Genomic DNA, 224,799 nt, shown 5'->3' on the forward strand with positions numbered 1-224,799 from the left:
TCACTCTCCGGCGCTCCCCTCGCGCACGACTACCCGCCGGACGCCGGTGTGATCGCCGCGTTGAGCGACCGGCTCGCCGATGCGCTCGAGCCCGTGTACGGCTTCCGCTCGCTGCACCGCTTCAAGGAGAAGTTCCACCCCCGCTACGAGACCATGTACCTCCTCTTCCGCGACGAGAGCGACCTCACCCGCATCGGCGGAGCGCTCACCCGGGCCTTCCTCCCCGACGCCACGCTGCGGCAGTTCGCCGGGGCCGGGCTGGAGCTCGTCCGCGGCGAGCACTGATCCTCGCGCCCGGGCCCGCGCGTCGCCGGACTCAGGCCCGCGCCTCGGCCACCTCCCCGGCGACGCCATCCCGAGTCTCCGCGGCCGGACGCTTCGCCGTGTTCGCGATGTGCGCCCGCGCGACGACGAGCGCGGCGACGACCATGATCCCGACGCCGAGCCCGTACGGCGCGGCATGGCTGACAGCGGTGTAGAGGGCGGCCGCGATCAACGGGGCGACGGTGCTCATCGCGGCGTTGAGGGACTGGGTGGCACCTCCGAGCCAGCCCTGTTCGTCGTCGCCCACGGCGTTGGACATCGCGCCGTCCATCGCGGCCTGGGCAGCGCCCTGACCGGCGGCGAGCATCAGCGCACCGACGATGAAGAGCCACGGCTGAGCGAGCAGCGAGGCCACGACTGCGAGCCCGGCGAGACCGATCGCCTGCGCGACGATGGCGCTGACGATCACGCCGCGCTCCCCCATCCGCGGGAGAAGGAAGTCCAGCAGCACCCCCTGGATGAGGATGTCGATGATGCCGACCCCCGCCGTGAGCAGGCCGATCTGCGTCGGCCCCCACTGGATGGCGTCGAGGGCGAGGACGCTGAAGTTGTTCACGAAGAACCCGAACGGTAGCGCGAGCAGCGCGAACGCGATCATCAGCCCGCGGAGCTCGGGGCGGCCGAAGGCGGTGCGGAACACGCCGAACGGCTGGACGTCGCGGAGGGCGATCCTGGCGATCCGGTTCTCCGGTCGCAGGCTCTCCGGCAGCAGGAAGATGCTGAGGATCGCGATCGTGAGGCCGACCGCCGCAGTGAGGAAGACGGGCAGACGGAGATCGATCGCGGCGAGCAGACCGCCGATGGCGGGACCGATCATGGTGCCGATGCCGGTCAGTGCGCCGAGGAGGCCGAAGCGCTGCGCGCGCTTCTCGGGCGGCGTGATGTCGGCCAGGTAGGCGAACAGGGCAGGGAGGTCTCCGGCCGTCAGCCCCTGGATGACACGGGCGAGCACGAGCACCCAGATCGCCCCGCCCACGCCGAACAGCGCCATCGAGAAGGCTGCGCCGAACGCCGCGACGATGATGACGGGTCGTCGTCCGAACCGGTCGGAGAGCCGCCCGAGGAGCGGTGCGGCGAGGAAGGCGCACAGCCCGTTGACCGCTTCCAGCACCCCGACCCAGAGGGCGAGGTCGTGTTCGTGCGCGACGTACTGCAGCACGACGAACGGCAGCACGGGCAGGACGACGGTCATGCCGATGACCGTGAGCATCGTCAGGACGACGAGCATGACCCACGCGCGGCCGGCGTCGCAAACGGGAAAACGAGGTGAAGTCATACCGAAAGTGTAGTGATACCAGTTTTGGTGTCAATACAGTTTCTGGTCCAGTGCACGATAGGGTGGCCGCATGACGACGCCCCCGCCCCTGGGTCGCCGCGAGCGCAAGAAGGCCGCGACCCGCAAGAACATCTCCGACGTGGCCACCCGGATGTTCCTGGAGCGCGGGTTCGACAACGTCAGCATCCGCGAAGTCGCGGACGCCGCCGATGTCTCCCCCACCACCGTGTTCGCCCACTTCCCGCAGAAGGAGGCGCTGGTCTTCGACGAGGACGACGAGCAGCGCGACCGCCTCGTCTCGGCCGTGCGCGGCCGGTCGACCGGTGTGACGATCAACAAGGCCATCCACGACTTCTATGCGGCCGAGATCGCCGCCAACCTCGATGAGCACGGCGACGACGTGGCCCGCATCTTCCTGCGCTTCCTGAACGAGACGCCGGCGCTCCGGGACTACGCGTCGAAGATGTGGCTGCGCCACGAGGACGCGCTCGCCGAGGCCATCGCCGACGAACTCGACATCCCGGCCCCCACCCCCGAGGTCCGCGTGTACGCGCGGTTCGTCCTGCAGATGCAGATCCTCGTCACCGAGAGCGACGATCAGCAGAGCGTGCTCGACGCCGGCTCGGCCCTTCTCGAACACGGCTGGGCCCCTATCGAGGAGCAGCTCGCCGGCTCGCGGAGCGCACGAACGGGTCCGGACCTCAGTCCTCGCGGGGGCGCCGCCGCAGGCTCTTGACGTCGGTGCGGCGATGCTTCGCCGTCAGCCGACGCTCCTTCGACCCTCGACTCGGCTTCGTCGCCCGCCGCGTCGGCGCCGGCGGACGCACGGCCTCCGCGACGAGCGCAGCGAGCCGTTCTCTGGCCGCTTCCCGATTGCGCAGCTGCGCGCGGTGCTCGGACGCGGCGATCGTCAGCACACCGTCGACCAGGCGCCCGCGGAGCCGCTCCCGGAGCCGGTCGCGCTGCGTCGGCGACAGGGCCGCGGAGTTCGCCGCATCCCAGACCAGCTCCACCCGGGAGTCCGTGGTGTTCACGCCCTGACCGCCCGGCCCCGACGATCGCGAAAAACGCCACGACAGTTCGGCCTCCGGGATCGTCAGACCCGCGGAGACGCGGAGTCCGGGGCGAGGGGCGGAAGGCATGCCTCCATCATCGAGGATGAATGGCCGCGAGCGCCGAGTGGACGCGACGGCGGGAGTCGAACCCGCAACGCCTCCGGATATGAGCCGGGGCCCGGGACCGCCCGGATCGCCGCGATGGGGATGACGTTACCCGGCCGTGATCCTTCCCACCAGGACCGTTGCCTGGGATAACACCATGAGTCGCCGGATGACGAGGACGGCTAGCGTCGCCGCCGCTCGTCGTCAACCGGTTCGACCACTCCCGACCCTCCCCGTACCGTCGCTCGCACCGATGACGTCCGAGCAGGAGGCCGACATGTCCGAATCTCAGCACAACGACAAGACCCCGACGCCGATGGCGGAGGCCGGGGATCCGCAGGCGCGGCTGGAGGCCGAGGCCCGCCGCGCGATCGTGACCGGGGCCGACTCCGGCATCGGCCGCGCGACCGCCGTGGCCCTCGCCGCGGCGGGCATCGACGTCGGCATCACCTGGCACAGCGACGAGGCCGGGGCCCAGGAGACCGCGGACGAGGTGCGCAGTCACGGCGCCCGGGCGGTGGTGACCCAGCTCGACGTCTCCGACATCCCCGCCTGCGGCGACGTGATCGACGGGCTGATCGCGGAGCTCGGCGGCGTCGACGTGTTCGTCAACAACGCCGGCGCCGGGCTCCAGACCCCGTTCCTCGACGTGACGCTCGACGAGTGGAACCGGGTGCTCGACACCGACCTCACCGGAGCCTTCGTCTGCCTGCAGCGGGCCGCCCGGTCGATGGTCGCCGCAGGTCGGGGCGGACGACTCATCTCCGTCACCAGCGTGCACGAGCACCAGCCGATGGTGGGGGCGAGCGCGTATGACACGGCCAAGCACGGCCTCGGCGGGCTCATGAAGAACCTCGCGCTCGAGCTCGGCCGGTACGGGATCAGCGCCGTCAGCGTCGCCCCGGGTGAGATCGCGACCCCGATGACCGGGCAGACGGACACCGACCCGCACGCCGAGGACCGCCCCGGCATCCCGCTCGGACGCCCTGGCGATGCCCGCGAGGTCGCTGCGCTGATCGCCTTCCTCGCCTCGCCGGAGGCCGCCTACATCTCGGGGGCCTCGGTCGTGATCGACGGCGGCATGCTGCAGATGGGACCGCAGGCGGGCGCGGCGATCGAGAGCCACGACTGGCGCACGGTCTGAGCGCAGGTCAGCGGCGGATCGAGTCCCGGAACGGGTTCGGTTCGAGCGTGTAGTCCGTGGTCGGGTCCGCCCAGGTGTCCTGGGCGGACCGGCGGCGGCCCGAACGCAGGGCGGAGAGCGCATGCGTCGCAGGCACGCCTGCGGCGAGCGCGAGGCGGCCGGTGAGGGAGCGGTCCGCGCGGCCGAGCACGCTCGCGCGATGCCAGGCCTCGTGCAGCGCCCCGCCCCGGGCCGCGGGCACCCGTCGATGCGGCAGGGCCCCGGCCCGACGCAGCGCCACGAGCTCCTGCACCCGATCCCACCAGTCCGCCTCCACCTCCGGGTGGAAGTAGTTGTCGCGGAGCCAGGACGGGTGCGGGTGGCGGAACCGGCCGGCGACGACCTCGCCCGCGCCGCCCAGCAGACCGCTGCCGATGAAGACCGTGTTGAGGAGACTCTTGTGCACCCCGAAGCGGTCGAGCGCGATCACGGGGACCCCGTGGGCCAGCGCCTCGACCGCCGCCGTCGAGCTCACCGTGACCAGACCGGCGGCGGACTCGAGCGCGGTCGCCATCGGCGCGTGCGAGAACACGAGGTTCGCCGGGCGGCCCGCCGTGAAGAGACGGGTGTACGGATCACGGTCGAGGTGGGTCTCGGCCTCCCCCGGCCGGGACCGCACCTTGACGACCACCCGGCGCGACGGATCGGCCTCCGCGGCGCGCACGAGAATGGCGGCGATCGCTGCGCGCTCCTCCGGCCGTCGGGGCACGAGGGCCTGCGCGGCGAAGACGACGTCCGTCGCCCCGGGCCGACGGACCGCCGCGGGTGTTCCGTCGACAGGACGTTCCGCCAGAGCGATGCCGCCCGCACCCCCGGAGAGCACTCCGGCCGCCGCGGACTCCCGGAGACGGCTGCCACTCCACCGCTCGCGACCCCGCGCGAAGGGCAGGGTCGCCAGAGCGAGCGGCGTCCGCACCCCGATGCGCTCGCCGAGCTCGGCGAAGGCACGGCGCTCGCGGTGCGAGTGCACGATCAGCAGGTCGGTGTGTCGCCGGTAGTCGAGCGCCCCGCGCTGGGCGGGGATCGCCATGCCGGGGAGCCCCGAGACGGTCACCGGACGATGGGGCAATGCATCGACGACTCGGCCCAGGAGGCGGACGAACGGTCCCCGGCCGGCGAGCAGCACCACGTCCGGGCGCTGGACTTCGAGCCATCCGGCCACGCGCTCGAAGTCGAGCCGGGTGACGTCGGCGGCGCCGAAGCCGGTGCCCGCCAGCGCCGCATCCTGCTGCGCGGCGCTCACCGTCAGCGGCGAGCGCACCAGCAGGAGCTGCGATCGCAGGTCGGGCACGGCCCCCAGCAACGATGCCGCCCACTTCACGAACGAGTCGGCGTCCGCGATGGCGACGACGCGCATCCCGGCGCCGGCGGTCATGCGGGCACGCGGCGGAGCTTCGCCATCGGCGCCCGCTCGCTGTCGAAGACGCGCTTGACGCCGTCGCCCACCGCGCTCTCGATGACACGGATGTCGCGGACCAGGTGTTCCAGGCCCCCGGGCTCCAGGGATGCGGCGTGATCAGAACCCCACATCGTCCGGTCCAGGGTGATGTGGCGCTCCACGGCGACGGCTCCCATCGCGACCGCGGCGAGGGAGATCTGCAGGCCGCGCTCGTGTCCCGAATAGCCGACCGGGATCCCCGGATAGCGGTCCCGCAGGGTCGCGATCACCCGCAGGTTCGCCTCCTCGGGCTCGAGCGGATAGGTCGAGGTCGCGTGCATGAGGACGACACGGTCGGTGCCGAGCGTGTCCAGCGCGCGGTCGATCTGCTCCATGGTGGACATGCCCGTCGAGAGGATGACCGGCTTCCCGGTCTCGCGCAGCGCGACGAGCAGCTCGGTGTCGGTCAGACTCGCCGACGCGACCTTGTGCGCCACGACGTTGAGGTCTTCGAGGAAGGCGACGCTCGGCACGTCCCACGGCGAGGCGAACCAGTCCAGGCCCTGCATCGTCGCGTGGTCGCCGATCTCGACGTACTCGTCGCGGCCGAACTCCACTCGGCGCCGGTAGTCGAGGTAGCTCATGGTGCCCCACGGCGTCTCCCGCGGCACGTCGCGCATGTGCTCCGGGGTGGAGATCTCGGGCGTGCGCTTCTGGAACTTCACCGCGTCCGCGCCGGCTCGGGCCGCGACGTCGATGAGGCGCTTGGCGATGTCGACGTCGCCGTTGTGGTTGAGGCCGATCTCCGCGATGACGTAGGCGGGACGGCCGCCGCCGATCACGTGCGATCCGATGCTGACAGTCATGATTCCTCCGGTCGTCGAACGGTCAACCACCCCGTCCTTCCTGAGTACGGGCCGCGGGTGAACACCGATCGACCGGACGGTTACCGGGGGCGGTCAGCTCGACAACACCCGTTCGACGAGCTCCCGCACGGCCCCGTCCCCGCCTCGCCTCCCCAGCACGACGCGCGCCTCCGCACGGACGAGCGGGTGGGCGTTCGCGACGGCGACCGGCCAGCCCACGACCCGCATGGCGGGAAGGTCGTTGACGTCGTTGCCGAGGTAGGCGATGTCGGCGAGCGCCACATCCTGCGCCTGCGCCCACTGCCGCAGCGCGGCCTCCTTGTCGGCGATCCCGTGCAGGACGGGGACGCGGAGCTTGTCGGCTCGGGCTCGCACCACGGAGTTCACCTCGGTAGAGAGGATCAGCATCGGCACCCCCGCCCGCCGCAGGAGCGAGACGCCCATCCCGTCCTCCCGGCTGACCCGCACCCGCTCTCCGCCATCCGCGTCGATGATCGCCGTGTCGTCGGTATGCACGCCGTCGAAGTCGGTGACCACGGCGCGGACGGGGATCCCCACCGGGCTCTCATGCAGAACGGCAAGGGCCCGTGCGGCCTGAAGCTGCGCGGCATCGTCGATCTCGATCGCGGTCTCCTCGGACACGGGGGCGATCCCGATCCGCCCGAAGAAGCGGTGGCGGTGGGTGCGGAATCCGTCGACCCGGAACACGTAGAAGGCTCCGGTCTCCAGATAGTGCGGCTCTCGGTCCTGGCGGCGAGGGCGGTGGCCGGCCTCGTGGTTGATCGCCTCGGCCGTGCCGTCGGCTCCCCGGCGCCAGAGGAAACCGTAGGTCTCGACGGCGGAGAAGACGCTGTCGGACTCTCCCTGCTGCACCTCGGCGACGGCATCGGCCAGCGCGGCGCTCGGGAGGAAGGGCGAGGTGGCCTGCAGGAACGCGACGACCTCGAACCGCTCACCCTCGCGCTCCAGCTCATCGAGCGCATGGAGGATCGCCGCCTCCGAGGTCGCGGTGTCTCCGGAGAGCTCGGCCGGCCGCCGGATCACCCGCGCGCCCGCCTCCTCGGCCGCCACAGCGATCTCGTCGTCGTCGGTCGAGACGATCACGAGGTCGAAGCACGCCGCCGCCCGCGCGGCGTGCACGGCTCTGGCGACGAGGGGGACACCTCCCACACGCTCGAGGTTCTTCCGCGGGATCTGCTTCGATCCGCCCCGCGCGGGGATGATCGCCACCGTCGTCTGCAGGCGCTCGTCCATGTCATGTCTCCTCATCGTCCGCGGATCTCCCGCCAGGCACGGCCCACGCGGCGTCGGGCGCCGACAGCGGTCAGCCGCCATTCCTCTATCCGTCCCACGCCGCCGCGCGGAGCCAGCAGGCGGTGCACGCCCCGCGGCGCCGACCCCCCGGGGAGGGCGAGCGCGGTCAGCCGCTCCGGTGCGAAGTACCGCCGACGCTCCTCGTGGTCGAAGCCGTCCAGCAGCTCCTCCGCCCTGGCTCGAAGGTGCCCCGCGATCTCCGGCTGCATCGTGTAGCCCACCGCGTCCACGAGGAGCTGCAACCGATCCGGATCGGCGTAGGGGGAGAGTGTCCGTGTGAGCGCATCGACGATCGTCAGGGGGATGCGGTTGCTGTTCTCCACCGGGGTCAGGGTGCGGAGCAGCTCCGTCGCGCCCGCGGCGCCGATCCTCCGCCCGAACAGGGTGCGGACCGTGGGCAGAGCCGTCGAGAAGGTCGCCACGACGGCGCGCGCGTCGAGGCGCTCCGCCAGGAGTTCGGCAGGCAGACGACCGCGGTCCTCCACGAACGCCAGACCGCGACTCTCCACATGAGCGCGCACGGCGTGGGCGAGCTGCGGCGGTGCTGCGGGATGGGGCTTGAAGACGATCCGCTCCGGGAGCTCTTCCGCCGCCCGGTCGACCAGACGCTGCTGGAGCGCGACCTCCTCCGTCGCGGTCATCAGACCGAGGGCAGCGAGGTACTGTCCCAGCACGAGCACGGTCGCCGGTCCTGCGGCGGTCGACCCTTGCGACGACTCTCCCGTCTCCTGCAGCGCTGTCGCGAAGGGCTCCGGAGGCACCGGGACCACCACCGCGTGCGGAGAGGCCACCAACGGACGGACGCCGGGCACCACGTCGGCGTACACGACCCGTTCGATCCGCGCCGTGACCGCGTGCGGCAGCCGTACCCGCATCGGCGCGTAGGTCATGAGGCCGTCGCCGACGATGGTCACCCGCGCCTCGGGGAACACGGAGAGGAGAGTACGGGCCGGTGCGACCTGGGGGCTCTGCACGAACAGCTCGATCTCCCGCGGGTCGAGCCGCCACGCTCGCGCGAGAAGCCGCCCCAGCACCGGGAGGTCGGCGTCCGCGGGTTCCCAGGCGCTCGGATGCAGGGGTCCCAGCACGTCGGCCAACGGCTCGACACGATGGAACCGGCCGCGGAGGGAGTGCAGCCCCGGATCCGTGTCGATGCCGACGACCGTCTCCGGGACCCGCGACGAGGTGAACGGCACGAGCACCCGCTCCGGGGCGTGAGCGCCCGCGCCGGAGCCCGCGTCGAGCAGGCCCGCATCGATCGCGGCGGCCGCGGTCGCGAGCCCGTAGGCGCTGTGCAGGGCGAAGAGGCGGGTCATGTCGCGTGGCCTCCGCCGCGCAGGCTGCGCGCGAGCACCCGACGTCGCGGACCATCGAGCCGGGCGAGCACCGTGGCGACCTCCGCCGCCGGGAGGTCGTGCAGCAGCGCGCGGATCCGCCTCCGCATCTCGCGACGCACGGGTGGCGCCATGCGCCGCGAGCGCACCAGGTGATGCGCGCTGAGGGCGAGCGCGGTCCAGACGGCCTTCGGGAGGAAGCGGTCGGCATCGCGGTCCGTCCGGACGAGCTCGATCACCTCCGCCAGCGCGGGGGCGAAGTCGAGCTGGCGGCGATCGTGCACCTGCGTGAGCGACGTCTCGACGCCTCGGCGGTAGAGCAGCGCCGGGGCGTCCACCACGGCGAAAGAGGCCGCGTCCAGATGCAGGCGCCAGATCCACGGGCGGTCCTCGGCCGTGAAGAGGCCGGAGGGGAACGCGGCGAGCCCACGGTCGAGCACACGGCGGTGCAGGAGTCCCGCCCAGGCGAAGGGGTAGTCCACCATGCTCGGCTCATCGACCGGAAGGATCGCCTCCCGGGGTGGTAGGACCCGCTCCCTCCACGGATACGGAGCCCGGACGAGCGCACGCCGCATCCCGGTGACGGTGACATGATCCGTCCGGAGGAAGTCGCACCGGAGCTCTCGCAGGCGCGCGGCGAGGACCGCGAGGCGCTGCGGCTGCATCCAGTCGTCCCCGTCGACGAAGCAGAACGCCTCGCCCTCGACGTGGGCGAGCCCCTGGTTGCGTGCCGACGCCAGCCCGCGCGGCTCGGCGTTCCGCAGCACCTGGGCGTGCGGGAACCGCTCCGCATAGTGCGCCATGAGCGCGCCGGTCTCGTCGCGGGAGCCGTCGTCGATGGCCACGAGCTTCAGAGCGGCGGGATCGTCGAACTGCCGGGTGAGCGTCTCGAGGGTGGTTCCGATGTACGGGCCGGCGTCCTTCGCAGGCAGGATGACGGTGACGAGGGGCGTGCGCACGGAGCTCCCGGAGTGGGCGATGGGCTCGTCATCGTGGCAGGCGACGGTGGCCGGAGAGCGACCGTGCGGTGAACGTCCGGTGACGCGCGAGGTGAACGCTGAGGTGTGGCCCGCACCCGAACGAGCCACACCCCCAGTGCGTTGCACTGCCGGATGCGAACACCCGGTGAACCGTCACCGTGAGGCGACGGCCACCCCGCGGCGGTACTGGCCCCCACCAGCGAACCGCGAGGCGTCGTCGAGAGCGACTCCATGAAGATCAGCACTCAACACGTAACACGATACAACCGTCTGTTCGATCGCGCGAATCGGCCTAGGTCAATCCGTGAAAATTCGCGCCGAGCCTCCGGATCGGCGACGATGGACGGATGCGGTGGCCCTGGAGCACGATATGGCGCCCGATGTGGCGGCGCCAGCGCGTCGGAGGCATCGAGTTGCGCTGGCTCACGGCACGGTCGTGGACCCAGCGCTGGTACCCCCAGGGCATCGACGTCGGCGAGCGCCGCGGACGACGCGCTCTCGCGGTGAGCTGGTTCCGCCAGGACCCGTCGGGGCGCCACCTCGCCTCGCGCGTGACCCTCGTGGATCGCGAACGCGCCCGCCGCCTCGACATCGTGCTGGCCGTCGCCGACGACGACGGCGTCCTGCAACCCGCACCGATCCATGCGGGAGGACTCGCCTGGTTCGGCGACCGCCTGTTCGCGGCCGCCACCGGGCAGGGCATCTGGGAGTTCGACCTCGGTGCGCTCCGGCGGGTGCACAGCACCGATGCCCAGCGGGTGCGCGGCGGTCGACGGCGCCGCGACCGGCGGACGGCCGTGGTCGCGGTCAGGACCCGCCGCCACCCCGTCGCCCTCCGATGCTCCTTCCTCGGTCGGGTGTTCGACGCGGACGGGACCCCACTCCCCCGCGTGCTCATCGGCGAATACCGCGGCCAGGAGACGGGAGCGGTCGGCGAGTTCACCATCCCCCTCGGACCCGACGACGGCTTCGTCGAACTCGAGCGCTTCACTCCGGGCGTCCGGCACATGCAGGGAGCCGTGCGGTGGGGTGACCGCTACCTCGTCTCGCAGTCCGATCACCTCCGGCCCGGGGTGCTGTGGTCCGGCGGCCACGATGCGCTCACCCGGCACCCGATGGCTCTGCCCGTCGGCTGCGAGGATCTTGCCCTCGACCCCGACGACGAGCTGCTGTGGACGCTGGGTGAGCATCCGTGGCGGCGCGTGGTGCGGGGCATCCCCTTCGTCAGCCTCGGGCTCCGGGTTCCCGGCGGGGCCACGGGACCGCGAACGTAGACTGAGGGGGTGAAGAAGCCCGCCCCCCTCCTCGTCTACACCGTGCTGCGCCTGCTGGCGTTCCTCGTCCCGCTGGCCATCCTGTGGTTCTTCTTCCCGATCTTCCGCGAGTTCTGGTGGCTCGCCGCGATCTTCGCCGCCCTCATCGGCGCGAGCATCTCGATGCTCTTCCTGCGCACCCCGCTCTCGGACGCCTCCGCCCGCCTGCACGAGCGCCGGCAGGGCAAGGTCTCCGGACAGCAGGCCGACGCCGACGCCGAAGACGAGCTCGTCGACCGCTCCCCCGACGAGCGCCCCTGACGCTTTCCGCCTCGCGCACCCGCGCACAACTTCGGAGATCCGCCGCGGCACGCCGCCCGCGCGGTCATCAACGCGGCGTGTCGTCCACCGTCTCCGAAGTCGTGACCAGCCCTGTCCGCGCCTCCATTGTTGGACTCGGTCTCAAAACTCTCGGCTAAGCCATAGGTTCGACCGACATCTCGGCCCCCTGTGCGGGGGTCACCGGGGACGGGAGACGGGGAGCGGAGTCAGCCGGCGAAGGCCCAGAACAGGGCGCCGGCGTAGAGCAGCGAGGTGAGCGACGTCAGCGCGAGGGCGATGACCAGTTCCCGCGGTTGACGGTAGGTCCAGACGATGACGATCGCGGGAAGCCCGGCCAGCAGCGCGAGCAGCGCGATCCAGGCGATCGGGAACAGCAGCGCGAGGAACACGGCGATGCCGAACGGCACGAGCACGAAGAGCGTGAAGAGGACCTGCGTGGCGCGGCGGCCGATGAGGACCGTCAGGGTGCGCTTGCCGACCTCGCGGTCCTGATCGATGTCGCGGAGGTTGTTGGCCAGCAGCACCGCGCAGGCGAACAGTCCGGCGGCGATCGCTCCCAGCCAGGCCTGCTGCGGGAGCATGAAGACCTGCACCCACGTGGTACCGAGGGTGGCCACGAGCCCGAAGAACACGAAGACGAAGACCTCGCCGAGGCCGTAGTACCCGTAGGGCCTCTTCCCGCCGGTGTAGAACCACGCGGCGACGATGCAGGCCGCGCCGACCGCGAGCATCCACCACTGTTCGGTGCGGACGACGATCGCCACACCGACCACGGCGGCGAGCGCGAAGAAGACGAGGCCGATGACGAGCACCGTGCGCGGCTTCACGCGGCCGGAGGCCGTGAGCCGCGCCGGGCCGACCCGATGGGCGTCGGTGCCGCGGATGCCGTCGCTGTAGTCATTGGTGAAGTTCACGCCGATCTGCAGCAGGACCGCCACAGCGAGGCACGCGAGCGCGATCACCCAGTGGAACTCCGGACCCGTGCTGCGTGCGGCTCCCGTACCGATGACGACGGGGGCGATCGCGAGGGGCAGCGTGCGCAGACGCGCCGCACCGATCCAGTCGCCGATCGTCACGGGACCCGCTTCGACGACCGGCCGCTTGGCCGGGTTTCCGCTGGCGCGCGGCGGGGTGCGCCGACCGGACTTCTTCTTGCGCTGGGAGGATGCTGCCACCCACGGAATCCTAGTCGTCGCGGCGAGGCGGCGAGCTCAGCGGTGCGGGTTGCTGTCCTTGCCGTCGAGCCAGAGCTCGTCGGTCTTGTCGGCGTGCGCCCCGGTCGTGCCGACGTGTTTGTCGCTGATCTTCGGCCCCTTGAGGATGACGTGGACCATGGCCTGCGCGTGGCCGTGACCGAGCCCGTACTCCTGCTTGAGCCAGTTGAGGACGACGGTGGACTTCGTGCTCTCGTCGAACCCCTGCTCGTGGGCGAGGGCGATGAACTGCCGCGGCGTGAGGCCGGTCTGGGTCTCGACCTTGTCGAGGTATGCCTGGAAGGACATGGTTCTCTCCACTCTCCGTCCCCGTCGAGGAACGTCTGGATGATGATCCCACGTCGCCCGGTCTACTCGGCGGACGCGACCGGGATGATGGGCCGGTGCTCGTAGTAGGTCTGCAGGACCACGGTCGTGCGCGTGCTCACGTTCGCCGCGAGCCGGACGTCGCGGACGAGCTGTTCCAGGTCGCGCGGCGTCGGTACGCGGACGAACAGCATGTAGCTCGCGTCCCCGGCGATGGAGTGACACGCCTCGATCGCGTCGAGGTGCTCCAGGAGCTCGGGGGCGTTGTCGGGCTGGGCCGGATCGAGCGGCGTGATCTCGATGAAGGCGGACAGCGGAGTCCCCGCCTGCTCCGGGTCCAGGATCGCCCGGTAGCCGGTGATGACGCCGCGGGTCTCGAGTCGCCGCAACCGGGACTGCACCGCCGACACGGACAGCCCGACGGCCTCGGAGAGCTGGGACAGCGTCGCCCTCCCGTCACGGGAGATGGTCGCCAGGATCGCACGGTCGACAGAATCATCCATAGCTGTAAGATTATCGTCAGGATTCCGTTATCACCGGAATCTTTCCGTTTTTCACTGCGATCGGAGGTTCCGATGTCCCTCGTTTCCGCCAACAGTTCCGCTGTTCAGGCCGTCGTCGGCGAACCCGAGGTCGTCGAGGATGCGTCGATCGCGGAGAACTCCGCCGCCTGGGCGCAGCTCAAGCAGGCCGCGACCGCCCTCCGTGAGCTGCAGATCAAGGACGGCTCGATCCCTGGCGCTTCGACGAGCTCGGCGACCCTGGACCAGGCGACCGCGCTCGTCGGGGAGATCACCGCCGCGATCCGGGCCCTCGCCCCCGCCTTCCCCCACGACGCGGAGTACCTCTCCGCCTCCATCGCCGACTTCGAGCGCTGGGCGGCCGAGGGCTTCGGCGTGCCAGACTTCCTCGACTCGCTCGTGGCCTTCCAGCCGCAGCAGCATCGCGTCGACGGCATCCGCCACCTCGTGGTCTTCCCGATGTACACCCAGAACGGCTCGAGCGACCGCCTGGTCGAGGCGCTCATCGTCGAGACCATCTGGCCGGAGTTCATCGCCGCGCTCGAGGCCGGCGACTACGGCAACAAGCTCTTCGTCTCGCTTCGGCTCGTGGACTTCACGCCCGGCTACGACACGAACTCCGCCGTGCTCTTCCCGGAGACCGTCGCCATGCGCGAGATCCCGACGTTCACCTGGGGCGCGATCTTCCAGGACCGCGAGGCCGCCCGCTACCGCCGCGTGGTCCGTGCGGCCTCGGAGATCACCAACCTCGACCTCCCCGAGCGCGCGGCGGCGATGCTGGAGGACCAGGAGGTCGCCGAGAAGACCTTCGTGATGTGGGACATCATCCACGACCGCACCCACATGCGCGGAGACCTGCCCTTCGACCCGTTCATGATCAAGCAGCGGATGCCGTTCTTCCTCTACTCGCTGGAAGAGATGCGCTGCGACATGACGGCGTTCCGTGAGTCGGTGAAGATCGAGCGGGCGCTGGATGCCCGGGTCGCCGCGGGCGAAGAGCTCACGGAGACCGAGCAGGAGATGCACGAGTACGCGCACCTCGTGCAGTACGCCGTGATCTTCGACCGCATCTTCCGCTTCGCCATCACCGGCACGCGCGTGCGCAACTACGACGCGGTGGGCGGCCAGCTCCTGTTCGCGTGGCTGCACCAGCGCGGCGTGCTGCACTGGACCGACACGGCGCTCGCCTTCGACTGGGAGAACGTGCCGGACGCCGTCGTGGCGCTCGGTGACGCGATCGACGACCTGTACTGGCACTCGATCGACCGCCCCAAGGTCGCGCACTGGCTCGCCGCCTACGAGCTGGTCCGCAGCACGCTGACGCCGCACCCCGCGTCGCAGTGGGCCCGCGGACTGTCGGACGAGATCCTCGCCGGGGCGCCGAAGGGCTACACGGACGCGGTCCTGGACGACGAGTTCCCGCTTTCGATGTTCTTCGAGACGCTCGACAAGAAGATGAAGCCGGTCATCGAGTCGACGGTCGGCATCCGCGGCACGGACGACTGATCCGCACCGCTCCGTTGTGACGCTGGGGCGCACCACCTCTGCGGCCGGAGACCCGGATCCCGGGTCCGGCCGCAGAGGCATCTCCGACCGAGAGGACACCGCATGACGACGCCGACGAGCCGGGAAGCGCAGGGCCGCGTGGTCGTGCTGGCGGGGGCCACGAGCGCAGCGGGACTGGCCGCGACGAGGGCCTTGCGCGATGCCGGCGCCCGGGTGGTCGCCACCGGCCGTACGTCCGAGCGACTACGCGCCCTGGCCGAGGCGGGCGCCGAGACGGCGGTCGCCGACGCGACCTCCCTCGCCGACATGACGGCGCTCGCCGGGCGGCTCGAGACGGTCGATGCGGTCGTGCCCCTCGTGGGCGGCTGGCGAGGTGGAGGCGGACTCGCCGGGCAGACCGACGAGGACTTCGCGGCGCTGCTCCCGGCGCTGGAAGCGGTGCGGGCGACGAGCCGGGCCTTCGACGGCCGTCTCCGCGCCTCGGCCGCCGGACGGTTCGCGATCGTGTCGTCCACCGCCGTCGCACGGCCCCTCGCCGGCGGAGCGAACTACGCGGCGGTCAAGGCGGCGAGCGAAGCCTGGACCCGTGCCGTCGCCCAGGGGTACGCCAAGACGGCCCGCGAAGCCGACGAACCGCTGCGCGCCGCTGCCGTCGTGTTCCGCGCCAAGGCGCTCGATCCCGATGCCCTCGCCGCGAGTCTCGTCGGACTCTGGGACACCGGCGCCGCCGACCTCAACGACCGCGTGCTCGACCTGGGCTGAGTCCCGGTCCGCGCCGTCACCGGGACTCGGGCGGTATCCCGGGGACGATCGGCGGGGCGTCGCGATGCGTGTCCGGCCTGTCGTTCACCCCTTCCGCGTCGTCGACGGCGGGATCCTGAGCGTGCGCCTCCTCCGGTGCCGGATCCGGGGCGGTGGCGTACAGCTCGGTGAGGGTGCGGTACGACCGGGTGAAGAAGGCCAGGCTCGCGGCGACCACCATGATCAGCCCCGCGAAGAGGCAGATCAGTGCGATGCCCCGCGCCTCGCCTTCGCCGAGGAGCCACCCCCACTGCCGCTGCCCCTGCGCGCTGTCCATGTACGGGATCACGAGGAACTCGGCGATCGGGGCGATGAGGAAGGCGGTGATCGGAGCCGCCGCCGCCTCCATCGCGGCCGCGGTGCCGAACACCCGTCCCTGGCGCGCGAACGGCACGACCTTCTGGATCACGGTCTGCTCCGCGGCCTCGACGGGCGGCACGAGCGCCATGTACACCCACATGCCGAGGACGTACAGCGGCCACCACTCGCGCAGCATGAAGATCGCGCCGAGGAGCCCCATCGCGATCACGACGAGGAGCATCGTGCGGACGGGCTTCCTGCCGAGGCCGAACTTGGCCACCAGTCCCCCACCGATGAGGAAACCTGTCGAGGCGAAGGCCAGGGCGAACCCCCACATCTGCGCGTCGAACAGCGTGAGTCCGTACGGATCCATGAGCGCCATGTAGACGCCGCCGATGAGGTTGTTGAAGGTCGAGAAGACGATGAGCGCGAACAGTCCGGGCGCCTGGCGGATCGCCTGGACGCTGCCGCGGAAGTCGACGGCGCTCTTCGCCTCCGGATCGACCTCGGGCTCCGCCTCCGGGATCCGGATGAACAGCAGGTGCGCGAACGTGAGGGCCATCGCCGCGATCGCGATTCCCAGCGTCCACCCCATGCCGAGGAAGCCGATCGACAGGCCGGAGAAGACGCTCGTGACGAGGAACGCGATCCCCTGAACGGTGCCGACGAGACCGTTGGCGTTGGCCCGTTTCTCCTCCGGCACCAGCAACGTCACCGTCGTGGACAGCGCGATGTTGCGGAGCTGCTCGATCACCCCGCCGAACAGGATGACGCCGGAGAAGAGCCAGAACCACGGTCCGCCGAGGTCGAGCAGGGAGGCCTCGGGCTGCCAGAGGTAGAGCACGCCTGCGACGAGGAACGCCGCCGCGGAGATGACGCTCGACAGCAGCATGACGCGGTGCTTGCGGTGCCGGTCGACGATGGTGCCGAACATCATCGCGAAGAACGCGACGAACAGCATGTACGCACCACCGATGATGCCCGTGGCCAGCACGGACCGGGTCTCGATGTAGACCCAGAACGTGAGGGCGAACCACAGGAAGCTCGTCGTGACGTTGGCGATCAACGTGTTGACGAGGACGTTCGCGAAAGCGGTCTTCGCCGCGCTGCGCTCCATGGGTTCGAGGGTAGAGCGGGCTTCCGACATCCGGTAGGGGAAGGCGATTAGGCTTGTCCGGTGAGCATCCCGCACGACCCCGCCATCCGGGGCTTCGCCAGTGACAACTACTCCGGCATCCACCCCGAGGTCCTGGCGGCCCTCGCGGCCGCGAACGGGGGCCACCAGGTGGCCTACGGCGAGGACGCCTACACCGCCCGCCTACAGGAGGTGTTCCAGGCGCACTTCGGCGACACCGCTGCGGCGTACCCCGTGTTCAACGGCACCGGGGCGAACGTCACCGGCCTGCAGTCGATGCTGCCGCGCTGGGGTGCCGTGATCGCGGCCTCGACCGCCCACATCAACGTCGACGAAGGCGGAGCGCCCGAGAAGATCGGCGGCTTCAAGCTCCTCACCGTCCCCACCGACGACGGCAAGCTCACCCCCGACCTCATCGCCCGCGAGGCCTGGGGCTGGGGCGACGAGCACCGCGCGCAGCCGCTGGTGGTCTCGATCACGCAGTCCACCGAGCTCGGCACGCTGTACACGGCGGACGAGATCCGCACGATCGCCGATCACGTCCACGCGCGCGGCATGAAGCTCCACGTCGACGGCGCGCGCCTGTCGAACGCGGCCGCCGCCCTCGACCTCCCGCTGCGGGCGTTCACGACCGACGTCGGGGTGGACGTGCTGACCTTCGGCGGCACGAAGAACGGCGCGATGCTCGGCGAGGCCATCGTCGTGCTGAACCCGGAGGCCGCCGTCGGCCTCAACTACGCGCGCAAGTTCAACATGCAGCTCTCGTCGAAGATGCGGTTCGTCTCGGCGCAGCTCATCGCCCTGCTCGACGGCGACCTGTGGCTGCGCAACGCCCGGCACGCCAACACCATGGCGGCCCGGCTCCGCGGGCGGATCGAGGACGGTCTCGCCGACGGGTCGATCGTCGGAGTGGAGTTCACGCAGCCGACGCAGGCGAACGGCGTGTTCGCGACTCTGCCGGAGGGCGTCGCCGATCAGCTCCGCGACGTGTTCCGCTTCTACGACTGGGACGCCGCGCGGCGCGAGGTGCGCTGGATGTGCGGCTTCGACACCGAGGAGTCCGACGTGGACGCCTTCGTCGACGCCCTCGCCCGCCTCACGCGCCCCTGACACCCCGGGTTCGCGTCGAGACCCCGGGGTGCTCGCGCGTCTACGCCGGGGTGTGGGCGGGAAGCCGGGGTCTCGGCGGGAGAAGGTCGCCTAGCGCTTCGCCTTGCGGTAGCCGGCCTTGACGGCGGCGCTCTCCGTGGAGAAGCACGCCTCCGGCTTCGTCTTCGCGTAGGAAGCCCCGCCCCGCACGTGATAGATCATCGACTGCGCGTTGCCCTTGATGGGAGCCCAGGCGGGGCAGTTCCAGGTCGAGATCGGCGTGGTGCGCCCCGGATAGACGACCGCGGCCGTCCGAGCCGACGTCCGTGCAGCGGAGATGTAGCCGCTCTTCGTGCCGGTGACCCGGACCGTGATCCTCGCCTTCACCATGGCCGGGGTGACGACGAGCGACGAGCCGGTCGCACGGGAGATCGCTCGCCCGTTCATGTACCACTGGTAGCTCAGCCGGGTGCCGCTCGTCCAGGTGTACGGGACGGCCGTGAGGCGCGACCCCACGATCGCGGATCCGGTGATCCGCGGGACCGGCGCGGACAGGATCCCCTTCACCGCGGCCGTCGGCTTCGAGCGCCGTGATGCGGCGGCGTACCCGGCTTTGGTCCCGGAGACGACGACGGTCACCGTCTTCACGGCCGCCGACGACGGAAGCGTGAACGAGGCCGCGGTGGCTCGTGCGACAGCGGCACCGTTGATGTACCACTGATACGTCAGCCGTGTCCCCGCCGTCCAGGTTCCGGTCCTGACCTTGAGGGTCTGCCCGACGGTGGGCGTGCCCGTGATCGACGGTGTCGGGGCGACGAGCGGGCGGAGCACGGCGGCCGTCGCAGCCGAGCCGACCGTCGCCGACGCGAAGGCGGCCTTCTTCCCGGTCACCCTGACGGTGATGCGCGTCCCCGCGTGCGCTGTCGTCAGCGCGAGGGAGGAGGCCGTCGCCTTGGTGATCGCCTTTCCGTTCGCGTACCACTGGTAGCTGAGCGCGGCACCCGCGGTCCAGGCCCCCGGGAGCGCTCGAAGGGTCTGTCCGACGACGGGCGTACCGCTGATCGTGGGCACCGAGGTCTCCAAGCGGTGCAGCGCCTCGAGCGCGGCATCGATCCCCGGCCGCGCCTCCCCTGCAGCCAGCACGAGCGGCCGCGCCTTCTCGAATCGAGGTGCGTCCTGCCACCACTCCGAGACCGCGCCCGCGACCGAGGATACGAAGGCGACGCGATACTCGCCCGCCGGCAGCCCGCCGACGGCGAACGTACCCGCGTCCGTCACGACGTTGGCGGCGGCGACCGCGGCTCCGGCGCCGGCCACCGGGTAGACGGCGACGACGACCCGCTGCCCGGTGATGTCCACGCCGGTCGGCGCGGTGACGCGCCCAGAGACGAGGGCGGAGCGCTCGAGCCCCACGTCGCGCACGAACCCGTCGGGCCCCACAGACACGACCTCGCCGGCCTGCGGGCCCCCCTGATCGAAGACGGCGCGTCCCTCCGACACCACACCGAGGACGACGTCGCCCTGCGGGACGCGCAGAGAGTACGACCCGTCTGTCACGCCGACGGCCGCGAGCGGTGAACCGGCATCCGCCCCGGGTGCATAGGCCGCGACGAAGGTCCGTCCCGTGCTCAGATCGGTGCCGTCAGGGAACGTGACCTGTCCGGAGACGACGGCGGTGCCGTCCGGATCCGTCTCACCGGGAGCGGCGGCGATCTCCGCGGCCGCTTCCACTGCCGTGGGAAGCGCTTCGGCGACCCCGGGGAAGGCCGGGTCGGACGCCGTCGCCGCACTGGCGGGTGCCGCGACGAAGACGAGCCCGGAGGCGAGGAGCGCGGCGGCGACCGTGACGGCCAGCGCGCGGAGGGTGCGGAGAGGAGCGGCGAACGCCATGAGCATCCTTCGGGACGGACGCGGTCGACGACCGCGCGGATCAGGGCGTTCTGAACAGATCACCTTCGTCATGGATACCGCTCCCGCGCTCCGAGGACAAGCTCGGATTCCTGCCCCTTTCGCCGAGACCCCGGGCCGCCGTCGAAACCCCGCGTTCCGCACGGGCCGAGCCCGGGGTGTGGGCGGGAAGCCGGGGTCTGGGCGGAAGGATGAGAGGCGAAGGTCAGCGGAGGAGGCCGAGGCTGGCGAGCGCGTGCCGGATGAGGGTGCCGCGGCCGCCCTCCATCTCGGCGGCGACGGCATCGGAGGCCGCGGCCTCCGGGGAGAACCACGTCACCTCCAGCGCGTCCTGACGCGGCTCGCACGTACCGGTCACAGGCACCACGAAGGCGAGGGAGACGGCGTGCTGACGGTCGTCGTGGTACGCGCTCACCCCCGGGATCGGGAAGTACTCGGCCACCGTGAACGGCAGCGGCTGCGGCGGCAGCAGCGGGAAGGCCATGGGACCGAGGTCGTTCTCGACATGACGGAACAGCGCGTCGCGGATCGTCTCGCCGAAGCGCACGCGGCCCGACACGATCGTGCGCGTGATCTCGCCGAGCGGGGTGGAGCGCAGCAGCACGCCGATCTCGGTGACCTGGCCGGAGCCGTCCGTGCGCACGGGGATCGCCTCGACGTAGAGCATCGGAAGGTGGCGCCGCGCCTCCTCCAGCTCGACGTCGCTCAGCCAGCCCGGGTTCGCGTCCGGGCTCGGCGGGTTCGCGTCGCGGAACGAACCGAGGCCCTCGTCGTCGGGCTCCGGCTCCGGATCGGGTGTGCGCACCGCCATGCCTCCTTTCTACCAGCCGTCCTCGTCGATGGGGAGCACCGGCGCGAGCCCTGGCAGGATGACGGTGTGACCGAGAACCTGACGATCGACGCCGCCGCGACGCGCTGGTCGCCCCCTGACCCCGCCGGGCTCCCGCTGCTCGTCCTGCTGCACGGGTACGGCGCCGACGAGCACGACCTCTTCGGCCTCGTCCCGTATCTGCCCTCCGGCATCGCCGTGGCCTCGGTCGCTGCTCCGCTCGCCCCGCCGTGGCCGACCCCCGGTCGCTCCTGGTACCCGATCGAGGGGCTCGACGGACGCAGCTCCGCCACCGTCACCCTCGCGGCCGAGGCGTTCCTGCGCTGGCTCGACGAGGCCGCGGCGGACGCGCCGTCGGTGGCGCTGCTCGGGTTCTCCCAGGGTGCCGCGGTATCCCTCCAAGCCCTGCGGCTCGCGCCCGAGCGGTTCGGTGCGGTCGTCGCACTGAGCGGGTACGCCGCCCCGGACGCCCTTCCCCAGGACGAGCATCTGGCGGAGGTCAGCCCTCCGGTGTTCTGGGGCCGCGGCACGCACGACGACGTCATCCCCGCACCGCTGATCGCCCACACGGCGCAATGGCTCCCCGCGCACACGACCCTCTCCGGTCGCGTCTACAGCGGTCTCACCCACAGCATCTCCGAGGAGGAGCTCGGCGACGTCCACCGCTTCCTCACGACCTGGGTCGCGGGGATCGACGCGGATCAGGCAGAGGGGCCGCGCCCGTCCTGAGTGCCGTCGCCGGAGTCCGGGTCGTCGACACCGTCGGTGCCCTCCGGTCCCTCGCCGGCGCCGCCCCCTGAACCGCGGAAGGCCACGGACAACGCGACGCCGATCGCGAGGCCGATGCCGATGCCGAGGGCCCAGTTGCCCAGCGCCATCCCCATCGAGACACCGATGGCCACGCCGAGCGCGAGACCGATGCCGAGGCCGGTCCTGGCGCGCATCTCCTCCGGGCTGGGGTTCCGATCGTCTGCCATGCCTCCACGGTAGAAGCCCGCGAGCACCCCCGCATCCCACGCGCGACGGACCCGCGACACGCCCGGGAGTTGCACGACGCGACACGCCCGGGTATCGTCGTGGCGTCCTGTCCGCCGTGTCTGGAAGTCCTTTGATCTGAATCGTCGACTCCGCGCCCCTCTTCTCGCGCGCTGACCCGACGATCGCCGACTCCCCGGCAGACGCCCTCCTCCGCTTCCGTGACTCCACGGCCCGGCAGGGGCTCGGTGTCAGTGCACCCTCGCACTCGACAGGAGACACCCCATGTCACACCCCTCTTCCTCGCACGCCTCGGTCGTCCTCGACCGGCTCTCCTTCACCTGGCCGGACGGCACGGTCGCGCTCGACGGCGTCTCCGGAGCGTTCGGCGCAGGGCGCACGGGCCTCGTCGGCCGCAACGGCGCCGGCAAGTCCACCCTGCTCCGACTGATCGCCGGGGAACTCGAGCCCACTTCCGGATCCCTCAACACCTCGGGCGAGGTCGCCTTCCTCCCCCAGCAGCTCACGCTCGACGTGGACCGCCGGGTGTCCGACCTCCTCGGAGTGACGGCGGCCCTCGACGCCGTGCGCGCCATCACGGCGGGCGACGTCGACCCCGCGCACTTCGACGCGGTCGGCGACGACTGGGACATCGAGGCACGGGCGGAGGCCTCCCTCGCGGAGGCCGGGCTCGCCCCCGCGTTCCTCGACCGCACGGTCGGCGAATTGTCCGGCGGGGAGGCCGTGCTCGTCGCGATCGCCGGGATCCGGCTGCGGCGGGCACCCATCACGCTCCTCGACGAACCGACGAACAACCTCGATCGCGACGCCAGGGCCACCCTCGCCGCGATGGTGCAGTCGTGGAAGGGCACGCTCATCGTCGTGAGCCACGACCTCGCACTGCTCGAGCTCATGGACGACACCGCCGAGCTCTACGGACGGAACCTCTCTGTGTTCGGCGGGCCGTACTCCGAATGGCGCGCGTGGCTGGATGCGGAACAGGACGCGGCGAAGCAGGCCGAGGTCGCCGCCGCCCAGGTGCTCCGCAAGGAGAAGCGGCAGCGGATCGAAGCGGAGGTCAAGCTCGCTCACCGGGCCCGCACCGCCAAGAAGGCCGAGGTCGAGAAGCGCGTTCCGAAGATCATCGCGCACGGTCGGAAGATGGCCGCCGAGGTGTCCGCAGGGAAGCTGCGCACCGAGGTCGGCGCGAAGGAGGACGCGGCGCGCGCGGCACACGATGCGGCGGGACGGCGGGTGCGGTCCGACGCCTCGATGAAGATCGAGCTGCCGGACCCCGACGTGTCGCGGAGTCGGCGGATCGCCGAGCTGAGCGGGCCCGAGCGGTCGTGGGTGATCCAGGGTCCGGAGCGCGTGGCCCTCGTCGGACGCAACGGCGCCGGCAAGACGACCCTGCTGGAGCGGCTGGTCGACGGGGCCGTGCACAACTCAGGAGAAGAGGCGCCGGAACGTCCGAATCCGACGCCGGAGGCGGAGATCGGGCGCGATCTCCTGAGTTGTGAACGGCCGGAGCTCCGGGCGGAGGCGCTCACTGACCGGATCGGCTACCTCCCGCAGCGCGTCGACGGTCTCGACGAGAGGCTCTCCGTGTTCGCGAACGTCGCCGCCGCAGCACCGCAGGTCCCGGAGAAGGAGCTCCGCAATCGGCTCGCGCGGTTCCTCATCCGGGGCGGGACGGCCGACCGTCCGGTGTCCGCGCTGTCCGGCGGGGAGAGGTTCCGGGTCGCTCTGGCCCGGCTGCTCCTCACGGATCCGGCTCCGCACCTCGTCGTCCTCGACGAGCCGACGAACAACCTCGACCTCGACACGGTCGACCAGCTCGTCGAGGCGCTGCGGGCCTACCGCGGCGCGGTGCTCGTGGTGAGTCACGACGACGCCTTCCTCTCCCGACTCGACCTCGACCTCACGCTCGAGATCGACGCGGACGGCGTGCTGCAGGAGGTGGTGTGACCTCGTCATCCATTCCGTCTGCACGACCCTTGTCCGCCCGCACGACCGGAACCACGGTTCGGTCGTGCGGGCGGGACCGGGTCGTGCGGGCGGGAGAGGGGGCTGTCAAGGTCCGAGCCGGATGTCGGTGGGGTCGGGAATGATGGAGGCATGAGCGACGTGCTCGACCGCTTCACCCCGGCCACACAGGACTGGTTCCGGGGTGCCTTCACCGCACCCACACCGGCCCAGGCGGGCGCGTGGGAGGCGATCTCCGCCGGCAAGCATGCCCTCGTCGTGGCGCCGACAGGATCCGGCAAGACGCTGTCGGCGTTCCTCTGGGCCATCGACAGCGTGTTCCGCGAGCGCGCCGACGCGCCGGAGGAGCCGAAGAAGGACGGGTCCCGGACGCGGATCCTCTACATCTCCCCGCTCAAGGCCCTCGGCGTGGACGTGGAGCGCAACCTACGTTCGCCACTCATCGGCATCGGGCAGTCCGCCCGGCGGCTCGGCCTCACCGCCCCCGGCATCACGGTGGGCGTCCGCTCGGGCGACACGACATCGAGCGATCGGCGCAAGCTCGTGTCCGATCCGCCCGACATCCTCATCACCACGCCCGAGTCGCTGTACCTGATGCTCACGAGCAGGGCGGGCGAGACGCTGCGCGACGTGCACACCGTCATCATCGACGAGGTGCACGCCGTCGCCGCCACCAAGCGCGGCGCGCACCTCGCGGTCAGCCTGGAGCGCCTCGACGCCCTCCGTCGCTCCCACGGCGCGGAGACCGCAGCGCAGCGGATCGGCCTGTCCGCCACCGTGCGCCCCATCGACGAAGTGGCGCGCTTCCTCGGCGGCGGGGATCCGGTCGAGATCGTCGCCCCGCCGGCATCGAAGACCTTCGAACTCGGCGTCGTCGTGCCGATGGACGACATGACCAACCCGCCGCCGCCCCCCGGGGCCCCGCCGGAGGCGCCGGGCATCGACGCGGAGTACACCGAGGTCACCGGGTCGGTGTGGCCGCACGTCGAGGAGGCGATCGTCGACCGCATCCTCCAGAACAACTCGACCATCGTCTTCGCGAACTCCCGCCGCCTCGCCGAACGGCTGACCGGACGGCTGAACGAGATCTACGCGGAGCGGATCGGCGTCGCGCTTCCGGAGCCGACCGTGCCCGCTGCGATGATGGCGCAGGCCGGGTCCACCGCGGGTGCCGATCCCGTGCTCGCCAAGGCCCACCACGGCTCGGTGTCGAAAGAGCAGCGTGCGCAGGTCGAGGAGGAGCTGAAGTCGGGCGTGCTCCGGTGCGTCGTCGCCACGAGCAGCCTGGAACTCGGCATCGACATGGGTGCCGTCGACCTCGTGATCCAGGTGGAGGCGCCGCCGTCCGCGGCCTCCGGACTCCAGCGCGTGGGTCGCGCCGGGCATCAGGTCGGCGAGATCAGCCGCGCGGCCCTGTTCCCCAAGCACCGCGGCGACGTGCTGCACACCGCGATCGTGACGGAGCGGATGCTGGCGGGGAAGATCGAGGCGATCCAGGTGCCGCGGAATCCGCTCGACATCCTGGCCCAGCAGACCGTCGCGGCCAGCGCCCTCGGCGCCATCAGCGTGGAGGAGTGGTTCGAGACCGTCCGCCGTTCCGCCCCCTTCCAGTCACTCCCCCGTTCCGCCTACGAGGCCACGCTCGACCTGCTGGCCGGCCGCTTCCCCTCCGACGAGTTCGCCGAGCTGCGGCCGCGACTCGTCTGGGATCGCGATGCCGGCACGCTCACCGGCCGCCCGGGCGCACAGCGGATCGCGGTCACCAGCGGCGGCACCATCCCCGACCGCGGGCTCTTCGGCGTCTTCGTGGCGGGCGAGTCCACGGGCGCCCGAGTGGGCGAGCTCGACGAGGAGATGGTCTACGAGTCCCGCGTCGGCGACGTGTTCACCCTGGGGACCACGAGCTGGCGCATCGCCGAGATCACCCACGACCGGGTCAACGTCATCCCCGCCTACGGCCAGCCGGGAAAGGTCCCGTTCTGGCACGGCGACGGCATCGGGCGTCCGTTCGAGCTGGGCGAGGCCCTGGGGGCGTTCTCCCGCGAGGTGTCCGCGGCGAAGCCGGAGAAGGCGGAGCAGCGCCTCATCGCCGCCGGACTCGATGAGCAGGCGCGCGCGAACCTCCTCGCCCACCTCTCCGAGCAGCGGGAGGCCACGGGCACCCTGCCGACGGACCGCACGCTGACCGTCGAGCGCGGACACGACGAGGTCGGCGACTGGCGCGTCATCCTCCATTCCCCGTACGGCATGAAGGTGCATGCGCCGTGGGCGCTGGCGATCAACGCACGGGTGCGAGAGCGCCTCGGCGTCGAGGGCTCCGCGGTGGCGAGCGACGACGGCATCATCGTCCGCATCCCCGACGCCGAGTCGGAACCGCCCGGCGCGGAGCTGTTCGTCTTCGATCCGGATGAGCTCGAACAGCTCGTCACGCAGGAGGTCGGCGGCTCGGCGCTGTTCGCCTCGCGGTTCCGGGAGTGCGCCGCGCGGGCGTTGCTCATGCCGCGCACGAACCCCAACCGCCGGACGCCGCTGTGGCAGCAGCGCCAGCGCTCGGCGCAACTCCTGGAGGTCGCGCGACGGCATCCCACCTTCCCCGTCATCCTGGAGACCCTGCGCGAGGTGCTGCAGGACGTCTACGATCTGCCGTCGCTGCGCAAGCTCGCGACGAGCATCGCCGACCGCCGCATCCGCCTCGTCGAGACGCAGCCGGGGCAGCCGTCGCCCTTCGCGCGCGACCTCCTCTTCGGCTATGTCGGGGCGTTCATGTACGAGGGCGACTCACCGCTCGCAGAACGCCGCGCCGCCGCTCTCTCCGTCGACCCGGCGCTGCTGGGCGAGCTGCTGGGCACGGTCGAGTTGCGCGAGCTCCTCGACCCCGACGTCATCGCCCAGTTCGAGCGCGAGGCCCAGCGGCTCGATCCGGAACGCCGGGCGCGCGGCCTGGAGGGCGTCGCCGACCTGCTCCGGCTGCTCGGCCCGCTCGATGCCGACGAGGTCGCCGCGCGCCTCGATCCCGACTCCACCGTCGGGGCGACCGCGGCGGCACTGCTCGACGACCTCGTGACCGCGCGGCGGGCCATCCCGGTCACGATCGCCGGGGTGTCCAGGGTCGCCGCGATCGAGGACGCAGGGCGCCTGCGGGATGCGCTCGGCGCGGCCCTGCCGACCGGCATCCCCGTCGCGTTCCTCGAGCCCCTGGCGGATCCTCTCGGCGACCTCGTGGCCCGTCATGCCCGCACCCACGGCCCCTTCACGACCACGGCCGTCGCCGAGCGGTTCGGCCTCGGCGCCGCCGTCGCGCGGCACACCCTGCAGCGCCTGGAGACGAACGGCCGCCTCACGAGCGGGTACTTCCTCCCCACCGCGGCCGGCAGCGGCGACGACCTCGAGTGGTGCGACTCCGAGGTCCTGCGGCGGCTGCGGATGCGGTCGCTCGCGGCGATCCGCGGATCCGTCGAACCCGTCTCGCCCGAGGCGTACGCGCGTTTCCTTCCGGACTGGCAGCATCTCGGTCGCCCCCTGGAGGGCATCGACGGCGTGCTCACGGTGATCGAGCAGTTCGCCGGCGTCCCGATCCCGGCCAGCGCCTGGGAGTCGCTCGTCCTGCCATCGCGGGTGCGCGACTACACCCCGGCGATGCTCGACGAGCTCACGGCCGCGGGCGAGGTGATCTGGTCCGGACACGGCACGCTCCCCGGGCGCGACGGGTGGGTCTCGCTGCACCCCGCCGATCTCGCCCCGTTCACGCTGCCCGATCCGGACGCGGAGATCGCCGCGGAGTCGCTCGAAGCGCGCCTCCTCGCAGCCCTCGCGGCGGGCGGCGCCTACTTCGCGGCGCAGCTCAAGGAGATGACCGGCGCCGAGAACGAGCAGTCCGTGCTGGAGGCGCTGTGGTCTCTGACCTGGTCGGGGCATGTGACGAACGACACGTTCGCGCCGATCCGCTCGCTGCTGACCGGCGGCTCCCAGGCCCATAAGGTCAAGCGCCGTGCTCCGCGTGCGCGCACCTATCGCGGCATGTCCCTCACGCGCACGGCTCCTCGACCGACCTCGATCGGCGGACGCTGGTCGTTGCTCCCCGAGGTCGAGACCGACCCGGCGCGCCGCGCGACCGTCACCGCCGGCCTGCTCCTCGACCGGTATGGCGTCGTCACCCGCGGGGCCGTGCAGTCGGAGGGCGTGCCTGGCGGTTTCGCGCAGGCGTACCGTGTGCTGGCCGGGTTCGAGGAGGCGGGGCACTGCCGCCGCGGCTACGTGATCGAGAAGCTCGGCGCCGCACAGTTCGCGGCATCGGCCACGGTCGACCGTCTGCGGACCTACGCCGGTCTCGCCGATCCGCCGCCGCGGAAGGCCGTCACCCTGGCGGCCACCGACCCCGCGAACCCCTACGGCGCGGCGCTCGGGTGGCCGAAGCTCGAGGGCGTCTCGCATCGCCCGGGGCGCAAAGCCGGCGGGCTCGTGGTGCTCGTCGACGGCGCGCTCGTTCTGTCGCTCGAGCGCGGCGGACGGACCGTGCTGTGCTTCACGGACGACGAGGAGGTGCTGCAGGCCGCCGCCGCCGACCTCGCGACGACAGCCAGGGACCGCCGCCTCGACACCCTGACCGTCGAGAAGGTGAACGGCGAGGGGGTGTACGGCACGATCCTCGGGCGGGCTCTGCAGGAGGCGGGCTTCGTGCAGACGCCGCGCGGCTTCACCCTCCGCAAGGCCGTCTGACCCCGGCATCACCACGACCACCACCGACCCACCCCTACCCTGGAGCCATGATCCGAGAGTTCGCCGCCGGCGTCCGCACCCTGTTCCGCGGGTTCGGCGTGTGGCGCACCCGTCCGGGGCTGATGGCGCTCGGGCTCGTCCCCGCGATCATCGCGCTCGTCCTCCTCGCCGCCGTCCTCGTGCCGCTGATCCTGTCGATGCCCGCGCTGGCAGCCTGGCTCACCCCGTTCGCCGACGGCTGGGTGGAGCCCTGGCGCGGCGTCCTGCGGACCGCGGTCGGCCTCGTCGTGGTCGCCGCCGCACTCGCTCTGGCCAGCTCCGTGTTCAGCGCTCTCACCCTCACGATCGGCGACCCGTTCTACCAGCGCATCTGGCACGCCGTCGAGAAGGACCTCGGCAACCCGCCTCCTGCGGATGGCGGCAGCTTCTGGACGACCGTCGGCGAGGGCCTCCGGCTCGTCGTGCTCGGCATCCTGATCGCGCTCCTCGTGCTCCTCATCGGTCTGGTGCCCGGCGTCGGCGGTGTCCTCGGAGCGGTCTCCGGTGTCGTCCTCACGGGCCGCCTGCTGGCGCGGGAGCTGACCGGTCGCGCCTTCGACGCCCGTGACCTCAGCCCCGCCGCGCGCGCCGCGCTGTTCTCCGGCAGTCGCGCCCGCGTGCTCGGCTTCGGCGTCGCGACCCAGCTGTGCTTCCTGATCCCCGGGGGTGCCGTCGCCGTGATGCCGGCCGCGGTCGCGGGGAGCACGATGCTGGCGCGAGATATGCAGGCCCGCACCCCACTCGCCGCCGCCCAGCCGACGGCGCCGGCGGCCGTGCCGCACGACCGCACACCCGGGATCGCCTGATGCCCGAGGGCGATACCGTCTTCCGTACCGCACGCCGCCTGGACGAGGCCCTCGCCGGCGGGGAGGTCACGCGCTTCGACCTCCGCGTTCCGCGCTTCGCGACCCTCGATCTGACCGGCCAGCGGGTGCAGGGCGCCGTCCCCCGCGGGAAGCACCTGCTGCTGCGGATCGGCGAGAGCACGCTCCATTCGCATCTGCGCATGGACGGTGCGTGGTTCGTGTACCGGCCCGGTGAGAAGTGGCGGCATCCCGCGTTCAAGGTGCGGGCGATCGTCGGCACGGCCGAACGCGAGGCCGTGGGCGTGGACATCGCCGAAGTCGAGGTCGTCCCCACCCGCGACGAGGACGACCTCGTCGGCTACCTCGGCCCCGACCCTCTCGCGGCCGACTGGGATCCGATCGAGGCCGCACGGCGGCTCGGCGCCGACACCCGGGCCATCCACGTCGCCCTGCTCGATCAGCGCAACGTCGCGGGGTTCGGCAACGAGTACGCGGCAGAACTCCTGTTCCTCCGGGGAATCCTGCCGACCACGCCGACTCCCGAGGTCGACGTGGCCGCCCTCCTCGACCTGGGCGTACGGACCATCCACGCGAACCGCGACCGCCGCAATCGCACCTTCACCGGCATCGACCGCCCCGGGCAGGCCACGTGGGTCTACGGACGCGCCGGACGCCCCTGCCGACGCTGCGGAACGCTCATCCGTCGCGGGGAGCTGGGGGCGGATCCCACCCGAGAGCGGATCACGTTCTGGTGCCCCCGGTGCCAGCGCTGAGCCGTATCCATCCGCGGGAATGAATCTCCCCCTCTCGTGGTTGTTGATATATCCGGAGAACTCCGGAGCACGGGAGGAATCGTGGGCAAGAACTACGTCGACATCGAGAACGACCACGGAGCGACGCTGCGGTACCGCAAGCACGCCAACGGTCGCGGTCTCGTCGCGCATGGCGCCAAGGTGCATCCGAAGGCGCACATCGAGGCGGGGGCCTACATCGAACCGGGAGCACGCGTCGGAGCGGGGGCCATCGTCGCCCGCGGTGCGTGGGTGGACGAGGACGCCGTGATCGGCGAGGGCGCGTACATCGACGCCCACGCGCACGTCGGCCAGGGCGCGGCGGTCGGCGACCACGCGCACGTCGGGGTCCGCACCGACATCGGGGCCGGGGCCCGCATTGTGCGGGGCGCCCGCATCGGCGACGACGAGACGGTCGCGGCGGGGCTCACCGTCGCCACCGATCAGAAGGGTCTCTGGCTGGCGGCCTGACCGCTCTCAGAGCAGGCGCCGCTCCGACGCCCACGCGGTGAGCTCGTGGCGGGAGGAGAGCTGCAGCTTGCGCAGCACCGACGACACGTGCGTCTCGACGGTCTTGATCGAGATGAAGAGGGCGGTGGCGACCTCCTTGTACGCGTAGCCGCGGGCGATCAACCGCATCACCTCCTGCTCGCGCGAGGAGAGGCGGTCGAGTTCGTCGGTCGCGGTGGCGGTCTCGCCGGCCACGGCGCCGAACGCGTCGAGCACGAATCCCGCGAGCCGCGGCGAGAACACCGCGTCCCCCTCGGCGACGGCGTGCACGGCGGCGCTCACCTCGCCGCCTGACGAGCCCTTCGTGATGTAGCCGCGCGCACCGGCCCGGATGACCCGCACGACATCGGCCGCGGCATCGGAGACGCTGAGGGCCAGGAAGCGCGTCGTCGTCGGTCCCGTCCCTCGGATCACGGCTTCCCCGCCGGTCGCGTCGTCACCCTCGCCGCCCGGAAGGTGCACATCGAGGAGCACCACGTCGGGCACCGTCTCCGCGACCACGGCGATCGCCGTGGGCACGTCTGCGGCCTCGCCCACCACCTCGACGCTCGCATCGAGGTCGGCCCGCAGGCCTGAGCGGAAGATGGAGTGGTCGTCGACGATCACGACGCGGAGACGGTCAGCCACGGGGCTCCTGCCGGACGGTGCCCCACTCGAGGGACGAGGTAGTGGGCAGGCGCAGATGCACCTCGGTACCGGCGTCGTCGCTGCGCACCGAACCCGTGCCACCCGCGCGACGCAGGCGCCCGATGATCGACTCCCGCACGCCGAGCCGGTCGCCGGGCACCTCGTCGAGCCGGAATCCAGGACCGCGGTCGCGGACGAACACGTCGACCCCATCGATGCGCCCCTCGATGTACACCGAGATCTCGCCGCCGGCGTGCCGCGCGGCGTTCAGCATCGCCTCGCGCGCCGCGGCGGCCAGCTCGCCGCTCGCCCGCTCCGCCGACAGCCCGGCGGAGACCACGTCGATCCGGACCGGGTGGTCGATCTCCAGCGCCGCTGCGTAGTCGCGCAGGTCGGTCGGCAGGTCGCTGTCCGCCGGGGCGTCCCCGTCGTAGAGCCACGCGCGAAGCTCCCGTTCCTGCGCCCGGGCGAGGCGGGCCGCCTCGCTCGACGCCCCGGCCCGGTTCTGGATGAGGGCGAGCGTCTGCAGCACGGAGTCGTGCAGGTGGGCGGCCATGACGCTGCGCTGCTCTTCGCGGATGCGACGCACCCGCTCGCCGGCGAGTTCCCGCCATCGCGGGATGAGGGCCGAGGCCACCACCGCGACCAGCCCGGTCAGCGGGAGCAGCACGAGCACGACGCCCGAGCGGGCGATCGGCCACGAGAGGAGCAGGAGGACCACGAGGCCGAGGATGAGCACCGCGAGGATGCGGACGGTGGTGGTGTGCCGGGGGCCACGCGCCGTGTCGGTGCGATCGATGAGCGTCGCCCACAGCCCGGAGGCGGTCGCGCACAGCGTGGTCCCGCCGACCACCACGGCCGCCGTCCCCGGAGGGATCGAGCCGTTCAGCCAGTCGCTGCCCCCGCGCCACACCACGATGACGAGGGCGCCGACGCCGGCGGGCGCGAGCAGGAGCCACGCGACCGGCAGGCGTCGCGTCGGCGCGGAGGCCCCCTCCGCCCACGGCATGAACGTCCAGCACCACGCATACAGGAGCACGCCCGCACCCCCGCAGAGCGTCAGGGCGACGAACAGCGCCCGCACCAGGCCCACGTGCACTCCGAGGTGCCGCGCGAGCCCGGCGCTCACTCCGGTCACGAGGGCGTCGCGGTCGCGGGTGAGGGCCGGACGCGCGGTCGCCGGTGCCGGGGAGGCGGGCGCGGACACGGCGGAAGACATACCGTCATCCAATCATCCTGTCCCCCCGCTCGGGGTCCTCCCGGGCGCGGAATCAGGGTGCGCTCAGGGGATCCCCCCATGGCCTCACGGCGCCGGCGACCGCGAGGATCGACTCATGACGATTCCGACCGCTCCGCCGCCGCCCGCCGAGCCCGCCCCGTCGACGCCGGACACCCCTCGCGCACCGCGCGGCGCCGACCGCTTCCTGCTGTGGGTCGCCGGCCTCGGCGTTGTCCGCACCGACGGGTGGCTCGGCGGCGTGGCCGCGGGCATCGCGATCCGGCTGCGCATCGATCCGCTGATCGTGCGCGGGGTCCTCGTCGTCGCGGCCCTCTTCGGTCTTCCGGCCCTGTTCCTGTACGCCCTCGCCTGGGCCGTGCTGCCGGACGTCGACGGCCGCGTGCACCTGCGCGATCTGCTGCAGCGTCGGTACGACCCCGTGCAGCTCGGCATCCTCGCCCTCGCCGTGATCGGCCTCTTCCCGACGGCCCCGCTCACCGGGCGCCTGTTCGGACTCGGCTACGACGGCTGGTCGGCACTGTCGACCTTCACCTGGGTGGTCGGGCTCGTGCTCGCCGCCGCCTTGCTCTTCCTCATCGTGCGTGCCGCGCGCCGCACCCCGGGCGCTTCCGCGCCGGATCTGCCGGGGGCTTCCGCAGATCCGGCGGCCCCGGCCGCGTCCGCCCCCCTCGCGGGTTCGGGTCCCGCCACGGGGGCGGACGCCACTCCTCCCGCGGCGACGGACGCGCCTCCCCCGACGACGCTCCCCGCCGAACTCCCGAACGACGTCCTCGCCATCCCCGCACCTCCGGCCCCCCTGCCTCCGGGCACCCAGGACCCCGCCGCGCTGGAAGCCTGGCGTGCGCAGCATGCCGCGTGGAAGGAGCAGGATCAGGCCTGGCGCCGTCAGCAGCAGGATGCGGAGCGCGCCGCGCGAGACCAGCTCCGCCGGGAGCGTCAGGCCGAAGCCGCCGTCTTCGCCGCCGAGGCCGCGGAGCGCCGACGCCTCCGCCGCGCGTCCAACCCGCGCGCCGGCTTCCCGTTCGTCATGACCGCCGTCGGCCTCGCGATCGTGGTCGGCGCCGGGGTGGGACTCGCCGTCGGCGAAGCCCTCGGCGGCGCGCTGGGGCTGTTGTCCGGCGCACTGGTCCTGGCCCTGGCGATGATCACGGCCGGAGCCCTCCGTCGCCGCAGTGGCGGGCTGGCCTTTCTCACCGTGCTGACGCTGGCCGCGGGTCTCCTCACGGGCTTCCTGTCCACCATGCCCGGCCTCACGCTCGGGTACGCCTCGCTCACGAACAACCAGGAGGCGCACGTCCGACAGCCGTTCGGTGATCTGTACCTGCAGCTCCACCCGCACGACGGCGGCCCCCGCCCCATCGAGATCGAGAAGGGATCGGGGCGGACCGAGATCTTCGTCGACGCCGGCGTGCAGCTGCAGCTCCGCGGCACTGTCGGCGACGCCGTGGAGGTGAGCTGGCTCCGCGTCGATCCGGACGACCCGATGGTCATGGACACCGGCGTCATCTCGACCCGGCCACGGGGCGAGGAGAACGTCCTCACCGCGAACATCTCCGCCGAGGAGGGCAGCCCCTCCACGATCCAGCCCGTGACCATCGACCAGTCGAGCGGCGTCATCGTCGTGACCCTGCAGGAGCCCGAGGAGGGCCAGGAATGAGCACCGAGACCATCACCGCACCACGGGTGCGCTGGGCATCCATCATCTGGGGCACGACCTTCGCCGCGATCGCCGCGGGGGCGCTGTGGTTCCTCGCCGACGCGGATCGCCGCGCCGCGCTGGCCGACGGCGTGGGGACGATGACTCCCGCCACCCTGCTCACGATCGTGCTCCTCACCGCGGGAGCCCTGTTCCTCGTGGGCGGTGTCGCCGGGCTGGTCCGCCGGACTCAGCGGAACTCCCCCGCCGAGGACTCGGAGGACCCCGAGTAGCCTGGATCCCATGGCGCACCAGGGACGACGACCCGCGAAGGGCTCCGGCAAGGGCTCACCCGCCCACCGGGGCCGTGCCGCGGGCGGCGGCTCACGCCAGGGGAAGCCGGCTCCGCGCAGGACACCCCGCGCCGAGAAGGTCGTGTTCGACGCTCCGACCGCCGCACCCGAGGAGCCGCGGACGTTCCGCCTCGGCGCCGTGCCCGGAGCGACGCCGGGCAAGTGGATCGACACGTGGAAGCGGCGCCTGCCCCACGTGGCCCTTGAGCTCGTCCCGATCGAGGCCGCCGGGCAGCGAGAGGCGCTCGACGCTCTCGACGCCGCTCTCGTGCGGCTGCCGCTGGACGACGATGCCCTGCACGTGATCCCGCTGTACGACGAGGTCCCCGTCGTCGTGGCCTCGACCGATTCGCACCTGCTCGCGGCGGACGAGCTGACGACCGCCGACCTCGACGGCGAGGTGCTGCACTCCCTGTCCGACGACGTGCTCGGGCCGGTGGAGGTGCCGGGCACCATCCCTGCACGCGTCGGACCCCTGTCGACCGCCGACGCGATCGCCACGGCGGCGACGGGTGTCGGCATCGTCCTCGTCCCGATGTCACTGGCCCGACTGCACCACCGGAAGGACGCCGACTATCGGGTCCTCGCCGACGGCCCGGTGTCGACCGTGGCCCTCGCCTGGCCGCGCGACCGGACCACACCCGACGTCGAGACGTTCGTCGGGATCGTCCGAGGACGCACCGCGAACTCGTCCCGCTGAGCCGTCGGGCCGGGACGCTCCCCCTCGTTAGAATCGCCTGATGGCCTCGCTTCTCTACGTCTGCGTGCGACCCGAGACCGGGGCGGCGGATGCCGAGCACGCTTCGTTCCGGCGGGCCCTCGGGGTCGACGTGGTCGATCGTCTCGACCTGCTCCACGAGCCGCTGACCGCGGCCCACCTGGATCGATACCGCGGCGTCGTCATCGGCGGTTCGCCGTTCAACGTCACGGACGTCGAGAAGACCCCGGTGCAGCGGCGCGTGGAGGCCGATCTGGAGACGCTCGCCCGCGCCGCACGGGAACAGCGGATCGCCGCCTTCTTCACGTGCTTCAGCATCGGGGTGCTCACCCGCCTCCTCGGCGGCGAGGTCGTGACGACCATGCCGGAGGCGGCGAGCGCGACCGTCATCGACACGACGCCGGAGGGCGCCGTCGATCCTGTGTTCGGCCCGTCCGGTCCGGCACTCACCGTCTTCACCGCGCACAAGGAGAGCGCCGCCACGACTCCGCCGGGAGCCGTGCTGCTCGCCACCAACGCGGCCTGCCCCGTGCAGGCCTACCGGGTGGGCACCCACCTGTACGCCGCGCAGTTCCATCCCGAGCCGACGCCGCGCGACTTCGCCGACCGCATGACGTTCTACCGCACGACGGGGTACTTCGATCCGGCGCAGTTCGACGCGGTGCAGCAGGAGGTCCTCGCGGCCTCGGTCACCGAGGGCGCCGCCCTGCTCCGCCGCTTCGCCGAGCTGTTCGGCTGAGATCAGGTCGGCGCGTCACCGCGGAGCAGCGGGACGCGCTCGCGCAGGTAGGCGTCCAGCGGCATGAACCCACCCGCCTGACTCCAGCGCACCGACGGCACGCCGTCGAGGAGCGCGAGCGGACCGGAGGAGCCTCCGGCATCCACCGCGTCGACGTCGATCACGCTCCAGCCGACGTGCACGACATCCCCCTCGTGGAAGCCGCCCCGGAGCGCGAGGGCCCGGCGCTCGGCCCGTGCGCGCGCCGACTCGGCCGTGTATCCCCGACGCCCCGGGTCCGCGGCGCGGAGCACCTCCGCCGTCGCCAGGGCATGCGTGTCGGTGAGCAGGATGACGCCGAGGTGCCAGGCCTCGCCGACACGGACGATCCGCCGCCCGCGCCAGCGCGAGTCCTTCTCCTCGCCGAGGCCCTCTCGGGGGGCTCCGGCGAGCTCCTGCACGGCCTCGGTCAGCAGGGCGGAGGCGGTGGTCACAGCTCCCCCAACGTGGTCTGGTCGGCGAGGCGCGGGCCGGCGACCTGCGCACGATCGCCACGCAGCGTCATCCCGATCAGCGGGTACAGGAGCACCGACAGCATGCCCGCCCCGACGAGCGCGGCCGCGGTCCCGGAGTCGAGCATGTCCTGATCCACGCCGATCGCGGTGACCGCGACGATGATCGGCAGCCCGGTGGCTGCGAGCAGGCCGAGCGCGGCGCGGTCGCGTCCGCTCGCGCCCGCCGGGGCGGACAGCTGGGCGGCCGATCCGCGGATCACCAGGAGCGCCAGCAGGAACACTGGCACCAGGGACATCGCCGAGGGAGACGTCAGCAGCGCCTGCAGGTCGAAGGTCACGCCCGTGTAGAGGAAGAACACCGGCACGAGGAAGCCGAACGCGAGCCCCTCGATCTTGCTCTCGACCTCGGCCGCGTCCTTCTCGGGTGCCCGCGCCATGATGATGCGCCAGATGGCCCCCGCGACGAAGGCGCCGAGGAGCATGTCCAGGTCGAGCATCACGCTGAGGCCGACGAGGGCCGCGATGAGGAGGATCACGAAGCGCACCCCGAACTGGTCGGAGGTGTGGAGGGTCGCGCGCACGATGCCGTGCAGGCGCCCGTGCGGCACCCGGTGCGCGACGAGGACGGCGAGTCCCGCCAGCACGACGAAAGTCAGCAGCACCGCCGTGGCCAGGGGTGTCGTCCGGGTGCTCAGGAAGATCGAGATCGCGATCAGCGGCAGGAACTCCCCCACGGCGCCGATGGTGCTGATGGCACGGCCGAACGGGGTGTCCAGCTCCTTCGCATCGCGCAGGATCGGCATCAGCGTGCCGAGGGCGGTCGAGCTCAACGCGATCCCGATGACGACCATGCCCTCCCCCGGGGCGAAGAAGAATCCGAGCCCGATGCCCAGCAGCACGCTGAGCAGCCAGCCCAGCGACGCCCGGGCCAGGGGCTTCCCGGCCACCTGGCGGAAGTCGATCTCGGAGCCGGCGACGAAGAACAGCACGGCCAGGCCGAAGTCGCTGAGCTTCTCCAGGAGGGGCCCTGGCTCCACCCAGCCGAGCACGGCAGGACCGACGAGGATGCCGAGGACGAGCTCGAACACGACGATCGGCACCCGGACGAGCGGACGGACGCCGCGTGCGAGAAGCGGTGCGGCCACCGCCAGCAGCGGGATCAGCACCAGTCCGACGTCGCTCGCATCCACGGTCTCAGGGTAGCGACGCCGCGGGCGATTCGCTCCCCGCCCGCGCGACACGGCAGAATCGATGCACACCCCGAGGAGCAGCCATGACCCAGCCCGATACCGCCCGACTGCTGATCGCCTGCGACGACCAGCCCGGCATCGTCGCCGCGGTCGCCGGCGTGCTCGCCCGGCACGGGGCCAACATCATCTCGCTCGACCAGCACTCGACCGACTCCGAGGGTGGCCGATTCTTCCAGCGGACGGTCATCCACCTCGACGGTCTGTCCGCCGCGCGCCCAGCCCTGGAGGCCGACATCGCGGCGGTCGCGGAGCGCTTCGGCATGGAGTGGTCGCTGCACGACGTCGCCCGGCGCAAGCGCGTGGCGATCTTCGTCTCGAAGTACGACCACTGCCTCATGGAGCTGCTCTGGCGCACGCAGCGCGGTCAGCTCGACATCGACATCACCATGGTCGTCTCGAACCACCCCGACCTCGCCGAGGCCGTCCGCTCCTTCGGCGTACCCTTCGTGCACATCCCCTCGACGGACAAGCAGGCGATGGAGGAGCGTCAGCTCGACCTCCTCCGCGGCAACGTCGATCTCGTCGTGCTCGCCCGGTACATGCAGATCCTCAGCGACGACTTCATCACGCGCCTCGAAGCCCCGGTCATCAACATCCACCACTCGTTCCTGCCCGCCTTCATCGGCGCGAACCCCTACGCCAGGGCGAAGGAGCGCGGCGTGAAGCTGATCGGTGCCACGGCGCACTACGCCACAGCCGACCTCGACGAGGGGCCGATCATCGAGCAGGACGTCACGCGGGTCACGCACTCCGAGTCCGCGGCCGAGCTGCAGAGCCGGGGCGCCGACGTCGAGCGTCTGGTGCTCGCCCGTGCCGTGCAGTGGCATGCCGAGGACCGCGTGATCGTGCACGGCCGCTCGACCGTCATCCTCTAGCGCACCGGCCGCTCAGCGGTCGAGGATGTCGACGGCGAGACCGTGTGAGGCGGCGGCGAGGCGCTTGTCGTTCGTCCACAGCTCCGTGCACCCGGACAGCTGGGCGGCGGCGAGGTGCAGCGCATCCGGGGTCTTCAGACCGAAGTCGGCCCGGAGCTCGGCCGATCGGATGAACGCTGCCGTATCCAGTGCGACCGTCTCCATCCGTTCGAAGAGAGCCAGGTACCGGTCGCGGAGCTCCGGATTGCGCTCGCGCGCGGGCAGCACGAGGCACTCGTGGAGCGCCAGCGGACTCGACGCCACCTCGGCATCGACCTCGCGGAGTGCCTGCCGTACGGCATCACCTCTCGGACCGCGGTCCTCGATCGCGTAGATGAGGATGCACGAGTCGAGATAGATCATTCCCAGGCGTCCCGGTTCTCGTCGATCCGGACGTCCAGCTCCTCTGCGCTCCGTGCGAGCCGGGGCGGCAGCGGATGCTGTTCGATCCACTCGACGAGGAGGCGGCCGCTCCGCACCACGTCGACGGGCCCGATGGGGACGAGACGGGCGACCGGAGTGCCCCGCTTCGTGATGACCACGTCCTCGCCCGCCTGCGACTCGGCGATCAGGCGCGAGAGGTTGTTGCGCGCCTCCAAGACGTTCTGGGTGGACATGACGCCATTCTAGCCAGGAACCTGGCGTCGCTCAACGGCCGGGCACGCCGGCGGCGAGCTCTGCGAAGACCTCGGCGGCGGTCGTCCCGCGCGCGAGCGGGGCGGCCTGCCCCATCCACAGCGACTGCAGCTCGCCGAGATTCTGCTCTCCTGCCGCCGCGCGGAAGCGTCCGGTGAGCCAGTTCTGCATCGGGAACGGGGCGATCGTGCCGCTCGCCTCGATCGCGCGGACTGCGCGGTTGCGGGCTCCGCGGGCGAGGCGTCCGCTCATCGCCTTCGTCAGCACGGTCTCGTCGGCGGCAGTGGTCCGGATGGCGTCGCGGTGCGCTGCGGTCGCGGCGGACTCGGCGGTCGCGAGGAACGCCGTCCCCACCTGCACGCCGGAGGCACCGAGGGCGAAGGCCGCAGCGACCCCGCGGCGGTCGGCGATCCCGCCGGCGGCGATGACCGGCACGTCGACGGCGTCCACGACCTGGGGCACGAGCGCGATGGTGCCGACGAGCGACTCGGTCGCGGGGCGCAGGAACGACACGCGGTGCCCGGCCGCCTCGGCTCCGGACGCGACGACGGCATCGACTCCGGCTTCAGCGAGCGCGACCGCTTCGGCGACCGTGGTGGCGGTGCCGACGACCCGGATGCCGCGGTCGCGGGCCTCGGCGACGACGGCGGGCGACGGTACCCCGAACACCACGCTCAGCACGGCGGGGGCGACCTCCCAGACCGCGTCGAGCTGCTCGTCGAGGTCGGGCATGTAGCGCTCGGGGCGTGCCGGCACCGGAACCCCGACGGCCTCGTAGAACGGCTCCAGCGCCTGCGCGAAGACCGTGTGCTGCGGGTTCGGCACGGCCTCGTCACCCAGGGGCAGCCAGATGTTCAGCGCGAAGGGGCGGTCGGTGGCGCGGTGCAGCTCGGCCCCGACCTCCCGGATCCGGTCCCCGTCGTAGCCATAGAGACCGTAGGATCCGAGCCCGCCGGCCGCGCTCACCGCCGCCGTCAGCTCCACCGACGAGGTCCCCCCGAACGCCCCCAGCACGATCGGATTCTCCACTCCCAGAAGTTCTTCTGTCGCCATACCCCGACGGTACGCCTTCGAATCGCCTGAATGGCTCCATCGGCGGCCCGGATACAGCGATTCAGGCGATTCGAACGGGGTAAGCTCGCGGCATGAGCGAGTGGTTCGGGCAGATGCTCGGCTTCGTCGCGGCCGCGATCGGCCTTGTGACGATGCCGGATGCCGCCGCGCTCGGCCTCGCGATCGCGCTGCTCGCCGTCACCGTCCTCACGCTCGCACTCGCACTGAGCGTGCGCCACCAGACCTCCGCCGATGCCCCGCACCCGCTGCGGGCGATCGATGTCGGAACGCTCCTCCCGCAGAGCGATCCGGATGCCGCCGGGCACCCTCGTCCGCGAGCGCCGGGAGTCGCGACCGCCGCGTAGTCCGTCCGACCGGGACCGCGCGGCCTTCGCCGACCCTTCCCGACCTCATCGAACGGACCTTCCCGTGGACATCTTCGCCTTCCCTCCCCTCGCCGCGCTCCTGGACGCCGCCTATGGTGCCCTGAACGGCCTCTCCACCCTTCTCGAACCCCTCGCCGGCCCCTCCGCCGCCGCCCTCGCCGTGGTCCTGGTGACCCTCCTCGTGCGCGCCCTCCTCATCCCTGTCGGCATCTCCCAGGCCCGAGCCGAGCAGACCAGAGCCCGCCTCGCCCCGAAGCTGCGCGCGCTGCAGCAGCGCCACCGGAAGAACCCGGAGCGCCTGCAGCAGGAGATGATGGCGCTCTACCGGGCCGAGAACACCTCGCCCTTCGCGGGGATGCTGCCCGTGCTGGCGCAGGCGCCCGTCGTGGGGCTGCTGTACACCCTGTTCCTGCGGCCGGAGATCGCCGGACACCCGAACGAGCTGCTCACCCACGACCTCTTCGGCGCCCCGCTCGGCACGAGCCTGGTGTCGGCCCTGTTCGGCGGCACCGCGACCCCGGCGACGTTCGCGGTCTTCGGCGTGCTGCTGGCCGTGATGATCGCCGTCGCCGAGGTCACCCGGCGGGTGTTCCGGCCGGTCCCCGTCGAAGGCGACGACTCCCCGCTCAGCTCCCCCGGCATGCTGCGGATGATGTCGGCGCTGCACTATCTCACCGCGGTGTTCGCGGCCTTCGTCCCCCTGGCCGCCGCGCTCTATCTCACGGTCACGGTGGTGTGGACCCTCGTGCAGCGGGTGATCCTGCGCCGCCGCTACCCGCTGCCGCAGCCGGCCGTCGTCCGGGCGTGAGAGCCGCTCGGCCGGAGGGCTCAGTCCGGAAGCGGGATCGGAGCGGTGAACGGTCCCGCGGCACCGTCGCCCCTCCGGTCGCGGCGCACGCCGAGAGTGGTCCCGACGCTCGCCGCGATCACGAGCGCCACCGCGAGCAGCCGCAGCGGCGTGGCGTCCTGTCCGAGGATGAGCCACCCGGCGAGGGTCGCGAACGCCGGCTCGAGGCTCAGCAGCACCCCGAACACCCGCTGCGGCAGCCGTCGGAGCGCCGCGAGCTCGAAGCTGTACGGGATGACGGACGAGAGCACCGCGGTGACCGCCGCGAGCAGGAGGAGCTGCGGGTCCAGCGCCACGGTGGCCGCCGCGGGCACACCCACGGGGATGAGGAGCACGGCCGCGACGACGAGCCCCATCGCGAGCCCACTGCTGCCGGGGATGAGGGCGCCGACGCGCGCGCTCATCCTGATGTACATGACCCAGAATCCGGCCGCGATGAGGATGAAGACCACGCCGAGCGGGTCGAGGGGCTCGGCGCCGACGAGGCCGTCCACGCCGAGCAGCGCCATGCCGAGCAGGGCCACACCCACCCACACCGCATCCCGGAGACGACGGGTCAGCACGGCGGCGAGCACGAGCGGCCCGAGGAACTCGATCGCCACGGCGGGCCCAAGAGGGATGCGGTCGATGGCCGCGTAGAAGAACCCGTTCATTGCGGCCAGCGACACCCCGAACAGCACGGCGGCGAGCCACTGCGACCGGGTCCAGGCGCGAGGCCGCGGACGCACGATGACGACCAGCAGCAGCGCGGCGATCGCGACGCGGAGCGACGTCACGCCCCACGGCCCGAGGACGGGGAAGAGCTGCGCGGCGACGGCGGCGCCGAACGGCAGGGAGAGGCAGGATCCGATGACGAGGGCGACGCCCACGAGGGGTCCGGATGTCGCGGGTCTCTGCACCAGACAAGCTTAGGCGGCGGGGTCCTGCCTCCCCGCCGCCTGCGCCCTCCTCACGCGGATCAGAGCGGCTTGCCGCCCGTCACCGCGAGGACTGCTCCGGACACGTACGACGACTCCGCCGAGGCGAGGTACACGTAGGCTCCGGCGAGTTCCGCCGGCTGGCCGGCGCGCCCCAGCGGCGTGTCCTGCCCGAACGTCTCCAGGCGCTCCGGCCCCCATCCGGTCGCGGGGATCAGCGGCGTCCAGATCGGACCGGGCGCGACGGCGTTGACGCGCACGCCGCGCGGCCCTGCCTCCTCTGCGAGCGCCTTGACGAACGCGACCTGTGCTGCCTTCGTCATGGCGTAGTCGATGAGACCCGGTGACGGCTGCGCCGACTGCACCGACGAGGTCACGATGATGCTGGATCCGGGCTCGAGGTCAGGGAAGGCGGCACGTGCCGAGAAGACGAGACCGGCGAGGTTCGTGTCGAACACTCGACGCATCTTCTCGGTGTCGAGGTTCTCGAAGCCGTCGATGTCGTGCTGGTAGGCCGCGTTGAGGACGAGCACGTCGAGTCCGCCGAGTTCGCGGCGCGCGCGGTGCACGGCGTCGGTCGCGAAGGCCTCCTCGCGGACGTCGCCGGGGATGCTGACGCCGGTGCGACCGGCCTCGCGGACGAGCGCGAGCGTCTCCTCCGCATCCTCCTGCTCCTCGGGCATGTGCACGATGGCCACGTCTGCGCCCTCGCGGGCGAAGGCGATCGCGACGGCACGCCCGATCCCCGAGTCGCCGCCGGTGATGAGGGCACGCCGCCCCTCGAGCCGCCCGTGGCCGACGTAGGACTGCTCGCCGTGGTCGGGCTCCGGGGTGGTCTTCTCGGTGAGGCCCGGCTGGTCCTGGCTCTGCGCCGGGAACCCGTCCTCGTGGTGCGCGTGTCGGGGGTCGGTGAGGCCGCCGTCGCGGGTGGTGTCGGTCATTTCCGCTCCTCCTGTCATGGGGCTGACGATCAGGTCGTGATCGAGCCTCGCGGCTTCGGAGGGCGGACGGCAGGGGGTTGACAGCCCCGGGCGGTCTCCGGGAAACCGGCCTCAGCCGGCGGAGGGGGCGTCGCCGTGCGGGGGCTCGGCGTTCTCGGCGGGCTCGGGAACGAGGTAGAGCCCGGTGGGAGCGTTGGCGGTGAAGGCGAGCGCCTCGATCCAGGCCCGGTTGACGGCGGGCTGCCGGCTGCCGAAGTACTTGAAGACGAGCGAGCTGCCCGGCTGGATCCAGACGGTGGTCCGGCCGCCGCCCACGCTGGCGTCCTCACGCCAGCTGAACGGGAACGGCTCGCCGCGGCGCAGCTTGGCCGTGATCACGAGCTGCAGGTGCGTGAGCGCCCGATCCTCGATCTCGGTCTTCACGCTGCCTTCGTAGATGAACTTGCCCATCGGGTGATGCTCCTCGGTCGGGTGGTCCTCAGCCCGGCGGACACTGCCGGGATCGGCCTATGGGTAGAGGGTAAGCCCTCGGACGGGGCGCGCGGCAAATCGGCCTCGGAGGGCGACGCAGGCGTCGAAGTCAAGGCCCTGCGCACGATCCGCGCGGGGGTTAGCCTCGAATCATCGACACCCGAGGAGGGCACCGCCATGACTGAACGCCACATCGACGACCGTCCCGAGGAGGGCTACACGCCCGGCACCACCCACGCCGAGCGCGGCGCGGGCAACCCGCGACTGCGCGTGCGGCGCGACGACGAGCGCACCGAGTTCGCGCTCGACATGGAGGAGGTCCGCATCGGTTCCGCCGCCGGGAATGAGCTGCGCCTCGCCGACACCGAGCCCGTGCATGCGACGGTCGTGCACGACGACCGTGACGAATACGTGGTGACCCTGCACGCCGACGGCGAGATGAACTCCAACCCTGACTCCGACGCGACCCACCCCGGCGAGCGCACCGAGACGCTCCGCACCGGATCCCGCTTCACGGTGGGCCCGTGGGAGCTGGTCTTCGCCCGCGAGGAGTTCGCCGACCACGGCCGGCCCTTCGGCGGACGCCTCGGCGGCGAGTTCTCCGACCAGCCGCTGCAGGAGGCGCGTCCGGGCTACGACGCCGACGACGAGCGGCTCTCGCAGGCCGACGTCAACGACGAGCTCTCTCAGTCGGACTCCAAGGCCGACTGATGGTGCGGGGTGCCGACGGGTTTGGACTCCGCTGACCCCCGCTGCCGGAGGTAGATCGCGAACGCGACCATCGTCCCGACCGCGAGGAACTCGGACTGCCAGTTCTGCAGCGTGCGGTCCCAGAAGTCCGAGCTGGTCACGTAGTCGGCCCAGGTGATCGCGGCGACGCCGTGCATCGCGTTCTCCTCGTTCATGACGACCGTGCCGGCGAGCGACTGCGCGAACCAGGACAGCACGAACACCGCCCCCATCACGATCAGCAGCGAGTTGCCGAACACGGCGGCTCGCCATCCGCCCGCCCGGGCCCACCGCGGCGAATCCGGGCGGGCGTGCGGGCCGACGAGCTGATCCGCATCGCTGCCCGGCCCCTCATCGCCGGGCTTCTTCGACTCCGGCGACCCCTTCTGCACGAACCAGATCGTCGCAGCGATGAAGAGGAAGAACTGCAGGAACTCCGACTGCCAGTTCTCGGCGACGTCGACGGCGAAGTCGGACGACCAGAGGAAGTCCCCGAAGCCGATCGCCCGCTGCCCGTGGTCGAGGAGCTCCTCGTTGTTGCGGAGGTAGCCCGCGAGCGCCTGGCCCGCGAGCGCGAGCGCGAACAGCGCGAGGAAGAAGAGGCTGAGGGCGTGGTCCTTGATCCGCGAGCGCATCGTCATCGCCCTCCCAGCGGCAGGCCGATCATCGCGGCGAGCCCGACGCCGATGATCCCCGCCCAGATCCAGAAGACCGCCCGCATTCCCGCGGTGTCGCGCGCATCCTCCGCCATGTCCGCCTCCTTCGTCGGTGTGACCACGGTCCGACGATGGCGCGCACGATGAGTGCCCTCCAGGGGCTTGACGCGGACACGGTTGTCAATCCCCTGCGGCAGGGCGCAGCGGCACCCGTAGCCTGAGGGGAACCGATGAGAGGAGCGCCGGATGACCGCGCCGAACGAGACCCCCGACCTCGAACGCCTCGGCGAGCTCGCCCGCAGCCGAGGTCTGCGCGTGAGCGTTGCGGAGTCGCTCACGTCCGGACGCCTCGCGAACACGATCGGGGCCGGCGAGGGGGCCTCCGGATGGTTCGCCGGCGGCATCGTCGCGTACTTCACGGAGGTGAAGGAGCGGGTGCTGGGGTTGACCCCGGGGACCGACCCGACCTCCGCGGCCTGCGCCGAGCAGCTCGCCACGGGAGCGCGGGAGCTCTTCGACGCCGACATCTGCGTCTCGACCACCGGCGTGGGCGGGCCGGGTCCGGAGGGCGGTCACCCCGCGGGCACGGTCTACCTGGGCTGGGCGACCGCCGACGATGCGGGGCACCGGAGACTGGCCCTGACCGGCGATCCGGACGAGATCCTGTCGGCGAGCGTCGACGCCGCGGTGCGACTGCTCGCCTTCCACGCCGAGGGGCTGCACCCCGCAGGACCGCGGCGCTCCGGCTCGGACTGAGAGCTCAGCGCCCCGGCACGAGGCCGACCCGCAGCGGGGCTCCCGTCGCTGCGGCCTCCGTGAGGGCGGCGTCGATGTCGAGGAGCGATCGCACCGCCCCCACGGCCTCGCCGAACGGATACGCGCGCCCGCGCCCCGCGAGGAACGACGCCGCTGCCGCGAGATCGTCCGCACCGTAGTTGTGCACCCCCGCGACCGTGATGAGTCGGCGGACGAGATCCTCCGCGTCCAGCGGAACCGGGGCTGCGGGGAACACGCTGCCGACGAGGACCACCGTCCCGCCGACGGCGACGCCCGCGAGGGCCTCCCCGACGGCATGCCCTGAGGCTTCGATCACCACGTCCGGGTCACGATCGAGCGCGGTGGCCCCGAACCGGGAGGCGAAGGCGCGCCGGTCGTCGTCCGGATCGCGCACCTCGACGACGGCACCGTGCTCGGCGGCGATCGCCGCGGCACTGATCCCCACGAGTCCCGCGCCGTGGATGCGCACCGCGGCGCCGTCGAGGTCGACGTCACGGGCGGCACGCGCCACCGCGGCCCACGCGGTCGCTGTCGCGCAGGCGGCAGGCGCCAGCACCGCAGCGGGCAGCGCCTCCGGCACGCGCACGATCGCGGTGCCCGCCCGCAGCTGCACGTGGCTGGCGAACGCCCCGGTCAGGTCGCCGTGGGCGCCGACGCGGTCATGGCCGTACTTGCCGAGGTCACGGCACTTCTGCGTGAGGCCGCGCCGACAGCGGTCGCAGGTGCCGCAGGACACCGTCACCGACCAGACCACACGGTCACCGATCCGCAGCGGAGTGCCGTCCACCGCGTCCGCACCGTCATCGCCCATCGCGATGACGCGACCGACGCTCTCGTGCCCGAGGACGAGCGGCGCCGGCGCGGACCGGCGCCCCTGCACGGTGTGCACGTCCGACCCGCAGATCGTGGACATCTCCACGGCGACGAGCACGTCCTGATCGCCGAGCGCGACCCCCGGGACCGCGATCGTCTCGTGCGGGTGCCCTTCGCCGACCCAGACCATCGCGGTGGCCGCGGGGCGCAGCGCGACGTCCCTCCGGTGTCCGGGCGGGCGGATCAGCAGCGTTCCCATGACTCGACTCTCAGGCGGAGACGACGGCAGCGGGAAGGAGCTCGCGCTGGGCCAGAGCTCCCCGCAGCGCCGTGACGTCGGAGAGCACGGCGTGGGCGCCCACTCCGCTCAGGGCCGCACGGTCGTGGGCGCCGGTGAGCACTCCCGCGACGAAACCCGCACCCGCGCGGAGGCCGGACTCGACGTCGCTCACGGTGTCGCCGGCGACGGCCACGGCCTGCACCGCCGAGGTCCCCGTACGCAGGAGCGCGGTGAGGACGAGATCGGGTGCGGGGCGTCCGCGGCCGGCATCGACCGGGGAGAGCGCGAGGTCGATGAGCCCTCCCCATCCGAGGCCGTCGAGGATCGCCTGTCGCGTGACCGGCGCGAACCCGGTGGTCAGTGCGACGGCGAGCCCGGCGTCCTTCAAGCCCTGGATCGCGTCCGCCGCCCCGGGGATCTCCGCGACGCCGTCTTCGGCGACGATCTCGGCGTACGCGGCCTCGAACGCCGCGGTGGCCTGCCGGGCCGCGACCGCATCGCCGTCGGCCAGGTGCAGGAAGACATCGAGCTTGGACTGTCCCATGGTCTTCCTGACATAGCCGAGGGCATCGTCCCAGGGCAGCCGTGCGGCGACGCCGGTGCGTTCGGCGGCGCGCTGGAACGCCTGCTCCACCACGCCGTCGTCCACGACGGTGGTGCCGGCCATGTCGAGGACGACGAGTTCGATGGGAGTGGTCATGGGGTTCCTTCCAGAGCAGGGGTGCCGCCGAGGGCGGCGGTGAGGTGCAGGTCGGCGAGCCCGAGGCCGCAGGTCATGCCGATGCCGGTGGTGGCGGCGAGCACGAGCGCACCGTCGTCTCCGCGGTCGACGAGGAACTCGCCGTGGGCTTTCGCGTACACGCCCTGCCACCGCTCGATGACCCGCGGTGCACCCCACTCGAACAGGGCCTCGGCCTCGCTGAGGAACGCGGTGAACGCGGCCTCGGGCTGGAACGGCGAGGGGGCGGCGGCGGTGGCATGCGAGTCACCCAGGATGAGCGTGCCATCGGGAAGCTGCGTGTACATCTGGTTGAGGTCGAGGGCCGCGAGGTCGGGGCGCTCGGCGTGCAGACGCTCGCGCAGGACTCGGGCCTCCGGTCCATCGGCGAACCTCCCGTACCGGATGAGGGACCAGCCGGTCAGCAGGGGCGCGGTCAGCGGTCGCGGGAACGAGACCGCCGCCCGCATCATGTCGAGCGCACAGCGCATCACGCCGTGGCGCTCGGCGACCTCGGGCAGGAGCTGATCGATGTCGTGGTTGACCGCCACCACGACGGCCCCCGCGTCGATCGCACCGCGCGTGGTCTCCACCCGCCCTGCGCCGAGCGCCGTCACCGCGGTGCGGAAGCGGAACTCGACGCCCCGGGCCGTCAGGTGCCGCACGATGGCCGTCGCCGCGGTCCGCGGGTCCGTCTGCAGGTCGGTCTCGATGAGGGCGCCGCCGACGAGGCCGTCCCGACGCAGCGGGGCGCGGCGGAGGAGCTCATCGGCCTCCAGCATCCGGATGCCGCCGTCCTGCGCCGCCGCGGTCATCACGGCGAGCTCGTCCTCATGCCGGGCCGCGACGAGCGTGCCCGACTCTCGGATCCAGAAGCCCGCGTCCCTGGCGAGCTGCAGCCAGAGATCGCGCGAGGCATCCGCGTATCGCCGCGCCTCCCCGCCCTGCGCGCCGATGCAGAGGTGGCCGAAGTTCCGGATCGTGGCGCCGGTCGGGGCCGCGCTGCGGTCGACCACGACGACGCGGAGCCCCCGGCGCACGGCCGCGTACGCGGCCCCGAGGCCGACGATGCCTGCACCGACGACGACGACGTCGGGGTTCTGCTTCGCCCCGTTCATCGGAACACCTTCCTCATCCACATCGCGAGCCCCTCGACGGCGAGCACGGTCACGAGGATCATCAGCACGATCGCGGTCACCGTCTCGTAGCGCGAGCCCTGGCTGGCGTTCAGCAGGTAGTAGCCGACCCCGCCGCCGCCGACGATGCCGAGGATCGTGGCTGCGCGGATGTTGGTGTCGAGCATGTAGAAGCTGTGCCCGATGAGCGCGCGGGTGCCCTGCGTCAGCGTGGCCGACGTGTACGTCTGCATCCGGGTGGCGCCCACCGCCCGCAGAGCGCGCTCGGGCCCGCGGTCGACCTCTTCGAAGGAGTCGGCGATGAGCTTGCCGAGCAGTCCGATCCCGCCGATCGCGAGCGCGATGACGCCGGCCTGCGCACCGAGACCCGTGATGACGACGAGGACGATGGCGAGGATCAGCTCCGGGATGCCGCGGATGCCCACGAGGAGCAGACGGGCGGTGCCGCGCCCTGCGGCATGCGGGGCCACGTTGCGCGCGGCGAACGAGCCGAGCAGCAGCGACGGCAGGAGGGTGAGGACGGTGGCCGCGAGCGCGATCGCGACGGTCTCCCGCATGGCCTCCAGCATCGCGACCGTGTCGTAGTTGCCGAACGACGGCGGCCAGAACCGGGCGGCGACGTCGGGCAGCTTCGCCCAGAAGGTGAACAGGTCGGACCAGGTGATCTGGCTCACGACGACGCTGCCGACAACGACGAGGACCGCGACGATCCCGGCGGCCGTGTGACGCACCCGCTGGGCGGTCCACGGACGGCGCACCGCGGTCTGCGGGCTCTCCGCCCACGCGAGGCGATCGGCGGCGGAGGCGGACGGCCGCCGGGGCATGCGCGGATGCACGATCCGGTCCATCCAGGACCGCGTCTGCTTCTGCTCGCCGAGCATCGCGCCGCGCACCGTGCTCGAGACGATCTCCATCACGATGCAGAGCACGAAGATCACGAGCGCGATCCCGAGGCCCTTGCCGTAGTTCAGCGACTTGAAGGCGTAGGACATCTCGAGCCCGAGGCCGGCGACGCCCACGTAGCCGAGCACGACGCTCCCGCGCAGATTGATGTCATTGCGGTGCAGCACTGTGGCCACCCAGCTCGGCAGCACCTGCGGGAGGATGCCAGCGGTGAACTCCTGCAGCTTCGAGCCCCCCGCGGCGCGGATCGCGAGACGTGGCCCTTCGTCGATCTGCTCGATGGCGTCCGCGAACATCTTGGAGATCATGCCGATCGAGTGGATGCCGATGGCGAGGATGCCGGGCAGCGTGCCGAGCGAGAACATGAGCACGAACGCCATGGCCAGCACCACGTCCGGCAGCGCGCGGGTGAGGACGCCGAGGAAGCGGGCGACCGCGCGCCAGCCCGCGCCCGGGGTGGTGTTGGCGGCGGCGAGGTAGGCGATGGGCACGGAGAGCACGGCCGCGAGCAGCGTGCCGACGAGCACGAGGCCGACGGTCAGCGCGATGAGCCAGGCGAGGTCGGCCGGCGCGGGGAAGGAGAGCCCGCCGACGCGGCCGAGGAAGTTCTCGGCGTTGCCCCAGCTCTGGACCATCGCCGGGATCGAGATCCCCACGTCGCGCACCGCGAGGATGCCGAGCACGACGAGGACGAGGAGAGTGAGTCCCGCTGCGATGCGCTCCGCGGACAGCGGCCGCTTCGGCGCCCGCTCCACGACACTCCCGCCACCCTGGGGCGCTGAGCCGCCGCCCCGGGTCGCTGAGCCGCCACCCTGGGTCGCTGAGCCTGTCGAAGCGCCCCGTGTCGACGCTCCCACCGCCGTCATGACGCCCCCACCGCGGTCACGGCGTCGACGAGCTCCACCTGCACGGCACGGATCTCCGCCGTCGTCGTCGCGACGCGGCCGTAGATCTCCATCACCTCGGCTTTGGAGAGTCCGTCCGTCGGGGTGTCCAGGACGACCTCGCCGTGTCGGAGCCCGACGATCCGGTCGGCCCAGCTGATCGCGAGGTCGACCTGGTGGAGGCTGCACACGACGGTGAGTCCTTCATCGGCGGCGATCTCGCGGATGAGGGCCATCACCTGCTCGCTCGACTCCGGATCGAGCGAGGCGACGGGCTCGTCGGCGAGGAGGATCGCCGGCTTCTGCATGAGCGCCCGGGCGATCGCCACCCGCTGCTGCTGCCCCCCGGACAGGGTGTCGCTGCGCTGATAGGCACGGTCGAGGAGGCCGACGCGGTCGAGGTGCTCCAGCGCGGTCAGCTTCGCGGCGCGGGGGTAGCTCCACAGCCCGAGCCGCGGGCCGCGCATCCGCGACAGCGATCCGGTCAGCACGTTCTCCAGAACCGTCAGCGAGGGCACGAGCTCGAACTGCTGGAAGATGAAGCCCACGCTGCTGCGGAGTTCCCGCAGCGCCCGACCTTTCGTCGAGGGAACGGATGCGCCGAGCACCGCGACCGACCCGGAGCTGGGGAGCTCCAGGCCGTCGAGATGGCGCAGCAGCGTGGACTTGCCGGAACCGGAGAGCCCGAGCAGCACGACGATCTCTCCCCGCGCCACCTCGAGCGTGACGTCCTTCAGGGCGGTGGTGCTGCCGAAGGTCTTGGTGACGCCGGCGAGGCGGATGAGGGTGTCGGATGCCGCGGTCATGGCTTCTCCTGTCGTCAGGCGCGGGGCGTCAGCCCTGGCACTGCTCGGCTTCGGTCTCGGCGCAGATGTCGCGGATGAGGTCGTAGTACGCGTCGTCCACCGGCTTGGTGGCGAAGAACACGCTGCGGAACGCGTCGGAGTCCGCGCTGTCGATGCCCGCCGCGATGATGTCGTCGATCGTGACCTCGCCGAGGGCGTCGACGAGCTGCTTGGCCACGTCATCCGGCAGGGACGAGGAGTAGACGAGCGGAGCACCCGGGACCATGGTCTCGGCGATGACCTTCACCTTGTCGGACTTCTCGACCTCGGAGTCCTCGGCGAAACCGGCCTCGCACTCGACGCCCTCGCCGACCTTCTGCACGCTCACGTCGTGCTTGCCCGCGAACACGGGGGTGATGTCGGACTTCGGGTCCACGCCCGCCTCGATGAGGTTGTACGACGGGAAGAGGTAGCCGGAGGTGGACGAGGGGTCCACGAAGCAGACCTTCTTGCCCGCGAAGTCCTCGAGGCTGGTGATGTCGCTGTCCGCCGGGACGATCGCCTGCGAGTAGTAGCCGGGCTCCTGGCCCTCCTCGGTGACGATGGACGAGATCGGGGTGAGCTTCGCGCCGTTGTTGGTCGCGGTGACGTAGGTGAATCCGGAGAACGAGGCGACGTCGACCTTCCCGGCGACGGCGGCTTCGATGAGCGCGGCGTAGTCGGTGGACTCGTGGTACTCGACGGTCTTGCCGGTGACCTCGGCGATGTAGTCCATGAGCGGCTGGTAGTTCGTCTCGGTGTCCACCGAGTCGGGGACGACGCCGAAGACGAGGGTGTTCTCGTCGACGGCGAATCCACCGGCCGACTGTGCGTCGCCGGGGGCGTCAGTGGCATCGGCCGATCCGGAGCAGGCGGCGAGGCCGAACGCGAGGATCGCAGCGCCGGCGAGGGCGGGGAGAGCGCGGAGCTTCATGAGGACCTTTCAGGGTGGGAGGAGTGATCCACGGACGACTCTCCCAGCAGCCTCGCTGAGATGTATACCTATCTCAGAAGAGTTCAGTCGGCGTTCACCCGCCATTCGCCTGGGTGAACACCCTCGCAACACACCGCCCTTCGTGCCACCGAACGAAGTAATGTACCTATGTGGCCGAAGCTGTGTACACCCAGATCGCCGACGACCTCCGTTCGCGGATCGCGGACGGCACGCTCCGCCCCGGCGATGACGTGCCCACGGAAGCCGAGCTTGCGGAGCACTGGCGCACGTCGCGCGGTCCGATCCGCAACGCGCTGGCGGCCCTTCGCGCGGAAGGCCTCATCGAGACGACCCGCGGCCGGCCGGCGCGCGTGGTGGCGCGCAAGGCGAACCAGGCCGTGGACGTCTCCGTCCCGTTCACCCGATGGGCGCGCGACCTCGGCGTCACCCCTGGCGCGCAGACGCAGGAGCTGAGTCTGCGGCGCGCGGGCGATCTCGGCCCGGCGCTGGGTGTCGGACGCGACGACACGATCGTGAGCGTGGTGCGCCTGCGGCTCCTCGACGGCCGTCCCACGATGCTGGAGCGCCTCGCGTACACCGAGGACGTCGGCCGTCGGCTGTTCGAGATCGACCTCGACGCGGTGTCGATCACCGAGTACCTCGCGTCGGTCGGGCATCCGATCGTCGCACTGCAGCACGTCATCGACGCGGTCGCCGCCGACGATCAGGACGCCGCGCTTCTCCGCGTGCCGCGAGGAACGCCCATCCTGCGGCTGACGCGCACGTCGCGGGACGCCGAGGGGCGCATCTTCGAGGCATCGGAGGACCGCTACCTCAGCGAGGTGGTGCGCTTCACCGTGGCCGCGTCCGGGATATCGACGGACGGACACTACATGAGAGCAGTGGGCGGCTGAGGCCGGAGACAGATTCGCGACCGCGGGCGCGGGAGTGTAAGAAGCCAGAAAGATCGCGCCCGCGATCGCAGCGCTGGGGACGCTTTATCTGGGGAGCCTTCAGGATATGTCGGCGCCGCGAAGCCTCTGAAGTGCCGAATGTCGAGACACTCGTAGACTTTCGTCTACGGCCTCGGGGGCGGAATCACGGGCGTCGTCTCAGGATACGCGGGGCTCAGACCACCGGCAACACGGCGGACACGAGCCAGTGTCCGTCCACCTCCCCGGCACTGAACTCGCCGCTGGCGCCCATCACGCGTTCGGCCATCCGCCCCAGGCCGGTCCGACTGGAGGAGAGCTCCCGACGCGGCGTCGTGGGGAGCGGGCTGCGCAGTGAGAGGTGCGCCTTGTCGTCGTCCACCGCGAGACGGATCTCGACGGCTCCGGGGCCGGCATACTTCAGGACGTTCGTGGCCGACTCGCGCACGATGCGCGCGAGCACGATCTCGACCGCGCGGGGAATGCGCTCGTCGCCGGGGTCGCCGTCGAGGATGACGTCGTGCCCGGCCGCTTCGAATTCGGTCCGCGCTTCCTCGACCGCGGCGACGAGGTCACCGGTCGGCATGCCCGCAGCGCGCGGGCCGTCGTCGGCGAGGTCGATCACGAAACGGAGGTCTGTCATGGCCTTGCGGGCGGCGACGCGGATCGCCTCCCGGGAGCCATCGCTGGCGTCGGGGTCTTCGAGCATCTGCACGTGGAGCGACACCACGGTGAGGTGGTGCGCGATGCTGTCGTGGAGCTCGCCGGCGATCCATCGTCGCTCGGCGAGGACGGCTTCCCGTTCCTGCTCAGCCGCAGCCTCCAGCTCGTGCTCGAGGCGACGTCCGCGGTCGAAGGCCAGCCGGAGTCCGAGGCCGATGGCCCCGGCGACGGTGGCCGCGATCAGGTAGATGCCGACGTTGACCGGGACGTCCGAGTCGCCGTACGCCATGACGGACGCAGCGACGAGAAAGACTCCCGTGTAGGAGAGGACAAGAGGGGTCCACCCCAGGCGCATGACCAGCGCAGACGCCAGGGCGGCGGTGATGAGGACCTGCGATTCGGTCCCCGTGAAGAACGAGGCCACCAGAACGATGCCGATCGCACAGGTGGCGATCAGAGGCGACCAGAGGAACAGAGCGGTAGCGAGAGTCGAGGCGATGCTCACCGCGGAGGCGAGGGGATTCACGGTGGGGTCCGTGAAAAGAGTGAAGACGTCGATCGCAACCATCACGCTGATGATCGCGAGGATGACGATGCTCTCTACGCGTGTGAGGCGTTCGCCGCGTGCGAGTCGGAAAATATCAGGCACCGCCCGTTTTGACTGGTCTAAGGCCATGGTGCACTGTCTCCTATTCGCCAGCTATCCTAGCGAGTGAAACCGAAAAGCTTGCCAACCTGCTGCCAGAAAGTCATTACATTCACCTCCGTTCTAGTGCCGTTTGTCGATGTCTGTATTCATCTTCTCGGCGGCGCGCGGAGCGCACATCTGGCCTTCGTCCAGACCTCGATAGCCAAAGGTCTACATCCTCAGAGCGCCCGCTTCACGCCGTTAGGCTTCCTCCATGCAGGAAATCCGCGTCGTGATCGTCGATGACGATCCTCTGGTCCGCTCCGCGCTGTCGCACTTCGTGTCGCGCGCGCCCGAGATCACGGTCGTGGCGCAGGCGGAGGACGGCCTGGAGGCCCTCACGACGGTCGAGCGCGAGAAGCCGGACGTCGTGATGATGGACGTCCAGATGCCGGAGATGAACGGCATCGAGGCAACCGCGGCGATCGCCGAACGATGGCCGGACGTCCGCATCCTCGCCGTCACCACGCTCGACGGCAGCGACACCGTGCTGCCCATGCTGAGCGCGGGCGCCTCCGGCTACCTGCTGAAGGATTCCAGCGCGGAGGAGATCGTCACGGGTGTGCGGGAGGTGTTCGCCGGAGCGAGCTCGCTGTCGCCCCGCATCGCGTCGATGTTGATCCGCCATGTGCGCGCCTCCACGCCCGCTGCGGCGGCGGAGACCCTCGAACCGCTCACCGAGCGCGAGGAGGAGGTGCTCCAGTGCCTCGCGAAGGGCATGTCCAATGCCGAGATCGCGAAGGCGCTCATCGTCTCGGAGGGGACGGTGAAGGCCCACCTCGGCCGCATGATGTCGAAGTGGCACCTGCGCGACCGCGTGCAGATCCTCGTCACGGCCGCCCACGCCGGACTCGTCACCTTCCGCTGAGGCGCGGCCTCAGAGCGCGAGCAGCACGATCCCGACGAGGACGATCAGCGAGGCGCCGATCCGCCATCCCGGCCGGGACTCGCGCAGGACGAAGGCGCCGAACAGGCTCACGAGCACGACGCTGACCTCCCGCAGCGGTGCGACGAGGGCCACGGGAGCGATCTGGATGGCGGTCAGCACGAGGATGTAGGACAGCGGCGACAGGATGCCGAAGGCCAGGATGCGGCGCCACTGCGTGCGCCCCAGCGCCACGACCGCACCCCATCGTCCACGAACCGCCACGGAGTAGAACGGCACCTGCAGCAGCGTGGTGCCGACCATGAACGCCACGGGTGACAGCTCCCACTCGCGCACCGCGTGGGCGTCCCAGATCGTGTAGACCGCGATCGCCACGCCGGTGAGGGCGCCGAACAGCAGACCGGGGTCGATGCGGCGCCCGCTCCCTGCCGGCCGGCGGTCGACGAACCCGATCGCGACGACCCCGACGATCACCGCGGCGACGCCGACGAGCGCCAGGGCCGAGGGGCGTTCCCCGAGCAGGAGCACGGCGACGATGACCGAGAGGAAGGGCCCGGTGCCCCGCGCCGTCGCGTAGACCGTCGACAGACTGCCCTCCCGGTAGCCGCGCTGCAGCACGGCCATGTAGGCGACGTGCAGGACCGCGGAGACGGAGACTCCGAGCGCGAACGAGCCGAGGTCGGCCGCACCGAGTCCGCCCGTGAACGGCACGGCCCCGATCCAGACGACCGTGCTGGCGACGGCACCCCACCACAGGAACGGCGATCCGGCGCGGCTGATGCCGTGCGCGATGACGTTCCAGGACGCGTGGGCGATCGCGGCGGCGAGGACGAGGACGAGAGCGACAGCGGACACGGCAGACCCTTCCCTCCGCCGCGGGCGCGACGAATCGGGTCCTCCGGGCTTTTGTCCTGTCAGATGACGACCCTCCTGCGGAGGAGGACCGTGGCGCCGCTCGGACCAGACGGGTGCAGACCCCGGAACCCTAGGCGCTATCGCCACCACCCTATCCCCGACCGGGAAGGCCGCGAGACGGGGTGCGTGACGGGGCGCGACTACGCTCGAAGGACACCCCGCGCAGGAAGGTCACGCCATGCCCGTCACCCCGGACGCCCTCGCCCACGCCGAGGACCTCGCCGACTTCGTCGCCGCCTCCCCGTCGAGCTATCACGCAGCCGCCGAGACGGCCCGCCGCCTGGAGGAGGCCGGCTTCACGCGGCTGCAGGAGGAGGACGCCTGGCCCGCGCAGCCCGGCGGCCGGTACCTCGTGGTCCGCGACGGCGCGACGATCGCGTGGGTGGTGCCGGAAGACGCGACCGCCACGACGCCGGTGCAGGTCTTCGGGGCGCACACCGACTCCCCCGGCTTCAAGCTCAAGCCGCAGCCGACCACCGGAGCCCGGGGTTGGCTGCAGGCCGCCGTCGAGGTGTACGGCGGTCCGCTGCTGAACTCCTGGCTCGACCGAGAGCTGCGCCTCGCTGGCAGGCTGGCCCTCGCCGACGGCCGGGTCGTCCTCGCCGACACCGGAGCCCTGCTGCGCCTCCCCCAGCTCGCCATCCACCTCGATCGGGGGGTCAACAACGGCCTCGCGCTCGACAAGCAGACCGAGACGCAGCCGGTGTGGGGTCTCGGCGACCCGACCGAGGCGGACGTGATGGCCGAGCTCGCGGCATCCGCCGGAGTCGACTCCGCAGAGATCCGCGGCTACGACGTCGTCGTCGCCGATGCCGCGCGGGGCGCGGTGTTCGGCAAGGACGACGCGTTCTTCGCCTCCGGCCGGCTCGACGACCTCGCCTCCGTGCACGCGGGCGTGGTGGCCCTCGCGGCCCATGAACCCGAGGCGGGAGCCCCCGTCGCGATCCTCGCCGCGTTCGACCACGAAGAGCTCGGCTCCGAGTCGCGCTCCGGCGCCGCAGGCCCCTTCCTCGAGGATGTGCTGGAGCGGCTCTACGCAGGGCTCGGGGCCGACGGCTCCGCCCGCCGCCAGGCGTACGCGTCGTCGTGGTGCCTGTCCAGCGACGTGGGGCACTCCGTGCACCCGAACTACGTCGGCCGACACGACCCCGTCGTGCAGCCCGTGCTCGGCTCCGGGCCCATCCTCAAGCTCAACGCCAACCAGCGCTACGCGACCGATGCGGTCGGCGCCGCGTCCTGGCGGAACTGGTGCGATCGGGCCGGGGTGGTGACGCAGGAGTTCGTCTCGAACAACAGCGTGCCGTGCGGCTCGACCATCGGACCGATCACCGCGACACGGCTCGGCATCCGCACGGTCGACGTGGGCATCCCCATCCTCTCGATGCACTCCGCGCGCGAGCTCGCCGGGGTCTCGGACCTGCACGACCTGACGCGCGTGGCCGGGGCTTTCTTCGCCGGCTGAGCCGCGCGCCCGGCGCGGTGCCCCGATCCGCGTCACGAGTGCGCTCGCGGAGTGCCAGGATGTGAGGATGACCGACATCAGGCCGGCTCTCATCGAGCGCGCAGGCATCGAGATCATCCCCGAGTCCGAGCGGACCGCCCAGCCCCGCGACCTGTTCTGGCCGTGGTTCGCGGCGAACGTCTCGGTGTTCGGGATGTCCTACGGCTCGTTCGTGCTCGGCTTCGGCATCTCGTTCTGGCAGGCGACTCTGGTCTCGGTCGTCGGCATCGTCGTGTCGTTCCTGCTGTGCGGGCTCATCGCGATCGCGGGCAAGCGGGGGTCGGCGCCGACGATGGTGCTCTCCCGGGCCGCGTTCGGCGTCCAGGGGCAGAAGGTCCCCGGGATCGTGTCCTGGCTCACGTCGATCGGCTGGGAGACCTTCCTCGCGATCATGGCGGTACTGGCGACGGCGACGGTCATCACGCAGCTCGGCGGCGACGGGGACAGCCTCTGGCTGAAGATCCTCGCGACCGTGATCGTCGCGGCACTCATCGTCGCCGCCTCGGTGCTCGGCTACCACACGATCATGCGGCTCCAGTCGGTGCTGACCTGGATCACGGGCGTCGTGACGGTGGTGTACATCATCCTCGCGGCGCCGAGCATCGACATCGCTGCGGTGATGGCCCGTCCCGACGGCGGCATCGGCCAGGTCGTCGGCGCGCTCGTGATGGTGATGACCGGGTTCGGACTGGGGTGGATCAACATCGCCGCGGACTGGTCGCGCTACCAGAAGCGCACCGCGTCCGACGGGGCGATCGTCGCCTGGAACACGATCGGCGGCTCGGTGGCACCGGTCATCCTCGTCGTCTTCGGTCTGCTCCTCGCGGGATCGGACGCCGAGCTCATGGACGCGATCGCCGCGGACCCGATCGGCGCGCTGGCGAGCATCCTGCCGGTGTGGGTCCTCGTGCCGTTCCTGTTTACGGCCGTGCTCGCGCTCGTCTCCGGCGCGGTGCTCGGCATCTACTCCTCCGGCCTGACCCTGCTCAGCCTCGGCATCCGCATCCCGCGGCCGTCGGCGGCGGCGATCGACGGCGCGATCCTCACGGCGGGCACCATCTTCGTGGTGTTCTTCGCGACCGACTTCCTCGGCCCGTTCCAGAGCTTCCTCATCACCCTCGGCGTGCCGCTGGCCTCCTGGGCCGGCATCCTCATCGCCGACATCCTGCGCCGTCGCAAGGACTATGACGACGAGGCCCTCTTCGACAGCCGCGGACGCTACGGCGCCTGGGACTGGACGTCGATCGGCACCATGGTCGTCGCGAGCGTGATCGGCTGGGGTCTCGTCCTCAACGGCTTCGCGGACGCCGCGCCGTGGAACAACTGGCAGGGGTACCTCCTGTTCCTCGTCGGCGGGACGGACGGGGACTGGGCGTATGCGAACCTCGGGGTGTTCGTGGCGCTGGTGCTGTCGTTCCTCGTGACCTGGTTCGCCCGGGCGGGGAAGATACGGCGGCAGGAGTCGTGAGCCCTTCGACAGGCTCAGGGACCCGGGAGGCGGCAGACTCAGGGACCGAGAAGGCGGCAGGCTCAGGAACCCAGGAGCCGGCAGGCTCAGGGACCGAGAGCTGGCTCGTGGTGATCGATCCGCAGGTGATCTTCGCATCGCCCGACTCCGCCTGGGGCTCGCCGTTCTTCTCCGAGGCGATGGCGAACATCCGTCGGCTCGCGGAGGCCTTCGGCGAGCGCGTGCTCGTGACCCGGTGGCTTCCGACGGCCGACCGCTCCACCTCCTGGGGCGAGTACTTCGCGGCGTGGCCGTTCGCCGACCGGTCCGCCGACGACCCGCTCTATGCACTGGTCCCCGAGGCGGAAGGCCTGTCTCCTCATCCGACCGTCGACCTGCCCACGTTCGGCAAGTGGGGCCCGGAGCTCGAGGCGATCGTCGGGCACGGTGGCCGTATCGTGCTGGCGGGGGTGTCGACGGACTGCTGCGTCGTGTCCACCGCTCTCGCCGCCGCCGATGCCGGAGCACGGGTGACGCTCGCCGCCGACGCCTGCGCCGGCTCCACGGCCGAGAACCACGCCGCCGCCGTGCAGGTCATGAGCCTGTATCCCCCACAGATCACCGTGACCGACACCGCCACCGTCCTCTCCCCCTGACCCTCTCCCCTCCCCCTCCCCGCCCGTGCGGGACGGAAATCGCACCTCCGCGCGCCGCTTCCCGCCCGTTTTCGATCCCGGCACGAGGTGCAGTCCGGCCGCGGGATCGAAAGCGCGCCCTCGTTCGGGGATTCCGGAACGCTTTCGATCCCGCGACGGCGGATACTGGCACACTGAGGCCGTGGAAGACTCCCGCAGCAGCGCCGGAACCGTGGCCGCCAAGACCGGCCGGACGCCCTGGCGTCGCACGAAGATCGCCGTGGGCGTCCTCGCCGCGGTCGCCGCCGTCGTCGCGATCATCGGGGCGCTCACGCCGTGGCCATCCGCGATGATCATCCGCTCGGTGTTCACGAAGGGCGGGGACGAGACCGCGGCGGAGATGACGAAGCACGTCACGGACACGCCTCTCGACGAACGGAAGGACATCGCCTACGGGGATGCCGGCGCGGACACGACGATGGACGTCTTCCGCCCCGCCTCCGCCGAGAGCCCGTTGCCGACTGTCGTGTGGATCCACGGAGGTGCCTGGATCTCGGGCTCGAAGGAGGACGTCGATCCCTACCTCCGCATCCTCGCCGCGGAGGGCTACACGACCATCGGCGTGAACTACACCCGCGGACCCGAGGGCGTGTACCCGCTCGCCGTCCACCAGCTTGACGAGGCCCTCGCCTACATCGACGCGCACGCGGCGGAACTGGGCGTCGACCCGCGTCGCATCGTGCTGGCGGGGGACTCCGCGGGCGCTCAGCTCGCCAGCCAGATGGCCACGCTCATCACGAATCCGGACTACGCCGAGATCCTCGGCATCCGCCCGTCGATCCGCGCCGACCAGCTCGTCGCGACCGTGCTGAACTGCGGCGTCTATGACCTCGCCGCACTGGCCGAGCTCGACGGAGTCCCGGGGTGGGGCTTCAAGTCGGCGATGTGGGCGTACTCCGGGACGAAGACCTGGGCGGAGGACTCGACCGGCGCCACGATGTCGACCGTGGACTGGGTCACCTCCGACTTCCCCTCGACGTACATCTCGGGCGGCAACGGCGACGGGCTCACCTGGCTCCAGTCGATCCCGATGGCGAAGCGGCTGCAGGAGCTCGGCGTCGATGTGACGCCGGTGTTCTGGCCCGCGCCGCACGAGCCCGCCCTCCCGCACGAGTACCAGTTCCACCTCGATCAGCCCGAGGCTCGAAAGGCCCTCGCCAACACCATCGCCTTCCTCGACGCGCACACCCGCTGACCCGGCCCCTTTCGTCCGGCGGGGCTACCACGGTTGCACGATCCCGACACGACGGCACGACTCGTTCGGCCGGACGTCTGTTCATCCGTTCCCCGGTCGTGCAGGCGGACCTCGGCACGGGTGGAGACGGACCCGGGCACGGGTGCACGACCCGGGCACGGGCGCACGACCCGGGCACGGGTGCACGACCGAATCCGGGAGATACCCGTGCCACTGGCGCCGGGTCGTGCAAGCGGGGCGGGATCTTGACATAACATGTCTGTGACGATCGGCACGGAAGTGATATGTTCGCGGGATGCACACCGACAACGAACGCGCACTCGAGTCGGGGATCGTCACGGACCTCTCCGGGCGTATGACCTACGGCTCGTACCTCGCGCTCGACCAGCTCCTCACGGCACAGCATCCGGTGAGCGACCCGCAGCACCACGACGAGATGCTGTTCATCATCCAGCACCAGACGACGGAGCTCTGGCTGAAGCAGCTGCTGCATGAGCTCAGCTCGGCGCGGGAGCTGCTCGCGGCGGACGACCTGCGCGAAGCCCTCAAGCGCATCGCCAGGGTCAAGCGGATCCAGGACGTGATGACTCAGCAGTGGTCGGTGCTCGCGACGCTGACCCCGACGGAGTACGCCCAGTTCCGCGGCGCCCTCGGCAACTCGTCCGGCTTCCAGTCGGTGCAGTACCGGGCCGTCGAGTTCGCGCTGGGCAACAAGAACGAGAAGATGCTGAGCGTCTTCCGCGACCACCCGGCGAATCTCGCGCTCCTCACGGCCGAGTGGGAGAAGCCCACGCTGTACGACGAGTTCCTCCGCTACGCCTCTCGCCGCGGCCTCCCGATCCCCCGCGAGATCCTGGACCGCGACGTGCGGGAGCCCTACCGCGAGACCCCGGACCTCGTACCTGCCATCCGTGCGATCTACCAGGACCCGCGCACCCACTGGGACCTCTACGAGGCCTGCGAGGACCTCGTCGATCTCGAGGACAACTTCCAGTTCTGGCGCTTCCGTCACCTCAAGACCGTGTCCCGCACCATCGGGATGAAGGTCGGCACCGGCGGGTCGAGCGGCGTCGGCTTCCTGCAGCGCGCCCTCGACCTGACCTTCTTCCCCGAGCTCTACACCGTCCGCACCGAGATCGGTTCCTGATGCTCACGGCGACGTTCTTCGACGGCGAGCGCTGGCGGGACGGCGTCGTCAGACTCGGCGAGGACGGGCGCCCCCGGCTCGGTGAGGAGACACCCGCGCCGGGGGGCCCGGTCCTCTCCGGCCGCATCGTCGGGGGCTTCACGGACCACCACGTGCACCTGCAGCTCGTCGACCACGCCCTCCTGGCCTCGTCCCGCCTCGGACGAGTGGTCGACCTCGGCGGCGATCCGTCTACGGTGGCGCGGATCGCCGTTCACAACTCAGGAGTTTCGACCGGCGGAGGCGCTTCCGAGGCGGTTCCGGGTGCTCCTGGGCCGGATTCTCCTGAGTTGCGAACCGTCGACTTCGCCGGCGCGTTCCTCACGCCTCCCGGTGGATACCCCTCGGACCGCGCCTGGGCGCCGGCGGGTTCGGTGCGGGAGATCGCCGACCCCGCGGCAGCGGCGACCACGGTCGAGGAGATGGCAGCGGCGGGTGTCTCCTGCGTCAAGGTCGCGAGCAACAGCACCGCCGGCCCGGTCTTCTCCAACGCCCTCTTCCGCACGATCGCCGACCTCGCCGCAGCCCGAGGCCTCCCGGTGATCGCCCATGCGGAGGGCTCCGGCGAAGCGCAGCGCGTCGTCCGCCTCGGAGCGACGCAGCTGGCCCACGCCCCGTTCTCCGAGCGCCTGGACGACGAGGAGATCGCGGAGCAGGCCGCCCGCACCTCCTGGATCAGCACCCTCGCCATCCACGACTCCCACGCGCGGGCCATCGCGATCGACAACGTCGCCCGCTTCCACGCCGCCGGCGGCACCGTCCGCTACGGCACCGACATGGGCAACGGCCCGACCCCCGTCGACCTGAACCCGGCTGAGGTCGCCGCCCTCCGCACCGCCGGCCTCGACGACGACGCCCTCCTCCGCGCCCTCGCGCCCGTCGACCCGCTCGATCCTCGCTCTCTCCTCCTCCTGCTGCCACCCGGATCCGCCGATCCTCTGGCCGCCCGCCCCCTCACCCCCGCCGACCTGAAGGTGTGACATGACCGACCGCTCCGCCGACACCGCCCTCCTCGATGCCGCCCGCGCCCTGGACGCGTCCGACCCCCTCGCGGCCCACCTCGACGCCTTCGTCGAGGCCCCGGGCGTCACCGCCTACCTCGACGGCAACTCGCTCGGCCGCCCGCTGCGCGACGTGCCGGAGAAGCTCGCCGCGTTCGTGCGCGAGGACTGGGGCACCCGTCTCATCCGCTCCTGGGACGAGCAGTGGATGGCGCTGCCGATGGAGCTCGGCGACCGCATCGGCGCCGTCGCCCTCGGGGCGGGTCCGGGACAGACGGTCGTCTCCGACTCCACGAGCGTCCTCATCTACAAGCTCATGCGGGGTGCCCTTCGACAGGCTCAGGGACCCACGGCCCTTCGACAGGCTCAGGGACCCACGGGCGAGGCTCAGGGACCCACGGGCGCGGCTCAGGGACCCACGGGTGCGGCTCAGGGACCCGCGGGCGCGGCCCAGGGACCCACGGGCGCGGCTCAGGGACCCACGGGGCGGACGGAGCTCGTGATCGAGGAGGGGAACTTCCCCACCGACCGGTTCCTCGCCGAAGGCGTCGCAGCGGAGATGGGGGCCACGCTGCGCTGGATCACGCCCGATCCGGTGCACGGCGTCACGATCGACGACGTCGCGGCCGTGGTCTCGGAGCGGACGGCGCTCGTCTCGCTCAGCCACGTCGACTACCGCTCTGGCGCCCTCGCCGACATGCCGGGCATCACCGCCGTCGTCCACGAGGCCGGGGCACTGATGATGTGGGACCTCTGCCACTCGGCGGGTGTCGTGCCGATGCAGCTCGACGACTGGGGCGTCGACATGGCGGTCGGCTGCACGTACAAGTACCTCAACGGCGGCCCGGGGTCGCCCGCGTTCGCCTACCTCCGCCACGACCTGCAGGGCGTGCTGCGGCAGCCGATCCAGGGCTGGTGGAGCGCCGCCGACATCTTCGCCATGGGCCCCGAGTACGTCCCGGCGGACGGCATCCGTCAGCTCCTCAGCGGCACGCCGCCGGTGACCTCGATGCTCGCGATGCAGGGCATGATCGACCTCATCGAACAGTCGGGGATCGACGGCGTGCGCGCGAAGTCGGAGTCGCTCACCGCGCTCGCGGTCCGGGCGTACGACGAGCTGCTCGCGCCCCTGGACGTCCGCCTGCTCAGCCCTCGCGACCCCGCGCTACGCGGTGGACACATCACGATCGGCCACCCCGACTTCCGGGAGGTCACCCGGAAGCTCTGGGCCGACGGCGTCATCCCCGACTTCCGCTTCCCGGACGGGATCCGGCTCGGGCTGTCGCCGCTGAGCACGTCGCACGCCGAGACCGTCGCCGGGGTGCTCGCGGTGAGGGACGCACTGGAGTCCGGTGTCTCCTGACCCCGCGGCACCGGTGGTGCTCGATGACATCGACGCCCGCCCCGGCAGCACCGCCTCGCTCCTGCGCACCCTGATCGGCCTGTATCTGCGCCCGCTCGGCGGCTGGATCTCGGCTGCCGACCTCGTGGCGCTGGCCGGTGACCTCGGAATCCCGGCGGCTCCCGCCCGGACGGGCATCGCCCGTCTCAAGCAGAAGGGTCTGCTCCTCCCCGAGCGCCGCGACGCGATCGGCTACCGCCTCAGCCCTGCGGCGGTGCCGATGCTGGAGCGGGGCGACCGCCGGATCTTCCGGATGCGGGAGATGACCGACGACGATCCGTGGTGTCTCGTGTCGTTCTCGATCCCGGAGAGCGCACGCAGCGTGCGCCATCAGCTGCGGCGCCGACTGCACTGGATCGGCGCCGGCGTCGTCTCCCCCGCCCTGTGGATCTGCCCCGGACATCTCCGGGAGGAGGCGGAGCAGATCCTCGACGAGCTGGATGCCCGCCGCTGGGCGACCCTGTTCGACGCGTCGGCCCCGGCCCCGGCAGGGACCCTAGCCGAGGCCGCCGCGGCGTGGTGGGACCTGGACGGGCTGCGCGCCGAGCACGAGTCCTTCCAGACATCGCTCGCGGCCCTGCCCGACGCGCCGTTCCCGGCCTACGTGCACCTCATCGACCGGTGGCGGGTGCTGCCCTACACGGATCCCGGGCTGCCCCCGGCGATGCTGCCGGCCGACTGGCCGGGCGGACGCAGCTTCGAGGCGTTCGCCCGGCTGTCGGCGGCGTGGGAGGCACCCGCCCTCGCCCACGTGCGCGCCGTGACGGCCTAGAGGGTCAGACCGGCGACCTCGCGGACGAACCCGGTCACGTGCTCCTGCAGCCGCAGGATCCGCATCTCGCGCGCGAGCTCGCGGTCGTACCCCGGATAGGCCAGCGGCGGGAGCCTGCGCACCGCGACATTGCACCCGAACTCCGCGCATGCGAGCACGCCGACCGTGTCGCCCTTGCGACCGGCGGCCCCGGCGCGGCGGGCGACGTACAGCTGCACGTCGTTGCGGAGCGTCACGTCCTCGCACCAGGAGCACTGCGCGCGGGCGAGCACGCGCTGCTCGGCGCGCTGCAGCACGACACCGACCGGCTCGTCGTCGATCCACGTGACGACGTAGGAGCGACGAGGCAGCTTCGGGTCGACCCAGCCGAGGTAGTCGAGCCGGTCGAAGTCCGTCTCGGCGAAGCCGGGCGGCAGGGTGATGTCGGAGATCTCCTTGCGGGAGGCGTTGCGGAAGGAGGCGCGCAGAGCGCGCTCGTCGATGGGACGCATAGGGGAAGAGCTTTCGGTGTGATCGCCGGAACGGCGAGACGGATCGGAGGATCACCCGGACGGTGCCGGGGTACGACGCAGCACCGGGGACGGGATTCCGCCTCCGGCCGGTCCTCAGCCTCTGCCTGCGGCGCTGAACGCGCCTGCAGCTCCGCTCCGCGCCCCGAGGGCGCTCATCGACGACAGCACCCGGCGAGCCTACACCCGTTTGTTTCGTCGCGTGTCGGGGGCGCTGCGGGATCCCGACCCGGTCGACGTACTCTGGCGGGACGCCGATCCGAAGGAGTCCCCGTGTCCACGCCGCTGCACCGCCGTCCGCCCCTCGAGGTGCGTGAGCGTGCGACGTGCATGTGCGGGAACGGCGGCCGCTGCTCGTCGTCGGCACCCGGCCACGCCCTGCACCTGATCCAGGAGCGCCTCGCGGCGGCGACTCCGGCAGGGTGGGCGGACGCGTTCGTGATCGCGGCGGATCCGGTCGCCGGAGACCTCGTCGTCCGCACGCTCGACGGCACCACGCACACGCTGTGGAACGGCTCCGGCGCCGCGCTGGAGGCCGCGATCGGCAGCCCGGTCGCCCTCCACCTCGACTACGCCGTCCTCGCCGTCGGGCGCACCCGCTTCAACGTCGCCGTCGTGTGACGATGCCCTGATCCCCTCGGGTCAGGCGCTCGCCATCATCATGTCGCGGACCGCCATGCAGGCGTTCATGCAGGCCTGACACGCCTGAGCGCAGAGCCGGCAGACGTCGCTGTGATCGGCGTGCTGCATGCACTCGTCCATGCACATCTGGCACATCGCGATGCAGGCGTCCAGCATCGCCATCATCGTGGCCGGCGTCATCCCCTGCATGCGGAGCATCGACCGCATCATCGTGTGACACATGTCCGCGCAGTTCATGCAGGCCGGAGCGCAGTCCATCTCCTGGGTCGCGCACACGGTGCAGGCCTGCTCGCAGGCGGCGCAGGCATCCATGCAGGCCTGCAGCACCGACATGTCCATCATCGCCATGTCCGGCATCGACTCCATGTTCTTGGACATGGCACCCATCATCATCGCGTCCATCGCACACCGCTCCCTTCGTCGAGGACGACGGGCAGGACACCCGCCTGGCGCCAGGCTAACCCCTGCGCGGACGGGAGTCGATGGTCGCGGGACGCTGACACGCCGCTGCGCGAATGTCAATCCCGTGGACGGTGCGGAGGGCCGGTGGGAGGCTCGAAGAGCAATCGATCCGTCAAGGAGAGGAGCCTCTTATGAGTGGCGCAGATGACATGAAGAACTCCGCCGAGAAGCTGGGTGGCAAGGCCAAGGAAGGCTTCGGCAAGCTGACCGACAACGAGAAGCTCGAGGCCGAAGGCCAGGCGGATCAGGTGAAGGCCGACGCGAAGCAGGCCGGCGAGAACGTCAAGGACGCCGCGGGCAAGGCCGGCGACAGCGTCAAGGACGCGTTCAACCGCTGATCCCCCACCCGCTGAACCCATGAAGAGGGGGAGGCTCGCCGATGGCGAGCCTCCCCCTCCGCACTCGGGTCAGACCTTGCGGCTGCCGGTGATCGCTCGGATCAGCCAGGCGATCACGGCGATGGCCAGGAGCACCAGACCGACCCACAGCAGGAACTGGAGCGACTGCACCAGTCCTCCGGTGATCGCGAGGATCACGGCGATGACGATGACGATGATCAGGAGGATGTTCATCGGTCTTTCCCTTCTCTGGGGGCGCGGGCGCCCGACTGCGGTGACACCACGCTAGACCCGAACCACACCCTCCCTGGAGGGGGTTGACTTCGACCCTCCCGATGCGCGAAGGAGCAGAGCAATGCCAGGACGACGCAACAATTCCCTGAAGGATCCGGAACTGTACGAGGAACTCCGCGACGACGGCGCCTCGAAGGAGAAGGCCGCCCGTATCTCGAACGCCGCCGCACGCGACGGCCGCAGCTCGGTCGGCCGGCGCGGCGGGGAGCACGGGGACTACGAGGACTGGACCGTCCCCGAGCTGCGGAAGCGCGCGAAGGAACTGGGCCTCACGGGCTACAGCGGCAAGCGCAAGGCCGAGCTCATCTCCGAACTGCGAAACCACTGACCCGGATGACGCGCTTCGGGATCGAGGAGGAGTTCCTCCTGCTCGATGAGGATTCGCTCGTCCCCGTCGCCCTCAGCGGTGACATCCTGGAGCGCATCGGCGGCGAGGTCGCCGCCGGACGCGTGACCACCGAGTACCTGGCCTCGCAGCTCGAGGCCCTCACCGATCCGGTGCGGACCGGAGCCGAGGCCCTGCAGCAACTGACGACGCTGCGGGCTGCCATCGGCGCGGAGGCCCGCGCGCGGCGCGCGATCGCGGCGCCGACCGGCTCGCCGTTCACCACTCTCCGCTCTCCCCGGCTCTCGCCGTCGGCGCACTACGACGACGTCGCCCGGCGCCTGGCGCACCTCACCCGCGAACACGAGGTGAACGGGCTGCACGTGCACGTCGAGGTCCCGGACGAGGAGGAGCGGGTCCGTGCGCTGAATCGACTCCGCGCGTGGCTGCCCCTGCTGCTCGCCCTCAGTACGAACAGTCCGTTCGGCAACGGCATCGACACCGGCTTCGCGAGCTGGCGGAGCATGCTCATCCGCCGGCTCCCCTCGTCGTGGTGCCCGCCCCGGTTCGCCGATGTCGACGACTACCGCACGCGCGTGGACCAGCTCCTCGATCTCGGGACCATCGGGGAGGCGACCTCCCTCTCCTGGGCGGTGCGCCTGTCCGAGCGCTACCCGACGGTCGAGGCGCGCGTCGCGGACACGCAGCTCACCGCGGAGGACGCCGTTCTCTCCGCGCTGCTGACCCGCGGCATCGCCCTGTCGTCCGCGCAGCGGATCGTCGCCGACGAGACGGAGACGATCGACGCGTCGATCTGGATGGCGTCGAGAGCGGGGATGACGGCCCGCATCCTGGATCCGCTCACGGGCGAGGTCGCCCCGGCCTGGACCGTGGCCGAGCACCTGCTCGACGACATCGGCCCGGTGCTGGACGAGCAGGGCGATGCGGACACCGTGCGAGCGGGACTCGCCCGGATGCGGGCGGACGGCACCGGCGCGGCGCGGCAGCGCGCGGCGCACGGACGGGACGGCCTCCCCGCACTCCGACGGCTGCTGGCGGAAGGTACCGGGACATCGGCTGACTGACCGGCCCCTCGCGTCCGACCCCGGGAGTAGGGTCGGCCTGTGTCATCCTTCGCCCCGCTCCAGCGGCTCGTCATCGCGATCGCCGTGCTGGCCTCGTTCGTCACGTTCCTCGACGGAACGGTGGTGAACGTCGCGCTTCCCGCCATCAGTGAAGAGCTGGGCGGCGGGATCACCACGCAGCAGTGGGTGGTCGACGCGTACCTCATCACCCTCAGCGCGCTGATCCTGCTCGCGGGGTCCCTGTCCGACGCCTACGGCCGGGTCCTGGTGATGCGGATCGGGCTCATCGCCTTCGGCATCGCGTCGGTCGCGGTCGCCGCAGCCATCGATCCGCTCATGCTCATCATGGCCCGCGGAGCGCAGGGAGCGGCCGGCGCCCTCCTCGTCCCGAGCTCCCTCGCCCTCATCACCGCGACCATGCGCGGCGACCTGCAGGCGAGGGCCATCGGCGTCTGGACCGCCTTCACCACGGCGGCCCAACTGGTCGGCCCCCTCCTCGGCGGGCTCTTCGTCGACTTCCTCTCCTGGCGCTTCGTGTTCCTCATCAACGTTCTCCCCATCGGAGTGACGCTGGTGCTGCTCGCCCGCCTGCACCTGCCGGAGCACCCTCGGAGCGTCCGGGTGGACTGGTGGAGCGGAGCACTGTGCGCGCTGGGCCTGGGCGCCATCGTGTTCGCCCTCATCGAGCAGCCGAACCTCGGGTGGGCCTCCCCCGCGATCTGGATCCCCGCCGTGGTCGGGGCCGCGCTCTTCGCCGTCTTCCTGTGGCGGCAGGGCCGCTCGGCCACGCCGCTCATGCCGCTCTGGCTGTTCCGGGTGCGCGACTTCGGGTGGGGCAACCTCGCCACGCTCTTCGTCTACGCCGCGCTCTCGCTCAACGGCTTCGTCGTCGGCGTCTACCTCCAGCAGGGGGCGGGACTCAGCGCGACGGCGGCGGGACTCGCGAGCCTGCCGATGACGATCCTGATGATCCTGCTGAGCTCCCGCGCCGGCGGGTGGGCGGGGCGCTGGGGCCCGCGCATCTTCATGACCGTCGGGCCGCTGATCATGGCCGTCGGAGCGCTGATGCTGCTGACCGTGAACACCGCCTTCGACTACTGGGCGCAGGTGCTCCCGGCCATGATCGTGATGGGGCTGGGCCTGTCGCTCACCGTCGCCCCACTGACGGCCGCGATCCTCGGGGCCATCGACGAGAACCACTCCGGCATCGCCTCCGCCGTGAACAACGCCGTCTCCCGCGTCGCGGGGCTGCTGGTCGTCGCGATGCTGTCGACCATCGTCGGCGGCTCCCTCGACCTCGACGGGTTCCACAACGCCGCCTGGGTCACCGCGGCGCTCCTCGTGCTCGGCGGCGTCGTGTCGTGGATCGGGATCCGCCGGAACCCCTCGGAGGCGGCGGCGCCGCCGGTCGACGCCCCCGCGCAGCCGACGCCTCAGCCGCGATGACCGCGCCGCGCTCTCGACGCGGTCGAAGAACGGCACGCGTGTCCCTGACGCCGGCGGCGTGCGTCGCGGTGGGGATCCTCGCTCTCGCCGGCTGCGCCGCCCCGACCGCCCTCCCTACGGAGGGAACGGGGTCATCGGGCGGCGTCGTGCTTCCTCCGGCCGGAGCCCTTCCGGATTACCAGCTCGGCGGCGCGTACGATCCGGCCGAGGGCGTGGGCATCGTCGGGCGAGACCGCAGCGCGGAGCCGGTCGCGGGACTCTACTCCGTCTGCTACGTCAACGGATTCCAGACCCAGCCGGGCGAGCTCGCCGAGTGGCCCGAGGACCTCCTCCTGCATGACGGTGACGACGTGGTCTTCGACCCGGACTGGCCCGACGAGGCCCTTCTGGATACCGGCAGCGCAGCGCAGCGGTCCCGCATCGCGGAGATCGTGATCCCCTGGATCGAGGGCTGCGCGGACTCCGGCTTCCAGGCGGTCGAGTTCGACAACCTCGACTCCTTCTCACGCTCGCTCGGCCTCCTGACTCTGGACCACAACCTCGCGCTCGCAGAGCTCCTCGTCGACGCGGCGCACGGCGTCGGGCTCGCCGCCGGACAGAAGAACGCTGCCGAGCATGCGGAGGCCCTGAAGGAGCGCGCGGGCTTCGACTTCGCCGTGACGGAGGAGTGCGCCGCGTACGCCGAGTGCGGCGCATACACCGCGGTCTACGGGCCGCACGTGATCGACATCGAGTACACCGACCAGCTCCCGCGGTCGTTCGCGGAGCTGTGCGCCGACCCGGACGCCCCGGCATCCCTGGTGCTCCGCGATCGCGACCTCGTCACGCCGGACGACGAGGACCACGTCTTCGCCGGGTGCCCCTGACGATCGACGGAGGCGCTTGCCTGCCGAGCGCCTCGGCGTCAAGTCCCTGGTGGCCCCCGTTCGCGCGGACGAGGATATCGGTGATCGACTCGATGGGAGCCCCTCCTCATGACCGTTTCCACCCTCGACCCCGATACCGCCGTCGCCTTCTCGCCGCGCGGTCCTCTGTCGGGCGCCGTCCTCGACGTCCTCACCGGTCGCGGCGAGGACGCCGCCGCCCTGCCCGACCTCGCCACCACAGCCGTCGCTGAGAGCAGCGATGTGGTCCGGGACGACGACATCCAGCTCGCCCTCTTCGTCCTTTATGCGTCCTCGTACGGCTCGCTGCCGCAGCTCGATGCGGCGCTGGAGTGGGAGGCCGGGGTGGTCACCGCGCGCCGGATCCTCGAGGACGCCTTCGAGGCCGCACTGCGCGAGACCGTGCCCGTGCCCGAGCTTCCGGAGCCGACAGTCGACGCCGTGGGGCGCGCCCTGTTCGCCCTCGCCGCTGCGGATACGGGCCCCAGCCTGTCGCGGCACATCGCCAGGAAGGCCACCCGCGAGCAGGCCGAGGAGTCGCTGATCCTCCGTTCCGTGTACACGCTGCGGGAGGCCGATCCGCACTCCTGGGCGATCCCACGGCTGACCGGCCGCCCCAAGGCAGCGCTGGTGGAGATCCAGTCGGACGAGTACGGCGGCGGCCGACCGCAGCGGGTGCACGCGGAGCTCTACGCCCGCGCCCTTCGCGCCGCCGGACTCGACGACACGTACGGCGCCTACGTCGACGACGCCCCCGCGATCACGCTCGCCTCGCACAACATGATGAGCCTGTTCGGCCTCAACCGCCGCCTCGTGGGTGCGATCGTGGGTCACCTCGCCGCCTACGAGATGACCTCGTCGATCCCGTGCCGCTTCTACGCCGACGGCCTGCACCGGCTGGGGTTCGCCGACGATGTCGCCGCGTACTTCGAGGAGCACGTGGAGGCCGACGCGGTGCACGAGCAGATCGCCGCCCGTGACCTCGCGGGCAGCCTCGCCGAGGACCGTCCGGAGCTGCTCGCAGACATCCTGTTCGGCGCGGCCGCGTGCCTCACGGTCGACGGCTGGGCGGGTGCGCACACCCTCGACGCGTGGACCGAGGGCCGCTCGGCGCTGCGGGAGAGGACGACGGCATGACCGCCCGGGACGAGCCGGTCACCGTCACGACGTACCCGGACGGCCCCCTCCTGGTGCGCGGAGAGATCGAGTTGCACGCGAGCGACGGCACGGTGATCGACCCGCGTCGGCGGACCGTGGCGCTGTGCCGCTGCGGGCTCTCCGCGCTCAAGCCGTTCTGCGACGGCACACACAAGGCGGCCGGTTTCCGCACCGAGGACTGAGCGGGCGTCAGCCCTCCGGCCAGTAATGACTGTCCGGGACGGCGCGCGCACCGAAGATCGCCTGCCCGACCCGCACGCACGTCGCGCCCTCCTCGACGGCGATCTCGTAATCCCCGGACATACCCATCGACAGGGCGCCGTCGCCGATGAGTTCGGGGTTCTCCTCACGTGCTCTGTCACGGAGGGTCCGCAGCAGCGCGAAGCATTCCCGCACCCGGGCATCGTCCGGTGTGAGCAGCGCCAGCGTCATCAGGCCGCGCACACGGAGAGCACCGTACGAGGGCAACGCCTTCAGGAAGTCGAGAAGCTCCTCCGGCGGCATCCCGAACTTCGAATCCTCGGCCGAGGTGTTCACCTGCACGTACACGTCGAGGCTGCGCCCCGCGGCCTGCAGGCGCCGGTCGAGAGCCTCGGCGACCCGCAGCCGGTCGAGCGCCTGGAACTCGGCGGCGAAGGAGGCGACGTCCCGGGCCTTGTTCGTCTGCAGGTGGCCGATGACCACCCAGTCCACATCGAGGTCGGCCGTCTCCCGGTGCTTGCGCACGGCTTCCTGCACCTTGTTCTCGCCGAGTCGGCGCAGCCCGGCGTCGATGGACACCCGCACCCGATCGGTCGGCACCGTCTTGCTCACCGGGAGCAGGTGCACCTCACCGGGGTCGCGTCCTGCGCGCTCCGCGGCGGCGTCGATGCGGGCGCGGACGTCGGCGACGTTGGCGCGGAAGTCCGCGGCGGTGAAGGCCGTCGGGTAGCGCTCGGCGCTCTCCCCCACAGGTTCGATCTTTGACATAGGTCAAAATCTAACATAGCTTCGACACCACGTCGCGTACCCGCCGACACCCCCTTCACGAAGGAGCCCGTCCATGTCCGCACCCGGCCTGTTCTCCGACACCGCCCTGTCGACCCCGCGCCTGCGCACCGAGGTGCCAGGACCGCAGAGCCGGGCGCTGCACGAGCGCCGGCAACGGGTCGTCCCGCGCGGCGTCGGCAGCGTGCTCCCCGTCTACATCGAGCACGCCGACGGCCCCTGGGTCACCGACGTCGACGGCAACCGCTTCCTCGACCTCGGCAGCGGGATCGGCGTGACGACCATCGGCCACACCAACCTCGCAGCCGTCACCGCCGCGGCGGAGCAGCTCGACCGGGTCACGCACACGCTCTTCACCGTCACCCCCTACGAGGGCTACGTGCGCCTCGCCGAACTGCTCGCGGAAAAGGTCCCCGGCACCCACGAGACCCGCACGGCCTTCGCGAACTCCGGCGCCGAAGCCGTCGAGAACGCGGTCAAGATCGCCCGGAGGCACACGGGACGGCGCGCCGTCGCCGCCCTGGACCACGCCTTCCACGGGCGCACCAACCTCGCACTCGCGATGAACCACAAGGCGGCGCCGTACGGCACCGGATTCGGTCCGTTCGCGCCCGATGTCCACCGCGTCCCCAACTCGTACCCCTACCGCGACGGCCTCGACGGCGAGGAAGCCGCCGCGCGCACGATCGCCCATCTCGAACAGCGGATCGGCGTCCACGACCTCGCGGCCGTCATCGCCGAGCCCATCCAGGGCGAGGGCGGCTTCGTCGTCCCGGCCGCGGGCTACCTCCCCGCCCTGCAGGAGTGGTGCACGGAGAACGGCGTGGTGTTCATCGCCGATGAGATCCAGACGGGCCTCGGGCGCACCGGGACGTGGTTCGCGAGCACACACTTCGACCTCGTGCCGGACCTCGTGCTCACGGCGAAGGGCATCGCCGGCGGGCTGCCCCTGGCCGGGGTGACCGGCCGCGCCGAGATCATGGACGCGCCCGACCCTGGCGGCCTCGGCGGCACATTCGGCGGCAACCCGGTCTCGATCGCCGCCGCCCTCGCAGTGTTCGACGAGCTCGAGCACGGGACCTTCTTCGCCGACGCCCGTCGGATAGGCGCCCACCTGTCCGCCCGACTCGAGGGTCTGCGCACTCGCCATGCGGTGATCGGCGACGTCCGCGGGATCGGCGCCATGCAGGCCTTCGAGCTGAGCACCCCCGGGACGACGCGACCGTTGGCCGGGGCCGCCTCCATGATCGCGGAGTTCGCCGCCCAGCGCGGCATCCTGCTCCTCACCGCCGGCAGCGACGGCAACGTGATCCGCTTCCTCCCCACTCTGACCACGACCGACGAGCAGCTCGACGTCGCCGTGGACGTGATCGACGAGGCCCTCAGCGCGCTCCGCTGAGCACGCGGAGGCACAGCGCCTCCCCGCTCCACCGCACGTGGGCGAGGTCGTGCACGACCAGGTCGGGGTCAGCCGCCCCGGAGCCTGCGCCCACCCCGACCACGAGGCCGGCACCGGCCGCTCGCGCCGCGCTGATCCCCGGCGCCGAGTCCTCGAAGACGACGCAGCCCCCCGGGTCCCGCCCGAGGAGCCGTGCGGCACGAACGTACGGGTCGGGCGCGGGCTTGCCTCTGTTCACGTCTTCGGCGGCGACCAGCACCGCCGGCGCCGGGATACCCGCTCCGCCCATCCGTGCGGTCGCGACAGCTCGGTTGCTGCTCGTCGCGACCGCCCACAGCTTCGGGGGCAGCGCAGCGAGCAGGGCAGCGGCCCCGGGGATCCCGGTCGTCGCCGGGGCGACGGCGAGCTCCCGGGCGAGGAGGTCGGCCGTCGCCTCGGCCGCCCGTTCCGGCCCCACGATCGCCGCGACCACCTCACTCGGCCGCATGCCATGAGGCGCGTCCCGCAGGAAGTCGAATCCCGGGGCGTGCCGGAGCGCCCAGGCGTCCCACGCGATCGCCGCCGAGGGCACGGAATCCACCAGCACGCCGTCGCAGTCGAACAGGACCCCCGCGGCGCGCACGACCACCTCGGCACCTCGAACCTCGTGTGCTATTTTTGGCATAGGTCAAATCTATCCGAGGAGAGTGCATGTCCGCGTCTCGCACGCCCCGGACGGCGATCGCCGTCCGCCACGTCCCCTTCGAAGACCTCGGGATCCTCGCCCCGCTGCTGGCGGCGCGCGGCTACGAGACCACACTGCTCGACGCCGGCATCGACACGATCGACCCGGACGCCGTCGCTGGCACGGACCTGCTCCTCGTCCTCGGCGGACCGATCGGCGTGTACGACGAGGATCGGTATCCCTTCCTGCACTCCTCGAAGGCGGCTCTCGCGACCCGGCTCGCCACGGGCGGCGCCACGCTCGGCGTCTGTCTCGGCGCCCAGCTCCTGGCCGAGGCTCTGGGCGCAGAGGTACGCCCGACCGGGGCCGTCGAGATCGGCTACGGCCCGCTCACACTCACCCCCGAGGGCCGGGAGTCCGTCCTCGCCCCTCTCGACGGCGAGCCCGTGCTGCACTGGCACGGCGACGAGTTCGCGATCCCCGCCGGGGCGCACTCCCTGGCGCACACGCCCGGCTTCCCCCATCAGGCCTTCGCCGTCGCGCGCACGCTCGGACTCCAGTTCCACCTGGAAGCCGACCACCGCATCATCGAGCGCTGGCTCATCGGTCACGCGCACGAGCTCCATCACAACGGCATCGACCCGCGGACGATCCGGGAGCAGGCGCGGACGCACGGTCCGCGGCTCGAGACCCTCGCCACCCGCGTGCTGAGCGACTGGCTCGACGACGTCGAGGCGTAGCAGGCGGGCAGGGGAAGAGGCCGGACCCCCAGCGAATCCGGCCCCTGCTCCCCTCGACCTCAAGCGGCGCGACGCAGCGGCACCGTCGGGAAGTCGATCGGCACGTCGAGCGCGATGTTCACGTAGTTCGTGAAGAGGTTCAGCGCGACCTGGCCGATGGTCTCGACGATCTGCTCGTCGTTCCAGCCGTGCGCGCGGAGAGCGTCGACGTCGGCCGAGGTCACCTGACCCCGCTCCTCGACGAGCTTGAGCGCGAAGGCCAGCAGAGCGGCCGTACGGGGGTCGTCGGAGTTGCCGGCCTGGGCCTCGGCGAGCGCCTCGGTCGTGAGGCCCGCCTTCTTGCCGAGCGCCGTGTGCGCCGCGAGGCAGTAGCCGCAGGAGTTGCGGTTCGCGACCGCGACCGCGATCTGCTCACCGAGGGCCGCGCCGAGCGTGCCCCCACCGTAGGCGCCGAAAGCGCTCCACATGCTGGTGAGCGCGGCGGGCGAGTTCGCGACCGCGCGGAACATGGCGGGGACGGCGCCGAAGGCGGAGCCGATCTGCTCGAGCTGCTCCTTGACGGGGCCGGTGGCGGTCTCACGGTCGACGAGAGGGACGTTGGGCATGGGGTGCTCCTTTGTGTTTCGGGACGGGCCGGATTCGGCTTCCCCCTCAGTCTTGCTCGCCGCGCAGTACGATACGCATCATTTGGTCTTGCGTTCGTGACATATCGTCCAGAAGAATGGAAGCATGCCACCGCTCGACCGCCTCACCCCGCTGCTCGACCGCTTCCGGGTGCGCAGCCGCCTGTTCCACACCGGACCCCTGTGCGGGACCACGGTCTTCGCCGCGAGTGCGGGCCACGGCTTCCTCCACGTGCTGCGTCGCGGCGAGATGGAGGTGACGCACCAGCGCCCGGACGGCGGCATCGAGCGCGAGACGATCACCCGCCCGAGCCTGCTGTTCTTCCCCCGCCCCGTCGACCACACCTTCCTCAACGCCCCGACCGATGAATCCGACTTCGCCTGCGCGACGATCGACTTCGACGGCGGAGCCACGCACCCGCTCGTCCGCACCCTCCCCTCGGTGATCGTCCTGCCGCTCGACGAGGTGTCCACCCTCGCCCCCGCGCTGGACCTCCTGTTCGCCGAGGTCGACAACGTGCGCTGCGGTCGTCCGCTGCTGGCAGACCGGATGTTCGAGGTCGTGCTCATCCAGCTCCTGCGCTGGATGCTCGACCACTCCGGCGATCTCACCCTCCCGCCGGGGCTGCTGCCCGGCCTTGCGGACGAACGCCTCGCACCCGCCCTCGTGGCGATGCATGAGGCCCCCGGCGAGCCGTGGACGCTCGACACTCTCGCGCGGACCGCCGCAATGTCGCGCAGCGCCTTCGCGGCGCGCTTCAAGGAGGTCGTGGGCCGAGCGCCGGGCGACTACCTCACCGAGTGGCGTCTCACGATCGCCCAGGAACAGCTCCGTGCGGGGATGTCCGTGAGCGCTGTGGCCGCCGACCTCGGCTATGCGAGCGCCTCCGCCTTCTCCCGCGCGTTCGCCCAGCGGCTCGGTCGCTCTCCGCGGGCCTGGCTCGGCCTCGCCGCCTGAGCTCAGCCGCCGGCTGACATCACGGCAGCGAACCCTGTCACGATCCGGTCGAGGTCGCCGGCCGTGAGCGAAGGGTGCACGGGGAGGGAGAGCACCTCCTGCGCTGCCCGTTCGGTCTCCGGAAGCTCGTCGGCCGGCGCGAAGCGCGCCAGCGAGGGCAGCCGGTGGTTCGGGATCGGGTAGTAGACGCCGGAGCCCACCCCGTGTTCGTCGCGGAGTGCGTCGCGCACCCGGTCGCGCTCCCCCGCGGCGACCCGCACCGTGTACTGGTGGTAGACGTGCTCGGCGCCCTCCGCGACCGCAGGCACGGTGAGCCCGTCGATACCGGCGAGCGCGGCGTCGAGGACGGCGGCGTTCTCCTGGCGCTGGCGGGTCCAGGCGGCGACCCGCCCGAGCTGCACCCGACCGACCGCGGCGTGCACCTCGCTCATCCGGTTGTTGTAGCCGACGACCTCGTTCGCGTACTGGGTCTCCATACCCTGGTTGCGCAGCAGTCGGACCCGGCGCGCGACCTGTTCATCGACGCACGAGACCATGCCGCCCTCGATCGCCGTCATGTTCTTCGTCGGGTACAGGCTGAACATGCCGAACCTGCCGATGGTCCCGGCCGGCCGGCCTCGCCAGGCGGCACCGTGGGCCTGCGCGGCGTCCTCGTAGATGTCCAGGCCATGGTCCCTGGCGACCTCCTCGATGTCGTCCACGAGGAACGGATGCCCGTACAGGTGCACCGGCATGATGCCTTTCGTGCGGGCGGTTACGGCGGCACGGACCCGCGCCGGATCCAGCGTGAAGTGCCTCGGCTCGATGTCGACGAACACCGGCGTCGCGCCGGCCAGGACCACGGAGTTCGCCACCGCCGCAAAGGTGAAGGACGGCACGATCACCTCGTCGCCCTGGCCGACACCGGAGGCGAGCAGGCCCAGGAGCTGGCCGCTCGTCCCCGAGTTCACCGCGACGGTGGTGCGGCCCTCCACGAACTGCGTCGCGAACTCGCGCTCGAACGCCGCCACCTCGGGGCCCTGGGCGAGCATGCCGCTGCGGAGCACGCGTTCGACGGCTGCCACCTCATCGTCGCCGATGAGCGGCGCGGCGGCCGGGATGAAGTCCTTCTGCATGGGTATGTCCTTCGTCGGGAACGGCTCGGCGCGAGCCGGATCGGAGGTGGAGGCAGGAATCGAACCTGCGTGCACGGTCTTGCGGACCGCGACCTGGCCACTCGGTCACTCCACCGGGTCAGGTGTCCTCACGCGCCCGGCGGCGAGTACCCCTGCAGGAAGCGACCGAAGCGCTGCACCGCATCGATCAGGGTGTCGGTCTCGGGCAGGAAGGCCAGGCGCACGTGATCGGCGTCGGCGCCGTTGAATGCGCGGCCGTGCACCAGCAGGATGTGCTCCGCATCGAGGAAGTCGAGCACCAGACGCTCGTCGTCACGGATGCCGAACACCTCAGGGTCGAGGCGCGGGAAGAGGTAGAGCCCGCCACCCGCCTCCTGCACATCGACGCCGGGGATGGCTCGGAGCGCAGCCGTGGCGGCATCGCGCTGCATTGTCAACCGCCCCTCGGCCGAGACGAGCGCGTCGAGCGATGCGTCGTGCTCCAGGGCCGCCGTGATCGCGTGCTGTGCCGGCACGGACGCGCACATCCGCATCGAGGCGAGCAGCCGCAGACCCGAGAGGAAGGGATCGTCCGCAGCGAACCCGGTCGTCAACGCCCAGGCCGCCCGATACCCGGCGACGCGGTGCGTCTTCGACAGGCCGGCGAAGGTGACGCAGGGCACGTCGGGGGCGACCTGCGCCGTGGAGACGTGCGTGAATCCGGGGTACACGACACGGTCGTAGATCTCGTCCGACAGCAGCAGCAGACCATGGCGACGGGCGAGCTCCGCCACGCCCTCCAGGTTCTCCCGCGGGTAGACCGCGCCGGTGGGGTTGTTCGGGTTGATGATGACGATGGCCACGGTCCGTGGGCCGATCGCCGCCGCCATGGCCTCGAGGTCGGGGAGCCACCCGGCCTCCTCCGCGCAGCGGTAGTGCACGGGCTCACCCCCGGCGAGGACAGTCGATGCGGTCCACAGCGGATAGTCGGGACTCGGGATGAGGACCTCGTCGCCCGGCTCCAGCAGCGCCTGCAACGTGAGACCCACCAGCTCGGACACGCCGTTGCCGACGGTCACCGCCTCGATCCCGAGGGACGGGAACCCGGCCCGGCGCGAGTAGTGCACGCGGATCGCCTCCCTCGTCTCCGGAAGGCCCGGTGATTCCGAGTACCCATGGGCGTGCGGAAGAGCCTCGCGCAGGGCCTCCACGATGACCGGCGGCGCCTCGAAACCGAACGGGGCCGGGTTGCCGATGTTCAGGCGGAGGATCTGCTCGCCGCGGGCCTCCAACTCGGCCGCACGCTCGGCCACCGGACCCCGCAGGTCGTAGAGCACGCCGTCGAGGCGCGATGATCGGCCGATCCGGAACGCGGCCCTGGCCGTCATTCGTCCCCCTCGGCCCCGGCCGGACCGGAAGCGGCGGCGATGTCGTCGGCCAGTCGTCGCAGGTCGGCGTCGTCGAGGTCGTGCACCGTCAGACGCAGATGGTGGCCGCCGGTCGAACCGTCCTCCAGCGCGAACTCGGACCCCGGTCGAACGAGCCATCCGCGGTGCGCGAGCCGCTCGGCGACGACCGCGGCCTCCTCGCGGACATCGACCCACGCGTTCAGACCGCTCTCCGCGGTGACGTCCGATCCACGGGCGGAGACGAGCGCGGCGAAGGACCTGTTGCGCGCGGCGTATCGGGCCCCCGCCTCCGCGATGAGCCGGTGCACGTCTTCGTCACGGAGCATAGTCGCAGCGAGCTGCTGCATGACGTGGCTCACCCACATCGTGCCGGGGCTGAGCCGGAGGGCGAGGCGCTCGGCGGTGACGGGGTCGGACGCGGTGAGGGCCAGCCGCATGTCGGGTCCGAGGAACTTGGACACCGACCGCACGAGAGCCCACCGTTCGTGGCCCGGTCCGATGACGGTGGCGTACGGAGCCGGGGCGAGCAGCGAGAAGTGGTCGTCCTCGATCACCAGGACGTGGGGGTGCGGAGCGAGCACCTCGCGCAGCTCCGCGGCACGCGCCGGACTGATGCTGACCCCCGTGGGGTTGTGCGCGCGGGGCGTGCAGACGATCGCGCGCACACCGCTCTCCAGAGCGTCACGCACGCCCTCTACTGTCATGCCCTCGTCGTCGACAGGTATCGCGACGGGCGTGTACCCCGCCAGACGCGCGGTCTGGATGCTCGAGAGGAAGCACGGATCCTCGAGACCCACGCGGTCGCCGTGCACGAGTGTCTGAGCGAGCAGCCGCTCCACCGCGTCGACCGCCCCGGCGGTGACCGAAAGACGGAAGGGGCGAGGCTGGTCCTCCGCGATCCATCGGGTCGCCCACTCGGCGAGACCGGCATCGATCACCGACTCGCCGTACAGGACGGGGCTCGGGTGCACGGATGCGAGAGCGGCGGCGAGGTCGGGAAGGAGGGCCGCCTGAGGGTTGCCGTTGGCGATGTCGCGTAGCGGGGTTCCGGGCGTGAAGCCCTCATCCGGCGTGGCGGCGGGTCCGAGCACGGTCGTCCCTGTGCGCCCACCGGTGGTCGCGATACGGGCGGTGACGAGTGTGCGGTAGGCGGCGAGCACGGTGTTGCGATTGACGCCGAGCCGCTCGGCCAGCGTGCGGACCGGCGGCAAGCGGTCTCCGGCGACGAGCGTCCCCCGTTCGACGAGGTCGCGCACGCTCTCCGAGATCTCCGCGGCGGTGACGCCGCTGATCCCGTCGGTCTCGTCGTCTCTGCTCTCCGCCGTGCCCATGACTCGACGGTAGGGGAGATTTTGACCTATGTCAAAATCTCCCCGGGGATCAGGGGCGGTCGTCGACCTCCACGCCGTCCTCGATCTCCTCCGGCTCGAGGTCGGTCACGTCGACCTCGGGCGCGTCGCCCTCCCCGTTGTTCGCGGTCGGGGGCTCGCCGTGGAATCCGGTCGTCTCGTCCTGTCGCGGATCGGTCATGATGCCTCCTCGGTTGATGGGACTCCATGATCGGTCCGCCGCGCTGCCGGAGCGAGCACCTTGACAACGCCGCCTCCGGCGGCCCGGCTCCCGATGCACGCAGGCGGAGCCCAGGTACACCGGCTACCGTTCAGGAGCGGTCGGTCCCCACGGATCGCCTCCCGCCTCCCGCACGATCACCGCGATCCCCCGACAGAGGACACGATGACCCCCGGCACTCTGCCCCTCGCCGCTTCCGCCCCCGGCTACGACGGATTCATCGGCTGGGTGCTCAGCCTGATCGAGACCCTGGGCGAGGTCGGCGTCGGCCTCGCCGTGCTCATCGAGACGTTCGTCCCGCCGATCCCCTCGGAGGCGATCCTCCCCGCAGCGGGATTCCTCGCCTATGACGGGCGGATGAACGCCTGGGGCGCCTGGGCCGCGGCCACCATCGGCGGACTCGTCGGCGCATGGATCTGGTATGCGCTCGGCGCCGCCGTGGGCCGGGACCGCACGCGGCGCATCGTCGGACGCATCCCCCTCCTCGACCACGACGACTTCGACAAGGCCGAGGCGTTCTTCGCGCGCTGGGGCGGCGGCGCCGTGCTGTTCGGTCGCTGCGTGCCCCTCGTGCGCTCGTTCATCTCGATCCCGGCCGGCATCGAGCGCATGGCGCTGTGGAAGTTCACGCTGTACACGCTGGTCGGCTCGGCGGTCTGGAACGGCATCTGGATCGGCCTGGGCTTCGCCTTCGGCCCCGCCATCCGGCCGATCCTCGAGCAGTGGAGCGGCGTGATCTCCGATGTGGTCGTCGGCGTGCTCATCCTGCTGCTTCTGGTGTTCATCGCGCTGCGCATCCGCCGCCGCATGCGCGAGGCCGCGGCACGGCGGGCAGAGGACAACGGTCAGGCCTGAGCGCCCTCCGCTCGACGACAGCGGCCGCCGAGCGGAGAGCGCCGCGCCGATCAGTCCCTCGGGGTGACGGTTCCGACTCCTCCGCTCACCGCGTGCGGGTGGAGATCGTCTCCACCGTCCGATCGGGTCGGCGGGTGCGGAAGAGCGCAGCGACCAGCAGCGCTCCGGCGAGCGCTATCCCCCCGGCCGCGATGAACGCGGCCGAGTATCCGGAGGTGAGCGCCGCGGGGTCGCCCAGGTGGCTCGCACCGAAACCTGCGGCGATCGCGGACACCGCCGCGAGGCCGATCGCAGACCCCACCTGATAGCTCGTGTTGACGATGCCGGAGGCGAGGCCGCCCTCCTCCGGCGGTGCGGACGAGATCGCCACCTGCAGGGAGGGGATGAACGCGAGGGCCTGCCCGAAAGCGACGACCAGCGACGGCCCGAAAGCATCGACCCAGTAGTTCCCCTCCGGGCGGATGAAGGCCATCCAGCCGAGCCCGGCGGCGAGCACGACCAGCCCCAGGACGATGGGCACCTTCGGCCCGAAGGCGGCGATCACGCGCGGAGCCAGCACGATCATCCCGATCATGATGAGAGCAGTCATCGGCAGCAGTGCCGCACCGGCGGGGAAGGCACTGAAACCGAGCACCTGCTGGAGGTAGAGGTTGAGGAAGAACCACATCGGGATCCACGCGGCACCGAGCAGCACCTGCGCCAGGTTCGCCGCACCGAGATTCGGCGACCGGAAGATCGACAGGCGCATGAGCGGCTCCCGCTTCACACGCTGGATGAGGAGGAACAGCGCCAGCAGGACGACACCGGCGCCGATGGCGATCCAGGTCTCGGCGGCCGCCCACCCGACGACCTCGGCGCGCACGATGCCGTAGACCAGCGCGGCGAGCCCGAGGGTCACGGTGAGGGCACCGAGGACATCCACGGACCCCTTCGCGCCGAGCGTGCCGCCGGGAAGCGCACGCCACATCACCGCGAGGACGAGCACCGCGATCGGGACGTTGATGAAGAACACCCAGGGCCAGGATGCGAACTCGGTGATGACGCCGCCGAGGAACACGCCCGCGGTGCCGCCGGCCGGAGCCGCCGCCCCGTAGAACGCCATCGCCTTCGTGAGTTCGCGCGGGTTGTGCCCGAAGAGCATCATCAGCAGCGTGAGCGCGGCGGGCGCGATGAGGGCGGAACCCGCACCCTGCAACACGCGTCCGACGAGCTCGGTGGCGACATCTCCCGCGAATCCGGCCACCAGGGAGCCGGCCCCGAGGATGACCCATCCCGTGGCGAACATGCGCCGAGGGCCGAATAGATCGGACAGGCGACCGCCGAGGAGCAGCAGGCCGCCAAGGGCGATCACGTAGGCGTTGAAGACCCAGGAGAGGGTGTTCGGGGTGAACCCGAGGTCCTCCTGCATCCGGGGCAGCGCCACGCCGATGATGGACGCGTCCATGATGACCATGAACTGCGCCAGGGCGATGAGCGTCAGGCCCCACCACCGCGCGGGACTTCTCGTTGACGATGACACGTCGTTCTCCATTCCGTCGGGTAGAGACGCCAGTCGGCGTCTCTCGTTTTAATACCCTAGGGGGGTATGGTATTCCCGACAAGGTGAAGAGGTCGTTCGTGGCAGAGCCAGGTGTCAGCCGGCGGGGTCGGCCGCGACGATGTCGCCGAGCTTCCAGGACCGATCGAAGTACGGCTGCAGCGGCCCGTAGAAACGGAAGTAGCTGAACCAGTGCCGCCCCGGAATCGTCTGCACCCAGTTCGAGCGCCCCTCCGTCGGCGGTTCCGGGCCGAACCACAGATCGACGGAGCCGTCCTCGTTGTATCGGAGGTCCTCATCGCGCGACCCGCGGTCGCCGCGCTGCTGCTCGTTGTCGATGAGGCAGCGGGTGTCGGCGTCGTACACCGTCGCAGACCAGAACAGCTTCGCCGGCACGTCCGCCGGCACGTGCAGGCGATAGGTGCGGGCACCGTCGAGCCACTCTCCGTCGGCATCGGTGTAGGCACCGAGGTAGGCCTGCCCGACACCGGGAGTGGTGCTCTTCATCGCCTCCGAGAAGCTGACAGCCTCGTAGAACCATGAGGCCCTCTCGAGGAGCTCGTCATAGCCGTCGCCCCGCTGCGCGGAGTTGTCCAGGACGATCGCCTGCTCCCACACACGGTCGGGCCAGTAGCTCCCCTGCGCGAAGCGCTTCGCGAACGTGTTCGCCTGCGCCATCAGCTCACCCGCTTCGGCGCCGCGCTCCAGGATGCGGGTGAGACGGTCGTCCGGCGCGAAGGGCTCCCCGACGCGGATGCCGAGCTGCCGCAGTATCGCCAGATAGAAGCGATCGCGTTCGTCGACGACCTCCGACTGGTAGATGCGGTGCAGAAGACGCCAGTAGTCCATGCCGCGCGGCTGATCGCCGCTCCACGGCCGACCGTCCGGAGAGATGATGCGCGTCGGTGCGGGGTCCTCCCGATCGCGGTACGGGTAGATCCGTACGGCGCGCACGAGGGCATCGGCGCGCTCCGGATCAGGGTCGAGCGTGCGGAAGCCGAACATGATGTTGACCCCGGAGGACTGCAGGATCCGGAACTCGGCCGTGATGTCTGCGGGGACGGTCGCCCCGGGCGCGACGATCACGTACTTGCCGCCGCGCCCCTGGTCCGGCCCCATCTCCCCCATCGCCCCGACCTCCCGCTGCCAGAAATCGGAGACGCCGCCGGCCGTGTGCCCCGGGGGCAGGTCGATGACCAGCGGTCCGGTCTCGGCGAGGTCGAAGAAGTTCAGGATGTACGGCGTCGTGGCGTTCGCCGTGATGAGGCCGAGACGGTCGCGATACGTCAGGTACCGGACGAGATCACTGCTCGTCGCACCGAAGACCTCCTCGTGCTGCGACTTCCACTGCGCGTAGGAGACGAGCGGAAGAGCCCAGAGGTAGGCCTGGCAGGCGAACTGGAAATCCAGCTCGTCGAAGATCGCGGGGATCGACTCCCGCGCCGGCAGCTCGCCGTCTTTCCGCACCCCGTCGATTCCGCTCGCTCCGGTCATATCCGTCCCCCTCTGTCAGCGCGCGCTCCCGCACCGCGCGAATCGGCTCCACCTGAACCCCGACAGTAGTGGGGCGGACGAGCACGCGGAAGAGGTGCGATGTCGGCGGGGCGGGGCACGATGGTGGCATGACGGACGGCTACGACCCCGCGTTCCTCGGCATCCCGCTGCCGCTGCCCGTGCCCCCGATGCCGGTGCGCGCGCTCCCTTCGCCCCGGTTCACGGTGCTGCTCGATCCGGAACGGCGCCTCGCCGCGGTGACGGGCGTGACCATCGATGGCGCCCGCCTGCGGGATCTCCCGCGCACGGGTGAGTGGCGCCTCGACCCCCGAGTGCCCGCGGAGGAACAGGCGGGGCCCGCCGTCTACGCCCGGAACGACCTCGACCGCGGACACCTCGTCCGTCGCCGCGACCCGGGCTGGGGGGAGCTCGCCGAGGCCCGCGCCGCCGCGGAAGCCACCTTCACCTACCCCAACGCGGCCCCGCAGGCGGCCGCCTTCAACCAGTCGAAGGACCTCTGGCTCGGGCTGGAGGACCACGTGCTGGCCTATGCAGAGGCGACGGCGCAGCGCCTGTCGGCGTTCACGGCCCCGGTGCTCGCGGATGCCGACCCGCCGTACCGCGGCATCCGCGTGCCCCTGCGGTACTGGAAGATCGTGGCGTGGCGCTCCGAGGACCGACTCGCGGCCGCCGCATTCATCCTCGACCAGACCGAGCTCGTGGACACGCGGGAGGGTGCCTTCGCCGTCGCGAGCCTCGGCGCCTTCCGCACGTTCCAGGTACCGGTCGCCGAGGTGACCGCCCTCACCGGGGTCGACCTCGGCCCCCTTCCCGACGCCGATGTGCTCCCCCGGCGCGGACTCCGCGAGACGGCATGGCGCCCGCTGCACACCGCCGACGACATCGTCCTGTGACAGCGGGCACCCCTCGTCACTCGCCCGCGCGCACGCCCTCCAGGGACGGGTAGTCGATGTACCCCTCGGCAGTCGAGCCGTAGAACAGCTCGGGGCGGGGCTCGTTCAGCTCGGCCCCGGTCCGCCACCGCTCCACGAGGTCGGGGTTGGCGATGACGGGACGCCCGGCTGCGACCGCGTCGGCCCAGTCCTCCGCGACCAGTTCCTCGGCCGCGGCTCGGGTGGTCTCGACGCCGAAGCCGGTGTTGACGATCAGCGGCACCCCCGCGGCCCGACGAATGGCCTGCACGAGCTCTCCGGCCGGCTCGGCGTGCAGCACGTCGACGAAGGCCAGACGCAGCGGCGCAAGTCCCTCGGCCAGCGCGGTGTAGGTCGCGAGCACGTCGGCCGCGTCGTCCTCGATGACGCCCTGGATGCCATGGGCCGGCGAGAGCCGGATGCCGGTCCGGTCGGCGCCCACGGCGGCGGCGACGGCCGCGGTCACCTCGATGGCGAAGCGGGCGCGGTTCTCGGGCGAGCCGCCGTACCGGTCGTCGCGGACGTTGGAGACCGGGGACAGGAACTCGTGGACGAGGTAGCCGTTCGCGCCATGCACCTCGACGCCGTCGAAGCCGGCCGCGATCGCGTTGCGCGCGGCCTGGACGAACTGCTCGACGACCACGGGGATCTCGTCCAGGGTGAGGGCATGCGCGACGGGCAGATCGGCCTTGCCCTTGAGGGTCCGCGTCTGCCCGGGGGCCGCCAGAGCACTCGGCGCGACGACGCGGGGCTCGCCGGAGATGTCCGGATGGCCCACACGGCCGCCGTGCATGAGCTGCATGACGATGGTGCCGCCCTCGGCGTGCACGGCGTCGGCCACGCGGCGCCATCCCTCGATCTGCGCGGGGGTCACGATGCCCGGCTGCCCGGGATACGACTTGCCTTCGAGGACCGGCCAGACCCCCTCCGAGATGATGAGTCCCTGCCCGGCCCGCTGGCGGTAGTACTCCTCGATGATCGCGGTCGGCACGCCCTCCGCGTCCGCACGGGTGCGGGTGAGCGGCGCCATGACGACGCGGTTGGACAGGTGCAGCGAGCCGAAGTCGGCGGAGTCGTAGAGAGTCACGGTGGGGCCAAGGCGTCCGCCCGCCACTGTATTCCCGTGAATCGATGACGTATTCCGGTGTATCAACCGCCCAGATCGGCGACGAGGTTCGCGAAGTGGTCGAGGTCGGCGGCGGTCCAGCCGCGCAGGCGCTCGCCGATGCGCCCCTCATACCGGGAGCGGGCGAGAGCCACGCGCTCCTCGGCCAGCGGGGTCGCCACCAGCACCCGGGCGCGGCGGTCCTCGGGATCGGGGATGCTCTCGACGAGCCCGAGCTGCTCGAGCTGACGCACCTGCCGGCTCACGGCGGACTTGTCCGTCTGCAGGCGCTCGATGAGTGCTCCCGCCGAGGTCGCCCGTCCGGCGAGGATCGAGGTCAGCACCTGGTAGCCCAGCGGCTGGAGATCCGGATGCACGGTGACCGCGGCCTCCCGCCAGCCGACACGGATGCGGGCGAACAGCCGGCCGAGCTCGTGCTCGACGCGGGCCACCGCCTGGTCGAGGTCGTCGATCGGAGCGCCGTCGGCGGGTTCGTCGGACGGGGCGCTCATATCGCCAGTGTACGGCGAAGCCCCGCGACCGGATGCGGTCGCGGGGCTGTGCTCAGACCTCGGCGAGGAGCCGGAACACCTTGGATGCGGCGTCGATCTCCGCGGGCGTGAGCTCATCGATGACAGCGCGGAGTCGGCTGCCGTACTCCCGGCGGACATCGGTGAGCGCGGTGCACGCGGCCGGTGTCGCGGTGAGCACCCTGAGCCGGCCGTCGCGCTCATCCGGCACCGAGGCGATCAGCCCGAGCTCCTCCAGCATCCGCACCTGGCGGCTGACGACGGACTTGTCCATCTCGAAGCGCTCGGCGAGCTCATGCGCGCTGGCCGAGCCCGCCCGGTCGATGAAGGTGAGCAGCTTGTACCCCGCCACCTGCAGCTCCGGGTGGACCCGGGACGCCGATTCCTTCCACAGCGACCGGGTCCGCGCGAAGATGAGGTTGAGATGCGCCTGGAGGTCGCTGAGGGCGGTATCGACGTCGGGGGTGCCGACCGCCTCGGACGCGCTCATGTCAGCGCTCCTGCTTCCGATCGTCGCGCTCGAGCACGCTCACGGACCCCGTGGTGGTCGCCGGTTCGGCCTGCCCGGTGCGGATCGTCCCGGTCGAGAGGTTCGCGCCGACCTCGGCCTCGGAGACCTCGATGACGGACTCCTCGGCCTGCTCGCGCAGCTGCTCCGCGGCGTTCTTGGTGGACAGCGGCTTGTTCTTGATGAACGCGATCGCGATGATCGCGATCACGGCCAGCGGGATGGCGAGGATGAACGCGTCCGCGATGCCGTGCCCGTAGGCGCTCTCGACGATCGTGCGGATCGTGTCGGGCAGCTCGCCCACCTTCGGCACGTCGCCGGAACCCAGGCGCTCCAGGGCGCTGATCTCGTCGGGCGTGGTCGGGACGAAGCCCTTCAGACCGTCCTTCATGAAGTCGGCGACGCTCGTGGAGAGCAGCGACCCCATGACGGTCACACCGATGGTGCCGGCGATCGTACGGAAGAAGTTGACGTTCGACGAGGCCGCGCCCAGCTGCTGCGGAGCCGTGTCGTTCTGCACGATCAGGGTCAGGTTCTGCATGACCATGCCGAGCCCGGCACCGAGGACGAACATGTAGACAGCGACCAGCGGGAACGGGGTGTCGTAGCGCAGCGTCGCCATCAGGCTCACGCCGATCGTGGCGAGGATCGAGCCGGTGACCATCCAGCTCTTCCACTTGCCGAAGCGGCTGACGAGCTGGCCGATGATGATCGACGCGCCCATCTGACCGATGATCATCGGGATGGTCATCAGGCCCGACTCGGTGGGCGTCGCGCCCCGGGCCAGCTGGAAGTACTGCGCGAGGAAGACCGAGGTCGCGAACATCGAGACGCCGATCGCGATCGAGGCGATGACCGACAGCGTGAAGGTGCGGTTGCGGAACAGCGTCATCGGGACGATCGGCTCCTTGACGAAGAACTCGACCACGATGAAGGCGGCGATCGCGACGACCGCGGTCACGATGAGCGCGATGCTCGTCCCGGAGTCCCAGTCGAACTGGTTGCCACCCATGGACACCCAGATGAGGAGCGTCGAGACGCCGACGGCGAGCAGGACGATGCCGAAGTAGTCGATCGAGACCTTCGTGCCGCGCTGCGGCTTGGGCAGGTGCAGCGTGAACTGCAGCAGCACGAGGGCGAGGATCGCGAACGGGACGCCGACGAAGAAGTTGGAGCGCCAGCCCCACACGTCGGTGAGGAGTCCGCCCAGCAGCGGTCCGCCGATCGTGCCGAGGGCCATGATGCCGCCGACGACGCCCATGTACTTGCCGCGCTCACGCGGCGAGATGATGAGGGCCACCGCGATCATGACGAGCGACATGAGACCGCCGACGCCGATGCCCTGCACGACGCGGACAGCGATGAGCATGTTCGTATCGGTCGAGAATCCGGCGATCACGGTGCCGACCGTGAAGAGGATGAGCGAGATCTGGACGAGCACCTTGCGGTCGACCAGGTCGGCGAGCTTGCCCCAGATCGGGGTGGAGACGGCGGTGGCGAGAAGGCTCGCGGTGATGACCCAGGTGTACTGCGACTGCGTGCCGCCGAGGTCGGCGATGATGACCGGCATCGAGGTCGAGACGACCGTGCCGGAGAGCACGGCGACGAACATGCCGACGATGAGGCCGGAGATCGCGGTGAAGACCTCGCGGGCCGAGCGCGTGGTCTCGGAAGAGGATGAGGTGTGTGTCACGGGGGAATGCTCCTGCATAGAAAGTTGATCGAGATCAACCATACGCCGATAGTTGCGGTTTCGCAACTATCGGCGGCTACCGCACTCGGAGGCCGGGGTCAAGGACGTCGCCGGGGTGGGCAGGACGGACGACCCTGACCGCATGACCTCCGGAGCCATGCCCCGCCCCGACCGGCGCCTGCTGCTGTCGGGCTTCCTGTTCGGCTGCGGGATCGCCGCCTCGATGATCGACCTCTTCGTCTTCCACCTGGTGCTGCACTGGCACCACTTCTACGATCTGTCGACCTCTGACGTGGCCCTCGTCTCGGACGGGTTCTTCCATGCGTTCGGCTGGTTCATCACGATCCTCGGCGCCTTCCTCCTCGCCGACGTCCGCCGTCGTGGCCCCGTGCGATGGACGCGCTGGACGGGCGCGGTGATCACCGGGGTCGGGTTCTTCCAGCTCTTCGACGGCGTGGTCGATCACAAGCTCCTCGGGATCCACCAGATCCGCTACGGCGTCGACCTCGTGCTCTACGACACCGTCTGGATCGTATCGGCCGTCCTGTTGCTCGCTGCAGGGATCCTCGTGGTGTGGCGGACCCGCCCGGACCCGGCGCGGTGACGGCCATGCGCGAGGGTCACGACGGACACCACGGACCGCCCGAGACGCCGGGCATCGACACCGACGCCGTCGGAGGCGGGATCGATCTGCTCGCGCCGGTCGCGCTCGTCGCCCTCCTCGCCGCAGCCGTTCTCTATCTCGTCGGGTTGCTGCGGACCCGGGACCGCAGCCCCTGGCCTCGGCCGCGGACGGCCGCCTGGATGGCGGGTCTGCTCTGCGCCGGAGTCGGCATGGTCGGACCGTTCGCCGCCCTGGCCCACAGCAGCTTCCCGGTGCACATGGCCGGGCACGTGCTCGTGGGGATGCTGGCGCCACTCCTCCTCGTGCTCGGGCGGCCGGTCACGCTGGCCCTGCGCGCCCTCCCCGTGCCGCGGGCGCGCACTCTGTCCCGAGTGCTGCGCAGCGGCCCGATCCGGGCGCTCACGCATCCGGTGGTCGCCGGCGCCCTCAATGTCGGCGGTCTCTGGCTCCTCTACGCCACACCGCTGTTCCCCCTGATGCACGCCTCACCGTGGCTGCATGCCGCCGTGCATCTGCACGTGCTGCTGACCGGATATCTGTTCACGGCGAGCATCGTGGGGCTCGATCCGGATCCGCACCGCGCGTCGGTAACCGTGCGGGCCGGGGTCCTCATCGTCTTCGTCGCCGCGCACTCGATCCTCGCCAAGTGGCTGTGGGCCCACCCGCCCGCCGGCGTCGACGTCGGGGACGCTCGCGTCGGGGCGGAGCTGATGTTCTACGCCGGTGACGCGGTGGACGTGCTGCTCATCGTGCTGCTGCTCCGACAGTGGTTCGTGGCGACGCGACCGCGGGACTCGGCTCAGCCGCAGAACGACGAGAGACCGTCGTGGAGGCGTTCGATCGCCTCGACGGTCTCCGGAGCCTGAAGGTCGGTCATGCCGCCGAGCTGATCGGCGCCGGAACGGATGAGGTCGGCGAGCTGTCCGTCCATGCCGTCGGCGACGCGGTCGAGCGTGGCGACGAGGTCGTCGCGGGCGGCGTCGAGCTGCTCCGCGGACACGTCGCCCTGCGCGAGCAGCGCCTGGTACTGCGCGTATGCGTCATCGATCGTCGCGCAGGTCTCCGCGACCGGGACTCCGAACGCGTCTCCGGCAACCTGAGTGACCTGGGCGCACCCGGCCAGAAGACCGGCGGCGAGCAGCAGGGGGACGATGGCGATTCGGCGCATGACCCGAGGGTAGCCGCGCCGCCTGGGGCGCGGCTGACCCTCGGGCGGTGCGGCGGTCAGCCGCCGGACGGGTTCTCGAGGGGCTTGCCCTCGTCGTCCGTCGTCTCGCGCTCGAGCACGTCGTCGGTGCTCTCGCCGCTGTCGTCGGGAGCGCCGCCGGAGGCCGTGTCGGCTTCCTCGTCGGCGCCGGGAGTGCCCTGCGTGTTCTGGGGGTCGCTCATGCTCTCCTCCTCTGTTCGTTCCGACGACCGTATGCGCGCCGGTCCCGGCGACGCAGGGGGTTGACCGCGGACACGGCGACGGCCACACTGCCGGCGCGCCGGGGCGTCATCCCTGCGTCCAGAGCCGTTCGATCGGTACCGTCCGTCCGAGAATGCGCTCGGCCGCGCGATGCCCGGAGAACACGGCCGCCGGCACGGTCGCCGGGTCGTCGGTCCAGGTGGCTTCGCCCGCCAGGTGCAGCACGCCGCCGACCGGGGTGGCGAGGTCGTCGTGATCCGCGGTGGTCGACCCGACCGTCATGTACGCGTACGACCCGTGCGCGAACGGATCGTCCTGCCAGGCCGTGCGATGCAGGCCGATCGGATCCGGGATCCCGTCCCCGTACAGCCGGCGGAGCTGGACCATGATCGAGGCCTGCACCTGGTCGTCGCTCCAGTCCCTCGTCGCGACGGCCGCGGGCCCTGCGGCGAAGGTGAGCAGGAGCGGCTCGTCGTGCAGCGCCGTGAGGTCGTACCAGGAGTGCCACCACCGCGCCTCGGGCCCCTGCTGCCGGAACGCGTAGACCCCGTCTTCCCAGAACCGGGTGGGGAACCGCAGGAAGACCTTCTCGAAGGCGTTCATGCGCAGCCGCCCCAATGCCTCGGCGTTGACGGGCGGCAGCGGAGGGACGATCTCCATGGTCCCGGACTGCAACACGCCGACCGGGACCGTGACGACCGTCGTATCGCCGGAAAAGTCCCCGCGCGAGGTCCGCGCCCAGACGCCGTCCTCGCTCCAGTCGACGCGGGTGACGATGTGCTCCAGCCGGACGTCCAGCCCTTCGGCGAGGCGCTCCGGGAGCACCCCGTACCCGTCCGGGAACACGACCTCGTCGCCCTCGATCGCGTCATCGTCGAGGCCATGCGCGGCGAGGTCCTCGATCCACGCCCCGTACTGCTCCTCGGCGCGATGCTCCAGGTATTCACGCACTCGCTGGGCGCGGTCCGCGCTCCACTGCCGGCGTGAGAGCACCTGGTCGGTGACGTCGCGGTAGGAGGCCTCGGGGCCGGAGGCGGCGATGACAGCCGGCAGCGCCTCGTCCACCGCGTGGACATCCGCGGCGAAGGCGAGCGCCTCCTCCGCCGAGAGCGGGCGACCGTCGGGACCGTGATACGCGATCGGCCGGCTGTCCACCTGGAACCCGCCGACGGTGAACTCCACGGTCCGCATGCCGAAGGCCTCGGCGGCGGCAGCCACCGGACTGCCGTCGACACCGTGGATCCACGAGGCGCCGAGATCGACGATGCCGTCGGTCCGGTCCGTATGCACCCGGCCGCCGACCCGGTCGCGCGCTTCGAGCACCACGACCGTCCGCCCCTCGCCCTGCAGCAGCCGCGCAGCGGTCAAGCCCGCCACGCCCGCGCCCACGATCACCGCGTCGACCTGCTCCATGCGCCCCTCCTCGCAGCCCCGCCGCACGGAGCCGTGCCCCGACGATAGCCCAGGCGGGCGGGCATCGACAGGGTGGCGGGGCCTCTGCGTCAGGCGGCGTGCTGGATGACCCCGAGCAGGGTGCCGTCAGGGTCGAAGAACTTCAGGAAGAGAGCGAAGCCGCCGTCGTCGAAGCTCACGACATCGACGCCCTCTGCCGCGAACCGCTCCGCGAGGGCGTGGATCTCGGTCGTGCGCAGGAAGAAGATCGGCCGCTCCTCCCCCGCCACCGTCAGCTTCATCGGCGCGTGCCCCGGCGCTTCCCAGAGCATCAGGTCCGGGCCACCCTCGGCCCGGAGCATGGCGCTCGTGCCGTAGTCGGTGAGGACGCGGAAGCCGAGCAGGCGCTGGTACCACGCGATGGACGCGGCCAGATCGGCGACGGGCAGCTGGATGTGGTCGAGTCCGGTGAGGACGGATGCCATGTGGGAAACCCTCCGTGGTCGTGTCCGTTCACCGTAGCGCTCCCCACCGACCACACCGCCGACCGGATGACAACCCCCTGGGCGCTGCAGGCGGAACAGCGCACCCTGGGTCCATGAGCCACCACCCCGATGACATCAAGCAGCCCCTGGACCACCTCCCCCCGGCGGATGAGCGGGACAAGGCCGTCGAGATTGACGAGCCGCACTATCCGACGTCCGGCGCACCCGCCGACAGCCCGGACGTGACGCCGGAGACGGCGGCAGAGCCGGACAAGCCGAACCGCCACGGCGTGGACAAGCTTCCGCCCACGTCGCGCTGACCCGTTCCGCCCGTTCCTCAACTATTGTTGAGGTCTACGGAAGGGCGACGGATGGAACCCGACGATCTCCTCCCGATCGGAGAGGTCACCCGACGCACGGGCGTCGCACCCTCCGCGCTGCACTTCTACGAGCAGCTGGGCCTCATCGCCTCGACGCGCACGCCCGGCAACCAGCGGCGCTATCGCCGACACATGCTGCGCCGGATCTCCATCATCGTCGTGGCCAAGCGCATCGGCATCCCGCTCAGCGAGGTGCAGGAGCTCTTCCAGACGTTGCCCGTGGACGCGCCGCCCTCGCACGGCGATTGGCGCCGCGTGGCCAAGCGCTGGCGCGCCGAGCTCGAGGAGCGGCGGACGCAGCTCGAGCATCTGCAGCGCGAACTCGCGGGCTGCATCGGTTGCGGCTGCCTGTCCCTCAAGGCCTGCCGCCTGCTGAACCCCGAGGATGCCCTCGGCGAGAACGGTCCCGGCCCTCGCCGCATCTGAGACCGGGGACCTCCGCCGCGACCGCTAGTCGAAGGTGGGGTGTTGCGAATCCGGGATAGGTGAGACCGTGGAGATATCCCCACCAGCGATCAGCGTGGTTGCGCCTCTTGGCAACGGGTTCCTGTGGTGATGGAACGAAGGATCCATCCAATGGGCAAGTTCATCTACGAGGGCGGTCCGAAGGTCGAGATCGAGGACCGCGCTCTCACACATATCCAGCTCGTCATGATGACGAAGCTCCGGCGCGGAGAGCCGATGCCGTTCTCGTGGAAGGAAGACGCCTCCGTCGGCGGCGGCCGGACGACAGTCTGGGTGCACGCGAACGCGAACATCGTGTTCAAGTTCTTCGGCAGCAGGCCCCCGGCCATCAACCGGCGGTGGGTGGACGCTCTGGCGTACACCGCGAACACGACGAACGGCCTGTACCTGGTGCCGGAGCCGACCGAGACGAGCAGTGCCTCCCGGCAGCTCGCGGACCTCACCGTCTGACACCGGCACCGCCGACGCGGAGGTCGCAGGCCCGAGGACTCAGTCCTCGAGGTCGGCGTCCTCCGCTTTCGCTTTCTCCGCCTCCTCCTGGGCCTTCTCCGCCTCCTTCTCGGCGCGCTCCTGAGCCTTCTCGGCCTTCTTCTGCGCGTCCTCCTCGGCCTTCCGCTGCTCCTCGGCGGCCTTCTGCGTGGCCTTCTCCGCGGCCTCCTGAGCCTTCTCCGCCTTCTTGTCGGCCGGCACGCCGGGCGCGGGTTCCGGTGCCGCGGGCGGAGCCTCGGCCGGTGTCGACGGCTCTTCCCCGTCTTCCGGGACGGTCACGGGCACCACGACTGCCGGCGTGGGCGATGAACGAGGGCTCGGCTCGGTGTCGACAGGCGTCACCGCGGGATTCGGGTTGAGTGCCCCCGCCGCCCAGAGCGTTCCGGCGACGGTGAGCGCCACCGCGACCGCGACGGCGCCGGTCAGGAGCCCGCGGCGCCGCCGGACGCGCTGCGTGCGAGGGCCCCGGGCGCGGAGCATCGCCCCCTCGGCAGACGGACGAACGGGAAGCACGCGGGTCTGCGTCGGGGGCGCGGAGGGGCCGGTCGGTGTCCGATCCGCGAATGCTGCGGCGGCGATGGGGGCCGGCACCGGCGGGCGGGGCGGCAGCGAAGGATCCTGTGCGAGCGCGGACACCGCGGCGAAGACGCCGGCGGCGCTCGGCCGGTCCTCGGGATCCGTGGCGGTCATCCGCTGCAGCAGCGCGGACCACGCCGGACCCACGGATTCCGGGATCGTGGGCGGCTCGATCAGGCGGGCCAGGGTGGCCCCGATCCCCTCCGCCTCGGCGAACGCGCGCTCTCCGGTGAGCGCTTCGCGCAGGACCAGCCCCAGTGCGTAGATGTCGGCGGCGGGCGCCGGCGCCGCGCCGTTCAACTGCTCCGGCGCCAGGTACGCCGCGGTCCCGATCACCGTCCCCGGAGACGTCAGCCGCGCCGCGTCCACGAGCACCGAGATCCCGAAGTCGGCGAGCTTCGCGCCCGATCGGCTCCCGGCGAGAGAGCGACCCGTGAGCAGGACGTTGGAGGGCTTGATGTCGCGGTGCACGATGCCCGCGCCGTGCACGACGTGCAGGGCCTCCGCCAGGTCGGCAGCCAGCGCCGCCACCTCGTCCGAAGGAAGCGGCCCCTGGGCGATCCGCGCCGCGAGGGTCGGCCCATCGATGAACTCCATGACCAGGTACTCGGCCCGCCCGGGATGCAGCTGCGCGTCGTACAGCGTGACCAGCGCGGGATGGTTGAGTGAGGCGAGGACGGTCATCTCGCCACGAGCGCGCTCGGACGCGGCCCCCTCCTCCGTCTCCGCACGCAGCATCTTGATGGCCACTGTGCGCCCGAGCAACGAGTCCTCGGCGCGGTACACCCGCGCCATCCCGCCCTGCCCGACGCACTCCCGGAGGTGGTAGCGACCATCGAGCAGCGCCTCCGTGGGAAGCGAGTCATCCGTCATCGTCGAGTCCTCCTGCCACGGCGTCGGGAGCGCCACGGCGAGGCCACTCTAGAAGCGTGGCCGGAGGTCGTCTCGGGCCTTGACAGCGGGGCGGTCGATCGGGAGGTCCTCGCCCGCGGGAGAATGGGACATATGCCCGCGCGTTCCCCTCAGCGACTGCTCCACTCCGTCCGCCGGCTGCTGCACACCGATCCGTCCACCGTCGCCCACACCGAGGCGATGCCCGTGATCGACGAACACACCGTCCCGCGGGTCCTCGATCTCGCGACCCGCATCGGGGAGTCGATGTTCGCGGTCGGCGCCTCCGCCCACGAGGTCACGCTCGCGATCACCCGCGTGTGCGAGGCCTATGGACTCAAGGGCGTGCAGGTCGACGTGACCTACAACTCGATCACGGTCTCCTTCCATCTCAGCGGGGAGGTGTGGCCGGAGACCCTCGTCCGCGTGGTCCGCGTCGCCGCCCCCGACCACGCCAAGCTGCAGCGCGTGCAGGCGCTCGTGGCCGACATCGACGGCGGCCTGGACCTGGAATCCGCGCGCACCGCCTTCCGCGTCATCCGCCGCGTGCCCTTCCGCTATCAGCAGCCCGTGGTGATCGTCGCACGGGCGCTCCTCGCGGTCGGGGTGAGCATCATGCTCGGGGCCTCTCCGCTCATCGTGGGTCTCACGTTCGTCGCGGCCCTGGGGGCGGCGCTCACCCAGGCGGGCCTCGCCCGGCTGCGGGTGCCGCTGTTCTTCAGCCAGATCGCCGGAGGCCTCGTCACCACGGTCGTCGCGGTGGCGGTCTCGGCGCTCGGCAGCGCGGGGATCGAACCGTTCGTCGGCATCCGTCCGTCGATCATCGTCGCCTCGGGCATCGTGCTCATGCTCGCCGGGCTCACCGTGGTGGGCGCGGCGCAGGACGCCATCGACGGCTTCGCGCTCACCGCCGGCGGGCGCATCCTCGACCTGACGATGCAGACGCTCGGCGTGGTGATCGGCATCCTCGTCGGGCTGGAGCTCGGTGGCGTGCTGGGCTTCACGATGGAGCTCCCGGACGACCCGGCGCCGTTCGGACCCCTGCTCAACCAGTTCGCGGGGGCCATCATCATCGCGGTCGCGGTGGCCGTGTTCAACGGCGCCGGGATCCGCATCATCCTCGTCAGCGCCCTGCTCAGCGCCGTCACCCTCGCCGGGTACGCGGGCACCGTCGCGCTCCAGCTGCACCCGGCCGCGGCGAGCGCGGTCGGAGCATTGCTGGCGAGCTTCATCGGCATGCTCATCGCACACAACCTGCACGTGCCCTCGGTCGCGGTGACGACGGCGGCGATCGTTCCGCTCGTCCCCGGCGTTGCGGTCTTCCAGGGCCTGCTCGAGGTCGTGCACGCGGCGGGCACCTCCACCGGAATGCTGACCGTGGGCGGATCGCTCATCGACGCCGCCGTGATCGGCATCGCCCTCGCCTCCGGCGCCTCCCTCGGGCTCTACCTCGGAACGCCGGTGCGGGCGACTCTCGCCGGGGTGGCGAAGACCAGGGCGCGCGTGCGCCGCTGACCCGACGGCGTCATCCCGTCGAGGAGTCGGCGGCGAGGTCGAGCACCCACTCGTTGACCGTGAGCTCGGCCCCGCGGAAGTCCTCCGTGATCGTTCCCCGGCGAGTGAACCCGCCGCGACGACACACGGCGTTCGACGCGGGGTTGTCGACCGCAAGGAACGCGAGCAGCAGCCGCCCGTCCCCCACTCGACCACGGAGCACGTCGACGAGCAGAGCGAGAGCGCGGGCGGCCACCCGCCGGCCCTGCGCGGCACGCAGCACGAACCAGCCGGTCTCCCACGCGGGCTCGTCCTGCCACGTGATCCGCCACGCGCCGATCGAGCCGAGAGGCTGCCCCTCGTCGTCGATGATCGCGAACATCAGGGCCTCGCCGTCTGCGACGAGACGCAGGTACCTCTCGTGACGCGCCTGCACCTCCGCCGTGCTCTCCGGCCCGTTGAGGTGCACCGTCATCTCCGGGGTGTTCGCCGCCCGCAGGAGAGGGAGATCGTCGGCCGACCAGGGCCGGAGGCTCAGTGTGTCCACGCGCGCAGCCTTGCACGCCCCACCGACACCGGAGACGACGATGCGCCCGCCGCGGACGGATCCACGGCGGGCGCATCACTGGGCGGTCAGTGGCCGCCGAGGTCCCTGACCAGCTCGGCCTCGTCCTCCTTGGACAGCGAGGTCTGCACGACGGTGCCGTTGTACGGGGCGAGCGCCTCGGCGAACTTGTCCTCCGTGAGCTTGAGGGCGTAGATGACGACGGCGGACTTGCCGGCCGTCACGGTGGCCTTGACCCGGTCGCGGAACTCGGCGTCGATGCCGGTCTTGTCGAGACCGGAGAACAGGGCCCCGAGCAGGCCGCCGAACACCAGGCCGGCGACCGGGATGAAGAACAGGATGCCGATCAGCGCGCCGAACAGGGCACCAGACGCGACGCCCAGGCCGATCCTGCTCCCGGCGCCCGGGTACTCCACCTTCGTCTTGCCTTCCCCGTCGACCTTCACGAGCGCGAGGCCCGCGAGCTCGACGACGAGGTCGTCCTGCAGGGCCTGGACGCGGTTGTAGGCGCCCTCCGCGTCGCTCTCGGTGTCATAGGAGATGACGATCAGTTCAGCCATGGTTTCCTGCTTTCGGTTGCGGTCGGAGATGCTCTCCACGCGCGCAGAGGCACCGTTCTTCGCCACCGACCCTAGGCGCGCCCCTGCCGACAGGACAGAGCGGCCGGAGATGTTCACCCTGGTGACTCCGCGCGGCGATGTCCGCGGCCTGGCCTACGGTCGCTGTCGTGCCCGAGTCCGTGCAGCAGTGGTGGGCGAGACGGCAGTTCTCGCGCGGACTCGACGTGCCTTATGCGGTCGGGACGTACCGGGCGGCGTGGGCGGCTTACCCCGAGCTCATCCGGCAGTACCACCCGGAGCTCAACCACGGCATCGTGCTCTCGCAGATCCCGCTGGCCGCCGATGTCCTGCTCTGCTGGGAGTGCGCCGTCGGGCACCTGTTCGCGGCGACGCCGACCGAGCAGCGCGAGCGTCCGGGGCGGGTCCGACGGCGCTCGTCCTGGTGTCCGGAGTGCGCGGCGCTGGCGCGGCCGCAGCCGGTGATCCTCGGAGAGGCGCGTGCGCTCCCCGCCCGTCCGAAGAAGCCGGCACCGGCGCTCTGCACCAAGACTCCTGCGCTGCCGACGGGAACCGCGTTCCTGAGCGCATGCGCTCCGAAGCCGGCGTCGGCGGCGGAGGGGAAGCTCCGGCAGGCACTGGCCGAACGGCTGGTGTTCCCCGACGAGCTCAACGCGATCAAGGTCGGACGGCCCTTCTTCCGCCATACGGAGGTGTGGCCCGACATCCTGCTCCCCGAGCTGCGCATCGCGGTCGAGTACGACACGGTCGGCCGGCACGGGCTGGAGCACGTCGGCAAGCGGGAGGAGACGGACCGCCGGAAGGACCGCGCGGTCCGCAGCGCCGGATGGGAGGTCGTCCGGCTGCGCATGGGGAAGCTGGAGCCCCTGGGCCCGTTCGACCTTCCTCTCACCTCCGTGGGCACCGCCGGGATCACCCGGCTCATCGACCGGCTCCGCGACATCCGCGGCGCCCTGATGGTCGACGCCTATCTGCGCTGAACCGCTTATCCCCTGCTCGAGGATCGACGCAACCCCCGTGCCGGAGGGTGCCGACGACGACAAGATGTCCTCATGAAACTCGTCTCCTACGCCGGCCAGCAGCTCCTCACCTCTGACGACGTCGCCGAGACGCTCCTCACCCTCGCGGCCGCGATCGCCAGGGAGGGCGAGTCCGAAGCGGTGGAGATCCCGATCCTCCTGGACGGGGAGAAGGACTGGGCCGATCTGCTCGTGGGTGTCGGCAACGATGTGCTCGTGAGCCCCCACCACACCGCGGACCCCGAACCCGACTTCGCGACGGAGGTCGACGAGCTGCGCGCGCATCGCCACTTCCCGAAGACCACGGGCGATTCGTCATCGCGCGGAGACATCGACATCCCCGCGCTCTCCGACTTCGACATGGGGCACGGTCTCTGACCGCACCGCCGTGCGCGCGTCCCGGCGACGCGGATCGGCCTGGCGCACCCCGTCGAGGAGGGCGATCCCGTGGTCGGCCGCCGCGATCAGCCCGGCGTCGTGCGTGACGCAGATCACGGTCGCTCCGCACTCGGCCTCCTCGCGCAGCACGGCCCGGATCCGCTGGACCGATTCCGCATCCAGAGCGGTCGTCGGCTCGTCCAGCAGGAGGATCGCCGCGCCTGCCGCCAGCCCCTGAGCCAGCAGCACCCGCTGCTGTTGGCCACCGGAGAGCTCCGCGAACGGACGACGCCCGAGAGCCTGCACGGCCGTGCGTTCCATCGCCGCCTCGACCGCGTGGCGCGCACGCTGATCCCGCCGCCGGAAGGCACCGAGCCGCCCCCACGTGCCGACCTCCACGACATCTCGCGCCGTGAGCGGCAGGCCGGGAGGCACCACGGCGCGCTGCGGCACGAAGGCGATCCGGCCCGTCACGCTCCGCTGCCCTCGCGTCGGTGAACGCACGCCGGCGACGACCTCGAGAAGGGTCGACTTCCCGGCGCCGTTCGGGCCGGAGACGGCGACGACCTCTCCGACTCCGATCGACAGGGTGAGGTCGCGCAGCGCATCGCGCTTCCCGAACCGCACGGAGACACCGTCCAGGCACACGGAGGGGTCGGTGGTCGATGAGAGCGTCGTCATATCTCCAGTTTATGAATTTGATAATCATTCTCAACTACGCATAGGCTCGCGTTCCGTGACCTCCTCGTTCTCCGCCCTCCTCACCCCGTTCACGCTCGAGTTCTTCCAGCGCGGGCTCCTCGGCGGCGCGATCGTCGCGGTCCTCTGCGGGGTCGTCGGCACCTGGGTCGTCGTCCGAGGGATGGCGTTCCTCGGTGAGGCACTGGCCCACGGGATGCTGCCCGGTGTCGCGCTGACGACAGTGCTCGGGGCTCCCGTCCTCGTGGGCGGAGCGCTCAGCGCCGTCGCGATGAGCATCGGCATCGGCGCCCTGCAACGACGCGCCCGGCTCTCCTACGACACGAGCATCGGTCTGCTGTTCGTCGCGATGCTGGCTCTGGGCGTCATCATCATCTCCCACTCGGGGAGCTTCGCCACGGACGCGACGGCCATCCTGTTCGGCGACATCCTCGCCATCACCCGCGCCGATCTCCTCCTGCTCGCCGCAGCCGCGGCACTGGGAGTGATCGCCGCCACCCTCTGCCACCGACCGTTCGTCGCGCTGGCCCTCGACACCCGGATCGCGACGGTGCTCGGGCTCCGTCCGCGGTGGGCCCAGGCGGCCCTGGTCGGGCTGGTGACCCTCGCGGTCGTGGCGTCGTACCAGGCGGTCGGCTCGCTGCTCGTCGTCGGTCTGCTCCTCGCTCCGGCGGTCGCCGCCGCACAGTGGACGTCGCGGCTGCCCACGCGCATGGTCCTGGCCTCCGCGTTCGGGGTCGCCGCGGTCCTCGTCGGGCTCCTCGCGTCCTGGTACGCGGCCACCGCGGCCGGAGCGTCCGTCGCCGCCGCCGCGATCGCGCTCGCCGGCCTCTCCTGGGCGGTGCGGGCCGCCGTGCGCACACGGCATCCGTTCGCCGACCGGGCCGCCCATCCCGACCCTGCTCCCGCCTCCTGACCCGTCTCCGAAAGGTTCTCGTGCGCTCCCGCCTCCTGCCCCTCATCACTCTCGCCGCCCTCTCCCTCGCCCTCACCTCCTGCGCCGGTCCCGCGACGCAGAGCCCGGCCGCGCCCTCGACTCCCGCGGACGGGCACGGCGCGATCGCCGGAGCGGAAGAGGTCGCCGAACCGCAGCTCGGCCTCACGACCGTCGACGACGCGGGTCGGGTGACCCACCTCGACCTCCTGGATGAGAGCGTCACCGACATCGGTGCGGTCGCCGCCCCCGAGGGCATGACCACCGATGGCCGATACCTCTTCGCGGACACCGGCGACGGCGTCGAGGTCGTCGACAGCGGCGTCTGGACGTGGGACCACGTCGACCATTTCCACTACTACCGGGCGGAGCCCGCGCTGCTCGGCACGGTCGAGGGCGACGGCACGGCAACGGTCGCGACGACGAACAGCTCGACCACCGGCGGCACGGGGATCTCCTTCTCCGGATCCGGTGACGCGGTCCTCCTCGACACGGAGGCCCTGTCGAAGGGGGAGATCCGTGAGCTGTTCCGCATCGAGCGCACTCCCCACGAGGGTCTGGTGGTACCGGTCGGGTCGTTCGCCCTCGTGACCGAGGACGACGGTGAGGCGGGCGGCTCCGTCGTCGGCCACACGGCCAACGGCGAGCGCACCGGGCTCCGGGAGAACTGCGTCGCGCCGCGCGGCACGATCACGACCAGGGTCGGAGCGGTGATCGGCTGCGCCGACGGCGCCCTGCTGGCTCAGGTCGAGGACGGCGCCGTCGTCGTCGACCGCATCCCGTACCCGGAGGACGCGCCGGCCGGAGCCGTGACGTCCTTCCACAATCGTGAGGGGCGCCCCACGGTCGCTGGCCTCGCCGGGCCCACCGACATCCGCATCCTCGACACCCGGGCCCGGGCCTGGACCCTCCTCACCGCTCCGGCCCCACTCGTGCAGGTGACAGCCGTCGGCGATGAGGACGACACCCTGCTCGCCCTCGCGGAGGACGGCCGTGTGCTCGTGCTCAGCGCGCTCGACGGGGCGGTGCGAGCGGAGACGGCGCCGCTGGTGGCGGAGTCGGTGGCGGGGGGAGCCACCCCGGTCCTCATCGCCGACCAGCACCGCGCGTACCTCAGCGGCCCGGCGGAGCACCGGCTGTTCGAGATCGACTACGCCGACGGCGCCCGCGTCGCGAGGACCTTCGACACGACCGACACCCCGGCCTTCGTCGCCGAGACGGGGCGCTGACATGCGCCTCCTCCGCGTTCTCACCGCCACGGCGCTCGCCGCGTTCGCCGCGTTCGCCGCTGCCACCCTGACCTCCTGCGCCACCCCTTCCGATACGCGACCGGTGGTCGTCGTCTCGACGAACATCCTGGGCGACGTGGTCGGCGAGCTCGTCGGCGGTCAGGCTCGCGTCGTCACCCTCATGAAGCCGAACGCGGACCCGCACTCGTTCGAGATCTCGGCGCAGGACGCCGCCACGCTCCGGGACGCCGACCTCCTCGTCTCCAACGGGCTCGGGCTCGAGGAGGGCCTGCAGCAGCATCTCGACGCGGCCGTCGCCGCGGAGGTGCCGTCCTTCGTCGCCGGCGACGCGATCGAGGTTCTGGACTACCGCGACGGCGACGCCGCGGGAATGCCCGATGCGCACTTCTGGACCGACCCCGCGCGCATGATCGACGTCGTCGATGCCCTGGAGCCCGCCCTGGCCGCGCTCGACGGGATCGACGCCGACACTCTCGCCGCGGACGTCGCCGACTACCGCGAGGAGCTCACGACGCTCGACGCCGAGATGACCGCCGCATTCGCCCGGATCCCGGACGAATGCCGGGCGCTCGTGACCAACCATCACGTCTTCGGCTACCTCGCCGACCGCTTCGATTTCGAGGTCGTCGGCGCCGTGATCCCGGGCGGAACCACGCTCGCGGCCCCCTCGGCCTCCGACCTCGCCGACCTCGTGGGCGCCGTGGAGGACACGGGCGTGCCCGCCGTCTTCGCGGAGTCCTCCTCCCCCGACCGCCTCGTCCAGGCGCTCGCCGAGGAGGCCGACGTCCACGTCGAGGTGATCGAGCTCTTCACCGAGTCGCTCACCGCGGAAGACGGCGGCGCCCCGGACTACCTGACCATGATGCGCGTCAACACCGAGCGCATCGCCTCCGGTCTCACCCGTTGAGACCACCCTCACAAGAAAGAAGCACCGCATGAAGACACTCCCCCTGCGCCGGGCGCTGGCCGGGGCCGTCGCCCTCGGCGCCGCCGTGACGCTCGCCGCCTGCTCGACCAGCCCCGGGTCCGGCTCCGCCGGAAGCGATGCCCCGGAGTCGGACCCCGGCCCCCGGGTGGCCATCTCGTACGAGGGCGGCATCCTCGTCCTCGACGGGGAGACCCTCGACACCGTCGCCGACTTCGATTCGGAGCCGTTCACCCGCCTGAACCCGGCGGGCGACGGTCGCCACGTCATGGTGACGATGAGCGAGGGCTTCCAGGTACTCGACACCGGAGCCGGGTCGACCGATGATGCGGCGCTGACCGACACGGTGTTCGCGGCCGACACCCCCGGCCACGTGGTCCGTCACGGTGGCAAGACCATCCTCTACGCCGACGGCACGAGCGACACCACGATCTTCGACACCGCCGCCCTCGGCGACGACGGCCTCCCGGAAGTGGAGACCATCGACGGCGTCGAGGCGCACCACGGTGTCTCGGTGCTGCTGGAGGACGGCACGTTCCTCACCACGGTGGGCGATGCGGACGGTCGCAGCGGCATCGTGGTGCGCGATGCGGAGGGCACGGAGATCGCGGCGTCCGATCAGTGCCCCGGCGTCCACGGCGAAGGCACGGCGTCCGACGAGGTCGTCGTCTTCGGCTGCGAGGACGGCGCGCTCGTCTACAAGGACGGCGAGATCACCAAGCTCGCCGCCCCGGACCAGCCGTACGGCCGCATGGGCAACGCCTACGTGAGCGAGACGAGCCCGATCGTGGTGGGCGACTACAAGAACGATCCCGACGCCGAGGGGTACCTGCTCGACGCCGTCACGCTCATCGACACCGCGGCGATGACGTCCGAGGTCGTGTCCCTGCCGGAGGGAGCGGAGTACACCTTCCGCGACGTCGTGCGGGGGCCGGACGACCTGGCCTACATCCTCGGCGCCGACGGTGCCATCCATGTGCTCGACCCCGAGACCGGGGAGATCACCGACTCCTACCCCGTCATCGAGGCGTGGGAAGGGCCGGCCGAGTGGCAGGACCCGCACCCCGCCATCGTCGTCGCCGGTGACATCGCCTACGTGACCGAGCCCGCCGCGGACAGCGTGCACGCGGTCGACCTCAGGACGGGCGAGGTGCTCGCGAGCACCGAGCTGGAGGTCACCCCGAACGAGATCGCGCCGGCGGCCGGCTGAGCCTCGGCGCTGCGGGTCCGTCCCGTTCCGGGGCGGACCCGCAGCATCGTGTCCCGTGCACGTTCCCGGCACGACCAGACGCGGAACCCTCAGGGCAGCAGGGTGAATCCCGACTCGTAGCTCGTGGCGCCGAGCGCGGCGAGGACGATCTGGAGGAACCCCATCGCCTCGAGCTCCCGAGCGCGGGACAACGGACCGACGTCGACGGCGCGGAGTCCCGCATCCTCGATCAGCGACGCGACGGCGATCTTCGCCTCCGCGTAGTCACCGGCGAAGAGGACCGTCGTCCGCGTGGTGCCGTTGGTGCCGGTGACCAGGGTGTCGCCGAGGTTGACGTTGAACGCCTTGACGACCGCTGCCCCCTCGGGGAGCATCCGCGCGAGTTCCGCGGCGCTCGACGAATCGGACGGGACGGTCAGTTCGTCGTAGGTCGTGAAGTCGATGGGGTTGCTGATATCGATCACGACCTTGTCGCGCAGGCGCTCGCGATAGTGGTCGAGGATGCTCGGGTACACCGCAGAGGGGACTGCGAGCACCACCAGGTCGCCCGTGAGGTCGTCGCCGAGCGCGGCATACGTGACGTCGGGGCGGTCGCCGGAGGAACTGGCGGTGCTCCGACGGACGATCTGGATACCCGCGCCGGCGCGCGCGGCGACGTCCGCGATCGCCGCGCTCATCCTCCCGCTGCCGATGATGCTGATCGAGGTCATGCGTACTGCTCCTTCCGGAAGCGGGCCAGCGCCCTCTCGGCGACCTTCCTCGCGTCGTAGTCGAAGACCGCGCTCCGGCGGAAGTCGCGCCCGACGCGCAGGTCGGTGTCGCGCTTCCGCCGGTCCGCGAACTCGTGCTGCGCGTCGAACATCCACCCCGCCCGCCGTGAGCCGTGCTGCAGGATCGCGGTCCGCTGCATGCGGACCGAGGTGTAGCGCCGGAACGCCTCCGGGATGTCGGCGACCGTGTCGGCGGCCTTCAGGAACACGGCCAGCGCCATGCTGTCCTCGATCGCCTGGTTCACGCCCTGGCCCTGGTGCGGCAGCATCGTGTGTGCGGCGTCGCCGAGCAGGGTCACCGCTCCGTGGGACCAGTTGCGGAGCGGCTCGTGGTCGAAGAGCCCCCACCAGAACGTCTTCTCGATCGCTCCCAGGAAGCGCTGGAGCCGGATGTCCCACATCTCGCCGGCGAACTCGGCGCGGAGCTCGCTCACGTCGGCGGGGCCGGACCAGGGGCCGTGGAGCGGGCGGTCGCTGGGCACCCCGGCGACGAAGTTGAACAGGGTGCGCTGTTGCAGCGGGTAGCACATGAAGTGCCGCTGATCCCCCATCCACACCTGGCTGATCCGCGGCCAGTCCGCGGGCAGGTGGGAGGCGTCGACGACGCCCCGGTAGACGATGTAGCCGGAGTACACGGGCTCCGGATCGGGCACGATGCTGCGGCGCACCACGGAATGGATGCCGTCCGCCCCGATGACCGCGTCGAAGAGGTCGGTCACCCCGTTCTCGAAGGTGACGCGGACGCCGGACTCCTCCGTGCGCAGGGAGGCCAGGCGGTGCCCGAGGCGGATGCTCTCCCCGTCGACCTCGCGCGCCAGGACCTCGATGAGATCCGGGCGGTACATCCCGATGTTCCGGTACTGCTTCGCGGAGTCCTCCCACGCCGCGTCGGTGACGAGCGCCCCACTCGCATCCAGGTAGACGCCGTGCCCGTCGGGGGTCGCCCCGGCCCGTCGCACCTGGTCGAGCACACCGAGGGCGTCCAGCACGCGCTGCGCGTTCGGGGCGACGGTCACGCCTGCTCCCACCTCGCCGAGCGCCGTCGCCTGCTCGAACACGGTGACCTGGGCACCGGCGATCCGGTCGAGGGCGATCGCGGCCGTGAGCCCGCCCATCCCCCCGCCGATCACGGCGATCCTCGTCCTGCTGTCTACCATTGCCTCTCCTTCATCGAATGACGCACGAACAGGCGTCCTCTCACTTCGCGGCCGGCGCGGGCGCAGCCGGACGCGACCGGAACATCGTGGCTCCCGTGGCCTGCTCGGCCTCGTGGTCCGGTCCCAGCGGAATCCCCGATCGGTCCCGCAGACACAGCGTCGCGATGCCGCCGAGGAGCGAGGCCACCAGGAGGTAGGCCGACACGGCCACGGTCGTACCGGTCCTATCGAGCAGCAGCTGGGCGATCATCGGTGCGAACGCACCACCCAGCACCGCGCCGATCGCGTAGGTGATCGAGACGCCCGAGAAGCGGATCGAGGCGGGGAAGATCTCCGAGTACCAGGCGGCCAGCGGCCCGTACGTGAGGCCCAGTCCGGTCGAGATGAGGACGAGCGCGGTGTACAGCCCCGGCAGACCTCCGTGGTCGACGAGCCAGAACACGGGGAAGACGACGAGAGCCTGCAGGGCGAAACCGATCAGGAAGGTGCTCCGCCGCCCGATCACGTCGGAGAGGTACCCGGCGAGGAGCGTCGAGAAGAACCAGACGACGGCGGCCACCGACGCGGCGACGAGCACCGCCGTGGTGTCGAGGCTCTGCACGTTGATCGCATAGCTGTTGAGGAAGCCACCCGTCGTCATGTACCCGAGCGTGCCGTTGCCCGCGAACACGAGGGCGGCCAGGAGCACCAGATACCAGTGGCGCCGGAACAGGGTCACGATCGGCGCCTGGGACTGCCGTCCGCGGCGTGCGATCTCCGCGAAGACGGGGCTCTCCGACACGGAGCGCCGGATGACGAACCCGACGGCGATGAGCACGACGCTCACCAGGAACGGCACGCGCCAGCCCCACTCCAGGTACGCGGCACCCGGGGTGATGACGCCGGTCATGAGGGCCGTCACTCCGGAGGCGAGGAGGAAGCCGAGGGGCACCCCGAGCTGGGGCCACGACCCCGCGCGCCCTCGACGGTCGGCCGGGGCATGCTCGACGGCCATCAGCACCGCGCCTCCCCACTCACCGCCGGCCGAGAGACCCTGGAGGATCCGGAGCAGCAGGAGGAGGATCGGCGCGGCGATCCCGATCTGGGCGTACGTCGGCAACAGACCGATGAGGGTGGTGGCCGCTCCCATCAGCACGAGGGTGAGGACGAGCATCGTGCGCCGCCCCAGGACGTCGCCGAAGTGCCCGGCCAGGAAGGCGCCGAGCGGACGGAAGAGGAAGGAGATGCCGACCGTGGCGAAGGAGAGCAGCAGGCCGATCTCCTTGCCGGCGGGTTGGAAGAAGAGCTGTGCGAAGACGAGCCCGGCGCTCGTCGCGTAGATGAAGAAGTCGTACCACTCGATGGTCGTGCCGATGATCGTCGCGAAGGCGATGCGGCGCTGCGAGCTGGCGTTGCCTGATGCGGAAGAGGAGGTCATGGTCGTCCCTAACGTCGTTGTCCCCCTCGCGAGCGAGGGGATCGGGATGTGTCCCTCTCATCGTGAGGGCGGGGACTCTGTACGTAAATCGCACTTCTTCGTGGTTATAGTTCAGGTGAGCGGAAGAAGAATCGAGGGGGGCCGTCATGTCCGACGTGAGCATGAGGCAGCTCGAGCTGTTCGCCGCCCTGCCCAACTTCCCGACCCTCAGCGCCGCGGCAGCTCATCTGCACATCTCGGAATCGGCGCTGTCCCAGGCGGTGACGAGCCTGGAGCGGGCGGTCGGCGCCCAGCTCTGCGTGCGACGGAAGGCACGCGGCCTCACTCTGACGCCGACCGGTCAGCAGTTCGCCAAGCAGGCCCGTCGGATCGTCGCGGATGCTCAGGAGCTCGTCCTCGACGCGCGCCGCGGCACCGAGCTGCGCGGCCCGGTCACGCTCGGGTGCTACGCCAGCTTCGCGACCAGCGTGGTTCCGGAGCTGCTCGAAGGCTTCCCGAAGCGCCATCCGGGCGTGCAGCTCGAGATCATGATCGGCACGAACGAGGAACTCCTCGCGGCACTCGACGCGGGAGACCTCGATGTGGCGCTCGTGTACAACGTGTCCCTGCCCGCCGGGTACCGTCGTCGGCGGATCTATGCCACCGAGCTCGAGGTCCACCTGCCGCCCGCGCACCCGCTGGCCGATGCGGCGACCCTGGACCTGCCGGACCTCGCCGACGAGCCCTACATCCAGTACGACGCCAGCCCGGGGACGCGCAACGTCATCGATGCCTTCACCGCGCGCGGACTCGAGCCCCGGATCGAGGCCCGCGTCAGCCAGCTCGCCCTCGTCGAAGCCCTCGTGGGCCGAGGCCTGGGCTACGGCCTCCTCATGTCCCGCCCCAACACCCTGCCCGTGAGCAGCGAGGGACGCCCGGTCGTGATCCGCCCCCTGGACCCCCCGGTGACGGTCTCCCACGTCGTGGGGATCTGGCCGGCGGACATGACCCTGACGTCGCGTGCCGATGCCCTCCTCGACTTCGCGGTGGAGAAGCTCGGCGACTACGGACGCGCGGACGTGCGGACGCCTCATGTCTGAGCCGTTCTTCACCATCGGGCACTCCACCCGCACGATCGATGAGTTCCTCGCGTTGGTGCAGGAGAGCCGTGTGGAGAGCGTCGTGGACGTGCGCCGCCTCCCCGGTTCGAAGCGGCATCCGCAGTTCGACCAGGACGCACTCGCGTCCTCCCTCCGCACCGCCGGGATCGCCTACCACCGTGCAGAGGGGCTGACGGGTCGCCGCCCCGTGAGCAGGGACGTTCCCTTCGAGACCAACGCGTGGTGGCAGAACCGCAGCTTCCACAACTACGCCGATCACGCCCTCTCCGCGGACTTCGGGCAGGCCCTGGACGAGCTCCGCGCCGAGGGCCGCGAGCGGCGCGTCACGGTGATGTGCTCGGAGAGCGTGTGGTGGCGGTGCCATCGACGGATCATCGCCGACCACCTCCTCGCGCGGGACGAAGTCGTCCGCCACATCCTCGGTCCCGGGCACGTCGATCCGGCAGAGCTCAGCACCGGCGCGGTCGTCCGCGCGGACGGGACGGTCACCTACCCGGCCGCATGACCGCACGCCGGCACAGCATCCCCCTCGTCTCGTCTTCGCGCAACCCCCGTGCCGGAACACCTCTTCTCCTCATAGGACTGGATCGCGGGAGCAGTGCTCGCGCCGACGCCGAGGAGGAGCCATGTCGAAGGCAGCCACAGGACGAAGCGGATCCGCGTCCGCTCCATCGCCAGAGCACGACGAGAAGCCGGACAGCCCGACCGATCTGCAGAAGCGGTCGTGGAAGTACGTCCTGGTCAAGAGCGTCCGGGAGTTCTCCGCCGATCAGTGCATGGACGGCGCCGCGGCCCTCACGTACTACGCGGTGCTCTCGATCTTCCCCGCCATGATCGCCGTCTTCTCGCTGCTCGGCGTGTTCGGCCAGGGCGGGGCCGCCGCCGACGCCGTGCTCGGCATCATCGGCGACGTGGCACCGCCGGAGACCGCGGAAGCTCTCCGCGGTCCGATCGAGCAGATCTCCCAGGCTCCCGGCGCCGGCATCGCGCTCGTGACCGGAATCCTCCTCGCGCTGTGGTCGGCCTCGGGCTATGTCGGGGCGTTCAGCCGGGTGATGAACCGCATCTACGAGATCGAGGAGGGGCGGCCGTTCTGGAAGCTGCGCCCCATGCAGCTGCTCGTCACGCTCATCACCGTCGTCTCGCTGACCATCGTCGCCATCGTGCTCGTGCTCTCCGGAGATGTGGTGTCGGCGCTGGGCGACGCGATCGGCGCCGGCGAGGGCGTGCAGCTCGCGTGGAGCATCGCCAAGTGGCCGCTGCTGCTGTTCGTCGTCGTCTTCCTCGTCGCGATGCTCTACTACGCGACCCCGAACGCCAAGCAGCCCAAGTTCCGGTGGATCAGCATGGGTGCCCTCGTGGCGATCGTCGTGCTGGCCGTCGCCACCCTCGGCTTCGTGCTCTACGTCACCACCTTCTCCAACTACGAGCGCACCTACGGATCGATGGCGGGCGTCATCGTGTTCCTGCTGTGGCTGTGGATCGCGAACCTCGCCCTGCTGTTCGGCGCGGAATTCGACGCGGAGCTGGAACGCGGCCGCCAGCTTCAGGCCGGGATCGCCGCCGAGCGCGACATCCAGCTCCCCGCACGCGACACCCGCCAGAGCGACAAGCGGGCGGAGAAGGAGCGGAAGGACATCGAGGAGGGACGGCGCATCCGCGTCGAGAACGACGACGACGGCGAAGGCGACGACCCTCCGCGGGAGGAGTCGCGGCGGCCGTGACCTGCGGCCACCCCCGACGTCATCGCATCCGCCCGAGCACACGACCGCGGCGATGAGCGACCCACAGGAGGACCCCGGTCGCCGCCAGGCAGACGACGATGGAGACGACGCTTCCCTCCGGCCCGAAAGCGCCTCCCGTCAACCACTCGGGACCGGAGGTCGCCCCCGTGAGCAGGGCGTCGCGAGCCGCCGATCCGGACACCACCGTTCCGAAGATCCCACCGATGGCGACATTCCAGCCGAGGTGGAGACCGATCGCCAGCCAGAGGGAGCCGGTGAGCAGGTAGGCCGCGCCGAGAATCAGCCCGGCTTCGACCGCGACGGCGACCGCGCCCCACAGCGACGCACCGGGGTTGACGAGGTGGAGGAGGCCGAAGATCGCCGCCGATGCGAGCAGGGCCACGGTCGCGCCCCATCGTCCCTGGAGCAGGCGGAACACGACCCCGCGGAAGAACACCTCCTCCGAGACGGCGACGGCGCACATCGTCCCCACGAGCGCCAGTGCTCCGGCGAGCGACCCCCATCCGGTGATCCGGTAGCCGCCGAAGAGGGCGATGATCCCGATCGACAACGTCGCGAGCCCGAGCCCCCCGAGGGCGCCGAGGACCACGTGCCTCCGCGCGGACTCCCGGGGGAACTCGGTCACGGTTCGCCGTTCGAGGTGGCGTCCTGCCCAGACGTACAGGGCGATCATGCCCGCGGCGAGCGCCGGCCCGACGACGAGGCTGAGCGCCGCGTTCTGCACTCCAGCGGCGGCGGCGTTGGCGCCCAGCATCGCCGCACCGAGCCCGACGACGAGGACGGTCGTCCGTACCCATCTCCGACCCGGCCTTCCTGGTCGCTCGGGCTTCTCCGCCTGGTCCGGATCCCACGTCGTGTCGTTCATCGTTCCTCCTCGTGACTGCTGCAGGAACGACGCTACGGACGCCGGGAGCGGGGCGAATCGCCCGACCGTGGACATCTCAGGTCCCTCGCTCGGGGGATGCGAAAGCGCCGGACCGCCGCGGGGCGAGGGCGAGGTCGTCAGGTGGCCAGGCCGAGACGGTGCGCGAGCACGACCGCCTGCACCCGGTCCCGCACGCCGAGCTTCACCAGCAGCCGCGACACGTAGGTCTTCACCGTCTCCTGGCTGATCACGAGCTGTCCGGCGATCTCGGCGTTCGAGCGACCGTCGGCGAGGAGGAGCAGGACCTCCCGCTCGCGCGCGGTGAGCGCATCGAACCGCTCACTCTCCTGCCCCGATGGCCGGAGACGCTCACCGTAGCGGCCGATGAGCGCCCGCGTCACCGCCGGGGCGATCAACGACTCCCCTGCGGCGACGGTCCGGATCGCCGCCGTCAGCTCGTCTGGTCGCGCATCCTTCAGGAGGAAGCCGCTCGCGCCGGCCCGCAGAGCGTCGTAGACGAGGGCGTCCATCGTGAAAGTGGTGACCACGAGCACGCGTGCCGCCCTGTCGACATCGGGCCCGGCGATCCTCCTGGTCGCCTCGATGCCGTCGAGGATCGGCATCCGGATGTCCATCACCACGACGTCGGGCTCCTCCCGGGCGGCGACCCGGAGAGCCTCCTCGCCGTTCGCGGCCTGCCCGACCACCGTCATGTCCGGCTGGGCGTCGATGATCGTGACGAAGCCCGTGCGGACGAGCTCCTGGTCGTCGCACACCACGATGCGCAGGGGTGCCGGTGCGTCCGACGGACTCATGCCGGGATCCTCGCGCGCACGACGAACAGATCGCCCTCCCCGGCGGCATGCAACTCCCCGCCCAGGCTCTCCACCCGCTCGCGCATCCCGATCACTCCTCGCCCTCCGACCGTGGTGTCCGAGGCGGCCGTGCGGCCGCGCGGACTCGTCACCTCGACCAGGATCGCATCCGGAGCGTACTCCACGCGGACATCGGCCGCGCCGTCTCGGGCGTGCTTCCTCGCGTTGGTGATGCTCTCCTGCACGACGCGCACCACCGCGAGTCCTGCGGCTCCGCGCAGCACCCGGCGCTCCCCCCGCTCCTCGAGCCGGACCGTCTGCCCGGTCGACCGGGCACGGGCGACGAGCTCCGCGATCGTCTGCAGCGCCGGTTCACGGGAGCCGTCGGCGGTCGCCTCGAGCGCGCCCAGAAGACTCCGCAGGTCCACCAGCGTCGCGCGACCTCCCTCGGCGATGGAGGCGAGCACGCGGTTCGTGTCCTCGTCGAGGCCGGGGCGCAGCCGCCCCGCCTCGGCCTGGATCATCATCGCCGTCACGTGATGCGTGACCACATCGTGCAGCTCTCGGGCGATCCGCGCGCGCTCCGCGGCGATCGCGTCCTTCTCCGCCTGTCGCGCGCGCTCCCGTCGGGCCGCCGTCTGGGTTCGCAGCCACGAGCCCCAGAGCCACAGCGCCGCGAGCATCACGCCGAAGACCACCGCGTCCGTGATCGCGAGGCTCTGGTCGATCTGAAGGAGCACCACCGCGAAGACGAGATAGCAGGAGAGCATCCCCGCGGCAATGACGCCGCGGTGTCGGGACGCGAGGGCACCCGCGCCGACCAGGCAGATCAGGAGTCCGAGAGCGGCGACGGTGGTCGGATACCCGAGAAGCTGGAAGGCGGCGAACGCCGAGAAGCACAGGGCGAGCGCCGTCCCGGGCCACCTCCGCAGCAGCGCCACGCTGCCGCCCTGCGCCGCGATCAGGATGAGACCTCCCGGATCGAGGTGTCGATCCGGGAGGCCGGCGAGTTCCAGTCCCTGCTGCGCCACCCCTGGCACGAAGGACAGCACGATCAGGGCGCAGGCGACGACGACGTCCCACCGGGTGCGCACGATCTGCACGATGAAGCTCTACCCTCTCGACGCCCGCTCGACTGCTCCCGGTGCACCGCCGTCCAGCGGCGCCTCCTCCGCGGACGGCGTCCCGGCCAGCGCATGCAGGCGTCCGGCCCCTTCGACGTCGGGGATGATCGATGCCGAGAGCGTCGCGATCACCCCGACCACGGCGATGACGGCCGAGTAGATCACGACGGGCCAGAAGGCTCCCCCCGCCGCCGCGACCAGCGCCGTGCAGATGAGCGGAGCGAGTCCGCCGCCGAGGGTATTGGAGATCTGGTACCCGATGTTCACACCGGTGGTCCGCGCCTCAGGGTCGAACATCTCGGCGAGCATGGTCGCCAGCGTCGCCTGCATCGCGACGCCGAACACGACGAAGCCCAGGATCTGCCCCAGCCAGATCAACCACATGTTGCCCGTGCTGAACATGAGGAACGCCGGGTACACCATGGCGGCGAATCCCAGACAGCCGATGATGTACACGGTACGGCGCCCGATGCGATCGGAGATCGCGCCCCAGAGCGGAGCCACGAAGATCTGCAGGAGGCCGACCATCATGGTCCCGGCGAAGCCCATCCAGGCAGGGAGCTCCTCGTTGGAGACCATGAAGGCCAGACCGTAGGTGAGCACCACGTAGCCGGCGATCGACTGCGGAAGGCCGATGAGGACGCCCATGATCGCGTTCTTCGGATGCCGGAACGCCTCGACCAGCGGGTTGACCTTCTTGCCGACCATCGTGAGTTGCAGCGTCTGCGTCTCGGTGAAGGCATCCGACTCCTCGAGCTGACGACGCAGCACCACGGCGGCGATCGCGAGGACGATCGAGAGCACGAACGGGATGCGCCAGCCCCACTGCAGGAACCACGAGTCATCGGTGGCTCCGAGCGCTGCCATGAGCCCACCGGAGAAGACGTTGGCGATTCCCGCCCCGCTGATGAGGAAGGCCCCGTAGAGCCCGCGCTTGCCGGTGGGAGCCGCCTCGACCACCATCGTCGCCGCTCCCCCCATCTCCCCGCCGACGAAGAAGCCCTGCAGGAGCCGACACAGGAGCAGCAGGAGCGGGGCGGCGATGCCGATCGCCTGGTCGGAGGGGATGAGTCCGATGCCCGTGGTGGCGACCCCCATGCCGACCACGGTGCTCATCAGGACGACCTTGCGTCCGACTCTGTCACCGACGATCCCCCAGATGATGCCGCCCAGCGGACGAAGGAAGAACCCGACGGCGAACGTCGCGAATGACGACAGCTGCGCGACGACCGGGTCGTTCGAGGAGAAGAACACCGCAGGGAAGACCGCAGCCGCGGCCAGACCGTACAGGTAGTAGTCGTAGTACTCGATGATCGTGCCGATCGCACCGCCGGCGATCGTCTTGCGCTGCTTCGCCGTGAGTCGGCCCCGAGCCGCGGTCGTGGTCATCCCAGCCTCCTTGCCAGATGAGTCGCTGCCGGGCCGCGGTCGCCCCTCGACCACCGTCCCCGGCGTCGATAAACTAACAGGGGCAGAGACATTCTGTCTATGACTCGTACTTTTTGTTCAGCTTGAGGTGTTCACCGTGTTCCCAGTCCCCGCCGGCGAAGGAGCCGCCGCGTCGCTCCCGCTGCCGTCCCGCCAGCAGACCTACGAGAGCGCCGAGGAGGTTCTGCAGATGTACCGGCCTCTGCTGCCGGCGCTCGCTGCGGCGGCAGGACCCTCCGTCGAGGTCGTGCTCCACAACCTCGACGGGAACGACGTGGACCTCGGCCACACGATCGTCGCGATCGAGAACGGCCATGTCACGGGACGGGCCGTCGGCGGGCCCTCCACCTCGCTCGGACTCGACGTGCTGCGGGATCGGCAGAAGAATCACGACGCGTTCGGATACACCGCCCACACGAGCGACGGCCGGGAGCTCCGCTGCTCGTCCATCTACTTCCACAACCGGGAGGGCGACATCATCGCGTCGCTGTGCATCAACGTCGACGTCAGTCCGCTCCGCGAGGCCCGCAATCTGCTGGACGCGCTCCTGCCCGCCACCGCATCGGAGTCCGCGCCGAAGGAGCACTTCGGCACCGACCTCGTATCCGTGATGGATGCGATGATCACCGAGGCGATCCGGGACATCGGCAGGCCTGTCGAGGCGATGTCCCGCGACGACAGGATCAGCGTCCTGGAGCGCCTGGATCAGCGCGGAGCCACCCAGATGCGCAAGTCCGTCGAGGCGATCGCGAAGCGGCTCGGGATCTCACGGGTGACCGCTTACAACTACCTCGAGGAAGCCCGCGCCCGCTGAAATCGGCGACGCGCTGCCCGGGAATTGCTTTCCACCGACGCGGCGCTATGGTGAGGTCCATGACCCGGCGCGCCGCCTGTGCGGCGCGTCTTCCTATGCGAGGGGCAGAGGCGAAGCCATGTGGATGCGTCATCACCGAAGGGCGATCGCGAGCGTCACCGGTGCCGCGGCGATCGCGGCAGCGCTCGCCGGCTGCACGGCGATCCCCGCCGACGTCGACGGCACCCTCGACAAGGCCCGCGACGGCCAGATCCGGGTCGGGATCACGCACAACCCGCCGTGGACGGACACGACCGATCCGTCGGACCCGGCCGGGGTTGAAGTGCGCCTCGTGGAGGAGTTCGCCGAGACGCTGGACGCGACCGTCGTCTGGACCGTCGACAGCGAGGCGAACCTGGCCGAGCGGTTGCACGACCATGCCCTCGACCTGGCCGTCGGCGGGTTCACCGACGACACCCCCTGGGTCGAGAAGGCGGCGATGACCGTCCCATTCGACGACGCGACGACCGCGGGCGAGACGAAGAAGCACGTGATGCTCACCGTTCTGGGGGAGAACCGGTTCCTCACCACCCTGGAGACCTTCCTGCTCGAACGAGGAGACGCGCGATGAGGGCTCACCCCGACCTTCCGCCCGCGCAGCAGGACACCCTGCGTCGAGCGATCCGCTACGAGTGGTTCACGCTCGCGTTCCTCGCAGTGGCGATCACCGGCGTCTACCTCGTCATGGGCAGCTCGCAGGCGATGAAGGCCGCGTGGATCGAGGACCTGCTCTCCCTCGCCCCGCCGATCGCCTTCCTCGTCGCCGTCCGCATCATCGCGAAGCCGCCGACCGTCAAATACCCGTACGGGTTCTTCCGCTCCGTCGGTGTGGCCCACCTCGTCGCCGGCGTCGCCCTGTTCGCGATGGGCGCGTTCCTCCTGGTCGATTCCGTCATCGGGCTGGTGAGCGGCGACCGGCCTCCGATCGGGTCGGTCCAGGTGTTCGGCCACGTGATCTGGTCGGGCTGGCTGATGATGGGCATGATGGCGCTGACCATTCCGCTGCCGATCTACTTCGGGCGTGTGAAGATGCGCCTGGCCAAGGATCTGCACAACAAGGTCCTCTATGCCGATGCGGACATGAACAAGGCCGACTGGATGACCGCGGCCGGCTCGATCGTCGGGGTCGGCGGGATCGGGCTCGGGCTGTGGTGGGCGGACGCCGCCGCGGCGACCTTCATCGCGGGGAGCATCCTCTGGGACGGGTGGCGCAACACCCGAGCCGCGATCACCGACCTCATGGACACCAGGGCGACGACCTTCGACGACGAGAAGCCGCACCCCGACTCCCACGCCGTGCTGGACCACCTCCGCACCCTGCCCTGGGTCCGCGACGTCGCGGTGCGGACGAGGGATCAAGGCCAGTTCTTCCACGTCGAAGCGTTCATCGTGCCCGTCGACGATGCCCTGCCCTCCCTGGCCGACCTCGACCGCGCGCGCCAGGAGTGCCACGAGCTGGACTGGAAGCTCGTCGACGTCGTCCTCGTGCTCGTGCCCGAACTCGCCGACCATCTGACGCGGCGGGAGGACGAGGACGAGGCATCGTCAGCGCAGGTTCGCCCGTCGCCGCACCCGTAGCAGGGCACCCGCGAGCAGGAGACCGAGCCCGGCCACCGTCAGCGCGCCCGTCATCGGCGTCGGCCCGGAGGCGGCGAGCCCTTCGCCCTCACCGCCGCCCTCGCCGCCTTCCTCGCCGCCGCCGTTGCTCGGCGACTCGACGGGGTCGTAGGTGTTCGTCACGGTCACCGCCACCGGGGTGGTCGCAACGGCGTCCACCGTCACGGTCGCCGGTTCGATGGTCTGCGCGGCGAGCGTGACCGCGTCGTTGGCGCCGTCCGCGGACTCGCTGACCGTGCAGGTCGCGCCATCCGGCAGCCCGGAGAAGACGACGGGGTCGGCGGCCGTCGCTCCGGCGGGGACCGTGGCGGAGACGACGACGCCCGGTGCCGGGGCGGGCGTGCAGGCCAGGTCGATCGTGATGGCGCCCTGAAGTCCCGCGCCGTCACCGGTGATGATCTTCTGCACGGTGATCTCGCCGGAGGCGTAGGGCGTCGCCCGGACCCCGGCGCGGACCGGGAGCGTCGTCGTCTGCGCGAGGACCAGCTTCTGCGCTGCGGGTCTGTCCGAGGACTCCGGGTCGTAGAGATAGACCGTGCCCTGCGTCAGGGGCACCTGCGCCGTGATCCGGAAGCCGTTCACGGGTGCCGCGGGTCCGGTCCAGCGCGCCCAGAGCTGCGCCCCGGACGCGACAGCCGTGCCGACCGGAACGGGCTGGGTTCCGGCCTGATCGAGGAAGACCTCGACGCCCGCGGCGGCGTCGAGCGTGCCGCTGGCGGTGCCCGAGACGGTGAACGGTCCCACGATCGAGCCGTCTTCCGGGATCGTCGTCGTGCCGGGCTCGATGCCGAGCGTCGGCACCGACGGCTCCGGGAGACCTCCGCTGTCCAGCGCATCCTGGACGACAGCGGCCGTGGCGTTCCGGATGGTCGCGGTGGTGCCGGTGGCCAGGACGAATCCGTCGCTGAAGTACCAGATCGCGCTCTGCACGGCCGCCACCTGCTGGGCGAGGGTGAGCCCGGAGATCGGGTTGCTCGTGTCGAACGGGAAGTAGTTGGTGAGGATGTAGTTGATGTAGTCGAGGTTGGGCACGTTGGACTCGTCCCACTCGCCGATGTTGTAGCCCGCCCCGACGCCGGTCTCGGTACTGAAATCGATGCAGTACGCCGAGGCCGTCGCCCCCGAGACCGGATCGGCGATGGTGATCAGCTGGGGGCTCACGGCCTCCACGGAGGCCCCGGTCGCCGGATAGGGGCCGGGCGTGGGCCCCAGCGTCGTCAGCTCGCCGGTCACGTTCGTCGGGTACTGCGAGCCGGTGATGGTGACCTGCGTGAAGAAGCCGGCCCGCGGAAGCACCGGATCGGGATCCCACAGAGCCGATGCCGGGGTAGCTCCGAAGAGCACCATCGCCGCAGCGATGGCCGTCGCCAGAAGAGCCCCTGCCGTGCGCGTACGCGATCGCGTCGTCTCGGTGTGCATGGTGTCCCTCGATCTCGCCGATGATCCGAGTGACGGGTTCCCCGACCTGCGACAGCCCGCCGTTGGTCACCGACGATAGGCACAAGCTCCTTCAGCGAAAAGGGGCTGAGCGATGTTCACCCGGGTGAGTCCCGGGATTCTCGCGCAAGCGAGCACCCTCTCGCGCAGCGGAGCGCCCGCCGGGGGAGGGAGTTGGGTGGCAGGCGCTCCGTCGGCCGCAGCGCGACCGGCAAGGCCCCCCGAGTCGATCGGTGCAGCACGTTCAGGATGAACCATGCGTACGGCCCGCGCAACGGGTGTGTCCGTCAGTGTCCGTGCGCGAGCTGTTGGACGAGCACGACGATGCCGCCGAGCCCGACGAGGATCCCCAGGGCGATGAGCTGCTGCCATCCGCTCACTCCTGTCCGGCGGACGGCGACGTATCCGATGAGTCCGAGGATCGCGACGTAGACGATCGACGCGATGGTCAGCGCCGTCCGCAGCTCGATCCATCCGAGCACGGCGACGAGGAGGACGAGCAGTGGCACCGCCGCCGATCCCAGCGCTGTACCGGTGAGCCGCAGCACATCCCGCAGCTCGGACCCTCGGGGGAAGCTGCCGTGCGCCGCGAGATGGGCGACCAGATCGGCGGCGAAGCCCGCGAGGGCGATGGCGACGATGCCGACGAGCAGAGTCACCGTGGCCTGCAGGGCGCTGGTGTGCTCCACGTTGGAGTTCTGCACGAGCACGATGGCGAGGCCCGTGAAGGTGGCGTACACGCGCTCCTTGATTGCGGCGCGGTCGTGCTCGGGCCGAGCGGCATCGGAGTCCGGCGTGCTCATGGGCGGGATGCTATCAAGACAGCCCTGCAGACCGAAGATGGAGACGCCCCCGGACCGCCGAGCTCCTCGCGTCGACATGGTAGCGAGTCACCGGGGAACGATGCCAAGGGGTCGATCCGCCGGGGAGCCGGGATCATCATGGCGGCATGAGCGCTTTCCTGTCCCGGGTCTTGGCCATGGTCCTTCGAGCGGCCATGGCGGCCATCCTCGTCGTCCGACGTCCTCGGCCGATCCACGCGCACGGTGCCGTCTTCGACGGGAGACTGGTGATGCGGCCCCATCCCGGTTCCGGCATCGCGGGGATCGACGATCCGCACGCCGCTGAGGTGCCCGTCGTCGCCCGAGTCTCGCGCTCGATCGGACTGCCGACGTGGGCGCCCGACGTCTACGGGCTCGGTCTGCGTTGGGCGCAGGGCGATGACGAGGTCGACCTTCAGCTGGCCTCCACGGGCATCGGCGTGCCCGGTCGCTTCCTGCTCCTCCCCCGTCTGACGCCGACCCGAGCGACCCTCAGCAGCGTTGTCCCATACCGGACGCCGAGCGGGCCGATCATGCTGTGCGCGCGCACTGTGCCGTCGCGCAGGCTTCCTGGCGGGCTCCGCGAGCTCCGCCGAGCAGTCGACATCGAACCGTGGGAGCTCCGGTTGTACTTCGCCTCGCCGGGTGGGAGGTGGCGCCCGTTCGCCGACGTGCGGCTCGAGTCACCCCACACTGAGGACGACGCGAATCTGCGCTTCGACATCGATCGGCGCCCACTCCCTGGGGCGGAGACGTATCCCTCGGTGCGCGCGCTGCGCCGACCCTCGTATCGCCTCACGCAGGGGTGAGTCCCTCATGCGCGCTCGGTGCCCGCGTCAGTCCAGACGTTCCGAGAGCTCGGCAGTGATCCTCCCGACCTGAGTGCGCGCCTCGGCCAGGCGCGCGACGTCTTCCGTGAGGGACGCCAGCATCGGCGTGGTAGCCCCGTGCCTGCGGGCGAGCTGCAGATTCGCGCGCAGGTTCAAAGAGGCCCCGGACAGCCCGCCATGCAGAGCCTCCGTCGCGACGGCGAGATCCACCGCGAGATGCGGGTTGCCGTCGTCCGAGAGCGTGCGCGCTTCGGGGAGCAGAGCGAGGGCGAGGCGCCCGAGCCTCGCGACCGACTGCGCGGCGTCGACGGCCGCTGCACGGACGCGCTCCTCCCGCGCCCCATCGTCCGTCGGCAGAGCGAGCGCGGCGCCGAGATCCGCCGACACCGGTCCGTCCGCTTCGACCGCCCGCAGGATCTCGGCACGAAGGCGCACGAGGCGGTCGGCGCTCTGGACGGCGGCGGGCTCATCGGTGGTGTATGCGGCCACCATGGACATCAGGGCGGCGCTCAGGCCGAGCATCACTCCCGACGCCGCTCCTCCGCCCGGCGATCCGGTGGGCTGGCTCAGGGCATCGAGCCATCCATCCATCGGGCGTGATGTCGGGACGTCTGGGGAATCCGTCATGCCGGTCAGACTATCGGCGCGCCGTGTGCGCCGTGCGAGGGTCGGGAGTGAGGCACGGTGTCTCGTGCAGCTCGCGACGCGACGCACCTGTCACGATACGAGCCTCGTCCTCTCTCTACGATGGAGTCGTGCAGCTCGTCGACACCCTCTCCGTCGTCGGCGAGGTGCTGTCCTGGATCGGCCTCGGTATCGGCGTGCCGCTCCTCATCGTGGCCCTGCTGATCCGGCTCGTCGAGGGGCAGTGGATCCCCGTCGAGATCGCCGTGATCGATCGGGACGGCCGCCCCACCGCTCGCTGGTTCGCAGGCGGCGACTTCCACGAGAGACCGCTGCGCCGCAGCGAGCCCACGGCCACCACCGATGGATGGCTCGACGGGTTCCACAGCTCGAACGACCCGACCCGCATCCGGATCGGTGAGCCGCCGCATCTGCGTCGGGTCCTGCGGACTGTCGGGGTCGTCTTCGCCGCGGTCGGTGCCGCCGGCCTGATCGTATCGTTCCTCCCGCTCGTCCTCTGACTCGGGCCGCTGGTCCGTCACGCCATCGACGGGCGCTCCGGGAGACCTCGGCCGAACGAGTCCAGCGCCGCACGGTACGCGGCGGCGTCGCTCCGCACCTCATCGGTGACCAGGAGCGCATACGGTCCGATCTGCCGGACGTACGTCCCCCGGCACGGCAGCGTCGCCACCTTCCCGAGGCCCCGACGCCAGGCGTCGGCGAGCGTTGCCACGTCCCGGTGTTCAGGGCTGTCCGCGAGTGTCGTGCGGTTCGTCGCGAGGTGCGCGTCGGAGCCACGCCGCTCCCATTCGCGGTAGGCCGCGTCGTCGAAGACATCGTCTCCGAACTCATCCCGCGCCGTGGGGCCGACGAGCTGGCCGAGCAGCGTCTCCCGCTCATCCGGGCCCATCGTCGGATCGAGGGCGCGGTCGAACAAGGCCCGATCCGGCTCCGTCGCGGCGTGCGCGACAGCCTTGTCCCAGATCCGGGGCCAGACCTCCGCCCAGTGCTCACGGGTCTGCGCGTCCACGGGCCGCTCCGCCTCCGCTGGTCGGTCGACCAGGAGCGGCGGGAGCGCGTCGTCGACGGGGACCAGCCCGTGCGCCTCCCGGACCCAGAGCAGTTCGAGCAGGGCGTGAGGGCGATCGTCGACGGTGATGATCATGTCGTGCGGCCACGGGTCCCCCGGGATCGGGGTCATCGATCGCATGCGCCCTCCGCTCCCCTCGTCGGCTGACCGGCGCCGCGGAGCACCGGGCCGACGACCCCTCGCAACGCGCTGACGCCCTCGTCGTGTTCGGTGTTCATCGGCCACCCCTCCCCCGGCTCGCCCCTCATCTTCGCATCCTCCGATCGCGTGGAGCCGTGGTCACCGAGAACGACGCTTTCGTCGCGCGATCAGGCTGTGGCTAGGATCGCCCCGTGAGCCAGATCATCCCGTCACCTCGTCGCCGAGCCTTCGGATGTGGGGTCGCGGCCACCGTCGTGGCGCTCGTGGGGATCGTGCCGACCGCAATCGTCTTCGTCTTGGCGGGGACGACGGACCCGAACTACGGATGGCTGTTGTTCCTCACGCTGCCGCTCGCGCTCCTCTTCGGTGGCATCGCCCTCATCCTCGGCGTCATCGGGCTCGTCTTCGCCCGTGCCGACCGCGGCGGCTACGCGTGGCCGGTCGCGGGAACCGTACTGGGGGCCGTGTCGGTCCTTCCCGCCGCCGCGTTCCTCATGGGTGGCTGAACCGCCGCGAACAGGGCGTCAGCTAGCCCCGACAACCCTCGCCCTCACTGCTTCCTGAAAGAGAGCCCTCGTGCGCCGGAACCCGCCCGCCAACAGACTGATGCTCGCGATGGCTGTGGCCCTGGCGGCGTTCTTCGTCTGGGGGACACTCGTGCGTCCCCTGGTCGAGGGCGAGCCGCCTGTGGCGACATCGCTGGTGTTCGCGACGGGGGTACTGCTCGCGGGTCTGATCATCTGGATCGTGCTCGGACGCATCCAACGACTGCAGCGCACCCAGCGGCGAGCACTGCGGGAGCGCGAGCCGCAGGCGCGAACCTTCGGCTCCTACGCGCTCAACGGTGTTGCAGCCTACCTGTCACGTGCGATCCCCCTCCTCGCACTCGGCCCCGCCCCCCGCGGCCTGTTGACGGCGAGCCCCACGGGCGTCATCGACCCTTCGGGGTTCCGGGTGGTCCGCGGCGGGGACCGTCTCCTCACCGCATACAGCGTGCCGCGGGATCGGATCCAGGGCGTGACGAGAGGTGCCATCCAGGAGGGCGCCTTCCTCTACCCGACCCTCGAGATCGTGGTCTCGCAGGGAGCGGGACAGGCCACGATCCCGGTCCCGGTGACCAGGGACGACGCGCCGCTTCGCCGGGAGTCACCGGACGGCATGGACCGTTTGATCTCTGACGCGGCACGCATCTGGGGCGTTCCGGTGCTCGGCGACGGCGCCTGACGCGAGCGACTCCGCGACCGGAATCGACGCGCGAGCGCGGGCCGGTAGAGTACGGGAAACAGGGGGGAACATTTTGTCTGACGAGTCCATGGCGCAACGGCGCGACTACAACCCCGGACCGCGAGTGGGGATCACCTTCTCCACCTTCGACTTGCTGCACGCAGGGCACATCATGATGCTCGCCGAGGCGAAGCGGCAGTGCGACTACCTCATCGTCGGCCTGCAGATGGATCCGACCCTGGACCGCCCGGAGAAGAACGCGCCGACGCAGACGGTCGTGGAGCGCTACATCCAGCTTCGCGGCTGTCAGCACGTGGATGAGATCGTGCCGTACTCGACGGAGCAGGACCTCGAGGACATCCTTCGGTCCTTCAAGCTCGATGTGCGCATCGTCGGGGATGAGTACCGCGATCGGGACTTCACCGGCCGCGCGTACTGCGAGGAGAGTGGCATCGAGCTCTACTTCAACAGCCGAGACCATCGGTTCTCCAGCTCGGGCCTCCGGAGGATCGTCGCGGAGAAGGAAGCGGAGCGCGCCGCGGGTCACTGACCCGCGTTCTGCCTGTGGCGACCTCCGGTCATCGAACTCCGCGAAGAACAGGTGACGGATGCGCACATCGACAGCGTGGGGGTTGATCGCAGCGATGACCGCGGTCTCGCTCGTCGCCCTCGGCGTCGTCATGACCTACCGCTTCGCGACTCCGCTCGTCGATCCTGCCCCGCCGACGCCGGACTACAGGGTCCAAGCGCTCGTCGCCGGCGTGACGATGGCGGCAGTGGTGGTGGGTGGCCTCGGCGCGGGCGTGTACGCAACGAAACGCCAGGTCGCCCGAGGTCGCGTCGTCGGTTGGACGGCCGCCGCGATGCTCGCGGGCACTGTCCTGGGAGCGGTTCTGGCCTTCGTCCTGAGCGCACGCTGAGGTTCGGGCTCCCGCGATCTCTGCCGGAACACGAAGGATGCCCCTGCGTCTTATCTCACGCCCGCCTCACGAGATCACGGTGCCTGAACCCGCACGTCGCGAGCGACCCCATCAAGCTGCGCCGCCGCGTCGAGGAACCGCCGAACAGTGCGTCGCCCCGAACCTGGTGCGGCGCCACACGGCGTGGCGCCGCACCACGGACTCAGAAGTCCCAGTCGTCGTCTTCCGTGGCCTCGGCCTTGCCGATGCCGTAGCCCAGGTTCATCCAAGGTGAGCGAAGAGGACATCGACCTCGTGAAGATCCTCGCGGTCGCTGTTCGACCACTCACGACGGTCGAAGTCGTCGTCCGGGTCGGGCTCCCATACTTCATTCAACCGCTCCCGGACTCTCTCTTGCACGTCCACAAATTCGACCGGGAAAGACTCGAGTACGCTCTGCAAAGCGTGGAGCAATTCAAAATCCGAATCGTACCCGTCCCTGTCGGGATCATCGAGGGCCCATTCGATGCTCTCGACAAGCATGGCTTCGAGATGTGACTCCACCCCAGACTCGCATTCGCGCTCAAACTCGTGAGCCGCTGAGATGTCGTGCATCCCAATCTCATCATCGACCCATACTCGGCGAACTTCCGTGGCGAGAATCTCCGCCTCACTCGCAGTCAGCAACGGCTCAAGCGCCCAGTACGCCCGAATACGCGCGTCAACATCTGACTCCTCACGCATGAAATCATGCGTGAGCTTCAGTATGTCGGTTGTCGCGCTAACCCGACCCCTGTGAGCATGATCATCCAGAACGCCCATGCCCATGGCAACGAGCCGTAGACCGTCTAGTCCTCGAGACCGCCTCAGAATCGGCACGAAGAACTCATCGACTGCTCCCAAAAGAGCCACCCGGCTTGGAACCTCAAGATCCTGCCACGGCCTGGAGGCGCGGATTCCCTTGCCACTCAGCATTGCGAAGAGGACTGCGATCGATGAAGGTTCTGCTGATTGCAGGTGCGCCCTGAAAGCTCGAAGATCTGAAAAGAGTCGCGATAGTAGAAAGTCTCTGATGCTTGGGTTTTTTGCCGAGAACTCATATTCTCCGAACGCGTCTCGGTCAACATCAATAAAAATACCCTCGAGGACGTCTACGTCAGAGTCAGTTACCACCGTAGATTCACCCCACGCCGATAAAACCGATTGCGCAGTCGCACTTGCACTTGCCTTAGAAGTATCCGTCAACCCGACACAGATCGCTAACGCCAGCGCTCTCTGGGCACTGGAGAGCTCCACCTCGTACACACTGTTCCACAAGGCAGAGGGCGAGTTCAGCGAACTCAACATGAACTCCGCAAACCCTGCGCCCTTCGACCCACCCCCAAGTGCTTGAGCAGCGGACACAATCGACTCGATCAGACGAGGATTGTAGTTGGGGTGCCTAATCACTCGGAGATAGGCGCGATTGCGGATAATACTTCGCCTAGCGGCCTGCCCTGGCCCGGAGTAGTAAATATGATTGAACAGGATATGTCCGCGTTGAAACGCGTTGTACGTACTGACATCTACAACAACGTTTGAATCGAGAACGCGGGCAGTTCGCAACTTACTATAGGTGCTTTGAGCTGCAGTCAGGATGTACTGACGCGTGGTCAGAATCATCTTGTGTGATTTCGAATCGCGTAGTCGCTGCGCTAGTAAGTCGAGGGAGTGATCCTCACCCTTCGACAGCTTCTCCATAAGGCTTGTTTGACCGAGAAAGTCGTCGTACAGAAACAGCTGCTTCGCACCGGGCTGCCACACGTTCTCTATCTCCGAGGCATTCCGAACGTCGAAGACCTCGTAGCCGTCCGCAGCATATGTCAGAGCTACCGATTCTGCGAGTGTAGTCTTCCCCACCCCGGGAGGACCGGTGATGATCGACATCCCGTACTTCCCTAGCGATTCGTGCACGAACTGAGTCGCGTCACTCGTAACGAATAGTCTCGCCCGCCTTGCGGCGCGCTCGAGAAAATATCGTTGCCGCTCGTATACTGCATGATGCAAAACAGTCTTTAGCACCGCCAGGCTCGAAACGTATAGCTTCACGTGCAGGCGCTCAACCTCACCGTGACGATCGAGAAGGTTCTCGAGATCCTCACATGCAAGAATGTGCTCTTGCCGCAGCTTCTGTTTCCCAAATATTGCGGCGATTGTAGCTTTCGCTCCCGGGCTCGCGCGCGCTGTTGTCGCTAGCCAGTACTCGCCAAGGTCGCTTGAAGCCACCTTTCTAGCTTCACGCTCCAGCTTCGACTTAAGCTGAAGGAGCGTTCGTCCCGGCGAGTGCTTACACTGGACGGTACGCAGTGCGCCAGCGCGCAGAAGCCGGACGTCGACCCCACCATCCGGCCCAGGAGAGAACGACTCGAGCCTCTCCTTCCATTCGGCTTGAAGAAGGTCCCTAACTAGACGCTCAAAGTCGTATGAAGAGAGCGATTCATATGCGCGCAATTCCGCACCCGCGGTTCCTCAGAAGTCCCAGTCGTCGTCTTCCGTGGCCTCGGCCTTGCCGATGACGTAGGACGAGCCCGACCCACTGAAGAAGTCGTGGTTCTCGTCCGCGTTCGGGGAGAGCGCCGACAGGATCGCCGGGTTCACGTTGGTGACGCTGGAGGGGAACATCGCCTCGTAGCCCAGGTTCATGAGGGCCTTGTTGGCGTTGTAGTGCAGGAACTTCTTGACGTCCTCGGTCAGGCCGACGCCGTCGTAGAGGTCCTGCGTGTACTGCACCTCGTTGTCGTAGAGCTCGTAGAGCAGCGAGAACGTGTAGTCCTTGAGCTCGTCCTTGCGCGCCTGGTCGGCCGTCTCGAGTCCGCGCTGGAACTTGTAGCCGATGTAGTACCCGTGCACGGCCTCGTCGCGGATGATGAGGCGGATGAGGTCGGCCGTGTTCGTCAGCTTCGCCTTCGACGACCAGTAGATCGGCAGGTAGAAGCCCGAGTAGAACAGGAACGACTCCAGCAGCGTCGAGGCGACCTTGCGCTTGAGCGGGTCGTCTCCCTGGTAGTAGTCCATGATGATCTGCGCCTTCTTCTGAAGGTTCGCATTCTCCGTGGACCAGCGGAACGCCTCGTCGATCTCCTTCGTCGACGCGAGCGTCGAGAAGATCGAGGAGTAGCTCTTCGCGTGCACCGACTCCATGAACGCGATGTTCGTGTAGACGGCCTCCTCGTGAGGCGTGATCGCGTCAGGGATCAGCGACACCGCGCCGACGGTGCCCTGGATCGTGTCCAGGAGCGTGAGCCCGGTGAACACCCGCATGGTGAGCAGCTGCTCGTCGGGGGTGAGCGTGTTCCACGACTGCACGTCGTTCGACAGCGGCACCTTCTCCGGCAGCCAGAAGTTGTTCACCAGACGGTTCCAGACCTCGAGGTCCTTGTCGTCCTGGATGCGGTTCCAGTTGATCGCCTGCACGCTGGAGACCAGCTTGAGCGGGGAGTGAGGAGTCATTCTTGTCCTAGTTCCTGGGTCACTGAGCCTGTCGAAGTGTCAGAGCATGCACGAGACGCACTCGGTCATGTCGGTGCCCTCGAGCGCCAGCTGACGCAGACGGATGTAGTAGATCGTCTTGATGCCCTTGCGCCATGCGTAGATCTGGGCCTTGTTGATGTCACGCGTGGTGGCGGTGTCCTTGAAGAACAGCGTCAGCGACAGACCCTGGTCGACGTGCTGCGTGGCCGCGGCGTACGTGTCGATGACCTTCTCGTAGCCGATCTCGTACGCGTCCTGGTAGTACTCCAGGTTGTCGTTCGTCATGAACGCCGCCGGGTAGTAGACGCGACCGAGCTTGCCTTCCTTGCGGATCTCGATCTTCGAGGCGATCGGGTGGATCGAGGAGGTCGAGTTGTTGATGTAGGAGATCGAGCCGGTCGGCGGCACGGCCTGCAGGTTCTGGTTGTAGATGCCGTGCTCCTGGATCGACGCCTTGAGCTGGACCCAGTCCTCCTGCGTCGGGATGTGCTTGCCCGCGAAGAGCTCCTTGACCTTCTCGGTCTCCGGCACCCAGGCGCGGTCGATGTACTTGTCGAAGAACTCGCCGGACGCGTAGGTGGAGTCGGCGAACCCGTCGAACGTCGTGCCGCGCTCGATCGCGAGCTGGTTCGAGGCGCGCAGCGCGTGGAACAGCACGGTGTAGAAGTAGATGTTCGTGAAGTCGACACCCTCCTCCGAGCCGTAGAACACGTGCTCGCGGGCGAGGTAGCCGTGCAGGTTCATCTGGCCGAGGCCGATCGCGTGCGACCGGTCGTTGCCGTCCTCGATCGAACGGACCGAGCCGATGTGGCTCTGGTCGCTGACCGCGGTGAGCGCGCGGATCGCGGTCTCGACCGTCTGGCCGAGGTCGTCGGCGTCCATCGACAGCGCGATGTTCATCGAGCCGAGGTTGCAGGAGATGTCCTTGCCGATCTCCTTGTACGACAGGTCGTCGTTGTAGGTGGTCGGCGTGTTCACCTGCAGGATCTCGCTGCAGAGGTTGGACATGTTGATGCGCCCCTTGATGGGGTTGGCCTTGTTGACCGTGTCCTCGAACATGACGTACGGGTAGCCGGACTCGAACTGGATCTCGGCGACGGTCTGGAAGAACTCGCGCGCGTTGATCTTGGTCTTCTTGATGCGCGGGTCGTCGACCATCTCGCGGTACTTCTCGGTGACCGAGATGTCGCCGAACGGGACGCCGTAGACCTTCTCCACGTCGTACGGCGAGAACAGGTACATGTCCTCGTCGTTCTTGGCGAGCTCGAACGTGATGTCCGGCACCACGACGCCGAGCGACAGCGTCTTGATGCGGATCTTCTCGTCGGCGTTCTCGCGCTTGGTGTCGAGGAAGCGCATGATGTCGGGGTGGTGGGCGTTGAGGTACACCGCACCCGCACCCTGACGCGCGCCGAGCTGGTTGGCGTAGCTGAAGCTGTCTTCGAGGAGCTTCATGACGGGGATGATGCCCGAGGACTGGTTCTCGATCTGCTTGATCGGGGCACCCGACTCGCGGATGTTCGACAGCAGCAGGGCCACGCCGCCGCCGCGCTTGGAGAGCTGCAGCGCGGAGTTGATGCCGCGGGCGATCGACTCCATGTTGTCCTCGATGCGCAGCAGGAAGCAGCTGACGAGCTCGCCGCGCTGCGCCTTGCCCGCGTTGAGGAAGGTCGGGGTGGCCGGCTGGAAGCGACCGGAGATGATCTCTTCGACGAGGTTCATGGCGAGCTTCTCGTCGCCGTCCGCGAGGGCGAGCGCGGTCATCACGACGCGGTCCTCGAAGCGCTCGAGGTAGCGCTTGCCGTCGAAGGTCTTCAGCGTGTAGCTCGTGTAGTACTTGAACGCGCCGAGGAACGTCTCGAAGCGGAACTTCTTCGAGTAGGCGAGGTCGTTGAGCTTCTGCACGAAGTCGAACGAGTACTTCTCGATGACGGCGCCCTCGTAGTACTCCTTCTCCACGAGGTAGTCCAGGCGCTCCTTGAGCGAGTGGAAGAACACCGTGTTCTGGTTCACGTGCTGCAGGAAGTACTCCCGCGCGGCGCGCTTGTCGGCGTCGAACTGGATCTTCCCGTTCGCGTCGTACAGGTTCAGCATCGCGTTGAGGGCGTGGTAGTCCAGACCCTCGTATGCGGGGTTCACCTTGAATGCCACTGTCTCGGTCACTGAAGATTCCACCGTCGTTCCAATCCGTCGCTCACGCGATCCACGTCGTCCTGTGTGCCGAAGATCTCGAGCCGATACAAGTGAGGCACGTGACACTTGCGGCTGATGATGTCGCCGGCGAGGCAGAACGCGTCGCCGAAGTTGGTGTTGCCCGCGGAGATGACCCCGCGGATGTGACGCCGGTTGCGCTCGTCGTTGAGGAACCGGATCACCTGCTTGGGCACGGCCCCCTTCTCGACCCCGCGCCCGGCACCCCCGCCGTAGGTGGGGGTGACCAGCACGAAGGGCTCGTCGATGACGAGGTCCTCTTCGGTCCGGTGGAGGGGGATGCGTCGGGCGGGAAGCCCGAGCTTCTCGATGAAGCGCGCGGTGTTACCCGACACGCTCGAGAAGTAGACCAGGAGCGGCGCTGCGGTCGCGACGGCGCTCATAGCTCTCTCCTTGGGTTCCTGAGCCTGTCGAAGGGCCGGGTCGGTGAGCCTGTCGGACTACGCCAGGCGCGACGCGAGCTCGTCGATCTTGTCGGGACGGAAGCCCGACCAGTGGTCCTCGTCGGTGACGACGACGGGCGCCTGCATGTAGCCGAGCGCCTTGACCTGCTCCAGCGCCGTCGGGTCCTCCGACAGGTCGTGGATCTCGTACTCGATGCCCTTGGCATCCAGGGCACGGTAGGTCGCGTTGCACTGGACGCAGGAAGGCTTGGTGTACACCGTGATCGACATCTGAACCCCTCAAATCTCTGGTTTCTCCGGCAGACCTCCGCCGGGATCTCAATACTACATATAGGGACGGACATTCGGTGCGACCACAAGGGGTAGTAGTTACATCCGTGTAGTTTTTCCACCGCTCTCTACAGATACAACACAGGTTGTCCACCGTTTCTTCCACAGGCGGACCCCCTCTCCCGGGGTCGGCGACCCGCGGGAAATCGCGGCTGGGAGGAGCCTGGGAGAGATCCATCCACAGGAGGCACCGTACGAGGGGCATCCGACATCCCCAGGCCTGTGGAATTCGCCCGTCGGCGTGTCCACGGCGTGTCGCGGCGTGTCCATCCCCGGCCCATCGCACCGACGTCCCCGCCGCCCGGTACCGTTGTCGGGTGGCGGGCTATCGGGATCTTCTTCGCACGCCGGGAGTGGGCCGCATGATCGCCGCCCAGCTCACCGCGCGCTTCCCCAACGGGATGATGTCCTTGGCGATCCTGCTGCACGTCGAGCAGCAGACCGGATCGTACGGATCGGCGGGCCTCGTGCTCGCCGCGACCAGTGTCGGCCAAGCGGTCGCAGGCCCCATCACCAGCCGGTGGATGGGCGCCTGGGGCATGCGACGCGTGCTGACCCTCACCCTGTCCGTCTGCGTCATCGCAGTACTCGGCCTGGGACTGCTGCCCCTCTCGGTCCCCGGCTACATGGCTCTGGGCATGATCGCCGGCCTCTCGACGCCGCCGGTGCAGGCGGCCGTCCGCACCATCTACCCCAAGCTCGTGAACGCCGGTCAGCTCACCCCGCTGTTCTCCCTCGACGCGTCCCTGCAGGAGATCATCTGGGTGCTGGCCCCGGTCGTCATCACCCTCGTCTCCACCCAGGTCGGCACCATGGAGGGCCTGCTGCTGGTGGCGATCGTCCTCGTCGCCGGCGGTGCGTGGTTCATCCTCTCCCCCGAGGTCGGCCGCGTGCGCATCCCGCGCAGCCGCAACGCCCTGGGCACGGTCGTGCTCAAGCCGCCCGTGCTCCTCGCGACCGTCATCGGATTCCTGCTCATCGGCGCCTGCTCCGCGGTCGAGGTCGGCGTGGTCGCGACGTTCGAGCACGGCAGCCTCGCGGCGGGTCTCGTCCTCGCGGTCTTCTCCGCCGGCAGCCTGGCCGGCGGCCTCGCCTTCGGCCACATCCCGATCGGCCCCTGGGCGATGGCGCGCCGCCTGCTCATCGTCACGGTGGGCCTCGCCCTCACGATGGTCATGCTCAACGTCTACTGGCTGGGCGGCACGCTCATCCTCGCCGGCATCGGCATCGCCCCCGCCCTCGCGGTGCTGTTCGCCATCACCACGGCCAGTGTGAAGTTCAGCGAGACCGCCGAGGCCTTCGGCTGGGCGGGCACCGGGCAGCTCATCGGCGCCGCAGCCGGATCGGCGGTCGCCGGCTTCCTCGTCGACGTCGGCGACTGGCGCGGTGCGTACCTGGCCGCCACCATCTTCGCGGCGGTCGGACTGCTCGTCTCCATCGTGTTCGTGCGGTCCTTCCCCGATCTGCGTCACCGCGACGCCAGCCCCCATCCCGATACCGAGCCCCTGGCGGTCACCCCCTCATGAGCCCCTCCGTCCCGTCCTCCTCCCCCGCCATCGTGTGCGTCGGCGAGTCGATGGCGCTGATCACGCCGACCGGCGCCGACCTCGCGACCGCCGACACCGCGTCGATCACCCACGCGGGTGCGGAGGCGAACGTCGCCGTCGGCGTCGCGGCCGCCGGCCACCGGGCCGTCTGGGCCTCCCGTTTCGGCGACGATCCTCTCGGCCGCCGCCTCTCCACGGAGCTGGAGCAGCGTCGCGTCGAGCTGTGGACCGAGCTCGACGCGGAGGCGCCGACCGGCGTGATGTTCAAGGATCCCGGCGTGGAGTCCTCGGCGGTCTACTACTACCGTCGCGGCTCCGCGGCCTCCCGCATGGCACCGGGATTCCTGTCGCCGGCGCAGCTCGCCGGCGTCCGTATCGTGCACACCACGGGCATCACCCCGGCGCTGTCCGCGACCTGCCTGGCGATGGTCGACCGGCTCTTCGCGGACGCGCGCACCGCCGGAGCCGTCGTCTCCTTCGATGTGAACGACCGCCGGGCGCTGTGGAGCCCCGAGGAGGCGGCCGCGACCCTCGCGCGCCTGGCCGACGCCGCCGACATCGCCTTCGTCGGCCGCGACGAGGCCGAGCGCATCTGGGGCACCGCGACGGCCGCGGAGATCCGCGCGCACCTTCCGCACTGCGGTCTGCTCGTCGTCAAGGACGGCGACGTCGGCGCCACGGCCTTCGCCGGCGACGCGGACCCGGTCTTCGTGCCCGCGCCGACCGTGGACGTGGTGGAGCCCGTCGGTGCGGGAGACGCCTTCGCCTCCGGGTTCCTGGCCGCGACGCTCGCCGGCGCCGACCTCGAGACCCGCCTGGCCGCAGGACACGAGGCCGCAGCGCGAGTGCTCCGCATCGCGGCCGACCTGCCGCCCCTGGAGCCGGCGCGCTGACTCCGCCCGCCGCGTCCTGGCGCGGTCGTAGGCTGGTGCCATGCCCGCTCCCGTCACCCTCCCCCACCTGAGCTGGGGCGATCCCGCGGCGGGGCGACACGCCCTTCTCGTGCACGGTCTCGGCTCGTCCGGCGCACTCATGTGGCGGCTCGGCGATGCTCTCGCGGCGGCCGGTTGGCACGCGACGGCGGTGGACCTGCGCGGCCACGGCGACGCCCCGCGGGCCCTCGACTACTCCGTCGCGGCGTATGCCGCGGATCTCGTCGCGACGCGGCCTGCCGGTTCGCGCACCTGGGACGCCGTCGTCGGGCACTCGCTCGGCGGGGCGGCCGGTACGGTGGCCGCCGCCGACGACACGGGCTGGACGCATCGCCTGGTCCTCATCGACCCCGCGATCCACGTCGACCAGCGAGACGCGGCCATCGTCCGCCACAGCCAGGAACGCGCCTTCGCCGACAACCGCCTCGACGCCGTGCGGCAGGAGCATCCGCACTGGCACCCGCAGGACCAGGAGCTCAAGGTCGACGCCGTCCGGCGGGCGAGTGCGTGGGCGGTCGAGCAGACCAGCGCCCAGAATCAGCCGTGGGACGTCCGCGGACACGCGGCCCGCCTGACCGTGCCCACGCACGTGATCGGCGGCGACCCCGCCGTCTACAGCATCTTCGCCGGAGCCCTCGCCGACGAGGTGCTCGCGAGCAACCCCCGCATCTCCCTGTCGGTCGTGGCCGGCGCCGGCCACTCGGTGCATCGCGACCGCCCGGAGGAATCGATCCGACAGCTCCTGGAGGCTCTGGCATGAACGACTTCGACCCGTCGGCGTATCTTCCCGACGACCTGCTCGACCGCATCCGCGAACGCGCGCCGATCCACGACCGGGAGAACACCTTCCCCCAGGCCGACCTCGACGAGCTCCGCGCAGCCGGCTACCTGTCCATCCTCGTGCCCCGGGAGCGCGGTGGCGCGGGACTCGGCCTGGAGCAGGCGGCCGTCCTCCAGCAGCGGCTCGCCGGCGCCGCGCCCGCAACGGCCCTGGCGATCAACATGCACCTGGTCTGGACCGGCGTGGCCAAGGTCTTCTCGGATCGCGGGGTCCCCGGTCTCGAGTTCGTGCAGGACGGCGCCGTGGCCGGAGAGGTCTTCGCGTTCGGCATCAGCGAGGGCGGCAACGACCTCGTGCTGTTCGGGAGCGACACGGCGGCGGCCCCGGACGGCGACGGCGGCTACGCCTTCACCGGCACCAAGATCTTCACCTCGCTCGCCCCCGTGTGGACGAAGCTCGGGCTGCACGGCCTCGACACCACGAGCCCGGACGCGCCGAAGCTCGTGTTCGCCTTCGTCGACCGCACCTCCGCGGTCACCACTGCGGATGACTGGGACACCCTCGGCATGCGGGGCACACAGAGCCGGACCACGCGGCTCGACGGCGCCGTCGCGGATGCGGCGCACGTGGTGCGGCGCATCGACCCGGGACCCAGCCCGGACCCGATCGTCTTCGGCATCTTCTCCGTCTTCGAGATCCTCCTCGCCTCCGTCTACACCGGCATCGCGCGCCGGGCCCTCGAGCTGGCCGTGGCGACGGCGCACCGACGTCGCTCCAAGAAGAACGGCACCGCGTACAGCCAGGATCCGGACATCCGCTGGCGTATCGCCGACATGGCCCTCGCCTACGACGCGCTCCCGCCGCAGATCGCCGCCCTCGCCCGCGACGTGGATGAGCGCACGGACCGCGGCGCCGGCTGGTTCCCCGCGCTCTCGGGAGTCAAGCACCGGGCGGTGACGATGGCCAAGCAGGTGGTCGACGAGTCGATGCTGGTGGCCGGTGGCGGCTCGTACTTCTCCGGCAACGAGCTCTCCCGGCTGTACCGCGACGTCCTCGCCGGCGCGTTCCACCCCTCCGATCCCGAGTCGGCGCACGCCACAGCGGCGAGCGCCTGGCTCGGCCCGATCGAGGCCTGATCGGCGCACGCGGACCCCGTTGTCCGCGATCGTCCGCAGTGCCAGGATCACACCATGGCACCGTCGAAGAAGGACCACACCCTCGACGCGATCTCCAAGACCATCGTCGAGATGCTGCAGGAGGACGGCCGCCGCTCGTACTCCGAGATCGGCCGCATCGTGGGGCTGAGCGAGGCCGCCGTCCGCCAGCGGGTGCAGCGCCTCACCGAGTCGGGCATCATGCAGATCGTCGCGGTGACGGATCCGATGCAGCTCGGCTTCCACCGGCAGGCGATGGTGGGCGTCAAGGTCGCCGGCGACGCGCGGGGCGTGGCCGAGGCGATCGCCCACATCGACGAGGTCGACTACGTCGTGATCACGGTCGGATCGTTCGATGTGCTCGTCGAGGCGGTGTGCGAGGACGACGATCATCTGCTGGCGCTCGTCAACGACCGCATCCGTCCGATCCAGGGCGTGGTGTCGACGGAGACCTTCATCTACGCGAAGCTCCAGAAGCAGCAGTTCGCCTGGGGCACACGCTGACCGTCCCGCTCAGAGCGGCGGCGCCGTATCACGACGGCGGGCGAGCAGGGCGAGGTGCAGGGCGGCGAGGGTCTCCCCGTCGTCCAGATCCGCGCCCAGCAGGTCGCCGATGAGCGCGAGGCGCTGATAGAACACCGAGCGGGAGAGGTGGCTCGCGGCCGCCGCGGCGGAGCGGTTGCCCGGGTGCGCCACGAGAGCGGCGAGCACGGCGAGCAGATCGCCTCGGCGATCCCTGTCGTGACGCACGAGCGGATCCAGCATCTGCTCGCTGTGCGCCTGGAGTCGCCGATCGTCGCGCAGGGCGGACACGAGGCGCTCGAGCGGCCGGTCGGCGACGCGGCGGACCGGCGGCACGTCACCCCCGGACGGCCGCGCGGCGAGGTCGAGCGCGGCACGGGTCGAGGCCAGGAGTCCGAGCACGCCTTCGGCGCTCGGACCGAGGATCGCGGGCGCACCGCCGGAGAGGTGGCGGACGGCCGCATCGGACAGGGCGCCGACGCCGGTCGCGACGAGCAGCACCACGTCGGCGCCGCGCCGCGAGCCCACCGCAGCCAGACCGGCCGCACGCGCACGGGCGACCAGCCGGTCCGATGCCTCGTCGGTGCGGAACACGAGCCCGGTGCCGGTGGTGCCCGCGAGATCCAGCCCGAGCCGCCGGAGCCGGACCTCGACATCCTCCTCACGGGCGAAGCGCGCGCCGAGGAGATCCTCGATGAGGCTGCGGTGCGCGAGCACGGTCCACGCGCCTTCCCCGTCGGCGAGGCAACCGAAGGCGAGGGCGGTCGCCCCCAGCTCCAAGACGGTGGCGCGACCGGCGGGATGCGGTGGACCGTCCGCCGCGATGAGCCAGCCCCAGCGCACACCGCGCGCCTGCACCGGCACCCGGTCACCGCCATCCGGGCCGGGCGGACGGAGAGCCTGGCCGACCGGAACGCGGAGAGCTTCGACGGCGACGACCTCTCCTGCCAGGTTCTCGAGGTGGACGGGGACGTCGAGCGCACGGGCGACCTCCGACACGATGAGGTCGGCCGGTGCGCCACGGAGGCTGAGGGCGGTGAAGAGATCATGCAGACGCTGCCGTTCGCGGAGCGCCGCGGTCTGCGCTTCGATCAGCGCCCGGTGCACGGCCTCGGTCACCGCGACGAACTTCACCTCCACCGCGAGCGCGACGAGGGCGAGACCGGCGGCGGCGCAGGACTCGATGACCGCGTCCGGGACGCGGGACATCCGCGGGCCGAGTTCGATCACGATGCCCGAGACCCCGATCGCCGCCAGCTCCGCCACGAGCACGCGCAGTGCTGCGGTGCCGGTCGGCCAGGCGGCGCCGGTCGTGAGCAGCAGCTCGCCGCCGTCGAGCAGGCGGGCGACGTCGGCACTGTCCGAGACGTGGACCCACCGCACCCCGGCCTCGAGTGCCGGGCCGCCGACGAGGACGGTCGGCGCTCCCTCCTGGACCGCGGGAAGAGCGAGGACGTCCCCGACGCGCAGCGCCGACGGGCGCCGATCCGGACGGTCTGTCCGACCGAAGAAGAACTCCTGACGCTCTGCCACTCTGCACGGGCTCCGTTCTCTGTGAGCATGGGCCGAGCCCCAGCGTAGCGACCCTCGGTCAGAGTGTGCGATACGCGACCCACTGCGAAGGAGCGCCTGTGGACACCGTCCGTCATCTCATCAACGGCACCGAGACGGCCGCTGCGGCGCGCCGCGGCCCCGTCTTCGACCCGGCCACAGGAGCCGTCACGAAGGAGGTCGCCTTCGCCTCGGCCGCCGAGGTCGACGCCGCCGTCGCCGCCGCGGCTGCGGCACTCCCGGCGTGGCGGGAGACGAGCCTCATCAAACGCGCCGACGTGTTCTTCCGGCTCCGCCAGCTCCTCACGGAGCGCACGGACGAGCTGGCGGCGATCGTCACGTCCGAGCACGGCAAGGTCCTGTCCGACGCGGCCGGCGAGGTGTCCCGGGGCATCGAGAACGTCGAGTTCGCGGCCGGCCTCGTACATCTGCTCAAGGGCGAGCGCAGCGAGCAGGTCGCCCGCGGGGTCGACGTGCACTCCGTCAAGCAGCCGGTCGGGGTGGTCGCCGCCATCACCCCGTTCAACTTCCCGGTCATGGTGCCGCTGTGGATGGTCGCCTCGGCCATCGCCTGTGGCAACACCGTCGTCCTCAAGCCCAGTGAGAAGGATCCGTCCGCCGCGGTGTGGCTCGCACGGCTGTTCCACGAGGCGGGCCTGCCGGACGGCGTCCTCAACGTCGTGCACGGCGACCGGGAGGCCGTCGACGCGCTTCTCGACTCCCCGCGGGTGCAGGCGGTGAGCTTCGTCGGATCAACGCCCATCGCCCGGGCGATCTACCAGCGGGCGTCTGCCGCGGGGAAGCGCGTCCAAGCGCTCGGCGGCGCGAAGAACCACATGGTCGTGATGCCCGACGCCGACATCGACGCGGCCGCCGACGCCGCCGTCTCCGCGGCCTACGGCTCCGCGGGCGAACGCTGCATGGCGGTGTCCGTGCTCGTGGCGGTGGGCGACATCGCCGACGACCTCGTCGCCGCGATCGCCCGTCGCATCGACGGCCTCTCGATCGGCCCCGGCACGGACCCGGCGAGCGCGATGGGCCCGCTCATCACCGCGGAGCACCGTGATCGCGTCGCCTCGTATGTCGCGGGAGCCCCCGGAGAGGGCGCCAGGGTCGTCGTCGACGGCACGAGCGCGGAGTTCGACGGCGACGGCTTCTTCCTCGGCGTGAGCCTGATCGACGAGGTCACCCCTGGCATGCGCGTCTATGACGACGAGATCTTCGGCCCGGTCCTGTCCGTCGTGCGCGTGGGCTCCTACGCGGAGGCCGTCGCGTTGGTCAACGCGAACGCCTACGGCAACGGCACGGCGATCTTCACGCGCGACGGCGGGACGGCACGGCAGTACGAGTTCGACATCGAGGTCGGCATGGTCGGCGTCAACGTCCCGATCCCGGTGCCCGTCGGCGCGTACTCCTTCGGCGGGTGGAAGGACTCCCTCTTCGGCGACGCGCACATCTACGGCCCGGAGTCCGTGCACTTCTACACGCGGTCGAAGGTCGTGACGACGCGGTGGCCCGACCACACCCCGTCGCAGATCGACCTCGGCTTCCCGAGCAACCACTGACGAGGAGCGATCACGATGACGACCTTCACCGACCGCCACGGAGTCTCCTCTCCGCTCCCCGCCCCCGACGCCGAAGCGCAGGTGCGCGCCGACGACCGCGCCCACGTCTTCCACTCCTGGAGCGCCCAGGCGCTGATCGACCCGTTGCCGGTCGCCGCCGGCCAGGGCTCGACGTTCTGGGACTACGAGGGCACCGCCTACCTCGACTTCTCCAGCCAGCTCGTGAACCTCAACCTCGGCCATCAGCACCCGGACCTCGTCGCCGCGATCCAGCGGCAGGCCGGGCGGCTCGCGACCATCCAGCCGTCGATGGCCAATGATGTGCGGGGTGAGCTCGCGCGCCTCATCGCCGAGGTCGCCCCGGACGGCTTCGAGAAGGTGTTCTTCACGAACGGCGGCGCGGAGGCGAACGAGTACGCGGTGCGCATGGCCCGGCAGGCCACCGGTCGCCGGAAGGTGCTGTCGATGTACCGCAGCTACCACGGCTCCACCGCCACCGCGATCTCCCTCACCGGCGACCCCCGTCGCTGGGCGAACGACGTCACGGACACCGGCGCCGTGCGGTTCTTCGGCCCGTACCTGTACCGCTCCCCGTTCCACAGCGAGACGCCGGAGCAGGAGACGGAGCGCGCCCTCGCGCATCTGGAGCAGACCATCCAGCTCGAGGGCCCGCAGACGATCGCCGCGATCATCGTCGAGACGGTGGTCGGCACCAACGGCGTGCTGCTCCCGCCGCCCGGCTATCTGCCCGGGGTGCGCGCGCTGTGCGACCGCTACGGGATCGTCTTCATCGCCGACGAGGTGATGGTGGGGTTCGGCCGGCTCGGCGAATGGTTCGGCATCGACGCCTTCGAGGGGCGCCCCGACCTGATCACCTTCGCGAAGGGGGTGAACTCGGGCTACGTCCCGCTCGGCGGCGTCGTGATCTCGGACCGCATCGCCGCAGCCTTCGACACCGTTCCGTTCGCGGGCGGGCTCACGTATTCCGGGCACCCTCTCGCCTGCGCGGCCGGTGTCGCCACGTTCGAGGTGTTCCGCCGCGACGGCATCCTGGAACGGGTACGCGACCTCGGTGAGCGGATCGTCGGCCCGACGCTGCGCGCGTGGGCATCGTCGCATCCGAGCGTGGGTGAGGTGCGCGGCCGCGGCCTGTTCTGGGCGGTGGAGCTCGTGCGGGACCAGCAGACCAGGGAGCCGCTGGTGCCGTTCAACGCGACCGGTACCGATGCCGCGCCGATGACCGCGTTCGCAGCCGCCGCGAAGCGGGCAGGAGTCTGGCCCTTCACGCACTTCCACCGCGTGCACATCGCCCCGCCGCTGGTGATCGAGGAGGCGGAGCTGGTGCGGGGACTGGCCGGGATCGAGGAGGCGCTGACGGTCGCCGACGGGTACGCGGTCGGCTGAGAGGCGCCCCCCCCCCCCCCCGCCGGACGCTACTTGCGGTCGAAGTCGAACGCCTTGAGGAGCTCGCCGACGGCCTTGTCGCGCTCCTCGCCGCCGTCCTCGAACATGTGGGTGACGTGGGTGCGCAGGTGGTTCTCCAACAGCAGACGGTTGAGCGACTCGAGGGAGCGCTGGATCGCGCGGGACTGCGTGATGATGTCCATGCAGTACTCCTCGTTCTCGATCATCCGCGCGACACCGCGCATCTGACCCTCGAGGATGCTGGTGCGGTGCAGAGCGCGCTTCTTGATGTCTTCGATCACGTATCGAGGCTACTCGCCCCGTGAAAGGATGACGTCATGCCGCGAACACCCACGACGCTGCTCTCCGTCGCCGACCAGGAGCGTCGGCGCGCGCTGCGGCGGATGAAGGCCGTCGCGCTCGGCGCCCTCATCTTCATGGCGCTCGCCTTCATCGTCGCGTTCGCGTTCCAGGAGCGGGTCGGCTGGCTCGCCTACGTGCGAGCCGCGGCGGAAGGCGGCATGGTCGGCGCGCTGGCGGACTGGTTCGCGGTCACGGCGCTTTTCCGCCGTCCGCTCGGCCTGCCCATCCCGCACACCGCGATCATCCCGAACCGCAAGGACGAGATCGGCCGCACGCTGGGCGAGTTCGTGGAGACGAACTTCCTCGCTGCCGACGTCGTGCGCACCAAGCTGACCAGCACCGCGATCGCCCTCCGCGCCGGCGAGTGGCTCCGCGAGACCCCGCATGCCGAGCGGGTCGCTGCCGAGGGCGCGACGGTCGCGACGGCGGTGCTGAACGCGCTGAGCGACGACGACGTGCGCGACCTCCTCGCCGACCTCGCCCGCGAGCACCTCGTCGCACCGGAGTGGGGGCCGCCCGCCGGAGCGTGGCTGGAGAAGATCGTCGACGCGGAAGCGCACCACGGCGCTGTCGACCTCGCGGTGGACAGCATCGGGCGGTGGCTCGACGCGAACGCCGCGTCCTTCGCCGGACTCGTCTCCCGACGACTCCCCGGGTGGATGCCGAAGATCGCGCACCGCCTGATCGACGACACGGTGTACAACGAGGCGGTCAAGTTCGTCCGCGCCGTGCAGGCCGATCCGAGGCATCCGGCCCGCCTCGCGATCGACGGGTACCTGTCCCGCCTCGCTGATGCGCTGCAGAACGACCCCGCGACGCGCGAGAAGCTGGAGAACGCCAAGGCCGCGCTCTTCGACAGCCCGCGCGTCGGCGCCCTGGCGGCGGAGGCCTGGAACACCGCCAAGAACGGACTCCTCACCTCCCTCGCCGACCCGGAGAGCGGGCTGCGGCGTCGCGCCGTGCAGGCCCTGCAGGAGGTCGGCGAGCGGCTCACGACCGACGCCGCCCTGCAGCGCCGGGTCGACACGTGGGTCTCCGACGCGGCCGTCTTCCTCGTCGACCGGTACCGGCACGACATCGCCTCGATCATCACCGACACCGTGGAGCGCTGGGATCCCGCCGAGACCACCGAGAAGATCGAGCTCATGGTGGGTCGCGACCTGCAGTACATCCGCCTGAACGGCACCGTCGTCGGCGCCCTCGCCGGCCTCGCGATCTTCACCGTCGCCCACGCCCTGATCCCGGGAGTCTGACATGGCGCTGTCCCACGATCCGCTCTGGCCGCGCGCCGGGGCCTGGCCCGCGTTCGAGGACACGGCCGATGCAGTGCTCCTCGGCGTCCCGACCTGGCGCACCTCGCTGTCCCCGACCGGAGCACACGCGACGCCGGCCGCGATCCGCGAGGCGCTCCCCCGCTACGGCACGACCGTGCTCGGCCCGCCGACGATCGACCTGGACGAGGTGCTCCGCATCGCGGATGCCGGGGACGTGCCGGAGCCGGACGGCGACACCGGAGAGGCACGGACGATCGAGCGGGTCCGGGAGCTGTCGCGAGCGTCCGACCTCGTCATCGCTCTCGGCGGCGACAACTCCCTCACCTACCCTGTCGCCCTCGGGGCGGAGGCCACGGGCCTGATCACGTTCGACGCCCACTTCGACCTGCGCGACGGCGTCTCGAACGGCACACCGGTGCGGCGACTCGTCGAAGACGCCCCGGCGGCGTCCGGCCTCCCCACCGCCCGCATCGACCCCACTCGGATCGTGCAGATCGGCCTCGCCGATTTCGCGAACTCCGCCGCCTACGCGCGCCGGGCGGCGGACTGGGGCATCCGGGTCGTCACGCTCGACGACGTGCGCCGTCGCGGGATCGCCGACGTCGTGGCCGAGGCGGTCGAGATCGCGGGGGCGGGCGTCGGGCCCCGCGTGCACCTCGACATCGACGTGGACGTGTGCGACCGCGCGGTCGCCCCGGGATGCCCGGCCAGCGTCCCCGGAGGCCTGGCGGCGTGGGAGCTGCGCGCCCTCACGCGCGGTGTCGCCGCCGACCCGCGGGTCCGGAGCGCCGACATCGCCGAGGTCGATGCGACAGCGGATGCCGAGGACGGTCGCACCGTGCGACTCGCGGCCCTCTGCGTGCTCGAGCTGCTCGCCGGCCTCGCGGCACGCTAGCCCGCTCGGAGTCCGGAGGGGCGCCCGAGCGTCAGCGCACGACGAGCTCGGGCGTGATGAGCGCGTGCGCCGAGCCGGACTCGACCCGACGCGGCGCGACGACGTCCCCCGTCGGCCCCATCAGCAGATGGAGGATCGCCTCCGCCACATCCTCCGGTCGCTGCTCGACGCTGGAGAATCCCAAGGCTTCGGCGGTGGGCGTGTTGTCGAACCCGATGACCGGGACGGTCTTCCCGGCGTCGGCGAGGCCGAGCAGGGCCCCCACGGCGAGCGAGTCGCTGGCGCAGACGATGGCGTCCGCCCGGATGCCGTCTTCCAGCGCCCGGGTGATCGCCCGACGCGCCGCGGGAACCGAGTCCTCGGCGACGACCCTGGCGCCGTGCGCCCCCGCCTCCGCGACGGCCTCGCGCCACCCGCGTTCTCGATCGTCCCCCGTGCCCGACCCCGACGGCCAGCCCAGGAAGGTCACCGCGCTCCCGTGCTCGAGCGCATACGTCGTCGCCGCCCTGGTGCCCGCCGCGCCGTCCACGTCGACCCAGAGATGCATCGGATCGGAGATGTCGTCATCTCCCCACGGCCGTCCGAAGGAGATGAAGGGCAGACCGAGCGCGTCCAGCCACGTGACGCGGGGATCGTCGCGCACGGTGCCGGTGAGGATCGCCGCATCGATCTCGGATCCGTCCCACAGTTCGGCGAGCCGGCCGAGTTCCTCCTCCGGGGTCCGTGCCGCGTACACGAGCATGCGCATGCCGCGATCACTCGACCGCTCCGTGATGGCGTGCACGAACCGATCCAGCACCACCCCCGAGATCCCGCCCAGGTACGGGTCGAGCCGGATGCCGATCGTCGAGCTCCGACGCAGGCGCAGCCGGCGGGCCGCCGCGTGCCGACGGTAGCCGAGCTCGTCGATGGAGGCGAGCACGCGCTCCCGGGTGGCCGGCCGGACGATGTCCGGGGTGTTCAGGACGTTCGACACCGTTTGGCGGGAGACGCCGGCGTGTGCCGCCACATCCTCCACCGTGGGGGCCTTGGCCATCGCACTCCTCGATCCCGGCGGCTTGACACGTCCGCACTGCCGCACCTAGCGTATTCCATGCAGAGTTTGATCGTTCAAATTCCTGCCCGCCGGCCCTCATCAAAGGAGAGAGAGACATGACACGGCAGACCACACGCGCCTGGCTCGGCGCCGGAGCGGTCCTGATCACCACCACCCTCGTGCTCACCGGGTGCGGCTCCGGGTTCTCAGGCGAGGAGCAGAGCGAGGGCGACACGGACCTCACCTCCTCCGACGACGGCCTCACGATCCTCATCGGCTCGTCGGGCGACGCCGAGACCGCCGCAGTGCAGTCGGCGCTCGACGCCTGGTCCGAGGAGTCCGGCACCGAGGTCGACCTCCAGGTGGCGAGCGACCTGGCGCAGGAGCTCTCCCAGGGCTTCGCCGCCGGGAACCCCGCCGACCTCTTCTACCTCGCACCGGAGCAGATGGCCGGGTACGCCTCGAACGGCTCCCTCCAGGCGTACGGCGACGAGCTCTCGAACAAGGACGACTTCTACCCCTCCCTCGTCGAGAACTTCACCCTCGACGGCACGTTCTACTGCGCGCCGAAGGACTTCTCCACGCTCGCGCTCGTGATCAACACACGCATGTGGGCGGAGGCCGGACTCACCGATGCCGACCTCCCGAAGAGCTGGGACGACCTCGCGGCCGTCGCGCAGAAGCTCACCACCGCCGACCACGTGGGTCTGGCCTTCGGCGCCGAGTACCAGCGCGTCGGCACGTTCATGGCGCAGGCCGGCGGCGGGCTCGTGAAGGACGGCACGGCGATCGCGGACGACCCCGCGAACGTCGAGGCGCTGGAGTACGTGCAGACCCACCTCGTCGACGGCACCTTCGCCTACGCGAAGGACGTCGGAGCCGGCTGGGGCGGCGAGGCACTCGGGAAGGAGCTGGCCGCGATGGTGATCGAAGGCAACTGGATCACCGGTGCGATGGCGAACGACTTCGGCTCCGTGGACTACACCGTCGCCGAGCTTCCCGAAGGACCCGGCGGCCAGGGCACCCTGCAGTTCACGAACTGCTGGGGCATGGCTGCCGACAGCCCCAACCAGCAGGCGGCCCTCGACCTCGTCGAGTACCTCACCAGTGCCGACAGCCAGCTCGCCTTCTCGAAGGCGTTCGGCCCGATGCCGTCGATCACCTCCGCCGCCGACCAGTGGACCGCGGACAACCCGGACCTCGCGCCCTTCCTCGCGGGTGCGGACTACGCGCAGTTCCCGCCCAACCAGGACGGCGCTGCGGACGTGATCGCCGACTTCAACGCGCAGCTCGAGTCGCTGAAGACGGGAGACCCCGCACAGATCCTCGACACCGTGCAGTCGAACCTCGAAGCGATCGTCGAGTAGCGATGGCGGGACACGCCCCGTCTCGCCGCGGGGGAGCCTCCGGACTCCGCCGCGGCGAGGCCGCAGCCGGGTGGCTCTTCACGGCGCCGGTCATCCTCATCCTCGGGGTCTTCTTGCTGGTCCCCGTGCTCATGGCCCTCTGGGTCAGCATGTCGGACTGGGCGGGGCGCGGCAGCCCCCTCTCGCCGTCGGTCTCGTTCGTGGGCACCGAGAACTACTCGGCCGTGCTGGCCGACGGCGGCCTCGCGACCAAGGACTTCGGGACCGCACTGCGCAACAACTCCTGGTACGTGCTGCTCGTCGTGCCCCTGCAGACGGCCATCGCCCTGTTCCTCGCCGTCCTGGTGAACAGAGCGGTGCTGCGCGGCCGCGGGTTCTTCCGGACCGCGTACTACTTCCCCTCCGTCACGAGCTCGGTGGCGATCACGGTGCTCTGGCTCTTCCTGTTCTCCGCGAGTGGAGCGGTCAACAGCGTGCTCGCCTGGTTCGGCCTGAACGGTCCGAACTGGTTCAACGACCCCCGCGGCATCCTGCATCTCGCGCTCAGCGGCATCGGCATCGACACCGGACCCGCCGCGCTCACCGGCGGCGGGATGCTGGGCATCTCCTGGTGGGAGTGGCTCGCCGGTCCGTCGATCGCCATGAGCGCCTACATCCTGATGGCCATCTTCACGACCTCCGGCACCTTCATGCTGCTCTTCCTCGCCGGTCTGCAGAATCTCGGCGCGGACGTCGACGAGGCGGCCATGATGGACGGGGCGAACGGGTGGCAGCGGTTCTGGCGGGTGACCCTGCCGCAGCTGCGGCCGACGCTGTTCACGGTGCTCACCCTCGGGCTCATCGGCTGCTGGCAGGTGTTCGATCAGATCTATACCGGCACCCGTGGCGCCCCCAGCAAGACGACCCTCACCCCGGCGTACCTGTCGTACAAGACGGCGTTCACGGACCAGGAGTGGGGTCAGGGGGCGGCGATCGCCTTCATCCTCTTCGTCATCATCGTGATCTTCACGCTGCTGCAGCGCTGGGTGCTGCGCGACCGGCCGGTATCGCGGCGCCGCATCCGCGCGTACGAGGTCGCGCGCGAGGGAGGGACGTCATGAGGCTCTCGCGCACGCAGCTGACCTGGCAGATCGTGCTGTACACCGTGCTGATCGTGCTCGCCGTCATCTACATCTACCCGTTCCTGATCCAGGTGTTCACGAGTTTCAAGACGGACGAGGACGCCGCGAGCTCCGGCGTGAACCTGCTCCCGGAGTCGTGGACGTTCGCCGCCTATGAACGGCTCTTCGCCAACTCCGACTTCCCCTCGTGGTTCGTCAACAGCGCCATCGTGACGATCTTCGTCACCGCGGGACGGGTGTTCTTCAACTCCCTGGCCGGATACGCGCTCGCGCGTCTGCGCTTCCGCGGTCGAGGAGTGGTGTTCGCGGCCCTCGTCGCCGTGATGTCGGTGCCGACCGTCGTCCTGCTCATCCCGAAGTTCCTCGTCATCAACCAGCTCGGCATCTTCAACTCCTACGCCGGCATGATCCTGCCTCTGCTGGTCGACGCCGCCGGCGTCTTCATCATGAAGAACTTCTTCGAGTCGATCCCCGTCTCGGTCGAGGAGCAGGCGCGGATCGACGGAGCCGGTGCGTTCCGGACCTTCTGGTCGGTCGTGCTCCCGATGGCGACGCCCGCCCTCATCACGATCGTCATCCTGTCGTTCCAGGGGTCGTGGAACGAGCTCAGCCACTTCATCGTGTCCACGAACGACCCCGCGCTGACGACCCTCACGAAGGGTGTCGCCTCGCTCGCCAGCGGGCAGCTCAGCCAGGGCACCCAGTACCCGCTCAAGCTCGCCGCGGCGCTCATCATGACGATCCCCGTCGCCGTGATGTTCTTCATCTTCCAGCGTCGCATCATGAATTCCACCGAAGGAGCCGTCAAGGAATGACCGACCGCCCCCACCTCCAGCCGCTGCTCGACGACGCCGTGGTCGTGCTCGACGCCCCCACCCAGGTCTGGTCCGACCGCGACGGCGACGTGGGCGGCGCCCCGATCCACGGGGTCTACCATGGCGACGTCCGTCACATCGCCGCGATCGGACTCGAGGTGCGGGGCACCGCCCTGGAAGCCATCGCCTGCTCGGCGCCGGTCCCGCAGCGTGCGCTGTTCACCGGCCTGCTGCGCGGACTCGACGATGCCGCCGCCGATCCGAAGGTGCGCCTCGACCGGGATCGCACCGTCGAGGCGGGAAGACTGACCGAGACCCTGCGGGTGTCCTCGCACCTGATGCACGAGGTGACGGCCGAGCTCACGGTGCGCATCCGCCCGGACTTCACCCCCCTGCAGCTCGTCAAGGCGGGGGTGGCCGGGGGCGAGGAGTGGTCGTGGGACGGCGAGCGCTGCCGCGCAGGGCAGGCGTCGTTCACGCTGCGCGCTGTGGACGCCGCCGTGTCGATCGACGGTCGGGAGATGCTGCTCGCCTGGCGGGTGACCGTCCCTCCGCGCGGCGAGGTCGAGGTGACGTGGTCGGTCGACCTCGACGATCCGACCCTGGTCGTGACGTCGTCGCCACGGACAGCCGGCGTCCGACCCGTCCCCACCGGAGCGGACCCTCGCGCCGCGCGCTGGCTGGAGCGCGCCTGCGCCGACCTCGATGCCCTGCGACTGGCCCTGCCGGATCAGCCGGACGAGGCGTTCTACGCCGCGGGCGCCCCCTGGTTCTTCACCCTGTTCGGACGGGACTCGATCTGGGCGGCCCGTCTCGCCCTCGCCGCCGACCGCGACATCGCCGCCTCCACCCTGCGGGTGCTCGCGCGTCTCCAGGGCACGGTGCACGACCCCGGCACCGCGGAGGCCCCGGGCAAGATCGCGCACGAGCTCCGCAGCGCGGAGCTCTCCCTCCCCGGCGAGGGCGTGCTGCTGCCTCCGCTCTACTACGGCACGGTCGACGCGACACCGCTGTGGATCTGCCTCCTCGCCGACGCGCGCGCGGCCGGCCTGACGATCACGGAGCTGAAGGACCTGGAACCCGCGTTGCGCGCCGCAGTGACGTGGATGATCGAGCACGGCGACGCCTCCGGCAGCGGTTTCATCGACTATGCGGATGAGTCGGGCCACGGCTTGGCGAATCAGGGCTGGAAGGACTCCGGCGACTCGATCCAGTGGCGCGACGGCCGTCTCGCGGAAGGTCCGATCGCGCTCAGCGAGGTGCAGGGATACGCCTACGAGGCCGCAGTGCGCGGAGCAGCGCTCCTCGACGAGCTGGGCGCAGCCGGCGGTGACGACCTGCGTTCGTGGGCGGCGGACCTGCGGCGACGCTTCCGGGAGGCCTACTGGGTCACCACGCCGGAGGGGCGGTACCCCGCCATCGCCCTCGACGCCCACGGCGCCGCGGTCGACACGCTCACCAGCAACATCGGCCATCTCATCGGCACCGGGCTGCTCGATCCGGACGAGGAGCGCGCCTGCGCGGAACTGCTCGTCGGCGAGACGATGTCGAGCGGCTACGGCGTCCGCACGATGTCCACGGAGGCCTCGGGATACTGGCCGCTGAGCTACCACGGCGGCAGCGTGTGGACCCACGACACCGCGATCGCCGTGCACGGGATGCTCCGCGCCGGCCTCACCGATCATGCCGGACGCATCGCCGCCCAGCTGCTCGATCTCGCCGAGGGCTTCGACTACCGCGTGCCGGAGCTGCACTCGGGCGAGCCCCGCGCCGACGGCGGCCGACCGGTCCCCTACCCGGCCGCCTGCCGTCCGCAGGCATGGTCCGCCGCTGCCGCCGTGGTCTGCGCCGAAGCCCTGCGGTGAGGGGCGGGACGGTCAGACGACGGCCGTCCCGTCCTTCCAGACGCGCTGCACCAGCGGCACCCCCGGCCGGTACGCGAGGTGCACGCGAGAGGGGGCGTCGAGCAACACGAGGTCGGCGCGCACACCGGGGGCGATCCGGCCGATGTCGTCGCGCCGGAGCGCGCGCGCCCCGCCGGCCGTGGCGGCCCAGACCGCCTCCGCCGTCGTCATACCCATGTCGCGCACGGCGATGGCGATGCAGAAGGCCATCGACGATGTGAAGCTCGACCCCGGGTTCGTGTCACAAGCGAGGGCCACGGTCACCCCCGCGTCCAGGAGCCCGCGGGCGTCCGGATAGGGCTGACGCGTGGAGAACTCCACGCCGGGCAGCAGCGTGAGCACCGTGTCCGACGCGGCGAGCGCGGCGACGTCCGCGTCGGTGAGGTAGGTGCCGTGATCCACGGAGGCGGCCCCGAGCTCGACCGCCATCCGCACGCCATCGCCCGGGCCGAGCTGGCTCGCATGCACGCGAGGAGCGAGACCCCGGGCGATGCCCGCCTCGAGGATCCGTCGCGACTGCGCCACCGTGAAGGCGCCGGTCTCGCAGAACACGTCGATCCACCGGGAGTGCGGGGCGCAGGCGTCGAGCATCGGCCCCACGACGAGGTCGACGTAGGCATCCGGATCGTCGGCGTACTCTGCCGGTACCACGTGCGCCCCGAGGAAGGTGACCTCTGGCGTCACCTCGGCGGCGAGGCGCACGAGGCGCTCCTCCTCCGTGACGGCGAGACCGTAGCCGCTCTTGATCTCGACCGTGGTGGTGCCCTGCGTCCGCAGCTCCTCGATGAAGCCACGCAGCCGGCTCCGCAGCTCGTCGTCGCTCGCCGGCCGGGTCGCTTGCACCGTCGAGCGGATGCCGCCCGCCGCGTACCGCTGCCCCGCCATGCGCGCCTCGAACTCCGCCGCGCGATCGCCTCCGAAGACGAGGTGACTGTGGCTGTCGACGAATCCGGGGATCACGGCCCTCCCCCGGGCGTCGACGACCTCGTCGGCGGCGGGGGCTCCCGCGGACGGACCGACCCACACGATCCGCTCGCCGTCGATCAGCACGGCGGCGTCTCTGAGCGTGCCGCTCGGATCGCCCTCGGCGGCGACATTGGTCGTCAGCTCCCCGATCCCGGTGATGAGGGTGGTCGTCACAGCATCGGCACCTTCAGTCCGCGGTCGCGCGCGACCTCCTTGGCGTGGTCGTACCCGGCATCCACGTGCCGCATCACGCCGGTCCCGGGGTCGTTGGTCAGCACGCGCGCGAGTTTCTCCGCGGCGAGTGCCGAACCGTCCGCCACCGTCACCTGCCCGGCATGGATCGAGCGGCCGATCCCCACGCCGCCTCCGTGGTGCAGCGACACCCACGAGGCCCCGGAGGCGGTGTTGAGGAGAGCGTTGAGCAGCGGCCAGTCGGCGATCGCGTCGGAGCCGTCCTTCATGGCCTCGGTCTCCCGGTACGGGGACGCGACGGACCCGGAGTCGAGATGATCGCGGCCGATGACGATCGGTGCGGAGAGCTCTCCCGACGCGACCATCTCGTTGAACTTCAGCCCGGCGAGGTGTCGCTCCTGGTAGCCGAGCCAGCAGATGCGCGCCGGCAGCCCCTCGAAGTGGACGGCCGACCCCGCCTTGTCGAGCCAGCGGTGCAGCGCGGCGTCCTCGGGGAAGAGCTCGGCGATCGCACGGTCCGTCTTGAAGATGTCCTCCGGGTCTCCGGAGAGCGCCACCCAGCGGAACGGTCCTCGCCCCTCCTCGAACTGCGGACGGATGTAGGCGGGGACGAAGCCCGGGAACGCGAACGCCCGGTCGAAGCCCCCGAGCTGCGCCTCCGCGCGGATCGAGTTGCCGTAGTCGAAGACCGCCGCCCCCGCGTCCTGGAAGCCGACCATCGCGGCGACGTGGGCGGCCATGGACTCCCTCGACCGCCGGGTGAACTCCTCCGGATCGCGCGCGGCCTCCGCCTTCCAGCGGGACACGTCGACACCGATCGGCAGGTAGGCGAGCGGGTCATGGGCGCTGGTCTGGTCGGTCACGACGTCGATCGGCACGCCCCGGCGCAGAAGCTCCGGGAAGACCTCCGCGGCATTGCCCACGACGCCGACCGAGAGGGCGTGACCGGCGTCCTTCGCCGCGACGACCCGGGCCACCGCCGCATCGAGGTCGGTCGTGTACTCGTCGAGGTACCGGTGCTCGACGCGGCGCGCCAGCCGCGTCTCGTCGACGTCCACGATCAGGACCGCGCCCTCGTTCAGGGTCACCGCCAGGGGCTGCGCCCCGCCCATACCGCCGGCGCCGGCGGTCAACGTGAGCGTGCCCCGCAGGGAATCCCGGCCCAGCGAGCGGGCCACAGCGGCGAAGGTCTCATACGTCCCCTGCAGGATGCCCTGCGTGCCGATGTAGATCCAGGAGCCGGCGGTCATCTGGCCGTACATCGTCAGCCCGAGCTCCTCCAGGCGACGGAACTCCGGCCAGGTCGCCCAGTCACCGACGAGGTTCGAGTTGGCGATGAGCACGCGCGGTGCCCACTCATGGGTGCGGAACACCCCCACCGGCTTCCCGGACTGGACCAGGAGCGTCTCATCCGGCTCCAGCTCGTCGAGCGTGCGGACGATCGCCTCGTACGCCGCCCAGTTGCGCGCCGCCTTGCCCGTCCCGCCGTAGACGACGAGATCCTCCGGGTGCTCGGCGACCTCGGGATCGAGGTTGTTCATGAGCATGCGCTTGGCCGCTTCCGCGCCCCAGCTCTTCGCGGTGCGCTCGGCACCTCGGGCTGCGCGTACCGTACGCGCTGCGGTGTCCTCAGTCATGCATGTGCTCCTTTGCGACACGGGCGACGGCGCCCGACTGGACGAGGGCGGTCACGGCCTCCATCTCGGGCGAGAGGTGGCGGTCAGGTCCGGGGCCTGCGGCGACGGTGCGGACGAGGTCGCGCACGGCTCCGGTCGCCGGGCCCGCCTGCAGCGGCGCGCGCAGGTCGAGCGCACGGGCCGCGGTGAGGATCTCGATCGCGAGGACCCGCGAGAGGCCGTCGACCGCGCGCCGCAGCTTCCGCGCCGCGGCCCAGCCCATCGAGACGTGGTCCTCCTGCATCGCCGAGGACGGGATGGAGTCCACCGAGGCCGGAACCGCGAGGCGCTTGAGCTCCGAGACGATGCCGGCCGCCGCATACTGCGCGATCATCAGACCGGAGTCGACGCCGACCTCCGCCGCCAGGAACGGCGGGAGCCCGTGGCTGCGGGCCGGGTCCAGCGCCCGGTCGGTGCGGCGCTCGGACACGGAGGCCACGTCGGCGATGGAGATCGCCAGGAAGTCGAGGACGGCGGCGACCGGGGCCCCGTGGAAGTTGCCGTTGGACTCGATGCGCCCATCGAAGGTGATGATGGGGTTGTCGATCACGCTGGAGAGCTCGCGCTCCGCGATCATCGCCGCATGCCCGAGCGTGTCGCGCGCGGCGCCGTGCACCTGCGGGGAACAGCGCAGGGAGTACGCGTCCTGGACACGGCCGTCTTCCGGGCCCTTGTGGCTCGCGACCATCGGCGAGCCGGCGAGCAGCGCCCGGAGGTGGCCGGCGGAGACCGCCTGGCCCGCCTGCGGACGCAGCGCCATGAGGTCGGCCGCGAACACGGCATCGGTGCCGAGCTGCGACTCGACCGACATCGCCGCCGCCACGTCCGCCGTGAGCAGCAGCGTCTCGAGGTCGTGGAGCGCGAGCACCAGGGTGCCGAGCATGCCGTCCGTGCCGTTGATGAGGGCCAGCCCCTCCTTCTCGACGAGGGTGAGCGGAGCGATGCCGGCCGCGGCGAGGGCGTCGGCCGCGTCGACGAGACGCCCGGCGGCGTCGCGCACTTCGCCCTCCCCCATCGCCGCGAGGGCGATGTGGGCGAGCGGGGCGAGATCCCCGGAGCACCCCAGCGACCCGTACTCGCGGACCACGGGGACGATGCCCGCGTTGAGCAGCGCGGCGTAGGTCTCGACCACGACAGGACGCACGCCCGTGCGCCCCGAGGCGAGCGTCTGCAGGCGCAGCAGCTGGAGCCCGCGCACCACTTCCCGCTCCACCTCGGCGCCGGTCCCCGCGGCATGGGAGCGGATGAGGCTCGCCTGCAACTGCAGTCGCCGCTCAGGAGCGATGAAAGTCGTCGCCAGCGCGCCGAAGCCGGTGGACACCCCGTAGTGCGGGTGCGGGTCCGCGGCGAGGCCGTCGATCACACGGCGGCTCTCGGCGACCCTCGCCAGCGCAGCGGGATCCACGACGACGGGCGCATCGTGACGGACGACGCGGACGACCTCCGCCGGGGAGAGAGGGGCGGCGCCGACGATGACAGGGGCAGGATCGCTCATGTCTCGATTCCACACCCATGGAGTCGACGCGGACGAGGCTTCGTGGGAACCTGTGTCTGTGATACCAGACACCTCGGAGACCGACCACGTTCAGGTGCCGGCGGCCGCGCAAACCCTGCGCATCCTCAGCTACCTGGCAGGCCGACCGGCTCCGGTGGCGGCGTCCGCAATCGCCCGCGAGCTCTCGCTCCCGCGGTCGACCGTCTATCACCTGCTCCGCACGCTCGCCGCACATGGCTTCGTCCTGCACCTCCGTGAGGAGCGTCGATGGGGACTCGGCACGTCGGCCTTCGAGCTGGCAGGGGGCTACGCGCGGCAGCAGCCGTTGGCACGGCTCGGCCGTCCGCTCATCGCCGCACTCTCCGACCATCTCGGGGAAAGCGCACACCTCGCGGTGATGAGCGGCGGCGATGTGCTCTACATCGTCGAGGAACGGGCGCCGCGACGCCCGGCACTGGTGACCGACGTGGGCGTGCGCCTCCCGGCGCATCTGACCGCAACGGGACGCGCCATGCTCGCCGCCCTCCCCCGAGAACAGGTGCGGGCGCTGTATCCGAATGCTTCGGCCTTCTCCGACCGCACGGGACGCGGTCCCCGTAGGCCCGGCGAACTGCGCGAACTCCTTCGCGAAGTACGGGTCCGCGAGTATGCGACCGAGGACGGCGAGGTCGCGGACGGACTGCGCTCCGTGGGCGCAGTGGTGCGGGACGCTGCGGGATGGCCGGTCGCCGCCGTGGCGGTCACCTGGGCCGACGACGACGGCAGGGAATCTGCGCTGGCGAAAGCGGTACACGAGACCGCGGCGACGCTCGAGGCACGCCTGGCGCGCTGAGTCCGTCCCGCGGGGCGCGCGGAGCGATCGCGTTAACGCAAGAAGGCCACCCAGCATTGGGTGGCCTTCTTGTCTAAAAGGAGTCCGGCGGTGTCCTACTCTCCCACAGGGTCCCCCCTGCAGTACCATCGGCGCTGTGAGGCTTAGCTTCCGGGTTCGGAATGTGACCGGGCGTTTCCCTCACGCTATGGCCGCCGAAACACTATTGATGTTTCAATCAAACCTAAAGCAATGATGAATCATTGTTGAAGGTAGTTCTCGACCGTACATCGAGAACCACTCAGTGGACGCAAGCACCAACAAACGGTGTGTTATCAAGTCATCGGCTTATTAGTACCAGTCAGCTGCACACGTTACCGTGCTTCCACATCTGGCCTATCAACCCAGTAGTCTGGCTGGGAGCCTCTCACCCGAAGGTATGGAAGTCTCATCTTGAGGCCGGCTTCCCGCTTAGATGCTTTCAGCGGTTATCCATCCCGAACGTAGCTAATCAGCGGTGCTCCTGGCGGAACAACTGACACACCAGAGGTTCGTCCAACCCGGTCCTCTCGTACTAGGGTCAGATCCTCTCAAACTTCCTACGCGCGCAGCGGATAGGGACCGAACTGTCTCACGACGTTCTAAACCCAGCTCGCGTACCGCTTTAATGGGCGAACAGCCCAACCCTTGGGACCTACTCCAGCCCCAGGATGCGACGAGCCGACATCGAGGTGCCAAACCATGCCGTCGATATGGACTCTTGGGCAAGATCAGCCTGTTATCCCCGAGGTACCTTTTATCCGTTGAGCGACAGCGCTTCCACAAGCCACTGCCGGATCACTAGTCCCGACTTTCGTCCCTGCTCGACCTGTCAGTCTCACAGTCAAGCTCCCTTGTGCACTTACACTCGCCACCTGATTGCCAACCAGGTTGAGGGAACCTTTGGGCGCCTCCGTTACTTTTTGGGAGGCAACCGCCCCAGTTAAACTACCCACCAGGCACTGTCCCTGAACCGGATTACGGTTCGAAGTTAGATATCCAGAGTGACCAGAGTGGTATTTCAACAATGACTCCACGGTAACTGGCGTCACCGCTTCAAAGTCTCCCACCTATCCTACACAAGCCACACCGAACACCAATACCAAGCTGTAGTAAAGGTCACGGGGTCTTTCCGTCCTGCTGCGCGTAACGAGCATCTTTACTCGTAATGCAATTTCGCCGAGTTCGCGGTTGAGACAGTTGGGAAGTCGTTACGCCATTCGTGCAGGTCGGAACTTACCCGACAAGGAATTTCGCTACCTTAGGATGGTTATAGTTACCACCGCCGTTTACTGGGGCTTAAATTCTCAGCTTCGCCTTGCGGCTAACCGGTCCTCTTAACCTTCCAGCACCGGGCAGGCGTCAGTCCGTATACATCGTCTTGCGACTTGGCACGGACCTGTGTTTTTAGTAAACAGTCGCTACCCACTAGTCTCTGCGGCCTCCAAACGCTTTCGGAGCAAGTCCTAATACGTCGAAGGCCCCCCTTCTCCCGAAGTTACGGGGGCATTTTGCCGAGTTCCTTAACCACGATTCTCTCGATCTCCTTGGTATTCTCTACCTGACCACCTGAGTCGGTTTGGGGTACGGGCGGCTAGAACCTCGCGTCGATGCTTTTCTCGGCAGCATAGGATCATCCACTTTTTATCCGCATCGTGTCTCAGCCTGTATGAGTCGCGGATTTGCCTACGACTCGGCCTACGCACTTGCACCAGGACAACCATCGCCTGGCTTGGACTACCTTCCTGCGTCACACCTGTTAATACGCTAACCGCACCAGCATGGGGTCACGTGCTCCCCTCCACGGTGTCACCCGAAGGTGACGATGTGAAGGCTCGGACGTTTAGCACCACTGGATTAGCTTGGGCGGTTCTTCGCCGGTACGGGAATATCAACCCGTTGTCCATCGACTACGCCTGTCGGCCTCGCCTTAGGTCCCGACTTACCCAGGGAAGATTAGCTTGACCCTGGAACCCTTGGTCTTTCGGAGGACGTGTTTCTCACACGTCATTCGCTACTCATGCCTGCATTCTCACTCGTGTAGCCTCCACGGCTGGTTTCCACCGCCGCTTCGCTGGCCACACGACGCTCTCCTACCCATCAACACGGCTGGACCACGAAGGCCTACCAATAATGTCAATGCCACAACTTCGGTGGCGTGCTTGAGCCCCGTTACATTGTCGGCGCGGAATCACTTGACCAGTGAGCTATTACGCACTCTTTCAAGGGTGGCTGCTTCTAAGCCAACCTCCTGGTTGTCAGAGCAACTCCACATCCTTTCCCACTTAGCACGCGCTTTGGGACCTTAGTTGGTGGTCTGGGTTGTTTCCCTCTCGACTATGAAGCTTATCCCCCACAGTCTCACTGCTGCGCTCTCACTTACCGGCATTCGGAGTTTGGCTGACGTCAGTAACCTTGTAGGGCCCATCGGCCATCCAGTAGCTCTACCTCCGGCAAGAAACACGCAACGCTGCACCTAAATGCATTTCGGAGAGAACCAGCTATCACGAAGTTTGATTGGCCTTTCACCCCTATCCACAGCTCATCCCCTCAGTTTTCAACCTAAGTGGGTTCGGTCCTCCACGACGTCTTACCGTCGCTTCAACCTGGCCATGGATAGATCACTTCGCTTCGGGTCTAGGACATGCGACTGAATCGCCCTATTCAGACTCGCTTTCGCTACGGCTACCCCACACGGGTTAACCTCGCCACATATCGCTAACTCGCAGGCTCATTCTTCAAAAGGCACGCTGTCACACCTACCAGGGGTGCTCCAACGGTTTGTAAGCAAACGGTTTCAGGTACTATTTCACTCCCCTCCCGGGGTACTTTTCACCTTTCCCTCACGGTACTTGTCCGCTATCGGTCATCTGGGAGTATTTAGGCTTATCAGGTGGTCCTGACAGATTCACACGGGATTTCACGGGCCCCGTGCTACTTGGGATACTCTCCACGCCAGAACACGCATTTCGACTACGGGGTTGGCACCCTCTATGACCGGCCTTTCAAGACCGTTCGTCTATACGCTTCTGTAACGTCGCCAGCTCGGCAGAACTGACTGGTGAGTCCCACAACCCCGAATATGCAACTCCTGCCGGATATCACACACACTCGGTTTAGCCTGATCCGGTTTCGCTCGCCACTACTAACGGAATCGCGGTTGCTTTCTCTTCCTGTGGGTACTGAGATGTTTCACTTCCCCACGTTCCCTCTACCCGCCCTATATATTCAGGCGGGAGTCACTAGGTCGGCACGCCGCCCAGCGGGGTTTCCCCATTCGGACACCCTCGGATCAAAACTTGCTTATCAGTTCCCCGAGGCTTATCGCAGATTGCTACGTCCTTCTTCGGCTCCAGATGCCAAGGCATCCACCGTTTGCTCTTAAAGACTTGAAATCACATGAGTTTGAATCAAAAACTCGACCCCATCCGAAGATGGAATCAGAAATTGACTAATGATCTTTAAGATCATCTTGTGCAACCAGCTCGAAAGCCGGCTGCAAGATGCTCGCGTCCACTGTGTAGTTCTCAAAGTACGGGCGGAACCCCCATCCACCTGCCCCCACAGGGACAAACAGAAAGAGGTCCAGAGGTTCAGACCAGACCCCGAAGGATCCGCATCCGGTCCCTCAGGACCCAACAGCGTGCAGGCACCGGTCCCCTCACCCAGAACCTTCCAACCACCGAAGCGGCGTACTAGTCCCGAGATCAGATCTCGATGCCATGTCAAATGTTCCACCCATGAGCTCCCAGCGAAGAACGTATGCCTTCGATCTGGGTTCTGGACGCCGAAGCGTCAGATGCTCCTTAGAAAGGAGGTGATCCAGCCGCACCTTCCGGTACGGCTACCTTGTTACGACTTAGTCCTAATTACCGATCCCACCTTCGACGGCTCCCTCCACAAGGGTTAGGCCACCGGCTTCAGGTGTTACCGACTTTCATGACTTGACGGGCGGTGTGTACAAGACCCGGGAACGTATTCACCGCAGCGTTGCTGATCTGCGATTACTAGCGACTCCGACTTCATGAGGTCGAGTTGCAGACCTCAATCCGAACTGGGACCGGCTTTTTGGGATTCGCTCCACCTCACGGTATTGCAGCCCTTTGTACCGGCCATTGTAGCATGCGTGAAGCCCAAGACATAAGGGGCATGATGATTTGACGTCATCCCCACCTTCCTCCGAGTTGACCCCGGCAGTATCCCATGAGTTCCCACCATTACGTGCTGGCAACATAGAACGAGGGTTGCGCTCGTTGCGGGACTTAACCCAACATCTCACGACACGAGCTGACGACAACCATGCACCACCTGTTTACGAGTGTCCAAAGAGTTGACCATTTCTGGCCCGTTCTCGTATATGTCAAGCCTTGGTAAGGTTCTTCGCGTTGCATCGAATTAATCCGCATGCTCCGCCGCTTGTGCGGGTCCCCGTCAATTCCTTTGAGTTTTAGCCTTGCGGCCGTACTCCCCAGGCGGGGAACTTAATGCGTTAGCTGCGTCACGGAATCCGTGGAATGGACCCCACAACTAGTTCCCAACGTTTACGGGGTGGACTACCAGGGTATCTAAGCCTGTTTGCTCCCCACCCTTTCGCTCCTCAGCGTCAGTTACGGCCCAGAGATCTGCCTTCGCCATCGGTGTTCCTCCTGATATCTGCGCATTCCACCGCTACACCAGGAATTCCAATCTCCCCTACCGCACTCTAGTCTGCCCGTACCCACTGCAGGCCCGAGGTTGAGCCTCGGGATTTCACAGCAGACGCGACAAACCGCCTACGAGCTCTTTACGCCCAATAATTCCGGATAACGCTTGCGCCCTACGTATTACCGCGGCTGCTGGCACGTAGTTAGCCGGCGCTTTTTCTGCAGGTACCGTCACTTTCGCTTCTTCCCTGCTAAAAGAGGTTTACAACCCGAAGGCCGTCATCCCTCACGCGGCGTTGCTGCATCAGGCTTTCGCCCATTGTGCAATATTCCCCACTGCTGCCTCCCGTAGGAGTCTGGGCCGTGTCTCAGTCCCAGTGTGGCCGGTCACCCTCTCAGGCCGGCTACCCGTCGACGCCTTGGTGAGCCATTACCTCACCAACAAGCTGATAGGCCGCGAGCCCATCCCCAACCGAAAAATCTTTCCAAACGCAGACCATGCGGTCACGTCACATATCCAGTATTAGACGCCGTTTCCAGCGCTTATCCCAGAGTCAGGGGCAGGTTGCTCACGTGTTACTCACCCGTTCGCCACTGATCCCACAGAGCAAGCTCCGTGTTCACCGTTCGACTTGCATGTGTTAAGCACGCCGCCAGCGTTCATCCTGAGCCAGGATCAAACTCTCCGTAAAAAGAAATTGCATACGAACCGGGGAAAAACCGGAACGCAGCGAGTTTGATGCTGACCAAAGAGACAAATTCATTGCTGACTTCATCCATTGCCAGCCCCCGGAAGGGCTGGTCTTTGATCCAAAGGAATTCTCACCCAGCCGAAGCTAGACGAGGATAATTTGGCATTTGACAAGTGCACGCTGTTGAGTTCTCAAGGATCGGATGCTCCCACGACCCAGCCATCACGACCAGGCCCGCAGGGCAACTTCTCTATCTTACCGATCTCGTTTCCGTTGTCAAGTCCGAGTTTCTTCGGCCTGACCGTGGGAACGGATCAGCATCCTTCATCCTGTTCACTCAGTGAGTGTGTGGGATTCGGGAGGTGTTAGCTGCTTGACGGGAGCCGGTCCGAGGACCTCCGCTCAACCGTTTGGGGCGAACAGGTAATAACTTACGTGGGTTCCAGGCATCGGGCAAATCACCGCAGACTCCCGGGCGTGTCGCCTCCTCCCGCTCCGTCCGACACCCTCTCGGCCGGCGCGGTCACCGAAGGACGGGACGCCTCCTCGGGCTGCAGGTCGCCGATGCGCTTCGGCGTCGCGACGACGGCCAGGAGCGACACGAGGCAGGCGGCGATGACGAACAGCACCACGAGCCAGAGCCCTCCCCCGGCGGCCGCGACGAGCGCGGTGGCGATGAGCGGAGTCGGGCCGGCGACCAGCGCTCCATTGAGCTCCCGGGCCGTCGCGACGCCGGTGAAGCGGTACCGGGTCGGGAAGAGGTTCGTGAGGAAGGTCCCGGTGGACGCCGCGGTCGCACCCACGGCGATGACGCCGAGCGCCGTCATCCCGAGAGCAGCCAGCACCGGGTCGCCGGACTGCAGGGAGAGGAAGACCGGGTACGTGAGGACGATCCCGGCGACCGAGCCGAACATCACCACGCGCTTGGCCCCGAAGCGATCGACCGCGACGCCGCCGAGGACAGGAGCGAAGGCGGTGAGCAGTGAGGACACCAGGACAGCGATCAGCGCCTCGACCCGGGGCATCCCGACCGTCAGCGTGAGGTAGCTCAGCGCGAAGGCGCTCAGGACGTAGTTCGTCACGTTGTGCCCGCAGACGCTGAAGAAGCCGATGACGAGCTCGCGGGGGCTGCGGCGGAACAGCTCCGCCAAGGGCACCTTCGTCGCGGACTGCTCCGCGTTCGTCACCGCGTCCCGGTACTCGGGCGTCTCCTCGAGGCGACGACGGATCCAGAGCGCCAGGACGAACAGGACGGCGGAGACCAGGAACGGAATGCGCCAGGCCCCGCCGAGGAGCACGTCGCCGGGCAGCATCGAGGCGAAGGTGAAGGCCAGCGTCGCGAGGAAGGCTCCACCGGGGGCACCCGAGGTGACCAGTCCGATGACCCGGCCGCGCCGCCGCTCGGGGGCGTACTCGGCGACGAGCGTGAGCGCACCGGCGAGTTCCGCACCGGCGCCGAAGCCCTGGATGAAGCGGAACAGGATCAGCAGGATCGGCGCCGCCACCCCGATCGCCTCGGCAGTCGGGAGGAGCCCGATGCCCACGGTCGCGATCCCCATGAGCACGATGGTCAGGATCATCGCGGGCTTCCGGCCGACCCGGTCGCCGAGGTGGGAGATGATCAGGCCGCCGAGCGGCCGCACCACGAACCCGACGGCGAAGGTCGCGAAGGCGAGCATCGAGGCGGAGGCGGGGATGACGTCCGGGAAGAAGAGCGGGCCGATCACGAGGCCGGCGGCGGCGCCGTAGAGCGCGTAGTCGTACCACTCGATGAGCGTGCCGAAATAGGCTGCGGCGATCGCCCGCCTCGCCTGCGGGGTCATGGTGCGCTGCTGTTCATTGGCCATGGGGTGTCCTTTCGTCATTGAAAAGTGCTGGCGTGGTCGTGGTTATCCGGTCGGCGCGAGGACCGTGGTCCCCCGGCCGCGTAGTTCGGCGGTCGTGCGCACGCCGAGAAGCTGCATCGTCGACAGGGTCTCGTTCGCCACGAGGTCGAGTGCTCGCTCCACCCCGATCCGTCCGCCTGCCATGAGGCCGTACATGTACCCCCGGCCGAGGAAGACGAAGTCGGCTCCGCACGCGATCGCGGCCACGACGTCGAGGCCGCTGCGGATGCCGGAGTCGAGGAGGATCGGGACGTCGTCGCCGACGGCGGCGCGCACCGCACCGACGACCTCGATGGGCGCGATCGCACGGTCGAGTTGACGACCGCCGTGGTTGGAGACCCAGATGGCGTCCGCTCCGGCGTCGATGAAGCGCTCGGCGTCGATGGCGGAGAGCACGCCCTTCACGACGATCGGCCCGTTCCAGTTCCCCCGCAGCCAGCGCACGTCGTCCAAGGACAGCGCGGGATCGAACATGCTGCTGACCACGTCGGTGACGCTTCCGGATCGGGGCCCGAAGTTCGCCATGGCCGGTGCATCGTGTGCCAGCAGATCGAGTGACCACGCGGGATGCAGCGCCGACTGCACGGCGGTGCGCAGCGTCAGACGCGGCGGCATCGAGAGTCGGTTGCGGTCGTCGCGGTAGCGCTGCCCGGGCACCCGGGTGTCGACGGTCAGCACGAGGGTGTCGAAACCCGCCGCAGCAGCCCGCTCGATGAGGGCGAGCGACGCAGCACGATCCCGCCGCAGGTAGAGCTGGAACCATCGGCGCGCAGCGGGCGCCGCGTCGGCGACGTCCTCGATGCTCCGCGTGCCCATCGTGGAGAGCACGAACGGCACATCGCGGTTCGCAGCCGCGCGGACCCCGTCGGTCTCGCCGGCCGCGCGCATGAGGGCGGTGAGGCCGATGGGGGCGATGCCGATCGGCATCGCATGCTCGCGTCCCAGCAGGCGGGTGGTGAGCGACGCTCCGGCTGCGCTCTCCGTGACGGAGGGCACGAACCTCCGGCGGGCGAAGGCCGACTCGTTGTCTCGGGCGGCTTGCTCGGTCACCGCGGCACCCTCGACGTAGTCGAAGACGAATCCGGGCACGCGACGCTTCGCGAGCCGGCGGAGGTCGCCGAGGCTACGTGCCTCCGCCACGCGCGTCGCCTCGGTGGGAAGCGCCGGCGGAGCGAAGCTCAGCAGCTCGGTGAAGGTGCGGATGCGGCGTCGCAAAAGTCCTGGTTCCTCTCGGCAGCCCCGGGGCGGCCGGAGAGCCGACCGCGGTGTCGGCACCACCATAGCCACCAAATATCTTGGGCACAATAGCGATATGCTTCAGATATATCTGGGGCGAGCAGAGGGTCGCTCGTTCGCGTCGAGCGCGGGTCAGGCTTCGAGGAATGCCTGGAGGACGAACTCCCTCAGCTCCACGAGGTGGCCGCGCATGGCCTCCTCGGCGGCGCGCGGGTCGCCGGTGCGGAGCGCCTCCAGCACCTGCTGGTGCCCGTTGTTCTCGACGTCCGAGTGGATACGCGCATCGATCGCCGGGATCAGGTGATGACTCCGTGTCGTCTCGTCGAACAGGCCGCTCATGAGCGTCTTGGCCCGAGCGTTGCGCGCCGCGCCGAGGATGCACTCGTGGAATGCGCGCGCCGCATCGGTCAGCTCCGCCGTGCCGGAGCCGCTGCGCTGCGCGTCCAGGATCGAGCTGAGCTCCTCGATGAAAGCCTCGTTGCCGTAGCGCGTCGCACCCGCCGCCATCGGCGGTTCGATGATCAGGCGCAGATCGAGCACCTCGCGCACCTCGTTGATGCCCAGCGGGCGGACGACGTATCCGCGCCGGGGAAGGGCGACGACGAGCCCCTCGACGACGAGGATCTGCAGGGCCTCGCGCACGGGCGTCTTCGACACCCCGAAGCGCGCGGCCAGCTCCGGTTCGATGACGACCTCGCCCGGGGCGAGCCGGGTGCGGACGATGTCGTCCCTGAGCGCCACGTACACCTTCTGCGTGCGCGACAGCACGCGATCCCCCTCGCCGAGGGCTGCGGCGCGGCGCCGGCTGTCGACGGCATGCGTGTGCAGGGTCGAGCCGGATTCGCTGGGCGTCGCGTCCATGTCCTCAGCCTAGGGGCACGGAATCGAACCCCCGCCGCTGCCGAGCGGTCTCATCGCAGCGATCGGATCGGTCGCGTGCCCCAACGAAAGAACCTCGCCCCGCGAGGATGCGGGGCGAGGTTCTTGCGTTCTGTTCCTGTGGACCTAAGGGGATTCGAACCCCTGACCTCCTCGATGCGAACGAGGCGCGCTACCAACTGCGCCATAGGCCCGTGAACGACATCTACGTTATCACGCTCGCGATCCCGGACATGACGAAGGCCCCGCATCTCCGTGTTTCCAGGGGAGGCAGGGCCTTCGTGGTGGCGGTGACGGTGGGATTTGAACCCAAGTGCACATGTCCGGGATCCTGGCACGATAGGCCGAAATCGCTGATATGACGCGGATCCTGCACCCGGCTGGGACCGCCCCCATCACCAAGAATCTGGTGCACTTGTGTCCACGGGTGTGTCCACGTCTAGAAGTCGAACTCGGGGAACTTCATGCGCATGAGGTGTCGGAGCTCATCCTTGGGCATGGTGCCGTCTGGGTCGATGCTCATGGTGTACTCGTACAACCGAGCGATGTTCTTGGCACCCTCATCATCGGGGGCAACTGCTCGGTTCTGAACGCGCTCCACTCTGGTACGGACTCGAACTCCGCCGACGTGGAACCGATGCAACTCTTCGCGCACCACCCGACGCACGATCCGTTCGAAGTCATCCTCGTTCATGTCTCTCTCGGTAGCTATGGAGCGTTGCCTTTGTCGATCGCGATTTCGAGGTCGTCGATGATGTCCTGTAGGTCGTCGACCTTGGAGCCCGCTTCGTCTGGATCGGCGAGCACTTCCGCGTTAAGGGAGATCAGGTCAGCCCCAATCGTGTTGTTCGCTTCGAACCAGATGTCTTGCTCCGGGACGAGCTCCCCCACCTTTTGGATTCCGTTGCTGAGTTCGGTGGCTGGCACAGATTCGTCCAGCGCCCGAGCCCACGCGATACCGTCGTCGATTGTCTTGATCTGATCTGCTGTGGGCGCGGCCGCCGCTGGCGAGGCTTCTGACGTGCTTGATTCTCCGGTCGTGGCCGGGGAGCATCCAGAGAATGCCAGCGCGCCAGTCAGGATCAGAAGCGCTACGGCGGGTGACCGGTTCATGCCGTGAGCATAGCGCCCGAGACGTTTAAGCGAGGAGGTTTTCGACGCCGGTCATTGCACGGGAGAGGCGGTCGAGGTGCGCGGGACTCTTGTAAGACCGGGTCATGGCGCGCGTGGAGTGTCCGACGAGCTCGACAATCAACTCCTCCGGGACATCTGCGGCATAGAGAAGGTCGACGGCGGCATGTCTGAGGTCGTGCAGCCTGACGTGCCGGTCCTCGCCGAGGAGCTCCCGCTGAACGGCCGGCCACAACCGCGTCTCCATGTTCGGATCGATCGGCCTGCCTTTGCGAGTGAAGACGAGTCCCCATGGGTTCGACTCCATTGTCGCGAGGTGGTGCTCCATCATGTCCCGCAGTGGGTTGATGAGCGGCACTGTGCGCCAGCCTGCCTTCGACTTGGGCCTGGTGAGAAAGAAGCCCCCGTACAGGTGCCGGTACTCGAAATCCGGTGGGGCGATGGGTAGACCGCTGTCACCGCGTCTAAGCGTTTGCATCTGCCAACTGATATCGAGGTGCGAGCCGACACGGTTCACCTCGAGTCCGACGACCTCACCGCGGCGCGCACCCGTCAGGATGTACGTCATCCACTTGAGCCCGTCCGGCCGCGTCTTCAGCGTTTCGAGAAGGTAACGGAGCTCTTGCGTGGTGGGGACGTCTAGTTGTGGGCGTGCTGGCCGTGGCTGCTCAACCAGACGGACGGGGTTTCGTTCGATCTCCTCTTCACGGACGGCGGCATCGAAGGCGCGTGAGGCGACGACATGAGCGTTGCGAACTGTCGTCGGGGAGCACTCGTCCCGCATCCAACGATGCATGCGGCGAATGTCAGCGGCTCGGACGGCTGCGAGCGGAGTACCGGCGCCTAGAGCGGGGATGATCCTCGTTTTGGCGATGGATCGATACCCGTCTGCGGTCTTGGGTCGAAGCTGCGGGTAGACGCATTCTGCAAGCCAGTAGTCGAACCACTCGCCGACCGTGGTCGAGCCGCCGGACGGGTAGGCGGTAGCGGAGGGCAGGTCGGTGCCCGCTCGGGAGCGTTGGAGATCTTGAAGGTATGCGACGGCTGATCCGCGGTCCTTGAACCGCTTCACACTGCGCTGTCTCCTGCCGTTCTTGGGCGGCATGGGTACCGCAACTGTCCAGTATCCGCGCTGGTCTCGGTAGATCGTTCCGGTTCCCTTGGTGCGACGAGACGCCATGCACAGACCATAGGTCCAACCGATCCGGATGTTACGGCCCGCACGGTCGGTTCCGTCAGAATAGACGGCTAAGCCGTCAGATCCGACCGATCTGGTGCCGCTAATGCGCCCCATTATTTCAGCGACAGTGGGACGCGACTAAGTGATCCCTCCTCCGCGGGGAGGCGGAGAAGGGATCGGAGCCAGTATGCCGGTCTGACCGGGGGAGTGCAATCACCGCTGCCTGGCCCGGATGTTGATGTCGTTCATGGCGCGTAGGCTCAACAGGTCTCGGCCGGAGGAAGGACATCTGGCCGTGGTTTTTCGAGGGCTCTCTGCGGGCGTGAAGTTGAGTATCGCTTTGGATGCGATCTGTTCACGCAACAGGTACTGGCTGTTCTCGACGGCTAGAGAAGGGCTCTCACTCGGGCCCGAGTCCTCGGGGTGAGAGCCCCCTACCGGAGCCGTCCCAGGGGATCTCCCCAGAGTCCCGAGCTGCGCTCTATCGCCACTCTACTCTCCAGCAGCCCCACCGGAACCCCTATGCAGAGTTTCCGGTCCGATCGCTGCCCGGGACTGCACTAGCGGGCAGGTGAAGACATCGCGTTCGCCTAGCCCAACTCGGTTGATGTACCTGACAACGATCGCGTACGAGGTGAACAGGCCAACCTGGGTGTACGGCACCCGGTTCGTCTCGCAGTATTGCTGCACGATCGGCGCCGCCCGTCGAAGGTGCGGCCGAGGCATTGAAGGAAACAAGTGGTGTTCAACCTGATAGTTCAACCCACCCATCAGCACGTCGAGGAAGCGTCCTCCGCGGATGTTCCTGCTCATTCTCACCTGACGACTGAGGAAGTCGAGCACGAGGCCGCGCGGCACGACTGGCATTCCTTTGTGGTTGGGGGCGAACGCGATGCCCATGTAGAAGCCGAACACTCCCACCTGGACCGCCAGGAAGGTGGCTGCTATACCCGGGGATAGCACGAAGAAGACCAGCACGGGGTAGCCGACGAGGCGTACGACCAAGAATGCAATCTCCACCCACCGGCGCTGCAACCGGCCCCTAGAGCAGACGCGTCGAACGCTGGACGCATGGAGCGAGATCCCTTCCAACAAGAGGATGGGGAAGAACAGCAGTCCTTGGTGTGCTTGCAACCAGGCGAAGCTCCGGTTTCGTTGCGACGCGACGGATTCCGTGGTCACGGCGATAACGGGAAGTTCGATGTCTGGGTCCGAACCGAGCTTGTTGGGGTTTGCGTGATGACGGGTGTGCTTGTGCTGCCACCACCCATAGCTCATGCCTACGAGAAGATCCCCGAGGATCAGGCTGATCCAGTCATTCCAACGCCCCGATACGAAGATCTGCCGATGCGCGGCGTCGTGCCCGAGAAAAGCGATCTGAGTGAAAAGGACCGCCAGGACGGCGCCAGTGAACAACTGCCACCAGGACTCTCCTATCCAGGCGAACACGAGAAGGCAAAGCGCGACCGCTGCCGGGGCGGCGACAAGCCTCGTCCAGTAGTAGCCGTAGCGCCTACGCAGCAGCCCGAGTTCACGCACCTGCTGTGCCAGCGGGGTGAAAGAACTCCCCGGAGGGACCGCGGTGTCGCGCGGTCGGGTCGGAGTGTAACGACGGGGCGTATCCATGATGACCTGGTTTCGATGTGTCCCCAGTGGCGGAGCCCACTATTGCGGTGGGCGTTGGCGACGTGCTCGATTACGGACGAATCCGAAAATGAGTGTGCCGACGAACAGGATGATGCCGATCACTGCCAGCCACAGGAGCCCCTTGATGGCGAAACCGACGACGGAGAGAACGGCCCATACGACGAGCAGGATGATCAGTACGGTCCACATGCCCTTGAAGCTACGTGCAAGGTCTCGTTAATGAATGCCCGTTGACAATTCGACGAACGAGGCGGCGGGCGTGCTTGGTTGCGCCGTCAGGAGGTTACGGAGTTGTCTTCGGGACGCTCTGCGCGGTGTTGAAACACGACCGACCCTGCGAGGGCAGCAACAGAGGCAGCGCGCTCTTCTTCGCGGATGGATGCTTCCTCGTGGCGTAGCGCTGTGATCTCCCGGGCAGCGACAAGAGCTCGGCTGGTTTCCGCGAGGCGATCCGCGAGGACTGCGGCGAGACCATCGCGCAGTTCCTCGAGGTTGGTGTTGATGATCTCAAGCCTGCGATCCGAGACGTGAAGCTCGACGGTCGGAAATCCGTTCTGCGCCAGGTGATCGCGCATGTCGAGGCCTTCGATCGCGCTTACTTCGTCTGGGTCGGCCTTCCGTGTGAACACCGCTTCGACGGTATACCGTTCAGGTGCCTCGTCGGTGAGGAGGGTGGCGGGGAGGGAGCCGACGAGCACGGCTCCGAGCCCAAGGACGTCTTCGTTCTTCAGTTGTGTGTTCATGTTCGGACGGTACTCCCTGAACATGTGGACGCTCCCAGCCTTTTTCATCTCGCGCCTTGCGGTAGCCGTCCCCACCCGACTCTTGCGATTCCCTGGCGAACGGGGTCAGGGAAGCGGTAGTCCGAGTCATCCACAGCTACAAGTCTTGCGGTCATACGAAACTCCAATCAATGAGTCTGTCGGAAGAGATGAGAAGGGCCCGTGTCACCGACAACTGACACGGGCCCCTTAGTCACAGATACGACGGGAGTGATTCGTCGTAGTCGGGGAATCGATGCCAGATAGACCGGCGAATGCCAGACCGCTCAAGACGGAAGGCCAAGAGCTCCCCGCCGATCGCGACCGACTTCTCCCCCCGCTCCCGGAACCGCTGCTGCTCTTCGCGCAGACAGGATGCCAGGGTGATCCTGTCCTCGAGCTCGTAGGGGATGTTGAGCGTGAACGACTGTGGCTCGGGCTTCACCATGAACCTGTTCCCATGGAAGCGCTCGGACTCAAAATCACCGCCCCTCATCGACGTGTACGTGTACGACACCAAATGGTCTGACCCGATCGGGAACCCGTACAGGTAGATGGTGGACGTCTCCGCATCGCCATACTCCTCGGCGACCTGGGCGCGGAAGTCCCGCAGTTTCTCAGGGGTGATGTTGTCGACGTCGCCGATGTCCCTTAGGTCGGGGTTGTTGACGATGAAAGCGAGTAGCGCCGCAGCAACTTCCGCGGTTCCCGTCGCCGCCATCACCATGTTCAGTCGGGGAATCGGATACACCTTGGGGTAGTACATCGCGGGTGTGTCTTCGTCTCCGCGAACCACGAGGGTGTCCGCCGCGAGCTCAACCCAGTCTTCCCACTGAAAGACCATCAACAGGCTCATTTCCATCCCCTCCGCATCGCTGCCTCGTGGTGCGTCGATACATCCATGTAGATCGCCTCGCTGTCAGGCGCCGCAACCAGGTTCCCAGTGCGCCTTCCCGCGAGCGTTGCCCGCCACTCTTCGATTGCGGAGTGACCACCCGCGGCATCGACTTCGTCGGCAGGGATGACATGCTCACCGGGTGCGAGCATCCGGAGCTCGGAATCTCTCCCCTTCGGCCCCGGCCCGCGAACTGGCCCACCCGTCGACATCCCGGGCGCGACAGTCTTACTTCCGACGCGGAACGACTGACCGCCCTCCGCGTCCACGAACACCTTCACGCGCCGGCCGTTGTTCAACGTCACGAATCGGTCGATCTTGTTCTGAGCTGACGCGGTTTCGACGAGCATGTCGATGGTCTTCTTGTTCGGCATCTGGAAGATCCGATCCGCCAACACCTTCACCTCACCGGCGTTGTAGCCCGCAGCGACCGCAGCATCGATGAATGCCTGACGCTGCTGAGCCAACGTCGAGTTCCACTTCTTCGCCGCCTCGTCCGCACTCATCGTCGCCAGATCCTGCTCAAACTGAGCCCGAGCCGCGCTCTGAGCAGCAGCAGCAACCTCCGAAAGAGCCGCCGCATTCGCAGACCCCGCCGCAGTGCTTTCATCGAGCGAGTTGCCGTTCTTGGCGACCACATCAGACAGGCCCACAAGCGCGTCCTGATACCGCGCGTTCGCGGTGATGGCATCCTGAGCGACCCCGTTAGCGGCGTTGATCTTGTCGATCAGGCCAGTGAGCTGCGAGTTGAGATCCTGCACGGCATCGGCCTGCGCGACGTACGAATCGGTGGCACTCTCAGACTGAGACGTGGAGGTCGAAGTGGCTTCCTCCTCCTGGCCCTTCAGTTTGATCGCGTCGTCGATCGCACCGTTCTGCTTCTGAATGCCGCCGATCATTGCCTCGAGCGCCGCACGAGTCTCGTACGCGTTCATTCCGGTCTCCTCCTGGATGCGGTTGAACGCCTCCTGGTCGCCGTTCAGAGCGTCGTAGTAGGTGCTGAGCTCGTCGATCGCGTCCGCGTTCTTCAACGCCGCGTCCGTGACCACATCGGCCCCCACGCCCAGCTTCTCCGCGGCGTCGAACGCGGACTGCCAGTTGAACGTCAGCAGCTCGCCGCCCTTCTGCAACTCTTCGATCGCCGTGGAGCGTGCGGCATCGGAAAGCTTGTTCGTGCCGTCCTCGATGGAGTCCGCGTAAGCCTGCGCTCGCGCTTGGGCCTTCTGATGCTGGGAGGCAAGTTCACCGACGATGAGGAACAACCCACCGAGGGCGAGACCCGCGGCGCCGGCCGTCAGACCGATGCCTTTCATCGTCCAGGTGGACGCTTCCACCGTCGCCTTGAATTCGAGCCATTTCGGAACGGCGAGGAAAGCCGCCCCGCCCGTGAGAGCTACCGCAGCCGCAGCCCCACCTAGAGCCATCACCGACGCCTGTACCGGTGCAGGCAGATCGTTGTACATACTGATCAGGCCCGTGAGCGCCTGCACCATCGTCCGCAGAGTGTCGTTCGCCGTGGACCCTGTATCGATCAGAGCCGTCTCAAAAGCGCCCCCGAGGGCTTCCACATCGCCCTTGAGGTTATCGAGCCGCATAGCCGCCGTGGAGGCCGCGTAGCCCTGGTCATTGACCTCATCAGTCCACTTCTCGATGCCCTCCGCGCCCTGCTGGTAGAGGACCGTTGCGGCACGCACAGCATCAGCACCGAAGATCGTCTTGAGAGTCGCGTTCTGCTGCTCCGTCGACAACCCAGACAGGCCTTCCTTGAGCCGGCCCGCGTACTCGGACAGGCCGACGAAGTTCCCCTGAGCGTCGTACGCCTGCAAGTTGTACTTCTCCATCAACGTTGCCGCCTGCGCGGACGTCGGATTCAAAGCCTGCAACATCGTCTTGAACGACGTACCAGCGTCCGAACCGAGAAGGCCCGCGGAAGCGAACGCCGCCAGACCCGCAGTCGTCTCCTCAATCGACAGACCCGTCTGCTTCGCGACAAGCGCCGATTGATTCAATGCCTGCGACAAGTCAGACACGTCACCCATCGCCTTGCCAGCACCAGCAGCAAGCAGGTCCGCGACGTGAGCCATGTCCGAACCCTCAAGGTTGAACTGCTGCAACGACGTGGCCGCGATCCCCGCAGCCGTCGCAACATCCAGGCCACCAGCAGCCGCGAGATCCAGAGCACCTGCCAGGCCGCCACCGAGGATGTCCTTCGTCGAAACGCCCGCCTTCGCAAGCTCCTCGATCGCCTGCGCAGACTCCGTAGCGGAGAACACCGTCGACTCGCCCGCATCCAGAGCCGCCTGACGCAACAAGCCCATGTTCGCGGCAGTCTCGTGAGTAGCCGCCTGCACGTTCGACATCTGAGCATCGAAGTCCATGCTCGCTTTCGTCGCCGCAGCAAGCCCAGCCGTCAGCAGGGCGCCCATCGTCAGCCCGGTCGCTCCAAGCTGCTGAAACGCCTGCTTTTTCTGCGCCAGCTTCTCCGCCTCCGTGCCAACTGTCGCGGTCGCATTTGCCGCGTCACGCATCGACTTTTCATAGTCCGCGACCACCGCGGAAAGTCGAACCTTCACCGCCCGTTCAGCCATCAACGGCCTCCTTCTCCCCACGAGCCAGCAGCTGTTCACGCCGCTGGTTCGGCTCCCACACATTCAGAGCCCACACCGCCATCCGGAACTCCTTCTGATCTTCCGGAGGCATCTGCGGGTACAGCTCCGGCCACACGTAGACCGCCTGCTTCTCCCGCGCCCGGAACAAGTCGTCCTCCTCGCCATCAACGACGAGCGTCACCCCCGGGTAGTTCCTCGCAACGGCGTCCAGGTTGAACCACAACGGCATATCCACCGCCACACCCGGCCGCGGCGGAAACCGGTCAGCGAGCTCACTGAACTCACTCGGGTGCATGAACGGCACCCGGAAGGTCGCGAGCTTGTCACCGAACACGGTCTCCACCTCAACCGGCCCAACCTTCTCGTAGTACGCCTCAGCCTCAGCCACCAGCTCCTCGGCCATACGCTTCTGTTTCTCAATCAGCGTCTTCAAATCCGTCATCGGAAGTCCTTTCAGTCCTAAAAAAAACGGGACAGCCGCGCACGCAGAATGTGAGCGGCTATCCCCGGCGACCGGCAGAGAGGGGGTAGGAGTCACCCCCACCCCCTCTGTGCCGGCTCAGGGTCAGTTCTGGAACGCGCGTGCTACTGCCGCCTCGACGAGAGCGCCGTCGTTGGCGTTCCTCGGGGTGATGCGCTCTGGTGCTGCTTGTGCGCGGGAGTCCACTCCGAACCGCTTGGGTACGTGCGGGGATGGTGCGGGGATGTCACCTTCGATGAGTTCCGCGTTGTCGTTGTGCACCATCTGCGCGAGGACACCGAGTGCGTGTGTGCGGGTGGTGAGCACAGTCCCTGCGTTGTGTCCGCCGAGGTCCCTCAGCAGACGGATGGCTGTGATGCTTCCGAGTGCGCGACCACGCGTGTCGAAGCTCGGAAGGTTGGCTGGGTCGATGGCCATGTGAGCGCTGTCGCTGTGCTTCTGCGTTGTGTGGCGGATGTGGCCGGCGACGGATCCGATCGTGGAGACGCGGCCACCGCCGATCGTGATCGTTGTTCCGGTCGGGCCTGCCGACTGGATGTGAACCTCGTCGCCGTTGACGGTGAGCCCGGTGTCCGGGATGCCGAGTTCCCGGAGTCGGGTGACCCAGCCGCTGATAGCGCTGTTGCGGGTTTCGTTGGCGGTGGTGATGTCGGCGAGTGCCTGTCGGAGTCTGCTGATGGCCTCTTCGATGGGCGAGGTTGTGAGGGCCGGGTCGTCGAGGAGTTCAGCGATCGCGTCGGCGATGGTGTTCCTGTCGGCGAGGTTGTTGAGTTCGGCTTCGGCGGCGTGACGGGCTGCGTCTACTCGCATGGTGGCGAGGTTGAGGCGGTCGGTGTGTGCTGCAAGTGTTTCGGCGCCGAGGTTGCCGGCGAGGGCGGAGGCCTTCAGCGTGTCGGTCTGCGCGGTGAGGTTCTCGAGTTCGGCTTCGGCGGCTTCGAGTGCTTCTGTGCGAGGGGATCGCAGGTCGATGGTGTGCTTCTGAATCTTCGTCATCTTGTGTGTCCTGTTCATTCGTTGTGTTCCGGGCACTCGTTCGTCCATTGCCCGGACTTGTTCGTGGATGTCCATCCGTCTGCGTGTGCTTCTCGGATGAGTTCGTGGTGTGGGAGCCGTTCTGCCGTTGCGAATACGGCGTCACATCCGGCTTCGTCGCAGAGGACTGCGGCCCGGATGGTCACTGGGTTTCCTTTGGGGCGTAGAGGCCTGGTGCGACCTTCTGCATGTCCTCGGGTGTGTACAGTCCCGGTTCGGTCTTGTTGAGGCCGGCCGGGTCTCTGAGCCCGGTTGTGGGGGTGTCCTCGTTGGTGTTCATTGGTTTCTCCTTTCGAAGCGCGGTGGTCCAGTCACGCGTCGGCTGCCTGTGGCCTGAGGCTTCGAGTTGTGAGTAGTAGCGGCTCAGTTCGCGGGCGAATGCGAGTGGGTCGTCCCAGGCGTTGCTTAGTGCTCGGAAGTTGAGTGGCTTTGGGGCTGATGCGCCCATCGGGTTCTCCCTTCTTTGAGTTGCGGTCCGGACGCCTCGGGTCTGTTCATGCGGCCTCTCCGGTCAGGACGTTGTCGGGGATCATCCCGCCATCGGCCCACCTTTTGCCGCGCTCGGTGAGTTCCGCGTAGGCGGGCGTCCCGTACTCCGGACCGGTGTAGTCGTCGTTCCTGCCAACGTTCGAGTAGAAGCGGCCGATGAGCTCGCGAGCGTCGTCGGAGCTCAGTACGCGCCATTCGGCTTGAGTGCGGTCACTCGGCGTTTTGCCTGTGAGGTGAATGTAGAGGTCGGACAGAAGCCACCATTGCGCTTCTGTTATCCCCAGGTTGCTGAACTCGAATGCGTCGTTTTCGACGCTAAGAGTCTTCTTCAATGGATCTTCTTGTAGTGGTTCTTCTTCGCCAGTCACTGTGACACCACCCCACCGGTCACCCTGAAAGGGGGGTACTGTCACGGTGGAACCACCCCAGTCACTGTGACTGCCATTCGAAACGTCATCATGCGGTTCGGGCGGCAAGTTATCCACAGGGTCGTCCTCGACGAACTTGACCGGTGGGCGCTTCGGCAACGCGACCTGATAGAGGTTCGAGTCGTTCCGTGAATCGCCGATCATCCGCCGCGTCACAGTCACGAGACCTTTATCGACCAAGCGCTTGCGGGTACGGCGAACCGTGCTCTCCGACATCCGCGCTTCCTTGGCCAGCAGGCTGACGCTCGGGAAGCAGATCCCCTTCGAGTTCGCGCGGCTCAGCATCGCGATGTACAGCAGCAATTCGTTGCCGTCGAGGTCACTCTCCCTGATCAGCCAGTGCGGGAGCTTCGTGAACAGATCGGTCATCGTCACCTCCCTTTGCCCGCTGCCGGCTGGCTGCGTTCCGCTCGCGTGCTTTGTGAAACTCCTTCATGCGTCTCTCGAACGCGCTCTCCTTCTTCTGAGTGCTCATGTGGTCCCCTTCCCCAGGGTCTGTGTTCAGTTGAAACGGACGGTGCCCCTCATCGCTGGGGATAAGGGGCACCGGATTAGGGCACGAGGCAGTCCGTCAGGCAGCAGCGTTCCGCATCCAGCCCTGCACAAGGAGTGCTTCGGCTGCCTCTCGGACGGAAGGAGAACCGCCGACATGCTGTGCGATCGTGTCCGCGAGTTCGTCGCGAAGCCTTAGCCACTCGGCCAGGGACCGCGGCTTTTCACGCCGCTCTTCGTCCGCTGGCCGTTCGAAGCTCAAGCGTCCGGTTCTCACCATCTCCGCTTCGACCATGTCGTCAGCGAGAGCGAACAGATCTGGACGGGAAGTGCGTGCTTGCAGCTCGGTGTCCGGTTCTGCGACGTACTGCGGGTGCGCTTCGGCGTAGCATTCACGAACGTGGAGTGCGATCTTGCCGGTCTTGCTGACAGGGATGCCGTTCGCGCGCGCCCAGGCGCGCACTGCTCCCGGATTCAGTTTGGTTTCGAGCGCGCTCATCTGTTCGTCTCCCGGGCATCCTTTGCCTTCATGGCAATGACCTCGTCGGCGAACACCGGGTCGTTGATGAGCTCCTCCCGGAACTCCCGGTAGTGCTTCGGGAGATCGCAGAGCATGGTCGCGACGGCGCCATATTCGGTGTCGATCTCCTCGGGCTTGTTGATCCACCACTCCTGCCAGTCGGGCATCCAGTTCGTGATCGGTATGCCGTTCGTGTCAACCGTGAGCAGCATCCCGTGACCGAGATCGCGGGTGTGGTGGCTGACGTCGTCGGCGTGGATGGTGGCGGGCGTATCGCACCAGCCGAACCGGCAGGCCATCAGACGTCCAGCCTCTGCAACTCGGCGTCGACCTGAGCGGGCCGCCGCAACAACTTCGGCTCTGCGCGCAACAACAACGCAGCAGCGACGAGGTCTTCTGCCACATCCATCGCCCACCGCGCGACGTCCGGGTCTTGGTCGGCGCGAAGTTCCTCGCGGATGTAGATGTTCGGTACCCCGTTGTCGTAGAGCTCGACGCGGCCGTCCGAGTGGAGGCGTCCCCCGCCGTAGAGCTCGACGTCCCGGATGGTCCGAGAGAAGGAGAAGACAGTCCCCTCCACCTCGTCTTCGATGTCCAGGAACTCGAGCTCCTCGGTCCACGAGGGCGCCGCGGCAGACACCTCGGGGTGAGCCCGCAGGTAGGTTGCCGAGTACTCGTCCCAGCCGGGATCGCGGCGGGTTGGGGGTGGAGTTGCCGCTGTACTCTCCGCCCCCGCTGCCAACAAGGTGCGGTTGGCGCGCGCATCTGCGATACTGGTGTTACCAGTCATTTCGAATCTCCTTCGTTTGACTACCAGGCTCAGATCCGGTTGCCCCCGGTCTGGGCCTTTCTTTCTTGGTCAGACTGCGACGCGCATGTCAGTGCGCGTGTGAACGTTCTCATCGAGATGAGCGAGAACGTCAGACCGGCGGTATCGGACCTTGCCGCCGAGCTTGATGAAGCGCGGGCCCCGACCGAGATAACGATCGTTTGCCAGCGCGGCCGTCGAGACTTGCAGATACTCAGCAAGTTGCTCAGGCGTAAGCAGCTCATCCATGACCTCTCCTTTCTTGAGTCGTCGAATAGAGCTTCATCGGACGATGAGCTCAAGGTCTTTTCTTGTCCGCATCTCGCGATCACCACGCCTGCCAAACGACCAGTGCGAACGAGTACCCAATGCGGCTCTGTGCAGTTACTGTCTCGCCGTGGGCGCCCTGTGGCTCAGGGGGCCGGCGAGAGATTGAGTTGTAATGAGCCAGTCATGCTTGCTTGGCTCAGAAGTGATGCTACATGAAGTGAGCCATGCGTGCAAGAGCCAGTCAGGCATGCCCGCCTCGATCTGGTGGATACTGGGACGATGACGTCCGTGAAGATGACATCGGCCCCTCTCGATCTCGGTGAAGACCTTTGGGTCGCCAGCAGCTTTCGGGCGACGACGGCGATCGACGACAGTGCAGCCACGGTCGATCTAGATGTGATGTTCAACCAGGAAGCCGGCAGGTACCAGGTCGATCAGGTGACAGTCCACCGGGGCGGCACCGATGCCGAAGAGATCACAGGAGCCGTACTCCGCGAGATTCGGCTTCAGGAGACCGTCCAGAAAGCCGGGCTGGGAGTGGTTTGGTTTGCAAACCCACAGCAGGGCATGATCGCGAACATGTGGGGACTGAACTTCATGCGGCGTATCGAGCCCATAGACGGTCGCACACAGCCCGAGCATGTCGGAACAGCTGCGCGCATCTACCGCATCGCCTCGATCGTTGGCCTCCCCCCGCTTAGAACCGTCGCAGAGAAACTGGGGGTCAGCCAGAGCACGGCCACACGACTGATCTCGAAAGCTCGCGAGCTTGGCCACGTTCTGAGCGCTCGTGCACCCGGTGTAACTGCCGTGAGCGCTCAGGATCACTCAGCCTTCGAGTCGCTCACCATTCCCTCTGGTCATGATCTTCCCGACGTATGGGTCGAACTACTGACAGATCGAGAGGGAGCAGTGACCGTGACCGTCAACGGACGACCCATCGAAGGGAGCTTTGCATCGAGAGAAGCTGCCCTCGAAGCGATCCGAGCCGGACAAGAGAAGTTCATCCTCGTTTACGGCGAGCAGCCAGTCTCGATCGGAACCTCGCATGGCAACGATTGAGGAGTACACGGCTGGCGGCAAGACGCTCTACCGGGTGCGATACCGGACGCCGGATCGCAAGCAGACGTCTAAGCGCGGTTTCACAACGAAACGCGATGCGCGTGAGTTTATGCACACCATCGAGTCGTCGAAGAGCATGGGCACGTTCGTCGACCCAGCGGAGAGCAAGGTCACGATCGGCGTTTTGGGGGCCGCGTGGCTTTCCGGCCAGTCTCACCTCAAACCATCATCGTTGAGGCCCGTGGAGAGCGCTTGGCGGCTCTACGTCGAGCCGTGGTGGGGTGCCCGCAGTGTCGGCACGCTCAAGCACAGCGAGGTGCAGGCGTGGGTGACCAAACTGACTGCCGACCTATCGCCCACATCCGTGCTGCGCATCTATGGCGTGCTGGCCGGAATCCTCGACGTCGCCGTCAAGGACAGGAGATTGCCCTCGAATCCGGCGCGCGGCGTGAACCTGCCGCGCAAGACGGCAACGCGGAAGACGTATCTGACACACGAGCAGGTGGCTCGCCTTTCTGCTGCCGCCGGTAGAAACGCGCTGCTGGTCGAGGTACTGGCATACACCGGCCTACGGTGGGGGGAAGCGACCGGACTTCGAGTGCGTGACGTTGATGTCGTGCAGCGCAGATTGAATGTGCATGAGAACGCCGTGATGGTCGGTTCCAAGGTGTATGTGGGCACACCGAAGACCCACGCGTCTCGATCGGTTCCCTATCCGGCGTTCCTGGCTGACGAGCTCTCGAGGGTCGTGGCGTCACGTCCGTCTCAGGAGTCGATCGTGTTCGGGGACGGGTTCGAGCACATGCGCCTGCCAAACTCGCGCGATGGGTGGTTTGCAGCCTCAGTGAAGCGAGTACAGGCCAAGGATCCGAGCTTCCCGAAAGTCACTCCCCATAGCCTCAGACACACCGCCGCTTCGCTGGCGATCTCGGCCGGCGCGAACGTCAAGGCGGTACAGCGGATGCTTGGCCACGCGTCTGCGGCGATGACCCTGGACGTGTACAGCGACCTATTCGACGACGACCTAAACGCCGTGGCGGACGCGCTAGATCAGGCACGCTCCCGAGTGAATGTGTCCATTGACGTGTCCAGCGACTGATTCCGGGAAAAGAAAAAGCCCCGCGATCCCAGTGTTTCCAACAGGATGCGGGGCTTCTATTCTGGCGGTGACGGTGGGATTTGAACCCACGGTAGGGGGTTACCCTACACAACTTTTCGAGAGTTGCACCTTCGGCCGCTCGGACACGTCACCGCGGATCAGTTTACGACACCGGGGCCGAGCGCGCGAATCGGCGGGTCACCAGGCGGTGGCGACCTCGGCGTGGGCGCGGAGGATGCCCTCCGTGGAGCCGGCGGGGGCGCGGCCGATGCCGCACTCCGTGGCGACGCCGAACTCCGGGGCGAACGGGACGGCGGCGGCGATCCGACGACGCGCGCCCTCCGCGCCGTCCTCCCGGTGCACGAGGCCGAGGTAGAGCTCCTCGACCGGGGTGAGCTCGGCGAGCGGAGCGAAGTAGGCCTCGTCGTCGTGACCGATCGGCACGGGAAGGTGCAGCCAGGTGAGCGGACGATGGGCCGCGGCGATGACGGCGTTGGCGTAGCGGACGAGGGCGCCGGCGTCGGTCGGCTCGAAGAAATGCTTCTCCCCCGCGTCGCCGTAGCAGAGGTGCACGCCCACCTCGACGTCGTCCGGGACGGCGTCGACGAGGTCGGCCAGACGCGAGACGAGTCCGTCGAACGAGTCGCCCGGCCACCACGCTTCCATGACGGCGCCGTAGCCGGAGGCCCCCTCGATGATGCCCATCTCGCTCGCGACGTCCCACTGCACGGCGAGGTCCCCGTGCGGGATCGCGGCGAGGGTCTCGTCGAGCTCGCGGAGTATCGCGGCGGTGTACACGGGCTCGATCGCGGCCCGGTCGTCGCCGTGGAAGAAGGAGGAGATGACGGCGAGCGGGGTCGGCAGCGACACCTGGAACCGGGTGCCCGCCGCGACCACTCCCTCCTCACGCAGCCGGGCGAAGCGCCCGTACGACTCGATCGCCGCGGAGGCGTACCCGAGCGGAGGCAGCGCGATGGTCGCCGGGTCCACGCCCTCGGCGATGCGGAGGCCGCGGGCGTCGATGCCGGCGGGGAACGGGATGGGCTCGTCGCCGATCCGCTCGATGCCGTCCGCCTGGCCGATGACGTCGGGCTGGAACATGATCCAGTGGAACCGCTTGCCGACCTCGCCGTCCGGGATGCGACGCAACCGGTCGCCCAGCAGCTCCGCCGCCGTGCGCATCGTGGTCTCGGCGTCGTCGAAGTTCACACTGCCCACGAGAAGGGCACCCTGGGGCTGCGTCATGCCCTCAGAATATCCCTCGCCGACCCACCCCCTTCCGGCCGGGCCCCCCCTCTGCGTGCGGCCGGAAGGGGGTGGGACACACGCAAGGGGGTGGGTCGGCGAGGGGAGGTCGGGATTAGGATTGCCTAAGAACCCGCCGCCTCCGGGGGCAGAACGACGGGAAGGATGCAAGCAGCATGGGATTCATCACCTCCGCGGCGCTCGCCGAGACCGGATACGTGGTCCTCGACGACGAGACCACCCCGGTGGACCCGTCCGAGTGGCGTGACCTCGAGTACGTCGGCTGGCGCTCCTCCGGCATCACCCGCTTCGCACCCCTGACGAGCTACGCCGGCGACATCGACTGCAACGGCTTCTGGAACCACACCCCGCCGCGCACCGACAAGGACGGCGTCTGGATCCCGGCGCAGGTCGCGATCGCCCCGACCCTGCAGCGCCGTGCCCTGGCCCCGGGCGCCGGCGTCGGCCGCTGCCGAGTCATCGAGCTCCAGCCCAACGACTACGCCGACGCGATCTACAACCTGCACCAGGACGACAACAACCGCCTCAATGAGCCGGGCACGGGCTGGGTGGTCCGCGGGTATTACAACCTCACCGACGACACCGACTCGATGCTCATCCTCCGCTCCGACCGGTTCGACCCGGCCACCGAGGTCCGGCTGCCGCTGCGCGCCGGTTCGCGGATCATCGTCGACACGCAGCGCTTCTGGCACGCCGTGTGGCACCGCGGCACGGGCCCGCGGTACGCGCTCATCACCTCCTGGACCAGCGGCCCCGAGCTCGACGCGTACATCGCCGCCCACCACGGCGACCCGCATCCGGCGACGGTCGACCTCGACCCGCGTCTCATCGACGAGGCCCAGGTCGAGATGCACCGACGGATCGAGGAGCGCCGTCGCGCGTTCGAAGCGCAGGGCATCGTGATGGAGCCGCCCGCCGACATGAACCTCGTCGGCTGAGGCTCAGACCGTCCGGCCGCCCTCGATCCGCACGACCCGGTCGACCGTCCCCGCAGGCGGCGCCACGTGCGAGATGAGCAGCACCGACTGCTCCCCCGTCGCCTGCAGCAGATCGCGCAGCAAAGCGTCCGAGGCCTCGGGGTCGACGCCCGCCGTCGGCTCGTCCAGCACGAGCACCGGGAAGCCGCGGAGCAGCGCGCGAGCCAGGGCGATCCGCTGCGCCTGACCGCCGGACACCAGCGCACCGCGGTCGCCCACCCGGGCGTCGAGACCCCCGCGCTCGCGGACCCACGCCGCGAGGCCCACACGGTCGAGCACGGCGAGGAGCTCGTCATCGGTGGCGGTGTCCCTCGCGAAGAGCAGGTTCTGCCGCACGTCCTCGTCGAACAGCTGCGGCTGCTGCTCGCACAGACCGACGATGCGCCGCAGTGCCGGTCCGGACAGGGCCGCCGCGTCGAGGTCGCCGATCCGGTACTCGCCGTCCACCCGGAGGAAGCCGACCAGTGCGGCCGCCAGCGAGCTCTTGCCCGCCCCGCTCGCTCCGGAGACGAGCACCCGCTCCCCGGGCGCGAGGTCGAGGTCCACGCCGGTCAACGCCGCCGCGCCTCCGGGCCAGTGCGCCGTGGCACCGCGCAGGACGAGGGCGGGCACACCCGCGACCTCGACATCCTGCCCCGCGTCGGGCCGCAGCTCCGGCGGCATCCGTTCGGGCAGCACGTCCACGATGCGCTCCGCACTCGCGCGCACGCTCCGCCACGAGGCCGCGGCGATCGGCACGGCGCCGAACACCTCGAACACGACCATCGGCACGAGCACCGCGACCGCAAGCCACGGCGCATCGATCGCCCCCGTGGCGAGGCCCGGAGCCGCCACGGCGAGCGCCCACACGGATGCGGCCCCGGCCATCAGCGACACCACTCCGGCCGCGACGGCCTGCGCGAGCGACGCCCGACTGACCACGCGACGCAGCGCGGCGTCCGCGACGCGGATCCGCTCCCGCGCCTGCGCCTCCGCCCCGAACGCGAGGAGCACGTCGAGACTGCCGAAGTAGTCGACGAGGGCCGCGGACACCTCGGCCCGACGCGCCGACACCGCGGCCTCCGCGCGGGAGCCGAAGATCCAGCCGAGCCCGACCGCCGCGAACGCGGCGACGAGGAGGCAGACCGCGAGGGTCAGCGCGGCGGGTGGCGAGACGAAGGCGAGGAAGCCCACCGCTCCGAGGGCGACGACGCCCGAGACGGCAAGCGGCTGCACGACCCGGAGCGGGAGGTTCTGCAGGTTCTCCACGTCGTCGACGAGCGCCGCGAGCACCTGCCCGCGGTCGGTCGCGCCGAGCCCCGCCGGCGAGAGCGGGATGAGGCGGCGCACCATGTCGGAGCGGGTCGTGGCGAGCTGCCGGAGCGCGGCGTCGTGACCGCTCAGCCGCTCCAGGTACCGCGTGACAGCCCGGGTCACGGCGAAGAACCGCACCCCGACGACCGCGATGGACAGCGGCACGAGGGAGTCGACGATCGACGCGCTCACGATCAGCCAGCCGCTCACCGCGAGAAGGCTCACTGCGGCGGCCGCCGACAGCACCCCCCAGATCAGCCCGGGGAGGAAGCGGCGGAACGGCGGCTGCGCGAGCCGGAGCATGTCCCGGACCCGCTCGCTGCGCGTCGTCTCGGTCATGCGCTCACCCCCAGCGCCACGATCCGGTCGGCGATGTCCCTGGCCGAGCGGCGGTGCGAGACGAGGAGGATGGTCGCGCCGGCATCCGCCCGTGCGCGCAGCGACCGCCACAGCCGCTCCTCGGTGTCGGCGTCGAGGGCGCTGGAGGGCTCATCGAGCGCGAGCATCCGCTCCGGGGCACCGTAGTGGCGATACAGCGCCCTGGCCACCGCGACGCGCTGCGCCTGCCCTCCCGAGAGTCCCGCTCCCTGCACGCCCAGCACGCGGTCGGCCTCGATCCCCTCCGCGCACGCGGCGTCGAGGGCCCGGCGCACGCGGGCGAGGTCGGGAGCCGCATCGCCCAGAGCCACGTTCTCCGCGACGGTGCCGCGCATCAGCCCCGGCGCCTGCCCGGCCCAGGCGAGCCATTCCGACGGCGCGAGCTCGACGACATCCCGTCCGTCCCAGGTCGCGGTCCCCGTGTAGTCCACCGCTCCGCGGAGGGCGGCGAGCAGACTCGACTTCCCGGAGCCGCTCGGTCCCTCGATCAGGGTCACCGTCCCCGGCTCCGCGACGAACGACACCGGCGGCAGGTCCCTCACCCGGAGCCCCTCGACCACGAGTCCGTGTGCCACCTGCACGACTCCGACACGGTTGCCGGACGAGTCCACGGGGTTCGGTCGTGCATCCGTGTCCGGATCGTGCCGGCGCACCCCGCCGCGGTCCCGGTCGCGCGCCGCATCCAGCACATCGAACACGTCTTCCGTGGCCGCGACGCCCTCGGCCGCGGCGTGGAACTGCACGCCGACCTGACGGATGGGGAGGAAGGCCTCCGGGGCGAGCAGCAGCACGAAGAGCCCGACCTCCAGGCTCAGGTCTCCTGACAGCAGCCGGAAGCCGACCGCGACCGCGATGAGCGCGACCGCGAGCGACGACAGCAGCTCCATCGCGAACCCCGAGAGGAACGAGAACCGGAGCACCTTCATGGTCTCGCGGCGGTACTCGTCGGCGGTCACCTCGATGCGGTCGGCCGCCCGACGGTCCCGGCCGAACAGCCGCAGCGTCGACAGCCCCTGCACCGTGTCGGCGAAGCGGGCGGCGAGGTGCTGCAGCGTCTGCCACTGCTTCTTCTGCACCGTGCGGGTCGCGATGCCGATGAGGATGAGGAACAGCGGGATGAGCGGCAGGGTGATGACGGCGGTGAGCCCGCTCGGCCAGTCCTGCCACCACATGACCGCGACGAGCACGGGCGTCGCGATGACGGTGAGGACGAGCTGCGGGATGTACCGCGCGAAGTACGCGTCCAGGGCTTCCAGGCCGTGACCGGCGGTGACGGCGATCTGCGTCTGGTTCCGCTGAGCGAGCCAGCCCGGCCCGAGTCGCCCGACCGCTGCGACGAGCGCCGCGCGCAGCTGCATCCCGGTGCGGGCCGCGGCCTGCGTGCCCGCCGCATCGGACGCGGCGATGAGCAGGCCCCGCAGCAGCGCCGTCGCCAGCAGCCAGAGCAGGGTCACCGTGACGTCGCGACCCGCGATGGCACCGACCACCGCCTCGGTGAGCAGCCACGCGAAGGCGATCGTCACCGCGGTCTGGAAGACGCCGATCGCGGCCGACGCCAGGAGGAAGCCCCGGGCGGCGGCCGCGTATCGGAGCAGCCTCGGATCGACGGGTTTCACGCGTGCGCCGGAGCCCCCTCGATCGACCGGCGGGTGACGCGCTTGCGGAACACCCAGTAGGTCCAGGTCTGGTACGCGATGACCAGCGGGAGGGCGATCAGCGCGGTCCAGCTCATGATCTGCAGCGTATACGGAGTGCTGGACGCGTTGGCGATCGTGAGGCTGTACGCCGGGTCGATCGTCGAGGGCATCACGAACGGGAAGAGGGCGGAGAACAGCATGACGACGGCGAACATGACCGTGAGCATGCCGGCGAAGAACGCCCACCCGTCGCGGCGGACGAGCGAGAAGCCGACCGCCGCGATCAGGCTGACCGCCGCGAGCGCACCGGCTCCGATGACCAGCCACAGCAGCGGCGCCTCGCGGCCCATCGCGATCGCGACCGTCCAGACCACCGTCGCGGCTGCGACGAGGATCGTCGGGATGGCGGCCTTCTTCGCGAGCTTCCGGGCATCCTCGTGCACCTGGCCGTCCGTCTTCAGCGCGACGAACAGCACGCCGTGCAGGAAGAAGAGCAGCAGGGTCGTGACGCCGACCAGCAGCGCATACGGGTTCAGCAGCGAGAAGAAGCCGCCGACGTAGATGTGGTTCTCGTCGATCGCGACGCCCTGCACGATGTTGCCGAAAGCGACGCCCCAGAGCAGTGCCGGGACGACCGAGCCGATGACGATCATCCGGTCGAAGCCCTGCTTCCACTTCCGGCTCTCCCGCTGGTGGCGGTACTCGAACGAGACGCCGCGGAGGATGAGTGCCAGCAGGATGAGCAGCAGCGGCAGGTAGAACCCGCTGAACAGGGTGGCGTACCACTCGGGGAACGAGGCGAAGAGCGAGGCCCCGGCCACGATGACCCACGTCTCGTTGAGGTCCCACACGGGACCGATCGTGTTGATGACCTGCCGGCGGGAGACGTCGTCCTTGCCGAGGAACGGCAGCGACATGCCCACACCGAAGTCGAACCCGTCGAGGACGAAGTAGCCGACGAACAGGAAGGCGACCACCCAGAACCAGATCGTTGCGAGATCCATGATGCTCGTTCCTCTCAGTACACGACCGACGGCAGCTGAGCCGTCTCCTCATGGGGCTGTTCGTCGGTGTCCGGCCCCTTCTGGGCGGCCTTGACGATCAGCCGGACCTCGACCACGGCCAGCGCGGCGTAGATCGCGGTGAAGGCGATCAGCGAGATCAGGACCTCGAGTCCGCTCACGCCCGGTGAGACGCCGTCGCGGGTCGACATCAGACCGAACACGATCCACGGCTGTCGGCCCATCTCGGTGAACACCCAGCCCATGATGTTGGCGGCGAGCGCGAGCGGGAACGACCAGATCGCGACCTTCCACATCCACGGCGCGACCGGCTTGGTGGCCTTCTTGCGGGTGACCCAGAGGCCGGCGACGGCGACGAGGGCGGCGGCCATGCCGAGGCCGATCATCCAGCGGAACGACCAGTACGTGATCCACAGCACGGGGGCGAAGTCGGTGAGGCCGGTGCTCGCGTAGGTCTGGGCGTACTCGGCGTTCAGGTCGTTGATGCCGTGCACGCAGGCGTCGAGCGTGTGGGTCGACAGCAGCGACAGCAGGTACGGCACCCGGATCGAGAACAGCTCGGAGCTGCCGTCCGGCGTGCCCAGCGTGAAGATGCTGAAGGAGGCGTCGGCGCCGCAGACCGTGTTGAACGTCGCCTCCGCGGCGGCCATCTTCATCGGCTGCGCGGCGTACATCGCCAGGCCCAGCTGGTCACCGGTGAGCACGACGCCCGCCGTGGAGAAGATCATCGCCCAGAGGCCGAACTTCAGCGAGACGCGCATGGTGTCGAAGTGCTGCCCGCGGGCCAGGTGCCAGGCGGACACCGAGATGACGACACCGGCGGCGAACATGAGCGCGCCGAAGATGGTGTGCGGGAACGCGGCGAGGGCGACGGGGTTGGTCAGCAGCGCCCAGAAGTCGGTGAGCTCGGCGCGGTTGGTCACCTCGTTGTACGTGTAGCCGACCGGGTTCTGCATGAATGCGTTTGCGGCGATGATGAAGTACGCCGACAGGATGCTGCCGATCGAGACGCACCAGATGGTGGCGAGGTGGATCTTCTGCGGGAGCTTGTCCCAGCCGAAGATCCAGAGGCCGATGAAGGTCGCCTCGAAGAAGAACGCCAGCAGGCCCTCGAAGGCGAGCGGGGCGCCGAAGACGTCACCGACGAAGCGGGAGTAGTCCGACCAGTTCATACCGAACTGGAACTCCTGCACGATGCCGGTGACCACCCCCATCGCGAAGTTGATGAGGAAGATCTTGCCGAAGAAGCGGGTGAGGTGCAGGTACTGGACCTTGGCCGTGCCCACCCACGCCGTCTGGAAGATGGCGGCGACGAGCGCCATGCCGATCGTCAGCGGGACGAAGAGGTAGTGGTAGACGGTCGTCAGCCCGAACTGCCATCGGGCCAGGGCGAGCGGATCAAGCCATTCCATGAGCGACTCCCGTTCTGTTCGACGCCTGCGCGGCGGTGTCGCGCAGCTGCACGGTGCATTCGGAGGGCAGCGCGGCCTCGCGCACGCACTCGGCTTCGAGCGGACCCCCCGCTTCTGCCAGGATGCCCTGCATCAGGCCGAGATGCACCTGGCACAGCATCGGGCGGTCCTCCGGCCGGCCGGCCGCGTGCGGGCACGGGCTCAGGTCGACGGTCAGCCCGCGGTCATCCACGACCGGCTCGAAACCGCTCTCCTCCAGGTGCTCGACGAGGGCATCGAGCTGGTAGGTGGCGTCCCTCCCGAGGGCGCTTCCGGTGCCGGGAAGGACGCTGCGGAGGAGGTCGCCGCGACGGGCGGCGGCCTTGGCTTTGTTCCGCGCGACCGGGCTGGAGGCGTCGGGGGCGCCGGTGGCGGCACGGTACAGCGTCCGAGGACGGCCCCGGGTGGTGCGGTGCTCCACGGTCGGGATCACGTAGCCGCCCTCGATGAGCCGCTGGAGGTGCTCGCGCACCGTGTTCGGGTGGAGGCCGGTGGCCTCGCACAGGTCGCCGATCGCGAGTTCTCCGGAGGCACCGGAGTGCCCGGCCTCGAAGAGGAGGTGCAGGATGCGCACCCGGGAGTAGCTGGAGATCGGCCCGCAGACGGACCCGCCGTTGGACATGTCTCAATTATCGGCCGGGACCGATGACCGCCGGGGGATCCGGGCCGTGAATAATCGCCTGGTCGATAGGGATGTCTGATCCGGCCGATAGCCTGGGGGCATGGCCACCCGGAAACCCGCTCCCCCCGCGTACGTCTGCACCGAGTGCGGGTGGACGACGGCCAAGTGGGTCGGCCGCTGCGGGGAATGCCAGCAGTGGGGCACGGTCCAGGAGCAGGCCGTGCAGACCGGGATCCTCCGTCGCGTGAACGCGCTCGCCCCGACCGCCGATCGCGCCGCGCGACCGATCACGCAGATCACGACCCAGGATGCCCCCCGCCGCACGAGCGGCGTCGGCGAGTTCGACCGCGTGCTCGGCGGCGGCATCGTGCCGGGGGCCGCGATCCTCCTCAGCGGCGAGCCCGGCGTGGGCAAGTCGACCCTGCTGCTCGAGGTCGCCGCGCAAGCGGCGCGGAGCGGGCGACGGGTGCTGTACGCGAGCGCGGAGGAGTCGCCGGCCCAGGTGCGGCTGCGGGCGGAGCGGACGGGCGCGCTGCACGACGAGCTCTACCTCGCGAGCGAGACCGACCTCGCCACCATCCTCGGACACATCGACGAGGTGCAGCCGCAGCTCGTCATCGTCGACTCCGTGCAGACCGTGTCGTCGTCCCTCACCGACGGCGCGGCCGGTCAGCCCAGCCAGGTGCGGGAGGTCGCCGCGACCCTGATCCGGGTGGCGAAGGAGCGCGACCTGCCGATCATCATCGTCGGGCACGTGACCAAGGACGGCCAGGTCGCGGGGCCCCGGGTGCTGGAGCACCTCGTCGACGTCGTGTGTCACTTCGAGGGCGACCGGCAGACCTCGCTGCGCTTCATCCGGGCGCTGAAGAACCGCTTCGGCCCCACCGACGAGGTCGGCTGCTTCGAGATGACCGGAGACGGCATCGCCGAGGTCCCCGACCCGTCCGGTCTGTTCCTGTCGCAGGGCGCCTCCGAACCCGGGACCTGTGTGGCCATCTCCCTCGAGGGCCGTCGCGCTCTCCCGGTCGAGGTGCAGGCGCTCACCGTGCCGAGCAACGCCCCGAACCCCCGCCGCATCGTGCACGGCCTCGACTCCTCGCGGGTGGCCATGGTGCTGGCCATCCTCGAGCGCCGGGCGGGCGTGCCCACCGGCAGCCTCGACGTGTACGTGTCCACGGTCGGCGGCGTGCGGTTCACGGAGCCCGCGGCCGACCTCGCCATCGCGATCGCCGTCGCCGGATCCATCCAGATGATCTCGGTCCCGCGTACGGTCGCCGCCGTCGGCGAGCTCAGTCTCGCGGGTGAGGTGCGGCCGGTGACGCAGGCGGCGCAGCGGCGGTCCGAAGCCGCGCGACTCGGCTACGAGCAGGTCGTGGACGACCGTTCGAAGACGCTGCGTGCCGCGCTGGGAGACGTCAGGGCACGGAACAGCACCCGTCGGCCCGACCGGGACATCCCGCCGTTCTGAGCCGGAGCGCGGCTGAGGTCAGGCGTCGAGGGCCTTGAGCAGTTCCACCGGGTCGGCCTGCATCGGGTGCGGTCCTGCGATGTCGAGGAACACGGTCGTGATCGGGTGCGCGGAGAGGAACGCCCGCAGCCAGGTCGCGTCGTAGATGCCCACGCCGGGCGGCAGGTTCGCCGGCTTGTTCTTCGCGTCGCTGAACAGCAGGAGGGCGAGGTCACCCGAGTTCGGGTCGCGGTAGGTCCAGACCTCGCCGCTGTCGAGCGGGTTGTCGCGGGCGCCCGGCTTGATGAGCGGGACGACGGTGGTGCCGTGCCGCAGGGCGAGCGCGACCGCGGCGACGTCCTGCTTCTCGAGCGCGAGCGCGAGTGCTTCGGACCGGAAGTCCTCGGGGGCGGGCTTCTTCTTCGCGCTCTTCCCGGACTTCGCCTTCTTCGCTGCCATGCATCCAGCTTAGGCATCGGGGCGACGCGGCGGTGCCGGGAAAGATTGGGGCCCTCTCGAGTCCTCCATTGGGGACTGGGGTACTCGAGAGGGCCCTCGGACTCTCGAGCGGCGGTGTCGAAGCGCTGGGGACGCTGTGATTCGACGCCACTGGGGATGGCATGTTGCCGCATATCGGGAGAGTCACCTCTATGGTATCCCAAAGAGTGAGCCCTGTCAGCACAAGTGCCGGTCTCGCTCTCAGAACAAGAGGATCTGGGTGGTCGTGGCGCTGGGGAAACCGCCGATCGAGACGCCCACGTGATACGAGGCCCCACCGCCGGGAGCCCGTTGCCGGTTCTCCTGCGCGCAGGTCTCGACGCTGGAGCGCGTGCGATCCCAGACGACCGGCTCCTTGCTCACCACGGTGGATCCCGCGGTGAGTGTGGCGATCATGCTGCTGGGGTTCTCCTGGCAGTCGGTCGACCGCCACCACACGTCCGAGCCGCTGGAGACCGTGAAGACCTGGGTCGTGGAGCCGACGTCGATCGTGCAGTCCCTGGTGCCCTTGTTGGTCAGTGAGATGGAGAGCTTCGGCGAGGCGCCGTCGGCGTACGACTCGGCATCCGTCACGGCCTTCACCTCGACGTCCTTCGCCTCGCACGCGACGACGGCCGGAGTGGCGTCCGCAGAGGGCGAGGGTGAGGGCGACGGCGAGGCTGACCCGGACGGCGTCGGACCGGCGGTGGCGGAGGAGGTCGGCGCGGGTGCGGTCCCCTGGCCGTCGGCGGCCGCCCACGGTCGTGCGACGAGGAGCCAGACGGAGGCTCCGACGAGCGCGAGGACGAGGAGCAGTCCCCACAGCACCGCCAACCGCCGACGACGATAGACGGCGGCGGAGTGACGGGGCATGCCTCCAGGTTAAGCGATCCCCCTCCACGAGCCTGGGAGGCGCGAGCGGTCGTCCGGGGCTCAGAGCACCTTGAGCATCCGGGTGTTGCCGAGCGTGTTCGGCTTCACGTGCGCGAGATCGAGGAACTCCTCGACGCCGGCGTCGCCGCTGCGCAGGAGCTGCGAGTACACGTCCGGATCGACGACCTGCTCCCCGATGGGGGTGAAGCCGCGACGGCCGAAGAAGTCGACCTCGAACGTGAGGCAGAACAGGCGCGTGAGCCCGAGCGCCCGCGCGTTCTCCTCGAGCCGCTCGACGATCGCCCGACCGACGCCGTGATGGAGCCAGTCGTCGCGGACGAGCAGGGTGCGCACCTCGCCGAGGTCCTCCCAGATCACGTGCAGCGCGCCGCAGCCGATCAGCTCGCCGTCGGCCTCGGCGACGACGAACTCCTGCACGGCGCCGTAGAGCACGGCGAGGTCCTTGCCGAGCAGGATGCGCTGCTCCACCATCGGCTGGAGCAGGTTCCGGATGCTGACGATGTCGGCGCTGCGGGCCGGCCGGACGATGTACGCGCTCACCCGACCAGCCTAGGACCCACCCCTCCCGTCGGCTCTCAGACGGGGCACAGCTTCGGAGATCCCGACCGACACTCCGGCGCCCAGAGGCTGCGCCCCCGCGTGTCGTCTGTCATCTCCGAAGTTGTGGCCAGGAGGGCGGCGGAGCGGGGACGACGAAGGGGCGGATGCTGTCGCATCCGCCCCTTCGGGTGACCGGGTCGAGGATCAGTCGTTGCCGGTGATCGCCAGGTCGGGCGTGCCGGAGATCGCGCCGCCGCCGGTGTTGACACCGACCGCGACCTTCTCGCCGCGCGGGCCGTGCTCGAACAGGAACTCCCCGTCCTTCGCGTCGACCTTCACGTGGTCGCCCGAGTCGAGCTCGCCGTGCAGGATCTTCTCCGACAGACGGTCCTCGATCTCGTGCTGCATCGCGCGACGCAGCGGACGAGCACCCAGAGCCGGGTCGAAGCCGATCTCGATCAGGCGCTCCTTGGCCGACTGCGACAGTTCGATCGTCATGTCGCGGTCGAGCAGACGCTCGCCGAGGCGCTTCGTGAACAGGTCCACGATCTGCACCAGCTCGCTCTTGCTCAGCTGCGGGAAGACGATGATGTCGTCGACGCGGTTGAGGAACTCGGGCTTGAAGTGCCGCTTGAGCTCCTCGTTGACCTTGCCCTTCATCCGCTCGTAGCTCGTGGCGTTGTTGCCCTCGATCTGGAAGCCCACGGGGCCTCCGGCGATGTCACGCGCACCGAGGTTCGTGGTCATGATGATGACCGTGTTCTTGAAGTCCACGATCCGACCCTGACCGTCGGTGAGGCGACCCTCTTCCAGGATCTGCAGCAGCGAGTTGAAGATGTCCGGGTGGGCCTTCTCGATCTCATCGAAGAGGACCACGCTGAACGGCTTGCGCCGCACCTTCTCCGTGAGCTGACCGCCCTCTTCGAAGCCGACGAACCCGGGAGGGGCACCGAACAGCCGCGAGACGGTGTGCTTCTCGCCGAACTCGCTCATGTCGAGCGAGATGAGCGCGGCCTCGTCGTCGAAGAGGAACTCCGCGAGCGCCTTGGCCAGCTCGGTCTTTCCGACGCCCGTGGGGCCGGCGAAGATGAACGAGCCGGAGGGACGCTTCGGGTCCTTGAGGCCGGCACGCTGACGACGGATGGTCTTGGAGAGGGCCGCGATGGCCTCCTCCTGACCGATGACGCGCTGGTGCAGCGCCTTCTCCATGAAGACGAGTCGGCTGGACTCCTCCTCGGTCAGCTTGAACACGGGGATGCCGGTCGCCTGGGCGAGCACCTCGGCGATCAGACCCTCGTCGACGACCGCCTGGGTCGCGACGTCGCCCGCACGCCACTGCTTCTCGAGACGCAGGCGCTCGGCGAGGAGGCTCTTCTCCTCATCGCGCAGGGAGGCGGCCTTCTCGAAGTCCTGCTCCTCGGAGGCGATCTCCTTCTGCTCGCGCACGGCGGCGATCTTCTCGTCGAACTCGCGCAGCTCGGGCGGGCTCGACAGGATCGACAGACGCAGGCGGGCGCCGGCCTCGTCGATCAGGTCGATGGCCTTGTCCGGGAGGAACCGGTCCGAGACGTAGCGGTCGGCGAGGTTCGCCGCGGCCACGATCGCACCGTCGGTGATCTGGACCTTGTGGTGCGCCTCGTACCGGTCGCGCAGCCCCTTGAGGATGTTGATCGCGTGCGGCAGCGTCGGCTCGTTCACCTGCACCGGCTGGAAGCGGCGCTCGAGCGCAGCGTCCTTCTCGAAGTGCTTGCGGTACTCGTCGAGCGTGGTGGCGCCGATGGTCTGCAGCTCACCGCGCGCGAGCAGCGGCTTGAGGATGCTGGCCGCGTCGATCGCACCCTCGGCGGCGCCCGCACCGACGAGGGTGTGGATCTCGTCGATGAAGACGATGATGTCGCCGCGCGTGCGGATCTCCTTGGTGACCTTCTTCAGCCGCTCCTCGAAGTCACCGCGGTAGCGGGACCCGGCGATGAGCGAGCCGAGGTCGAGCGAGTAGAGCTGCTTGTCCTTCAGCGTCTCGGGCACATCGCCCTTGACGATCGCCTGGGCGAGGCCCTCGACGACGGCGGTCTTGCCGACGCCGGGCTCGCCGATCAGGACGGGGTTGTTCTTGGAGCGGCGGGAGAGGATCTGCATGACCCGCTCCGCCTCCTTCTCGCGCCCGATGACCGGGTCGAGCTTGTTGTCGCGCGCGGCCTGCGTGAGGTTGCGACCGAACTGGTCGAGCACCTGCGAGCCGCCCTGCGCACCCGACGGGGTGTCGTTGGACTGCGCGCCGACGGACGCGGGCTCGCGGCCCGGAGCGCCGGAGAGCAGCTGGATCACCTGCTGCCGCACCTTGTTGAGGTCGGCGCCCAGCTTGACGAGCACCTGAGCGGCCACGCCCTCACCCTCGCGGATGAGGCCGAGGAGGATGTGCTCGGTGCCGATGTAGTTGTGACCGAGCTGCAGGGCCTCGCGGAGGCTCAGCTCGAGCACCTTCTTGGCGCGCGGCGTGAACGGGATGTGGCCGGTCGGCTGCTGCTGACCCTGGCCGATGATGTCCTGCACCTGCTCGCGCACGGCGTCGAGGGAGATGCCGAGCGACTCCAGCGCCTTGGCTGCGACGCCCTCGCCCTCGTGGATGAGGCCGAGCAGGATGTGCTCGGTGCCGATGTAGTTGTGGTTGAGCATCTTCGCCTCTTCTTGGGCGAGGACGACCACTCGACGGGCTCGGTCCGTGAATCTCTCGAACATGTTGACTCCTTATTCGCACGGGGCGAAGACGCATGAAGCGCTTGTACATCGAGAGTAACGACCAGAAATGGCGGGTATGCCCGTGTTCGCCGTGGGCATAGCGAGGCCTTGACGGGTTTATCGACAGTCGTTATGTTAACGAAAGTCGATAAACACCGACCCACAGGAGGAGCACATGCTCGCCACGGAAAGACACCCTTCGCTCGCCGACGGCATCGCGCTCGGGCTCATCGCCACCGGTGCCGTCAGCGTCGGGATCGGCGCCATCGTCGCGGTCGCCCAGGCCGCCGACGCCCTGTTCTCCCCGTCGCCCACGGTCGTGATGCCGGTGCACGACGTCGACCTCTCCGGCCTCGACGGGGTGGCCGGGATCGAGGGCGCCGCCGTCGACTCCGCCCTCGTCACCCTCACCGCGCCGCCCACGGGCGCCCGCTGGCTGCTGCTGCTGGAGACGGCGCTGCCCGCGCTCGCCACCGTGGCCCTGTGCGCGGTGGTCTGGTGGCTGGGCGTCTCCCTCATCCGCTCCCGCCCGTTCCGCGCCTCCCTCGGGTGGATGTTCGCCGTCGCCGCCTGTCTGCTGATGGCGGGCACGCTGTTCGGCCAGCTCGCCGGCGGCATCGGCCGGGCCGAGATCGTGAAGGACCTCGCCGCGACCGACCCCGCGGTCGAGGACGTCCTGTGGACGCTGCTCATGGAGTTCGATCTCGCACCCGTCGGGTGGGCGTTCGCGCTGGCTCTCGTGGCCGGCGTCTTCACCATCGGCCGCCGCCTGCAGCGCGACACGGAGGGACTGGTCTGATGGCCACCACCGCCACCCGCTCCGAGCGGGCCGATGCGATCACCGTCATCCTCTATGCGGCGGCGGCCCTCGTGACCGTCGGCATCGCGACGGTGCTCCGCGTGGGCGGCACCTTCCGCGACGACGGGATCGCGTGGACACTCCCCATCGACGAGCAGCCGATCTCGGCGACCACCGATTCCGGGCAGATCTCGATCGAGGGCATCGCGCAGGAGGCGATGGTCTTCGCGACGGGGGTGAACAGCGTGTCGATCGCCGCCATCGTCGCCGCCATCGCGCTGTGGGCCCTGGCCGCCGTCGCCGTCATCGGCGCGGTCACGCTCGTCGCCTGGAACTTCCTCCGCGGACGGTTCTTCGTGCCGGGCAATGCGCGCGCCTTCGACGTGATCGGCTGGACACTGGTGCTCGCGCCGATGGCGATCGTGATGCTCGAGACGATGGGACGCAACGGCGTGACCGCGGCGCTCGGCCTCGGCGACGGGGAACCCGTGCACCCGATCGAGTTCTGGGCGATCGCGCCGATCTTCGCCACCGGGGTCACCGTCGGCCTCATCGCCGTCGCGTTCCGTCGCGGCATCCGGCTGCAACAGGAGAAGGTCGTGCTGGAGAAGGAGACGGAGGGACTGGTCTGATGATCTCGTTCGGTTCGGAGGCGGTCTGGCCGTCTCTGCTCAACATCGGGATCGCGCTCGCGGTCTGCGCGGCCGTCGTCGCCCTCGTGGTCTGGAACAGCCGTCGCCGTGGCAGTCGCACGGTCGCCCTCGACGCGGCGCTCACGCTGTCCGGGTGGTGGATCACGCTCTCCGCGCTAGGCGCGGTGGTCATCGTCGTCAAGGCCTTCACCGTGGACTGGGCGGAGCTGCACGGTGCGACGACGGTCTTCCTCGACTGGCCCTCGAGCCTCCCGTGCTCGGAATACGGCGACAGCACGACGACCATGCTCACCTGCGGCGGCACGGAGCTGTCGGACTTCACGGTGGGCAACGCCTCGCTCGGGCTGCGCCTCCTCGCTGCGGCCGCACAGCTCAGCACCCTCGCCCTGACCACGATCCCCGCCGTGGTCCTCGCGCTCATCTGCTTCCACACCCTCCGCGGCCGCGCGTTCTCCCGCACCGTGACCCGCGCCCTCGTCGGGGGTGCGATCGCGTTCGGGGTGCTGGGCGTTCTCTCGGACCTCCTCAACGGCATCGCCGCCACCACCGGACTGCGGGAGGCCCTGCCGGCGGACAGCACCTGGTATCCGCAGACCTACTGGCTCACCGTGACACCGCTGCCGTTCGCCGCGGCGCTCGGCCTCCTCGCCCTCGCCGCGGTGTTCCGTCAGGGCATGCGCGTGGAGCAGGAGCGGGCCGCCCTGGAGCGCGAGACGGAGGGGCTGGTGTGAGCCCGGCGGAGAGCGACGACGAGTTCACGGGCATTCACTGCCGTCTGGACGAGCTGCTGGCGGCCCGCGGGATGACGCTGACGGAACTGAGCGCCGCCGTGGGCGTCAGCATCGTGAACCTGTCCGTGCTGAAGAACGACCGCGCCCGCGCGATCCGCTACTCCACGTTGCGGGCCATCTGCGAGGCGCTCGACTGCGAGGTCGGCGACCTCCTCGTCCTCGCCGATCGCTGACTCCCGTCGACCCGCCCCCTTGAGCGCGCCCCGGCCTCTTGCGGACGCACGCAGGGGGCCGAGACGCACGAAGAGGGGTGGGTCGGCGGGAGCGAGCACGGTCTCACAGTGGATTGCAAGCCCCTTCTATGAGTCGGCTGTGAGTGGATACGGTCGTCCCATGATCAGCATCCGCACCCCCTCGCGTCGCGGCCTCCGCCTCCTGGCGATCGTCCCGGCCGCTGCCCTCGCCTTCTCCCTCGCCGCCTGCGCCGGAGAGAGCCGCCCCTCGGTCGACGATGTCGCCGACGGCATCCAGAAGGTCTTCGAGGGCACCCCGCAGGAAGAGGCCATGACCGACGATGCCGCCACCTGCCTGGCCGAGGCCCTGGTCGACTCCGACCTCAGTGATGAGACGCTCGGCTACATCGCCGACGGGGAGGACAAGCAGCGGGACGAGGCAGACAAGGCCCTGACGACCCAGATCATCCAGGACAACCTCCAAGACTGCGTCACGCCCTGAGGGCGGGATCGCAGCGAGGGATGACGGCCTCGGGAGGGCGGCCGTCATCCTTCGTCATATCCGCCCAGGGAATTCTCAGGCTCTCCTAGCGTTGAGCCTCATGGCGTGCACCCGGCGCGCCGCGATTCTGGAGTCCCCACCTCAATGAGCACCACCGCACGCGCCCAGAAGGCGCCAGACACCCGCGGGCCGGTCCGGAAGCTGCTGACCTCGTTCGGCTTCCAGATCATCGCCGCCCTCGTCCTCGGCATCGCCGCCGGCCTGATCGGCCGCCAGCTCGGCGCCACGGCCGAGAACCCGACCGCCCTGTCGGCCACCCTCGACACGATCGGCAGCTCCTACGTGACGCTGCTCCGCGCGGCCGTCGTCCCGCTGATCTTCACCGCGATCGTCGCCAGCATCTCGAACCTCCGTCGCGTGCAGAACGCCGCCCGCCTCGCCGGCCAGACGATCCTGTGGTTCGCGATCACCGCTTTCATTGCGGTCATCATCGGCATCGTCCTCGGCCTCGTGATCCAGCCGGGCAGCCACGCCGGCGACGGCCTGGAGCCCGGCGAGCCGTACACGGTCGGCACCTGGTGGAACTTCCTGCTCGGTCTCATCCCGCAGAACTTCCTCGGCCTGACCGTCAGCACCTCCCCCGGCGCCACCGAGGGTGCGTTCACCTCGAGCGTCGGCTTCAACATCCTCCAGGTGATCGTGGTCGCGGCCGTCGTCGGCATCGCGGCGCTCAAGGCCGGCAAGAAGGCCGAGCCGTTCCTCGTCTTCACCGAGTCGCTGCTCAAGGTCATCCAGCGCGTGCTGTGGTGGATCATCCGCATCGCGCCCCTCGGCACGTTCGGCCTCATCGGCTCCGCCGTCATCAAGTACGGCTGGGAGAAGCTCGCGTCGCTCGGCTGGTTCGCGGGCGCGGTCTACATCGGCCTCGCGCTCGTGCTGTTCGTCGTGTACCCGATCCTGGTGCGCACGCACGGCCTCTCCATCAAGCAGTACTTCTCGGGTGTGTGGCCCGCAGTGCAGCTCGCTTTCGTGAGCCGCTCCTCGATCGGCACGCTCCCCCTCACGGAGCGCGTGACCGAGCGCAACCTCGGCGTCCCCCGCTCCTACGCCTCGTTCGCGGTGCCGCTGGGCGCGACGACGAAGATGGACGGCTGCGCCGCGATCTACCCGGCCATCGCCGCGATCTTCGTGGCGCAGTTCTTCGGCATCGAGCTGAACTTCGTGCAGTACCTGCTGATCGTGATCGTCTCGGTCGTGGGTTCCGCCGCCACCGCCGGCACCACGGGCGCGGTCGTCATGCTCACGCTGACGCTGTCCACCCTGGGACTGCCGCTCGAGGGTGTCGGTCTGCTGCTCGCGATCGACCCGATCCTCGACATGGGCCGTACGGCGGTGAATGTCGCGGGTCAGGCACTCGTCCCCGCGATCGTCGCGAAGCGCGAGGGTATCCTCGACGAGGAGCTCTACAACGCACCCCGCGAGGGCCTGCCCTTCGCCGACGACTCCGGCGACGACGCCCCCGAGGCCGACGCCGCTTCCACCCCGGAGCCCGCCGGCGCGCGCTGACCCGGTCTCCTCACGAGCGCCCCACTTCCTTCCGGAGGTGGGGCGCTCTTGCCTCCCCCTCCCCACCCCCGTCGACCCACCCCTTTGCGTGCGTCCCGGCCCGTTGCGGGCGGTCGCAGAGGGGTGGGGCGACCGGAAGGGGGTGGGTCGACAGGAAGGAGGGGTCAGCTGCGGCTCAGGGGGCGGGTCGCGCCGCGGGTGTCGAGCGCGAGCTCCTCGGCGTCCATCGCGGCCAGCAGCTCCCGCATGACCTCCTCGTCGAGCTCCCCGGCATCGCGTTCCGCGACGAGGATCTCCCGTCGCACCTGCAGCCATCCCTTGGTCAGCGCGACGAGGTCGTCGTAGGACGGGCGGGCCACGGTGTCCTCGACCTGCTGCGCGTCGTCGGTGTCCTTCTCCACCCGGGTCATGCGCTTCGTGAAGGCGTCGAACATGCCGAGGTCGACCTCGCCGTGCTTCTGCTCCCACTCCCGACGCTTCTCGGCGAGATAGGCCTTGCCCGCCTCGCGGCTCTTGGCCTTGACCGTCTCCAACGCCGCGACGTCCTCCTCGTGCTCCTCATCCCCTGCGATCTCCAAGCGCCGGATGAGCAGCGGCAGCGTGAGCCCCTGCAGCAGGAGCGTGCCCACGGTGACGATGAAGGCGACCACGACGATGGCGTGCGCGGCCTCGGTGTCGAGCCCGGCCAGATCGGCGGCGGCCACCGCGATCGCCAGGGTCACCACGCCGCGCATGCCCGCCCAGGAGATGACCGCGTTGTCCTTCCACGTGAGCCGCAGACCCGCCATGCGCTCCCGCACGATCTGCGTCCGCAGCTCGTCCGTGCTCTGGTCCCGCCACCGCCGGGACCGCCGACGACGCTCGTCGAACTCCCCGGACGCGATGCCACGGTCCATGCGTGCGAGCCGGCGGCGGTCCTGGAAGTTCGACCACGCGCTGATCGGGTAGATGTAGAGCGGCCGGACGACGAGCACCACGAGCAGCACGGCGCCGGAGAGCAGGAGGATGTGCCCCACCGACTCGCTGCCGAGGTCGTTGAGCACCCGCGGGAACTGGAGGCCGATGTAGGCGAACACGAAGCTCTCCAGCAGCAGGTCGGCCGACAGCCACAGCGGCGCCTCCTGCTGCCGGGTCGTGTAGTCGGTGCGCGGGGCGTTGAAGCCGACGAAGAGGCCCATGGCCACGACCGCGAGGACGCCGGAGCCGAGCAGATGCTCCGCGATGTTGTACGCACCGAACGGGGCGAGAAGACCGAAGGTGCCGATCACGACGGGGTCGCCGATGCGCATCCGGAGCTGATGCAGCACGATCCCGAAGACGAGCCCGATCCCCACCCCTACGCCGACCGCGAGGAGGAACTGCCCGACGCCGCCCCCGATCGACACGGTCGCCCCGGCGAGGATCGCGGCGAACACCCGGTAGAGCGTGAGCGAGGTCGCGTCGTTGATGAGGCTCTCCCCCGACAGCACCGTCATGATGCGGCGGGGCAGACCGAGACGACGACCGATCGCCGCCGCCGACACCGCGTCCGGCGGAGCGACGATGGCCCCGAGCAGCAGCGCGCCCGGCAGCGTGAGTGACGGCAGGATCCACCAGGCCACGAGTCCGACGGCGAACGCGGTGAGCAGCACCAGCCAGATCCCGAGACGGCGGATCTGCGGGAGGCTGCGCTTGAACCCGACGAACGACACGTCGAGGGCGGCGGAGTACAGCAACGGCGGCAGCACGAGGCCGAGCAGCAGGTGCCCGTCGATCTCCAGCTCCGGCACGAACGGCAGGAACGAGGCGGCCAGCGCGACGACGGTCACGAGCAGCGGTGCGGGCCACCCGCGCCACCGCGCGACGGCGGCCACGGCGACGGCTCCGACGAGGACGTAGAAGATCCCGGCTTCCATGCGGAAAGCGTAGCGGCGTCGTCCGCGCTCCCCGGTCCGCGGAGCATGGGCGGGGTGTCAGTCGCGGGCGGGGCGCTCCCGTCCCGGCCCGTCCGCATGGAGGGCTTCGCGGAGGCCCGCGTTCTCGTCCTGCAGGTCGAGGACCCGCGCGATCCCGGCGATGTTGATGCCGTCCCCGCGGAGTTCGGCCGCGCGACGCAGGCGGGTGATGTCGTCGTCGCTGTACCGACGCGTGCCGCCGTCACTGCGAGCGGGCGCGAGAAGCCCCTTGCTCTCGAAGAGACGGATCGTCGCCTCCGGCAGGTCGACGAGCTGGGCGGCGACGGCGATGCCGTAGAGCGGGGTGCGCGGGTCGCGTGCGGTCATCCGGGTGTCCTCAGGTCGGGGTTGCGAAGAATCCTGCAAGTGTTCTATAACAAATCTATACCTGACGTGCAGATAATCTGCACACCACCTCAGCCCTTGCAGGGCCGCACGAAAGGAGAAACCTCATGGCACTGACCTTCGATCCCTTCAGTCAGCTCGACCGCTTCGCCGCGAGCGTCTTGGACTCCGTGCGCGCGCCCCGGTCGATGCCGGTGGACCTGTACCGTGACGGGGACCGCTACATCCTGCACGCCGACCTCCCCGGCGCCGACCCGGGCTCCATCGACGTCGACCTCGACGGCGGTCAGCTCACGATCCGCGCCCAGCGCACGGCCGACACCCGTGAGGGCGTGCGCTGGCTCGCCCGCGAGCGCGGGGCCGGGTCGTTCCTGCGCCAGTTCTCGCTCGGCGACGGTGTGGACCTCGACAACATCAGCGCCTCGTATGAGAGCGGTGTCCTGTCGGTCGTCATCCCCGTCAGCGAGCGGGCGAAGCCGCGCAAGATCACCGTCGAGTCCGGCGAACAGCGCCAGGCGATCGACGCCTGATCATCCTGGGGGCGGTGCACTCGCGCCGCCCCCGCTCTTCTCCTCTTCTCACGGAAAGGACGAATCATGGCACTCTCCCCGACCCTCGACCGTTTCCTCGCCGACATGGAGTACCCGGCGACCCGCGACGATCTCCTGCGCGAAGCGGCGCGGGACGGACTGCCGGCGGAAGATCGCGCGGTGCTGCGCGACCTGCCCGAACAGAGCTACAGCGCCGCCTGGCTCATCCGCTACCGCCTCGCCCGCACCGCCCTCGCCGACGCGCTCACCCCCGCCTCGCGACTCGCGGCATAGGGAATGCCGGAGCGGCCGCCGAGGTTGCATCCGGAGATGAACGACGTCGCCCTCTCCGTCCTCGACCTCGTGCCGGTCCGCTCCGGCCAGACCAGCGCCGAGGCCATCTCCGCCTCCCTCTCCCTCGCCGCGACCGCCGACCGGCTCGGCTACCGCCGGTACTGGTTCGCCGAGCACCACAACATGCCTTCGGTCGCCTCGACCACGCCTCCGGTCCTCATCGCGGCCGCCGCCACGCGCACCTCCCGCATCCGACTCGGCTCCGGCGGCGTCATGCTCCCGAACCACGCGCCCCTCATCGTGGCCGAGCAGTTCGCCGCCCTGGAGGCCATCGCGCCCGGACGTATCGACCTGGGCCTCGGCCGCGCCCCCGGCAGCGACCCCGTGATCACCCAGCTCCTCCGGGGATCCGGGACCACCAGCGAGGTGGAGCAGTTCCCCCGCCACGTGCAGGACATCGCGGCGCTCTTCACCGCCGACGGCGCCACCGTGCGCTTCACCTCCGGCGGGGAGTACACCGTGCGGGCGACCCCCGCCGCGACAGGGGTGCCCGAGGTGTGGCTGCTGGGGTCGAGCGACTACTCCGCACAGCTCGCCGCCTCCCTCGGCCTGCCGTACGTGTTCGCGAACCACTTCTCCGGACAGGGCCTAGAACGCGCCCTCGACCTCTACCGCACGAACTACCGTCCGAGCGAGGAGCATCCGGAGCCGCGGACCTTCCTCACCGTGAACGCCGTCGCGGCACCGACCGCGGAGGAGGCGGAGGCCCGCGCGCTCCCGCAGTTGCGGATGATGGCGCGACTTCGGCTCAACCAGCCGCTCGTCGCACTGGAGACCGTCGAACAGGCCCTCGCCGCGGAGCACGACGCCGCGACGGACCAGGTGGTCGAGGCGGCGCGGTCACGGTGGTTCGTCGGCACCGGGGAGTCCGTCGCCGCGGAGGTCCGCTCCTTCGCGACGACCTACGGGGTGGACGAGGTCATGCTCTCCCCCGTCGCCGGAGCCTACGACGCGGAGCCGAAGGACTCGGCTGCGGGGCGCGCCCAGACGCTGGAGCTCGTCGCGGGCGCGTGAGTCGCGTCGCGGGCGCGTGAGTCGCGTCTCGGGCGCGTGAGTCGCGTCTCGCGTCGCGGGATCGACAACGGTCCCCGGCGCCTGGTCCCTTCCGAGGTGCGGGATCGATAACGGTCCCCGGCGCGGTCCGGCCGGCACTCTTTTGATCCCGGGCCCGGCCCCTTCCGAGGTGCGAGATCGATAACGGTCCCCCGCCTGCCCTGCGCGGCACCTTTTTGATCCCGCACCCTTGACACCCGCCGCCCCCTCGCTCACGCCATGTGCGCCGCGCGCCTCAGCACGCGGGACCAGAAACGTGCCTCGGTCCGCGAGCGGAGGCGCATCTCTGATCCCGCTCGACGGGGACGTCTCCGCCACAGGTCCACGTCGGTTCGGGTTTTCCACAGGAGTCGGACGGAGCGAGAGGAGACCGTCGGAGGGCGGGCCCGCCACGGACAGCATGGACGCATGCGACACCGGATCCCTCTTCCACCTGACCTCGGCCCTCACTTCGGCGTGCGCGACGCCGCCGCCATCGGGGTCGGTCGGAAGAGGTACTCCAGCAGAGACCTCTCGCGGCCGTTCGCCGGCGTGCGGTCGACGGTGGAGCCCGCCACCTTCGACGATCGAGTCGCCTCCTACCTGCCGCGCCTCCGCCAGGGCCAGGCCTTCGCCGGCCGTACGGCCCTGCGACTGTGGGGCCTTCCCACACCCGTCCGCTGGTCGCCCGGCGAGCCCCTCGATGTCGCTGTGCCCACCGGGACATCACCGCCCCGGACGGCCGGTGTCCGGGGGCGTCGTATCGCGCCCGGACGGGCAGATGCGTGGCACATCAACGGAGTGCCGACGGTCGACCCGGTCAGCACACTGTTCCTGTGTGCACGGGAGTTCGCGTCGACGCCGATGGTCGTCGCGCTCGATGCCCTGCTCACGGCGTCCGATGTCTATCCGGGGCTGAGGACGGGCCGGCCTGTGGCAACCGCGGACAGCATCGAACGGCACTTGGTGCGCTGGGGACGCTTCCCCGGGTGCGGCCGCATCCGAGAGGCGCTGCCGCTCGCGCGCCCGGGTGTCGAGTCCCCGAAGGAGACGGAGACCCGCCTGCTGCTCGTGAGCCTCGGACTGCCGGAGCCCGCCGTCCAGCACGTCGTATCCCCGGGCGGACGCTTCCTCGCCAGGGTCGACCTCGCCTATCCGGAATACCGCATCGCCATCGAATACGAAGGCGACGGCCACCGGACGGACCGCGATCAGTGGCGGGCCGATATCCGGCGCCAACGCGACCTCGAAGACCACGGGTGGCTCGTGATCCGGATGACCGAGCTCGATCTGCGCGATGGCGGAACGGTTCTCGCCGCGCGCGTCCGTCGTGCGCTCGACGTTCGACGCCACCTCTGGGGTTGAGGTCCGTGTCACGGGCCGAACGGGAAGGCTTCTTCCCGCGAAGGGGCTGGCCCCGGGCCGCACTGAGGCGTAGCCTCGGCCGCAGAGAGAGGGGTTCGACGATGAGCACCAAGACACTCGCACTGTGGGTCGCCTACGGGACGAACGGTGTGGTGGGGAGCATCCGCCACGATGAGGACGGCTATGTGGTGACCATGGCGGGAGCGGACGCGGCGGCCGGAACCTATCCCAGCCTCGCCTCTGCGAAGGGCGCGCTGCATTCCCGCATGCTGCCCGGCAGCGCCTGGCCGCGGTTCCAGGAGCACTGAGCACCCCACCACGCGTGCGGGATCGAAAAGGCGCCTCCTGCGACGGGGACAGGCGCGAATCTGATCCCGCAGTGATCGCTACCGCGGGAGCGAGGCGGTAGTTGCGCGTGGGTATGTCCGGACGCTGCCCCGCATGGCCACGAGTACGGGGATCAGACGCGCTCGTCCCGCACAGCCTCAGGCGCCGGGATCGAAAGGGTTCATCGCCGCGCCCGGAGACGCGCATTCTCGAACCCGCGCGGATGATGCGGCGCGATGCGGGATGGAGAACGTGCGCGAGTCGGGCCGGGGACGTGCGTTTTCGATCCCGCACCCGGCATCCCTCCGGGACTGCAGGACTGCAGGACTGCAGGACTGCAGGACTGCGGGACGGAATCCGCGCGTTGACCGCGTCGGGGAGGCGCGAGATGGATCCCGCATGCGCACGGCACACGGGGCGCGCGACGGACGGGCCGCGGCGAGACTCAGGCCTCGGGTTCGCCGGAGAGGATGCCGCGGAGCCAGTCGCGGGCCTCGATGAAGACCTCGTCCGAGTAGCGGTCGGGGTACTGCACGATCTGCCGATCGGCACGGGGATAGGACCCGAGGAACACCACGCGGGGGCTGAAGCGGCGGATCCCGAGCAGGGCGTCGGCCATCCGTTCGTGCTCGATGTGACCGTCCGCGTCGATCACGAACCGGTACCGGCCGAGCTCGTCGCCGATCGGCCGGGACTCGATGAGCGAGAGGTTGATGCCGCGCGTCGAGAACTGCTCCAGCATCTCGAGGAGCGACCCAGGGTGGTCGTGCGGGAGCTCCACGATCAACGAGGTCTTGTCGGCACCGGTCGGCGCGGGCGAACGCGTGGTCCGCGTGACGAGGACGAACCGGGTCACGGCCGCCGCGTTGTCGCCGATGCCCTCGGCGAGGACGTCCACGTCATAGTGCTGCACGATGCCCGGGGCGGCGATCGCGGCCTGCGCGGGCGAGCTGCCGTCGAGGACACCGATGGCCGAGGCGACGTTGCTCGCCGCCGGCACGTGCGAGTGGGTCGGGAGGTGTTCGCCGAGCCAGCCGTGGCACTGCGCGTAGGCGACAGGGTGCGCGGCGATGACCTCGACCTGGTCGAGAGTGGTGCCGCGCGGTGCGACGAGGACGAAGTTCACCCGCACGAGGTACTCGCCGATGATCCGGAGCCCCGGCAGAGTCGCCAGCGCATCCTGCGTGGTGGACACACCGCCCTCGATGGAGTTCTCGATCGCGATCATGGCCGCGTCGCTGCGTCCTTCGAGCACATCCGCGAGCGCCTCACCCACGTTGTGCACCGGCCGCCAGTCCTGCCCCCTGGCCTCGGCCACCTGGTCGAGCGCCGCCTCCGTGAAGGTTCCGGCTGGTCCGAGATAGCTGTAGGTGCGGCGTGCAGTCACGGCGTTCAGCCTATCCCTCGGTGACTCATCGCGATCCCGCATGTCAAGCCGGATGCGAGCATCCGCCGCACGGGGCAGACTGAGTGCATGAGCAGCCGTGCCGGCCTCCCCGCGGAGGAAAGTGACCTGATCGACGTCGACGAGCTGATCGCCGCCTACTACGACCGCGTGCCGAACCCGGACGTCCCGAGCGAGCGGGTCGTGTTCGGCACCAGCGGCCACCGCGGCTCATCGCTCACCAAGAGCTTCAACGAGAACCACATCCTCGCCACGACCCAGGCGATCGTCGACTACCGTGCGGCGCAGGGCATCACCGGCCCCCTCTTCCTGGGGCGCGACACCCACGCCCTCTCCCTCCCCGCAGAGCGGAGCGCCATCGAGGTCCTGCTCGCGAACGGAGTGGACGTGCGCGTCGACGCCCGGGACTCCTGGGTGCCGACCCCGGCGCTGAGTCACGCGATCCTCACGTACAACCGCGACCGCGCCGCCGACGACCCTGGGCGCGCGGACGGCATCGTCGTGACCCCCTCGCACAACCCGCCCCGCGACGGCGGCTTCAAGTACAACCCGCCCCACGGCGGTCCGGCCGACACGGATGCGACCGGCTGGATCGCCGACCGCGCCAACCAGCTCATCGCGGGCGGCCTGGCCGAGGTGCGCCGCGAGCGCTTCGCCGACGTGGACTGGGACGCCATCACCGGATACGACTTCCGCGACGCCTACGTGCGCGACCTCCCATCGATCATCGACCTCGAGGCGATCCGCCGGGCCGGCGTGCGCATCGGTGCAGACCCGCTGGGCGGCGCTTCGGTGGAGTACTGGTCGCTGATCGCCGAGATGCACGACATCGACCTCACGGTCGTCAATCCCGAGGTCGACCCCACGTGGCGCTTCATGACCCTCGACTGGGACGAGAAGATCCGGATGGACCCGTCGTCTCCGTCGGCCATGGCGTCGCTCGTGGCGAAGAAGGGCGACTACGACATCCTCACCGGGAACGACGCGGACGCGGACCGGCACGGCATCGTCACCCCCGACGCCGGGCTCATGAACCCCAACCACTTCCTCGCCGTCGCCATCGACTACCTCTTCTCGCACCGGGAGCACTGGCCGCGCGAGGCGGCGGTCGGCAAGACGCTGGTGTCGTCGATGATCATCGACCGCGTGGCCGAGTCGCTCGGGCGGCGTCTGCTGGAGGTCCCGGTCGGCTTCAAGTGGTTCGTGCCCGGGCTGCTCGACGGTTCCGTGGCGTTCGGCGGCGAGGAGTCGGCGGGGGCCTCGTTCCTCCGGCACGACGGCTCCGTGTGGTCGACCGACAAGGACGGCATCCTCCTCTGCCTGCTCGCGGCGGAGATCCTCGCGGTGACCGGCAAGACCCCGTCGCAGCGCTACGCGGAGCTCGAGGACGCCTTCGGTTCGTCCGCCTACCAGCGCGTCGACGCCCCGGCCACCCCTGAGCAGAAGGCGACGCTGGGCAAGCTGACTCCGGAATCGGTGACGGCGAACACCCTCGCCGGCGAGGACATCATCGCGAAGCTCTCGCACGCTCCCGGCAACGGTGCGGCGATCGGCGGCCTGAAGGTGCAGACCCCGCACGCGTGGTTCGCCGCGCGGCCGTCCGGCACCGAGGACGTCTACAAGCTCTACGCCGAGAGCCTGCGCGGCCCCGAGCACCTCGCCGAGGTGCAGGCCGAAGCCCGCGCCGTGGTGTCCGCCGCCCTGGGCGACTGACTCCGCCCCCGCGGGATCCGCAGGTGCCGCGGGTGCCGCGGGATCCGCGGGTGCCGCGGGTGCCGCGGGTGCCGCGGGATCGAAACCGCTCCCCTCGGCCACCGCCGAGGGGAGTTTTCGATCCCGCACCCCGGTGGACACCTCGTGCGGGATCGAGAGTGCGCCTGGCACGCGCCGGAGAGGGACGTAATCGATCCCGCGACCCGGGTCGAGCGAATCCGCCGAGTGCGCGCACGTCCCAAGGCCGTGGCGACGAGTCCTCCCGTTGTCGCAGGTCGGCCGTCCGTCGTCCCGCCCACCGCCCCCGTCGCGGGATCGAAAACGTCCCCGCGAGAGACCGCGGAGGAGCGGTTTCGATCCCGTTCCGCCGGCCGCCCCTGACGCGGGATCGAAAACGTCCCTGGGGGCCTTCGCGGAGGGGCAGTTTCGATCCCGGACGATCCGGGACGGGACGGGACGGGACGGGGCGGGACGGGGCGGGACGGGACGGGCGGGACGGGGTCAGTCGGCGTCGGTGGAGGAGCCGAGGAGTTCGCGGACGCGGCTGGAGACGCGGTGGAACTCCTCCGTCTCCAGCACGTCGGCGTAGCCGCGGCGGGCCGGGAGGTCGACGCGGTGCTCCTCCAGGATCCGTCCGGGGCGCGGACCCATCACGATGACGCGGCTGGCGAGGTAGACCGCCTCCGCGACCGAGTGGGTCACGAGCAGCACGGTCGTGCCGGTGGCGCTCCAGATCCGGTTGAGCTCGACGTTCATGCGCTCGCGCGTGAGGGCGTCGAGGGCACCGAACGGCTCGTCCATGAGCAGCACCCGCGGCTCGTGCAGCAGCGCCCGACACAGCGACACCCGCTGCTGCATGCCGCCGGAGAGCTCGTGCGGCAGCGACTTCTCGAAACCGGTGAGACCGGTCATCTCGATGAGCTCGTCGGCACGGGCCTGGGCCTTGCGCATGTCCATCCCGCGCATCTCGGCCTGCAGGAGGATGTTGCCGCGGACGCTGCGCCATTCCAGGAGCGCCGCCCGCTGGAACACGTAGCCGATATCCTGCCGCGGACCCCGGACCTCGTCGCCGCGCAGGCGGATGCTGCCCCGGCTCGGCGCGGTGAGTCCGGCGACGGCCTTCAGGAGGGTCGACTTGCCGCAGCCCGAGGGCCCGGCGATGGAGAGGAACTCCCCCTCCTCGACGCGCAGGTCGACGCCCTCGAGGGCCGTGATCTGGCGCCGCTTGGAGGCGAAGGTGATCGCGAGATCCGAGACCTCGAGCGCCGGAGCGGTGCTCGTGGCCGCGGGTCCGCGTTCCTGCTGAACGTGAGTGTCCATGACGATCGGTCTCACTTCCCGGGGGCGAAGGCGTCGTCGAAGTAGGTCTCCACATCGCCGTCGCCCGAGATGAGCCCGGCCTCGGACAGCACCTCCAACGTGGACTCCCAATCCTCGGTGGCGTTCGCGCCGGGAGCCTGGCCCTCGGTGGCGTCGGTGTGGAGCAGCTCGATGGTCTCCTCCCACTGGTGCAGCAGGACCTCCTGCGACGGCATCTGCGGGTCCTTGCCCTCCATCGCGGCCACCGCGGCCTCGGGGTCCTCCTGCGCGGCCTCGAAAGCCTCCGAGGTCGCGGCGACGAGGGCCTCGACGAGCTCCGGGTCACTCTCGATGGTGTCGGTCGGCGCGATCAAGCCGTTGCTGAAGAAGTTCAGGCCGGCATCGGAGTAGCGCAGGTACTCGACGTCCTTGCCGCTCTTGTCGGCGATGGTCGGACCCTGGTCGTGTGCGAAGCCGATGAGACCGTCGACCTTCCCGGACAGCATGGCGGCGATCTTCCCCGCGGCGTCGAGGTTCTGCTGCGTCACATCGCCCTCCTCCAGGCCCACGGCCTCGAGGTACATCGGGAAGGTCGTGGTCGGGGCGTCGCCCGCGGAGACCGCGATGGTCTTGCCCTTGAGGTCTTCGGGGCTGGAGATGCCGGAGTCGGCGAAGACCTGCACGGCCGACGGCGTGGTCTGCAGGAAGACGCCGACGCTCTTGATGCCGACGCCCTTGTCGATGTTCGCGAGGACGGCCGGGGTGTCCGCCCAGCCGAAGTCGACCTGCCCCTGCCCGACGGCCTGCGCGGTCTTCGTCGAGCCCTGGCCGGCCTTGATCGTGAGGTCGATGCCGTGCTCCTCGAAGATGCCCTGGTCGACGCCGTAGTAGAACGCCGCGTGCTCGCCGTACGGGTACCAGTTGAGCATGAGGGTGACGGGCGTGAGCTCCCCGCCGTCACCGTCGCCGGAGCTCGCCGGGGTCGTCGATCCTCCGCAGCCGGAGAGGGCGAGCACCGCGGCGGACGCGAGGGCGATCGAGCTGAGGATGGTGCCTGACTTCTTCATCAGTGCCTTCTTTCGTGGGGGGCGAGGGGGTCAGAGTCGGACGGTGGCCGCGGCGACGTCGCGCTTGGAGGCGTGCCACGGGATGAGGAAGCGCTCGGCGATCTGGATGATGCCGAAGAGGATGACGCCGAGCAGCGACATGATGATGAGCGCGGCGAAGAGCATGGCGGTGTCGAGGTTGCCGTTGGCCTGCAGGATCACGTAGCCGAGGCCCTCGTTCGCGCCGACGAACTCGCCGACGACGGCACCGGTGACCGCGAGCGTCGCGGCGACCTTGAGACCGGAGAGGAGCTCGGGCAGCGCCGCGGGCAGCCGCACCTTGAGGAAGGTCTTGAAGCGGCTCGCTCCCATGGTCGACGCGAGCTGGAGGATCTCCGGGTCGACGGTGCGCAGGCCCGCGAGGCCCGAGATGACGACCGGGAAGAACGCCATGAGCACGGCCACGAGGATCTTCGGCTCCGCGCCGAACCCGAGCCAGACCACGAACAGCGGAGCGATCGCGATCTTCGGGATGACCTGGGCGAAGAGGATGACCGGGTAGAGCGTCTGCTCCAGACCCCGCGAGTACACCATGAGCACGGCGACGAGGACGCCGACGACGACCGCGATGACGAACCCGATCACGGTCTCGTAGGTGGTGACCCAGGTGTTCTGCGCGAGGTAGGCGGCGTTGTCGGTGAAGGCCGCCCAGGTGTCGGCGGGCGACGGGATGATGAACGCGGGCACCCACCCGAGGCTCGTGGAGACCCACCAGAGGGCGAGCACCGCGAGCACGAAGACGAGCGGGTGCCAGTGACGGCTCCACCAGCGGACGATGCCCGGAGGCTCGGGGCGGTCGGCGGCGATCGCCAGGGTCATGGTCGCGGAGGGGGCAGACGACATGGGGTCCTCGACATCTTCGTGAAGGATTCGGGAAAGCGCATTCCCGTTCGGTGTTGCGAGTCTATGCCGACCGTTCTGCCGTGTCAACGCACCGTGTCGCGCCCGCACGGATCTCGCGCGTCGGCGCGGCCTCCGGGTCGGTCACCGCGACCGGGCCAGCTCCGCGCCCGCGACCCGGAGCCAGCGCGCGGGGTCGGCCACGGCGGCGGCGGACGACCCCGCCAACGCGGTCAGCGACACGGCCCGCGTGAACAGGCCGGCGTCGGCATCTTCCGCGATCCGACCCGCGGCGAGCAGAGGACGCGCCCCCGCCTCGACGGCGAGCGCGGCGAGGAAGGACGGCACCTTCCCGTCACCCGACTGTCCGTCGTACGACCCCTCGCCGGTGATCACGGCCTCGGCGCCACGGACGGCCCCGGCCAGATCGACGAGCGCGGCCACCTCGGCCGCCCCCGGGGCGAGGATCCCGCCCCAGCGCACGAGCGCCGCCCCCGTACCGCCGGCGGCACCCGTGCCGGGGAGCTGCGGATCGACGGGAAGGAGGGCGGCGAGACCGGCGAGCGCGTCGTCGACCCGGGCGATGTCGCCGGGCTCCGTGAGCCCCTTCTGCGGACCGAACACCGCCGCCGCGCCGCGAGACCCGGTGAGCGGATTCGTGACATCGGTCAGCACGCGGACATCCGGCGCGGTGCGCAGCGCGCCGAGATCCGCCGTGGCGATGTCCGCCAGACCCCGGGCTCCCCTCGCGACCGGCCGACCGTCCCCGTCGAGGAAGCGCGCGCCGAGGGCGGCGAGCATGCCGGTGCCGCCGTCGGTCGAGGCGCTGGAGCCGATGCCGAGGATCAGTCGCGAGACGCCGTGATCGAGGGCGGCGGCGATCGCCTGCCCGAAGCCGGTCGTATCGGCATCCCAGGGCCGCAGGCCGTCGAGGAGCTCGATGCCCGAGGTCGAGGCGATGTCGACGACGCCCGTGCCGCCGGGAGCATCGGTCGTGCTCGGCAGGAGCAGCCAGGATGTCTCGACGGGAGCGCCCGCCGGGCCGTCGACGGTGACCGGCATGCGCTGTGCATCCGGTACGGCCGTCGCGAACGCCGCGACGGTCCCCTCCCCGCCGTCGGCCATCGGGCGGAGGACAATGTCCGCCGCCGGCTCGACCTCCCGCCAGCCGTCGGCGAGCGCTGCCGCGGCCTCCGCCGCCGTGATCGTGCCCTTGAAACTGTCCGGAGCGATGACGACGCGGGTCATGCCCGGAGCCCCGGGGTGCTCGCGCGCACGACCACCTCGAGCGGGAGCGTCGGCTGCTGCCAGTCCTCGTCGACGATCGCGCGGAAGGCCTGATACCCGGCATCGCTCAGCGGCACGCAGACCGTGGTGAGGGCCGGTGTCACATCGCGACTCGAGGGCACGTCGTCGAAACCGCAGACGGCGATGTCCGCGCCGACCTCCCGGCCCGCCGCGCGGATGGCCGCCATCGCCCCGATGGCCACCACGTCGCTGATGCCGAACACGACGGTACCCTCGGCGACCCCGGCTGCCAGGGCGTCGGCCATCGCCATCGCCCCCGACTCGCGGCGGAAGTCTCCGCGGACGGTCTGCGCGACCTCGCCGCCGCCCTCCGCGAACCCGGCGCGGAAGCCCGCCAGCCGGTCGTCCGAGGTGCGCACGCCCTCCGCCGCCCCGACGAGCACCGCCGAGCGATACCCGAGTTCCGCCATCCGACGGCCGAGCGCGGCGGCCCCGGCCCGGTTGTCGATCTCCACCCGGCGGTCGCCGTCGCCGTCCGCGCCGAACGCGACGACACGGCCCCCGAGGCGGGTGAACTCGGCGAGCTCGCGGGCGGTCTCCGCCTGCCCCTCCTCCTGCGTGCGCGAGGCGGCGAGGATGAGCCCCTGCGGTCGCTGTCCGCGCAGCGCACGGACGATCCGCGCCTCCCGCGCCGGGTCGCGCTCGGTGATGGCCACGGTCACGACGAGACCCTGCTCGTCGGCACCCCGCGCGACGCCCGATGCGATGAGTCCGAAGTAGGGGTCGGCGATGTCCGCGACGAGGAGCGCGATCACCGGCGAGCGTCCGCGGGCAGTCGCCTGCGCGGAGACGTTGGCGGTGTAGCCGAGGGCTTCGGCGGCGGCCTCCACGCGTTCCCGGAAGGGCGCCGCGACCTTGCGCTCGGAACCGTTCAGCACGCGAGAGGCGGTCGCCAGCGAGACCCCGGCCTCGAGCGCGACGTCATGCAGCGTGGGCGCCGGTCCCCTGGCGTGACGGGGGCGACGCGCGGCCGGCGGCTCTGCCGGTGTGGCGGACGGGGTCATGCTCCGAGCCTACCGACGAGGACGGATCCGCTTCGAGGGACGCTCACGGCCGCCGTCCGAGGAAACCGAGCAGGGCGGCGCCCTCACCGGCGAGGAGCTCGGGGGCGTCGTCGGGCACGAACTCCAACAGGGCGTCACGCGGCGGGTGCGGGGTGGCGGCCGCTTCCGCGAAGAACCGTGTCCAGAGCGCGGACCTCGAGCGCAGCGGGTGCCGTTCGGTGCGCGGCCACCAGGAGAAGACATGAGCGGCGGAGACATGGGGGCTGAGCCGACGGAACTCCTCGAGCACCGCGGGGACGGCGGCGCCGACCGTGGGCTGCCAGTACGTCGACAACATCGGATGGTCGACCTCGTGCAGGAGCTCGAGGGTGGCCGGGGCGGTGTCGGCGAGCGTGCCGCCGTGGAACTCCAGTGCGAGCCCGATGCCGCGGGCAGCCGCCTCGACCGTCGCCGCGCGGAGCCGCGTCACGACGCGGGCACGCTCCTGCGCGGACACCTCCGCGGAGCCGTGACTCCCTGCCCACACCCGCACGCGGTCGGCTCCGAGGGCCGCGGCACTGTCGAGGACCGCGGTCAGCGACTCCTCCGATCCGGCGCGGAAGTACGACCCGTAGGACGCGACGGCGAGCCCGGCATCCGTGGTCATCCGCGCGACCTCCGCCGCGCGGCCGACCTCCCCCGGTGGCACATGCACGTCCCCGCCCCACTCGATCACGTCGAGACCTGCGGCGGCCGCGATCGCGACGATCCTCTCCGGCGGCAGGGCACGGAACGTCACCGAGCACAGCCCTGCACGGATCCCCGTCATCCCGTCATCCTCTCAGTCCTCCCGATCTCCCCGACACCGGCCGGCCCGTCCATTCCCCGGGCTCCTCGGTCGGACGTCCCGGCCCCTTCCGTTCCCCGTGTCGAGTCCCACCTGCACGACCCCGCCCCACCTGCACGACCGGAACCCGGGTCTGACCCTGCAGGCGCACCCGGGTCGTGCAGGTGTCCCCGGTCGGTCGGATACACGACGTGGGTCCGATACACGACGACCGAGACCGGGGAACGGGGACGGGACGGACTCCGTCGTCGAGTCTCATCTGCACGACCCGGTCCCGCCTGCACGACCGGAACCCTGGTCTGACCGTGCAGGCGGACCCGAGTCATGCAGGTGTCCCCCGGTCGATCCGACACACGACGACCGAGGCCGGGACGGATGCACGATCTGAGCACGACGGGACGACCGACACCCGGGGACGGGCCGTGCATCCGGGAACGGGTCGTGCATCCGGAACCTCCATCGGACCGGGGACGGGACCGGGGATGGGGGTCACCGGGGCTCACAGGTGGGGGGCGACCGCCGTCGCGAAGGCCTCGGCCGTGCGTCGGACCACACGGGCCGGGTCGTCGGCCCAGACGTCGGCATGGAAGATCTCCACCTCGATGTCGCGGTCGTAGCCGGTGTCCTGCACCGCCCGCGTGAGGGTGCCGAAGTCGATCACTCCGTCCCCCGGATAGTGCCGGGAGAGCAGGGGGTCTGCGGCGAGGGGGGTCTTCCAGTCGCACACCTGATACGTGGCGATGCGGCCCTCCCGTCCGGCCCTGGCGATCTGGTCGAGCACCTGCGGATCCCACCAGATGTGGAACGTGTCGACCGCGGCACCGACCACGGCAGAGTCGAAGTCCGCGGCGATGTCGAGCGCCTGACCGAGGGTGGAGACCACGGCACGGTCGGAGGCGTACATCGGATGCAGCGGCTCGATCGCAAGGGTGACCCCGGCGGCGCGAGCGTCGTCCGCGAGGGCGCCGATGGCGTCGCGGACACGCTCACGCGCCCCGACGAGGTCACGCGACCCCTCGGGCAGACCGCCGGCGACGAGGACGAGCACCGCGGTCGAGCCCTCCGCACCGGCTGCCGCGAGGGTGGCCGTTTCCTCGATCGCTCGGCGGTTGTCGTCGAGCGCGGCGTCACGCTCCGGACCGGCCGGAAGCGTGAAGAAGCCCCCGCGGCAGTGCGTCGTGAAGCGCAGGCCGGAGTCGGTCAGCATGCGGGCGGCGACATCGAGTCCCACCGCCTGCACGGGCTCCCGCCACAAACCGATGGCCTCGACCCTCGCCGCCGCCGTGACGCGCAGGGCCGTGGCGAGGTCCGCGTGCTTCACGGTGGCCTGGTTGATCGAGAGCCGCGGATGCGGCACGGTCCCGACGCCGGGTGTCCGGGACTCGCGCTCCGCCGCCAGGCTCCGGGGGGCGGTCATGCGTCCACCCCGTTCAGCCGGAGCAGGCCGTGCCATCGCTCCCGGGCGAGCTCCGGCCGCTCCAGCGCGAGCGCCCCGTTCGCCAGCTCGACGATGCGGCTGAGGTGCGGCAGGCTCCGTGCGGAATGCAGCCCCCCGACCATCTGGAACGCGGGCTGATGGCCGTTGAGCCAGGACAGGAAGGCGACCCCGGTCTTGTAGTAGTAGGTCGGTGCCGCGAACACCTGCCGACTCAGCTCCTCCGTCGGGCCGAGGAGGTCGAGGTACCGCTCCGGGTCGTTCGCGTCGAGGGCCTGGATCGCGGCGGAGGCCACCGGGGCGAGCGCGGCGAACGCGCCGAGCAGCGCATCCGAGTGGCCGCGCGACGCGGACCCCTCGGGCGCGGCAGCCCCGGTCAGGCTGTCCCCGCCGATGAGGCCGACGTAGTGGAAGTCGTCGCCGGTGAACATGCGCACGCCCTCCGGCAGCCGCTCGCGCACCCACACCTCGGAGTCCGCGTCGAGCAGGCTCATCTTCACCCCGGCGACAGCGGCGCGGTTCTCGCCGATAATGTCGAGCAGCACCTCGGCGGCCTCCTGCCACGCGGGACCACCGCTCCCGGCGGGCGACGAGGGCGCGAAGTAGCCCGCGAGCTCCGGGTCGAACGCGGTGCCGAGCCAGTGCAGCACGACGGGGACCGACGCGCGGGAGAGCACCTCGCGGTAGACGCGGCGATAGTCGTCGGCGGTCTCCGCGACCCGAGCCAGGTGGCGCGAGGCCATGAGCACCGGCCCCGCCCCCTGCTCCTCGGCGAAGTGCAGCTGCTCGAGATAGGCGGCGATCACCTGATCGAGCGGGATGCACTCCTCGTCGACGTGATCGGTGTTGACCCCGACCACGACCGTGCCGCCCTCCTCGCGGGCGACCTCGGCGCTGCGGGCGATGAGCTCGCGCACCGCCGCCGCATCCAGCCCCATGTTGCGCTGCGCGGTGTCCATCGCGTCGGCGACGCCGAGACCCCACGAGTACACGTTGCGGCGGAACGCGAGCGTCGCGTCCCAGTCGATGTCGGCCGGCTGTCCCGGGCTGTTGTCCGCGTGGACCTTCGGGACGACGTGCGCGGCGGCGTAGGCCACCCGGCTGCGGAGCGGACCCTCCGGCCGCGTGACACCGGCGACCTCGCGGAGCTCCGTGTCGGCGGTGCGGCCGTCGGCGGCGAGCAGGCGGAGGGTGGTCATGCCTCGTCCAGGGTCAGGGGCTCGAGCACGATCTTGCGTCCCTCGGCGCTGGACGCGAGTCCGGCCTCGGCGAACTGGACCCCGCGCGCGCCGGCGAGCAGGTCGAACGGGTAGTCCGTCCCGAGGGCGAACGAGGTGAGGTACTCCTCCCACTGCTGCCGGAAGCCGTTCTGGAACACGTCGTTCGTCGGCACCTGCTGCCAGTCGGCGTCGTAGTCGTGGCTGTCCTCCAGGTCGGGGTTCCACACGGGCTTGGGCGTGGCGTTGCGGGGCTGGATCTTCGCACCGAACAGTCCGACGACCGCGGAGCCGTGCGTGCCGTCGACCTGGAACTCCACGAGCTCGTCGCGGTTCACCCGCACGGTCCACGAGGAGTTGATCTCGGCGATCGCCCCGCCGTCGAGCTCGAAGATGCCGTACGCGGCGTCCTCGGCCGTGGCGGTGTAGTGCTCGCCCTTCTCGTCCCAGCGGTCGGCGATGTGCACCGCGGCCTGCGCGTAGACGCTCTTGACCTCGCCGAAGAGGTTCTCCAGCACGTAGTTCCAGTGCGGGAACATGTCGGTGATGATGCCGCCGCCGTCCTCGGTGCGGTAGTTCCAGCTCGGACGCTGCGCGGGCTGCCAGTCGCCCTCGAACACCCAGTAGCCGAACTCGCCGCGGACGGACAGGATGCGGCCGAAGAAGCCGGAGTCGATGAGGCGCTTGAGCTTCTGCAGCCCCGGGAGGTAGAGCTTGTCGTGGACGACGCCGGTCTTCACACCGGCGTCGCGGGCGAGGCGGGCGAGCTCCAGAGCCTCGTCGAGCGACTCGGCCGTGGGCTTCTCGGTGTAGATCGCCTTGCCGGCGGCGATGGCCTTCCGGATCGCGGATGCCCGGGCCTTCGTGACGAGGAAGTCGGCGTAGATCTCCCACTGCGGGTCGGCGAGGGCCGCGTCCAGATCGGTCGTCCAGTCCTCGATGCCGTGCTTCGCCGCCAGTTCGGCCAGCTTGGCCTCGCTGCGTCCGACGAGGATCGGCCGCACAGTCACGCGGCTGCCGTCGGGGAGCTCGATCCCGCCGTCGTCACGGATCGCGAGGATCGACCGCACCAGGTGCTGCCGGTATCCCATGCGCCCGGAGACGCCGTTCATGATGATCCCGATCTCGCGGGTGGGGGCCTGTGCCATCTCGGTCCGTTCCTCTCGGTGGAAGCTGTCGGCGCTGACAGGAGAATGTTGGTAAGCGCTTTCCGAGATCATGGCATGAGACGCTCGACCTCGCAACCGCGCCTAGCGCGGAGGGGCCGTGCTCGCCCGCACGTGCAGCGCCGGGGCGACCTCCACGCGCTCGGCGGGCCGGGTGGTCCCCTCGCGCAGCCGATCCCGGAGAAGCTCCACCGCGCGGCGTCCGACGTGCTGCTTCGGCGGCCGGAGCGCGGTGAGCGGAGGGGAGCCGTGCTCCGCGACCTCGTCGTCGTAGGCGATCAGGGAGAGGTCGTCGGGCAGCCGCCAGCCCGCATCCTGCAGATGCTGCTGGAGCAGGAGGGCCTGCGGGTCGGAGTGCACGAGCAGCGCGGTCGTGCCCGTGTCACGGATCTCGGCGAGCACCGAGGAGACGACGTCCGCCTGCGCGGGCCCCTCCATCCGGTCCAGCGCCGCATCGCGATCCACCCCCACTGCGAGACCGAGCTCCGCGACCGCCCGCGACCAGCCCTGCCGGAGCCCGGCGGAAGTCGGCGACTGCGGCGACGTGAGCACCCCGACCCGCCGGTGTCCGAGCGCGGCGAGGTGCCCGGCGGCGAGCGCACCCCCGAACGCGTGGTCCGTCGCCACGGTCTGCATCCGGGTGAGGGCGAGCGCGGGCGGGGTCCGGCGCTCGACCAGCACGACGGGAACCGGGAGCGTGTCCAGCCACGAGAGCAGCGCGTGTCCGTCGGCGCCCTGCGTCTCGGGCGCCACGATGAGGCCGTGCACGGTTCCGGATTCCAGGAGCGCCGCGATCTGGCGACGCTGGTCCTGCGCGGCGTAACTGGCCCCGCGGAGCACGAGCTGCACCCCGGTCTCCACCCCTGCGCTCCGGGCGCCGACGACGACCTGCGGCCAGTAGTAGCTCAGCGACGGCACCACCATCCCGATGCGGAACTGCGGCCCGGGAAGGGCAGCGCGGGCGACGGTCGTGTCCAGCGCGCTCCGCAGCACTGCTCCCCCGTGCACCCTGGTCAGCAGCCCGCGGTCCGCCAGCGCGGTGATGTCGCGACGGATGGTGAGCTCGGCCACCCCGAAGTCACGGGCGAGCTCGGCGACGCGCACGGCGCCGGTACGGCGCAGCTCGTCCAGGATGCGCTCGCGGCGGGAGAGGCCGAAACGCGGGGTGGGACGCTCTTCGGTCACACGATCCTCCCGACGTGCCGCACATCTTCGAGGGTGATGCGGGGGATCAGCATCCGGCTGCCTTCCGTGTACGAGTGTGTTCGATCTGGATGGTTCCTGTTCGAACACGTTGCCTGGGCTCGAACGCACAGTCTTCACTGGAACGGCACGCTTCGGCAAGCGCATACCCGAGACCCGCGGAGACTCATGGCCCACCGACCGTTCACCATCGCCGCCCTCTCCACGGAGGCGTGGGACCTCGTGTTCGACGACGCTCGGCGCGCCCGTCTGCGGACGCTCGTGGCCCCCGGCGCCCCGCTGCACACGCCCGCGCTCGACGCGGCGGCCGCGGCCGACCGCGTGTCAGGGATCGAGGTGCTGGTGACGGGCTGGGGCGCCCCCCTCCTGGACGCGGCCCTGCTCGACCGGCTCCCCCGACTCCGCGCGGTGTTCCATGCGGCGGGGAGCGTGCGCGGCGTCGTGTCCGACGCCTTCTGGGAGCGCGACATCCTGCTCACGTCCGCCGCCGAGGCCAACGCGGCCCCCGTCGCCGAGTACACACTCGCGATGATCCTGCTCTCCGGCAAACGCGCCCTCCTCCCGCTCCGCGGGGACGACGCACAGCGCGACCTGCGCATCGGGCCCCGCGTCACCGGCCGCATCGGCAACCTCGACCGCACGGTGGGCATCGTCGGGTTCTCCCGCATCGGGCGCCGCGTCGTCGACCTGCTGCGCCCCTTCCCCGGACTGCAGGTGCTCGTCGCCGACCCGTACGCGGACGCCGAAGAGGTGGCCGCGGCGGGCGCCCGGCTCGTCCCACTCCACGCCCTGCTCCCCGCCGTCGACCTGCTCTCCCTGCACGCACCGGCGCTGCCCGCGACGCGGGGGATGATCGGCCGCGCGCAGCTCGCGGCCCTGCGCGACGGCGCCACCGTGCTCAACACCGCGCGCGGTGCCCTCCTCGATCACGACGCGCTGCTCGCGGAGTGCGCCTCCGGTCGCCTCGACGCGATCCTCGACGTCACCGATCCGGAGCCGCTTCCGCCCGACCACCCGCTGCTGCACCTGCCGAACGTCGCGGTCACCCCGCACCTCGCCGGCTCGCTCGGCACCGAGGCGCACCGGCTGGCCGACGCCGCCCTCGACGAGCTCGAGGCGTGGGTGGCCGGCCGTCCGCCGCGACACCCCGTGCACCGCGCCGACCTCGCGCACAGCGCATGACGATCCTCGCGCTGCCTCCGGAAGACCGGGCGCTCTCCCCGCACACGGGATGGACGCGCGCGCACCTGATGACGGTGGCCGATGCCATCCTCGACGGGGCCGCCCGTCATGCGAGCCCGGCGGGCGCGGGCATCCGGTACCCCGGCGCCTCTGGCGGCTTCGGCGCCGCGGTCGACGCGCTCGAGGGTTTCAGCCGCACGTTCCTGCTGGCCGCGTTCCGCATCGCCGGCGACCCACGCGACACAGAGCCGCTGGCCGAGCGGTATGCCAGAGGGCTGGCGGCAGGTGTCGATCCGGCCGGTGCCGAACGGTGGCCGCGCCCCGGCGAGGTCGACCAGGCGAAAGTCGAGGCCGCGGCGCTCGCCCTGGGTCTGCACCTCACCCGCGACACGGTGTGGGCGCGCCTGGACGACAGCGCCCGGACCCGCACCGTGGACTACCTGGCGGCCGTCGTCGGTGGGAGCCATCCGCCGAACAACTGGGCCTGGTTCCGGGTGCTCGTCGAGCAGTTCCTGGAGAGCGTCGGCGGGCCGTCCTCCGACGCGGACCGCGCAGCCGACTTCGCGCTGCTCGACGGCTTCGAGCGGGACGGCGGATGGAGCGCGGACGGCGCCGCCCGATCGTTCGACCACTACGCCGGCTGGGCGCTGTCGTTCTACCCGCTGCTCTGGGCGGACATGGTCGGCGAGGAGCCGCGCCACGCGGATCGCACCGCCCGGTATCGCCGGCGGCTGGACGCGTTCCTCGACGACGCGCTGCACCTCGTCGGCGCCGACGGAGGACCACTCATCCAGGGCCGCAGCCTCACCTACCGTTTCGCGACGGCCGCCGCGGCCGGGGTCGCGGCGTTCTCCGGCACCTCGCGGCACGACCCCGGCCTCCTGCGCCGGGCGGTGAGCGGTCAGGTCCGGCACTTCACCGACCGCGGTGCGCCGGATGCGACCGGAGTGCTGCCACTCGGCTGGCACGGCGCCTGGCGTCCGCTCGCCCAGGACTACTCCGGCCCTGGCTCTCCGTACTGGGCGGCGAAGGGTCTCCTGCCGCTGGCCCTGCCCGCGGCGCATCCGTTCTGGACGGCCGTCGAACAGCCCCTGCCGATCGATCGGGGTCCGTTCACCCGCGTCCTCATCGCCCCGGGGTGGCTCGCGACGGGCACCGCGGACGGCATCGTGCGTGTGGTCAACCACGGCACCGACCACCGGATGCCGGGTGCCCACCAGCCGGATGCGCCGTTGTACGCGAAGCTCGGGTACTCGACCGCGACCGCGCCCGTGCTCGCCGGCCCCGGAGTCCGTGATCCGCTCGACGGCACCGTCGCCGTGGTGCGTGGCGGCCGAGCGAGCCATCGCTCCGGCTTCGCGACCGGAGCGCTGCGGAAGGTCGACGACGCCGTGCTCGGCGGCTCCTCCGGCCTCGTGCACTGGCACGACGGCCTCCGCGCGGAGTTCGATGTCGGCGGAGGCGGCGCGGCCGCCGAGACCACGGTCGGCCCCATGGTCGACGTGGTGTCGGCACTCCGCGGACCGTGGGAGGTGCGGCTCGTGCGGGTCCGGGCGGGCGCGGGGACGGACGGGGTGATCCGCGACGGCGACGTCCTCCGCATCGGCGGCTGGGCGCTGTCCTCCCCGACGGTCGTCGAGACCGGCCCCGCGGCTGTCACCGCCGCCCTCGCCCTCGGCGGCGAGACGCAGAGCCGGGTCATCGGACTCCTCGGAGTCGACGGTGCGACCGCGGGGGTCCGACGGGAACGGGACGCGACCCCGCTCGGCCCGGAGACCGCCACCCCGTGGCTCTCGGCGGCGGTGCGGCCGGACGTCTGGATGGCCGTCGGCGTGCTTCTCGGGAGTTCCCCCGGCGTGCCGCAGCTCGACCTGCGGGCAGGCGACGCGGCGGTGTCCTGGCCGGACGGCGCCACGACGCGCTTCCGCCCCGAGGAGTTGCTTCCGCGGGGGTGAGCGTCAGGGGCGTGCCGTACTCGCGCGCTCGACGAGCCGAGTCGGCACCACCACGGGCGCGGCGGGATCGGTCGCCGCCGCGTCGCCCTCCACGGCGGCGATGAGCGCTGTGACCGCCCGCTGCGCGAGCGCCGGGAAGTCCTGGCGGATCGTCGTGAGCGGCGGGAGGAAGTTCGCCGCTTCCGGGATGTCGTCGAAGCCGACCACGCTGACATCGCCGGGGACCGTGCGTCCGGATTCCGCCACCGCGCGCAGCAGCCCGAGCGCCATCTGGTCGTTGGCGCAGAACACCGCCGTCGCCTGGGCCAGGGCCGCCCCCGCGGCGAAGCCGGACTCCGCGCTCCAGTCCCCGCGCACGACCGGCGGAGGCGTGAGACCGGCAGCCGTCAGAGCCTCGCGCCACCCGCGCTCGCGCTCGGCTGCGGCGAACGAGTCCGCCGGTCCCGCGAGGTGGTGGACGGTCTCGTGCCCCGCGGCGAGCAGGTGGCGCGTGGCAGCCTCTGCTCCCGCGGCGTGATCGCTGTGCACCACGATCGCTCCGGCTCCTGCGGGAGCGTCCACGACGACAAGACGCAGCTCCGGCGGCAGAGTGGCGGCAGGGACCAGCGCCGAAGCCTCGTTCAGCACGAGGGCACCGTCGACGCCCTGGTCGGCGAGCCGGGCGAACGCCGCGTCCACGCCGTCCGCAGCCGTGACGACCGTGAGCGCATAGCCGCGTTCCGCCGCCGCCTCGGCCGTGGCCTGCAGCATCCGGGAGTTGCCGACCGTGGCCAGGGTGGTCACGACGAGACCGAGGGTGTGGCTGCGACCGGTGCGCAGGGCTCGCGCGGCCCGATGCGGCCGGTACCCCAGTTCGGTCATCGCGGCCTCGACCCGCGCCCGCGTCTGCGGGTCCACGCGCGGACTGCCGTTGACGACGCGGGAGACGGTCTGTCCGGAGACACCGGCTCGCGCCGCCACGGT

At 69.9% G+C, this 224,799-nt stretch carries 224 protein-coding genes, 4 tRNA genes and 3 rRNA genes (2 of these 231 cut by a window edge); 102 read left to right on the top strand and 129 right to left on the bottom strand.

What is annotated here, in order from left to right:
- On the top strand, positions 1-285 hold the end of the coding sequence (locus RI211_RS13740; protein WP_315638416.1) for an MprF family protein. 1,788 nt of this gene lie to the left of the window's left edge; only the last 285 of its 2,073 coding nucleotides appear in the window; its start codon lies beyond the left edge, outside the window; the stop codon is at positions 283-285.
- Between the two features lie 31 nt (positions 286-316).
- Here the strand turns inward: RI211_RS13740 and RI211_RS13745 are convergent, their stop codons facing one another.
- Positions 317-1,600, bottom strand: coding sequence for an MFS transporter (locus RI211_RS13745; protein ID WP_315638415.1), 1,284 nt, complete (start codon positions 1,598-1,600; stop codon positions 317-319).
- Positions 1,601-1,670: 70 nt separating this feature from the next.
- Between RI211_RS13745 and RI211_RS13750 the strand changes: the two genes are divergently transcribed.
- A complete protein-coding gene (locus RI211_RS13750; RefSeq protein WP_315638414.1) occupies positions 1,671-2,336 on the top strand; it encodes a TetR/AcrR family transcriptional regulator in 666 nt (221 codons plus the stop codon).
- Here RI211_RS13750 and arfB read toward each other — a convergent pair.
- Together arfB and RI211_RS13760 are read right to left on the bottom strand one after the other, a co-directional pair.
- Entirely contained in the window at positions 2,302-2,742 is a 441-nt protein-coding gene (gene arfB / locus RI211_RS13755; RefSeq protein WP_187662297.1) for an alternative ribosome rescue aminoacyl-tRNA hydrolase ArfB, read from the bottom strand. The genes RI211_RS13750 and arfB overlap by 35 nt on opposite strands.
- 38 nt (positions 2,743-2,780) lie before the next feature.
- Positions 2,781-2,856: transfer RNA gene (locus tag RI211_RS13760), tRNA-Met, on the bottom strand.
- A 220-nt stretch (positions 2,857-3,076) separates the two neighbouring features.
- On the opposite strand from RI211_RS13760, the gene RI211_RS13765 reads away from it, so the two are divergent.
- Complete coding sequence (locus RI211_RS13765; protein ID WP_187664219.1) at positions 3,077-3,904, top strand: SDR family oxidoreductase; 828 nt, start codon at positions 3,077-3,079, stop codon at positions 3,902-3,904.
- Between the two features lie 7 nt (positions 3,905-3,911).
- Here RI211_RS13765 and RI211_RS13770 read toward each other — a convergent pair whose 3' ends face one another.
- From RI211_RS13770 to RI211_RS13790, 5 genes are all read right to left on the bottom strand, one after another.
- Positions 3,912-5,318 (bottom strand): DUF6716 putative glycosyltransferase, encoded by a 1,407-nt coding sequence (locus tag RI211_RS13770; RefSeq protein ID WP_315638413.1) that lies wholly within the window; start codon positions 5,316-5,318, stop codon positions 3,912-3,914.
- The gene (locus tag RI211_RS13775) at positions 5,315-6,187 is read right to left on the bottom strand and encodes an N-acetylneuraminate synthase family protein (protein ID WP_197971849.1); all 873 of its coding nucleotides are present in this window, start codon (positions 6,185-6,187) and stop codon (positions 5,315-5,317) included. Before RI211_RS13775 ends, RI211_RS13770 begins: the two co-directional genes overlap by 4 nt.
- A gap of 93 nt (positions 6,188-6,280) precedes the next feature.
- Entirely contained in the window at positions 6,281-7,441 is a 1,161-nt protein-coding gene (locus RI211_RS13780; protein WP_315638412.1) for a cytidylyltransferase domain-containing protein, read from the bottom strand.
- Positions 7,442-7,452: 11 nt separating this feature from the next.
- Positions 7,453-8,817: a polysialyltransferase family glycosyltransferase gene (locus RI211_RS13785; RefSeq protein ID WP_315638411.1), complete on the bottom strand. Its 1,365-nt coding sequence runs from the start codon at positions 8,815-8,817 to the stop codon at positions 7,453-7,455.
- Complete coding sequence (locus tag RI211_RS13790) at positions 8,814-9,794, bottom strand: glycosyltransferase family 2 protein (protein ID WP_315638410.1); 981 nt, start codon at positions 9,792-9,794, stop codon at positions 8,814-8,816. The genes RI211_RS13785 and RI211_RS13790 overlap by 4 nt, the downstream gene beginning before the upstream one ends.
- Before the next feature lie 401 nt (positions 9,795-10,195).
- On the opposite strand from RI211_RS13790, the gene RI211_RS13795 reads away from it, so the two are divergent.
- Both RI211_RS13795 and RI211_RS13800 read left to right on the top strand, forming a co-directional pair.
- Positions 10,196-11,089 carry a hypothetical protein gene (locus RI211_RS13795; protein WP_315638409.1) on the top strand — a complete coding sequence of 298 codons (894 nt, stop codon included), beginning with the start codon at positions 10,196-10,198 and terminating at the stop codon, positions 11,087-11,089.
- A 9-nt stretch (positions 11,090-11,098) separates the two neighbouring features.
- Entirely contained in the window at positions 11,099-11,389 is a 291-nt protein-coding gene (locus RI211_RS13800; RefSeq protein WP_259954334.1) for a DUF4229 domain-containing protein, read from the top strand.
- A gap of 227 nt (positions 11,390-11,616) precedes the next feature.
- Here RI211_RS13800 and RI211_RS13805 read toward each other — a convergent pair whose 3' ends face one another.
- The 3 genes from RI211_RS13805 to RI211_RS13815 form a co-directional block, all read right to left on the bottom strand.
- Entirely contained in the window at positions 11,617-12,585 is a 969-nt protein-coding gene (locus RI211_RS13805; RefSeq protein WP_315638408.1) for a 1,4-dihydroxy-2-naphthoate polyprenyltransferase, read from the bottom strand.
- 36 nt (positions 12,586-12,621) lie between these two features.
- Positions 12,622-12,912, bottom strand: a complete 291-nt coding sequence (locus RI211_RS13810; protein ID WP_060922391.1) for a DUF4287 domain-containing protein — start codon at positions 12,910-12,912, stop codon at positions 12,622-12,624.
- Positions 12,913-12,974: 62 nt separating this feature from the next.
- Positions 12,975-13,433 carry an Lrp/AsnC family transcriptional regulator gene (locus RI211_RS13815; protein WP_187662305.1) on the bottom strand — a complete coding sequence of 153 codons (459 nt, stop codon included), beginning with the start codon at positions 13,431-13,433 and terminating at the stop codon, positions 12,975-12,977.
- 72 nt (positions 13,434-13,505) lie between these two features.
- Between RI211_RS13815 and RI211_RS13820 the strand changes: the two genes are divergently transcribed.
- Together RI211_RS13820 and RI211_RS13825 are read left to right on the top strand one after the other, a co-directional pair.
- Positions 13,506-14,957 (top strand): DUF6421 family protein, encoded by a 1,452-nt coding sequence (locus RI211_RS13820; RefSeq protein WP_315638407.1) that lies wholly within the window; start codon positions 13,506-13,508, stop codon positions 14,955-14,957.
- 102 nt (positions 14,958-15,059) lie between these two features.
- Positions 15,060-15,719, top strand: a complete 660-nt coding sequence (locus RI211_RS13825; RefSeq protein ID WP_315638406.1) for an SDR family NAD(P)-dependent oxidoreductase — start codon at positions 15,060-15,062, stop codon at positions 15,717-15,719.
- A gap of 16 nt (positions 15,720-15,735) precedes the next feature.
- Here the strand turns inward: RI211_RS13825 and RI211_RS13830 are convergent, their stop codons facing one another.
- On the bottom strand, positions 15,736-17,175 hold the full coding sequence (locus tag RI211_RS13830; RefSeq protein WP_315638405.1) for an MFS transporter: 1,440 nt from the start codon (positions 17,173-17,175) through the stop codon (positions 15,736-15,738).
- 60 nt (positions 17,176-17,235) lie between these two features.
- Here RI211_RS13830 and RI211_RS13835 point away from each other — a divergent pair, with 60 nt between their 5' ends.
- On the top strand, positions 17,236-18,303 hold the full coding sequence (locus tag RI211_RS13835) for a threonine aldolase family protein (RefSeq protein WP_315638404.1): 1,068 nt from the start codon (positions 17,236-17,238) through the stop codon (positions 18,301-18,303).
- Positions 18,304-18,393: 90 nt separating this feature from the next.
- On the opposite strand, the gene RI211_RS13840 is transcribed toward RI211_RS13835, so the two are convergent.
- On the bottom strand, positions 18,394-20,172 hold the full coding sequence (locus tag RI211_RS13840; protein WP_315638403.1) for a sunset domain-containing protein: 1,779 nt from the start codon (positions 20,170-20,172) through the stop codon (positions 18,394-18,396).
- Between the two features lie 223 nt (positions 20,173-20,395).
- On the bottom strand, positions 20,396-21,001 hold the full coding sequence (locus RI211_RS13845) for a DUF4916 domain-containing protein (RefSeq protein ID WP_268776644.1): 606 nt from the start codon (positions 20,999-21,001) through the stop codon (positions 20,396-20,398).
- A 66-nt stretch (positions 21,002-21,067) separates the two neighbouring features.
- On the opposite strand from RI211_RS13845, the gene RI211_RS13850 reads away from it, so the two are divergent.
- Complete coding sequence (locus RI211_RS13850; RefSeq protein WP_315638402.1) at positions 21,068-21,748, top strand: alpha/beta hydrolase; 681 nt, start codon at positions 21,068-21,070, stop codon at positions 21,746-21,748.
- On the opposite strand, the gene RI211_RS13855 is transcribed toward RI211_RS13850, so the two are convergent.
- A complete protein-coding gene (locus RI211_RS13855) occupies positions 21,721-21,996 on the bottom strand; it encodes a glycine zipper domain-containing protein (RefSeq protein WP_315638401.1) in 276 nt (91 codons plus the stop codon). The genes RI211_RS13850 and RI211_RS13855 overlap by 28 nt on opposite strands.
- A 283-nt stretch (positions 21,997-22,279) precedes the next feature.
- Between RI211_RS13855 and RI211_RS13860 the strand changes: the two genes are divergently transcribed.
- From RI211_RS13860 to RI211_RS13880, 5 genes are all read left to right on the top strand, one after another.
- On the top strand, positions 22,280-23,962 hold the full coding sequence (locus RI211_RS13860; RefSeq protein ID WP_315638400.1) for an ABC-F family ATP-binding cassette domain-containing protein: 1,683 nt from the start codon (positions 22,280-22,282) through the stop codon (positions 23,960-23,962).
- 150 nt (positions 23,963-24,112) lie between these two features.
- Complete coding sequence (locus RI211_RS13865) at positions 24,113-28,696, top strand: ATP-dependent helicase (RefSeq protein ID WP_315638399.1); 4,584 nt, start codon at positions 24,113-24,115, stop codon at positions 28,694-28,696.
- 47 nt (positions 28,697-28,743) lie between these two features.
- Positions 28,744-29,541 carry an EI24 domain-containing protein gene (locus tag RI211_RS13870; RefSeq protein ID WP_315638398.1) on the top strand — a complete coding sequence of 266 codons (798 nt, stop codon included), beginning with the start codon at positions 28,744-28,746 and terminating at the stop codon, positions 29,539-29,541.
- Positions 29,541-30,314 (top strand): DNA-formamidopyrimidine glycosylase family protein, encoded by a 774-nt coding sequence (locus tag RI211_RS13875; RefSeq protein ID WP_315638397.1) that lies wholly within the window; start codon positions 29,541-29,543, stop codon positions 30,312-30,314. Before RI211_RS13870 ends, RI211_RS13875 begins: the two co-directional genes overlap by 1 nt.
- 81 nt (positions 30,315-30,395) lie before the next feature.
- Positions 30,396-30,803: a DapH/DapD/GlmU-related protein gene (locus RI211_RS13880; protein ID WP_025102471.1), complete on the top strand. Its 408-nt coding sequence runs from the start codon at positions 30,396-30,398 to the stop codon at positions 30,801-30,803.
- Positions 30,804-30,809: 6 nt separating this feature from the next.
- Here RI211_RS13880 and RI211_RS13885 read toward each other — a convergent pair whose 3' ends face one another.
- The gene (locus tag RI211_RS13885) at positions 30,810-31,469 is read right to left on the bottom strand and encodes a LuxR C-terminal-related transcriptional regulator (RefSeq protein ID WP_315638396.1); all 660 of its coding nucleotides are present in this window, start codon (positions 31,467-31,469) and stop codon (positions 30,810-30,812) included.
- Positions 31,462-32,688, bottom strand: coding sequence for an ATP-binding protein (locus RI211_RS13890; RefSeq protein WP_315638395.1), 1,227 nt, complete (start codon positions 32,686-32,688; stop codon positions 31,462-31,464). Before RI211_RS13890 ends, RI211_RS13885 begins: the two co-directional genes overlap by 8 nt.
- A gap of 115 nt (positions 32,689-32,803) precedes the next feature.
- Between RI211_RS13890 and RI211_RS13895 the strand changes: the two genes are divergently transcribed.
- Genes RI211_RS13895 through RI211_RS13910 form a run of 4 tightly spaced genes read left to right on the top strand, consistent with a single transcriptional unit; the run spans position 32,804 to position 36,155 of the window.
- On the top strand, positions 32,804-34,366 hold the full coding sequence (locus RI211_RS13895) for a PspC domain-containing protein (protein WP_315638394.1): 1,563 nt from the start codon (positions 32,804-32,806) through the stop codon (positions 34,364-34,366).
- Positions 34,363-34,638: a hypothetical protein gene (locus RI211_RS13900; RefSeq protein ID WP_280564945.1), complete on the top strand. Its 276-nt coding sequence runs from the start codon at positions 34,363-34,365 to the stop codon at positions 34,636-34,638. Before RI211_RS13895 ends, RI211_RS13900 begins: the two co-directional genes overlap by 4 nt.
- A 10-nt stretch (positions 34,639-34,648) precedes the next feature.
- Positions 34,649-35,398 carry a LysR substrate-binding domain-containing protein gene (locus RI211_RS13905; protein WP_315638393.1) on the top strand — a complete coding sequence of 250 codons (750 nt, stop codon included), beginning with the start codon at positions 34,649-34,651 and terminating at the stop codon, positions 35,396-35,398.
- 40 nt (positions 35,399-35,438) lie between these two features.
- Positions 35,439-36,155, top strand: a complete 717-nt coding sequence (locus tag RI211_RS13910) for a glutamine amidotransferase-related protein (protein WP_315638392.1) — start codon at positions 35,439-35,441, stop codon at positions 36,153-36,155.
- A 2-nt stretch (positions 36,156-36,157) separates the two neighbouring features.
- On the opposite strand, the gene RI211_RS13915 is transcribed toward RI211_RS13910, so the two are convergent.
- Entirely contained in the window at positions 36,158-36,628 is a 471-nt protein-coding gene (locus RI211_RS13915; RefSeq protein WP_315638391.1) for a glutaminase, read from the bottom strand.
- Complete coding sequence (locus RI211_RS13920) at positions 36,625-37,839, bottom strand: cation:proton antiporter (RefSeq protein ID WP_062632981.1); 1,215 nt, start codon at positions 37,837-37,839, stop codon at positions 36,625-36,627. The genes RI211_RS13915 and RI211_RS13920 overlap by 4 nt, the downstream gene beginning before the upstream one ends.
- A gap of 83 nt (positions 37,840-37,922) precedes the next feature.
- Between RI211_RS13920 and purU the strand changes: the two genes are divergently transcribed.
- The gene (purU, locus tag RI211_RS13925) at positions 37,923-38,774 is read left to right on the top strand and encodes a formyltetrahydrofolate deformylase (protein WP_187662325.1); all 852 of its coding nucleotides are present in this window, start codon (positions 37,923-37,925) and stop codon (positions 38,772-38,774) included.
- A 12-nt stretch (positions 38,775-38,786) separates the two neighbouring features.
- On the opposite strand, the gene RI211_RS13930 is transcribed toward purU, so the two are convergent.
- From RI211_RS13930 to RI211_RS13940, 3 genes are read right to left on the bottom strand one after another with little or no spacing between them, the layout of a single operon-like run.
- Positions 38,787-39,176, bottom strand: coding sequence for a type II toxin-antitoxin system VapC family toxin (locus RI211_RS13930; RefSeq protein ID WP_315638390.1), 390 nt, complete (start codon positions 39,174-39,176; stop codon positions 38,787-38,789).
- Positions 39,173-39,430 carry a type II toxin-antitoxin system Phd/YefM family antitoxin gene (locus RI211_RS13935; protein WP_315638389.1) on the bottom strand — a complete coding sequence of 86 codons (258 nt, stop codon included), beginning with the start codon at positions 39,428-39,430 and terminating at the stop codon, positions 39,173-39,175. The genes RI211_RS13930 and RI211_RS13935 overlap by 4 nt, the downstream gene beginning before the upstream one ends.
- Positions 39,431-39,461: 31 nt before the next feature.
- Complete coding sequence (locus tag RI211_RS13940; RefSeq protein WP_187662326.1) at positions 39,462-40,502, bottom strand: NAD(P)H-dependent flavin oxidoreductase; 1,041 nt, start codon at positions 40,500-40,502, stop codon at positions 39,462-39,464.
- 92 nt (positions 40,503-40,594) lie between these two features.
- Here RI211_RS13940 and RI211_RS13945 point away from each other — a divergent pair, with 92 nt between their 5' ends.
- Together RI211_RS13945 and RI211_RS13950 are read left to right on the top strand one after the other, a co-directional pair.
- Complete coding sequence (locus RI211_RS13945; RefSeq protein WP_280564960.1) at positions 40,595-40,867, top strand: DUF6412 domain-containing protein; 273 nt, start codon at positions 40,595-40,597, stop codon at positions 40,865-40,867.
- A 64-nt stretch (positions 40,868-40,931) separates the two neighbouring features.
- Positions 40,932-41,696: a YidC/Oxa1 family membrane protein insertase gene (locus RI211_RS13950; RefSeq protein WP_259954310.1), complete on the top strand. Its 765-nt coding sequence runs from the start codon at positions 40,932-40,934 to the stop codon at positions 41,694-41,696.
- 20 nt (positions 41,697-41,716) lie between these two features.
- Here RI211_RS13950 and RI211_RS13955 read toward each other — a convergent pair whose 3' ends face one another.
- From RI211_RS13955 to RI211_RS13965, 3 genes are all read right to left on the bottom strand, one after another.
- Positions 41,717-42,634 carry an EamA family transporter gene (locus RI211_RS13955; RefSeq protein ID WP_187662328.1) on the bottom strand — a complete coding sequence of 306 codons (918 nt, stop codon included), beginning with the start codon at positions 42,632-42,634 and terminating at the stop codon, positions 41,717-41,719.
- 59 nt (positions 42,635-42,693) lie between these two features.
- Positions 42,694-43,593, bottom strand: a complete 900-nt coding sequence (locus tag RI211_RS13960; RefSeq protein WP_259954306.1) for an SDR family oxidoreductase — start codon at positions 43,591-43,593, stop codon at positions 42,694-42,696.
- Between the two features lie 111 nt (positions 43,594-43,704).
- Positions 43,705-44,043, bottom strand: a complete 339-nt coding sequence (locus RI211_RS13965; RefSeq protein WP_187662330.1) for a DUF7882 family protein — start codon at positions 44,041-44,043, stop codon at positions 43,705-43,707.
- Positions 44,044-44,241: 198 nt separating this feature from the next.
- Here RI211_RS13965 and RI211_RS13970 point away from each other — a divergent pair, with 198 nt between their 5' ends.
- The gene (locus RI211_RS13970) at positions 44,242-44,775 is read left to right on the top strand and encodes an FHA domain-containing protein (protein ID WP_315638388.1); all 534 of its coding nucleotides are present in this window, start codon (positions 44,242-44,244) and stop codon (positions 44,773-44,775) included.
- Here RI211_RS13970 and RI211_RS13975 read toward each other — a convergent pair.
- Entirely contained in the window at positions 44,751-45,428 is a 678-nt protein-coding gene (locus RI211_RS13975; RefSeq protein ID WP_315638431.1) for a DUF6766 family protein, read from the bottom strand. The genes RI211_RS13970 and RI211_RS13975 overlap by 25 nt on opposite strands.
- Before the next feature lie 267 nt (positions 45,429-45,695).
- On the opposite strand from RI211_RS13975, the gene RI211_RS13980 reads away from it, so the two are divergent.
- A complete protein-coding gene (locus RI211_RS13980; RefSeq protein ID WP_187662332.1) occupies positions 45,696-46,205 on the top strand; it encodes a CinA family protein in 510 nt (169 codons plus the stop codon).
- A gap of 4 nt (positions 46,206-46,209) precedes the next feature.
- On the opposite strand, the gene RI211_RS13985 is transcribed toward RI211_RS13980, so the two are convergent.
- The 6 genes from RI211_RS13985 to RI211_RS14010 are packed head-to-tail and all read right to left on the bottom strand — an operon-like array spanning position 46,210 to position 52,718.
- On the bottom strand, positions 46,210-47,298 hold the full coding sequence (locus RI211_RS13985) for an alcohol dehydrogenase catalytic domain-containing protein (protein ID WP_315638387.1): 1,089 nt from the start codon (positions 47,296-47,298) through the stop codon (positions 46,210-46,212).
- 10 nt (positions 47,299-47,308) lie between these two features.
- Positions 47,309-48,019 (bottom strand): HAD family hydrolase, encoded by a 711-nt coding sequence (locus RI211_RS13990; RefSeq protein ID WP_315638386.1) that lies wholly within the window; start codon positions 48,017-48,019, stop codon positions 47,309-47,311.
- Positions 48,016-49,155, bottom strand: a complete 1,140-nt coding sequence (locus RI211_RS13995; RefSeq protein ID WP_315638385.1) for a TIGR03364 family FAD-dependent oxidoreductase — start codon at positions 49,153-49,155, stop codon at positions 48,016-48,018. The genes RI211_RS13990 and RI211_RS13995 overlap by 4 nt, the downstream gene beginning before the upstream one ends.
- A complete protein-coding gene (gene phnE / locus RI211_RS14000; protein ID WP_315638384.1) occupies positions 49,152-50,942 on the bottom strand; it encodes a phosphonate ABC transporter, permease protein PhnE in 1,791 nt (596 codons plus the stop codon). Before phnE ends, RI211_RS13995 begins: the two co-directional genes overlap by 4 nt.
- Complete coding sequence (gene phnC / locus RI211_RS14005) at positions 50,939-51,766, bottom strand: phosphonate ABC transporter ATP-binding protein (RefSeq protein ID WP_259954297.1); 828 nt, start codon at positions 51,764-51,766, stop codon at positions 50,939-50,941. Before phnC ends, phnE begins: the two co-directional genes overlap by 4 nt.
- A 28-nt stretch (positions 51,767-51,794) precedes the next feature.
- Entirely contained in the window at positions 51,795-52,718 is a 924-nt protein-coding gene (locus tag RI211_RS14010; RefSeq protein ID WP_315638383.1) for a phosphate/phosphite/phosphonate ABC transporter substrate-binding protein, read from the bottom strand.
- 170 nt (positions 52,719-52,888) lie between these two features.
- Here RI211_RS14010 and RI211_RS14015 point away from each other — a divergent pair, with 170 nt between their 5' ends.
- Positions 52,889-53,632, top strand: coding sequence for a GntR family transcriptional regulator (locus tag RI211_RS14015; protein WP_232089093.1), 744 nt, complete (start codon positions 52,889-52,891; stop codon positions 53,630-53,632).
- Positions 53,633-53,846: 214 nt separating this feature from the next.
- On the opposite strand, the gene RI211_RS14020 is transcribed toward RI211_RS14015, so the two are convergent.
- On the bottom strand, positions 53,847-54,881 hold the full coding sequence (locus RI211_RS14020) for a sensor histidine kinase (RefSeq protein WP_315638382.1): 1,035 nt from the start codon (positions 54,879-54,881) through the stop codon (positions 53,847-53,849).
- 334 nt (positions 54,882-55,215) lie between these two features.
- Here RI211_RS14020 and RI211_RS14025 point away from each other — a divergent pair, with 334 nt between their 5' ends.
- Positions 55,216-55,869, top strand: coding sequence for a response regulator (locus tag RI211_RS14025; RefSeq protein WP_268776631.1), 654 nt, complete (start codon positions 55,216-55,218; stop codon positions 55,867-55,869).
- A gap of 9 nt (positions 55,870-55,878) precedes the next feature.
- On the opposite strand, the gene RI211_RS14030 is transcribed toward RI211_RS14025, so the two are convergent.
- A complete protein-coding gene (locus tag RI211_RS14030) occupies positions 55,879-56,742 on the bottom strand; it encodes an EamA family transporter (RefSeq protein ID WP_268776630.1) in 864 nt (287 codons plus the stop codon).
- Positions 56,743-56,980: 238 nt separating this feature from the next.
- Here RI211_RS14030 and RI211_RS14035 point away from each other — a divergent pair, with 238 nt between their 5' ends.
- The 8 genes from RI211_RS14035 (at position 56,981) to RI211_RS14070 (ending at position 66,001) form a co-directional block, all read left to right on the top strand.
- Positions 56,981-58,264 carry a M18 family aminopeptidase gene (locus RI211_RS14035; protein ID WP_315638381.1) on the top strand — a complete coding sequence of 428 codons (1,284 nt, stop codon included), beginning with the start codon at positions 56,981-56,983 and terminating at the stop codon, positions 58,262-58,264.
- A gap of 67 nt (positions 58,265-58,331) precedes the next feature.
- On the top strand, positions 58,332-59,771 hold the full coding sequence (locus RI211_RS14040; protein WP_315638380.1) for a purine-cytosine permease family protein: 1,440 nt from the start codon (positions 58,332-58,334) through the stop codon (positions 59,769-59,771).
- A 107-nt stretch (positions 59,772-59,878) separates the two neighbouring features.
- Positions 59,879-60,406: a cysteine hydrolase family protein gene (locus tag RI211_RS14045; RefSeq protein WP_315638430.1), complete on the top strand. Its 528-nt coding sequence runs from the start codon at positions 59,879-59,881 to the stop codon at positions 60,404-60,406.
- A gap of 181 nt (positions 60,407-60,587) precedes the next feature.
- Positions 60,588-61,640, top strand: coding sequence for an alpha/beta hydrolase (locus RI211_RS14050; protein WP_315638379.1), 1,053 nt, complete (start codon positions 60,588-60,590; stop codon positions 61,638-61,640).
- A 295-nt stretch (positions 61,641-61,935) separates the two neighbouring features.
- Complete coding sequence (locus RI211_RS14055) at positions 61,936-62,787, top strand: tryptophan 2,3-dioxygenase (protein ID WP_315638378.1); 852 nt, start codon at positions 61,936-61,938, stop codon at positions 62,785-62,787.
- Positions 62,787-63,806 (top strand): hydrolase, encoded by a 1,020-nt coding sequence (locus tag RI211_RS14060; RefSeq protein ID WP_315638377.1) that lies wholly within the window; start codon positions 62,787-62,789, stop codon positions 63,804-63,806. Before RI211_RS14055 ends, RI211_RS14060 begins: the two co-directional genes overlap by 1 nt.
- Before the next feature lies 1 nt (position 63,807).
- Positions 63,808-65,190, top strand: coding sequence for a kynureninase (locus RI211_RS14065; RefSeq protein ID WP_315638376.1), 1,383 nt, complete (start codon positions 63,808-63,810; stop codon positions 65,188-65,190).
- Positions 65,180-66,001 carry a PaaX family transcriptional regulator gene (locus tag RI211_RS14070; RefSeq protein WP_315638375.1) on the top strand — a complete coding sequence of 274 codons (822 nt, stop codon included), beginning with the start codon at positions 65,180-65,182 and terminating at the stop codon, positions 65,999-66,001. The genes RI211_RS14065 and RI211_RS14070 overlap by 11 nt, the downstream gene beginning before the upstream one ends.
- Here the strand turns inward: RI211_RS14070 and RI211_RS14075 are convergent.
- Positions 65,998-66,492, bottom strand: coding sequence for an FBP domain-containing protein (locus RI211_RS14075; protein WP_187662349.1), 495 nt, complete (start codon positions 66,490-66,492; stop codon positions 65,998-66,000). The two genes, RI211_RS14070 and RI211_RS14075, sit on opposite strands and share 4 nt — an antisense overlap.
- 291 nt (positions 66,493-66,783) lie before the next feature.
- Here RI211_RS14075 and RI211_RS14080 point away from each other — a divergent pair, with 291 nt between their 5' ends.
- A complete protein-coding gene (locus RI211_RS14080; protein ID WP_268776623.1) occupies positions 66,784-67,131 on the top strand; it encodes a hypothetical protein in 348 nt (115 codons plus the stop codon).
- Between the two features lie 21 nt (positions 67,132-67,152).
- Here RI211_RS14080 and RI211_RS14085 read toward each other — a convergent pair whose 3' ends face one another.
- Positions 67,153-67,554: a four-helix bundle copper-binding protein gene (locus RI211_RS14085; protein WP_025102514.1), complete on the bottom strand. Its 402-nt coding sequence runs from the start codon at positions 67,552-67,554 to the stop codon at positions 67,153-67,155.
- A gap of 191 nt (positions 67,555-67,745) precedes the next feature.
- Here RI211_RS14085 and RI211_RS14090 point away from each other — a divergent pair, with 191 nt between their 5' ends.
- The gene (locus RI211_RS14090; protein WP_101848342.1) at positions 67,746-67,952 is read left to right on the top strand and encodes a CsbD family protein; all 207 of its coding nucleotides are present in this window, start codon (positions 67,746-67,748) and stop codon (positions 67,950-67,952) included.
- A 69-nt stretch (positions 67,953-68,021) separates the two neighbouring features.
- Here RI211_RS14090 and RI211_RS14095 read toward each other — a convergent pair whose 3' ends face one another.
- Entirely contained in the window at positions 68,022-68,186 is a 165-nt protein-coding gene (locus RI211_RS14095; protein WP_164498167.1) for a hypothetical protein, read from the bottom strand.
- Positions 68,187-68,307: 121 nt separating this feature from the next.
- Between RI211_RS14095 and RI211_RS14100 the strand changes: the two genes are divergently transcribed.
- From RI211_RS14100 to RI211_RS14125, 6 genes are all read left to right on the top strand, one after another.
- A complete protein-coding gene (locus RI211_RS14100) occupies positions 68,308-68,574 on the top strand; it encodes a DUF7218 family protein (RefSeq protein WP_187662351.1) in 267 nt (88 codons plus the stop codon).
- A 5-nt stretch (positions 68,575-68,579) separates the two neighbouring features.
- The gene (locus RI211_RS14105) at positions 68,580-69,656 is read left to right on the top strand and encodes a carboxylate-amine ligase (RefSeq protein ID WP_187662352.1); all 1,077 of its coding nucleotides are present in this window, start codon (positions 68,580-68,582) and stop codon (positions 69,654-69,656) included.
- 39 nt (positions 69,657-69,695) lie between these two features.
- A complete protein-coding gene (locus RI211_RS14110) occupies positions 69,696-71,102 on the top strand; it encodes an MFS transporter (protein WP_315638374.1) in 1,407 nt (468 codons plus the stop codon).
- A gap of 38 nt (positions 71,103-71,140) precedes the next feature.
- A complete protein-coding gene (locus tag RI211_RS14115) occupies positions 71,141-71,968 on the top strand; it encodes an endo alpha-1,4 polygalactosaminidase (RefSeq protein ID WP_315638373.1) in 828 nt (275 codons plus the stop codon).
- A 108-nt stretch (positions 71,969-72,076) separates the two neighbouring features.
- Positions 72,077-73,123, top strand: a complete 1,047-nt coding sequence (locus RI211_RS14120) for an iron-containing redox enzyme family protein (protein WP_268776619.1) — start codon at positions 72,077-72,079, stop codon at positions 73,121-73,123.
- Entirely contained in the window at positions 73,120-73,326 is a 207-nt protein-coding gene (locus RI211_RS14125; RefSeq protein ID WP_315638372.1) for a CDGSH iron-sulfur domain-containing protein, read from the top strand. Before RI211_RS14120 ends, RI211_RS14125 begins: the two co-directional genes overlap by 4 nt.
- Positions 73,327-73,333: 7 nt before the next feature.
- Here the strand turns inward: RI211_RS14125 and RI211_RS14130 are convergent, their stop codons facing one another.
- A complete protein-coding gene (locus RI211_RS14130; protein WP_315638371.1) occupies positions 73,334-74,113 on the bottom strand; it encodes a YggS family pyridoxal phosphate-dependent enzyme in 780 nt (259 codons plus the stop codon).
- 73 nt (positions 74,114-74,186) lie between these two features.
- Between RI211_RS14130 and gabT the strand changes: the two genes are divergently transcribed.
- Positions 74,187-75,530, top strand: a complete 1,344-nt coding sequence (gene gabT, locus RI211_RS14135; RefSeq protein ID WP_315638370.1) for a 4-aminobutyrate--2-oxoglutarate transaminase — start codon at positions 74,187-74,189, stop codon at positions 75,528-75,530.
- On the opposite strand, the gene RI211_RS14140 is transcribed toward gabT, so the two are convergent.
- Positions 75,514-76,194, bottom strand: coding sequence for an HAD-IA family hydrolase (locus RI211_RS14140; protein ID WP_315638369.1), 681 nt, complete (start codon positions 76,192-76,194; stop codon positions 75,514-75,516). The two genes, gabT and RI211_RS14140, sit on opposite strands and share 17 nt — an antisense overlap.
- A gap of 26 nt (positions 76,195-76,220) precedes the next feature.
- Between RI211_RS14140 and RI211_RS14145 the strand changes: the two genes are divergently transcribed.
- Positions 76,221-76,934, top strand: a complete 714-nt coding sequence (locus RI211_RS14145) for a glutamine amidotransferase (RefSeq protein WP_315638368.1) — start codon at positions 76,221-76,223, stop codon at positions 76,932-76,934.
- Between the two features lie 59 nt (positions 76,935-76,993).
- Here RI211_RS14145 and RI211_RS14150 read toward each other — a convergent pair whose 3' ends face one another.
- The gene (locus RI211_RS14150; RefSeq protein ID WP_187662361.1) at positions 76,994-77,539 is read right to left on the bottom strand and encodes a carboxymuconolactone decarboxylase family protein; all 546 of its coding nucleotides are present in this window, start codon (positions 77,537-77,539) and stop codon (positions 76,994-76,996) included.
- 124 nt (positions 77,540-77,663) lie between these two features.
- On the opposite strand from RI211_RS14150, the gene RI211_RS14155 reads away from it, so the two are divergent.
- Positions 77,664-78,515: an AraC family transcriptional regulator gene (locus tag RI211_RS14155; protein WP_187662362.1), complete on the top strand. Its 852-nt coding sequence runs from the start codon at positions 77,664-77,666 to the stop codon at positions 78,513-78,515.
- A 2-nt stretch (positions 78,516-78,517) separates the two neighbouring features.
- Here RI211_RS14155 and RI211_RS14160 read toward each other — a convergent pair whose 3' ends face one another.
- The 5 genes from RI211_RS14160 to RI211_RS14180 all read right to left on the bottom strand — a co-directional run bounded on the left by RI211_RS14160 (position 78,518) and on the right by RI211_RS14180 (position 82,548).
- Positions 78,518-79,630 carry a DegT/DnrJ/EryC1/StrS family aminotransferase gene (locus tag RI211_RS14160; protein ID WP_315638367.1) on the bottom strand — a complete coding sequence of 371 codons (1,113 nt, stop codon included), beginning with the start codon at positions 79,628-79,630 and terminating at the stop codon, positions 78,518-78,520.
- A 44-nt stretch (positions 79,631-79,674) separates the two neighbouring features.
- A tRNA-Cys gene (locus tag RI211_RS14165) sits at positions 79,675-79,745 on the bottom strand.
- Positions 79,746-79,758: 13 nt separating this feature from the next.
- Positions 79,759-80,997 (bottom strand): aminotransferase class I/II-fold pyridoxal phosphate-dependent enzyme, encoded by a 1,239-nt coding sequence (locus tag RI211_RS14170; protein ID WP_315638366.1) that lies wholly within the window; start codon positions 80,995-80,997, stop codon positions 79,759-79,761.
- Positions 80,994-82,349: an aminotransferase class I/II-fold pyridoxal phosphate-dependent enzyme gene (locus RI211_RS14175; protein WP_315638365.1), complete on the bottom strand. Its 1,356-nt coding sequence runs from the start codon at positions 82,347-82,349 to the stop codon at positions 80,994-80,996. Before RI211_RS14175 ends, RI211_RS14170 begins: the two co-directional genes overlap by 4 nt.
- Before the next feature lie 49 nt (positions 82,350-82,398).
- Positions 82,399-82,548, bottom strand: a complete 150-nt coding sequence (locus RI211_RS14180; RefSeq protein WP_187662366.1) for a hypothetical protein — start codon at positions 82,546-82,548, stop codon at positions 82,399-82,401.
- 204 nt (positions 82,549-82,752) lie between these two features.
- Here RI211_RS14180 and RI211_RS14185 point away from each other — a divergent pair, with 204 nt between their 5' ends.
- On the top strand, positions 82,753-83,442 hold the full coding sequence (locus RI211_RS14185) for a DedA family protein (RefSeq protein WP_187662367.1): 690 nt from the start codon (positions 82,753-82,755) through the stop codon (positions 83,440-83,442).
- 85 nt (positions 83,443-83,527) lie between these two features.
- Here RI211_RS14185 and RI211_RS14190 read toward each other — a convergent pair whose 3' ends face one another.
- Positions 83,528-84,961 carry an MFS transporter gene (locus tag RI211_RS14190; RefSeq protein ID WP_315638364.1) on the bottom strand — a complete coding sequence of 478 codons (1,434 nt, stop codon included), beginning with the start codon at positions 84,959-84,961 and terminating at the stop codon, positions 83,528-83,530.
- 114 nt (positions 84,962-85,075) lie between these two features.
- Positions 85,076-86,473, bottom strand: a complete 1,398-nt coding sequence (locus tag RI211_RS14195) for a DUF1254 domain-containing protein (RefSeq protein WP_315638363.1) — start codon at positions 86,471-86,473, stop codon at positions 85,076-85,078.
- A 128-nt stretch (positions 86,474-86,601) separates the two neighbouring features.
- On the opposite strand from RI211_RS14195, the gene RI211_RS14200 reads away from it, so the two are divergent.
- On the top strand, positions 86,602-87,387 hold the full coding sequence (locus tag RI211_RS14200; protein WP_315638362.1) for a DNA/RNA non-specific endonuclease: 786 nt from the start codon (positions 86,602-86,604) through the stop codon (positions 87,385-87,387).
- Between the two features lie 16 nt (positions 87,388-87,403).
- On the opposite strand, the gene RI211_RS14205 is transcribed toward RI211_RS14200, so the two are convergent.
- From RI211_RS14205 to RI211_RS14220, 4 genes are all read right to left on the bottom strand, one after another.
- On the bottom strand, positions 87,404-88,492 hold the full coding sequence (locus RI211_RS14205) for an alkene reductase (RefSeq protein ID WP_315638361.1): 1,089 nt from the start codon (positions 88,490-88,492) through the stop codon (positions 87,404-87,406).
- A 62-nt stretch (positions 88,493-88,554) separates the two neighbouring features.
- Complete coding sequence (locus RI211_RS14210) at positions 88,555-89,022, bottom strand: MarR family winged helix-turn-helix transcriptional regulator (protein ID WP_315638360.1); 468 nt, start codon at positions 89,020-89,022, stop codon at positions 88,555-88,557.
- A gap of 52 nt (positions 89,023-89,074) precedes the next feature.
- Positions 89,075-89,530: a MarR family winged helix-turn-helix transcriptional regulator gene (locus tag RI211_RS14215; RefSeq protein ID WP_187662372.1), complete on the bottom strand. Its 456-nt coding sequence runs from the start codon at positions 89,528-89,530 to the stop codon at positions 89,075-89,077.
- Position 89,531: 1 nt separating this feature from the next.
- Entirely contained in the window at positions 89,532-91,259 is a 1,728-nt protein-coding gene (locus tag RI211_RS14220) for an MDR family MFS transporter (RefSeq protein ID WP_187662373.1), read from the bottom strand.
- Between the two features lie 124 nt (positions 91,260-91,383).
- Here RI211_RS14220 and RI211_RS14225 point away from each other — a divergent pair, with 124 nt between their 5' ends.
- Both RI211_RS14225 and RI211_RS14230 read left to right on the top strand, forming a co-directional pair.
- Positions 91,384-91,845, top strand: a complete 462-nt coding sequence (locus tag RI211_RS14225; protein ID WP_280565047.1) for a DUF2243 domain-containing protein — start codon at positions 91,384-91,386, stop codon at positions 91,843-91,845.
- Entirely contained in the window at positions 91,815-92,732 is a 918-nt protein-coding gene (locus tag RI211_RS14230; RefSeq protein WP_315638359.1) for a cytochrome c oxidase assembly protein, read from the top strand. Before RI211_RS14225 ends, RI211_RS14230 begins: the two co-directional genes overlap by 31 nt.
- Here RI211_RS14230 and RI211_RS14235 read toward each other — a convergent pair.
- The 4 genes from RI211_RS14235 to RI211_RS14250 all read right to left on the bottom strand — a co-directional run bounded on the left by RI211_RS14235 (position 92,666) and on the right by RI211_RS14250 (position 95,151).
- Entirely contained in the window at positions 92,666-93,034 is a 369-nt protein-coding gene (locus RI211_RS14235) for a hypothetical protein (protein ID WP_315638358.1), read from the bottom strand. The two genes, RI211_RS14230 and RI211_RS14235, sit on opposite strands and share 67 nt — an antisense overlap.
- 56 nt (positions 93,035-93,090) lie before the next feature.
- Positions 93,091-93,255, bottom strand: a complete 165-nt coding sequence (locus RI211_RS14240) for a hypothetical protein (protein ID WP_164498166.1) — start codon at positions 93,253-93,255, stop codon at positions 93,091-93,093.
- A gap of 106 nt (positions 93,256-93,361) precedes the next feature.
- Entirely contained in the window at positions 93,362-94,687 is a 1,326-nt protein-coding gene (locus RI211_RS14245; RefSeq protein ID WP_315638357.1) for a flavin monoamine oxidase family protein, read from the bottom strand.
- An 89-nt stretch (positions 94,688-94,776) separates the two neighbouring features.
- Positions 94,777-95,151 carry a VOC family protein gene (locus RI211_RS14250; protein WP_292797281.1) on the bottom strand — a complete coding sequence of 125 codons (375 nt, stop codon included), beginning with the start codon at positions 95,149-95,151 and terminating at the stop codon, positions 94,777-94,779.
- A 113-nt stretch (positions 95,152-95,264) separates the two neighbouring features.
- Between RI211_RS14250 and RI211_RS14255 the strand changes: the two genes are divergently transcribed.
- The 3 genes from RI211_RS14255 (at position 95,265) to RI211_RS14265 (ending at position 96,446) form a co-directional block, all read left to right on the top strand.
- Positions 95,265-95,471 (top strand): hypothetical protein, encoded by a 207-nt coding sequence (locus RI211_RS14255; RefSeq protein ID WP_025102541.1) that lies wholly within the window; start codon positions 95,265-95,267, stop codon positions 95,469-95,471.
- Positions 95,472-95,522: 51 nt separating this feature from the next.
- Entirely contained in the window at positions 95,523-95,957 is a 435-nt protein-coding gene (gene soxR, locus RI211_RS14260; RefSeq protein WP_060922707.1) for a redox-sensitive transcriptional activator SoxR, read from the top strand.
- A 150-nt stretch (positions 95,958-96,107) separates the two neighbouring features.
- Positions 96,108-96,446, top strand: a complete 339-nt coding sequence (locus RI211_RS14265) for a DUF7882 family protein (RefSeq protein ID WP_187662378.1) — start codon at positions 96,108-96,110, stop codon at positions 96,444-96,446.
- 39 nt (positions 96,447-96,485) lie between these two features.
- Here RI211_RS14265 and RI211_RS14270 read toward each other — a convergent pair whose 3' ends face one another.
- The gene (locus RI211_RS14270) at positions 96,486-97,970 is read right to left on the bottom strand and encodes a serine/threonine-protein kinase (protein WP_315638356.1); all 1,485 of its coding nucleotides are present in this window, start codon (positions 97,968-97,970) and stop codon (positions 96,486-96,488) included.
- 96 nt (positions 97,971-98,066) lie between these two features.
- Between RI211_RS14270 and RI211_RS14275 the strand changes: the two genes are divergently transcribed.
- Positions 98,067-99,467 (top strand): threonine/serine exporter family protein, encoded by a 1,401-nt coding sequence (locus RI211_RS14275; protein ID WP_187662380.1) that lies wholly within the window; start codon positions 98,067-98,069, stop codon positions 99,465-99,467.
- Positions 99,468-99,477: 10 nt separating this feature from the next.
- Here the strand turns inward: RI211_RS14275 and RI211_RS14280 are convergent, their stop codons facing one another.
- Together RI211_RS14280 and RI211_RS14285 are read right to left on the bottom strand one after the other, a co-directional pair.
- Positions 99,478-99,993, bottom strand: a complete 516-nt coding sequence (locus tag RI211_RS14280) for a GNAT family N-acetyltransferase (protein ID WP_315638355.1) — start codon at positions 99,991-99,993, stop codon at positions 99,478-99,480.
- A gap of 86 nt (positions 99,994-100,079) precedes the next feature.
- On the bottom strand, positions 100,080-100,571 hold the full coding sequence (locus tag RI211_RS14285) for a DUF1269 domain-containing protein (protein WP_187662382.1): 492 nt from the start codon (positions 100,569-100,571) through the stop codon (positions 100,080-100,082).
- Positions 100,572-100,738: 167 nt separating this feature from the next.
- Here RI211_RS14285 and RI211_RS14290 point away from each other — a divergent pair, with 167 nt between their 5' ends.
- Both RI211_RS14290 and RI211_RS14295 read left to right on the top strand, forming a co-directional pair.
- Positions 100,739-101,569, top strand: a complete 831-nt coding sequence (locus RI211_RS14290; RefSeq protein ID WP_315638354.1) for a putative endonuclease domain-containing protein — start codon at positions 100,739-100,741, stop codon at positions 101,567-101,569.
- Positions 101,570-101,641: 72 nt separating this feature from the next.
- The gene (locus tag RI211_RS14295) at positions 101,642-101,986 is read left to right on the top strand and encodes a hypothetical protein (protein WP_315638353.1); all 345 of its coding nucleotides are present in this window, start codon (positions 101,642-101,644) and stop codon (positions 101,984-101,986) included.
- On the opposite strand, the gene aztA is transcribed toward RI211_RS14295, so the two are convergent.
- Positions 101,924-102,667 carry a zinc ABC transporter ATP-binding protein AztA gene (aztA, locus tag RI211_RS14300; RefSeq protein ID WP_315638352.1) on the bottom strand — a complete coding sequence of 248 codons (744 nt, stop codon included), beginning with the start codon at positions 102,665-102,667 and terminating at the stop codon, positions 101,924-101,926. The genes RI211_RS14295 and aztA overlap by 63 nt on opposite strands.
- A gap of 55 nt (positions 102,668-102,722) precedes the next feature.
- Between aztA and aztB the strand changes: the two genes are divergently transcribed.
- The 4 genes from aztB to aztD are packed head-to-tail and all read left to right on the top strand — an operon-like array spanning position 102,723 to position 107,004.
- Positions 102,723-103,601 (top strand): zinc ABC transporter permease AztB, encoded by an 879-nt coding sequence (aztB, locus tag RI211_RS14305; RefSeq protein WP_315638351.1) that lies wholly within the window; start codon positions 102,723-102,725, stop codon positions 103,599-103,601.
- A 20-nt stretch (positions 103,602-103,621) separates the two neighbouring features.
- Positions 103,622-104,848 carry an ABC transporter gene (locus RI211_RS14310; protein ID WP_315638350.1) on the top strand — a complete coding sequence of 409 codons (1,227 nt, stop codon included), beginning with the start codon at positions 103,622-103,624 and terminating at the stop codon, positions 104,846-104,848.
- A 1-nt stretch (position 104,849) separates the two neighbouring features.
- Positions 104,850-105,776: a zinc ABC transporter substrate-binding protein AztC gene (gene aztC / locus RI211_RS14315; RefSeq protein WP_315638349.1), complete on the top strand. Its 927-nt coding sequence runs from the start codon at positions 104,850-104,852 to the stop codon at positions 105,774-105,776.
- Between the two features lie 28 nt (positions 105,777-105,804).
- Entirely contained in the window at positions 105,805-107,004 is a 1,200-nt protein-coding gene (gene aztD, locus RI211_RS14320; RefSeq protein ID WP_315638348.1) for a zinc metallochaperone AztD, read from the top strand.
- 89 nt (positions 107,005-107,093) lie between these two features.
- On the opposite strand, the gene RI211_RS14325 is transcribed toward aztD, so the two are convergent.
- From RI211_RS14325 to RI211_RS14335, 3 genes are read right to left on the bottom strand one after another with little or no spacing between them, the layout of a single operon-like run.
- On the bottom strand, positions 107,094-107,714 hold the full coding sequence (locus tag RI211_RS14325; RefSeq protein ID WP_315638347.1) for an NADPH-dependent F420 reductase: 621 nt from the start codon (positions 107,712-107,714) through the stop codon (positions 107,094-107,096).
- Positions 107,711-108,931: an FAD-dependent monooxygenase gene (locus RI211_RS14330; RefSeq protein WP_315638346.1), complete on the bottom strand. Its 1,221-nt coding sequence runs from the start codon at positions 108,929-108,931 to the stop codon at positions 107,711-107,713. The genes RI211_RS14325 and RI211_RS14330 overlap by 4 nt, the downstream gene beginning before the upstream one ends.
- Before the next feature lie 40 nt (positions 108,932-108,971).
- Positions 108,972-110,348, bottom strand: a complete 1,377-nt coding sequence (locus RI211_RS14335; protein WP_315638345.1) for an MFS transporter — start codon at positions 110,346-110,348, stop codon at positions 108,972-108,974.
- 146 nt (positions 110,349-110,494) lie between these two features.
- Between RI211_RS14335 and RI211_RS14340 the strand changes: the two genes are divergently transcribed.
- The 3 genes from RI211_RS14340 to RI211_RS14350 all read left to right on the top strand — a co-directional run bounded on the left by RI211_RS14340 (position 110,495) and on the right by RI211_RS14350 (position 113,172).
- A complete protein-coding gene (locus RI211_RS14340; protein ID WP_315638344.1) occupies positions 110,495-111,427 on the top strand; it encodes a LysR family transcriptional regulator in 933 nt (310 codons plus the stop codon).
- On the top strand, positions 111,420-111,953 hold the full coding sequence (locus RI211_RS14345; protein WP_315638343.1) for a DUF488 domain-containing protein: 534 nt from the start codon (positions 111,420-111,422) through the stop codon (positions 111,951-111,953). Before RI211_RS14340 ends, RI211_RS14345 begins: the two co-directional genes overlap by 8 nt.
- Before the next feature lie 121 nt (positions 111,954-112,074).
- Positions 112,075-113,172: a YihY/virulence factor BrkB family protein gene (locus tag RI211_RS14350; protein WP_315638342.1), complete on the top strand. Its 1,098-nt coding sequence runs from the start codon at positions 112,075-112,077 to the stop codon at positions 113,170-113,172.
- A gap of 19 nt (positions 113,173-113,191) precedes the next feature.
- On the opposite strand, the gene RI211_RS14355 is transcribed toward RI211_RS14350, so the two are convergent.
- The 4 genes from RI211_RS14355 to RI211_RS14370 form a co-directional block, all read right to left on the bottom strand.
- Positions 113,192-114,058, bottom strand: coding sequence for a CPBP family intramembrane glutamic endopeptidase (locus RI211_RS14355; protein ID WP_315638341.1), 867 nt, complete (start codon positions 114,056-114,058; stop codon positions 113,192-113,194).
- Between the two features lie 137 nt (positions 114,059-114,195).
- Positions 114,196-114,873: a response regulator gene (locus RI211_RS14360; RefSeq protein ID WP_315638340.1), complete on the bottom strand. Its 678-nt coding sequence runs from the start codon at positions 114,871-114,873 to the stop codon at positions 114,196-114,198.
- A complete protein-coding gene (locus RI211_RS14365) occupies positions 114,870-115,976 on the bottom strand; it encodes a sensor histidine kinase (RefSeq protein ID WP_315638339.1) in 1,107 nt (368 codons plus the stop codon). Before RI211_RS14365 ends, RI211_RS14360 begins: the two co-directional genes overlap by 4 nt.
- Before the next feature lie 9 nt (positions 115,977-115,985).
- Entirely contained in the window at positions 115,986-117,386 is a 1,401-nt protein-coding gene (locus RI211_RS14370; protein ID WP_259954045.1) for an MFS transporter, read from the bottom strand.
- A 136-nt stretch (positions 117,387-117,522) separates the two neighbouring features.
- Between RI211_RS14370 and RI211_RS14375 the strand changes: the two genes are divergently transcribed.
- The 3 genes from RI211_RS14375 to RI211_RS14385 all read left to right on the top strand — a co-directional run bounded on the left by RI211_RS14375 (position 117,523) and on the right by RI211_RS14385 (position 119,856).
- The gene (locus RI211_RS14375) at positions 117,523-118,239 is read left to right on the top strand and encodes a helix-turn-helix transcriptional regulator (protein ID WP_315638338.1); all 717 of its coding nucleotides are present in this window, start codon (positions 117,523-117,525) and stop codon (positions 118,237-118,239) included.
- Positions 118,240-118,363: 124 nt separating this feature from the next.
- On the top strand, positions 118,364-118,849 hold the full coding sequence (locus tag RI211_RS14380) for a transporter substrate-binding domain-containing protein (protein ID WP_315638337.1): 486 nt from the start codon (positions 118,364-118,366) through the stop codon (positions 118,847-118,849).
- Positions 118,846-119,856: a cation efflux transmembrane domain-containing protein gene (locus tag RI211_RS14385; RefSeq protein WP_259954052.1), complete on the top strand. Its 1,011-nt coding sequence runs from the start codon at positions 118,846-118,848 to the stop codon at positions 119,854-119,856. Before RI211_RS14380 ends, RI211_RS14385 begins: the two co-directional genes overlap by 4 nt.
- On the opposite strand, the gene RI211_RS14390 is transcribed toward RI211_RS14385, so the two are convergent.
- On the bottom strand, positions 119,824-121,314 hold the full coding sequence (locus tag RI211_RS14390) for a thioester domain-containing protein (RefSeq protein ID WP_315638336.1): 1,491 nt from the start codon (positions 121,312-121,314) through the stop codon (positions 119,824-119,826). The genes RI211_RS14385 and RI211_RS14390 overlap by 33 nt on opposite strands.
- 305 nt (positions 121,315-121,619) lie before the next feature.
- Positions 121,620-122,135: a hypothetical protein gene (locus RI211_RS14395; protein WP_315638335.1), complete on the bottom strand. Its 516-nt coding sequence runs from the start codon at positions 122,133-122,135 to the stop codon at positions 121,620-121,622.
- Positions 122,136-122,281: 146 nt separating this feature from the next.
- Between RI211_RS14395 and RI211_RS14400 the strand changes: the two genes are divergently transcribed.
- Positions 122,282-122,962, top strand: a complete 681-nt coding sequence (locus tag RI211_RS14400) for a hypothetical protein (protein ID WP_315638334.1) — start codon at positions 122,282-122,284, stop codon at positions 122,960-122,962.
- A gap of 27 nt (positions 122,963-122,989) precedes the next feature.
- Here RI211_RS14400 and RI211_RS14405 read toward each other — a convergent pair whose 3' ends face one another.
- On the bottom strand, positions 122,990-123,610 hold the full coding sequence (locus RI211_RS14405; protein WP_315638333.1) for a cyclodeaminase/cyclohydrolase family protein: 621 nt from the start codon (positions 123,608-123,610) through the stop codon (positions 122,990-122,992).
- A gap of 128 nt (positions 123,611-123,738) precedes the next feature.
- On the opposite strand from RI211_RS14405, the gene RI211_RS14410 reads away from it, so the two are divergent.
- Positions 123,739-124,128 (top strand): hypothetical protein, encoded by a 390-nt coding sequence (locus RI211_RS14410; protein WP_315638332.1) that lies wholly within the window; start codon positions 123,739-123,741, stop codon positions 124,126-124,128.
- 17 nt (positions 124,129-124,145) lie between these two features.
- Here the strand turns inward: RI211_RS14410 and RI211_RS14415 are convergent, their stop codons facing one another.
- On the bottom strand, positions 124,146-124,817 hold the full coding sequence (locus RI211_RS14415; protein WP_315638331.1) for a hypothetical protein: 672 nt from the start codon (positions 124,815-124,817) through the stop codon (positions 124,146-124,148).
- 212 nt (positions 124,818-125,029) lie between these two features.
- On the opposite strand from RI211_RS14415, the gene RI211_RS14420 reads away from it, so the two are divergent.
- From RI211_RS14420 to RI211_RS14435, 4 genes are all read left to right on the top strand, one after another.
- Positions 125,030-125,344 (top strand): hypothetical protein, encoded by a 315-nt coding sequence (locus RI211_RS14420; protein ID WP_315638330.1) that lies wholly within the window; start codon positions 125,030-125,032, stop codon positions 125,342-125,344.
- Positions 125,345-125,453: 109 nt separating this feature from the next.
- On the top strand, positions 125,454-126,062 hold the full coding sequence (locus RI211_RS14425) for a hypothetical protein (RefSeq protein WP_315638329.1): 609 nt from the start codon (positions 125,454-125,456) through the stop codon (positions 126,060-126,062).
- A 73-nt stretch (positions 126,063-126,135) separates the two neighbouring features.
- Positions 126,136-126,612, top strand: coding sequence for an adenylyltransferase/cytidyltransferase family protein (locus RI211_RS14430; RefSeq protein ID WP_259954064.1), 477 nt, complete (start codon positions 126,136-126,138; stop codon positions 126,610-126,612).
- Positions 126,613-126,670: 58 nt separating this feature from the next.
- Positions 126,671-126,982 carry a hypothetical protein gene (locus RI211_RS14435; RefSeq protein ID WP_315638328.1) on the top strand — a complete coding sequence of 104 codons (312 nt, stop codon included), beginning with the start codon at positions 126,671-126,673 and terminating at the stop codon, positions 126,980-126,982.
- Between the two features lie 261 nt (positions 126,983-127,243).
- Here RI211_RS14435 and RI211_RS14440 read toward each other — a convergent pair whose 3' ends face one another.
- Genes RI211_RS14440 through nrdH form a run of 5 tightly spaced genes read right to left on the bottom strand, consistent with a single transcriptional unit; the run spans position 127,244 to position 133,356 of the window.
- On the bottom strand, positions 127,244-129,451 hold the full coding sequence (locus tag RI211_RS14440; RefSeq protein WP_396654952.1) for an nSTAND3 domain-containing NTPase: 2,208 nt from the start codon (positions 129,449-129,451) through the stop codon (positions 127,244-127,246).
- Between the two features lie 18 nt (positions 129,452-129,469).
- Positions 129,470-130,450 (bottom strand): class 1b ribonucleoside-diphosphate reductase subunit beta, encoded by a 981-nt coding sequence (gene nrdF, locus RI211_RS14445; protein WP_060922463.1) that lies wholly within the window; start codon positions 130,448-130,450, stop codon positions 129,470-129,472.
- A 39-nt stretch (positions 130,451-130,489) separates the two neighbouring features.
- A complete protein-coding gene (gene nrdE / locus RI211_RS14450) occupies positions 130,490-132,634 on the bottom strand; it encodes a class 1b ribonucleoside-diphosphate reductase subunit alpha (protein WP_315638326.1) in 2,145 nt (714 codons plus the stop codon).
- The gene (nrdI, locus tag RI211_RS14455; RefSeq protein ID WP_315638325.1) at positions 132,631-133,065 is read right to left on the bottom strand and encodes a class Ib ribonucleoside-diphosphate reductase assembly flavoprotein NrdI; all 435 of its coding nucleotides are present in this window, start codon (positions 133,063-133,065) and stop codon (positions 132,631-132,633) included. Before nrdI ends, nrdE begins: the two co-directional genes overlap by 4 nt.
- Positions 133,066-133,122: 57 nt before the next feature.
- Positions 133,123-133,356, bottom strand: coding sequence for a glutaredoxin-like protein NrdH (nrdH, locus tag RI211_RS14460; protein WP_017202656.1), 234 nt, complete (start codon positions 133,354-133,356; stop codon positions 133,123-133,125).
- A gap of 377 nt (positions 133,357-133,733) precedes the next feature.
- On the opposite strand from nrdH, the gene RI211_RS14465 reads away from it, so the two are divergent.
- From RI211_RS14465 to RI211_RS14485, 5 genes are read left to right on the top strand one after another with little or no spacing between them, the layout of a single operon-like run.
- Positions 133,734-134,942: an MFS transporter gene (locus RI211_RS14465; protein WP_259954066.1), complete on the top strand. Its 1,209-nt coding sequence runs from the start codon at positions 133,734-133,736 to the stop codon at positions 134,940-134,942.
- Positions 134,939-135,856: a sugar kinase gene (locus RI211_RS14470; protein WP_315638324.1), complete on the top strand. Its 918-nt coding sequence runs from the start codon at positions 134,939-134,941 to the stop codon at positions 135,854-135,856. The genes RI211_RS14465 and RI211_RS14470 overlap by 4 nt, the downstream gene beginning before the upstream one ends.
- Positions 135,857-135,896: 40 nt before the next feature.
- Entirely contained in the window at positions 135,897-136,655 is a 759-nt protein-coding gene (locus RI211_RS14475) for an alpha/beta fold hydrolase (protein WP_315638323.1), read from the top strand.
- Positions 136,652-137,812, top strand: coding sequence for an acyl-CoA dehydrogenase family protein (locus RI211_RS14480; protein ID WP_315638322.1), 1,161 nt, complete (start codon positions 136,652-136,654; stop codon positions 137,810-137,812). Before RI211_RS14475 ends, RI211_RS14480 begins: the two co-directional genes overlap by 4 nt.
- 54 nt (positions 137,813-137,866) lie before the next feature.
- Positions 137,867-138,334: an Lrp/AsnC family transcriptional regulator gene (locus tag RI211_RS14485; protein WP_315638321.1), complete on the top strand. Its 468-nt coding sequence runs from the start codon at positions 137,867-137,869 to the stop codon at positions 138,332-138,334.
- A gap of 9 nt (positions 138,335-138,343) precedes the next feature.
- Here RI211_RS14485 and RI211_RS14490 read toward each other — a convergent pair whose 3' ends face one another.
- Positions 138,344-139,885 carry a PucR family transcriptional regulator gene (locus tag RI211_RS14490; protein ID WP_315638320.1) on the bottom strand — a complete coding sequence of 514 codons (1,542 nt, stop codon included), beginning with the start codon at positions 139,883-139,885 and terminating at the stop codon, positions 138,344-138,346.
- A gap of 98 nt (positions 139,886-139,983) precedes the next feature.
- Between RI211_RS14490 and RI211_RS14495 the strand changes: the two genes are divergently transcribed.
- Positions 139,984-141,468 (top strand): CoA-acylating methylmalonate-semialdehyde dehydrogenase, encoded by a 1,485-nt coding sequence (locus tag RI211_RS14495; RefSeq protein ID WP_315638319.1) that lies wholly within the window; start codon positions 139,984-139,986, stop codon positions 141,466-141,468.
- A 15-nt stretch (positions 141,469-141,483) separates the two neighbouring features.
- Entirely contained in the window at positions 141,484-142,872 is a 1,389-nt protein-coding gene (locus RI211_RS14500; protein WP_315638318.1) for an aspartate aminotransferase family protein, read from the top strand.
- A 29-nt stretch (positions 142,873-142,901) separates the two neighbouring features.
- Here the strand turns inward: RI211_RS14500 and RI211_RS14505 are convergent, their stop codons facing one another.
- Positions 142,902-143,174: a metal-sensitive transcriptional regulator gene (locus RI211_RS14505; RefSeq protein ID WP_025102619.1), complete on the bottom strand. Its 273-nt coding sequence runs from the start codon at positions 143,172-143,174 to the stop codon at positions 142,902-142,904.
- Between the two features lie 36 nt (positions 143,175-143,210).
- Between RI211_RS14505 and RI211_RS14510 the strand changes: the two genes are divergently transcribed.
- On the top strand, positions 143,211-144,488 hold the full coding sequence (locus RI211_RS14510; RefSeq protein WP_315638317.1) for a DUF445 domain-containing protein: 1,278 nt from the start codon (positions 143,211-143,213) through the stop codon (positions 144,486-144,488).
- A gap of 1 nt (position 144,489) precedes the next feature.
- Positions 144,490-145,404: an agmatinase family protein gene (locus RI211_RS14515; protein WP_315638316.1), complete on the top strand. Its 915-nt coding sequence runs from the start codon at positions 144,490-144,492 to the stop codon at positions 145,402-145,404.
- A gap of 31 nt (positions 145,405-145,435) precedes the next feature.
- On the opposite strand, the gene RI211_RS14520 is transcribed toward RI211_RS14515, so the two are convergent.
- On the bottom strand, positions 145,436-146,440 hold the full coding sequence (locus tag RI211_RS14520) for a LacI family DNA-binding transcriptional regulator (protein ID WP_315638315.1): 1,005 nt from the start codon (positions 146,438-146,440) through the stop codon (positions 145,436-145,438).
- 116 nt (positions 146,441-146,556) lie between these two features.
- Between RI211_RS14520 and RI211_RS14525 the strand changes: the two genes are divergently transcribed.
- From RI211_RS14525 to RI211_RS14540, 4 genes are read left to right on the top strand one after another with little or no spacing between them, the layout of a single operon-like run.
- Positions 146,557-147,807, top strand: coding sequence for a sugar ABC transporter substrate-binding protein (locus RI211_RS14525; RefSeq protein ID WP_280568692.1), 1,251 nt, complete (start codon positions 146,557-146,559; stop codon positions 147,805-147,807).
- 2 nt (positions 147,808-147,809) lie between these two features.
- The gene (locus tag RI211_RS14530; RefSeq protein ID WP_315638314.1) at positions 147,810-148,907 is read left to right on the top strand and encodes a carbohydrate ABC transporter permease; all 1,098 of its coding nucleotides are present in this window, start codon (positions 147,810-147,812) and stop codon (positions 148,905-148,907) included.
- On the top strand, positions 148,904-149,743 hold the full coding sequence (locus RI211_RS14535) for a carbohydrate ABC transporter permease (protein WP_268776569.1): 840 nt from the start codon (positions 148,904-148,906) through the stop codon (positions 149,741-149,743). The genes RI211_RS14530 and RI211_RS14535 overlap by 4 nt, the downstream gene beginning before the upstream one ends.
- A complete protein-coding gene (locus RI211_RS14540; protein WP_315638313.1) occupies positions 149,740-151,608 on the top strand; it encodes a glycogen debranching N-terminal domain-containing protein in 1,869 nt (622 codons plus the stop codon). Before RI211_RS14535 ends, RI211_RS14540 begins: the two co-directional genes overlap by 4 nt.
- Positions 151,609-151,620: 12 nt before the next feature.
- Here the strand turns inward: RI211_RS14540 and hutI are convergent, their stop codons facing one another.
- From hutI to hutH, 3 genes are read right to left on the bottom strand one after another with little or no spacing between them, the layout of a single operon-like run.
- Positions 151,621-152,787, bottom strand: a complete 1,167-nt coding sequence (gene hutI / locus RI211_RS14545) for an imidazolonepropionase (protein WP_315638312.1) — start codon at positions 152,785-152,787, stop codon at positions 151,621-151,623.
- A complete protein-coding gene (gene hutU / locus RI211_RS14550; protein ID WP_315638311.1) occupies positions 152,784-154,442 on the bottom strand; it encodes a urocanate hydratase in 1,659 nt (552 codons plus the stop codon). The genes hutI and hutU overlap by 4 nt, the downstream gene beginning before the upstream one ends.
- Positions 154,435-155,976 (bottom strand): histidine ammonia-lyase, encoded by a 1,542-nt coding sequence (gene hutH, locus RI211_RS14555; protein ID WP_315638310.1) that lies wholly within the window; start codon positions 155,974-155,976, stop codon positions 154,435-154,437. The genes hutU and hutH overlap by 8 nt, the downstream gene beginning before the upstream one ends.
- 94 nt (positions 155,977-156,070) lie before the next feature.
- On the opposite strand from hutH, the gene RI211_RS14560 reads away from it, so the two are divergent.
- A complete protein-coding gene (locus tag RI211_RS14560) occupies positions 156,071-156,808 on the top strand; it encodes an IclR family transcriptional regulator (RefSeq protein WP_315638429.1) in 738 nt (245 codons plus the stop codon).
- Between the two features lie 82 nt (positions 156,809-156,890).
- Here the strand turns inward: RI211_RS14560 and rrf are convergent.
- The 23 genes from rrf to RI211_RS14675 all read right to left on the bottom strand — a co-directional run bounded on the left by rrf (position 156,891) and on the right by RI211_RS14675 (position 178,884).
- Positions 156,891-157,007 (bottom strand): 5S ribosomal RNA (gene rrf / locus RI211_RS14565).
- Between the two features lie 111 nt (positions 157,008-157,118).
- Positions 157,119-160,221 (bottom strand): 23S ribosomal RNA (locus RI211_RS14570).
- 415 nt (positions 160,222-160,636) lie between these two features.
- Positions 160,637-162,161 (bottom strand): 16S ribosomal RNA (locus tag RI211_RS14575).
- Together the 16S, 23S and 5S rRNA genes form the textbook arrangement of a ribosomal RNA operon.
- A 458-nt stretch (positions 162,162-162,619) precedes the next feature.
- A complete protein-coding gene (locus tag RI211_RS14580; protein ID WP_315638519.1) occupies positions 162,620-164,008 on the bottom strand; it encodes an MFS transporter in 1,389 nt (462 codons plus the stop codon).
- A 42-nt stretch (positions 164,009-164,050) separates the two neighbouring features.
- Entirely contained in the window at positions 164,051-165,262 is a 1,212-nt protein-coding gene (locus RI211_RS14585; protein ID WP_315638518.1) for an alpha-hydroxy acid oxidase, read from the bottom strand.
- A gap of 153 nt (positions 165,263-165,415) precedes the next feature.
- Complete coding sequence (locus tag RI211_RS14590) at positions 165,416-166,144, bottom strand: GntR family transcriptional regulator (RefSeq protein WP_315638517.1); 729 nt, start codon at positions 166,142-166,144, stop codon at positions 165,416-165,418.
- Between the two features lie 139 nt (positions 166,145-166,283).
- Positions 166,284-166,356, bottom strand: a tRNA-Ala gene (locus tag RI211_RS14595).
- A gap of 245 nt (positions 166,357-166,601) precedes the next feature.
- On the bottom strand, positions 166,602-166,856 hold the full coding sequence (locus RI211_RS14600; protein ID WP_315638516.1) for a hypothetical protein: 255 nt from the start codon (positions 166,854-166,856) through the stop codon (positions 166,602-166,604).
- A 14-nt stretch (positions 166,857-166,870) separates the two neighbouring features.
- Positions 166,871-167,275, bottom strand: coding sequence for a hypothetical protein (locus RI211_RS14605; protein WP_315638515.1), 405 nt, complete (start codon positions 167,273-167,275; stop codon positions 166,871-166,873).
- A 25-nt stretch (positions 167,276-167,300) separates the two neighbouring features.
- Complete coding sequence (locus RI211_RS14610; RefSeq protein ID WP_315638514.1) at positions 167,301-168,398, bottom strand: tyrosine-type recombinase/integrase; 1,098 nt, start codon at positions 168,396-168,398, stop codon at positions 167,301-167,303.
- A 567-nt stretch (positions 168,399-168,965) separates the two neighbouring features.
- Complete coding sequence (locus tag RI211_RS14615) at positions 168,966-170,099, bottom strand: fatty acid desaturase family protein (RefSeq protein ID WP_315638513.1); 1,134 nt, start codon at positions 170,097-170,099, stop codon at positions 168,966-168,968.
- 39 nt (positions 170,100-170,138) lie between these two features.
- Entirely contained in the window at positions 170,139-170,309 is a 171-nt protein-coding gene (locus RI211_RS14620) for a hypothetical protein (protein WP_168428978.1), read from the bottom strand.
- A gap of 86 nt (positions 170,310-170,395) precedes the next feature.
- Positions 170,396-170,863, bottom strand: coding sequence for a hypothetical protein (locus RI211_RS14625; RefSeq protein WP_315638511.1), 468 nt, complete (start codon positions 170,861-170,863; stop codon positions 170,396-170,398).
- Between the two features lie 232 nt (positions 170,864-171,095).
- Positions 171,096-171,737 carry a hypothetical protein gene (locus RI211_RS14630; protein ID WP_315638510.1) on the bottom strand — a complete coding sequence of 214 codons (642 nt, stop codon included), beginning with the start codon at positions 171,735-171,737 and terminating at the stop codon, positions 171,096-171,098.
- Positions 171,734-174,364 (bottom strand): phage tail tape measure protein, encoded by a 2,631-nt coding sequence (locus RI211_RS14635; RefSeq protein ID WP_315714332.1) that lies wholly within the window; start codon positions 174,362-174,364, stop codon positions 171,734-171,736. Before RI211_RS14635 ends, RI211_RS14630 begins: the two co-directional genes overlap by 4 nt.
- Positions 174,357-174,827 carry a hypothetical protein gene (locus RI211_RS14640; protein WP_315638521.1) on the bottom strand — a complete coding sequence of 157 codons (471 nt, stop codon included), beginning with the start codon at positions 174,825-174,827 and terminating at the stop codon, positions 174,357-174,359. Before RI211_RS14640 ends, RI211_RS14635 begins: the two co-directional genes overlap by 8 nt.
- A 123-nt stretch (positions 174,828-174,950) precedes the next feature.
- The gene (locus RI211_RS14645) at positions 174,951-175,934 is read right to left on the bottom strand and encodes a hypothetical protein (RefSeq protein ID WP_315638522.1); all 984 of its coding nucleotides are present in this window, start codon (positions 175,932-175,934) and stop codon (positions 174,951-174,953) included.
- A 106-nt stretch (positions 175,935-176,040) separates the two neighbouring features.
- Positions 176,041-176,178 (bottom strand): hypothetical protein, encoded by a 138-nt coding sequence (locus RI211_RS14650; protein WP_315714334.1) that lies wholly within the window; start codon positions 176,176-176,178, stop codon positions 176,041-176,043.
- Positions 176,179-176,392: 214 nt separating this feature from the next.
- Positions 176,393-177,184 (bottom strand): helix-turn-helix domain-containing protein, encoded by a 792-nt coding sequence (locus RI211_RS14655; RefSeq protein WP_315636225.1) that lies wholly within the window; start codon positions 177,182-177,184, stop codon positions 176,393-176,395.
- A gap of 202 nt (positions 177,185-177,386) precedes the next feature.
- Positions 177,387-177,806, bottom strand: coding sequence for an Lsr2 family DNA-binding protein (locus RI211_RS14660; protein ID WP_315636226.1), 420 nt, complete (start codon positions 177,804-177,806; stop codon positions 177,387-177,389).
- The gene (locus RI211_RS14665) at positions 177,803-178,126 is read right to left on the bottom strand and encodes a hypothetical protein (RefSeq protein WP_315636228.1); all 324 of its coding nucleotides are present in this window, start codon (positions 178,124-178,126) and stop codon (positions 177,803-177,805) included. The genes RI211_RS14660 and RI211_RS14665 overlap by 4 nt, the downstream gene beginning before the upstream one ends.
- Positions 178,126-178,617, bottom strand: coding sequence for a hypothetical protein (locus RI211_RS14670; protein ID WP_315636229.1), 492 nt, complete (start codon positions 178,615-178,617; stop codon positions 178,126-178,128). Before RI211_RS14670 ends, RI211_RS14665 begins: the two co-directional genes overlap by 1 nt.
- Before the next feature lie 69 nt (positions 178,618-178,686).
- Positions 178,687-178,884 (bottom strand): helix-turn-helix transcriptional regulator, encoded by a 198-nt coding sequence (locus RI211_RS14675; RefSeq protein WP_247637766.1) that lies wholly within the window; start codon positions 178,882-178,884, stop codon positions 178,687-178,689.
- A 300-nt stretch (positions 178,885-179,184) separates the two neighbouring features.
- Between RI211_RS14675 and RI211_RS14680 the strand changes: the two genes are divergently transcribed.
- Both RI211_RS14680 and RI211_RS14685 read left to right on the top strand, forming a co-directional pair.
- Positions 179,185-179,967 (top strand): hypothetical protein, encoded by a 783-nt coding sequence (locus RI211_RS14680; RefSeq protein WP_315636230.1) that lies wholly within the window; start codon positions 179,185-179,187, stop codon positions 179,965-179,967.
- Entirely contained in the window at positions 179,954-181,066 is a 1,113-nt protein-coding gene (locus RI211_RS14685) for a site-specific integrase (RefSeq protein WP_315636231.1), read from the top strand. Before RI211_RS14680 ends, RI211_RS14685 begins: the two co-directional genes overlap by 14 nt.
- A 62-nt stretch (positions 181,067-181,128) precedes the next feature.
- On the opposite strand, the gene RI211_RS14690 is transcribed toward RI211_RS14685, so the two are convergent.
- Positions 181,129-181,219: transfer RNA gene (locus RI211_RS14690), tRNA-Ser, on the bottom strand.
- Between the two features lie 45 nt (positions 181,220-181,264).
- On the bottom strand, positions 181,265-182,311 hold the full coding sequence (locus tag RI211_RS14695) for a hypothetical protein (RefSeq protein ID WP_315636232.1): 1,047 nt from the start codon (positions 182,309-182,311) through the stop codon (positions 181,265-181,267).
- Positions 182,312-182,487: 176 nt separating this feature from the next.
- Here RI211_RS14695 and RI211_RS14700 point away from each other — a divergent pair, with 176 nt between their 5' ends.
- Positions 182,488-183,270, top strand: a complete 783-nt coding sequence (locus tag RI211_RS14700; RefSeq protein ID WP_187662429.1) for a hypothetical protein — start codon at positions 182,488-182,490, stop codon at positions 183,268-183,270.
- A 3-nt stretch (positions 183,271-183,273) separates the two neighbouring features.
- Here RI211_RS14700 and cydC read toward each other — a convergent pair whose 3' ends face one another.
- From cydC to RI211_RS14725, 5 genes are read right to left on the bottom strand one after another with little or no spacing between them, the layout of a single operon-like run.
- Complete coding sequence (gene cydC, locus RI211_RS14705; protein ID WP_315636233.1) at positions 183,274-184,941, bottom strand: thiol reductant ABC exporter subunit CydC; 1,668 nt, start codon at positions 184,939-184,941, stop codon at positions 183,274-183,276.
- A complete protein-coding gene (gene cydD, locus RI211_RS14710) occupies positions 184,938-186,596 on the bottom strand; it encodes a thiol reductant ABC exporter subunit CydD (RefSeq protein WP_315636234.1) in 1,659 nt (552 codons plus the stop codon). The genes cydC and cydD overlap by 4 nt, the downstream gene beginning before the upstream one ends.
- Positions 186,593-187,621, bottom strand: coding sequence for a cytochrome d ubiquinol oxidase subunit II (gene cydB, locus RI211_RS14715; protein ID WP_315636235.1), 1,029 nt, complete (start codon positions 187,619-187,621; stop codon positions 186,593-186,595). Before cydB ends, cydD begins: the two co-directional genes overlap by 4 nt.
- 14 nt (positions 187,622-187,635) lie before the next feature.
- Complete coding sequence (locus RI211_RS14720; RefSeq protein ID WP_315636236.1) at positions 187,636-189,051, bottom strand: cytochrome ubiquinol oxidase subunit I; 1,416 nt, start codon at positions 189,049-189,051, stop codon at positions 187,636-187,638.
- A complete protein-coding gene (locus tag RI211_RS14725; protein WP_187662434.1) occupies positions 189,038-189,712 on the bottom strand; it encodes a helix-turn-helix transcriptional regulator in 675 nt (224 codons plus the stop codon). Before RI211_RS14725 ends, RI211_RS14720 begins: the two co-directional genes overlap by 14 nt.
- A 100-nt stretch (positions 189,713-189,812) precedes the next feature.
- Between RI211_RS14725 and radA the strand changes: the two genes are divergently transcribed.
- Positions 189,813-191,180 (top strand): DNA repair protein RadA, encoded by a 1,368-nt coding sequence (gene radA, locus RI211_RS14730; protein ID WP_315636237.1) that lies wholly within the window; start codon positions 189,813-189,815, stop codon positions 191,178-191,180.
- Between the two features lie 18 nt (positions 191,181-191,198).
- Here radA and RI211_RS14735 read toward each other — a convergent pair whose 3' ends face one another.
- The 4 genes from RI211_RS14735 to RI211_RS14750 all read right to left on the bottom strand — a co-directional run bounded on the left by RI211_RS14735 (position 191,199) and on the right by RI211_RS14750 (position 195,806).
- A complete protein-coding gene (locus RI211_RS14735; RefSeq protein WP_187662436.1) occupies positions 191,199-191,618 on the bottom strand; it encodes a dehydrogenase in 420 nt (139 codons plus the stop codon).
- A 240-nt stretch (positions 191,619-191,858) separates the two neighbouring features.
- Entirely contained in the window at positions 191,859-192,509 is a 651-nt protein-coding gene (locus RI211_RS14740) for a hypothetical protein (protein ID WP_315636238.1), read from the bottom strand.
- A gap of 60 nt (positions 192,510-192,569) precedes the next feature.
- The gene (locus RI211_RS14745; RefSeq protein ID WP_071329949.1) at positions 192,570-193,070 is read right to left on the bottom strand and encodes an amino-acid N-acetyltransferase; all 501 of its coding nucleotides are present in this window, start codon (positions 193,068-193,070) and stop codon (positions 192,570-192,572) included.
- 204 nt (positions 193,071-193,274) lie between these two features.
- Positions 193,275-195,806: an ATP-dependent Clp protease ATP-binding subunit gene (locus RI211_RS14750; RefSeq protein WP_071329948.1), complete on the bottom strand. Its 2,532-nt coding sequence runs from the start codon at positions 195,804-195,806 to the stop codon at positions 193,275-193,277.
- A gap of 175 nt (positions 195,807-195,981) precedes the next feature.
- On the opposite strand from RI211_RS14750, the gene RI211_RS14755 reads away from it, so the two are divergent.
- The 6 genes from RI211_RS14755 to RI211_RS14780 all read left to right on the top strand — a co-directional run bounded on the left by RI211_RS14755 (position 195,982) and on the right by RI211_RS14780 (position 200,290).
- On the top strand, positions 195,982-196,605 hold the full coding sequence (locus RI211_RS14755; RefSeq protein WP_315636239.1) for a hypothetical protein: 624 nt from the start codon (positions 195,982-195,984) through the stop codon (positions 196,603-196,605).
- Positions 196,605-197,237 (top strand): hypothetical protein, encoded by a 633-nt coding sequence (locus RI211_RS14760; RefSeq protein WP_187662439.1) that lies wholly within the window; start codon positions 196,605-196,607, stop codon positions 197,235-197,237. Before RI211_RS14755 ends, RI211_RS14760 begins: the two co-directional genes overlap by 1 nt.
- The gene (locus RI211_RS14765) at positions 197,237-197,989 is read left to right on the top strand and encodes a hypothetical protein (protein WP_187662440.1); all 753 of its coding nucleotides are present in this window, start codon (positions 197,237-197,239) and stop codon (positions 197,987-197,989) included. Before RI211_RS14760 ends, RI211_RS14765 begins: the two co-directional genes overlap by 1 nt.
- The gene (locus RI211_RS14770) at positions 197,986-198,222 is read left to right on the top strand and encodes a helix-turn-helix domain-containing protein (RefSeq protein ID WP_060922489.1); all 237 of its coding nucleotides are present in this window, start codon (positions 197,986-197,988) and stop codon (positions 198,220-198,222) included. The genes RI211_RS14765 and RI211_RS14770 overlap by 4 nt, the downstream gene beginning before the upstream one ends.
- A 160-nt stretch (positions 198,223-198,382) precedes the next feature.
- Positions 198,383-198,724: a hypothetical protein gene (locus RI211_RS14775; RefSeq protein ID WP_315636240.1), complete on the top strand. Its 342-nt coding sequence runs from the start codon at positions 198,383-198,385 to the stop codon at positions 198,722-198,724.
- Positions 198,725-198,868: 144 nt separating this feature from the next.
- A complete protein-coding gene (locus RI211_RS14780; RefSeq protein WP_280566149.1) occupies positions 198,869-200,290 on the top strand; it encodes a dicarboxylate/amino acid:cation symporter in 1,422 nt (473 codons plus the stop codon).
- A 164-nt stretch (positions 200,291-200,454) separates the two neighbouring features.
- Here the strand turns inward: RI211_RS14780 and RI211_RS14785 are convergent, their stop codons facing one another.
- Positions 200,455-202,185, bottom strand: coding sequence for a cation:proton antiporter (locus tag RI211_RS14785; RefSeq protein WP_187662443.1), 1,731 nt, complete (start codon positions 202,183-202,185; stop codon positions 200,455-200,457).
- Between the two features lie 57 nt (positions 202,186-202,242).
- Positions 202,243-202,551 carry a MerR family transcriptional regulator gene (locus RI211_RS14790; RefSeq protein ID WP_315636241.1) on the bottom strand — a complete coding sequence of 103 codons (309 nt, stop codon included), beginning with the start codon at positions 202,549-202,551 and terminating at the stop codon, positions 202,243-202,245.
- 125 nt (positions 202,552-202,676) lie between these two features.
- Here RI211_RS14790 and RI211_RS14795 point away from each other — a divergent pair, with 125 nt between their 5' ends.
- The 5 genes from RI211_RS14795 (at position 202,677) to RI211_RS14815 (ending at position 206,158) form a co-directional block, all read left to right on the top strand.
- Complete coding sequence (locus RI211_RS14795; protein WP_060922486.1) at positions 202,677-203,099, top strand: Hsp20/alpha crystallin family protein; 423 nt, start codon at positions 202,677-202,679, stop codon at positions 203,097-203,099.
- Positions 203,100-203,165: 66 nt separating this feature from the next.
- A complete protein-coding gene (locus tag RI211_RS14800) occupies positions 203,166-203,393 on the top strand; it encodes a DUF2795 domain-containing protein (protein WP_259953410.1) in 228 nt (75 codons plus the stop codon).
- Between the two features lie 36 nt (positions 203,394-203,429).
- Positions 203,430-204,467, top strand: coding sequence for an LLM class flavin-dependent oxidoreductase (locus RI211_RS14805; protein WP_315636242.1), 1,038 nt, complete (start codon positions 203,430-203,432; stop codon positions 204,465-204,467).
- 447 nt (positions 204,468-204,914) lie between these two features.
- Positions 204,915-205,850: an endonuclease domain-containing protein gene (locus RI211_RS14810; protein WP_315636243.1), complete on the top strand. Its 936-nt coding sequence runs from the start codon at positions 204,915-204,917 to the stop codon at positions 205,848-205,850.
- 101 nt (positions 205,851-205,951) lie between these two features.
- Positions 205,952-206,158, top strand: a complete 207-nt coding sequence (locus RI211_RS14815; protein WP_187662448.1) for a methyltransferase — start codon at positions 205,952-205,954, stop codon at positions 206,156-206,158.
- 464 nt (positions 206,159-206,622) lie between these two features.
- Here RI211_RS14815 and pheA read toward each other — a convergent pair whose 3' ends face one another.
- Complete coding sequence (gene pheA / locus RI211_RS14820) at positions 206,623-207,606, bottom strand: prephenate dehydratase (protein ID WP_187662449.1); 984 nt, start codon at positions 207,604-207,606, stop codon at positions 206,623-206,625.
- Positions 207,607-207,651: 45 nt separating this feature from the next.
- Between pheA and pgm the strand changes: the two genes are divergently transcribed.
- Complete coding sequence (gene pgm / locus RI211_RS14825) at positions 207,652-209,295, top strand: phosphoglucomutase (alpha-D-glucose-1,6-bisphosphate-dependent) (RefSeq protein ID WP_315636244.1); 1,644 nt, start codon at positions 207,652-207,654, stop codon at positions 209,293-209,295.
- 501 nt (positions 209,296-209,796) lie between these two features.
- On the opposite strand, the gene RI211_RS14830 is transcribed toward pgm, so the two are convergent.
- From RI211_RS14830 to RI211_RS14875, 10 genes are all read right to left on the bottom strand, one after another.
- Entirely contained in the window at positions 209,797-210,615 is an 819-nt protein-coding gene (locus RI211_RS14830) for an ABC transporter ATP-binding protein (RefSeq protein WP_315636245.1), read from the bottom strand.
- Positions 210,616-210,626: 11 nt separating this feature from the next.
- The gene (locus RI211_RS14835; protein ID WP_315636246.1) at positions 210,627-211,661 is read right to left on the bottom strand and encodes an ABC transporter substrate-binding protein; all 1,035 of its coding nucleotides are present in this window, start codon (positions 211,659-211,661) and stop codon (positions 210,627-210,629) included.
- Between the two features lie 30 nt (positions 211,662-211,691).
- Entirely contained in the window at positions 211,692-212,543 is an 852-nt protein-coding gene (locus tag RI211_RS14840; protein ID WP_085605959.1) for an ABC transporter permease, read from the bottom strand.
- 141 nt (positions 212,544-212,684) lie between these two features.
- Complete coding sequence (locus RI211_RS14845; RefSeq protein WP_315636247.1) at positions 212,685-213,788, bottom strand: glycerate kinase; 1,104 nt, start codon at positions 213,786-213,788, stop codon at positions 212,685-212,687.
- On the bottom strand, positions 213,785-214,852 hold the full coding sequence (locus tag RI211_RS14850) for a LacI family DNA-binding transcriptional regulator (RefSeq protein WP_315636248.1): 1,068 nt from the start codon (positions 214,850-214,852) through the stop codon (positions 213,785-213,787). Before RI211_RS14850 ends, RI211_RS14845 begins: the two co-directional genes overlap by 4 nt.
- Positions 214,853-214,895: 43 nt before the next feature.
- Positions 214,896-215,660 (bottom strand): sugar phosphate isomerase/epimerase family protein, encoded by a 765-nt coding sequence (locus tag RI211_RS14855; RefSeq protein WP_315636249.1) that lies wholly within the window; start codon positions 215,658-215,660, stop codon positions 214,896-214,898.
- 517 nt (positions 215,661-216,177) lie between these two features.
- Positions 216,178-217,095, bottom strand: coding sequence for a sugar phosphate isomerase/epimerase family protein (locus RI211_RS14860; RefSeq protein WP_315636250.1), 918 nt, complete (start codon positions 217,093-217,095; stop codon positions 216,178-216,180).
- A complete protein-coding gene (locus tag RI211_RS14865) occupies positions 217,092-218,312 on the bottom strand; it encodes a DUF993 family protein (protein ID WP_315636251.1) in 1,221 nt (406 codons plus the stop codon). The genes RI211_RS14860 and RI211_RS14865 overlap by 4 nt, the downstream gene beginning before the upstream one ends.
- Complete coding sequence (locus RI211_RS14870; protein ID WP_187662457.1) at positions 218,309-219,478, bottom strand: Gfo/Idh/MocA family protein; 1,170 nt, start codon at positions 219,476-219,478, stop codon at positions 218,309-218,311. The genes RI211_RS14865 and RI211_RS14870 overlap by 4 nt, the downstream gene beginning before the upstream one ends.
- Before the next feature lie 102 nt (positions 219,479-219,580).
- A complete protein-coding gene (locus RI211_RS14875; RefSeq protein ID WP_187662458.1) occupies positions 219,581-220,681 on the bottom strand; it encodes a LacI family DNA-binding transcriptional regulator in 1,101 nt (366 codons plus the stop codon).
- A 186-nt stretch (positions 220,682-220,867) separates the two neighbouring features.
- Between RI211_RS14875 and RI211_RS14880 the strand changes: the two genes are divergently transcribed.
- The gene (locus RI211_RS14880; RefSeq protein ID WP_315636252.1) at positions 220,868-221,881 is read left to right on the top strand and encodes a hydroxyacid dehydrogenase; all 1,014 of its coding nucleotides are present in this window, start codon (positions 220,868-220,870) and stop codon (positions 221,879-221,881) included.
- Positions 221,878-223,836: a DUF2264 domain-containing protein gene (locus RI211_RS14885; RefSeq protein WP_315636253.1), complete on the top strand. Its 1,959-nt coding sequence runs from the start codon at positions 221,878-221,880 to the stop codon at positions 223,834-223,836. The genes RI211_RS14880 and RI211_RS14885 overlap by 4 nt, the downstream gene beginning before the upstream one ends.
- Before the next feature lie 3 nt (positions 223,837-223,839).
- Here the strand turns inward: RI211_RS14885 and RI211_RS14890 are convergent, their stop codons facing one another.
- On the bottom strand, positions 223,840-224,799 hold the 3' portion of the coding sequence (locus tag RI211_RS14890; protein ID WP_315636836.1) for a LacI family DNA-binding transcriptional regulator. The gene runs 6 nt beyond the window's last position; only the last 960 of its 966 coding nucleotides appear in the window; its start codon lies beyond the right edge, outside the window; it ends in the stop codon at positions 223,840-223,842.

Source organism: Microbacterium meiriae (assembly GCF_032364335.1).
GTDB lineage: Bacteria > Actinomycetota > Actinomycetes > Actinomycetales > Microbacteriaceae > Microbacterium > Microbacterium meiriae.

Coding starts and splice junctions, on each gene's coding strand:
- RI211_RS13745 (WP_315638415.1), bottom strand. CDS start 1,600: ATGACTTCACCTCGTTTTCCCGTTTGCGACGCCGGCCGCGCGTGGGTC.
- RI211_RS13750 (WP_315638414.1), top strand. CDS start 1,671: ATGACGACGCCCCCGCCCCTGGGTCGCCGCGAGCGCAAGAAGGCCGCG.
- arfB (WP_187662297.1), bottom strand. CDS start 2,742: ATGCCTTCCGCCCCTCGCCCCGGACTCCGCGTCTCCGCGGGTCTGACG.
- RI211_RS13765 (WP_187664219.1), top strand. CDS start 3,077: ATGGCGGAGGCCGGGGATCCGCAGGCGCGGCTGGAGGCCGAGGCCCGC.
- RI211_RS13770 (WP_315638413.1), bottom strand. CDS start 5,318: ATGACCGCCGGCGCCGGGATGCGCGTCGTCGCCATCGCGGACGCCGAC.
- RI211_RS13775 (WP_197971849.1), bottom strand. CDS start 6,187: ATGACTGTCAGCATCGGATCGCACGTGATCGGCGGCGGCCGTCCCGCC.
- RI211_RS13780 (WP_315638412.1), bottom strand. CDS start 7,441: ATGGACGAGCGCCTGCAGACGACGGTGGCGATCATCCCCGCGCGGGGC.
- RI211_RS13785 (WP_315638411.1), bottom strand. CDS start 8,817: ATGACCCGCCTCTTCGCCCTGCACAGCGCCTACGGGCTCGCGACCGCG.
- RI211_RS13795 (WP_315638409.1), top strand. CDS start 10,196: ATGTGGCGGCGCCAGCGCGTCGGAGGCATCGAGTTGCGCTGGCTCACG.
- RI211_RS13810 (WP_060922391.1), bottom strand. CDS start 12,912: ATGTCCTTCCAGGCATACCTCGACAAGGTCGAGACCCAGACCGGCCTC.
- RI211_RS13815 (WP_187662305.1), bottom strand. CDS start 13,433: ATGGATGATTCTGTCGACCGTGCGATCCTGGCGACCATCTCCCGTGAC.
- RI211_RS13820 (WP_315638407.1), top strand. CDS start 13,506: ATGTCCCTCGTTTCCGCCAACAGTTCCGCTGTTCAGGCCGTCGTCGGC.
- RI211_RS13825 (WP_315638406.1), top strand. CDS start 15,060: ATGACGACGCCGACGAGCCGGGAAGCGCAGGGCCGCGTGGTCGTGCTG.
- RI211_RS13830 (WP_315638405.1), bottom strand. CDS start 17,175: ATGGAGCGCAGCGCGGCGAAGACCGCTTTCGCGAACGTCCTCGTCAAC.
- RI211_RS13840 (WP_315638403.1), bottom strand. CDS start 20,172: ATGGCGTTCGCCGCTCCTCTCCGCACCCTCCGCGCGCTGGCCGTCACG.
- RI211_RS13845 (WP_268776644.1), bottom strand. CDS start 21,001: ATGGCGGTGCGCACACCCGATCCGGAGCCGGAGCCCGACGACGAGGGC.
- RI211_RS13855 (WP_315638401.1), bottom strand. CDS start 21,996: ATGGCAGACGATCGGAACCCCAGCCCGGAGGAGATGCGCGCCAGGACC.
- RI211_RS13860 (WP_315638400.1), top strand. CDS start 22,280: ATGTCACACCCCTCTTCCTCGCACGCCTCGGTCGTCCTCGACCGGCTC.
- RI211_RS13865 (WP_315638399.1), top strand. CDS start 24,113: ATGAGCGACGTGCTCGACCGCTTCACCCCGGCCACACAGGACTGGTTC.
- RI211_RS13870 (WP_315638398.1), top strand. CDS start 28,744: ATGATCCGAGAGTTCGCCGCCGGCGTCCGCACCCTGTTCCGCGGGTTC.
- RI211_RS13875 (WP_315638397.1), top strand. CDS start 29,541: ATGCCCGAGGGCGATACCGTCTTCCGTACCGCACGCCGCCTGGACGAG.
- RI211_RS13890 (WP_315638395.1), bottom strand. CDS start 32,688: ATGTCTTCCGCCGTGTCCGCGCCCGCCTCCCCGGCACCGGCGACCGCG.
- RI211_RS13895 (WP_315638394.1), top strand. CDS start 32,804: ATGACGATTCCGACCGCTCCGCCGCCGCCCGCCGAGCCCGCCCCGTCG.
- RI211_RS13900 (WP_280564945.1), top strand. CDS start 34,363: ATGAGCACCGAGACCATCACCGCACCACGGGTGCGCTGGGCATCCATC.
- RI211_RS13905 (WP_315638393.1), top strand. CDS start 34,649: ATGGCGCACCAGGGACGACGACCCGCGAAGGGCTCCGGCAAGGGCTCA.
- RI211_RS13910 (WP_315638392.1), top strand. CDS start 35,439: ATGGCCTCGCTTCTCTACGTCTGCGTGCGACCCGAGACCGGGGCGGCG.
- purU (WP_187662325.1), top strand. CDS start 37,923: ATGACCCAGCCCGATACCGCCCGACTGCTGATCGCCTGCGACGACCAG.
- RI211_RS13930 (WP_315638390.1), bottom strand. CDS start 39,176: ATGATCTATCTCGACTCGTGCATCCTCATCTACGCGATCGAGGACCGC.
- RI211_RS13935 (WP_315638389.1), bottom strand. CDS start 39,430: ATGTCCACCCAGAACGTCTTGGAGGCGCGCAACAACCTCTCGCGCCTG.
- RI211_RS13940 (WP_187662326.1), bottom strand. CDS start 40,502: ATGGCGACAGAAGAACTTCTGGGAGTGGAGAATCCGATCGTGCTGGGG.
- RI211_RS13945 (WP_280564960.1), top strand. CDS start 40,595: ATGAGCGAGTGGTTCGGGCAGATGCTCGGCTTCGTCGCGGCCGCGATC.
- RI211_RS13960 (WP_259954306.1), bottom strand. CDS start 43,593: ATGACCGACACCACCCGCGACGGCGGCCTCACCGACCCCCGACACGCG.
- RI211_RS13965 (WP_187662330.1), bottom strand. CDS start 44,043: ATGGGCAAGTTCATCTACGAAGGCAGCGTGAAGACCGAGATCGAGGAT.
- RI211_RS13970 (WP_315638388.1), top strand. CDS start 44,242: ATGACTGAACGCCACATCGACGACCGTCCCGAGGAGGGCTACACGCCC.
- RI211_RS13975 (WP_315638431.1), bottom strand. CDS start 45,428: ATGCGCTCGCGGATCAAGGACCACGCCCTCAGCCTCTTCTTCCTCGCG.
- RI211_RS13980 (WP_187662332.1), top strand. CDS start 45,696: ATGACCGCGCCGAACGAGACCCCCGACCTCGAACGCCTCGGCGAGCTC.
- RI211_RS13985 (WP_315638387.1), bottom strand. CDS start 47,298: ATGGGAACGCTGCTGATCCGCCCGCCCGGACACCGGAGGGACGTCGCG.
- RI211_RS13990 (WP_315638386.1), bottom strand. CDS start 48,019: ATGACCACTCCCATCGAACTCGTCGTCCTCGACATGGCCGGCACCACC.
- RI211_RS13995 (WP_315638385.1), bottom strand. CDS start 49,155: ATGAACGGGGCGAAGCAGAACCCCGACGTCGTCGTCGTCGGTGCAGGC.
- phnE (WP_315638384.1), bottom strand. CDS start 50,942: ATGACGGCGGTGGGAGCGTCGACACGGGGCGCTTCGACAGGCTCAGCG.
- phnC (WP_259954297.1), bottom strand. CDS start 51,766: ATGACCGCGGCATCCGACACCCTCATCCGCCTCGCCGGCGTCACCAAG.
- RI211_RS14010 (WP_315638383.1), bottom strand. CDS start 52,718: ATGAAGCTCCGCGCTCTCCCCGCCCTCGCCGGCGCTGCGATCCTCGCG.
- RI211_RS14020 (WP_315638382.1), bottom strand. CDS start 54,881: ATGGTTGCGATCGACGTCTTCACTCTTTTCACGGACCCCACCGTGAAT.
- RI211_RS14025 (WP_268776631.1), top strand. CDS start 55,216: ATGCAGGAAATCCGCGTCGTGATCGTCGATGACGATCCTCTGGTCCGC.
- RI211_RS14035 (WP_315638381.1), top strand. CDS start 56,981: ATGCCCGTCACCCCGGACGCCCTCGCCCACGCCGAGGACCTCGCCGAC.
- RI211_RS14040 (WP_315638380.1), top strand. CDS start 58,332: ATGACCGACATCAGGCCGGCTCTCATCGAGCGCGCAGGCATCGAGATC.
- RI211_RS14055 (WP_315638378.1), top strand. CDS start 61,936: ATGCACACCGACAACGAACGCGCACTCGAGTCGGGGATCGTCACGGAC.
- RI211_RS14060 (WP_315638377.1), top strand. CDS start 62,787: ATGCTCACGGCGACGTTCTTCGACGGCGAGCGCTGGCGGGACGGCGTC.
- RI211_RS14065 (WP_315638376.1), top strand. CDS start 63,808: ATGACCGACCGCTCCGCCGACACCGCCCTCCTCGATGCCGCCCGCGCC.
- RI211_RS14075 (WP_187662349.1), bottom strand. CDS start 66,492: ATGCGTCCCATCGACGAGCGCGCTCTGCGCGCCTCCTTCCGCAACGCC.
- RI211_RS14085 (WP_025102514.1), bottom strand. CDS start 67,554: ATGGACGCGATGATGATGGGTGCCATGTCCAAGAACATGGAGTCGATG.
- RI211_RS14090 (WP_101848342.1), top strand. CDS start 67,746: ATGAGTGGCGCAGATGACATGAAGAACTCCGCCGAGAAGCTGGGTGGC.
- RI211_RS14095 (WP_164498167.1), bottom strand. CDS start 68,186: ATGAACATCCTCCTGATCATCGTCATCGTCATCGCCGTGATCCTCGCG.
- RI211_RS14100 (WP_187662351.1), top strand. CDS start 68,308: ATGCCAGGACGACGCAACAATTCCCTGAAGGATCCGGAACTGTACGAG.
- RI211_RS14105 (WP_187662352.1), top strand. CDS start 68,580: ATGACGCGCTTCGGGATCGAGGAGGAGTTCCTCCTGCTCGATGAGGAT.
- RI211_RS14120 (WP_268776619.1), top strand. CDS start 72,077: ATGACCGTTTCCACCCTCGACCCCGATACCGCCGTCGCCTTCTCGCCG.
- RI211_RS14125 (WP_315638372.1), top strand. CDS start 73,120: ATGACCGCCCGGGACGAGCCGGTCACCGTCACGACGTACCCGGACGGC.
- RI211_RS14130 (WP_315638371.1), bottom strand. CDS start 74,113: ATGTCAAAGATCGAACCTGTGGGGGAGAGCGCCGAGCGCTACCCGACG.
- gabT (WP_315638370.1), top strand. CDS start 74,187: ATGTCCGCACCCGGCCTGTTCTCCGACACCGCCCTGTCGACCCCGCGC.
- RI211_RS14140 (WP_315638369.1), bottom strand. CDS start 76,194: ATGCCAAAAATAGCACACGAGGTTCGAGGTGCCGAGGTGGTCGTGCGC.
- RI211_RS14145 (WP_315638368.1), top strand. CDS start 76,221: ATGTCCGCGTCTCGCACGCCCCGGACGGCGATCGCCGTCCGCCACGTC.
- RI211_RS14150 (WP_187662361.1), bottom strand. CDS start 77,539: ATGCCCAACGTCCCTCTCGTCGACCGTGAGACCGCCACCGGCCCCGTC.
- RI211_RS14155 (WP_187662362.1), top strand. CDS start 77,664: ATGCCACCGCTCGACCGCCTCACCCCGCTGCTCGACCGCTTCCGGGTG.
- RI211_RS14160 (WP_315638367.1), bottom strand. CDS start 79,630: ATGCAGAAGGACTTCATCCCGGCCGCCGCGCCGCTCATCGGCGACGAT.
- RI211_RS14170 (WP_315638366.1), bottom strand. CDS start 80,997: ATGACGGCCAGGGCCGCGTTCCGGATCGGCCGATCATCGCGCCTCGAC.
- RI211_RS14175 (WP_315638365.1), bottom strand. CDS start 82,349: ATGGGCACGGCGGAGAGCAGAGACGACGAGACCGACGGGATCAGCGGC.
- RI211_RS14180 (WP_187662366.1), bottom strand. CDS start 82,548: ATGACCGATCCGCGACAGGACGAGACGACCGGATTCCACGGCGAGCCC.
- RI211_RS14185 (WP_187662367.1), top strand. CDS start 82,753: ATGACCCCCGGCACTCTGCCCCTCGCCGCTTCCGCCCCCGGCTACGAC.
- RI211_RS14195 (WP_315638363.1), bottom strand. CDS start 86,473: ATGACCGGAGCGAGCGGAATCGACGGGGTGCGGAAAGACGGCGAGCTG.
- RI211_RS14200 (WP_315638362.1), top strand. CDS start 86,602: ATGACGGACGGCTACGACCCCGCGTTCCTCGGCATCCCGCTGCCGCTG.
- RI211_RS14210 (WP_315638360.1), bottom strand. CDS start 89,022: ATGAGCGCCCCGTCCGACGAACCCGCCGACGGCGCTCCGATCGACGAC.
- RI211_RS14215 (WP_187662372.1), bottom strand. CDS start 89,530: ATGAGCGCGTCCGAGGCGGTCGGCACCCCCGACGTCGATACCGCCCTC.
- RI211_RS14220 (WP_187662373.1), bottom strand. CDS start 91,259: ATGCAGGAGCATTCCCCCGTGACACACACCTCATCCTCTTCCGAGACC.
- RI211_RS14225 (WP_280565047.1), top strand. CDS start 91,384: ATGACCTCCGGAGCCATGCCCCGCCCCGACCGGCGCCTGCTGCTGTCG.
- RI211_RS14235 (WP_315638358.1), bottom strand. CDS start 93,034: ATGCGCCGAATCGCCATCGTCCCCCTGCTGCTCGCCGCCGGTCTTCTG.
- RI211_RS14240 (WP_164498166.1), bottom strand. CDS start 93,255: ATGAGCGACCCCCAGAACACGCAGGGCACTCCCGGCGCCGACGAGGAA.
- RI211_RS14245 (WP_315638357.1), bottom strand. CDS start 94,687: ATGGAGCAGGTCGACGCGGTGATCGTGGGCGCGGGCGTGGCGGGCTTG.
- RI211_RS14250 (WP_292797281.1), bottom strand. CDS start 95,151: ATGGCATCCGTCCTCACCGGACTCGACCACATCCAGCTGCCCGTCGCC.
- RI211_RS14255 (WP_025102541.1), top strand. CDS start 95,265: ATGAGCCACCACCCCGATGACATCAAGCAGCCCCTGGACCACCTCCCC.
- soxR (WP_060922707.1), top strand. CDS start 95,523: ATGGAACCCGACGATCTCCTCCCGATCGGAGAGGTCACCCGACGCACG.
- RI211_RS14265 (WP_187662378.1), top strand. CDS start 96,108: ATGGGCAAGTTCATCTACGAGGGCGGTCCGAAGGTCGAGATCGAGGAC.
- RI211_RS14275 (WP_187662380.1), top strand. CDS start 98,067: ATGCCCGCGCGTTCCCCTCAGCGACTGCTCCACTCCGTCCGCCGGCTG.
- RI211_RS14285 (WP_187662382.1), bottom strand. CDS start 100,571: ATGGCTGAACTGATCGTCATCTCCTATGACACCGAGAGCGACGCGGAG.
- RI211_RS14295 (WP_315638353.1), top strand. CDS start 101,642: ATGAAACTCGTCTCCTACGCCGGCCAGCAGCTCCTCACCTCTGACGAC.
- aztA (WP_315638352.1), bottom strand. CDS start 102,667: ATGACGACGCTCTCATCGACCACCGACCCCTCCGTGTGCCTGGACGGT.
- aztC (WP_315638349.1), top strand. CDS start 104,850: ATGCGCCTCCTCCGCGTTCTCACCGCCACGGCGCTCGCCGCGTTCGCC.
- aztD (WP_315638348.1), top strand. CDS start 105,805: ATGAAGACACTCCCCCTGCGCCGGGCGCTGGCCGGGGCCGTCGCCCTC.
- RI211_RS14325 (WP_315638347.1), bottom strand. CDS start 107,714: ATGACCTCGATCAGCATCATCGGCAGCGGGAGGATGAGCGCGGCGATC.
- RI211_RS14330 (WP_315638346.1), bottom strand. CDS start 108,931: ATGGTAGACAGCAGGACGAGGATCGCCGTGATCGGCGGGGGGATGGGC.
- RI211_RS14335 (WP_315638345.1), bottom strand. CDS start 110,348: ATGACCTCCTCTTCCGCATCAGGCAACGCCAGCTCGCAGCGCCGCATC.
- RI211_RS14340 (WP_315638344.1), top strand. CDS start 110,495: ATGTCCGACGTGAGCATGAGGCAGCTCGAGCTGTTCGCCGCCCTGCCC.
- RI211_RS14345 (WP_315638343.1), top strand. CDS start 111,420: ATGTCTGAGCCGTTCTTCACCATCGGGCACTCCACCCGCACGATCGAT.
- RI211_RS14350 (WP_315638342.1), top strand. CDS start 112,075: ATGTCGAAGGCAGCCACAGGACGAAGCGGATCCGCGTCCGCTCCATCG.
- RI211_RS14355 (WP_315638341.1), bottom strand. CDS start 114,058: ATGAACGACACGACGTGGGATCCGGACCAGGCGGAGAAGCCCGAGCGA.
- RI211_RS14360 (WP_315638340.1), bottom strand. CDS start 114,873: ATGAGTCCGTCGGACGCACCGGCACCCCTGCGCATCGTGGTGTGCGAC.
- RI211_RS14370 (WP_259954045.1), bottom strand. CDS start 117,386: ATGACCACGACCGCGGCTCGGGGCCGACTCACGGCGAAGCAGCGCAAG.
- RI211_RS14380 (WP_315638337.1), top strand. CDS start 118,364: ATGCGTCATCACCGAAGGGCGATCGCGAGCGTCACCGGTGCCGCGGCG.
- RI211_RS14385 (WP_259954052.1), top strand. CDS start 118,846: ATGAGGGCTCACCCCGACCTTCCGCCCGCGCAGCAGGACACCCTGCGT.
- RI211_RS14390 (WP_315638336.1), bottom strand. CDS start 121,314: ATGCACACCGAGACGACGCGATCGCGTACGCGCACGGCAGGGGCTCTT.
- RI211_RS14395 (WP_315638335.1), bottom strand. CDS start 122,135: ATGAGCACGCCGGACTCCGATGCCGCTCGGCCCGAGCACGACCGCGCC.
- RI211_RS14400 (WP_315638334.1), top strand. CDS start 122,282: ATGAGCGCTTTCCTGTCCCGGGTCTTGGCCATGGTCCTTCGAGCGGCC.
- RI211_RS14405 (WP_315638333.1), bottom strand. CDS start 123,610: ATGACGGATTCCCCAGACGTCCCGACATCACGCCCGATGGATGGATGG.
- RI211_RS14415 (WP_315638331.1), bottom strand. CDS start 124,817: ATGCGATCGATGACCCCGATCCCGGGGGACCCGTGGCCGCACGACATG.
- RI211_RS14425 (WP_315638329.1), top strand. CDS start 125,454: ATGGCTGTGGCCCTGGCGGCGTTCTTCGTCTGGGGGACACTCGTGCGT.
- RI211_RS14435 (WP_315638328.1), top strand. CDS start 126,671: ATGCGCACATCGACAGCGTGGGGGTTGATCGCAGCGATGACCGCGGTC.
- nrdF (WP_060922463.1), bottom strand. CDS start 130,450: ATGACTCCTCACTCCCCGCTCAAGCTGGTCTCCAGCGTGCAGGCGATC.
- nrdI (WP_315638325.1), bottom strand. CDS start 133,065: ATGAGCGCCGTCGCGACCGCAGCGCCGCTCCTGGTCTACTTCTCGAGC.
- nrdH (WP_017202656.1), bottom strand. CDS start 133,356: ATGTCGATCACGGTGTACACCAAGCCTTCCTGCGTCCAGTGCAACGCG.
- RI211_RS14470 (WP_315638324.1), top strand. CDS start 134,939: ATGAGCCCCTCCGTCCCGTCCTCCTCCCCCGCCATCGTGTGCGTCGGC.
- RI211_RS14475 (WP_315638323.1), top strand. CDS start 135,897: ATGCCCGCTCCCGTCACCCTCCCCCACCTGAGCTGGGGCGATCCCGCG.
- RI211_RS14480 (WP_315638322.1), top strand. CDS start 136,652: ATGAACGACTTCGACCCGTCGGCGTATCTTCCCGACGACCTGCTCGAC.
- RI211_RS14485 (WP_315638321.1), top strand. CDS start 137,867: ATGGCACCGTCGAAGAAGGACCACACCCTCGACGCGATCTCCAAGACC.
- RI211_RS14500 (WP_315638318.1), top strand. CDS start 141,484: ATGACGACCTTCACCGACCGCCACGGAGTCTCCTCTCCGCTCCCCGCC.
- RI211_RS14510 (WP_315638317.1), top strand. CDS start 143,211: ATGCCGCGAACACCCACGACGCTGCTCTCCGTCGCCGACCAGGAGCGT.
- RI211_RS14515 (WP_315638316.1), top strand. CDS start 144,490: ATGGCGCTGTCCCACGATCCGCTCTGGCCGCGCGCCGGGGCCTGGCCC.
- RI211_RS14520 (WP_315638315.1), bottom strand. CDS start 146,440: ATGGCCAAGGCCCCCACGGTGGAGGATGTGGCGGCACACGCCGGCGTC.
- RI211_RS14525 (WP_280568692.1), top strand. CDS start 146,557: ATGACACGGCAGACCACACGCGCCTGGCTCGGCGCCGGAGCGGTCCTG.
- RI211_RS14530 (WP_315638314.1), top strand. CDS start 147,810: ATGGCGGGACACGCCCCGTCTCGCCGCGGGGGAGCCTCCGGACTCCGC.
- RI211_RS14535 (WP_268776569.1), top strand. CDS start 148,904: ATGAGGCTCTCGCGCACGCAGCTGACCTGGCAGATCGTGCTGTACACC.
- RI211_RS14540 (WP_315638313.1), top strand. CDS start 149,740: ATGACCGACCGCCCCCACCTCCAGCCGCTGCTCGACGACGCCGTGGTC.
- hutU (WP_315638311.1), bottom strand. CDS start 154,442: ATGACTGAGGACACCGCAGCGCGTACGGTACGCGCAGCCCGAGGTGCC.
- hutH (WP_315638310.1), bottom strand. CDS start 155,976: ATGAGCGATCCTGCCCCTGTCATCGTCGGCGCCGCCCCTCTCTCCCCG.
- RI211_RS14580 (WP_315638519.1), bottom strand. CDS start 164,008: ATGGCCAATGAACAGCAGCGCACCATGACCCCGCAGGCGAGGCGGGCG.
- RI211_RS14590 (WP_315638517.1), bottom strand. CDS start 166,144: ATGGACGCGACGCCCAGCGAATCCGGCTCGACCCTGCACACGCATGCC.
- RI211_RS14600 (WP_315638516.1), bottom strand. CDS start 166,856: ATGAACGAGGATGACTTCGAACGGATCGTGCGTCGGGTGGTGCGCGAA.
- RI211_RS14605 (WP_315638515.1), bottom strand. CDS start 167,275: ATGAACCGGTCACCCGCCGTAGCGCTTCTGATCCTGACTGGCGCGCTG.
- RI211_RS14610 (WP_315638514.1), bottom strand. CDS start 168,398: ATGCCGCCCAAGAACGGCAGGAGACAGCGCAGTGTGAAGCGGTTCAAG.
- RI211_RS14615 (WP_315638513.1), bottom strand. CDS start 170,099: ATGGATACGCCCCGTCGTTACACTCCGACCCGACCGCGCGACACCGCG.
- RI211_RS14620 (WP_168428978.1), bottom strand. CDS start 170,309: ATGTGGACCGTACTGATCATCCTGCTCGTCGTATGGGCCGTTCTCTCC.
- RI211_RS14625 (WP_315638511.1), bottom strand. CDS start 170,863: ATGAACACACAACTGAAGAACGAAGACGTCCTTGGGCTCGGAGCCGTG.
- RI211_RS14630 (WP_315638510.1), bottom strand. CDS start 171,737: ATGAGCCTGTTGATGGTCTTTCAGTGGGAAGACTGGGTTGAGCTCGCG.
- RI211_RS14635 (WP_315714332.1), bottom strand. CDS start 174,364: ATGGCTGAACGGGCGGTGAAGGTTCGACTTTCCGCGGTGGTCGCGGAC.
- RI211_RS14640 (WP_315638521.1), bottom strand. CDS start 174,827: ATGACGGATTTGAAGACGCTGATTGAGAAACAGAAGCGTATGGCCGAG.
- RI211_RS14645 (WP_315638522.1), bottom strand. CDS start 175,934: ATGGACATCCACGAACAAGTCCGGGCAATGGACGAACGAGTGCCCGGA.
- RI211_RS14650 (WP_315714334.1), bottom strand. CDS start 176,178: ATGAACACCAACGAGGACACCCCCACAACCGGGCTCAGAGACCCGGCC.
- RI211_RS14655 (WP_315636225.1), bottom strand. CDS start 177,184: ATGACCGATCTGTTCACGAAGCTCCCGCACTGGCTGATCAGGGAGAGT.
- RI211_RS14660 (WP_315636226.1), bottom strand. CDS start 177,806: ATGAGCGCGCTCGAAACCAAACTGAATCCGGGAGCAGTGCGCGCCTGG.
- RI211_RS14665 (WP_315636228.1), bottom strand. CDS start 178,126: ATGGCCTGCCGGTTCGGCTGGTGCGATACGCCCGCCACCATCCACGCC.
- RI211_RS14670 (WP_315636229.1), bottom strand. CDS start 178,617: ATGACTGGTAACACCAGTATCGCAGATGCGCGCGCCAACCGCACCTTG.
- RI211_RS14675 (WP_247637766.1), bottom strand. CDS start 178,884: ATGGATGAGCTGCTTACGCCTGAGCAACTTGCTGAGTATCTGCAAGTC.
- RI211_RS14680 (WP_315636230.1), top strand. CDS start 179,185: ATGACGTCCGTGAAGATGACATCGGCCCCTCTCGATCTCGGTGAAGAC.
- RI211_RS14685 (WP_315636231.1), top strand. CDS start 179,954: ATGGCAACGATTGAGGAGTACACGGCTGGCGGCAAGACGCTCTACCGG.
- RI211_RS14695 (WP_315636232.1), bottom strand. CDS start 182,311: ATGACGCAGCCCCAGGGTGCCCTTCTCGTGGGCAGTGTGAACTTCGAC.
- RI211_RS14700 (WP_187662429.1), top strand. CDS start 182,488: ATGGGATTCATCACCTCCGCGGCGCTCGCCGAGACCGGATACGTGGTC.
- cydC (WP_315636233.1), bottom strand. CDS start 184,941: ATGACCGAGACGACGCGCAGCGAGCGGGTCCGGGACATGCTCCGGCTC.
- cydB (WP_315636235.1), bottom strand. CDS start 187,621: ATGGATCTCGCAACGATCTGGTTCTGGGTGGTCGCCTTCCTGTTCGTC.
- RI211_RS14720 (WP_315636236.1), bottom strand. CDS start 189,051: ATGGAATGGCTTGATCCGCTCGCCCTGGCCCGATGGCAGTTCGGGCTG.
- RI211_RS14725 (WP_187662434.1), bottom strand. CDS start 189,712: ATGTCCAACGGCGGGTCCGTCTGCGGGCCGATCTCCAGCTACTCCCGG.
- radA (WP_315636237.1), top strand. CDS start 189,813: ATGGCCACCCGGAAACCCGCTCCCCCCGCGTACGTCTGCACCGAGTGC.
- RI211_RS14735 (WP_187662436.1), bottom strand. CDS start 191,618: ATGGCAGCGAAGAAGGCGAAGTCCGGGAAGAGCGCGAAGAAGAAGCCC.
- RI211_RS14740 (WP_315636238.1), bottom strand. CDS start 192,509: ATGCCCCGTCACTCCGCCGCCGTCTATCGTCGTCGGCGGTTGGCGGTG.
- RI211_RS14750 (WP_071329948.1), bottom strand. CDS start 195,806: ATGTTCGAGAGATTCACGGACCGAGCCCGTCGAGTGGTCGTCCTCGCC.
- RI211_RS14755 (WP_315636239.1), top strand. CDS start 195,982: ATGCTCGCCACGGAAAGACACCCTTCGCTCGCCGACGGCATCGCGCTC.
- RI211_RS14760 (WP_187662439.1), top strand. CDS start 196,605: ATGGCCACCACCGCCACCCGCTCCGAGCGGGCCGATGCGATCACCGTC.
- RI211_RS14765 (WP_187662440.1), top strand. CDS start 197,237: ATGATCTCGTTCGGTTCGGAGGCGGTCTGGCCGTCTCTGCTCAACATC.
- RI211_RS14775 (WP_315636240.1), top strand. CDS start 198,383: ATGATCAGCATCCGCACCCCCTCGCGTCGCGGCCTCCGCCTCCTGGCG.
- RI211_RS14780 (WP_280566149.1), top strand. CDS start 198,869: ATGAGCACCACCGCACGCGCCCAGAAGGCGCCAGACACCCGCGGGCCG.
- RI211_RS14785 (WP_187662443.1), bottom strand. CDS start 202,185: ATGGAAGCCGGGATCTTCTACGTCCTCGTCGGAGCCGTCGCCGTGGCC.
- RI211_RS14790 (WP_315636241.1), bottom strand. CDS start 202,551: ATGACCGCACGCGACCCGCGCACCCCGCTCTACGGCATCGCCGTCGCC.
- RI211_RS14795 (WP_060922486.1), top strand. CDS start 202,677: ATGGCACTGACCTTCGATCCCTTCAGTCAGCTCGACCGCTTCGCCGCG.
- RI211_RS14800 (WP_259953410.1), top strand. CDS start 203,166: ATGGCACTCTCCCCGACCCTCGACCGTTTCCTCGCCGACATGGAGTAC.
- RI211_RS14805 (WP_315636242.1), top strand. CDS start 203,430: ATGAACGACGTCGCCCTCTCCGTCCTCGACCTCGTGCCGGTCCGCTCC.
- RI211_RS14810 (WP_315636243.1), top strand. CDS start 204,915: ATGCGACACCGGATCCCTCTTCCACCTGACCTCGGCCCTCACTTCGGC.
- RI211_RS14815 (WP_187662448.1), top strand. CDS start 205,952: ATGAGCACCAAGACACTCGCACTGTGGGTCGCCTACGGGACGAACGGT.
- pheA (WP_187662449.1), bottom strand. CDS start 207,606: ATGCGGGATCGCGATGAGTCACCGAGGGATAGGCTGAACGCCGTGACT.
- pgm (WP_315636244.1), top strand. CDS start 207,652: ATGAGCAGCCGTGCCGGCCTCCCCGCGGAGGAAAGTGACCTGATCGAC.
- RI211_RS14830 (WP_315636245.1), bottom strand. CDS start 210,615: ATGGACACTCACGTTCAGCAGGAACGCGGACCCGCGGCCACGAGCACC.
- RI211_RS14835 (WP_315636246.1), bottom strand. CDS start 211,661: ATGAAGAAGTCAGGCACCATCCTCAGCTCGATCGCCCTCGCGTCCGCC.
- RI211_RS14840 (WP_085605959.1), bottom strand. CDS start 212,543: ATGTCGTCTGCCCCCTCCGCGACCATGACCCTGGCGATCGCCGCCGAC.
- RI211_RS14845 (WP_315636247.1), bottom strand. CDS start 213,788: ATGACCCGCGTCGTCATCGCTCCGGACAGTTTCAAGGGCACGATCACG.
- RI211_RS14850 (WP_315636248.1), bottom strand. CDS start 214,852: ATGACCCCGTCCGCCACACCGGCAGAGCCGCCGGCCGCGCGTCGCCCC.
- RI211_RS14855 (WP_315636249.1), bottom strand. CDS start 215,660: ATGACGGGGATCCGTGCAGGGCTGTGCTCGGTGACGTTCCGTGCCCTG.
- RI211_RS14860 (WP_315636250.1), bottom strand. CDS start 217,095: ATGACCGCCCCCCGGAGCCTGGCGGCGGAGCGCGAGTCCCGGACACCC.
- RI211_RS14865 (WP_315636251.1), bottom strand. CDS start 218,312: ATGACCACCCTCCGCCTGCTCGCCGCCGACGGCCGCACCGCCGACACG.
- RI211_RS14870 (WP_187662457.1), bottom strand. CDS start 219,478: ATGGCACAGGCCCCCACCCGCGAGATCGGGATCATCATGAACGGCGTC.
- RI211_RS14880 (WP_315636252.1), top strand. CDS start 220,868: ATGGCCCACCGACCGTTCACCATCGCCGCCCTCTCCACGGAGGCGTGG.
- RI211_RS14885 (WP_315636253.1), top strand. CDS start 221,878: ATGACGATCCTCGCGCTGCCTCCGGAAGACCGGGCGCTCTCCCCGCAC.